This window comes from Halobellus ordinarius, assembly GCF_031823395.1.
Taxonomy (GTDB): domain Archaea; phylum Halobacteriota; class Halobacteria; order Halobacteriales; family Haloferacaceae; genus Haloquadratum; species Haloquadratum ordinarius.
On sequence record NZ_JAVQKJ010000002.1, the window covers coordinates 166271 to 390674 of the forward strand.

Annotated in this window: 226 protein-coding genes and 2 pseudogenes (1 of these 228 only partly in view); 113 read left to right on the forward strand and 115 right to left on the reverse strand. The window is 66.2% G+C overall.

The features are described from left to right. Positions 1-847: 847 nt before the first annotated feature. A pseudogene (tatC, locus tag RJT48_RS20715) lies at positions 848-1618 on the forward strand (twin-arginine translocase subunit TatC); the annotation flags it as partial. A 489-nt stretch (positions 1619-2107) separates the two neighbouring features. On the opposite strand, the gene larE reads toward tatC, so the two are convergent. After that, positions 2108-3100, reverse strand: a complete 993-nt coding sequence (gene larE / locus RJT48_RS01145) for an ATP-dependent sacrificial sulfur transferase LarE (RefSeq protein ID WP_311170393.1) — start codon at positions 3098-3100, stop codon at positions 2108-2110. A gap of 109 nt (positions 3101-3209) precedes the next feature. Here larE and RJT48_RS01150 point away from each other — a divergent pair, with 109 nt between their 5' ends. The 5 genes from RJT48_RS01150 (at position 3210) to rpiA (ending at position 8285) form a co-directional block, all read left to right on the forward strand. After that, a complete protein-coding gene (locus RJT48_RS01150; RefSeq protein WP_311170394.1) occupies positions 3210-5258 on the forward strand; it encodes a MutS-related protein in 2049 nt (682 codons plus the stop codon). Between the two features lie 138 nt (positions 5259-5396). Continuing rightward, positions 5397-5912, forward strand: a complete 516-nt coding sequence (locus tag RJT48_RS01155; protein WP_311170395.1) for a cytochrome b N-terminal domain-containing protein — start codon at positions 5397-5399, stop codon at positions 5910-5912. A 45-nt stretch (positions 5913-5957) separates the two neighbouring features. Beyond that, positions 5958-6269 carry a hypothetical protein gene (locus RJT48_RS01160; protein WP_311170396.1) on the forward strand — a complete coding sequence of 104 codons (312 nt, stop codon included), beginning with the start codon at positions 5958-5960 and terminating at the stop codon, positions 6267-6269. Between the two features lie 68 nt (positions 6270-6337). Further along, positions 6338-7462: an ORC1-type DNA replication protein gene (locus RJT48_RS01165; protein ID WP_311170397.1), complete on the forward strand. Its 1125-nt coding sequence runs from the start codon at positions 6338-6340 to the stop codon at positions 7460-7462. Positions 7463-7592: 130 nt separating this feature from the next. Further along, on the forward strand, positions 7593-8285 hold the full coding sequence (gene rpiA / locus RJT48_RS01170) for a ribose-5-phosphate isomerase RpiA (RefSeq protein ID WP_311170398.1): 693 nt from the start codon (positions 7593-7595) through the stop codon (positions 8283-8285). Positions 8286-8406: 121 nt separating this feature from the next. On the opposite strand, the gene RJT48_RS01175 is transcribed toward rpiA, so the two are convergent. Then, entirely contained in the window at positions 8407-8574 is a 168-nt protein-coding gene (locus tag RJT48_RS01175; protein ID WP_311170399.1) for a DUF1931 domain-containing protein, read from the reverse strand. A 255-nt stretch (positions 8575-8829) separates the two neighbouring features. On the opposite strand from RJT48_RS01175, the gene larB reads away from it, so the two are divergent. The 4 genes from larB to RJT48_RS01190 all read left to right on the forward strand — a co-directional run bounded on the left by larB (position 8830) and on the right by RJT48_RS01190 (position 11301). After that, positions 8830-9591 (forward strand): nickel pincer cofactor biosynthesis protein LarB, encoded by a 762-nt coding sequence (gene larB / locus RJT48_RS01180; protein ID WP_311170400.1) that lies wholly within the window; start codon positions 8830-8832, stop codon positions 9589-9591. Positions 9592-9750: 159 nt separating this feature from the next. Continuing rightward, positions 9751-9900, forward strand: coding sequence for a DUF7563 family protein (locus tag RJT48_RS20720; protein ID WP_425604687.1), 150 nt, complete (start codon positions 9751-9753; stop codon positions 9898-9900). Positions 9901-10099: 199 nt separating this feature from the next. Further along, on the forward strand, positions 10100-10954 hold the full coding sequence (gene surE / locus RJT48_RS01185) for a 5'/3'-nucleotidase SurE (protein WP_311170401.1): 855 nt from the start codon (positions 10100-10102) through the stop codon (positions 10952-10954). 62 nt (positions 10955-11016) lie between these two features. Beyond that, entirely contained in the window at positions 11017-11301 is a 285-nt protein-coding gene (locus tag RJT48_RS01190) for a GIY-YIG nuclease family protein (protein WP_311170833.1), read from the forward strand. Between the two features lie 30 nt (positions 11302-11331). Here RJT48_RS01190 and RJT48_RS01195 read toward each other — a convergent pair whose 3' ends face one another. Both RJT48_RS01195 and RJT48_RS01200 read right to left on the reverse strand, forming a co-directional pair. After that, entirely contained in the window at positions 11332-11676 is a 345-nt protein-coding gene (locus tag RJT48_RS01195) for a carboxymuconolactone decarboxylase family protein (protein ID WP_311170402.1), read from the reverse strand. Between the two features lie 46 nt (positions 11677-11722). After that, positions 11723-12259 (reverse strand): NADPH-dependent FMN reductase, encoded by a 537-nt coding sequence (locus RJT48_RS01200; protein ID WP_311170403.1) that lies wholly within the window; start codon positions 12257-12259, stop codon positions 11723-11725. A gap of 296 nt (positions 12260-12555) precedes the next feature. Between RJT48_RS01200 and RJT48_RS01205 the strand changes: the two genes are divergently transcribed. Then, positions 12556-13929 carry a phosphoglucomutase/phosphomannomutase family protein gene (locus RJT48_RS01205; protein WP_311170404.1) on the forward strand — a complete coding sequence of 458 codons (1374 nt, stop codon included), beginning with the start codon at positions 12556-12558 and terminating at the stop codon, positions 13927-13929. Here RJT48_RS01205 and RJT48_RS01210 read toward each other — a convergent pair. Continuing rightward, complete coding sequence (locus RJT48_RS01210) at positions 13922-14389, reverse strand: GNAT family N-acetyltransferase (protein WP_311170405.1); 468 nt, start codon at positions 14387-14389, stop codon at positions 13922-13924. The genes RJT48_RS01205 and RJT48_RS01210 overlap by 8 nt on opposite strands. A gap of 25 nt (positions 14390-14414) precedes the next feature. Beyond that, on the reverse strand, positions 14415-14636 hold the full coding sequence (gene samp2 / locus RJT48_RS01215; RefSeq protein WP_311170406.1) for a ubiquitin-like small modifier protein SAMP2: 222 nt from the start codon (positions 14634-14636) through the stop codon (positions 14415-14417). 140 nt (positions 14637-14776) lie between these two features. Between samp2 and RJT48_RS01220 the strand changes: the two genes are divergently transcribed. From RJT48_RS01220 to RJT48_RS01245, 6 genes are all read left to right on the forward strand, one after another. Further along, positions 14777-19048 (forward strand): LAGLIDADG family homing endonuclease, encoded by a 4272-nt coding sequence (locus RJT48_RS01220; protein ID WP_311170407.1) that lies wholly within the window; start codon positions 14777-14779, stop codon positions 19046-19048. A gap of 110 nt (positions 19049-19158) precedes the next feature. Then, positions 19159-21927 carry an alanine--tRNA ligase gene (alaS, locus tag RJT48_RS01225; protein ID WP_311170408.1) on the forward strand — a complete coding sequence of 923 codons (2769 nt, stop codon included), beginning with the start codon at positions 19159-19161 and terminating at the stop codon, positions 21925-21927. Positions 21928-22008: 81 nt separating this feature from the next. After that, a complete protein-coding gene (locus RJT48_RS01230; protein ID WP_311170409.1) occupies positions 22009-22596 on the forward strand; it encodes a DUF7504 family protein in 588 nt (195 codons plus the stop codon). A 53-nt stretch (positions 22597-22649) separates the two neighbouring features. After that, positions 22650-23420, forward strand: a complete 771-nt coding sequence (locus RJT48_RS01235; protein ID WP_311170410.1) for an alpha/beta fold hydrolase — start codon at positions 22650-22652, stop codon at positions 23418-23420. Positions 23421-23561: 141 nt separating this feature from the next. After that, positions 23562-24266, forward strand: a complete 705-nt coding sequence (locus RJT48_RS01240) for a type 1 glutamine amidotransferase (RefSeq protein ID WP_311170411.1) — start codon at positions 23562-23564, stop codon at positions 24264-24266. A 92-nt stretch (positions 24267-24358) separates the two neighbouring features. Next, the gene (locus RJT48_RS01245) at positions 24359-24646 is read left to right on the forward strand and encodes a DUF7853 family protein (protein WP_311170412.1); all 288 of its coding nucleotides are present in this window, start codon (positions 24359-24361) and stop codon (positions 24644-24646) included. A 10-nt stretch (positions 24647-24656) separates the two neighbouring features. Here RJT48_RS01245 and RJT48_RS01250 read toward each other — a convergent pair whose 3' ends face one another. Continuing rightward, positions 24657-25142, reverse strand: coding sequence for a cupin domain-containing protein (locus RJT48_RS01250; RefSeq protein WP_311170413.1), 486 nt, complete (start codon positions 25140-25142; stop codon positions 24657-24659). A 159-nt stretch (positions 25143-25301) separates the two neighbouring features. Between RJT48_RS01250 and RJT48_RS01255 the strand changes: the two genes are divergently transcribed. After that, entirely contained in the window at positions 25302-25622 is a 321-nt protein-coding gene (locus RJT48_RS01255; RefSeq protein WP_311170414.1) for a 4Fe-4S dicluster domain-containing protein, read from the forward strand. Positions 25623-25785: 163 nt separating this feature from the next. Then, the gene (locus RJT48_RS01260; protein ID WP_311170415.1) at positions 25786-26238 is read left to right on the forward strand and encodes a ferritin-like domain-containing protein; all 453 of its coding nucleotides are present in this window, start codon (positions 25786-25788) and stop codon (positions 26236-26238) included. A gap of 51 nt (positions 26239-26289) precedes the next feature. On the opposite strand, the gene RJT48_RS01265 is transcribed toward RJT48_RS01260, so the two are convergent. From RJT48_RS01265 to RJT48_RS01275, 3 genes are read right to left on the reverse strand one after another with little or no spacing between them, the layout of a single operon-like run. Continuing rightward, positions 26290-27000 (reverse strand): energy-coupling factor transporter transmembrane component T family protein, encoded by a 711-nt coding sequence (locus RJT48_RS01265; protein WP_311170416.1) that lies wholly within the window; start codon positions 26998-27000, stop codon positions 26290-26292. Continuing rightward, complete coding sequence (locus RJT48_RS01270) at positions 26994-27734, reverse strand: energy-coupling factor ABC transporter ATP-binding protein (RefSeq protein ID WP_311170417.1); 741 nt, start codon at positions 27732-27734, stop codon at positions 26994-26996. Before RJT48_RS01270 ends, RJT48_RS01265 begins: the two co-directional genes overlap by 7 nt. Positions 27735-27776: 42 nt before the next feature. After that, on the reverse strand, positions 27777-28358 hold the full coding sequence (locus tag RJT48_RS01275) for a biotin transporter BioY (RefSeq protein WP_311170418.1): 582 nt from the start codon (positions 28356-28358) through the stop codon (positions 27777-27779). 84 nt (positions 28359-28442) lie between these two features. On the opposite strand from RJT48_RS01275, the gene RJT48_RS01280 reads away from it, so the two are divergent. The 7 genes from RJT48_RS01280 (at position 28443) to RJT48_RS01310 (ending at position 36367) form a co-directional block, all read left to right on the forward strand. Next, a complete protein-coding gene (locus tag RJT48_RS01280) occupies positions 28443-29111 on the forward strand; it encodes a conditioned medium-induced protein 4 (protein ID WP_311170419.1) in 669 nt (222 codons plus the stop codon). Between the two features lie 104 nt (positions 29112-29215). Continuing rightward, positions 29216-32896 (forward strand): LAGLIDADG family homing endonuclease, encoded by a 3681-nt coding sequence (locus tag RJT48_RS01285; protein WP_311170420.1) that lies wholly within the window; start codon positions 29216-29218, stop codon positions 32894-32896. Then, complete coding sequence (locus tag RJT48_RS01290; protein ID WP_311170421.1) at positions 32897-33181, forward strand: DUF7854 family protein; 285 nt, start codon at positions 32897-32899, stop codon at positions 33179-33181. A gap of 176 nt (positions 33182-33357) precedes the next feature. After that, a complete protein-coding gene (locus tag RJT48_RS01295) occupies positions 33358-33696 on the forward strand; it encodes a DUF7855 family protein (protein ID WP_311170834.1) in 339 nt (112 codons plus the stop codon). Further along, the gene (locus RJT48_RS01300) at positions 33693-34613 is read left to right on the forward strand and encodes a DUF7856 family protein (protein WP_311170422.1); all 921 of its coding nucleotides are present in this window, start codon (positions 33693-33695) and stop codon (positions 34611-34613) included. The genes RJT48_RS01295 and RJT48_RS01300 overlap by 4 nt, the downstream gene beginning before the upstream one ends. Before the next feature lie 54 nt (positions 34614-34667). After that, entirely contained in the window at positions 34668-35705 is a 1038-nt protein-coding gene (locus RJT48_RS01305; RefSeq protein ID WP_311170423.1) for a DUF7857 domain-containing protein, read from the forward strand. Then, complete coding sequence (locus RJT48_RS01310; RefSeq protein ID WP_311170424.1) at positions 35702-36367, forward strand: MinD/ParA family ATP-binding protein; 666 nt, start codon at positions 35702-35704, stop codon at positions 36365-36367. The genes RJT48_RS01305 and RJT48_RS01310 overlap by 4 nt, the downstream gene beginning before the upstream one ends. A gap of 38 nt (positions 36368-36405) precedes the next feature. Here the strand turns inward: RJT48_RS01310 and RJT48_RS01315 are convergent, their stop codons facing one another. After that, entirely contained in the window at positions 36406-37296 is an 891-nt protein-coding gene (locus tag RJT48_RS01315; protein ID WP_311170425.1) for a transcription initiation factor IIB, read from the reverse strand. A gap of 163 nt (positions 37297-37459) precedes the next feature. Here RJT48_RS01315 and RJT48_RS01320 point away from each other — a divergent pair, with 163 nt between their 5' ends. Beyond that, positions 37460-37981 carry a DUF7858 family protein gene (locus RJT48_RS01320; RefSeq protein WP_311170426.1) on the forward strand — a complete coding sequence of 174 codons (522 nt, stop codon included), beginning with the start codon at positions 37460-37462 and terminating at the stop codon, positions 37979-37981. A 34-nt stretch (positions 37982-38015) separates the two neighbouring features. Here the strand turns inward: RJT48_RS01320 and RJT48_RS01325 are convergent, their stop codons facing one another. From RJT48_RS01325 to RJT48_RS01350, 6 genes are all read right to left on the reverse strand, one after another. After that, complete coding sequence (locus tag RJT48_RS01325; RefSeq protein ID WP_311170427.1) at positions 38016-38780, reverse strand: P-loop NTPase family protein; 765 nt, start codon at positions 38778-38780, stop codon at positions 38016-38018. A gap of 108 nt (positions 38781-38888) precedes the next feature. Then, positions 38889-39314: an HIT family protein gene (locus RJT48_RS01330; RefSeq protein ID WP_311170428.1), complete on the reverse strand. Its 426-nt coding sequence runs from the start codon at positions 39312-39314 to the stop codon at positions 38889-38891. A 52-nt stretch (positions 39315-39366) separates the two neighbouring features. Further along, positions 39367-39990: a uracil-DNA glycosylase gene (locus RJT48_RS01335; RefSeq protein WP_311170429.1), complete on the reverse strand. Its 624-nt coding sequence runs from the start codon at positions 39988-39990 to the stop codon at positions 39367-39369. 6 nt (positions 39991-39996) lie between these two features. Continuing rightward, positions 39997-40863 carry a ribose-phosphate diphosphokinase gene (locus RJT48_RS01340; RefSeq protein WP_311170430.1) on the reverse strand — a complete coding sequence of 289 codons (867 nt, stop codon included), beginning with the start codon at positions 40861-40863 and terminating at the stop codon, positions 39997-39999. Positions 40864-40935: 72 nt separating this feature from the next. After that, on the reverse strand, positions 40936-41826 hold the full coding sequence (locus tag RJT48_RS01345) for an HVO_0234 family beta-propeller protein (RefSeq protein ID WP_311170431.1): 891 nt from the start codon (positions 41824-41826) through the stop codon (positions 40936-40938). 66 nt (positions 41827-41892) lie between these two features. Beyond that, on the reverse strand, positions 41893-42210 hold the full coding sequence (locus tag RJT48_RS01350; RefSeq protein ID WP_311170835.1) for a hypothetical protein: 318 nt from the start codon (positions 42208-42210) through the stop codon (positions 41893-41895). Between the two features lie 421 nt (positions 42211-42631). Here RJT48_RS01350 and RJT48_RS01355 point away from each other — a divergent pair, with 421 nt between their 5' ends. From RJT48_RS01355 to RJT48_RS01365, 3 genes are all read left to right on the forward strand, one after another. Further along, complete coding sequence (locus RJT48_RS01355; protein WP_311170432.1) at positions 42632-43747, forward strand: tRNA (guanine(26)-N(2))-dimethyltransferase; 1116 nt, start codon at positions 42632-42634, stop codon at positions 43745-43747. A gap of 30 nt (positions 43748-43777) precedes the next feature. Then, entirely contained in the window at positions 43778-45178 is a 1401-nt protein-coding gene (locus RJT48_RS01360; RefSeq protein WP_311170433.1) for a YihY/virulence factor BrkB family protein, read from the forward strand. 78 nt (positions 45179-45256) lie between these two features. Continuing rightward, positions 45257-46159 (forward strand): phosphatase PAP2 family protein, encoded by a 903-nt coding sequence (locus RJT48_RS01365; RefSeq protein WP_311170434.1) that lies wholly within the window; start codon positions 45257-45259, stop codon positions 46157-46159. A 127-nt stretch (positions 46160-46286) separates the two neighbouring features. Here the strand turns inward: RJT48_RS01365 and glnA are convergent, their stop codons facing one another. Then, positions 46287-47660, reverse strand: a complete 1374-nt coding sequence (gene glnA / locus RJT48_RS01370; protein WP_311170836.1) for a type I glutamate--ammonia ligase — start codon at positions 47658-47660, stop codon at positions 46287-46289. A 125-nt stretch (positions 47661-47785) separates the two neighbouring features. Here glnA and lrp point away from each other — a divergent pair, with 125 nt between their 5' ends. Then, entirely contained in the window at positions 47786-48247 is a 462-nt protein-coding gene (gene lrp / locus RJT48_RS01375; RefSeq protein WP_311170435.1) for an HTH-type transcriptional regulator Lrp, read from the forward strand. Positions 48248-48286: 39 nt separating this feature from the next. On the opposite strand, the gene RJT48_RS01380 is transcribed toward lrp, so the two are convergent. The 3 genes from RJT48_RS01380 to RJT48_RS01390 form a co-directional block, all read right to left on the reverse strand. Then, positions 48287-49216 (reverse strand): HFX_2341 family transcriptional regulator, encoded by a 930-nt coding sequence (locus RJT48_RS01380; RefSeq protein ID WP_311170436.1) that lies wholly within the window; start codon positions 49214-49216, stop codon positions 48287-48289. A gap of 227 nt (positions 49217-49443) precedes the next feature. Then, positions 49444-49974: a hypothetical protein gene (locus tag RJT48_RS01385; protein WP_311170437.1), complete on the reverse strand. Its 531-nt coding sequence runs from the start codon at positions 49972-49974 to the stop codon at positions 49444-49446. 22 nt (positions 49975-49996) lie between these two features. Further along, on the reverse strand, positions 49997-52672 hold the full coding sequence (locus RJT48_RS01390) for a DUF1156 domain-containing protein (RefSeq protein ID WP_311170438.1): 2676 nt from the start codon (positions 52670-52672) through the stop codon (positions 49997-49999). 408 nt (positions 52673-53080) lie between these two features. Here RJT48_RS01390 and RJT48_RS01395 point away from each other — a divergent pair, with 408 nt between their 5' ends. Both RJT48_RS01395 and RJT48_RS01400 read left to right on the forward strand, forming a co-directional pair. Next, on the forward strand, positions 53081-53488 hold the full coding sequence (locus RJT48_RS01395; RefSeq protein WP_311170439.1) for a hypothetical protein: 408 nt from the start codon (positions 53081-53083) through the stop codon (positions 53486-53488). Then, positions 53485-53790 carry a helix-turn-helix domain-containing protein gene (locus tag RJT48_RS01400; RefSeq protein WP_311170440.1) on the forward strand — a complete coding sequence of 102 codons (306 nt, stop codon included), beginning with the start codon at positions 53485-53487 and terminating at the stop codon, positions 53788-53790. The genes RJT48_RS01395 and RJT48_RS01400 overlap by 4 nt, the downstream gene beginning before the upstream one ends. A 1221-nt stretch (positions 53791-55011) precedes the next feature. Here RJT48_RS01400 and RJT48_RS01405 read toward each other — a convergent pair. The 5 genes from RJT48_RS01405 to RJT48_RS01425 form a co-directional block, all read right to left on the reverse strand. Then, on the reverse strand, positions 55012-56028 hold the full coding sequence (locus RJT48_RS01405) for a tyrosine-type recombinase/integrase (protein ID WP_311170441.1): 1017 nt from the start codon (positions 56026-56028) through the stop codon (positions 55012-55014). A 326-nt stretch (positions 56029-56354) separates the two neighbouring features. Then, positions 56355-56885: a hypothetical protein gene (locus RJT48_RS01410; RefSeq protein ID WP_311170442.1), complete on the reverse strand. Its 531-nt coding sequence runs from the start codon at positions 56883-56885 to the stop codon at positions 56355-56357. Positions 56886-56907: 22 nt separating this feature from the next. Then, positions 56908-59577 carry a DUF1156 domain-containing protein gene (locus RJT48_RS01415; RefSeq protein WP_311170443.1) on the reverse strand — a complete coding sequence of 890 codons (2670 nt, stop codon included), beginning with the start codon at positions 59575-59577 and terminating at the stop codon, positions 56908-56910. Between the two features lie 323 nt (positions 59578-59900). Then, positions 59901-61403: a sodium:solute symporter family protein gene (locus RJT48_RS01420; RefSeq protein ID WP_311170444.1), complete on the reverse strand. Its 1503-nt coding sequence runs from the start codon at positions 61401-61403 to the stop codon at positions 59901-59903. Further along, positions 61396-61629 (reverse strand): DUF3311 domain-containing protein, encoded by a 234-nt coding sequence (locus tag RJT48_RS01425; protein WP_311170445.1) that lies wholly within the window; start codon positions 61627-61629, stop codon positions 61396-61398. The genes RJT48_RS01420 and RJT48_RS01425 overlap by 8 nt, the downstream gene beginning before the upstream one ends. Before the next feature lie 278 nt (positions 61630-61907). Here RJT48_RS01425 and dnaG point away from each other — a divergent pair, with 278 nt between their 5' ends. Further along, positions 61908-63647 carry a DNA primase DnaG gene (dnaG, locus tag RJT48_RS01430; protein WP_311170446.1) on the forward strand — a complete coding sequence of 580 codons (1740 nt, stop codon included), beginning with the start codon at positions 61908-61910 and terminating at the stop codon, positions 63645-63647. 42 nt (positions 63648-63689) lie between these two features. On the opposite strand, the gene RJT48_RS01435 is transcribed toward dnaG, so the two are convergent. Both RJT48_RS01435 and RJT48_RS01440 read right to left on the reverse strand, forming a co-directional pair. Continuing rightward, on the reverse strand, positions 63690-64169 hold the full coding sequence (locus tag RJT48_RS01435) for a GNAT family N-acetyltransferase (protein WP_311170447.1): 480 nt from the start codon (positions 64167-64169) through the stop codon (positions 63690-63692). Continuing rightward, positions 64166-65476, reverse strand: coding sequence for a DUF92 domain-containing protein (locus tag RJT48_RS01440; RefSeq protein WP_311170448.1), 1311 nt, complete (start codon positions 65474-65476; stop codon positions 64166-64168). Before RJT48_RS01440 ends, RJT48_RS01435 begins: the two co-directional genes overlap by 4 nt. Positions 65477-65681: 205 nt before the next feature. On the opposite strand from RJT48_RS01440, the gene RJT48_RS01445 reads away from it, so the two are divergent. Beyond that, entirely contained in the window at positions 65682-66290 is a 609-nt protein-coding gene (locus RJT48_RS01445; RefSeq protein WP_311170449.1) for an undecaprenyl diphosphate synthase family protein, read from the forward strand. 41 nt (positions 66291-66331) lie between these two features. On the opposite strand, the gene uppS is transcribed toward RJT48_RS01445, so the two are convergent. Continuing rightward, positions 66332-67273, reverse strand: coding sequence for a polyprenyl diphosphate synthase (uppS, locus tag RJT48_RS01450; RefSeq protein WP_311170450.1), 942 nt, complete (start codon positions 67271-67273; stop codon positions 66332-66334). Between the two features lie 197 nt (positions 67274-67470). On the opposite strand from uppS, the gene RJT48_RS01455 reads away from it, so the two are divergent. After that, the gene (locus tag RJT48_RS01455) at positions 67471-67926 is read left to right on the forward strand and encodes a histidine kinase (RefSeq protein ID WP_311170451.1); all 456 of its coding nucleotides are present in this window, start codon (positions 67471-67473) and stop codon (positions 67924-67926) included. Positions 67927-67992: 66 nt separating this feature from the next. Beyond that, positions 67993-70128, forward strand: a complete 2136-nt coding sequence (locus tag RJT48_RS01460) for a hypothetical protein (RefSeq protein ID WP_311170452.1) — start codon at positions 67993-67995, stop codon at positions 70126-70128. 210 nt (positions 70129-70338) lie between these two features. On the opposite strand, the gene RJT48_RS01465 is transcribed toward RJT48_RS01460, so the two are convergent. Continuing rightward, positions 70339-71412 (reverse strand): complex I subunit 1/NuoH family protein, encoded by a 1074-nt coding sequence (locus tag RJT48_RS01465; RefSeq protein ID WP_311170453.1) that lies wholly within the window; start codon positions 71410-71412, stop codon positions 70339-70341. 107 nt (positions 71413-71519) lie between these two features. Here RJT48_RS01465 and RJT48_RS01470 point away from each other — a divergent pair, with 107 nt between their 5' ends. Further along, positions 71520-72140 carry a helix-turn-helix domain-containing protein gene (locus RJT48_RS01470; protein WP_311170454.1) on the forward strand — a complete coding sequence of 207 codons (621 nt, stop codon included), beginning with the start codon at positions 71520-71522 and terminating at the stop codon, positions 72138-72140. Here the strand turns inward: RJT48_RS01470 and argF are convergent, their stop codons facing one another. From argF to RJT48_RS01550, 16 genes are all read right to left on the reverse strand, one after another. Then, positions 72141-73040 carry an ornithine carbamoyltransferase gene (gene argF / locus RJT48_RS01475; protein WP_311170455.1) on the reverse strand — a complete coding sequence of 300 codons (900 nt, stop codon included), beginning with the start codon at positions 73038-73040 and terminating at the stop codon, positions 72141-72143. A gap of 5 nt (positions 73041-73045) precedes the next feature. Further along, the gene (locus RJT48_RS01480; RefSeq protein ID WP_311170456.1) at positions 73046-74272 is read right to left on the reverse strand and encodes a [LysW]-lysine hydrolase; all 1227 of its coding nucleotides are present in this window, start codon (positions 74270-74272) and stop codon (positions 73046-73048) included. Then, positions 74269-75408: an aspartate aminotransferase family protein gene (locus RJT48_RS01485; RefSeq protein WP_311170457.1), complete on the reverse strand. Its 1140-nt coding sequence runs from the start codon at positions 75406-75408 to the stop codon at positions 74269-74271. The genes RJT48_RS01480 and RJT48_RS01485 overlap by 4 nt, the downstream gene beginning before the upstream one ends. Continuing rightward, complete coding sequence (locus RJT48_RS01490; RefSeq protein WP_311170458.1) at positions 75405-76370, reverse strand: acetylglutamate/acetylaminoadipate kinase; 966 nt, start codon at positions 76368-76370, stop codon at positions 75405-75407. Before RJT48_RS01490 ends, RJT48_RS01485 begins: the two co-directional genes overlap by 4 nt. A 20-nt stretch (positions 76371-76390) precedes the next feature. Continuing rightward, positions 76391-77500 carry an N-acetyl-gamma-glutamyl-phosphate reductase gene (gene argC / locus RJT48_RS01495; protein ID WP_311170459.1) on the reverse strand — a complete coding sequence of 370 codons (1110 nt, stop codon included), beginning with the start codon at positions 77498-77500 and terminating at the stop codon, positions 76391-76393. Further along, the gene (gene lysX / locus RJT48_RS01500) at positions 77497-78417 is read right to left on the reverse strand and encodes a lysine biosynthesis protein LysX (protein ID WP_311170460.1); all 921 of its coding nucleotides are present in this window, start codon (positions 78415-78417) and stop codon (positions 77497-77499) included. Before lysX ends, argC begins: the two co-directional genes overlap by 4 nt. Before the next feature lies 1 nt (position 78418). Continuing rightward, positions 78419-78598 (reverse strand): lysine biosynthesis protein LysW, encoded by a 180-nt coding sequence (lysW, locus tag RJT48_RS01505; protein ID WP_311170461.1) that lies wholly within the window; start codon positions 78596-78598, stop codon positions 78419-78421. Between the two features lie 229 nt (positions 78599-78827). Further along, positions 78828-80378 (reverse strand): argininosuccinate lyase, encoded by a 1551-nt coding sequence (gene argH, locus RJT48_RS01510; protein WP_311170462.1) that lies wholly within the window; start codon positions 80376-80378, stop codon positions 78828-78830. A 3-nt stretch (positions 80379-80381) separates the two neighbouring features. Further along, positions 80382-81602: an argininosuccinate synthase gene (locus RJT48_RS01515; protein ID WP_311170463.1), complete on the reverse strand. Its 1221-nt coding sequence runs from the start codon at positions 81600-81602 to the stop codon at positions 80382-80384. A 304-nt stretch (positions 81603-81906) separates the two neighbouring features. Continuing rightward, positions 81907-82632, reverse strand: coding sequence for a DUF429 domain-containing protein (locus RJT48_RS01520; RefSeq protein ID WP_311170464.1), 726 nt, complete (start codon positions 82630-82632; stop codon positions 81907-81909). A 218-nt stretch (positions 82633-82850) separates the two neighbouring features. Beyond that, entirely contained in the window at positions 82851-84047 is a 1197-nt protein-coding gene (locus RJT48_RS01525; RefSeq protein ID WP_311170465.1) for a cation:proton antiporter, read from the reverse strand. Next, a complete protein-coding gene (locus RJT48_RS01530; RefSeq protein WP_311170466.1) occupies positions 84047-84532 on the reverse strand; it encodes a cation:proton antiporter regulatory subunit in 486 nt (161 codons plus the stop codon). The genes RJT48_RS01525 and RJT48_RS01530 overlap by 1 nt, the downstream gene beginning before the upstream one ends. A gap of 109 nt (positions 84533-84641) precedes the next feature. After that, positions 84642-85265, reverse strand: a complete 624-nt coding sequence (locus RJT48_RS01535) for a dolichol kinase (RefSeq protein ID WP_311170837.1) — start codon at positions 85263-85265, stop codon at positions 84642-84644. 63 nt (positions 85266-85328) lie between these two features. After that, the gene (gene glyS, locus RJT48_RS01540; protein ID WP_311170467.1) at positions 85329-87128 is read right to left on the reverse strand and encodes a glycine--tRNA ligase; all 1800 of its coding nucleotides are present in this window, start codon (positions 87126-87128) and stop codon (positions 85329-85331) included. Then, positions 87129-87974, reverse strand: coding sequence for a CBS domain-containing protein (locus tag RJT48_RS01545; protein WP_311170468.1), 846 nt, complete (start codon positions 87972-87974; stop codon positions 87129-87131). A gap of 8 nt (positions 87975-87982) precedes the next feature. Further along, complete coding sequence (locus RJT48_RS01550; protein WP_311170469.1) at positions 87983-88543, reverse strand: alpha-hydroxy-acid oxidizing protein; 561 nt, start codon at positions 88541-88543, stop codon at positions 87983-87985. Positions 88544-88791: 248 nt separating this feature from the next. On the opposite strand from RJT48_RS01550, the gene RJT48_RS01555 reads away from it, so the two are divergent. The 3 genes from RJT48_RS01555 to RJT48_RS01565 all read left to right on the forward strand — a co-directional run bounded on the left by RJT48_RS01555 (position 88792) and on the right by RJT48_RS01565 (position 93764). Continuing rightward, positions 88792-88959, forward strand: a complete 168-nt coding sequence (locus RJT48_RS01555) for a DUF7556 family protein (protein WP_311170470.1) — start codon at positions 88792-88794, stop codon at positions 88957-88959. A 165-nt stretch (positions 88960-89124) separates the two neighbouring features. Beyond that, positions 89125-89544, forward strand: a complete 420-nt coding sequence (locus RJT48_RS01560; protein ID WP_311170471.1) for a PPC domain-containing DNA-binding protein — start codon at positions 89125-89127, stop codon at positions 89542-89544. Between the two features lie 2 nt (positions 89545-89546). Beyond that, positions 89547-93764 (forward strand): DNA-directed DNA polymerase II large subunit, encoded by a 4218-nt coding sequence (locus RJT48_RS01565; RefSeq protein WP_311170472.1) that lies wholly within the window; start codon positions 89547-89549, stop codon positions 93762-93764. Positions 93765-93908: 144 nt separating this feature from the next. Here RJT48_RS01565 and RJT48_RS01570 read toward each other — a convergent pair whose 3' ends face one another. Further along, the gene (locus RJT48_RS01570; RefSeq protein ID WP_311170473.1) at positions 93909-94067 is read right to left on the reverse strand and encodes a hypothetical protein; all 159 of its coding nucleotides are present in this window, start codon (positions 94065-94067) and stop codon (positions 93909-93911) included. Next, on the reverse strand, positions 94064-94459 hold the full coding sequence (locus RJT48_RS01575; RefSeq protein ID WP_311170474.1) for a DUF7718 family protein: 396 nt from the start codon (positions 94457-94459) through the stop codon (positions 94064-94066). Before RJT48_RS01575 ends, RJT48_RS01570 begins: the two co-directional genes overlap by 4 nt. 109 nt (positions 94460-94568) lie before the next feature. On the opposite strand from RJT48_RS01575, the gene RJT48_RS01580 reads away from it, so the two are divergent. Together RJT48_RS01580 and RJT48_RS01585 are read left to right on the forward strand one after the other, a co-directional pair. Then, positions 94569-95474, forward strand: coding sequence for a ketopantoate reductase family protein (locus RJT48_RS01580; protein ID WP_311170475.1), 906 nt, complete (start codon positions 94569-94571; stop codon positions 95472-95474). 82 nt (positions 95475-95556) lie between these two features. After that, a complete protein-coding gene (locus tag RJT48_RS01585) occupies positions 95557-96276 on the forward strand; it encodes an HAD family hydrolase (protein WP_311170476.1) in 720 nt (239 codons plus the stop codon). A 144-nt stretch (positions 96277-96420) separates the two neighbouring features. Here RJT48_RS01585 and RJT48_RS01590 read toward each other — a convergent pair whose 3' ends face one another. The 3 genes from RJT48_RS01590 to RJT48_RS01600 all read right to left on the reverse strand — a co-directional run bounded on the left by RJT48_RS01590 (position 96421) and on the right by RJT48_RS01600 (position 98868). Continuing rightward, positions 96421-97983, reverse strand: coding sequence for a sulfatase (locus tag RJT48_RS01590; RefSeq protein ID WP_311170477.1), 1563 nt, complete (start codon positions 97981-97983; stop codon positions 96421-96423). A gap of 108 nt (positions 97984-98091) precedes the next feature. Continuing rightward, a complete protein-coding gene (locus RJT48_RS01595; RefSeq protein ID WP_311170478.1) occupies positions 98092-98454 on the reverse strand; it encodes a NifU family protein in 363 nt (120 codons plus the stop codon). A gap of 96 nt (positions 98455-98550) precedes the next feature. After that, positions 98551-98868 carry a DUF5783 family protein gene (locus tag RJT48_RS01600; protein WP_311170479.1) on the reverse strand — a complete coding sequence of 106 codons (318 nt, stop codon included), beginning with the start codon at positions 98866-98868 and terminating at the stop codon, positions 98551-98553. A 172-nt stretch (positions 98869-99040) separates the two neighbouring features. Here RJT48_RS01600 and RJT48_RS01605 point away from each other — a divergent pair, with 172 nt between their 5' ends. Continuing rightward, a complete protein-coding gene (locus RJT48_RS01605) occupies positions 99041-100132 on the forward strand; it encodes a CNNM domain-containing protein (protein WP_311170480.1) in 1092 nt (363 codons plus the stop codon). Positions 100133-100188: 56 nt separating this feature from the next. Here the strand turns inward: RJT48_RS01605 and radA are convergent, their stop codons facing one another. From radA to htpX, 6 genes are all read right to left on the reverse strand, one after another. Next, complete coding sequence (gene radA / locus RJT48_RS01610) at positions 100189-101220, reverse strand: DNA repair and recombination protein RadA (protein ID WP_311170481.1); 1032 nt, start codon at positions 101218-101220, stop codon at positions 100189-100191. Between the two features lie 124 nt (positions 101221-101344). Continuing rightward, positions 101345-101941, reverse strand: coding sequence for a hypothetical protein (locus tag RJT48_RS01615; RefSeq protein ID WP_311170482.1), 597 nt, complete (start codon positions 101939-101941; stop codon positions 101345-101347). 255 nt (positions 101942-102196) lie between these two features. Then, complete coding sequence (locus tag RJT48_RS01620) at positions 102197-102724, reverse strand: hypothetical protein (RefSeq protein ID WP_311170483.1); 528 nt, start codon at positions 102722-102724, stop codon at positions 102197-102199. Further along, positions 102721-103383 (reverse strand): hypothetical protein, encoded by a 663-nt coding sequence (locus tag RJT48_RS01625; protein WP_311170484.1) that lies wholly within the window; start codon positions 103381-103383, stop codon positions 102721-102723. Before RJT48_RS01625 ends, RJT48_RS01620 begins: the two co-directional genes overlap by 4 nt. 220 nt (positions 103384-103603) lie before the next feature. Continuing rightward, a complete protein-coding gene (pspAB, locus tag RJT48_RS01630) occupies positions 103604-104239 on the reverse strand; it encodes a PspA-associated protein PspAB (protein WP_311170485.1) in 636 nt (211 codons plus the stop codon). A gap of 44 nt (positions 104240-104283) precedes the next feature. Further along, a complete protein-coding gene (htpX, locus tag RJT48_RS01635) occupies positions 104284-105150 on the reverse strand; it encodes a zinc metalloprotease HtpX (RefSeq protein WP_311170486.1) in 867 nt (288 codons plus the stop codon). A gap of 106 nt (positions 105151-105256) precedes the next feature. On the opposite strand from htpX, the gene RJT48_RS01640 reads away from it, so the two are divergent. Beyond that, complete coding sequence (locus RJT48_RS01640; protein ID WP_311170487.1) at positions 105257-106390, forward strand: 60S ribosomal export protein NMD3; 1134 nt, start codon at positions 105257-105259, stop codon at positions 106388-106390. A 115-nt stretch (positions 106391-106505) separates the two neighbouring features. On the opposite strand, the gene RJT48_RS01645 is transcribed toward RJT48_RS01640, so the two are convergent. From RJT48_RS01645 to rnz, 5 genes are all read right to left on the reverse strand, one after another. Beyond that, the gene (locus RJT48_RS01645) at positions 106506-106679 is read right to left on the reverse strand and encodes a DUF7317 family protein (RefSeq protein ID WP_311170488.1); all 174 of its coding nucleotides are present in this window, start codon (positions 106677-106679) and stop codon (positions 106506-106508) included. Positions 106680-106908: 229 nt separating this feature from the next. After that, entirely contained in the window at positions 106909-108888 is a 1980-nt protein-coding gene (locus tag RJT48_RS01650; RefSeq protein WP_311170489.1) for a DUF460 domain-containing protein, read from the reverse strand. A 79-nt stretch (positions 108889-108967) separates the two neighbouring features. Next, entirely contained in the window at positions 108968-109540 is a 573-nt protein-coding gene (locus RJT48_RS01655) for a rhomboid family intramembrane serine protease (RefSeq protein WP_311170490.1), read from the reverse strand. 87 nt (positions 109541-109627) lie between these two features. Continuing rightward, the gene (locus RJT48_RS01660; RefSeq protein WP_311170491.1) at positions 109628-111532 is read right to left on the reverse strand and encodes an ABC transporter ATP-binding protein; all 1905 of its coding nucleotides are present in this window, start codon (positions 111530-111532) and stop codon (positions 109628-109630) included. A gap of 150 nt (positions 111533-111682) precedes the next feature. Then, positions 111683-112612 carry a ribonuclease Z gene (rnz, locus tag RJT48_RS01665; RefSeq protein ID WP_311170838.1) on the reverse strand — a complete coding sequence of 310 codons (930 nt, stop codon included), beginning with the start codon at positions 112610-112612 and terminating at the stop codon, positions 111683-111685. Positions 112613-112751: 139 nt separating this feature from the next. Between rnz and RJT48_RS01670 the strand changes: the two genes are divergently transcribed. The 5 genes from RJT48_RS01670 (at position 112752) to RJT48_RS01690 (ending at position 116827) form a co-directional block, all read left to right on the forward strand. Continuing rightward, on the forward strand, positions 112752-113249 hold the full coding sequence (locus tag RJT48_RS01670; protein WP_311170492.1) for an SHOCT domain-containing protein: 498 nt from the start codon (positions 112752-112754) through the stop codon (positions 113247-113249). A 188-nt stretch (positions 113250-113437) separates the two neighbouring features. Continuing rightward, positions 113438-114532 carry an AAA family ATPase gene (locus tag RJT48_RS01675; protein ID WP_311170493.1) on the forward strand — a complete coding sequence of 365 codons (1095 nt, stop codon included), beginning with the start codon at positions 113438-113440 and terminating at the stop codon, positions 114530-114532. A 1-nt stretch (position 114533) separates the two neighbouring features. Further along, positions 114534-115139: a protein sorting system archaetidylserine decarboxylase gene (locus tag RJT48_RS01680; RefSeq protein WP_311170494.1), complete on the forward strand. Its 606-nt coding sequence runs from the start codon at positions 114534-114536 to the stop codon at positions 115137-115139. Positions 115140-115252: 113 nt separating this feature from the next. Next, positions 115253-115678: a hypothetical protein gene (locus RJT48_RS01685; RefSeq protein WP_311170495.1), complete on the forward strand. Its 426-nt coding sequence runs from the start codon at positions 115253-115255 to the stop codon at positions 115676-115678. A gap of 57 nt (positions 115679-115735) precedes the next feature. Continuing rightward, on the forward strand, positions 115736-116827 hold the full coding sequence (locus RJT48_RS01690) for a molybdopterin-dependent oxidoreductase (RefSeq protein WP_311170496.1): 1092 nt from the start codon (positions 115736-115738) through the stop codon (positions 116825-116827). Between the two features lie 28 nt (positions 116828-116855). Here RJT48_RS01690 and RJT48_RS01695 read toward each other — a convergent pair whose 3' ends face one another. Then, positions 116856-117896, reverse strand: coding sequence for a methyltransferase domain-containing protein (locus RJT48_RS01695; protein ID WP_345784728.1), 1041 nt, complete (start codon positions 117894-117896; stop codon positions 116856-116858). 149 nt (positions 117897-118045) lie between these two features. Between RJT48_RS01695 and RJT48_RS01700 the strand changes: the two genes are divergently transcribed. Both RJT48_RS01700 and RJT48_RS01705 read left to right on the forward strand, forming a co-directional pair. Continuing rightward, the gene (locus RJT48_RS01700) at positions 118046-118609 is read left to right on the forward strand and encodes a TATA-box-binding protein (protein WP_311170498.1); all 564 of its coding nucleotides are present in this window, start codon (positions 118046-118048) and stop codon (positions 118607-118609) included. A gap of 31 nt (positions 118610-118640) precedes the next feature. After that, positions 118641-119027, forward strand: a complete 387-nt coding sequence (locus RJT48_RS01705; RefSeq protein ID WP_425604688.1) for a DUF7473 family protein — start codon at positions 118641-118643, stop codon at positions 119025-119027. Between the two features lie 174 nt (positions 119028-119201). Here the strand turns inward: RJT48_RS01705 and hisG are convergent, their stop codons facing one another. Beyond that, positions 119202-120047 (reverse strand): ATP phosphoribosyltransferase, encoded by an 846-nt coding sequence (gene hisG, locus RJT48_RS01710; RefSeq protein WP_311170499.1) that lies wholly within the window; start codon positions 120045-120047, stop codon positions 119202-119204. Between the two features lie 147 nt (positions 120048-120194). Between hisG and hisB the strand changes: the two genes are divergently transcribed. Beyond that, positions 120195-120815, forward strand: a complete 621-nt coding sequence (gene hisB / locus RJT48_RS01715; protein ID WP_311170840.1) for an imidazoleglycerol-phosphate dehydratase HisB — start codon at positions 120195-120197, stop codon at positions 120813-120815. Positions 120816-120833: 18 nt separating this feature from the next. Here the strand turns inward: hisB and RJT48_RS01720 are convergent, their stop codons facing one another. Continuing rightward, positions 120834-121649, reverse strand: coding sequence for a hypothetical protein (locus RJT48_RS01720; protein WP_311170500.1), 816 nt, complete (start codon positions 121647-121649; stop codon positions 120834-120836). Positions 121650-121725: 76 nt separating this feature from the next. Beyond that, entirely contained in the window at positions 121726-122517 is a 792-nt protein-coding gene (locus RJT48_RS01725) for a sulfurtransferase (RefSeq protein ID WP_311170501.1), read from the reverse strand. 251 nt (positions 122518-122768) lie between these two features. Between RJT48_RS01725 and RJT48_RS01730 the strand changes: the two genes are divergently transcribed. Then, complete coding sequence (locus tag RJT48_RS01730) at positions 122769-123635, forward strand: sulfurtransferase (RefSeq protein ID WP_311170502.1); 867 nt, start codon at positions 122769-122771, stop codon at positions 123633-123635. Between the two features lie 118 nt (positions 123636-123753). On the opposite strand, the gene RJT48_RS01735 is transcribed toward RJT48_RS01730, so the two are convergent. Continuing rightward, entirely contained in the window at positions 123754-125319 is a 1566-nt protein-coding gene (locus RJT48_RS01735) for a stage II sporulation protein M (RefSeq protein ID WP_311170503.1), read from the reverse strand. A gap of 115 nt (positions 125320-125434) precedes the next feature. On the opposite strand from RJT48_RS01735, the gene RJT48_RS01740 reads away from it, so the two are divergent. Then, positions 125435-126055 carry a transcription antitermination protein gene (locus RJT48_RS01740; RefSeq protein ID WP_311170504.1) on the forward strand — a complete coding sequence of 207 codons (621 nt, stop codon included), beginning with the start codon at positions 125435-125437 and terminating at the stop codon, positions 126053-126055. A gap of 207 nt (positions 126056-126262) precedes the next feature. Here RJT48_RS01740 and RJT48_RS01745 read toward each other — a convergent pair whose 3' ends face one another. Beyond that, positions 126263-126532: a DUF7553 family protein gene (locus RJT48_RS01745; RefSeq protein ID WP_311170505.1), complete on the reverse strand. Its 270-nt coding sequence runs from the start codon at positions 126530-126532 to the stop codon at positions 126263-126265. Between the two features lie 246 nt (positions 126533-126778). Here RJT48_RS01745 and RJT48_RS01750 point away from each other — a divergent pair, with 246 nt between their 5' ends. The 6 genes from RJT48_RS01750 (at position 126779) to RJT48_RS01775 (ending at position 133188) form a co-directional block, all read left to right on the forward strand. Beyond that, positions 126779-126979 (forward strand): hypothetical protein, encoded by a 201-nt coding sequence (locus RJT48_RS01750; RefSeq protein WP_311170506.1) that lies wholly within the window; start codon positions 126779-126781, stop codon positions 126977-126979. 276 nt (positions 126980-127255) lie between these two features. Further along, on the forward strand, positions 127256-129370 hold the full coding sequence (uvrB, locus tag RJT48_RS01755) for an excinuclease ABC subunit UvrB (protein ID WP_311170507.1): 2115 nt from the start codon (positions 127256-127258) through the stop codon (positions 129368-129370). A 77-nt stretch (positions 129371-129447) separates the two neighbouring features. Then, on the forward strand, positions 129448-130644 hold the full coding sequence (locus RJT48_RS01760; protein WP_311170508.1) for a type I restriction enzyme HsdR N-terminal domain-containing protein: 1197 nt from the start codon (positions 129448-129450) through the stop codon (positions 130642-130644). Positions 130645-130664: 20 nt separating this feature from the next. After that, positions 130665-131267, forward strand: a complete 603-nt coding sequence (locus tag RJT48_RS01765; protein ID WP_311170509.1) for a hypothetical protein — start codon at positions 130665-130667, stop codon at positions 131265-131267. Positions 131268-131645: 378 nt separating this feature from the next. Beyond that, entirely contained in the window at positions 131646-132752 is a 1107-nt protein-coding gene (locus RJT48_RS01770; RefSeq protein WP_311170510.1) for a sulfite exporter TauE/SafE family protein, read from the forward strand. 1 nt (position 132753) lies between these two features. Continuing rightward, on the forward strand, positions 132754-133188 hold the full coding sequence (locus RJT48_RS01775; RefSeq protein ID WP_311170511.1) for a universal stress protein: 435 nt from the start codon (positions 132754-132756) through the stop codon (positions 133186-133188). A gap of 176 nt (positions 133189-133364) precedes the next feature. On the opposite strand, the gene RJT48_RS01780 is transcribed toward RJT48_RS01775, so the two are convergent. Together RJT48_RS01780 and RJT48_RS01785 are read right to left on the reverse strand one after the other, a co-directional pair. Next, positions 133365-133520 carry a hypothetical protein gene (locus tag RJT48_RS01780; RefSeq protein WP_311170512.1) on the reverse strand — a complete coding sequence of 52 codons (156 nt, stop codon included), beginning with the start codon at positions 133518-133520 and terminating at the stop codon, positions 133365-133367. Between the two features lie 62 nt (positions 133521-133582). Next, complete coding sequence (locus RJT48_RS01785; RefSeq protein ID WP_311170513.1) at positions 133583-134761, reverse strand: SPFH domain-containing protein; 1179 nt, start codon at positions 134759-134761, stop codon at positions 133583-133585. 140 nt (positions 134762-134901) lie between these two features. Here RJT48_RS01785 and RJT48_RS01790 point away from each other — a divergent pair, with 140 nt between their 5' ends. Continuing rightward, positions 134902-135111, forward strand: coding sequence for a DUF7554 family protein (locus tag RJT48_RS01790; protein ID WP_311170514.1), 210 nt, complete (start codon positions 134902-134904; stop codon positions 135109-135111). A gap of 54 nt (positions 135112-135165) precedes the next feature. On the opposite strand, the gene RJT48_RS01795 is transcribed toward RJT48_RS01790, so the two are convergent. Continuing rightward, positions 135166-135753 (reverse strand): hypothetical protein, encoded by a 588-nt coding sequence (locus tag RJT48_RS01795; RefSeq protein WP_311170515.1) that lies wholly within the window; start codon positions 135751-135753, stop codon positions 135166-135168. A gap of 120 nt (positions 135754-135873) precedes the next feature. On the opposite strand from RJT48_RS01795, the gene RJT48_RS01800 reads away from it, so the two are divergent. Beyond that, positions 135874-136392, forward strand: a complete 519-nt coding sequence (locus RJT48_RS01800; RefSeq protein WP_311170516.1) for a 2'-5' RNA ligase family protein — start codon at positions 135874-135876, stop codon at positions 136390-136392. A 29-nt stretch (positions 136393-136421) separates the two neighbouring features. Here the strand turns inward: RJT48_RS01800 and RJT48_RS01805 are convergent, their stop codons facing one another. From RJT48_RS01805 to RJT48_RS01820, 4 genes are all read right to left on the reverse strand, one after another. Continuing rightward, the gene (locus RJT48_RS01805; RefSeq protein ID WP_311170517.1) at positions 136422-137780 is read right to left on the reverse strand and encodes a cytochrome P450; all 1359 of its coding nucleotides are present in this window, start codon (positions 137778-137780) and stop codon (positions 136422-136424) included. Positions 137781-137918: 138 nt separating this feature from the next. Next, positions 137919-140096 (reverse strand): ATP-dependent DNA helicase, encoded by a 2178-nt coding sequence (locus RJT48_RS01810; protein WP_311170518.1) that lies wholly within the window; start codon positions 140094-140096, stop codon positions 137919-137921. Positions 140097-140181: 85 nt separating this feature from the next. Then, the gene (locus RJT48_RS01815; RefSeq protein ID WP_311170519.1) at positions 140182-140601 is read right to left on the reverse strand and encodes a universal stress protein; all 420 of its coding nucleotides are present in this window, start codon (positions 140599-140601) and stop codon (positions 140182-140184) included. A 140-nt stretch (positions 140602-140741) separates the two neighbouring features. Further along, on the reverse strand, positions 140742-141062 hold the full coding sequence (locus RJT48_RS01820; RefSeq protein WP_311170520.1) for a hypothetical protein: 321 nt from the start codon (positions 141060-141062) through the stop codon (positions 140742-140744). A gap of 125 nt (positions 141063-141187) precedes the next feature. On the opposite strand from RJT48_RS01820, the gene RJT48_RS01825 reads away from it, so the two are divergent. From RJT48_RS01825 to RJT48_RS01835, 3 genes are read left to right on the forward strand one after another with little or no spacing between them, the layout of a single operon-like run. Further along, positions 141188-141481 (forward strand): ubiquitin-like small modifier protein 1, encoded by a 294-nt coding sequence (locus RJT48_RS01825; protein WP_311170521.1) that lies wholly within the window; start codon positions 141188-141190, stop codon positions 141479-141481. Further along, on the forward strand, positions 141478-141747 hold the full coding sequence (locus RJT48_RS01830) for a MoaD-like domain-containing protein (protein WP_311170522.1): 270 nt from the start codon (positions 141478-141480) through the stop codon (positions 141745-141747). Before RJT48_RS01825 ends, RJT48_RS01830 begins: the two co-directional genes overlap by 4 nt. 1 nt (position 141748) lies before the next feature. Continuing rightward, entirely contained in the window at positions 141749-142204 is a 456-nt protein-coding gene (locus RJT48_RS01835) for a DUF8048 family protein (protein ID WP_311170523.1), read from the forward strand. 206 nt (positions 142205-142410) lie between these two features. Here the strand turns inward: RJT48_RS01835 and RJT48_RS20725 are convergent. Then, positions 142411-142644: pseudogene (locus RJT48_RS20725) on the reverse strand (DUF7562 family protein); the annotation flags it as partial. 105 nt (positions 142645-142749) lie between these two features. Between RJT48_RS20725 and RJT48_RS01845 the strand changes: the two are divergent. The 9 genes from RJT48_RS01845 to RJT48_RS01885 all read left to right on the forward strand — a co-directional run bounded on the left by RJT48_RS01845 (position 142750) and on the right by RJT48_RS01885 (position 151750). Further along, on the forward strand, positions 142750-143229 hold the full coding sequence (locus tag RJT48_RS01845; protein WP_311170525.1) for an RNA-binding protein: 480 nt from the start codon (positions 142750-142752) through the stop codon (positions 143227-143229). Positions 143230-143364: 135 nt separating this feature from the next. Beyond that, the gene (locus RJT48_RS01850) at positions 143365-143718 is read left to right on the forward strand and encodes a cell division protein SepF (RefSeq protein ID WP_311170526.1); all 354 of its coding nucleotides are present in this window, start codon (positions 143365-143367) and stop codon (positions 143716-143718) included. A 126-nt stretch (positions 143719-143844) separates the two neighbouring features. Continuing rightward, complete coding sequence (sepF, locus tag RJT48_RS01855; protein WP_311170527.1) at positions 143845-144693, forward strand: cell division protein SepF; 849 nt, start codon at positions 143845-143847, stop codon at positions 144691-144693. A gap of 142 nt (positions 144694-144835) precedes the next feature. Further along, positions 144836-145558 carry a TATA-box-binding protein gene (locus RJT48_RS01860; RefSeq protein ID WP_311170528.1) on the forward strand — a complete coding sequence of 241 codons (723 nt, stop codon included), beginning with the start codon at positions 144836-144838 and terminating at the stop codon, positions 145556-145558. A 107-nt stretch (positions 145559-145665) separates the two neighbouring features. After that, entirely contained in the window at positions 145666-148614 is a 2949-nt protein-coding gene (uvrA, locus tag RJT48_RS01865; protein WP_311170529.1) for an excinuclease ABC subunit UvrA, read from the forward strand. A 51-nt stretch (positions 148615-148665) separates the two neighbouring features. Continuing rightward, on the forward strand, positions 148666-148977 hold the full coding sequence (locus RJT48_RS01870; protein WP_311170530.1) for a DUF433 domain-containing protein: 312 nt from the start codon (positions 148666-148668) through the stop codon (positions 148975-148977). After that, on the forward strand, positions 148978-149139 hold the full coding sequence (locus tag RJT48_RS01875; RefSeq protein ID WP_311170531.1) for a DUF5615 family PIN-like protein: 162 nt from the start codon (positions 148978-148980) through the stop codon (positions 149137-149139). 244 nt (positions 149140-149383) lie between these two features. After that, entirely contained in the window at positions 149384-150499 is a 1116-nt protein-coding gene (locus tag RJT48_RS01880; protein WP_311170532.1) for a WD40/YVTN/BNR-like repeat-containing protein, read from the forward strand. 168 nt (positions 150500-150667) lie between these two features. Next, on the forward strand, positions 150668-151750 hold the full coding sequence (locus tag RJT48_RS01885) for a geranylgeranyl reductase family protein (RefSeq protein WP_311170533.1): 1083 nt from the start codon (positions 150668-150670) through the stop codon (positions 151748-151750). 104 nt (positions 151751-151854) lie between these two features. Here the strand turns inward: RJT48_RS01885 and RJT48_RS01890 are convergent, their stop codons facing one another. The 5 genes from RJT48_RS01890 to RJT48_RS01910 all read right to left on the reverse strand — a co-directional run bounded on the left by RJT48_RS01890 (position 151855) and on the right by RJT48_RS01910 (position 157102). Beyond that, positions 151855-153648 (reverse strand): PAS domain S-box protein, encoded by a 1794-nt coding sequence (locus tag RJT48_RS01890; RefSeq protein ID WP_311170534.1) that lies wholly within the window; start codon positions 153646-153648, stop codon positions 151855-151857. After that, positions 153645-155180, reverse strand: coding sequence for an ATPase domain-containing protein (locus tag RJT48_RS01895; protein WP_311170535.1), 1536 nt, complete (start codon positions 155178-155180; stop codon positions 153645-153647). Before RJT48_RS01895 ends, RJT48_RS01890 begins: the two co-directional genes overlap by 4 nt. A gap of 105 nt (positions 155181-155285) precedes the next feature. After that, positions 155286-156419 (reverse strand): CAF17-like 4Fe-4S cluster assembly/insertion protein YgfZ, encoded by a 1134-nt coding sequence (ygfZ, locus tag RJT48_RS01900; protein ID WP_311170536.1) that lies wholly within the window; start codon positions 156417-156419, stop codon positions 155286-155288. Between the two features lie 118 nt (positions 156420-156537). Beyond that, entirely contained in the window at positions 156538-156837 is a 300-nt protein-coding gene (locus RJT48_RS01905; protein WP_311170537.1) for a DUF6432 family protein, read from the reverse strand. Positions 156838-156868: 31 nt separating this feature from the next. Further along, positions 156869-157102: a DUF7093 family protein gene (locus RJT48_RS01910; protein ID WP_311170538.1), complete on the reverse strand. Its 234-nt coding sequence runs from the start codon at positions 157100-157102 to the stop codon at positions 156869-156871. Positions 157103-157292: 190 nt separating this feature from the next. On the opposite strand from RJT48_RS01910, the gene RJT48_RS01915 reads away from it, so the two are divergent. From RJT48_RS01915 to RJT48_RS01945, 7 genes are all read left to right on the forward strand, one after another. Beyond that, positions 157293-158654 (forward strand): DUF7093 family protein, encoded by a 1362-nt coding sequence (locus RJT48_RS01915; RefSeq protein WP_311170539.1) that lies wholly within the window; start codon positions 157293-157295, stop codon positions 158652-158654. Between the two features lie 159 nt (positions 158655-158813). After that, a complete protein-coding gene (locus tag RJT48_RS01920) occupies positions 158814-159194 on the forward strand; it encodes a DUF5611 family protein (protein ID WP_311170540.1) in 381 nt (126 codons plus the stop codon). Positions 159195-159278: 84 nt separating this feature from the next. Beyond that, positions 159279-160247, forward strand: a complete 969-nt coding sequence (locus RJT48_RS01925; RefSeq protein WP_311170541.1) for an ROK family protein — start codon at positions 159279-159281, stop codon at positions 160245-160247. Positions 160248-160282: 35 nt separating this feature from the next. Continuing rightward, positions 160283-161896 carry an LVIVD repeat-containing protein gene (locus tag RJT48_RS01930; RefSeq protein ID WP_311170841.1) on the forward strand — a complete coding sequence of 538 codons (1614 nt, stop codon included), beginning with the start codon at positions 160283-160285 and terminating at the stop codon, positions 161894-161896. Positions 161897-162041: 145 nt separating this feature from the next. Beyond that, positions 162042-162374, forward strand: coding sequence for a NifU family protein (locus RJT48_RS01935; RefSeq protein WP_311170542.1), 333 nt, complete (start codon positions 162042-162044; stop codon positions 162372-162374). 115 nt (positions 162375-162489) lie between these two features. Next, positions 162490-163473, forward strand: a complete 984-nt coding sequence (locus tag RJT48_RS01940; RefSeq protein WP_311170543.1) for a DUF5787 family protein — start codon at positions 162490-162492, stop codon at positions 163471-163473. Between the two features lie 98 nt (positions 163474-163571). Then, positions 163572-164102 carry a TQO small subunit DoxD gene (locus RJT48_RS01945; protein ID WP_311170544.1) on the forward strand — a complete coding sequence of 177 codons (531 nt, stop codon included), beginning with the start codon at positions 163572-163574 and terminating at the stop codon, positions 164100-164102. Between the two features lie 79 nt (positions 164103-164181). On the opposite strand, the gene RJT48_RS01950 is transcribed toward RJT48_RS01945, so the two are convergent. Beyond that, entirely contained in the window at positions 164182-165006 is an 825-nt protein-coding gene (locus RJT48_RS01950; protein ID WP_311170545.1) for an MBL fold metallo-hydrolase, read from the reverse strand. Positions 165007-165190: 184 nt separating this feature from the next. Here RJT48_RS01950 and RJT48_RS01955 point away from each other — a divergent pair, with 184 nt between their 5' ends. The 4 genes from RJT48_RS01955 to RJT48_RS01970 are packed head-to-tail and all read left to right on the forward strand — an operon-like array spanning position 165191 to position 167268. After that, positions 165191-165577, forward strand: coding sequence for a hypothetical protein (locus RJT48_RS01955; protein WP_311170546.1), 387 nt, complete (start codon positions 165191-165193; stop codon positions 165575-165577). 8 nt (positions 165578-165585) lie between these two features. Further along, entirely contained in the window at positions 165586-166452 is an 867-nt protein-coding gene (locus RJT48_RS01960) for an FAD:protein FMN transferase (RefSeq protein ID WP_311170547.1), read from the forward strand. Beyond that, complete coding sequence (locus tag RJT48_RS01965) at positions 166436-166723, forward strand: thrombospondin type 3 repeat-containing protein (RefSeq protein ID WP_311170548.1); 288 nt, start codon at positions 166436-166438, stop codon at positions 166721-166723. The genes RJT48_RS01960 and RJT48_RS01965 overlap by 17 nt, the downstream gene beginning before the upstream one ends. Continuing rightward, on the forward strand, positions 166723-167268 hold the full coding sequence (locus tag RJT48_RS01970; protein WP_311170549.1) for a hypothetical protein: 546 nt from the start codon (positions 166723-166725) through the stop codon (positions 167266-167268). The genes RJT48_RS01965 and RJT48_RS01970 overlap by 1 nt, the downstream gene beginning before the upstream one ends. Before the next feature lie 100 nt (positions 167269-167368). Here the strand turns inward: RJT48_RS01970 and RJT48_RS01975 are convergent, their stop codons facing one another. From RJT48_RS01975 to RJT48_RS01990, 4 genes are all read right to left on the reverse strand, one after another. Beyond that, the gene (locus RJT48_RS01975; protein WP_311170550.1) at positions 167369-167890 is read right to left on the reverse strand and encodes a winged helix-turn-helix transcriptional regulator; all 522 of its coding nucleotides are present in this window, start codon (positions 167888-167890) and stop codon (positions 167369-167371) included. 3 nt (positions 167891-167893) lie between these two features. Continuing rightward, positions 167894-168181 (reverse strand): hypothetical protein, encoded by a 288-nt coding sequence (locus RJT48_RS01980; protein WP_311170551.1) that lies wholly within the window; start codon positions 168179-168181, stop codon positions 167894-167896. Between the two features lie 193 nt (positions 168182-168374). Beyond that, a complete protein-coding gene (locus RJT48_RS01985) occupies positions 168375-169733 on the reverse strand; it encodes an ATP-binding protein (protein WP_311170552.1) in 1359 nt (452 codons plus the stop codon). 131 nt (positions 169734-169864) lie between these two features. After that, a complete protein-coding gene (locus RJT48_RS01990; RefSeq protein ID WP_311170553.1) occupies positions 169865-170953 on the reverse strand; it encodes an HNH endonuclease in 1089 nt (362 codons plus the stop codon). Positions 170954-171105: 152 nt separating this feature from the next. Here RJT48_RS01990 and RJT48_RS01995 point away from each other — a divergent pair, with 152 nt between their 5' ends. Further along, positions 171106-171588 carry a hypothetical protein gene (locus RJT48_RS01995; protein ID WP_311170554.1) on the forward strand — a complete coding sequence of 161 codons (483 nt, stop codon included), beginning with the start codon at positions 171106-171108 and terminating at the stop codon, positions 171586-171588. A 78-nt stretch (positions 171589-171666) separates the two neighbouring features. Here the strand turns inward: RJT48_RS01995 and RJT48_RS02000 are convergent, their stop codons facing one another. From RJT48_RS02000 to RJT48_RS02010, 3 genes are all read right to left on the reverse strand, one after another. Continuing rightward, a complete protein-coding gene (locus RJT48_RS02000) occupies positions 171667-172899 on the reverse strand; it encodes a protein kinase domain-containing protein (RefSeq protein ID WP_311170555.1) in 1233 nt (410 codons plus the stop codon). Between the two features lie 6 nt (positions 172900-172905). Next, complete coding sequence (locus RJT48_RS02005; RefSeq protein ID WP_311170556.1) at positions 172906-174012, reverse strand: vWA domain-containing protein; 1107 nt, start codon at positions 174010-174012, stop codon at positions 172906-172908. A gap of 231 nt (positions 174013-174243) precedes the next feature. After that, positions 174244-175203, reverse strand: coding sequence for a M48 family metallopeptidase (locus tag RJT48_RS02010; protein ID WP_311170557.1), 960 nt, complete (start codon positions 175201-175203; stop codon positions 174244-174246). A gap of 267 nt (positions 175204-175470) precedes the next feature. Between RJT48_RS02010 and RJT48_RS02015 the strand changes: the two genes are divergently transcribed. The 3 genes from RJT48_RS02015 to RJT48_RS02025 all read left to right on the forward strand — a co-directional run bounded on the left by RJT48_RS02015 (position 175471) and on the right by RJT48_RS02025 (position 178430). After that, positions 175471-175836: a hypothetical protein gene (locus tag RJT48_RS02015; protein WP_311170558.1), complete on the forward strand. Its 366-nt coding sequence runs from the start codon at positions 175471-175473 to the stop codon at positions 175834-175836. Next, the gene (locus RJT48_RS02020; RefSeq protein ID WP_311170559.1) at positions 175833-177191 is read left to right on the forward strand and encodes a hypothetical protein; all 1359 of its coding nucleotides are present in this window, start codon (positions 175833-175835) and stop codon (positions 177189-177191) included. Before RJT48_RS02015 ends, RJT48_RS02020 begins: the two co-directional genes overlap by 4 nt. 105 nt (positions 177192-177296) lie before the next feature. Beyond that, entirely contained in the window at positions 177297-178430 is a 1134-nt protein-coding gene (locus tag RJT48_RS02025) for a thiolase family protein (protein ID WP_311170560.1), read from the forward strand. Positions 178431-178449: 19 nt separating this feature from the next. On the opposite strand, the gene RJT48_RS02030 is transcribed toward RJT48_RS02025, so the two are convergent. The 4 genes from RJT48_RS02030 to RJT48_RS02045 form a co-directional block, all read right to left on the reverse strand. Next, complete coding sequence (locus RJT48_RS02030; RefSeq protein WP_311170561.1) at positions 178450-180318, reverse strand: cation:proton antiporter domain-containing protein; 1869 nt, start codon at positions 180316-180318, stop codon at positions 178450-178452. Positions 180319-180450: 132 nt separating this feature from the next. Beyond that, positions 180451-182430, reverse strand: coding sequence for an AMP-dependent synthetase/ligase (locus tag RJT48_RS02035; protein WP_311170562.1), 1980 nt, complete (start codon positions 182428-182430; stop codon positions 180451-180453). Between the two features lie 145 nt (positions 182431-182575). Then, positions 182576-182920 carry an AzlD domain-containing protein gene (locus tag RJT48_RS02040; RefSeq protein ID WP_311170563.1) on the reverse strand — a complete coding sequence of 115 codons (345 nt, stop codon included), beginning with the start codon at positions 182918-182920 and terminating at the stop codon, positions 182576-182578. Beyond that, positions 182920-183636, reverse strand: a complete 717-nt coding sequence (locus RJT48_RS02045; protein WP_311170564.1) for an AzlC family ABC transporter permease — start codon at positions 183634-183636, stop codon at positions 182920-182922. Before RJT48_RS02045 ends, RJT48_RS02040 begins: the two co-directional genes overlap by 1 nt. 210 nt (positions 183637-183846) lie before the next feature. Here RJT48_RS02045 and RJT48_RS02050 point away from each other — a divergent pair, with 210 nt between their 5' ends. Beyond that, positions 183847-185181 carry a ribonuclease catalytic domain-containing protein gene (locus RJT48_RS02050; protein WP_311170565.1) on the forward strand — a complete coding sequence of 445 codons (1335 nt, stop codon included), beginning with the start codon at positions 183847-183849 and terminating at the stop codon, positions 185179-185181. Positions 185182-185379: 198 nt separating this feature from the next. Here the strand turns inward: RJT48_RS02050 and RJT48_RS02055 are convergent, their stop codons facing one another. Together RJT48_RS02055 and RJT48_RS02060 are read right to left on the reverse strand one after the other, a co-directional pair. Beyond that, positions 185380-185613, reverse strand: a complete 234-nt coding sequence (locus tag RJT48_RS02055) for a DUF7385 family protein (RefSeq protein WP_311170566.1) — start codon at positions 185611-185613, stop codon at positions 185380-185382. 32 nt (positions 185614-185645) lie between these two features. Next, a complete protein-coding gene (locus RJT48_RS02060; protein ID WP_311170567.1) occupies positions 185646-186404 on the reverse strand; it encodes a rhomboid family intramembrane serine protease in 759 nt (252 codons plus the stop codon). Positions 186405-186722: 318 nt separating this feature from the next. Between RJT48_RS02060 and RJT48_RS02065 the strand changes: the two genes are divergently transcribed. After that, positions 186723-188042 carry a TIGR00341 family protein gene (locus RJT48_RS02065; protein ID WP_311170568.1) on the forward strand — a complete coding sequence of 440 codons (1320 nt, stop codon included), beginning with the start codon at positions 186723-186725 and terminating at the stop codon, positions 188040-188042. A gap of 80 nt (positions 188043-188122) precedes the next feature. Beyond that, positions 188123-188857, forward strand: a complete 735-nt coding sequence (locus tag RJT48_RS02070) for an SIMPL domain-containing protein (RefSeq protein WP_311170569.1) — start codon at positions 188123-188125, stop codon at positions 188855-188857. Between the two features lie 37 nt (positions 188858-188894). Here the strand turns inward: RJT48_RS02070 and RJT48_RS02075 are convergent, their stop codons facing one another. Next, on the reverse strand, positions 188895-190154 hold the full coding sequence (locus RJT48_RS02075) for an MgtC/SapB family protein (RefSeq protein ID WP_311170570.1): 1260 nt from the start codon (positions 190152-190154) through the stop codon (positions 188895-188897). A 53-nt stretch (positions 190155-190207) separates the two neighbouring features. Beyond that, positions 190208-191182 carry an NOG1 family protein gene (locus tag RJT48_RS02080; protein ID WP_311170571.1) on the reverse strand — a complete coding sequence of 325 codons (975 nt, stop codon included), beginning with the start codon at positions 191180-191182 and terminating at the stop codon, positions 190208-190210. Between the two features lie 110 nt (positions 191183-191292). On the opposite strand from RJT48_RS02080, the gene RJT48_RS02085 reads away from it, so the two are divergent. Further along, positions 191293-191655, forward strand: a complete 363-nt coding sequence (locus RJT48_RS02085; protein WP_311170572.1) for a DUF5518 domain-containing protein — start codon at positions 191293-191295, stop codon at positions 191653-191655. Between the two features lie 30 nt (positions 191656-191685). On the opposite strand, the gene RJT48_RS02090 is transcribed toward RJT48_RS02085, so the two are convergent. The 6 genes from RJT48_RS02090 to arcS form a co-directional block, all read right to left on the reverse strand. After that, the gene (locus tag RJT48_RS02090; RefSeq protein WP_311170573.1) at positions 191686-192195 is read right to left on the reverse strand and encodes a DUF367 family protein; all 510 of its coding nucleotides are present in this window, start codon (positions 192193-192195) and stop codon (positions 191686-191688) included. A gap of 77 nt (positions 192196-192272) precedes the next feature. Further along, positions 192273-192587, reverse strand: a complete 315-nt coding sequence (locus RJT48_RS02095) for a HalOD1 output domain-containing protein (protein WP_311170574.1) — start codon at positions 192585-192587, stop codon at positions 192273-192275. Between the two features lie 266 nt (positions 192588-192853). Then, on the reverse strand, positions 192854-193408 hold the full coding sequence (locus RJT48_RS02100) for a hypothetical protein (protein ID WP_311170575.1): 555 nt from the start codon (positions 193406-193408) through the stop codon (positions 192854-192856). Positions 193409-193664: 256 nt separating this feature from the next. Beyond that, complete coding sequence (locus tag RJT48_RS02105; RefSeq protein WP_311170576.1) at positions 193665-194072, reverse strand: DUF7971 family protein; 408 nt, start codon at positions 194070-194072, stop codon at positions 193665-193667. 48 nt (positions 194073-194120) lie between these two features. Further along, positions 194121-194888: a carbon-nitrogen hydrolase family protein gene (locus RJT48_RS02110; RefSeq protein ID WP_311170577.1), complete on the reverse strand. Its 768-nt coding sequence runs from the start codon at positions 194886-194888 to the stop codon at positions 194121-194123. A gap of 3 nt (positions 194889-194891) precedes the next feature. Further along, entirely contained in the window at positions 194892-196730 is a 1839-nt protein-coding gene (arcS, locus tag RJT48_RS02115; RefSeq protein ID WP_311170578.1) for an archaeosine synthase subunit alpha, read from the reverse strand. Positions 196731-196834: 104 nt separating this feature from the next. Between arcS and RJT48_RS02120 the strand changes: the two genes are divergently transcribed. Next, positions 196835-197341, forward strand: a complete 507-nt coding sequence (locus RJT48_RS02120; RefSeq protein ID WP_311170579.1) for a pyridoxamine 5'-phosphate oxidase family protein — start codon at positions 196835-196837, stop codon at positions 197339-197341. A gap of 130 nt (positions 197342-197471) precedes the next feature. Here the strand turns inward: RJT48_RS02120 and tgtA are convergent, their stop codons facing one another. Next, on the reverse strand, positions 197472-199001 hold the full coding sequence (gene tgtA, locus RJT48_RS02125; RefSeq protein ID WP_311170580.1) for a tRNA guanosine(15) transglycosylase TgtA: 1530 nt from the start codon (positions 198999-199001) through the stop codon (positions 197472-197474). 130 nt (positions 199002-199131) lie between these two features. Between tgtA and RJT48_RS02130 the strand changes: the two genes are divergently transcribed. After that, entirely contained in the window at positions 199132-199959 is an 828-nt protein-coding gene (locus tag RJT48_RS02130; RefSeq protein WP_345784720.1) for a M48 family metallopeptidase, read from the forward strand. Continuing rightward, on the forward strand, positions 199959-200279 hold the full coding sequence (locus RJT48_RS02135) for a hypothetical protein (protein WP_311170581.1): 321 nt from the start codon (positions 199959-199961) through the stop codon (positions 200277-200279). Before RJT48_RS02130 ends, RJT48_RS02135 begins: the two co-directional genes overlap by 1 nt. Before the next feature lie 24 nt (positions 200280-200303). Here RJT48_RS02135 and RJT48_RS02140 read toward each other — a convergent pair whose 3' ends face one another. The 4 genes from RJT48_RS02140 to RJT48_RS02155 all read right to left on the reverse strand — a co-directional run bounded on the left by RJT48_RS02140 (position 200304) and on the right by RJT48_RS02155 (position 203800). Then, complete coding sequence (locus RJT48_RS02140; RefSeq protein WP_425604689.1) at positions 200304-201125, reverse strand: CPBP family intramembrane glutamic endopeptidase; 822 nt, start codon at positions 201123-201125, stop codon at positions 200304-200306. A 22-nt stretch (positions 201126-201147) separates the two neighbouring features. Further along, positions 201148-201750: an NUDIX hydrolase gene (locus RJT48_RS02145; RefSeq protein WP_311170582.1), complete on the reverse strand. Its 603-nt coding sequence runs from the start codon at positions 201748-201750 to the stop codon at positions 201148-201150. A 204-nt stretch (positions 201751-201954) separates the two neighbouring features. Continuing rightward, positions 201955-203274: an NHL repeat-containing protein gene (locus tag RJT48_RS02150; RefSeq protein ID WP_311170583.1), complete on the reverse strand. Its 1320-nt coding sequence runs from the start codon at positions 203272-203274 to the stop codon at positions 201955-201957. Between the two features lie 130 nt (positions 203275-203404). Then, positions 203405-203800, reverse strand: coding sequence for a VOC family protein (locus RJT48_RS02155; protein WP_311170584.1), 396 nt, complete (start codon positions 203798-203800; stop codon positions 203405-203407). 111 nt (positions 203801-203911) lie between these two features. Between RJT48_RS02155 and RJT48_RS02160 the strand changes: the two genes are divergently transcribed. The 5 genes from RJT48_RS02160 to RJT48_RS02180 all read left to right on the forward strand — a co-directional run bounded on the left by RJT48_RS02160 (position 203912) and on the right by RJT48_RS02180 (position 207727). Continuing rightward, entirely contained in the window at positions 203912-204958 is a 1047-nt protein-coding gene (locus RJT48_RS02160; RefSeq protein WP_311170585.1) for a metal-dependent hydrolase, read from the forward strand. 284 nt (positions 204959-205242) lie between these two features. Next, positions 205243-205503 carry a DUF5658 family protein gene (locus RJT48_RS02165; protein WP_345784729.1) on the forward strand — a complete coding sequence of 87 codons (261 nt, stop codon included), beginning with the start codon at positions 205243-205245 and terminating at the stop codon, positions 205501-205503. A gap of 114 nt (positions 205504-205617) precedes the next feature. Further along, entirely contained in the window at positions 205618-207111 is a 1494-nt protein-coding gene (locus tag RJT48_RS02170) for a molybdopterin-dependent oxidoreductase (protein WP_311170587.1), read from the forward strand. A gap of 40 nt (positions 207112-207151) precedes the next feature. After that, complete coding sequence (locus tag RJT48_RS02175) at positions 207152-207424, forward strand: ArsR/SmtB family transcription factor (protein ID WP_311170588.1); 273 nt, start codon at positions 207152-207154, stop codon at positions 207422-207424. After that, complete coding sequence (locus RJT48_RS02180; RefSeq protein ID WP_311170589.1) at positions 207425-207727, forward strand: DUF8036 family membrane protein; 303 nt, start codon at positions 207425-207427, stop codon at positions 207725-207727. Positions 207728-207748: 21 nt separating this feature from the next. Here RJT48_RS02180 and RJT48_RS02185 read toward each other — a convergent pair whose 3' ends face one another. Beyond that, complete coding sequence (locus RJT48_RS02185; protein WP_311170590.1) at positions 207749-208774, reverse strand: glycoside hydrolase family 26 protein; 1026 nt, start codon at positions 208772-208774, stop codon at positions 207749-207751. Next, on the reverse strand, positions 208771-210075 hold the full coding sequence (locus RJT48_RS02190; RefSeq protein WP_311170591.1) for a glycosyltransferase family 2 protein: 1305 nt from the start codon (positions 210073-210075) through the stop codon (positions 208771-208773). Before RJT48_RS02190 ends, RJT48_RS02185 begins: the two co-directional genes overlap by 4 nt. A gap of 326 nt (positions 210076-210401) precedes the next feature. Between RJT48_RS02190 and RJT48_RS02195 the strand changes: the two genes are divergently transcribed. The 6 genes from RJT48_RS02195 (at position 210402) to engB (ending at position 215095) form a co-directional block, all read left to right on the forward strand. Continuing rightward, positions 210402-211619 (forward strand): FtsZ/tubulin family protein, encoded by a 1218-nt coding sequence (locus tag RJT48_RS02195; RefSeq protein WP_311170592.1) that lies wholly within the window; start codon positions 210402-210404, stop codon positions 211617-211619. Between the two features lie 425 nt (positions 211620-212044). Beyond that, positions 212045-212518 carry a ribosomal protein S18-alanine N-acetyltransferase gene (gene rimI, locus RJT48_RS02200; RefSeq protein ID WP_311170844.1) on the forward strand — a complete coding sequence of 158 codons (474 nt, stop codon included), beginning with the start codon at positions 212045-212047 and terminating at the stop codon, positions 212516-212518. A gap of 51 nt (positions 212519-212569) precedes the next feature. Beyond that, positions 212570-213097 (forward strand): DUF5810 domain-containing protein, encoded by a 528-nt coding sequence (locus tag RJT48_RS02205; protein ID WP_311170593.1) that lies wholly within the window; start codon positions 212570-212572, stop codon positions 213095-213097. 125 nt (positions 213098-213222) lie between these two features. Continuing rightward, positions 213223-213768, forward strand: a complete 546-nt coding sequence (locus tag RJT48_RS02210; RefSeq protein ID WP_311170594.1) for a DUF5809 family protein — start codon at positions 213223-213225, stop codon at positions 213766-213768. 65 nt (positions 213769-213833) lie between these two features. Continuing rightward, positions 213834-214397 (forward strand): NUDIX hydrolase, encoded by a 564-nt coding sequence (locus RJT48_RS02215; protein ID WP_311170595.1) that lies wholly within the window; start codon positions 213834-213836, stop codon positions 214395-214397. 77 nt (positions 214398-214474) lie between these two features. Then, positions 214475-215095: a GTP-binding protein EngB gene (gene engB / locus RJT48_RS02220; protein ID WP_311170596.1), complete on the forward strand. Its 621-nt coding sequence runs from the start codon at positions 214475-214477 to the stop codon at positions 215093-215095. Positions 215096-215299: 204 nt separating this feature from the next. Here the strand turns inward: engB and RJT48_RS02225 are convergent, their stop codons facing one another. Beyond that, positions 215300-216616: an RNA-guided endonuclease InsQ/TnpB family protein gene (locus RJT48_RS02225; protein ID WP_345784721.1), complete on the reverse strand. Its 1317-nt coding sequence runs from the start codon at positions 216614-216616 to the stop codon at positions 215300-215302. Positions 216617-216654: 38 nt separating this feature from the next. Between RJT48_RS02225 and RJT48_RS02230 the strand changes: the two genes are divergently transcribed. Then, positions 216655-216798: a hypothetical protein gene (locus tag RJT48_RS02230; protein WP_311170598.1), complete on the forward strand. Its 144-nt coding sequence runs from the start codon at positions 216655-216657 to the stop codon at positions 216796-216798. 112 nt (positions 216799-216910) lie between these two features. On the opposite strand, the gene RJT48_RS02235 is transcribed toward RJT48_RS02230, so the two are convergent. Then, on the reverse strand, positions 216911-218272 hold the full coding sequence (locus RJT48_RS02235; protein ID WP_311170599.1) for an eIF2B alpha/beta/delta subunit family protein: 1362 nt from the start codon (positions 218270-218272) through the stop codon (positions 216911-216913). 58 nt (positions 218273-218330) lie between these two features. On the opposite strand from RJT48_RS02235, the gene RJT48_RS02240 reads away from it, so the two are divergent. From RJT48_RS02240 to RJT48_RS02250, 3 genes are all read left to right on the forward strand, one after another. Next, positions 218331-218840: a metallophosphoesterase family protein gene (locus RJT48_RS02240; protein WP_345784722.1), complete on the forward strand. Its 510-nt coding sequence runs from the start codon at positions 218331-218333 to the stop codon at positions 218838-218840. Between the two features lie 107 nt (positions 218841-218947). Then, positions 218948-219700 (forward strand): coenzyme F420-0:L-glutamate ligase, encoded by a 753-nt coding sequence (locus RJT48_RS02245; protein ID WP_311170600.1) that lies wholly within the window; start codon positions 218948-218950, stop codon positions 219698-219700. Next, complete coding sequence (locus RJT48_RS02250; protein ID WP_311170601.1) at positions 219693-220703, forward strand: 5,10-methylenetetrahydromethanopterin reductase; 1011 nt, start codon at positions 219693-219695, stop codon at positions 220701-220703. The genes RJT48_RS02245 and RJT48_RS02250 overlap by 8 nt, the downstream gene beginning before the upstream one ends. 67 nt (positions 220704-220770) lie before the next feature. Here the strand turns inward: RJT48_RS02250 and RJT48_RS02255 are convergent, their stop codons facing one another. Continuing rightward, entirely contained in the window at positions 220771-221016 is a 246-nt protein-coding gene (locus RJT48_RS02255) for a DUF8024 family protein (protein ID WP_311170602.1), read from the reverse strand. Positions 221017-221105: 89 nt separating this feature from the next. Between RJT48_RS02255 and RJT48_RS02260 the strand changes: the two genes are divergently transcribed. Continuing rightward, positions 221106-221618: a DUF7573 domain-containing protein gene (locus tag RJT48_RS02260; RefSeq protein ID WP_311170603.1), complete on the forward strand. Its 513-nt coding sequence runs from the start codon at positions 221106-221108 to the stop codon at positions 221616-221618. Between the two features lie 9 nt (positions 221619-221627). Here the strand turns inward: RJT48_RS02260 and RJT48_RS02265 are convergent, their stop codons facing one another. Then, a complete protein-coding gene (locus RJT48_RS02265; protein WP_311170604.1) occupies positions 221628-222857 on the reverse strand; it encodes an MFS transporter in 1230 nt (409 codons plus the stop codon). Positions 222858-223059: 202 nt separating this feature from the next. After that, positions 223060-224404 carry the 3' portion of a DNA mismatch repair endonuclease MutL gene (mutL, locus tag RJT48_RS02270; RefSeq protein WP_311170605.1) on the reverse strand. The gene runs 392 nt beyond the window's last position, so only the last 1345 of its 1737 coding nucleotides appear in the window; its start codon lies off the right edge, out of view — the gene reads right to left on this strand; the stop codon is at positions 223060-223062.

Here is a 224404-nt window from a genome sequence, read left to right on the forward strand (position 1 = left end):
AGGGGAGGAAACGGAGCGTGAGCCGCCGGCGGACGAGCCGGCCGGCGAGGACGAATCGGAAGCCGCCGCCTCGGATGACACCGACGAAAACGAGGCCGACACCGACGCTGACTCGGATGGCGCTGTCGACGAGGGAGTTGACAACGAAGTCGACGATGCGGACGACGAAGCCGCCGATGCCGACGACGAAGTCGACGATGCCGCCGATGCCGACGACGAGGTCGACGATGCCGCCGATGCCGACGACGAAGCCGCCGATGCCGCCGATGCGGACGACGAAGTCGACGATGCCGCCGATGCCGACGACGAAGCCGCCGATGCCGACGACGATGCCGCCGATGCCGACGACGAAGCCGCCGATGCCGCCGATGCGGACGACGAAGTCGACGATGCCGCCGATGCCGACGACGAAGCCGCCGATGCCGACGACGAAGTCGACGATGCGGACGACGAAGCCGCCGATGCCGCCGATGCGGACGATGAGGACGACGCTCTCGATAACGAGACCGAGTTCGCCGACGGGGAGGACGAAGAGACCGACGCACCCGACGAGGACGAAGACGCCGCGGACGACGAACTGACCGACGAAGCCGGGGAGACCCCCACCGGTGACTCTACGGACGGCGATACCGAGGACCTCTTCGCCTCGCTGGACGCGTCGGCGGACGGCCCCGAAGACGGCGACGAAGACGAGGCCGACGAGTCGTCGGACGCGGCCTCATCGGCGGCTGCGGACGAATCCGCGGCGGGGACGGACGGCGGAACCCCGGCGAGCGTCGACGACGTCGCCACCGGCGCCGTCGACTCGCCCGGCCAGCTCGTCGACGCGGGCGACACCTTCGAGCCCGACGGTCCCGAGAGCGACGAGGAGATGCCGCTGGCGGACCACATCGAGGAGATGATCCGCCGGCTGGCGGTCGTTCTCGGCATTGGCGGGGTCATCACGCTGCTTCTGTACCCCGGTGCCGACCTCGTGAACTCGGCGTTCGGGCTCGATCTCGTCAGTTCGACGGAAGTCATCGACTTCCTCTGGAACACACACGTTCCCGGCGCGCCGGAACTGACCGATCGGCGGCCGCGGGTCTACGGCCCGCTGGAACTGCTGTTGACGGAGCTGAAGGTCGCCGCGCTCGGCGGTCTCATCATCGGGCTGCCGGTGTTCGTCTACGAGACGTACCTGTTTATGCGACCGGGGCTGTATCTCCGGGAGCGCCGTTACTACCTCGCGGCGGTGCCGACGAGTCTCGTCCTCGCCTTTATCGGGATCGCCTTCGCGCACTTTCTCGTGTTGCCGGCGATCTTCGCGTACTTCACCTCTTATACGACCGGAACCGCGATCGTCGCGTTCGGTCTTAAGGAGACGTTCAACCTCATTCTCATCCTGATGGGCTACAACGCCATCATCTTCCAGATCCCGCTTTTCGTGATGCTGGCGATTATGATGAATCTCGTCACGCGCCAGTGGCTCGAAGACCGGCGGCTGCTCTTCTGGGGGACGTTTCTCGGGCTCGCGTTCCTCGTCAGTCCCGATCCGACCGGGATGGCGCCGATCATCATCGGCGCGACGATGATCGGACTGTTCGAGGGGACGCTCCTGGCGCTGCGGTGGACCGCAAGCGGGTCGCTGATTCCCACCGCGGAGAAACTGTCGGCCCGCCGCCCCTATGCCGTCGCACTCGCGGCGCTCGTTGCCTACCTCCTCAGCCCCCTGCCGGTCCCAACGGGGTACTTCGACCTGCTGCCTCCGGTGGTCGTCGAGACGCTCGCGGCCAACGACCTCACGGTGTACACGCCCCTGTTCGTCGCGGGCATCCTCGTGGGTGTCTTCGAACTCGTTGCGCTCCTCCTGCGCCGCTTCGGTCGCTCGGAGCGGGCACTGCGGGCTCGTCTCGCCGTCGATGACGCCCGCCGTCCGGTGTGGCTGCTCGCCGCCGTCGTGGGCTATCTCGGCAGTCCCGACCCTGTCGTGCTCCGGTGGGCCGCCGAGGTGACCCTGCGCCCGGCGCTGGCCGGCGGGATTGCGGTCGTGCTGGTACTCGGCTACGAGGCGCTTCGCCTCCTGCTCGCCTCCCGTGAGGACCGTGGGACCTGAGCGCCGAAAGCGCTCCTATTTGTCGATCGGGTAATCGGCGTCGAAGACGTTCTCGACGACCGGTTCGCCGCCGTCCCCGTCCGCTCGTTCGTCGTCTAGACTGACGCTGCCCGTTCGATAGCCGTGGAGATCCAGCGTCACGTGCTCGAATCCGAGGTCCGACAGCCGGTCGCGGACGGCGACGACGAAGTCGTGGTCGAGTGCCGCATCGAGTTCTTCCGTAGCGATTTCGATGCGGGCGAGGCCGTCGTGATCGCGGACGCGGAACTGCGAGAACCCCCACTCTCTGAGTGCGTTTTCGGCCCGCTCGACGCGGGTGAGCCGTTCCTCGGTGACGTCCAGTCCGGTCGGGATGCGCGAGGAGAGACACGCCATCGAGGGCTTTTCGGCCACCGAGAGCCCGGAGGCGTCGGCGATGGCGCGGACCTCGGATTTCTCGATGCCGTGCGCCGAAAGCGGCGAGCGGACGTCCAGTTCCTCGACAGCCTGGAGCCCCGGCCGGTGGCCCGAGCCGTGGTCGGAGGCGTTGGTGCCGTCACAGACCGTTTCGATGCCCAAGTCGGCGGCGGCCTCGTACATCCGGCCGAGGCGCATCGTCCGGCAGTGATAGCACCGGTCGCCGTCGTTCGCGACGAAGTCGGGATTGTCCAGCTCGGAAAATTCGACGATTTCGTGGCGGATGCCGATCTCGGCGGCCACGCGCCGGGCGTCGTCGAGTTCCGCCGCCGGGAGCGTCTCGGATTTGGCCGTACACGCCACCGCGTCCGCACCGAGGGCGTCGTGAGCGAGTGCGGCCACGACCGAGGAGTCGACGCCGCCGGAGAACGCCACGAGGACGCCGTCGCAGTCGGAAAGCGAGTCGCGGACGGCGTCGGCCTTCGCTCGGATCGTCGGGTCGAGAGCGCCGCTCGCTGCTGCCGACCCGCCGTCCCGGTCGGTCCCACCGTCCGCACCGCTGTCGCTGGCGTCGACGGCGGCGTCCGGATCCGCATCCGGCTGTGATTGCATACCCGGGCTATCGCGCGCAGCGACAAAAACACGTTGCCGTCGGCCAGAGGCGACGACGCGCCCGCAACACCCGTAACGTTTTGACGCGTCGGGAGTGAACGGCTCTCGAATGGAGTTCGAGGCGATCCCGGGCGTCGGCACGAAGACGGCGGCGGCGCTGTCGGAACTCGAAGACCCGGAACGGGCGCTCAGCGAGGGCGACGTCGCCACCCTGGCTCGCGCCCCGGGGCTCTCGGAGGGGCGCGCGGCCGCCGTCGCCCGCGGTGCGATCCGGCGGCGACACGACGACGGCGGCGGCTTTCTGGCGACCGATCGGGCGCGTGACATCTACGAGGACGTGCTGGACCTCCTCCGCGACCGGACCGTCACCGACTACGGGGCAAAGCGCGTGGCGACGTTCTACCCGACGCACTCGGCCTCCCGGATCGCCGAGGTGCGGGAGTTCGTCGAGCGCGCGACACGGCGAGATCCCGAACCGGCAGTCATCGAGGCGCTCGACGGGCTGGAACCGCTCGCGCCGCCGCCCACGCGGCGGGTCCGCGACCGCTGTCTCGCCACCGCCGACGCCGAGCGCTTCGCCGCGGCCGAGGAGGCGTTCCCGGAACTCTCCGTGGAGGTCGTCGACGACACCCGCGATCTCGCCGAACTCGCCCGCTCCTACGCGACGGTGATCGCCCTCGACGAGCAGTTCGCGGGCGTCGACGTCGACGGCGACGTCCGGGTCCGCCCAGACGCGATGGCGGAACCGGACGAGATCGTCCCCGAACGAGTGCTGGCCTTCTTCGCCGAGAACCGCTCGCGGATCCTCGCGGCCGCGAGCGTTCACGAAGCGGCCGATCTCGACCCGCCGTGTGACCTCGACGTGCTACGCGGCGCGCTCGATCGGCTGGCTGCGGACGGTACCGTCGTCGGCGACGCGGAACTCGACCGGCTCGTCACCGCTGTCGACGACCTCGACGCGGCGGTCGCCACTGCCGAGTCCGTCGCCAACGACCGGCTTCGCGAGGCGATCCGCGAGCGCGACGTGACGATCGAAGGGACCGACTTCCTCTCCCTGGTCGAGCAGGGCGCCCGCGTCGACTCGTTGCTCGGCCGGGAACTAGACGACGAGTACGACGACGCCGTCGCTGCGGCCCGCGAGCAGCTCATCGACGCCCTCGATCTCCGGCCGGAAGAAGCGGATTTCGCCGAGCGGGCGTTCCCCAACGACCCCACGTTTCCGGTCGAACACGAGGAGTCGGTGGTCTCGCGGCTCCGAACGGAGCTGAAGGCCGCTCGCGACCGCCGGGCGGCCCGCCTGAAGCGCGAACTCGCGGCCGACCTCTCGGCGCTGCGGGAGCCGGTCGAGACGCTCGTGCGCGACGCGCTCGAACTGGACGTCGAACTCGCCGTCGCGCGATTTGCTGAGGATTTCGACTGTGTGCTGCCGGTATTCGTCGACGGGCTGGAGGCGGACGCGGGTGCGGACCTGGAGGCGAACGATGCCTCGGCGACCGCGTCCGCGATCGCCGTGGGCGACGCCGGGTTCACGATCGAGGACGGTCGCTCGCCGCTCCTGGATGTCCCCTTTTCGGATGTCGAGCCGGTCGACTACGGCGTCTCGGGGGTGACGCTCCTCTCGGGTGTCAACTCAGGCGGGAAGACGTCGACGCTGGATCTCGTCGCGCTCGTGGTCGTCCTCGCCCAGATGGGCCTGCCGGTCCCCGCCGAGCGCGTCGCACTCGAACGCTTCTCGGAGTTGCACTACTACGCGAAGACCCAGGGCACCCTCGACGCCGGGGCCTTCGAGAGCACGCTCCGGGACTTCCGCGAACTGACCGACGGGGCGGCGAACCGACTCGTCTTGGTCGACGAACTGGAGAGCATCACCGAACCCGGCGCGTCGGCGAAGATCGTCGCCGGCATCTTAGAGGCCCTCGACGACCAGGCGGCGACGGCCGTCTTCGTCTCGCACCTGGCGGGGGAGATCCGCGAGGCCGCCGGCTTCGACGTCGCGGTCGACGGCATCGAGGCGCTGGGCCTGGAAGACGGCGAACTCGTGGTGAACCGCTCGCCGGTGAAGAATCACCTCGCGCGGTCGACGCCGGAGCTCATCGTCGAAAAACTGGCCGACGGGGACGAATCGGGCTTCTACGACCGGCTTCTGGAGAAGTTTTGAGCGGCCGTCGGCCCTCCGCATCCGACCGGTGGCTGATCCCGCACGGCTCTTTCGAGGGGAGACTGCCCTTCCGCAAGGCCGCGGCGGGGACCCGAAAACATAGACGTCTCGCTTGGCTTGTTTCGCTGTGGTCCCGCTATGAGTCGATCGAACCCTCCACATCGGACGCTGAAGGTGGCGCTGATCGGTCTGGTCGCCGTCCTCTCGGTCGTCGACGTCGTCGTACTCGCCGCGGCGCCGACGACGTCGCGAGCGGAGTTGCTTCGACTCCTGCTGGCGATCGGCGCGTTCGGCGTGCCGTTCCTCGGCTTCCTCCTCGGATTCGCAGAGAGACCGCTGTACGCCGTGGGTGGCGCCCTCTCGCTCCCGTTCGTAGCGTTGTACGCCTACACCGGGGTGTTGCTGCCGTGGACGCAGCTCTCGTTTTTCCTTGGGCAGTTCGGACTCGAACTGCTGCTCTCCGTCCCGGTCCTGGGAGAACCGCTTGCGACGGCTCTGTTCGGCGGTTTCACGCTCGGGCAAGCGACGCTGCAGGCCGCATTTCGGTATCACTACGCCATCGTTGCACTCGCTTTCGTCGGCGTTGCCGCTGCCGCCGGAACAGTCGGTTTGCGACGGCTCGTGTCCGTGCGATCGGGAGACTCTCCAGAATAGCTGCCCACCTCGTGGCTTTTTTGCGCTGCGCTTCGATCGCTCGGTATGGTCTCCGGTGATCCCTCCCGCCCCTCCGCGAGAGCCGACTCGGACGAACCGTTCGACGACGGCGTCGACGACGCCACGTACGACCTGATCTACCGCGCGACCCGCGATGCGATCTGGGATGTGGTCGGGACGGCGACGTTGATCCTGTTTTATCTGGCGCTTTCGGCGATCGGCCTCTCGATCGCGGTCGGCGGCGTCGGCCAGTCCCTTCGCGGACCGGCGCCGTCCGGCGCTCTCGTCGTCGGTGCCGCCGGGCTCGGAATCGGGCTGTTCGCCGCTCTCCGGACCTATCGGCTCGTCACCGAGTGACTGGGGCTGCGCCGTGCCGACCCCCCGCTGGGGAACGGTTAAGTGGGCGCCTTGCCGTGTTTGAATCGATGAGGGACGACCCCGACGAGGGGATGCTGTCGTGGGACGAGACCGTCTTCCGCGACGAACACGTCTTCGAGATCGACTACGTCCCCGAGACGTTCGAGCACCGCGAGACCCAACTGGAGAGCCTGAAGTACGCCCTCCGGCCGGCGGTCCGCGGCTCGCGACCCCTGAACACGATGGTCCGCGGGCCGCCCGGAACGGGCAAGACCACGGCGGTCCAGAAGCTCTTCGGCGAACTCGGCGCCCAGACCGGCGTCCGGACCGTCCGGGTCAACTGCCAGGTCGACTCCACGCGTTACGCCGTCTTCTCGCGGATCTTCGAGCACATCTTCGAGTACGAACCGCCCTCTTCGGGGATCTCGTTCAAGAAGCTGTTCGGGCAGATCACCGACCGCCTCGTCGAGGAAGAGGAGGTGCTCGCGGTCGCCCTCGACGACGTGAACTACCTGTTCTACGAGAACGAGGCCTCCGACGCCCTCTACTCGCTGCTCCGGGCGCACGAGGCGCATTCGGGGGCGCGCATCGGCGTCATCGTGGTCTCGTCGGACCTCACGCTCGACGTCATCGAGGAACTCGACGGCCGCGTGCAGAGCGTCTTCCGGCCGGAGGAGGTGTACTTCCCGGTCTACGACGTCGACGAGATCGTCGACATCCTGCGAGAGCGCGTCCGTCGCGGCTTCCACGACGGGGTCGTGGGCACCCAGGAACTCGATCGCGTGGCCGAACTCACCGCCGAAAGCGGCGACCTGCGCGTCGGGATCGATCTGCTGCGTCGTGCGGGGCTCCACGCCGAGATGCGCGCAAGTCGTACCGTCTCCGTCGAGGACGTCGAGGCCGCCTACGAGAAATCGAAGTACGTCCACCTCTCGCGGAGCCTTCGCGGCCTCTCGGACCGCGAGTGTGAACTCGTCCGCGTCGTGGCCGAACACGACGGCGACCAGGCCGGCGACGTGTACGAGGCGTTCCACGAGGAGACGGGCTTAGGCTACACCCGCTACTCCGAGATCGTCAACAAACTCGACCGTCTGGGCATCGTCGACGCGGATTACGCGGAGATCGAGGGCCGCGGCCGCTCGCGGTCGCTGTCGCTCGCCTACGACGCCGACGCCGTGCTGGAACGGCTGTAATCGATCCGCGTGCCGGCGACACAGTATCGAACGCTGTAATCGGTCCGAATCGGCGGCGAACCCCGATAGGGATCCGAAACGGGCGACCGGGAGCGGAAGTTTTGTGCCGGCGCTCGTCGAGACGACGCATATGAAGACCACCGGCGGCACCGACGACCAGAAGCGACGCGCGGGTGAACGCGCCGCCGAACTCGTCGGCGACGGCGACGTCGTCGGGCTCGGCACCGGCAGCACCGCTGCGTACGCGATCCGCGAGATCGGGCGACGCGTCGACGCGGGGCTCGACGTCCGCGGCATCCCGACGTCGTTCGATTCTCGTGCACTTGCCCGGGAGGCCGGAATCCCGCTCCGTTCCCTGGCTGACGTCGACGGCGTCGACCTCGCGATCGACGGCGCAGATCAGGTGGACGACGATCTGCAAGTCATCAAGGGTGGTGGGGCGGCACACGCCCGCGAGAAAGTGATCGCTGCGGCTGCAGCGCAGTTCGTCGTCGTCGCCGATCCCTCGAAACCCGTCACGACGCTCCAGCGACCCGTCCCGGTGGAGGTGTTGCCCGACGCGTACGCGGCCGTCGAGCGGGATGTCGACGAACTCGGGGGAACGGCGACACTCCGTCGCGGCGAGGGCAAGGACGGACCGGTCGTCACCGACAACGGGAACCTCGTCCTCGACTGTGACTTCGGACCGATCGACGATCCCGAAGCGCTGGCAAGGGCACTGTCTCCGATACCGGGCGTCGTCGAACACGGCCTGTTTGTCAATCTCGCCGAGACGGTCTACGTCGGCACTGACGACGGCGTCACGGTTCGAAGGCGGGACTGACGGCTGGTCGGCGTCACGGTTCGAAGGCGGGACTGACGGCTGGTCGGCGTCACGGTTCGAAGGCGGGACTGACGGCTGGTCGGCGTCGCTACCGCAAAAAAACGGATCGGATCGTCCCGAGTTACAGGTCGCGGGGCTGCACCGTCTTTCGGTCGTTCTGTTCCGCGCGACGGGCAGCGTCTTCGAGAAGTTCGGTGACTTCCTCGTCGAGTGCACCGTAGAAGTCGGAGGCTACGTTCTTGTCGTCGAGCGCTTCTTTGACGGCCGCTTTCACAATAAGGTCTGCCATACAATACTCCCTATACCGGCCCTATATAAAAATATTTTCCAAAACGGCGGCGTCTCCGCCCCTGCGTGTCGTCTACAGGGTTTCCTATGGGAATGATTTATATACCGGGATCCGTAATACCCCCTGCCGCTCTATTTCCGACGCTCCGTCGCTGTGACGTCGCACATCGGGCAATCCCCCCCCCATACTCGGCTGCGAAAACTTCGTCTGCGACGAAGCGACAGGTACGTGACGCTCGGCCGCGGAAGGCTTGCTATGCGTGAAGTGCTCGAAGCCGTCGCAGCGGGCGATCTCTCCCCCGCTGCGGCCGAGCGCCGGCTCGCCGGGTACGTGACGACCGATGCGGGCCGATTCGACGCGGCTCGCGAGCGCAGACGGGGCGTTCCAGAGGCGATCCTCGCGGCCGGAAAGACGCCAGCGGAGGTCGCAGCGCTCGCGGCGGCCGCCCTGGAGGCGACCGGGCTGGCGCTTCTCACCCGCGTCTCCGAGGACGACGTCGCGGCCGTCGCCGAGGAGATTGACGCGTCGGTCGAACTGACCCACGACGAGCGTGCGCGGACGCTCGTGGCGCGGACGCCCGCCTCCGACCCGCCGACGCTGGATGCGACGGTCGCGATCGTGACCGGCGGGACAGCGGACGCGGCAGTCGCGGGCGAGGCTGCGGCCGTGCTCGAAGTGATGGGTGCGACTGTCGAGCGGCTCGAAGACGTCGGGGTCGCCCACCTCGGTCGGGTCATCGATCACCTCGACCAGTTGCGGGCGGCCGACGTTCTCGTCGTCGCCGCCGGCCGCGAGGGTGCGCTCCCGACCGTCGTGGCCGGCCTCGTCGACACGCCGGTGATCGGGATCCCGGTCTCGACGGGGTACGGACACGGCGGCGACGGCGCTGCGGCGCTGTCCGGGATGCTCCAGTCCTGTACGGTGTTGTCAGTCGTCAATATCGACGCCGGATTCGTCGCCGGGGCTCAGGCGGGACTCGTCGCTCGCGCGGTCGACGAAGCCCGACGCGGCGACTGAACGAGGATCTTCGGCCGTGTGCGACAATTGCAAACAAACGGACTGGTCTGGCGGCTATTTCTGGACGTTCGGGGGTCTCGCGCGCGTGCGCGGGAACCCATATAAGTGCCGCGCCCGTATCAGAGGTACCGGCATCTGGTGGCTGCCGGACACACATATATGCCAACCTGTGACCATTGCGGGTCACACGTCTCCGATCGCTTCGCGCGCGTGTTTGCCGACCAGAACGGGCGATTGCTCGCCTGTCCAAACTGTTCGGCGAACGCGGGGATCGCGGAGGTCGCACGGCGGCGCACCCGCACAGCGTGACCACTGAAGCGGACGCAGACCACCACGCGAAGCCGTGTTCCGCTTTCTCAGCTCGGGCGGGGTAACCCGCCCGGCGTCGCTACCAGGATAGCTCCAGCTCCGTCTCGGCTTGCCGTCCCACAGTACCCCTCTCACGTCGAAGCACTGCGTGTCGCGCCGGATCGGAAGGGATACCTGTCTCTCGGCGAACCTTCCATCGATGGGTCCCGAGATCCTCCTGACCAACGACGACGGTATCGACGCGCCGGGGCTCGCCGGGCTCCGGACCGAACTCACCGCCTTCGGCGACGTCACCGTCGTCGCGCCCGACGGCGACAGAAGCGGGGTTGGCCGGACCCGGAATCACACGACTGTCATCCGCGAGCACCCGTGGGGCTACGCTCTCACCGGGACGCCGGCCGACTGTGTGGCCTACGGTCTCCGGGGGCTCGACCCCGACTTCGACGTCGTCGTCTCCGGCGTCAACAACGGACCGAACGCCGGCAACTATGTGGTCGGACGCTCCGGAACCGTCGGCGCGGGCATCGAGGCGGCGTTTCTCGGCACGCCTGCGCTCGCGATCTCGGCGTACCATTCGACGGACTTCTTTCTCTCGCCACCCGAGGAGTACGACTTCGCCCGTCCGGCTCGGATCGCCAGACGGCTCGTCGAACGCGCGCTGGAGGCCGGCGTCTACGAGGATGTCGATCTGCTGAACGTCAACGCGCCCGTCGATGCGTCGTCGCCGCCGGTCATCCTCACCGAACCGCACCACGACTACGAACAGGACATAGAACAGGTCGATCCCGGGAGCGACGAGGCCGGCGACTTCGCCGACTGGGACCTGGATTCCGACGAGCGCCTCGTCCGCCTGCACGATGCGACGTGGCCCGGCGTGGTCGGTTGGGAGAATCCGTTTCCGCCGACGGAGGAGCATCGCCGCCGCTACCCGGTCGGGTCAGACCGTCGCGCGCTCGTCGACGCCGCGGTCAGCGTCTCGCCGCTGTCGGTGAAGCACGCCTCACCCGACAGCGCGGCTCTGGCGGAAGTCGTCGAGACGATCGACGTCGAGTGAACGGTACGATGACCGAACGCGATTCAGAGCGCGCGGCTACCGCGACTGACGGTGACGAGTCAATTGTCGATCAGGACGGATCGGGCGGTTCCGGAGGGAACAGCGGCCACTACGTCTACGTCCTGTCGTGCGCAGACGGCACCCTCTACACCGGATACACGACCGACGTCGAGCGCCGCGTCGCCGAGCACAACGCCGGCGAGGGGGCGAAATACACCCGCGGCCGGACGCCGGTCGAGGTGGTTCACATCGAGTCGTTCGCATCGAAGTCGGCTGCGATGTCCCGGGAGTACGATATCAAGGAACTGTCGCGTCACGAGAAGGAGCGGTTGGTCGGACTCGACTGAGGAGGGACTCCCTCCGGCGACACACCGACACTACTCGGCTCGCTCCGCTTCGAGTGCTTCGAGCGTCCGGTAGGCCTCGACGGCGTAGGTCATCGCGGGTCCACCGCCCATCACGACGGCGACCTTTAACGCGTCGACGATCTCCTCGTGCGTCGCACCGGCATCGAGTGCGCCATCGGTGTGCCAGAGGATGCAGTGATCACACCTGACGACCACCGAAATTGAAAGCGACATCAACTCTTTCGTCTTGTTGTCGATCGTCTCGGTTGCTTCTGCGGATTCGACGAACCCGACGAACGATTCGAGTTCCGGCGCCTCTTCGATCAGATCGCCCAGCGACTCCTTGAGGTCTGTGAGCTCTTGTGTGCGGGACATCACCCGAAACATCGTCGAGATAATATATATATCCCAAGTGAGGTTCTCACGACTTCGGATGTAACCGCCGCGCCTCAGCCACGACTGCCGCGGCCAGTTCATCGAGGCGCTGACGAAGGTCCCTATCGGTGAGCGTGTCGCCATCGAACTTCCTGGAAGCGCCCCGGATTCCGACCTGTTCGGGGACCGTGTGGCCGTGGACTCCTCGGACGGTACTCCGAAGATGTTCCAGCGTCGGGCCGTAGGAGCCGCCGCCGGCGGTCGCGACGAGACCGACCGCAGTATCCACGAACTCGTCTTTCGAGCAGTAGTCGTGGAAGTTGCGGAAGGTCGAGGAGTACGAGCCGTGGTAGACCGGCGAGCCGATCACGACCGCCTCTGCGTCGCGGACCTGGTGTTTCAGCCGCCGGGAGTCGCCCTGCTCGTCGACGTCGGGATGATACAGCGGGAGATCGACGGTCCCGAGATCGATCAGTTCCGTTTCTGCGCCCTCTTGGCGGGCGGCCGAGAGAACGACCTGCAGAGCCTTCCTGGTGGAACTTTGCTCGCGCCGACTGCCGGAGACCGCGACGACGGTGACCATCGTTCGCGTTCGGGGGCGGACAGCGAAAAGCCCGACGGCGCGACCGGATTCGCCCCGTTTCCGAAGACCGACGCTTCCCCTCGCAGGTAGCCCGGGACAGTTGTAGCGAACAGCCGGCACGACCGCTCCCCACGCCGACGTGCCGGGCAATCGCGTCCCGGCGCGGGGCTGACGTTACGTCACGGGGGCTGTGGTCCCGGCTTCGGTTATAAATCTGAGCCGGCGGATCACCGCTCCAGCGATGCCACGACTTCGTGCGCCGCACCTTTTTGTTCGACGCCGGAAACAGTCCGGATATGGACGCCATCTCCTTTGGCACGGACGGCTGGCGGGCGACGCTGGACACCTTCACTCACGACCGCGTCCGGATCGTGGGACAGGCGGTCGCCGACTATCTCACCGACCAAGGCCACGAGGACCCCGTCGTGATCGGCTACGACGCCCGCCAGAGTTCCGAGGGGTTCGCCGATTCGCTGGCGGACGTGCTCACGGGGAACGGCTTCGACGTCCTCCTCCCCAGGCGGGACTGTCCGACGCCGCTCGTCTCGTACGCCATCGTCGAGCGCGGGCTCTCCGGCGGGCTGATGATAACGGCGTCGCACAATCCCCCCGAGTACAACGGCGTGAAGTTCATCCCCGCCGACGGCGCACCGGCTCTTCCGGCGGTGACGGAGGCCGTCGCCGACCGGCTCCGCGAGCCGGTGCGCCGTCCTGAATCCGAGCGCGGGACCGTCAGACGGGTTGACCTCGTGACGCCCCACGCCGAACGCGCCCGGGAACTGGTCGACGCCGACCTCTCGGGGCTGACAGTCGTCCACGACGCGATGCACGGCTCCGGGCGCGGCGTCACCGACGAACTCCTCCGGGCGGCGGGCGCGGAGGTGCTCAACGTCCGCGACGATCGCGACCCCGAGTTCGGCGGCACACCCCCCGAACCGAGCGCCGAGAACCTCGAACCGCTCGTCGCGGCAGTCGACGACTACGACGCGGATCTGGGCGTCGCAAACGACGGTGACGCCGACCGCGTCGCGTTCGTGACGCCGGAGCGCGGCCACCTCGACGAGAACCTCTTTTTCGCCGCGCTCTACGACTACCTGCTCGAGTCCGACGCCGGCCCGGCGATCCGGACGGTCTCGACGACGTTCCTGATCGACCGGATCGCCGAGGCACACGATCAGGAGGTCTTCGAGACCCCGGTCGGGTTCAAGTGGGTCGCGGACGCGATGGCCGACCACGACGCCCTCGTCGGCGGCGAGGAGTCCGGCGGCTTCTCGATCCGCGGGCACGTCCGCGAGAAGGACGGCGTGCTGATGGGACTGCTCGGCGCCGCTGCGACGGCCGAGGAACCGATGGACGCCCGCGTCGACCGCCTCCTCGACACCCACGGCGACATCGTCTCCGACAAGATCAGCGTCGCGTGTCCCGACGCGGAGAAAGCGCGGGTCATCGACGAACTCGAAGACGTCCTCCCCGACCAGGTCGCCGACCGCGACATCGCCGACGTGGTGACGCTCGACGGCTTCAAACTCCTCCTTTCGGACGGCTCCTGGCTCCTGGTCCGCCCCTCGGGCACGGAGCCGAAGATGCGCGTCTACGCCGAGGCGTCGAGCCGCGAGCGCGTCGATGCACTGTTGGACGCCGGCCGCGACCTGGTCGAGCCGCTCATCTGAGGATGCCGCAGAGGCGGGTGTCACACTCGCGGATCTCGAATCCGAGGGCCGCGTAGAACGGGCGGACCTGCTCGCGGAACCGCGCGACGAGCGGGCCGTCTGCTCGTTTTGCCGCGCTGGCGACGAGCGATTTCCCGATCCCCCGGCCCCGACGGGACTGATGAACGGCAATCTGTTCGATCTCGGTCGGGGGCTCGTCGGGCTTGCACTCGTCAGCAGGCCACAGTGGCTGCTCCGCGTCCTCGCCGCTCGCGAGGATGGAGGCGCCGACGATCCGATCGTCCGGCGGCGACTGGTCTTCGGTGTCGCCGCCGAACCCCTCGACGACAGCGACCAGTGCGTCGCCCGCGCGGACCCGACGACGCGCGCGCTCGCGGTCGAATTCGAGCATCGCGGCGTCGAGTAGTCGGACGACGTCGTCGGCGTCGGCGGCGCTCGCTTCGCGGACCTCGTGGCTCACGTTCGGCGAAGGACGACAGAGCGGGTTAAACCCCGCGTGCCTCGTCCGCCCCGCCTTTGATGAGCCGGAGAATACGGATTTGGACGGCCTCGACGGGCTGATCCTCCGGCACGGGCGTCCCGTCGACCATCACCGACACCTCGTGCGGCGAGTAGCCGACCGCGCGGACGACGTCGGCGTAGGTGTCTTCGTCGCTGACGTCGACCTCCTCGGTGCCCTCGCCGACGACTTCGACGGTCACGCGCATACGTCGCCTTCGGGCGTGTCGGGCTTGCCGGTTTCGTTTCGGGGAGACGGTGTCGGCGGGCCGGGTCCCACTCGTGACCTCGCCCCCTGGGCCCGACGAAACGCGGGTGGTTTATGAGCCACCGGGACCCTCTCACCCGTATGAGCGAGGGCGACGCCTCGGCCGAGGCGAAAGCGGGACGCGAGATCTGGATCGAGAAGTACCGGCCCGAGAGCTTCGCGGACATCTACGGGCAGGAGGAGATCGTCGACCGCCTGCAGTCGTACGTCGAGCGCGACGATCTCCCCCACCTGCTCTTTGCGGGCCCGGCGGGCGTCGGGAAGTGTGTGACGGGGGAGACACCGGTCCTCACAAACCGCGGAATCGAACGGATCGATTCGATCGTGGGGGATATCGAGGGCTTCGGAGAACCAGCGTCTGATTTGAAGATCCTCTCACTCACCGATTCCAACGAGTTCGAGTACGTCCAGCCCTCTCACGTCTTCGGGAAGGAGGCGACAGAACTCCGACGCATCGAGACGCGGGACGGGAACACGATGGAGGTCACCCCCGAGCACAAGCTCCTCGTGCTGACGAAAAACGGTCTCACGTGGAAGACGGCAGACGATGTCACCGACGGCGATCGGATCGCACGACCGAGACAGGCACCGACTCCGTCCTCGGAAGGTACTGCCGATAGCGACCTGGACTGGCTCGGTGACGTCGACAACGAACGAATTCGCGTCCACGTCACGGCCGAGTTTGCGGCCGACGCCGGGTTCTCAGACACAACGATCTCCCCCGCGGAACTCCGTGCGCTGGACGTGGAGACCGACGCACTCAGATCTGGGATCCGATCGATCCAGTACGTCACTGCAAGAGGTAAGGCCTCACGTCCGATCACGCCGCCCTGGCAGGTGACCCCGGAACTGGCTCGGTTCGTTGGTCTCGCGGTCGCCGAAGCGCACATCGACAACGGCCGTGTCAAATTCTACAACACCGACCGAAACCTCTGCGATGCGTTCGATCGGACGGCACGATCTCTTTTCGATCTCGAACCCGACCGTGGAACGCAGAAGGGAGTCCCGTACGTCGCTGTTCGCTCGAAAACCCTCACACACTGGCTCAGTGCCGTGTTCGACGTGTTCGCGAGTGCGAGCGGAGACTCCGGAATCGGATCGGCGATCGCAGCGAGCGACGACGAGACCCGCGCCGCCTTCGTTCGAGCGATGTTCGATGGCGAAGCGTACGTTTCCGATAAAGGCATCATCGAACTGACACAGAAGAACGGCGACCACATCACGCTACTCTCGTATCTTCTTTCCACGTTCGGAATCCCGAGCCGTCGGGGAACCGAGATGAAAGCCGCCACGAACGGCACCGGTATCGAACGTGAGTATCACGTGCTGAGTATCTCAGGATCTCCGGCGATTCGGCGGTTCGCGGACGTGATCGGATTCAGTATCGATCGCAAACAGGAACGCATCGAAAAACACGCAAAAAAGAAGTCGAATCCAAATCACGATACGATTCCCCGACAGCGTGACGCTCGGCGGCTGTGTGAAACGCTGAACCTCCCGATTCAATCGTACATTTCGGACACACGTAATCCGGATAATCCGGGACGAAGTGCCCACCAGTCGGAACTCACGCGGATCGTTGGGGCAGCGACCCAGCGCATCGAAACGGCACAGGAGACTCTCTCGAGGGTCGAACAGCTCTCGGCCGAACTCGAACTCGCCACCGGAACCCCGGCCAAGTGGCTGGATGCGCGACAGACGCTGGAGCCGATCGAAACCCGACGCGAACTCTCCGCTTCGACTGGTGTCCGAAGCGATCGGTTACTCGAGTACGCGGACGGTCGGCGCACGCCGTACGCGTCCCGAGTGACTGGGCTCCTCTCGGAACTCGAAGGCGACGACGATACGTCGGCGATGTCGGGGGAACTCGGCCGTCCGGATCTCGACCACCTTCAGCGAGAGCTGTCCGCGTGTATCGACAGTCTCGGCGTGTCCTACGAGCGTATTGCGGAAAATACTGACATTCGCGGTACTGACGTGGGAGAACTCCTGACTCGCGACGACCACGCGCTCGGATCGCTCGTCAGGTTCGAGACCGTCGCACAGCGAGTCCGGACGTTGGCCACCGAGATGCTCTCGCTCGACGTGATCGAACGTCTCGATTCGCTCTCCCGAGTTGCGGATTCGGACCTCTACTACGACGAGGTGACCGGGACCGAAACGATCGAGGAATCCCGTCGGGTCTACGATCTCACCGTTCCCTCGTCGCGGAACTACGTCGCGGGGGAGGTCCCCACGGTGATGCACAACACCACCGCCTCAACGGTTATCGCCCGCGAAATCTACGGCGACCACTGGCAGGGAAACTTCCTCGAACTGAACGCCTCCGACGAGCGCGGTATCGACGTCGTCCGCGACCGGATCAAGAACTTCGCGCGGGAGTCCTACAGCCCGGGGTACGATCACACGATTATATTCCTTGATGAGGCCGACTCGTTGTGTGTCCCACCAGGAACTGAGGTCGTCGCCGGCTACCCTTCGTCGCCGGAAATCAAACCGATCGAGGAGGTAGCGGACGAGGGTGAGCCGATGCCCTCCGTCGACTTCGAGACGAACGAGATACAGTCAGACAAGGGGAGACTCATCGACTCCGGCGTCGCGGATTTCTTCGAAGTTGAACTGGAAGACGGGAGAACGATCCTCGCCAGCCTGAGCCATCCGTTCTTCGTGGTCGAAGACGGAAGGCTCGTCGAGAAGGAACTTCGAGAACTCAATCCCGGTGACGAGATAGCTGATTTCAAAGAGGAAGTTGGCGTGTCACGATGTGAGGTCTGTGGCGAATGGTCTACGGGTCGGTTCTGTTCCGTCGGGTGTAAAGACGAGGGACACAGCCGCGAGATGCAAGGCCAGGGTAACCCGATGTACGGGACAGAATGGTCGGACGAGCGGCGCGAGAAGATCGTGGAGAAGCTTTCAGACGGGAGATTTGCGGGCGAAAACAATCCGAACTACGGCGGAGAGTTCCACGGCGTTCACATCTGGGAGATGGACAAGGAGACGGTTGAGCGGTTCCGCGAGAACCTTAGTGAGATGCGGGCCGGGACTTCGTGGGAGGAGTGGGTTGTTGACGCTGATGCCGAGGCCGTGAAGAGCCAGATCGGTCGCAAGTTGTCCGAGTGGTGGAGTAACCTCGACGACGACGAGAGGGAGAGACTCATCGAAAAAAGTGTGGAAAACTGTGATTACCCGGTTTGTGACATTACCGGAGACAACAACCCGATGCGCGACCCCGAGGTCGCCCAGAAGGTTTCAGAAGCGCTGAAAGGACACAAACCGACAGGAGGCAACATCAGACACAGCGAAGAACTCGGACATCTGGTTCGCTCCGATTGGGAGTACGAGGTTGGGGTTGCGTTGCAAGAAGCCAATATCGAATACGAGTACGAACCCGAGTTCGAACTGTCAGATTCGGTCTTCCATCCCGACTTCCTCGTCGGTGATACCGTCATCGAGGTCAAGGGGAGCGCCGAACTGTGGGGACAAACTGAGAAAGTCCGGGAGTTCTTAGAGACGTACGGCGACGACTACACGTTCGTCGTCGTCGGTGACGAGGAACTCCCCCACGACGAACATTACGAGCGGAGCGAATTCGAGCCGGCGCTCGTCTCCGACGGTGGACGTCACCCCGTCCAGACAGTGGGAATTCGCAGCATCGAGTACAGTCACCGTGGGAAGGCGTACAATATCAGTATGGAAAAGACGCCCAACTTTATGCTTGCAAACGGTGTTTTGACCCACAACACCGACGACGCCCAATCTGCGCTCCGGCGGACGATGGAGCAGTTCTCCGACAACACCCGCTTTATCCTCTCGTGTAACTACTCCTCGAAGATCATCGACCCGATCCAGTCGCGGTGTGCCGTCTTCCGCTTCTCGCCGCTCTCCGACGACGCGATCCGCGGGCAGGTCGAGGACATCGCCGCCGCCGAGGGCATCGAGGTGACCGAGGACGGCCTCGACGCGCTCGTCTACGCTGCCGACGGCGATATGCGCCGGGCGATCAACTCCCTGCAGGCGGCGGCGACGACGGGCGACGTCGTCGACGAGGAGGCGGTCTACCTGATCACCTCGACGGCCCGGCCCGAGGAGATCGAGGCGATGGTCGAGGCCGCTATCGACGGCGATTTCGCGACCGCACGGTCGCGACTGGAGTCGTTGCTCGTCGACACCGGGATGGCCGGCGGCGACATCATCGATCAACTACACCGCTCGGCGTGGGACTTCGACCTCGACGAGCGGACGACGATCCGGCTGATGGAGCGGATCGGCGAGGCCGACTACCGGATCACGACCGGCGCGAACGAGCGAGTGCAACTGGAGGCGCTCTTGGCGTCGCTGGCGGCCGAGGAGTAGCGGTTTCTACCTCCGTTTCAGTCGGGCGATCCCGAAATCACCCGCCAGGGGCCCGCCACGCCTCCGCTTCCCGGAACTGTTTTACCCGATCGTTGGTCAACTGACGGGTAATGAGTGAACTCGAAGCGGAGTATCGGCTCGAGTACTTCGAGGAGGAGGGGTTCCACCGGAAGCAGTGTCCGGTGACGGGCGTCCACTTCTGGACGCGCGACCCCGACCGCGAGACCTGCGGCGAGCCGCCCGCCGACGACTACACCTTCATCGACAACCCCGGCTTCGACGAGGAGTACACCCTCTCGGAGATGCGCGAGGAGTTCCTCTCCTTCTTCGAGGAAAACGGCCACGAGCGCATCGACCCGTACCCGGTGGCGGCCAACCGCTGGCGCGACGACGTCCTGCTGACACAGGCATCGGTGTACGACTTCCAGCCGCTCGTCACGAGTGGGCAGACCCCGCCGCCGGCGAACCCGCTGTGCATCTCCCAGCCCTGCATCCGGATGCAGGACATCGACAACGTCGGCAAGACCGGCCGGCACACGATGGCCTTCGAGATGATGGCCCACCACGCGTTCAACGCCCGCGAGGAGGCCGGCGACAAGTACGCCTACTCCGGGGAGGTCTACTGGAAGGACGAGACGGTCCGGCTCTGCGATCAGTTCTTCGAGCACATGGGCGCGGACCTGGCGGAGATCACCTACATCGAGGATCCGTGGGTCGGCGGCGGCAACGCCGGCCCGGCCTTCGAGGTGCTCTATCGCGGCGCCGAACTGGCGACGCTCGTCTTCATGTCGATGGAGCAGGACCCCGACGGCGACTACGAGATGAAGGACGGCAACCGGTACTCGCCGATGGACACCTACGTCGTCGACACCGGCTACGGCCTCGAACGCTGGACGTGGGTCTCGCAGGGGACGCCGACCGTCTACGAGGCGGTCTACCCGGATATGATCGTGTTCCTGAAGGAGAACGCCGGGATCTCGCTGTCCGACGAGGAGGAAGACCTCGTCCACCGCGCGGCGAAGCTCTCGGGCTATCTCGACATCGACGAGGTCGACGACCTGACGGAAGCGCGGGTCGAGGTCGCCGACGAACTCGGCGTCGATAGCGAGGAACTGACCGAACTCTTAGAGCCGCTGGAGACGATCTACGCCATCGCCGATCACTGCCGAACGCTCGCGTACATGTTCGGCGACGAGATCGTCCCCTCGAACGTCGGGACGGGCTACCTCGCGCGGATGGTGCTGCGGCGGACCAAACGCCTCGTCGACGACGTCGGCGTCGACGCCCCGCTGGACGAACTCGTGGATATGCAGGCCGAGCGACTCGACTACGAGAACCGCGATACGATCCGCGACATCGTCCGCACCGAGGAGCGGAAGTACCGCGAGACGCTCGAACGGGGCCGCCGGAAGGTCGAGAACCTGGCCGCAGAGTACGCCGATCGCGGGGAGTCGATCCCCACCGAGGAGCTCATCGAACTGTACGATTCCCACGGCATCCAGCCAGAGATGGTCCGGGACATCGCCGAGGATCACGGCGCGGCCGTCGACGTCCCCGACAACTTCTACTCGCTGGTCGCCGACAGACACGAGGGCGAGGGCGCCTCCCGCGAGGCCATCGAGCGGAGCGAGCGGATCGACGACCTGCCCGAGACGGAGAAACTCTACTACGACGACCAGGAGCGGACGGAGTTCGAGGCGGTCGTCCTCGACGTCATCGAGCGCGAGGAGGGCTACGACGTCGTCCTCGATCAGACGATGTTCTACCCGGAGGGCGGCGGTCAGCCCGCGGACCACGGGACGCTCTCGAACGACGACGTGACCGTCGCGGTGACGGACGTCCAGAGCCGCGACGGGGTGGTCCTCCACCGGACCGACGGCAACCCGGGCAAAGGCGAGTTTGTCCGCGGCCAACTCGACGTCGAACGGCGCCGCCGGCTGATGCGACACCACACGGCGACACACATCATCGGCTACGCCGCACGGCAGGTCCTCGGCGAGCACGTCCGACAGGCCGGCGCCCAGAAGGGCACGGACAGAGCACGCCTCGACGTCGCCCACTACGAGCGCATCTCCCGGGAGGAGGTACGGCGGATCGAGGCCGTCGCAAACGAGATCGTGCGGGAGAATCTGACCGTCAAACAGCACTGGCCCGACCGCCACGAGGCCGAGAAGGAACACGGCTTCGACCTGTACCAGGGCGGGATCCCGCCGGGTCAGAACATCCGGACGATCACCGTCGGCGACGACGTGCAGGCCTGTGGCGGCACCCACGTGAGCCGGACCGGCGATATCGGGGTGATCAAGATCCGCTCGACGGAACCCGTTCAGGACGGCATAGAGCGGATCGTCTTCGCGGCCGGCGATGCCGCTATCGAGGCGACACAGCGCACCGAAGACGCGCTGTACGACGCGGCCGAGATCCTCGATGTGACCCCCGAAGACGTCCCCGAGACGGCCGAGCGCTTTTTCACCGAGTGGAAGGAGCGCGGGAAGACGATCGACCGGCTGAAGACGGAACTCGCGGAGGCACGCGCCGCCGCGGACGAGGAGACGGTCGACATCGACGGCACGCCCGCGGTGATCCGCCGGCTCGACGGCGACGCTGACGAACTTCGGGCGACTGCGAACGCGCTCGTCGACGAGGGCAAGGTGGCGGTCCTCGGCGCCGAGACGGGCGAAAGTGCCCAGTTCGTCGTCGGCGTCCCCGACGGAGTGGGCATCAACGCCGGCGAGGTGGTCGGCCGCCTCGCGGCGAAGGTCGGCGGTGGCGGCGGCGGGCCGCCGGACTTCGCACAGGGCGGCGGACCGAACGTCGAGGCCCTCGACGAGGCGATCGAGGCGGCGCCGGAGATTCTCCGGGCAGCCGAAAGCGCCTGACGAGAGTTACCACCCGTCTCCCATCGGCAATCGACCGCAGATCGCACAAGACTTATCGGAAGGTGTTGGATAACTAATACTGTGGCTTCGTTAGAGGAGGCGGTGTCGGAGGCAGCAGGTGTCGGTACCGTCCTGGTTCTCCGGCCACAGTCGGCCCGCTCGGCCGACGAGGAGATCAAACGGCTCCTGATCGATGACCCGGAGTCCGCCCAGTTGCTCGCCGTTTGCTTTTCGCGATCGCCGGCAACGTGGTACGACGAGTGGTGTGAAGTGCTCGGAACCGAGCCTGCTTCGGCGGCGGTCGTGACAACGCCGGACCTCGCGGACGCGGACTTAGGCGATCGCGACGTCGCAGTCGAGAGCGTCGCGGCACCGTCGAATCTGACGGGTATCGGCGTCAAGGCCACGCCGTATCTGACCGAGTGGAGCGACGTGGTCGTAGTCATCGACTCGCTGTCGGTGCTACTCCAGTACGCCGACCCGCAGATCCTCTATCGGTTTCTCCACGTCCTCACGACCCGGCTCCAGACGGCGGACGCACGGGGGCAGTTCTTCCTCGATCCGAACCTGTTAGACGATCAGACTGTCGAACTGCTCAAGACGCTGTTCGACGCCGTCGTCGAATCCGACGGTACCGAAGACGGGTGGAACGTCCTCATTCGGAGCTGAGTAGCCGCCGCGGCGACCGGGACTCATAAGCCGCCGTTCGCTCAACTTCGGGTATGCCCACGACTGCGAACGGCGACGTCGACCTCTACTACGAAACCGCCGGCGACGGCGAGACGGTCGCGTTCGTCGGCGACGTGGGTTACGGCGCGTGGCAGTGGGGCTGGCAGCACGGCGCCGTCTCGGGTCCCTACCAGAGCCTCGTGATGGACGTCCGCGGCGCCGGCCGGTCGGACGCCCCGCCCGGCCCGTACACGATCGACACCCTCGTGGCTGATCTCGTGGCGGTGCTCCGCGATGCGGGCGTCCGCTCGGCCCACGTCGTCGGCGCGGGCCTCGGGGGGATGGTCGGGTTGCGGGCGGCGCTGACTACGTCCCGCGTGCGCAGCCTCGTTCTCATCGGCACGGCAGCGCGCGGCGCCGACCTCCACCTCGATCCGCTGTGGGGCGCACCGGACGACGAAGCGGCACTCGAACGGTCGCTGGCCGCCGGCCTCTCGTCGGAGTTCGTCGATGCGCATCCGGATGCCGTCGACCAGATGATCGAGTGGCGCGCCGCGGAGGACGCGACCCGCGGGGCCTGGGCGGCCCACGCCGACGCCGTCGCCGACTTCGACGTTTCCGACCGACTCTACGAAGTGACCGAGCCGGCGCTCGTGATCCACGGCGGCGAGGACGCCGTGTGGCCGCCGTCGCGGGGGGCGGAACTCGCGGCGGGGCTGCCGCGGGGGGAGTTCTGCCGCATCGACGACGCCGGCCACCTCGTCCACGTCGAGGCGTCGCGGCGCGTCAACGACGAACTGCTCGCCTTTCTCGACGGGGTATAGGCCGTTGTGGTGGTCGGCCCGATTCCGCGCACTGTCGGGCTCTGTCGGTCGACTGTCGCTCCGGTCGCGCTCCGTCCGAGAGTCCGGCAGGACTGCCCCCGGGCGCAAGGCACTTTTTCTCCCGCTGCGTGGGGCCAATCGATGAGTAGCGGTCAGGATCGGTTGCGGCTCGCACTGTTGAACGCCTCCCACGACGACGAGCACACGCCGCGGAACTTCCGCCGGGAACTCGACGCCGACCTCGTGGAGTTCGACGTCACGGCAAACGAGCGCCCGGCGGACTTCGCCTTCGACGGCGTCGTCGTCACCGGGTCGCGCGCGTCGGTCTACTGGGACCGCGACTGGATCCGCCCGCTCGTCGAGTACGTCGCCGACGCACACGATCGCGGGCTGCCGATCCTCGGCGTCTGCTACGGCCACCAGGTGCTCGCGTCGGCGCTTGGCGGCCACGTCGAGGGGATGGGCGAGTACGAACTCGGCTACCGCGAGGTCCGTCGGACCGCAGACGACGAACTGTTCGCGGGAGTCCCGGACTCTTTCACCGTCTTCACCAGCCACTCCGACGCGGTGACTGAACTGCCACCGGGGGCCGACCTGCTCGCCGAGAACGACTACGGGATCCACGCCTTCCGCCGCGGCAACGCCTGGGGCGTCCAGTTCCACCCCGAGTACGACAGAGAGACCGCCACCGCGATCACGAAGGGGAAAGACCTCCCCGACGAGCGGATCGAATCGGTGCTCGCGGGGATTACGGAGGAGAACTACGCCGAGGCCTGCCAGGCCAAACGCCTCTTCGAGAACTTCACCACGTACGTCCGCCAGGTCCGACAGCGGGTCGTCGGATAGGGAGTCGCCCCGTCGCCGTCGTGCGTGATATATGCCAACACCCCCCACATATTTGTGCCCCCTCAATCATACTTTCACACGGAGGCACGTGTATGACCGCTCCCCCGCACAACTCCCCGGTATCACTCGATCTGACCCGCGAAGAGACGTGGGCCGTCCACGCCGCCGTCGCCACCGAAATCGACCGACTCGTCGACGCGGACGAAGATCCCACAGACGCCATCGATCTGCTCCGGACGATCGAGGCCGACGAGCCATTCGAGACCGCGGAACTCGACTATCTTCAGGAGATCCTCCGAACGCGCGTCGAGTCCGACGCGCCGCCGGAGGATCGGACGATAGCACAGCGCGTCATCTCGCAGATCGAATCGTCGGCGTAGCCGCCCGCGATCACTTCTCGCCCTCCCAGTAGTCGACGTCGTCCTCGCGCCGGTAGTACCCGGAGACGACGCGCTCGGCCTTGTCGCCGCCCGGAGCAGCGCCCGCGTAGACGCCGATCTTGTCGGAATCCGGGTAGACCGTCACGTCGGTGTCGCGCATCGTCGACATCGCGAGGTATCGGAGCGGCTCGTCGCCGTCGTTGTGCAGTCGGTGGGCGCCGTCGGGATCGGGCGAAAACGAACAGAAGTCGCCGGATTCGACCCGCGTCTCACCGTCGGGCGTCCGCAGGACGCCACTGCCGTGGAGGATGTAGACCGCCTCCGCGTTGGCGGTGTGGAAGTGATACGGCCAGGAGGCGCCGCCCGGCGGGAGTTCGTAGAGACTCGTCCCGAGGTCGTTGTCCCCGGCCGCGCTGGACAGTTGCTTCCGGCGGAAGTGTGTCTCCTCGCGCTCGGTCTCGCTCCACTCCACGTCGGCTTCGTTGACGTGTCGCATATCCGTTCGTCCGCGCGGCGGCTCTTAAGCGTCGGGTCGACAGCGAGGTCGCCTGTCGGATCTGTCGGCAGCCGCGGCGCCGTCGATCAAATCCGTCGTCCGTCGGGTCCGTTCGCAACTCCGACGGTGTTTTCCTCTGTACACGAGTACGGGTATCCAATGGGAATCGATCCGAACTTCGACGAGAACCGCGAGCGGGCCGGCGAGGAGAACGGCCTCGACGTCTGGGGGCCGGTCGAGCCGCCGGAGCAGTTGGGGATCCACGGGATGCACGTCGCGGTCGATTACGACCTCTGTGTCGCCGACGGCGCCTGTCTGGAGAACTGCCCGGTCGACGTGTTCACGTGGGTTGATACGCCCGACCACCCCGAGTCCGAGCGGAAGGTCGAGCCGACGTACGAGGACCAGTGTATCGACTGTATGCTCTGTGTCGACATCTGTCCGGTCGATGCGATCGACGTCGACGGAACGCGGCGGTGATACTGATTACTCTCAGTTTCCCGCCGAGTGCCACCCCCGTAGGCGGCGTTCGACGAAGAGAGACGAGAGTAATACTATGAGGCGGTCGAATCGACGACGGACTGTGACTCGGACCACCAACCGTCGGTAGTCTCTTGTCGCCGGCGAGTGAAGTACGACTGTTATGTCAGACGAGGTTATTCGGCTGCTCCAGAAGGCCTACCAGGACGAGATCGAGACGGTGATGAACTACCTGACGAACTCGATCGTGCTCGACGGCGTCCGCGCCGAGGAGATCAAAGAGTCGCTCCAGCAGGACATCCAGGAGGAACTCACCCACGCCGAGCAACTCGGCAACCGACTCAAACAGCTCGACGAACACCCGCCGGGCTCGGCCGCGTTCCAGGCGACCCAGACGAGCCTCCAGCCGCCGGAGGACACGACGGACGTGCTCTCGGTCATCGAGGGCGTCCTCGACGCCGAGGAGGGCGCCATCGAGACCTACCGCGCGCTCATCAAGGCCGCCGAGGAAGCTGACGATCCGGTGACGGAGGACCTCGCGGTGACGCTTCTGGCCGACGAGGAGGCCCACCGGACGGAGTTCCGCGGGTTCGAGAAGGAGTACCGACACGACTGAGACGGCTCCGAGACGACCTTTCGACACGACTGCCGATTTCGAGCCCGTCGCTCAGAGCAGCACCGCACTGACGAGGGCGACGGCGACGAAGAGTCCGACGACGTCCCGCCGCGCGAACCGCAGCGCGGGGAGCGTCGGGTTCCACGCGAAACACCGGGCCCGGAGCGCGAGCGCGAGCTGATCCGCGCGGTCGAACGCCCGGCGGAGCCCCGCCGACGCGACGATCTGCATCCGCTCCCGCAGGGGTCGCTCCCGACCCAGCCGTGCCGCCGACGCGTCCCGGATGCGTCCGAGATCCGCGCGCAGGAGCGGGAGAAATCGGAACACGAGCGCGACGCCGACGCCGAGGAGACGCCCGGCGCGGCCGGGCACGAGCCGCTGGATCGCCGCGCGCGAGTCGCGCACGGGCGTGGTGTGGAGATAGACCGCCGAGACGAAAAGGATCAGCAGGACCCGGTAGCTCGCCAGCACCGGCCCGACAGCCGCGGCGGGGTCGATCCCGACGGTCCACGCGCGCACCTCCACGATCGAGACCAGCGGACCGGCGACCAGAAAGGGGAGCGCCGGCAGATACCCGACGAGAGCACGCCACGGCGAGAGCCGTCCAGCGGCGAGAAACGCGCCGGTCACGACCGTGAGCACCGCGAGCCCGCGGGGCGTCGTGTGCGCGAACGCCGCGACAGCGAACGCGGCCTGTGCGAGCAGTTTCGTCCGCGGATCGAGCCGGTGGGCGAAGGAGTCGCCGGGATGGTAGCTCAGCATCGCACGTCGGGTTCGGTGCGCCTCGGTCGCCACCGGTCCGGCACGCGGACGTCGTACTCGGGGAGTGACTCGACTGCGTCCGCCGGCGCGTCGTCGACGACGACCCGACCGTCCGCCATCGCGACCACCCGGTCTGCGAGATCCAGGACGTCCCGAAGATCGTGGGTGACGATCACGATCCCCGCGCCGGACGCCGAGAGCGCACGGAGTCGATCCAGCACCGACTCCCGCGCGGGCGCATCGAGGCCGGTGAACGGCTCGTCGAGGACGAGGTGGTCCGGTTCCATCGCCAGAGCACCTGCGATCGCGACCCGCTCGCGCTCGCCGCCGGAGAGTTCGTGAACCCGCTCGTCCTCGCGACCCGACAGATTCACCGCCGAGAGCGCTGTTTCGACGCGCCGGTCGATCTCCGGCCGGTCGAGGCCGAGGTTCTCCGGGCCGAAGGCGACGTCCGCGCCGATCGTCGCGGCGACGAGTTGATCGCGGGGCTCCTGAAACACCATCCCGACGGCTGTCCGGGCGGCGACGGTGTCCGCGGCGACGTCGCGGCCGTTCACCGTCACGCGGCCCTCGTCCGGCTCCAGGAGTCCGTTGAAGTGCCGGACCAGCGTCGTCTTGCCGGAGCCGTTCGCCCCCGCGACGATCACACACTCCCCGTCAGAGATCGTGATGGAGACGTCGTCGACGGCGACGACATCGCCGTAGCGGTGGACGAGCCCCTCGGTTCGGATCACGGCCGCGTGGGAGTTCGGTTCCGGGTGTTTGCTCTCATCGGATCAGGCCGCCGCGGCCGCGTCGCTCCGAACGATCCCCACGGCCGCGGCGATCTTCACCGCCTCGAAGGGAATGAAGGCGACCGCGCTGACGGAGAAGGCCTCGACGAGGCCGACGTTCTGGACGAGCGAGAAGCCGACGGTCCCGAGCGCGTAGATGATGACCGTGCCCGCAACCATTCCCGCGACCAGCCGGGCGGTCGTGACTGCCTCGAGGTCGCCGATGCCGTCGAAGCCGTGGACGACAGCGCCGATCACCGCCGCGGCGATCGGGTACGACCAGAGATAGCCCGCGGTGTATCCGAGCAGCGGTCCGAGTCCGGCGGAGCCGCCGGCGAAGATCGGCGCCCCGGCTGCGCCGGCAGCGAGGTAGAACACCATCGAGGCGCCACCCCAGACCGGGCCGAGGAAGACGCCTCCGAGGAACACGCCGAGGACCTGGAGACTCACCGGTACCGGCGAGATCGGATTCGGGAACGATACGTACGCGAACGCGCCGGTAAGCGCCGCGAAAAGCGCCGCGCGGGCGACGTTGCCGACGACGTCCTCGCCGACGAGTTCGACCGACTGCGTGTCTGTCGACATACTGTCTCCCATCTCGTAAACCGGCATTAATACTTCGGTTTACGAGGGCAATCTTTGTACGTGTGTGTCCCGTAACGCGTCTCGATGGACGAGAAGACGGCCGAACTCCGGGATCTCTTCGTTGAAACGACCGGCGAGGAGACCGTGACCGAGTCGCAGTCGACGCCGCGGGGGTCGCTTTCGGCCGACCGCGACGACGCCGTCGACGAGCGACTCGCGGACCTGATCGCGGCGATGCGGGACCGGTACGAGTTCGTGTCGTCGCTTTCGCCCGCCGATCTGCGCCGCATCGTTCGCGGATTCTTCGACCCCGACGCGGCCGGCGCCGACGCGGAGTCGTGGTCCGACGCGGCCGACGCCGCCCTCGCGGACTCGCTGTCGGCGGACGCCGACGCGGAGACCGTCTTTCACGCGCGGATGGACCTCCACCTCGTTACGGAGTTCGACCGGGAGGCTCCCGTGCGGTACGAGCGGCTCCGGCGCGCCGTCTTGGCGGCATCTGACGACAGTGGTGGCGAAATCGACGAGTCGCTGGCGGCCGCGCTGGATACGGACCCCGACGCGGAGACGGTCCGCCACTACCGGCGTGTCGTCGCGGCCGACCTCGCCTCCCGAGGGGTCAACCATCGCTTCCGCGACGGGTTCGCCGACCTGCTCACGGACGCGGATCTGTCCTCTCGGCTGGCGGCGGACGCACGCCGCGACGGACTCGAGGAAGCCACCGAGGACATCGAGACGGACGTTTCGCTGTAGGAGAGTCCCGCAAATCCGCAATCCCGCGTTCGGATCGGGCCCGCTGATCACTTCCGCTCCGGGTGGCGAAGACTCTTACCCGATGAGGGTCCTACTCCGGTGCGATGGCGCAGGCCCCGAACCCCTCCGATATCACCGACCGGTTCATCCAGTTTTACCGCAAGTACTACCGCGACGAGATCGGGACGCTCGCCCAGAAGTACCCCAACGAACAGCGGTCGCTGTACATCGATCACGACGACCTCTACAAGTTCGACGCGGAGTTGGCAGAGGAGTACCGGAACAAACCCGACCAGCACCAGGAGTACGCCGAGGAGGCGCTCCGGCTCTATGACCTGCCCGCGGACGTCAAACTCGGCCGCGCGCACGTCCGGCTCACCAACCTCCCGGAGACGGTCGACATCCGCGACATCCGCGTCCACGACGACCACATCGGCCGGGTCATCGAGGTCCAGGGGATCGTCCGCAAGGCGACGGACGTCCGCCCGAAGATCACCGAGGCCGCCTTCGAGTGCCAGCGCTGCGGGACGATGACCTACATCCCCCAGAGCGACAGCGGCTTCCAGGAACCCCACGAGTGTCAGGGCTGTGAGCGGCAGGGGCCGTTCCACGTCGACTTCGATCAATCGGAGTTCGTCGACGCCCAGAAGGTGCGCGTCCAGGAGAGCCCCGAGGGCCTGCGGGGCGGCGAGACGCCGCAGAACATCGACGTCGACCTCGAAGACGACATCACCGGTCGAGTGACCGCCGGCGACCACGTCTCGGTCACGGGCGTGCTCCACATCGAACAGCAGACCTCCGGCAACGAGAAGACGCCCATCTTCGATCTCTATATGGACGGCGTCGCCGTCGAGATCGAAGACGAGGAGTTCGAGGACATGAACATCACGGAGGCCGACGTCGCCGAGATCGTCGATCTCTCGAACGAGCCCGACATCCACCAGAAGATGGTCGACTCCGTCGCGCCCTCCATCTACGGCTACGAGGAGGAGAAACTCGCGATGATCCTCCAGTTGTTCTCGGGCGTGACGAAGCATCTCCCGGACGGCTCCCGGATTCGCGGCGACCTGCATATGCTCCTGATCGGGGATCCCGGTACAGGGAAAAGTGCGATGCTTCAATACATACGCAATATTGCTCCCCGATCCGTATACACCTCCGGGAAAGGGAGTTCGTCCGCAGGCCTTACTGCTGCCGCTGTACGCGACGATTTCGGCGAGGGACAGCAGTGGACGCTCGAAGCCGGCGCGCTGGTGCTGGCCGACAAGGGGATCGCGGCTGTGGACGAACTCGACAAGATGAGATCGGAAGATCGAAGCGCAATGCACGAAGCGCTGGAACAGCAGTCGTATCACCCCTCCTCGGAGATTCTTCTCTCGGACGGCCGCCGCGTCGAAATCGGGCCGTTCGTCGACTCGTTGATGGACGACCGCGCCGACGAGGTTGTCGACGGCGTCGACTGCGAGATCCTCCCGACCGAGGACGTCGGCGTCCACACGGTCGATCTCGACGACAACGACGTCGAGAAGGTCCCCGTCGACCGCGTGAGCCGACACGAGGCGCCGGAGGAGTTCGTCCGCGTTTCCTTCTCGAACGGTCGATCCGTGCTCGTCACGCCGGAACATCCGATGTTCGTCGAGTCAGACGGTGAGATCGGCACCGCCGACGCGACAGAGGTGACCGAGGGCGACTTCGTTCCCGCACCGCGGAAGCTCCCGAACTCAGCGACGCCGCAGCCGCTGGCGGAGGAGGACCACCGTGGGCGGGAACGCGATGTCGACCTCCCGACGGAGCTATCGCCGGATCTGGCCGAGATTCTCGGGCTGCTGACGGCGGAGGGCCACTCGTATTCGGGCGGTCGAACGCACGAGATCGGCTTCTCGAACCAGGACGACCGACTCCTCGGCCGGATGGACCGGCTGATGGCGGACGTCTTCGGTCTCGATAGTACCGACACCGTCAACGAACACGGAACGACGACGAAGCGGTGGGTGTCGACGAAGCTCTACCGATGGTTCGAGTCCAACTTCCCGGGCGTGATGCGGAAGTCACCCGAAAAGCGGATACCGGACGCTGTCCTCGGGGCCTCGGAGGAGGAAATCCGCCGGTTCCTCGTCGGCGCATTCGCCGGCGACGGCGGCGTCGAGAGCGAGGCGATGTCGTTTTCGACCGTTTCGCCCGGTCTGGCGGAGGACTACGCGGACGCGCTATTGAAGATCGGCGTCGCGTCTCGGATCCACCACCACAGCGCCGAAGACTCCTGGAAAACCTACGTGATGGGCGATTCGACGGAACGGTTCGTCGAGGCTGTCGTCGACCCGGCAGACGACCGCTACGAGAAGGCCCGAGAGTTCGTCGCTCGGAGCAACGCGACGGAACGGCACCACGACGTCCTCCCGACGAGCGCCGCCGAGGAGATCCGGTCGCTGAAACGACTGCTCGGCGTTCCGCTGACTGGGAAGTACCGGCCGATACTCGACGAAGGGTACGGCACCCGGATCAGCACGGTTCGGTCAGCCGTAGAGTCACTCCGCGACCGGATCGATACCGTTCGCTCCGATCTCGATTCGGCATCGACGCTCGCGGATCTCAGAGCGACCGTCGGCTGGTCCGGGCGACAGCTCGCCGATCGCCTCTCGGGTGTGACGACGAGTGCGGTCCACTACGCCGAGAACGGGGGCTATTCGACGGAGGAACGGGACTCGATGCTGGCTGCAGCCGTCGATGAGGTCGACATCGCGCTCGAAACGGCCGCGGACCGACTCGACGCGCTCGAATCGCGCTGTAACCTCCGCTATTATCGCGTGACGGACGTCGAGACGGTCCCGAACGAGGGCGAACACGCCTGCGAGTGGGTCTACGACGTGACCGTCGAACCGACGAACACGTTCGTGAGCCAGGGGGTCGTGCTCCACAACTCGATTTCGGTATCCAAGGCCGGAATCAATGCCACCCTCAAATCCCGGTGTTCGCTGCTCGGCGCGGCGAACCCCAAGTACGGCCGCTTCGACCAGTACGAGCCGATCGGCGAGCAGATCGACCTCGAACCCGCGCTCATCTCGCGGTTCGATCTGATCTTCACCGTGACCGACGACCCGGATCCCGAAAGCGACGCCAAACTCGCAGAGCACATCATCAACACGAACTACGCGGGCGAACTCCACACCCAGAAGACGAACGTGCCGACGTCGGAGTTCACCGACGACGAGATCGACAGCGCGACCGAGGACGTCACCCCCGAGATCGACGCCGAACTCCTGCGGAAGTACATCGCCTACGCGAAGCGCAACTGCTATCCGACGATGACCGAGGAGGCAAAGGAGGTCATCCGACAGTTCTACGTCGACTTCCGGGCGAAGGGCGCAGACGAGGACGCGCCCGTGCCGGTGACCGCGCGGAAACTCGAAGCCCTCGTCCGGCTCTCGGAGGCGTCGGCGCGGCTCCGGCTCTCGGATACCGTCGAACGCGAGGACGCGGTCCGCGTCACCGACATCGTCGAGTCGTGTCTCCGGGATATCGGGATGGATCCCGAAACCGGCGAGTTCGACGCCGACATCGTCGAGACGGGCACCTCGAAGAACCAGCGCGACCGGATCAAGGATCTCAAGGGACTGATTCAGGATCTCGAAGACGAGTACGAGGAGGGCGCGCCCATCGACGAGGTGATCGACCGGGCGACGACGGATCTCGGTCTCGACGAGGCGAAGGCCGAAAGCGAGGTCGAGAACCTCCGGCGGAAGGGCGAGGTGTACGAACCGCGAACCGACTACCTCCGGACCACGTAGATGGACCGAATCTCCGCACTCCGAAACATCGAGGAAACGCTCCGGGACTTCGAGGCCGGCGAGGCCGACCTCGCGGCGACCGAAGAGCGCGTCGTCGGGATCCTCCGGACGTACGCCACCGACTTCGAGAGCGAGGAGGGGCTGCGACCGTACCGGGCGACCGGCGCGGGACAGGCCCACGGACTCGTCGTCGTCGCCGAAAGCGAGTCCGCGGCGCGGGATCGAATCGCCGATCTGGTCGACGTCGATTCCGCCGCCCTCGACGTCGACGTCTCGCCGATATAGGGAAAGTACCTCTCTGCGGGGGGATACGTCTCGCGGAGGTGAGCGAAGTACGTTTCGTCAATGCAAGGAAAGTACGTTTCGTCAATGCAAGGAAAGTACGTCTCGTCAATGCAAGGAAAGTGCGTCTCGTCGATGTAGGTGGAGTTTTACCGCCGCACGGAGACGTCGTCGTCGTCGTGTTGTTGGTTGTGACTTACTCGCGCCGGGCGCGCGAGACGTTACGAAACGCGTGTCGAGCGCACGATGAGACCGTCGTCCGTCGGTTCGGCCGCGCCGCGCTGCTGCGGGAGACCGAGTACGCGGCGTTCCTGGCGTGTCGGTTCCGCGAGCGTCACGCCGAAGACGTCCAGATCCAGCGGACGGAGCCGTTCAACGAATTCGCCGACGCCCCCGACGCCGTGCGGGAGGCAGCCGCGGCGTACGAGGAACGCGACTCCCCAAGCACGCCGTACGACAAGTTCGCGGCCGGAACCGAGCATCCGCAGGCGAGCGAGATGCGCGGACAGGAACTGTGAGGTCGGCATCCGCCACGACGCCCGTCACGGCCGATCGGCAGTTCTCCATCCGGCTACCGGACGGCAGGACCTGTGAGGGACCGGTCGTCGATCTCCGCGGCGTCGACACCGACGCGCGGCTCTCACCGGCGGTGCTCGACACTGCGATCGCAGCTGGCTGTCCCACACCGGCTGATGTGCCGCGGATTCACGCGCCGGTACCGGGGCCAGTCCACACTCACGTATCGCCGCTCACTCCGGACGTCTCGCTCGATCGGCGCGCCGCGCTCGCTGCGGTTGCCGTCGCCCGCGGTATCGAGACGGAGTACGACGAGGAGATCCGAGCCACGCGCGGCGCGCTTCGAGAATCGCCACCGGAAGTCGGTGCCGCGGAACTTCGCGAGGCGCGCCGTCGTGCCGCCGAAGCGGGCGCGGAGACCGAACGGCTCAGAGAGCGCGTCGCGACGATTCGCGGCCGGGTGGAGGCACTCCGCGACACCGACGACGGGGCGGCGCTCGGGGCGGCCGAGCAGTCGCTCTCGGAGGCGACCCGAGAGCTCTCCGAGGCCGCGACGGAGCGTGTCGCCGCCGATCAGCGGCTCTCACTTCTGGAAGCACGGGCCCGGGACGCACGTGACGGACGGGACGCTCGATTCGAACTGGAAGACCGGCTCGGCAATCTCGAACGCGCCGCCCGAGAGGTCCGAGTCGAGACCGTCGAACCGGAGTTCCGCGACGCCCGCCGGCAGTTCGCGTCGCGGATCAGCGCTGTCAGCGCCGCCGACCCGGCCGCGGGTTCCGAGCTTCCGGACGCGCTTGCCGTGGCCCACATCGCCCCGGTAGCTGCTCCCGTCGTCGTCGCCGCCGGGGCCGCAGAGGTTCTCGGCGGTCCCGAACCAGCGTTCGATTGGCTTGAGACCCCCGTCATCGTGCGGTGACGCCACCCCCGAGTGCCCCGGAGTTTTTTGTACGAATCCGACGCCAGAGGCCTCGTGCTATCCGACCCAAGGACGCAGTCGATCGCCGAGAACGGGCGGGGCGGGACGTCTTCGGAACAGGAACTTCGCGGGACGTCTCCGGAACACGAATTCCGCGGGACGGCGAACGGGGACAGCGCGACGCCAGTTCGGGAGACGGTCTCGACGACCGCCGTCGGCGGAGTCACGCTGGTTCGGGTCGAACTCCACAGCGACGTTTCGGTCGCGCTTGCCGTTCGTATTACCAACGAACTCGACGGCCCAGTCCTCCCGCCGAGGCGCGAAGGAGTCCCGGCGGCCGGCTGGGACGGAGACGGCTTCTACGGCGCCATCCCCGCCGAGGGACACCTGGGTGTCGGCTACGCCTGTCCGACTCCGAACGACGCGCAGCGCGACGGCGACACCAGTGAGAATCCGGCGGCTGTCTCGGTCGAACTGCTGGGCCCCGCCGACAGTGAGGAGTGCGATTCGGATCGGATCGCCGCCGCCGTTCGCTCGCTCGGACGCGCCGGACCACCCGCTGACGCGGTTCCGACGACTGCGGGAGACGGACGAGGTCGTGGCGCAGAGCTTGAAACCGCAGCAGAGGGGATCGTCGAGGAGGTCGAGCGATCGGGCAGCGAAAGCGACGCGCTCCAGACAGCGGACGACGCGAGCAACGCGAACCACGATACTATCCGGAACGACGTTCCACGACGGCCAGGGGACAGCGACGGCGACGACGATCCGGACCTCCCGCCGGCGATCGACCGCTGGCTGGCCGAAGTCGAAACCCGCGTGGAACACGCGGAGGGCTTGACCGACGCTTCCGCGTCGGAGGCGGCCGCGACCCTCGAAGCCGGCGGAGGTCTCGACGCTCTCGCAGATCTGCCGGAGTCTCTCGCCTGGGACCTCGACGCCCTCCGGGCCCTCGCAGAGCGGATCGACGATCTTGAGGCGCGAGCGACCGCTGCCGACCCGGAGCCGGTCCTGTCGGCGCTTTCGAACGCGTCGGCGCCTGTCGAATCCGAGGCCGCGTCCGCTGACACGCCGGAAACGACGGGGAGACGATGATTCTCGCGGTCACCGGCGGGAAGGGCGGCGTCGGGAAGTCGACAGTCTCGGTCGAACTGGGAGCGGCGCTCGACGCCACGGTGGTCGACGCCGACGTGGGGATGGCCGACCTCCCGATCGATCCGGGCCCGGATCTCCACGACGTCCTCGCCGGCCGGGCGGAGCCGATCGAGGCGGTTCGCGAGGGCGGTCCGGTCCGGCTACTCCCGTGTGGCCGTTCGCTCGCCGGGGCGCGAGCGGCCGACGTCACGGCGCTCGCGGAGACGCTGCGCGACGTCGAGGCAGCATACGGCGACGTCGTCGTCGACTGTCCGGCCGGAATGCGGGCGGATGCGGGCGTGCCGCTGGCCGTCGCCGATGCCTGCGTCGTCGTGGCCTCGCCGCAGTCGTACGCGCTCGCCGACGCCGTCCGCGCCCGAGAACTCGCCCGGGAACTCGACGCGGGGCTCGTGGCAGTCGTGATCAACCGCGTCGTCGAGAATCCGCCGACGGACGCCTTCGAGGACGTCCTCGGCGCGCCCGCGGTCACGCTGCCCGCCGATCCGCGTCTCGGTCGGACGCTGGAATCCTTCCGCCCGGCCGTCCGATCCGCGCCGTCGACGCGGGCGGCACGCGCAGTCTCCGCCGTCGCCGACGCCGTTCGGGACATAAAGCGGGTCTGAACGCGGCGGGGCGGGCCGCTCGCTGCGATCCCGCTCGGCTACTCCTCCTCGCGGAGCTCTTTGTACGTCGACCGCAGCGTCACCGGCGTCACGTCCGCCACGTCGGCTGCCTCTCGCTGTGTCAGATCCGCGCCGGCGTCCCGCCCCGCGGTGTACAGACAGGCTGCGGCGACGCCGCTCGGATTCCGGCCGACGGAGATGCCCCGTTCTTCGGCTTCGGTCACGTACTCGCGGGCGCGCCGTTCGACGTCGTCGGAGAGGCCGAGCCGTGACGCGAAGCGTGGAACGTACTCGGCGGGATCGATCGGCCCGACAGGCAGCCCGAGTTCGCGGTTGATCGCGTCGTAGGCGGCCGTCTGTTCGTCCTCCGTCGCCTTCGCCGCGTCGACGACCTCCGCGACGGTCCGTGAGACGCCGGCGACCCGGCAGGCGGCATAAACGCAGGCCGCGGCGAACCCTTCGAGCGAGCGCCCGCGGAGCAGATCCTCCGACTGCGCGGAGTCGAAAAGCGAGCAGGCGTGATCGCGAATCCGGTCCGGGAGCGACAGCGCGCCGGTGAGCCGTCTGATCTCGGTGAAGGCGTACACCTGGTTGCGCTCGCGCTTCGTGGAGATGCGCGCCCGATTGTGCTGGCGGCGCATCCTGCTCAGTTGCCGGCGCTTCCGTCCCTTCACGCGCGTCGAGCGGCCGATCTCCGTCGAGAGCCCCCTGTCGTGTCGCGACCGCGTCAGAGGCGCCCCCGTCCGCTTCGGGTCCGTATCGTCGTCTTCGAACGAGCGCCACTCTGGGCCGTGGTCGATGCGGTGCTCCGTGAGCACGAGTCCGCAGTCGCCGCAGACCGTCTCCCCGCTCGTCGTCTCCGGGCGGCCGCCGCACTCCGGGCAGGCGTTTGTCGTCGCCTCTGCGTCTGCAGTGGGTGCTTCACTCATCACACGTGAAACTCGGTCGCGAAGGGATATTTAAAGACGGGAGAAAACGGGGGTTCGACCCCGCGAGCGTCGGGTTTAACGTACCGGTAACCGGTCGGTTCTAATATCGCGTGTGAGAATCGGCCCGAAGGTTCTTGGGGCGACGGGCGGGTAGTCGTCACCGATGGGACTGTCGGAGATCGCGGCAGGGCTGGAGCTGACGACAGAGCAGGTAGACCGGGGTGTCGCGACCGTCGACGACACCGACGTCGACCGCGACGCGCGTCTCCGCGAGCACGAATCGGACCTTCCGTGTACGGCGGCGGCAGCAGGTACCGTCCTCGATCGCTACGAGTCGGGCGCGCGCGTCGGCGAGGCGGGGGAGGCGGCCGCGCTCGCGCCGGTCACGGCCGCGAAGCTCCTCCACCGCTGTGGGTTCGACGGCGTGACGCCGCTCGCGCCGACGGCGCGGCAAGTGCTCCGCGACTGGCTCGAGGGGCGACTCTCCCGCGCCGACGCGCTCGAACTCACGGGCGCCGACGAGGCGGAGTTCGCGCTCGCGGCGTACGTCGAGACCCACGATCCGATCCCCGAACTCGCCGAGACTGTCCGCCGGGACGCCGCTGCGCCACTGGCGGACGACGCGCTCGTCTCCAAGCGCGACGCGCTCGCGGAGACAATGAGTACCGCGTCGGACCTGCGGTAGTCGGCGCGGCCGTTTCCTGGTATGCTCCCTCCGTCTAGCGACCGACGTACTCTCCGACTGCTCCGAGGAGCCCGCCGTCGGAATCTACATCCATCGTGATCTCCTGGCCAGTTACGGCGGCCGCGACTCGTTCGATCGCGGCAGCGAACTCGCCGCCGTCGCCCAGACAGGCCGGTGCGTCGCGCTCGTCGCCGGCGTCCGTCTCGGGGATCGCCACGTCCGCAGTCTCCAGTTCGCCGCGGGTCGAGACCACCAGCGACGCCTCGACGCCGAGGTCCGCGAGGCGGTCGTGACACCGCCCGACGGCGTCCCGACCGCGCTCGCTTGCGGGTGTGACCACAGCGTGCCGATCTGCGCCGTTCACCGCGGCGACAGCCTGGTTCGCTGCGATCGGCGGGACGTCGACGAGCACGGTTTCAGATTGCGCCGCCGCCGTTTCGATCCGTGATTCGAGTCGCTGGGCGGCCTCGGGGGTCTTTGCGCGGGCCAGCCGTTCGAACGGGGCGTTTGCGGGGCAGATGGATATCCGACCGGGGACGGCCTCTCCGAGGTCGAGGGCGTAGCTCCCTCGCGAGAGCGGCGCGTCGGCCGCGTCGGTGAGAAGCGCCGTCAGATCCGGTTCGATCCGTCCCGACACGTAGCTCCCGAGTCCCTGCGTCGCGAAGGCGGCGTCGATCACCGTGACTTCGCGGCCGTCGGCGGCGAGTGCCGCGGCGACTTCGACCGCCGTTCGTGTCGTTCCCGCGCCGCCCGTCGCGCCGACGAACGCCGCGACGTCTCGCGTCGCTGTCTCCGACATATCCGACCTGGCTGCCCACTCGGATTTAAAAAGTACGGTGTCGTCGGCCGGTTGCTGTTTGCCGGCATCGACGCCGCTCGCTCTGTTACTGCCCGCTCTCGCCGCTCACTAGACAGTCTCGATCGCTGCTGCGATCTCGTCGAGTTCCCCCTCGGAGAGATCCGGCCGCCCGCCCGCGACGGCGTGGATCGGGCCGCCGCCGTCGCCCTCGAAGCGCGGGACGACGTGGACGTGGACGTGCGGGACCTCCTGGCCGGCCGCTTCCCCGTTGTTGACGCCGATCGTCGTCGCGTCGGCGTCGACCGCCGATTCGATCCGCGGGGTCAGTTCCTGCACCGCGGCCCAGAGGTCGGTGGCGACGTGCGCGGGCATCTCGTCGAGGCGCTCGTAGGCCTCTTTCGGCACCACGAGCGTGTGGCCGGGCGCGAGCGGATTCGCATCGAGGAACGCTGCCACGGTGTCCGACTCGTAGACGATGCGACCGGGGATATCGCCGGTAATGATCTGCTCGAAGATGGTTGGATCGTCGCTCATACGCGATAGATCGGACGGATCGCCGAAGTAGGTTCTGGTCGTCGCAGTCGGGTTATCCGACCGCCGCGTCGATCGCTTCCCGGACGGCCGCGCGATACTCCGCCGGGGTGTAATCGAGTCGAGAGCGCCAGACGTCCTGGTAGGAAGGGTGAAGCAGCGGGACCACCGTCGCGTCGGCGCAGTCCAGATCGATCGGCTCCAGCACGCGATCGAGGAAGCCGTCCAGCGTCCGCCCGTCGAGCGCAAGCACGCTCGCCGTCGCGTGCTTGCCGGTCGTGAGGAGCGCAGCGGGATCGACGGTGGCCAGTTCCCTCCGCAGGTGCGTCCGGCAGTTCGCCCGCTCGGTCGCGGTCGGCTCCCGGTTCGACCCCTCGCCGTCGCAGGGGAAACACTTCACCGCGTTCGTGACGTACGCGTCCGGGCGGCCGACGGCCGCGAGCAGTTCGCGGACGCGACGCCCCGAGTGCCGCGTCGTGTACGCCTTCCCGGTCCAGTTGCCGCCGCGCCAGGTCGCCGCCTCCGGGTCGCCGGCGCCGGGCGCCTCGCCGACGACCATCACCGCCGCATCGCGGTCGCCGGTCCCCCACGAGATGCACTCGCGACACGCGACGAGTTCGGGGCACCGATCGCAACCCGGTTCGAGGACGTGCCGCGAGTCGGGGAACGAGCCGCTCATCCGCCGCTACGTCGCTTCGACCGCCTCGACGGCGGCGGCGACGATGGGGGCGACCGAGACGGCGCTGACGTCGCGTTCGAGCGTGTCGGTGCCGATGATCCGCTCGATGCCGGCCCGTTCGAGTTTCGTCCGGGCGTTCCGCGCGAGCAGCGGGTGGACACAGGCCGCAAAGACCCGCTCAGCCCCGTCGGCGTCGAGGTGCGCGACGGCCTCGCTCATCGTCGTCCCGGTCGCGACGATGTCGTCGACGATGACGACGTCCCGGCCCGCGGCGTCGGTGTCGCTCGGGGTGATCTCGACTTCGGTCCCCGAACGCCGGTGCTTCTCGAAGTAGTCCGTCTCCCCGGCGCCGTACGCGGTTCGTGCCGCCTCCGCGAGATCGACCGCGCCGGCGTCGGGGGAGAGGAAAAGCGGCTCCGATAGGCCCTCGGGAAGCGGCTCTGCCAGGCACCCGGCGGCGTCGCAGACGGTGACGTGGACGTCGAAGAAGTTGGTGATCGATTCCTCGTGAGGGTTCACGAGCACGACCCGATCCGTTCCCGTCGAGATTGCTCGGGCCATCGCCCGCGCGGAGACGGGTTCCCCCGGCTCGAACGCCCGGTCCTGCCGCGCGTAGCCCATATACGGGATCACGGTCACGACCTCGCTCGCGCCGGCTTCGCGGACGGCGTCCTGCAACTGGAGCAGTTCCACCCACGCGTCGTTCGAATCCGTCGCGGCGACGATGACCGCGCGCTCGGCGTCGAACGACGGGACGGCAGCGAGCGTCTCACCGTCCGGAAAGCGGTCGTACTCGACAGCAGCGAGCGGTTCACCCAATTCGTCTGCGAGTGCGGCCGCCAGCGACTGCGAGGATGTGCCGGGCACGATCATACCGGTATCTCACGACCCGCAGTAAAACCCCTTTCCGTCCGTGCCGGCCGCGTCGGCGCGTTCCTCCCGCGCTCACACCGTCGCCGCCGCGACGTCACCGACGCCCAGTACCCGGTAGCGCCACTCGTCGTCCGGCAGCCGAACCCCGAGGGTACCGTCCGCGGTGACCGCGTACGACGCGTCCGCGCCGTGGGTCACGGCGACGACGGCCTCGTCGACCGGGAAATCTGTGGCGTTCCAGTCTCCGCCATCGCCCCGAGCGTAGAGGTCGCCCCCGCTCGCCGCGTGCGCTCGCGACCCCGCGGCGGCGACCGCCTCGACCGGCCCCGGGAGGACGTCCATCCAGCCGTTTCCGAGTTTGTACAGCCCCGAGGCCGCCGCGACCAGCGGCTCGCTGTCGACGTCGTGTGCGTCGTCGAGACCGGCGTGGGTGAGCCCGGAGTCGCCCGCGCGGTAGACGCCATCGGCGGCGGCGACGAGACCGCCGTCGATCGCGCGTACCCCGTCGGTCGATCCGAGCGCCGTCCACGCGGATTCGTGCGCTGTTGTCTCCGCCGTTGCGTCGGATTCGCTCGTGGCGTCCGTCGCGGCGACGCTCTCGACGGCCGCAGCGTCGAGCCGTGCGACGCCGCCGTCCTCGTCGCCGGCGAGCAACGCGCCGTCGTCGAAGCCGACGGCCGTCGCGGGACCGAATCCGGTCGCCGTGAACTCCAGTTTCGCCACCGGCGCGTCCTCGTCTCCAATCGCGGCACGATCCGCGAGCAACACGTCCTCGTCGGTCGCCGCCGCGACCAGCGGGCCGTCGGTCGCGACGTCGCGCGCGTGACACCGCCGGACGACCCCGAACTCGCCGATCAGGTCGTCGGAGACCGAGACCCCGACGACACCCAGCCCCGTCGCGAGGTAGACTGTCTCGGTTCCCGTGTTGTCGGTGTAGACCCGCTTTTCGTCGATCGTGGGCATTACCGGACGTTCGCCGAGACGCCGTAAAAACGGTACGGAGCTATCGGCAGCCTCCGGCGCTGTGTCCTACAGGAAGTCCCGGACTTCCGAGTACCACATCTCGTGGTGGTCGACCTCGCCGATGCGCTCGGCGATGGCGACCGCGAGCACGTGCCAGCAGCTCGCTTCGGGGTCCTCGGGATCGAGGTTGTACGAACTGTCCTTGCAGGTGCAGCCGCCGTCCTCGACGACGTACTCGTCCTCGTGGCCGACGACGACGGTGAAGTCGCGGTAGCGCTTGACCCGTCCCTCGGAGACGGCCTCGATGGCGCGGGTGCCGCGGTCGTCGTGAATCTGCACGAGTGTGTCGACCGCGCTCGGCGTCAACTCGCCCGCTTCCGTCAGCGTTCGGCGCCAGGCGGTTTCGGCGTCGCTTTCGGTTTCGGTCGGGACGGCGTAGTCGGTCTCTCCGTCGGAAGCGTTCTCGGTCGACGCAGGTTCGCCGGGGATGTCTTCGGAGGGCGCGGCTTTGTCAGGGAGGTCTTCTGATGGTGCGGCTTCCTCGACGGTCTCTTCGGACGGCGCGACTCCGTCGCTCGCGTCGGCGGGGCTGTCGGTGCTCCCGTTTTCGGCGTCGTCGGCGTCGGCCCCGCCGTCGGTGCCCCCGTCCCCGTCGCTCACGCCCGTCGGTTCTCCCGGCGCAGACAAAACGGCACCGGTGGATTCGGTGGTCGAACGACCGTCGCCTGCCGGCCGGAAGCTTTCGGTCGCCCTCTTCGCTCTCGCCCATCGCATCGTTTTTCGCCTGTGGCGTGCGACCGGACGTATGGACGTTCGTGAGGGTGCCGTCGAGATTTCGGTCCCGGACGCCCGGGACGGCGCGTCGGAGGGCGCCGGCGACGACGTGTTCTACAACCCGACCCAGGAGCTCAACCGCGACGTGACGGTGGCAGCGCTCCGCGCGTACCGCGACCGCGAACCCCGCGCGAGCTCCTACCTCGACGCGATGGCGGCAAGCGGGATCCGCGGCGTCCGCGCCGCCGCGGAGGGCTTCGACGTCACCTGCGCCGACCTCGACGCTGAAGCGGTCGATCTCGCACGCGAGAACCTCGATCGCAACGGGCTGTCGGGCGAGGTCGTCGAGCGCGACGTCAACGCGCTGCTGTACGAGTCGCTTTTCGATATCGTCGACCTGGACCCGTTCGGGACGCCGATCCCCTTCGCCGACGCCGCCCTCTCGAACGCCCGGAGCCTCGTCTGCGTCACCGCGACCGACACGGCGCCGCTGTGTGGCGCCCACCAGCGCTCCGGCATCCGGAAGTACTCGACGCTCCCGCAGAACACCGACTACCACCCGGAGATGGGGCTGCGCGTCCTCCTCTCGGCGCTGATCCGGACGGCCGCCCGCTACGACAAGGCCGCCGTCCCGATCCTCTCGCACGTCTCGCGGCACTACGCCCGGACGTACCTCCAGATCGACGCCCGGGCGACGCAGGCTGACGAACTCATCGACGAACTCGGATACGTCCACCACTGCGAGGACTGCCTCCGCCGACGCCACGAGTTCGGGCTGGTCGCCCACCCGCCGGAGACCTGCGACATCTGCGGCGGCGACCGCCTCTTGACTGCCGGGCCGATCTACCTCGGAGCGATCTGCGACGCCGACTTCGCCCGGAACGTCCGCGAGTCGGTCACCGACGAGATGGGCGAGGCCGCGCGGGCCCGGCGGCTGCTCGACACCGTCGCGGCGGAACTCGACACGCCGACTCACTACGACCAGCATCGGCTCTGCAAGCAGTGGAGCCGCTCGGCGCCGGCGATGGACGATTTCCTCGAAACGCTCCGAGACGCCGGCTTCCCGGCGACGCGTGCCCACTACTCCGGGACGGCGTTCAAGACCCCCGCGACCGTCGCGGAGATCCGCGACGCGACCGCCGAGTGATTCTTGTGTCGATCCGCCGAAGTTGGGGGCGTGAGCATCCGGACCCAGCGTCGACTCGCCGTCCCCCGTTCGATCTTCGAGACGGTCCGCGACCGCGAGGTGACGTTCCTCGCGGCGGGGATCTCGTATTACGTCCTCGTGTCGCTCGTCCCGCTTTTGACGCTCGTTGCGGTCGTGGCGACCTTCTTCGGCGGCGCCGAGCTCGCCGCCGAGGTTCAGACACTCGCCGGCGAGTATCTCCTTCCAACCGGCTCCGAGGTCGTCGGGAGCGCGTTGGCCGACCCCACGGGCCGGGGCACGCTCTCGGTTCTCAGTCTGGTGATCACGGTCTGGGGGGCGCTGCGGCTGTTCCGCGGTGTCGACGTCGCGTTCGCGCGGATCTACGGCTACCCGGCCAGCCCCATCCTCACGCAGGTGTCGGACGGGCTGGTCACGCTCGCGACGCTCGGCGTGGCGGCGATCGGCGTGGCGGCTACGACCACCGTGATGGCCGTCGTCGATTTCCCCTTTGTCGGCGTGATCAGTCCGCTCGTTCTGCTCGGTTTCTTGACTGTTGCCTTTCTGCCGCTGTATGCCGTCATTCCTGACACCGAGGTGAGTGTTCGTCGGGCACTCCCCGGGGCGGCCTTCGCCGCAGTGGGCTGGTCCGCGCTGAGCGCGGGGTTTGGACTCTACGCGCAGTTCACGACTGGCGTCGCGGGTGCGCTCGGTGCTGTGTTGCTCCTTGTGACGTGGTTTTACTTCTCGGGAATGCTGGTGCTGACCGGCGCCGCCGTCAACGCCGTCCTTTCGGGACAGGTCGACGACCGAGGCTACACTGGCGGCTCGACGGGGCGACCGCTCGGCCGGATCGACGCCCGAGACCGGCAGGTACAACACCCGCGGGTCCGACGTGCAGAGCAGACGATGAGTGCGGACGACGAGACGACCGACGACGCGCCTGGCGGCGGGAACGCGGGTGACGCGACTGGCGACAGGTCCGCGAGCGACGCGGCTGGCGGCGGGTCCCCACCCGACGACGACTCGCCGACCGACACCGACGTTGATCCCCGCGGCGCGCCCGATATCGAACAGCTCGACCGACGCATCGAGGAACTGCGCGCCGACCTCGACGCCTTCGAGGACGACGTCGACGCCCGGACGGTCGAGCGCCCCGACGTCGAAGCCGAGATGCGGCGCTACGTCCGGGGGCGGATGCGGGGGAGCAAGGCCCGCGGCTGGGGCCCGTATCTCGTTCTGTTATACGGCACCGTGGCGACGATCGCCGCGTTCTATCTGCTGCAGTCGGACCTGCTCGCGGTGGTCGCGATGATCGTGATCTACCTCTCGACGCTCGGTCTCTATGCCCTCTTCGTGGTTTTCGGCGTCGGCCTGAACGCACTGGGCGTCCCCGGCCGGCTCCTCGATTGGGTGCGGGATCGTCGGTCCTGAGGCGGCCGATTGCGTTTTGACCCCGATTCTGCGCCTGTTTCCGCAGCTATTTGTTCGTCGGGCGGTGATGCCGGACCGATGACGACACTTCTGGTGCCGCTTTCCGCCCGTGGGATCGGCGAGGTCGGGTTCGCCGAGTCGCTGCCGGAAACCGTCACAGCGGTCTTCTGGGGGCTCACGCACCTCGGAAACCCCTATCTGTTGCTCACGTGTGTCGCCGTCGCGTATCTGTTCGGAGACCGCATCGGCATCTCGCGGCGTGGCGCGGCGTTCGCGCTCGCGCTCGGTCTGGGCGCGATCGGGCTCACGCTCGGGCTGAAGGCGTTCTTCGGCCTCCCGCGCCCGCCGATCTCCTACCGCGAGGGGCTCGGATTCCCGAGCGGCCACGCGCTTGGATCGACGACCTTCTGGGGCGGCGTCGCGGTTCTCGCCCACCGCGGCCGGTGGCGGCGGCGACTCGGCGTCGCGGGCGTCGTGATCGCGATCGTCGCGCTGTCGCGGGTTCTCATCGGCGTCCACTACCTCGTCGACGTCGTCGCGGGCGTCGCCGTCGGCGTCGCCTTCCTCGCGGCCGCGTTCGGACTCGGTCCCGGGTTCTCGCCGACGAGTCGGACGGGGGCGCTCTCGCGACCCGCCCACCGGCACGTCACCGCGCTCTTCGGCGTCGCGCTCCTCTTCGGGCTCGCCGGTCTCCTGGTCGCGCCGGGGGAGAGCGAACTGCTGCTCGGCATCGGTACGTCGGCGGGTGGGTTGCTCGCGTGGCAGCGGTTCGGCCGCGCGGCCGCGGCCGCGACGGTCGACGTCTCCGGGCGGACGCTCGCGATCGGCGGGGGCGGGCTGGCGGTCGTGCTGGCCGCGATGAGCGGCACGGCGGAACTGGCCGACAGCGCGCCGCTGATCCTGGCTGCCGGCGCGATCGGCGCGATCTGCCTGCTCGGGCTGCCGCTCGTCGTCGGCGAGCGTAGCGGCTCGGGGCGGTAACGCGCGAAAAAGAAACGGGACGGAAGCGGTGACTGACGGCGGCGTTCACACTGAGTACTCTCGTCTCTTCCCGCCGAGCGCCGTCACCGGAGTGGCGCTCGGCAGTAAACGGTGAGAGTAGTCAGTCTCAGTACGTTTCGAGGTACCGGTCGAGTTCCCACTGGGAGACGTCGATGCGGAACTCGTCGTACTCCTGGCCTTTGGCCTCGATGAACTTCTCGTAGACGTGGTCGCCGAGGGCCTCCTCGATGACTTCGTCCTCTTCGAGGGCCGCGACTGCCTCGCCGAGGTTCGCCGGCAGCGTCTCGATGCCGTACTCCTCGCGCTTTGCCTCGTCGAACTCGTAGATGTTCTCCCGGACCGGATCCGGACAGTCGAGGTCGTTTTCGATTCCCTCGAGTCCGGCCGCAAGCAGCGCCGCGAAGGCGAGGTACGGGTTACACGACGGGTCGGGGAAGCGGGCCTCGATCCGGCTCGCCGCGGGGATGCGCGCGGCCGGCTTCCGGATCAGCGCAGAGCGGTTGCGGTCGGACCAGGCGATGTAGACCGGCGCCTCGTAGCCCGGGACGAGGCGTTTGTAGCTGTTGACCGTCGGATCGGCGACGGCCGTGATCGCCGGCGCGTGTTCGAGGATGCCGGCGAGGAACGAGTGTGCCGTCTCGCTGAGGTCGAACTCGTCGTCCTCGTCGTGGAAGGCGTTCTCGCCGTCCTCGAACAGCGACATGTGGGTGTGCATCCCCGAGCCGTTGATCTTCGGGATCGGCTTGGGCATAAACGTCGCGTGCAGGTCGTGCTGGGCCGCGATGGCGCGGACGACCGTCCGGAAGGTCGCGACGTTGTCGGCCGTCGACAGCGCGTCGTCGTACTCGAAGTTGATCTCGTGTTGGCCCTGCGCGACCTCGTGGTGGCTGGCCTCGATCTCGAAGCCCATCTGTTCGAGGCCCTGGATGATGTCGCGGCGCACGTCGGAGGCGAGGTCCTTCGGCGCGAGGTCGAAGTACCCGCCGGCGTCGCTCGTTTTGGTGGTCGCGCGACCGTCCTCGTCTTCCTCGAAGAGGAAGAACTCCGGTTCGGGGGCGACGTTGACCTCGTAGCCCATCTCCTCAGCGCGGTCGAGGACGTTCTTCAGGACGCGCCGCGGATCGCCCTCGAACGGCTCACCCGTCGAGGTGTTGATAACGTCGCAGATGAGGCGGGCCGAACGGCCGTCACGCCACGGGAGGATGGCGAACGTCTCGGGATCGGGCTTGAGCCGCATGTCCGACTCCTGAATCCGGACGAAGCCCTCGATGCTGGAGCCGTCGAAGTAGATTCCGTCGGTGAAGGCTTTCTCTGCCTGCGTGGCGGGAACCGCGACGTTCTTTACGGTCCCGAGAATGTCGGTGAACTGGAGGCGGAGGAACTCGACGTCCTTCTCCTCGATCTCGTCGATGACGCGCTGTGCTTCCGCCGAAATGCCGCCGTCGGTGACGGCCGGTCCGTGTTCGTTGTCGTCCGTCATATTTCTGGACAGTTCCATCGAACACTCCCAGTATAAAGACCTTATCGCTTAGTGCAAATCCCTCGCAGTTCGGGGGAATTGGATATTCGTAAAATTCTAATGCCCCCGACGGCATTGTGGTTGTAATGACGTACGAAAACCTCGATGCGAAACTGATCAACGCACTGCTCGGCGATGGTCGCGCGAGCCTCCGAAGCCTCGCGGAAGAACTGGACGTCTCTGTCACGACGGTCTCGAATCACCTCCGGGATCTCGAAGACCAGGGCGTCATCGAGGGGTACACCCCCCGCGTGAACTACGACGCGCTGGGCTACGACGTCACGGCGATCATCCAGCTGAAAGTCGAGGGGAGCGCACTGCCGGAGATCACCGAACGGCTCCGTGGCCACAAGCAGATGACGACCGTCTACGAGGTGACCGGCGACTACGACGTCATCGCCGTCGGGAAGTTCGAGGACACAGACGGGATGAACGACCAGATCAAGGAACTGCTCACCGACGCCGACATCCGCGAGTCGAACACCAGCGTCGTCCTCAACGCCGTCGTCGAAAACGAACAGTTCGACCTCGACGTCGACGAGGAGTAGCGTCGCCCGCACCGACGCTGGGTGGCGTCATCCGGACTCTCACTCCCCCGGGAGCTGCTCGCCGTCCATTACGTCGTCCTCGGCGTGTGCGCGGACCCAGAGCTGCCCGATCCGTGAGAGGCGGGTCCGGTAGGACTTTCCGTGGTCCTCCTGTTCGATGTAGCCCTTCCCGCCGGGGCCGAGCCGGTCGACGTTGTAGATGACTTTCGAGCGGAAGGAGTCGGTGTACTCCTCGTTCATATCCCGCGCGAGTGTCTCTGCGAGTTCGGAGACGGACTCGAACTCCCCGTACTCGCCGAGTTCGAAGAGGATGACCTCCTCGAAGGGTTTGACGTTCCGGAAGGAGGCGATCGGGAGTTCGACGATGTGGCTGTCGCCGATCCGTTTGGCGCCGATGGTCGTCCCCCGCTCGTCGAACTCCTCGACGATGTCGGCGGCGGACTCGTAGCGCTCGCGGATCCGCTCGTCGTCGACGTCGGCACCGGCCAGCAGCTCCCCCAGCAGATCCTTCGCCGCGCGGACCTCCTCGGCGAGTTCGGTTTCGAGGTACTTCTCGGGGGCGGTGTAGTAGGTGTGGATCCGATCGCGGTCCTCCTGTCGTTCGACCATGATCGAGTGGGCGGCCGTCGCGAACGCGAAGGAGACCGGCCGGGGCATCGCCGAGACGTTCACCCACACCTCGGCGTCGGCGGCGGCGTCGAGTTCGGCGTTGATGAGGTCGTAGGCCTGCTCGAAGGCGGCGTCGTAATCGTAGACGTCGGCGACGACGACGCGCTCGGTGTCGGCGCCCAGGAGGTTCTGGAAGTCCTTCTCCAGTTTGCCCGAGAGGTTCCGGGAGTACTCGACGTTCGACTCGCTGCCGACGGCGCCCTCCAGCAGGATCACCCGGTCGACGTCCCGCTGGTCCCGGATGAGCGGCGCGATCAGCCGGTCGTAGTCGAAGCCGACCGGGACGATGTGGGTCTGCATACGCTATACTACGTCGGGGCGTTTATATATCCCCTCAAGTAGCATACCGTTCAATTGCACATCGTTCGTGTGCGTCCCTGCTCCCGTCACGGGCTTCGTAAGAATCGACAGGCGCTACGGTCTTAATTCTACGTGGTCGAAATCGGCGGAAAGGAACTCTCAGAAGGAGAAGAGTGGCTTAGAAATCCTCAATAGTTCGGTCGCCCCCGAGGAATCAATGCTCCTTGTCAGTTCCTCTCACGAACTATGTTTAGTAGTTGAGTACGAGTCTCGCGACCAATCGGAGCGACACCTGCTCTTTGATATATGATGATATCCTTGACTCCGGATTCGAGTGCAGGTATGTCGATTGCATCTAATGCTCCCTTGGATGCTCCAAAACACCAAATTGTGTTCTCTTGTGCCGTCGATAGGATATCATCCCATCTGCTTCCGACTGTATCTTTGAAAGTCGACGCGGAAAGAAGAACAACGATGATATCGGCAGTTCTTCCTGCCGAGACTATTGCGTTAGCGAATTCTTTTCTACTCTCCTCAAAAGAAGCGTTTTCACTCGTAATTTCTTGAATAGGCATTTCCCCCGTCAAATAGCCGTATTCGTCAGAAAGGATGTGTAACTCAGTTTCCGCGTACTTAGATATCTCTTGCTCAAGATTTGAAACAGGCTCAAAAAGACCGTGAAAGTAATCCTTAGCAATACTAGCCTCTTCAGCATCAGCAGTAGTCTTAGCCCCTTCAGCAAAGATTGAGATGTTCATATCGTAGCGTGTATTGATATACTTAGAACTCTCCGAGAGTAGAGTCGGCCCCAAGGATACGCCGGTAGGTGTCGTCCCCGGTCGCATCGGCAAGCCCTTCACAGAGTTCGCGTAGTTCGTCGTCCACGTCCCATTTGGAGAGATAATTCTGTGTAGACTTGCCCTGTTCGTAGCGGTAGCGAAGGAATTGGGCCTTGTCAAGCGCGTTCAGGGCTTCATCATCGCCATTGACTCGCTCTTGGATATACGCCATACGCTTCTCATCATCCCACGTTCCGAGGATGAACTCTCCACCTTCCATCCGATAGAGCCGCATATCTTCCATCTGCTCAGGACTCGCATCTGTCCCTCGCGTAAGTTTATTCAGGTCGTCGTAGCTTGAGTCGGGAGTTTCAAGAAGATCAAGGAACACATCAATTTCCCCGATCTCACTCCCTTGTTGGATGATGCCATAGATCTCCTGAACTACCTCTTTAGCGGTCATCTCTTCGCCTGCTCGCATCACCTTTCCGTGGTGTTTAGAATATTCGTGGAAACATTCCCCCATCTCAACCACACCAATGTCACCGCGAGAAAGCTCTCGATTTTCTTCAAGTCTCCTTTGCGTTTCCTGTGCAGTCCGGTATATCTGCCTTCGAAGACTATTCCACGATATTGGCGATCTCTCTCCCGCAGGTCTTGCTACAATCACAATATCAAAAGATACCGCCTCTCCTTCGAAGAACTTGTCAACGTCTGCAGATACGGGATATGTTGCTGTTATCTCAAATCCGACTTCACACATTGAGGAAAGCAATTCTCCCCAAGATTCTGAGTTACTGTGGTGGTAGGTGAATACCAAAGAGCCATCTTCTTTTAGAACCTGTTTGATTCTTGAGAAGGACTGCTCAAGTTCAGATTCGAATTCCTGTGTTCCCTTTTGCACGGCAGGATTGGCTACGATACTCTCATTTCGTGGTGTCTTTTCAGGCTTGAACGCATCGTATTCGTCCTTTAACAATATTCGCTGCCATACATAATAGTAATCTGATAGCTCAGAATATATAACATTGTCATAGTAGGGTGGATCAGTAATCACCGCATCAAACTCGTCGTCAAATTCTATCGCACGAGCATCGCCGCAATACAGCGTCTGATCTCCACCAATAGGTTTTGAGTGGGGGTCACTTTCGATTGTTTCACCATTCTCAATATATCTCTCCGTGGGCGCCTTAGCATACTCAACGGCACGAATGATCTTATCGAATGTTGCTTGGAACGTACCTATTCCATATTCTGTTCCCCACAGATTTCCTTCTGAAACCTTCTGTGGTGGGTCAAAAGAGTTCGTTTTGAAGATGTGGTTTGTGTGGTTCCGGGCCGCCTGATATGGCGTCATCATACAGTTGAAATTTAATGACTCCGAGAAGGCCAATAGAAGGTACTCTTTTAAGTTGGTATCATCGATCTCGTCAATTTCAGATAGCAGCAGAGAGAGTGAAAGAAGTTGGCGGTCATTAAACATATCCTTCCAATGAGTGAAACCTTGCCGTAGAACGTTATGGCCCCCGGTGATGTTGCCCTCAAAGCGTGAACTGTCTGTTTTGATACCTAGCGGAATCTCTTCCTGTGGGATGTATTCATTCAGATCATCACGGCGACTCCACTCACTTTTAGCCTTCTGAAAGAGTTCTAAATCATAGTCTTCAGCCGATTTGTACCCCTTGATTTGGCTTTTTTCCTCATCTCTTTCATCGCAAGTGGGGCAGTAGTACTCGATAGCATATTGTTGCATATCAAAACCATCCTGTTCCTGAATGGCTTGAAGAATTGAATAGCGCTGCCCACAGTCATCACAAACGTAATCACCACCACCTACATTTCCATCCTCAGGAGTAAACTCGTAACTACACGATTCACAAGTTGATTCCGAGCGCCAATCATCTACGAGAACGACGGACTCGCAAGAAGGACAGTAAACATTATATTTGTCATCATTTTCGTACCGGCCCTTTGCAACTCGATAATCTTTGAACAGTTCTACGGTATTTCCACAAGAAACGCAATCCAATTCTTTCACCCAAAAATTGTACATTACATCAGCGATATGGCCGTCATTAGAGTTTGGACAAGGAGTTGTATAATACTCAGTTATATCATCTGAGATTCCTTTTTCCACTTCTTCAAATGCTGCTTCTAACTCTTCTTTGCTCGTTTCACCCGCTTCTAATTCTTTCTTAGTAATCAGCCACGCAACAGGGTTGACGTCGCTGCCTACTACTTCAGCCCCAAATCTAGACGCTTCTACTAGCGAAGTGCCACCACCCATAAATGGGTCAAGAATTCTCTTTCCTTCTACCTGAACATCTTTAGGATAAATTTCCCAAAGACCATCTGAATCTTCTAAATCAACATTTTCAATTATGTTTTCAAGTTCACTATGCCCACCGCCAAAGTCACTCAATGATCCATTTGCACCGGGTTCTTTTACAGATATACTATCTGATTTGTTTAGTAAAGAATACAGACAAATTGCTCGGAAGACTGATCCGTTACGACGGGCCCACCATTTATGCATAGTGTAGATAGGGCGATACCATTGTCTTGCCCGTCCTTCTTTGGCGGCTATCTCATTCACTCTCTCAATAGGGAATCCACGCTCAATCGGGAGTTCCTTCCGTTCACTTCGCTCAGCAGAGCGACCCGTTTCCTTAGACATAGTGGATATGTCCATCCAATCCATCCGAGCGTGATAAATCCCGTTCACCAAGAGCCGTCTGAGGGAACTCACCCGTCTACCCTTTCAACGCAAGGAACTCAATTCACCAATACCCCTATTATTGCGAATTTGGCCACTTCAGGCGCTGATAGGCCTATTATTCGATTATAAAAAGCACACACTAAAGCCAATTCAGGACATACTCAGAAGTAGATGAGAAGGTAACACAATCAGCAAAGGGCGAGTCGTTCGACGCCACCAAGTCGGGAGAAGACCTGTGGCGTGGAACTTCCGGAGCGGTCGTGGGAACCTTGCTCCGTACTATCCTTACGGTGGTGCGGATAAAGGGCTTACTCCGATGATTCTGCTCCGGTCATCAAGGAGAAATGACCACGATGACAGACAATAATGTCCACTCAGACAACGACCGGAAGAGTAGCAGAGAAAGAAGCAGTCCTTAGGATCTCTCCAAGCGACCTTGCGGCCCACATCAAGCCCGCTGAAGAACTTCTTCCCCAAGAACGGGAAACATACCTGCATCTCTCAAACGGAAGTGACGCCGTCCGAGTCACAACGACCGAGAAAGGCTTCGCACTACGCCTTGTTCGGCATCCCGAGTTCCGGCTGTCCACAATCAATGGCTCAGACGTATCGAATCGAACCCTCACACGGTCGCTGTGCTGTTCTTTTGCGCCGATAGTACAGATAGAGGGTGAACTCCCTGTGACGCATCTGAAGGTGCTATCCAATGGGCGTGAGCAACTGAATCACTCTCACGTCATTACCGATGAGGTGTACGGTGGTGAACAGAGATGAGTGGTGTCTCACACGAAGTAGTGTTCGCGGTGAGTTCCTCACTCCTAACCGAGTTCGACGGGAAAGCCCGAACAACCGAGATAGTTGACGCCGATGGAGTTCAGGCCAAGGAAACACAGGTGCGGAAAGCCTTGAATACGTTAGAACAGAAGGAACTCATTCGGTATGAGCGTGAAGGAAGAGAGGCATATTGGATAGTAGAAGATTGGAACTCTCTCTTCACCTACAGCGCAAGTGAGGAATTAGAAGATGAGTTCAACTCATACCAAGACAAGATGAGATGGTGTAGAGAGAATCTATAGTACATAGAGTTCTTCACTTCCTCACACTATCTCACTTTCCTACTCTATCTACTATTTACTATCTTACTTCCCCACAGTATTCTACTACAATACTATCTCGCTTCCCTACTATTCTTCTTCACTATTCTACTCTTATTCTATTACTATAGTCTAATGTGAGTTAGTTAGAGCTCCTGATAGGATAGGGAATAATAGGGATACTGAGCGTGAGGCGGTTATTGGGCTATAGGATTATAGAAGAGAGTCGGGCAGATTCGCAAAATGGGTTCGACCGCCTACCGCCAAACCCCGATTCTCAAAGCGACCCCTGAAAATGGGCGAAACCGTCGCCAATACCCCTACTGTGAGAGAACATAGACAGACGTGCGAATCTGTATCCGGTAGTATTCCCGAGCAACCTCTCACGCTTACCCAATCGGAACTCCATTCGCTCGCTCAGGTACTTCTCATCATACTGTGCCCAATCCCCTTCACAAAACTGCTTGTGCTTAGACGGGCAATCAGGGGTAGATATAGTCGGTCGTGAGCATCCGGATTAGGGAGCAAACCCGAAGACCCCATTCGACAGAAGCCTATAGTCACCATTATCAAGGTGGGGCAGAAGGTTCAGGTAGTGAGCGGGGAGTTCCCCTGCAAGCAAAGGGCATAAGGATGGGGTGTTCCCCCATTTTGTAGGCCCTGAGCCGGCCGGCTTCTACGTGTGTTCGGGTCTGAGTCTCCGCTGTGGCTATTGAGCAAGACACGCCTACTGAATCGGGGGTTGGCTTGCTTTCTCAGCCACTTCTCAACAAGATCGACCCCAAGCTCTTCACGCGACTACTCCCGCTTACACGGGCAAACAGGGGTGGATTGAGTAGGTCACAGGTAGCCCGATACGTGAACTCCCGCCCGAAGAGCGAAGACCGCTCCCCACATAGGTCAATTCGGAAGACAATGCTTCATTGCGAATGTGGATGGGCGTGGGAGTGGGAAGATGACCCGACCCCCTACTGTCCCTTCTGTGGGAAGGTAGGTGGTGCAGGGCCGGGAGCGCCACAGGAAGCAAAGGGAGCAATTGAGGAAGCAGATAGGGTGTAATTCAGTAGGGCAGAAAGGTCGCTCAGGTTTCGCCTGATGCTCTCCCTCTCCGCGTGAGAGTTCCATATAGAGGTGAAAGAACTTCGAATTGGGGATTTGTCTGTCTCCCCGTGTTTAAATTATTTATATACTCTATTGAGAGGGTTAGAGTTCCTCAAGATACCCGCGTCGTTGTTCCACCTTCACCTCTTCCGAGCGTCTGTCGTAGTGGGCAGTCAATACGTCCCGGCTCACGTTCATCCGGTCTGAAACCACCTCAACGGGGACGTCTTCCGTCAATAGGTGAGTGATCGCTCCCCGTCGCCAAGCGTGGGGACTCCGAGATGATGGGCAGACGGATGGGGCGTAATCATCTCCCCCGACCGCTTGACACTCATCCATCTCTTCTCCGTGGGGGCAATGGCCGCCATTGTGTTCACACGGGTGGGTGTACCGATAACAGGTTTCCCTGATAGTGGACTTGGAGATACGCCCGAATTGAGTCGTAAGAAGCGGATTCCGTCCCGCGTCATCCCGTACTTCTTCCCGCCTGTGGTCAACGTAGTCACTCACGACCCGGCAGACGTCGGAACTCAGACTGATGAGACGCTCACCCTTCCGCTTGTTCTTGAGCGGCGTGCCGGGCCGATGAACGGCACGTAGCCATTGGTTTTCGCGGTCGTAGTCTTCCACGTCGAACGCTCTAATCGTTCCTGAGCGTACCCCACAGCGCCACAGAAGCGTTAGGAGAGTGTGGTGAAGGGAAGCGTAGTCGAACCGAGAGACGTGCTGTAGGACGTCCGTGGCCGTCTCAGGGTCGACCAACACGTCCCGCTCTCTATCTCCCTGTTTGAGCGTCGGGGACAACACCTTGTTGTGCAAGTCGGTTTCGACGGCGTCAATGGACTCACAGAAGCGGATGAAGGCACGAAGGGTGTCTAACTGCCCCTTGAGCGAAACCGGATTCAGGGCTTCCGAGCGAGACTGCTTGAACTCCAAGAGGGAGCGACCGGAGAGTTCGTTGAGATTGTCGACGTCTTCCTGCTCACACCATTCGATGAAGCGGGTGAGTTTGTAGCGATACGACTCAATGGTTTCTTCGGCTAATTCAGTACGTCTGTCCCTGAGGTAGAGGCGAACGGCCTCTTCAGGGGCGATTGGCTCAAGCGTGGAATCGGACATTGCTTTTCTCCTTGCAAAGCCCGAAAACGGGAGAGAGGGGAGCTAAGGCGCGATCAGCCGGTCGTAGTCGAAGCCGACCGGGACGATGTGGGTCTGCATACGCTACACTACGTCGGGGCGGTTAAATATCTCTTCAAGCAGTGGACCGTTTGATTGCACATTGTTCGTGTGCGTGCTTGCGCCTGCCACGGGCTTCGTAAGAACCGAAAGGCGCTACGGTCTAAATTCTACGTGGTCGAAAACGGCGGGAAGGAACTCTCAGAAAGAGAAGGGCGGCTTAGAAATCCCCGATTGTTCAGTGGCCTCTGAAGAAGCGATATTCCTTGTCAGTTCCCCTCACGAACTATGTTTAGTAGTTGGGTACGGGTCTCGCGACCAATCGGAGCGACTCCTGTTCTTTGATATATGATGATATCCTTGACTTCGGATTCAAGTGCAGGGATATCGATTGCATCTAATGCTCCCTTGGACGCTCCAAAACACCAAATTGTGTTCTCTTGTGCCGTCGATAGGATATCATCCCATCTGCTTCCGACTGTGTCTTTGAAAGTCGATGCGGAAAGAAGAACAACGATGATATCGGCAGTTCTTCCTGCCGAGACTATTGCGTTAGCGAATTCTTTTCTACTCTCCTCAGAAGAAGCGTTTTCACTCGTAATCTCTTGAATAGGCATTTCTCCCGTCAAATAGCCGTATTCGTCAGAAAGGATGTGTAACTCAGTTTCCGCGTACTTAGATATCTCTTGCTCAAGATTTGAAACAGGCTCAAAAAGACCGTGAAAGTAATCCTTAGCGATACTAGCCTCTGCAGCATCAGCAGTAGTCTGAGCCCCTTCAGCAAAGATTGAGATGTTCATATCGTAGTGTGTATTGATATACTTAGAACTCCCCGAGAGTAGAGTCTGCTCCGAGGATACGCCGGTAGGTGTCGTCCCCGGTCACGTCGGCTAGACCTTCACACAGTTCGCGGAGTTCATCATCTACATCCCACTTTGAGAGGTAATTCTGTGTGGACTTGCCCTGTTCGTATCGGTAGCGAAGGAATTGGGCCTTGTCAAGAGCGTTCAGGGCTTCGTCGTCACCATTAACCCGCTCTTGGATGTAGGCCATCCGTTTCTCGTCATCCCACGTTCCAAGGATGAAGTTGCCACCTTCCATTCGATAGAGTCGCATATCTTCCATCTGCTCAGGACTTGCGTCTGTTCCACGGGTCAGTTTGTTCAGGTCATTATACGTGGCGTCCGGGGTCTCAAGCAAATCAAGGAATACGTCAATCTCCCCAAGCTCGCTCCCTTGTTGAATGATGCCGTAAATTTCATTCACCACTTCTTTAGCGGTCATTTCTTCGCCTGCTCGCATTACCTTCCCGTGGTGCTTGGAATACTCGTGGAAACACTCTCCCATCTCGATTACACCAATATCTCCCTGAGCGAGATTCCGGTTTTCTTCGAGTTGCTTGTGTGTCTTTTGTGCTGTTCTATAGATATTTCTTCTAAGACTGTTCCAAGATATTGGTTGACGCTCACCCGCTTTTCGGGCGACAATGACTATGTCGAATGAAACTGATTCGCCCTTCATAAATTTATTTAGGTCAGAATTGATGGGGTATGTAGCCGTCACCTCGAATTCTGTTTCGCAGAGTGATTCGAGTAATTCACCCCACGACTCAGAGTTACTGTGATGGTATGTGAAAGCGACTACCCCATCCTCTTTCAACGCGGTGTTGATACGCGAGAATGCCTGCTTGAGTTCGGATTCAAATTCTTCGCTTCCTTTGCCCGAAGCTGGATTCACAACGATACTCTCAGCGCGGGGCGTATGTTCCGGCTCAAAACATTCGTACTCCTGTTCAAGGATCGGTTTTAACCAAACATAAAAGAAATCAGATAATTCTGAGTATAAAATATTATTGTAGTACGGTGGGTCAGTAATTATTGCGTCATACTCGTCTTCAGCGTTGATACGCCGCATATCGCCCTGATGAATGGTGGTATTCTGTCCGATAGGTTGGCTAAATTCTGCTGTTTCTTTCGTCTCACCATCTATAATATATCGTTCTGTTGGATAATTAGCATATTTCACGCCACGCTTTACCATATCCCAGATCGACTTGAACGTCCCTCGGCCATATTCTGCCCCCCATACGTTCCCCTCGCAGGCTTCACGGGGTGGGTCAAATGAGTTTGATTTGAATAGGTGTTGTATTTTGTTATATGAATAATCATATCCGGTAAGCATATTGTTCGTAGGAAGAGAATTACTCAAAGCTAATAGTAGATATTCTCTCGAATTTTGATTTTCAAGGCTGTTTATAGACTTGAGTATTTTTGAGATGGATAGGATTTGACGCTTATTGAACATATCCGTCCATTCTTTGACACCGTGTCGGGGGAGGTTCCCGTTCCCTGGCATTGTTCCATCAAATTGAGTGGCGTCGGTCTTCCAACCGGGACGTATCGATTTATTTGGTACAAATTGACGTAGGGATTCGTCGTTTTCCCACTCCTGTTCAGCCTCTTTGTAACGGCGCCAATCGTCGTCTGTAGCCGTTTTATAGCCTTTCACCTTGGACTTCGGGGATCCTTGTTCAGCACAGTGCGAACAGTGGTATTCCAAGGCTGAGAGACGAAGATGGAACTCCTCGCCTTCCTCAATCTGTTCTGTTATAGAGTATTTTTGCCCGCACTCAGTACAAATGTAATCTCCATAATCCACGTTACCCTGTTCGGGGACAAACTCATATCCACACTCAGTACACAAGCACTCTTCTCGCCAATCATCCGCTAAAAATACCGACTCACAGTCCGGGCAGAGTATGTTATACTTGTTGTCATTCTCATATCTTCCTTTTCCGACACGAAAGTCTTGGTGTAAAGGAATCGTGTGCCCGCAAGACCGGCAATCAATTTCCTTAACCCAAAAGTTGTACATCACATCCGCATCGTGGTCGCCGTGGGGACAGGTGGTCTTGTAATATTCAAGAATCTCATCTGCCACGTCAGATTTGACCTGCTCAAATGCGTCTTCAAGTTCTTCGATACTTGTCTCTCCTGCTTCGATTTCTTTCTTGGTGATGAACCAAGCAACGGGGTTCAGGTCGTATCCCTCAGCCTCAACACCAAAGCGAGAGGCTTCCACAAGCGATGTTCCCCCGCCCATAAATGGGTCGAGAATCTTCTTATTTCCAATCCGCACATCCTTGGGATAGAGTTCCCACAAGCTCCCGGGGTCGGCCATATCGACGTTCTTGATGAGTTCTTCCACCTCACTATGGCCGCCACCGTATGCGTCAAGTGTCCCGTTCTTTCCCGGCTTGTGAACTTCGACCTGCTCCGGGTCATCAAGAAGTGAGTAGAGCGAGATAGCACGGAATAGACACCCCGGTCGACGTGCCCACCACTTGTGCATCGTATAGATTGGGCGATACCATTGTTTTGCTCGTCCTTCCTTCTCAGCAATCTCGTTAATCCGCTCAATCGGAAACCCCCGTTCGATCGGGAGTTCCTTCCGGTCACTTCGCTCAGCAGAGCGATCCGTTTCCTGAGACATAGTAGGTATATCCATCCAATCCGTCCGGGTATGATAAATCCCGCCGACTGCCCTCACCGCGACCGCGTCTTTGAGTGGAAGGTACTCCGATGAAGCGAGCCTTCACTGCCTCTTTTGTGGAAAGTGTTCCGTGCTGCCGCGGTTGCGTTAGCGATGCGTTGATCTGATTCTAATATTTACACCTACCGGCCCTAATAGAATATAACGCAAATACTGGAGGAAATTTTTGAGTTAGGAACGCCACCGTCGAGCGGAGTCATTCGAGCCGTGACCGCTGTGGTCGACAGAGTCTGGGATTCCTCGCTGGAGGGCACCGGTGCCGTTCAATCCGCGCGCGTGCCGACAGTGAACGCTTCCCCCCGCTCGTCGGCGTCGGCGGAGGTGACGAACGACCCGCCGACCGTGAGGACGAAAGAGAGGGCCATCCCGTAGAGCGCGAAGTCCCAGGTGAGATACGTCGCGCCGAAGGCGGTGACGCCGCCGACGGTGACCGCCGGCAGGAACACGTGCGCGAGGTAGAACAACTGGGCCCCGCCGACCCCGGCGAGCATCCCCTGGCGCGTCGTCTTCGGCCAGTAGAGCGCCACCATCACCGGCAAGGCGAGCTGGGCGTAGCCGCCGAAGGCGGTGCTGCCGACGGTGATGAGCGTCCCGGGCCGGAACAGGCTGGCGACGAACGTACCGACCGCGAACGCGGCGACGCCGAGGCGGGCGATCCACGCCTCCCGCTCGTCGGTAGCCGCGGGGTTCACGAACGGCCGGTAGAGATCGCGAGTCAGGTACGACGACCCCGAAAGCAGCATCGAGTCCGAGGAGGACATCATCGCCGCCATCGCGCCGGCGACGACCAGCGCCGCGAACCACGCGGGCGTGTACGCGTTCAACACCACGGGGATGACGTTCGCGCCCTCCGGCACCGAGACGCCGAGGCCGGCCGCCCACGACCCCAGCAGGAACGCCGGGACGAAGAGCAGGAGGACGAGCACCGGCCACAGCGCGAAGGAGCGCTTCAGGACGCGGGCGTCCTTCGCGACGAAGAAGCGCTGGTTGATCTGCGGGAACATCGTGACGCCGAACGCGATGGTCACGGCCTGGGCGATCATCCACTGCGGCGAGTAGACGCCGCCGCCCAGCGAGAGGAACTCGGGGTTCGACTCGGCCATCGACGCCGACACCGCGTCGAAGCCGCCCGCGCTCGACAGCACCCAGCCGACAGCGATCCAGATTATCCCGAGCATAAACACACCCTGGATGGTGTCGGTCCAGGCGACGCCGCGGAGCCCCGCGAGCACGACGTAGACGATCATAAACAGCGTGATGAACGCCGCGCCGACCCAGTAGGGGACGGTCCCGTTCGTGAGGCCGACGATCGCCTCGCCGGCACCCATCTGCTGGAGCATCACGTAGGGGAAGAGCCAGAACAGCGAGATACCCGCCACGAGCGCACGCAGGCGCTTCGAGCCGAACCGGTCGCCGAGCATCTCACCCAGCGTGACGTACCCCTCGACCTTCCCGATCAGCCACTGCCGGTAGCCGATCAGATACCACAGGATCGCAAACAGGATACCGTCCATCAGGCCCATCACGAGGATCCACTCGGGGCCGGCGCTGTACGCGAGGTTCGGTCCCCCGAAGAAGGTGAAGGCCGAAAGCAGCGTCGCGAACGTCGTGAAGAGCAGGACGACGGTCCCGAGCGACCGACTCGCCAGGTAGTAGTCCTCGGCGTCGCGGCCGGTCAGCCGGTAGGCGAGGACGCCGACGCCGAGCGCCACGAGCAGGTACGCGCTGATGACGCCCAACTGGACCAGAAGCGTCGCATCAACCATCGAACCCCACCTCCTCGGGATCGACGTCCATTCCGCGGTCCCACGCGCCGCGGGCGAACAGGGCGAACGCGACCGACGCGAGCGCCATCCACCCAACGTGCCACCAGAGCCACAGCGGCAGGCCGAGCCACGTCGTCGAGTTCCCCCACAGGAACCACGGAACCGCGAACGTGACGAGTACTGCGAAGACGCCGATCCATAGATAATCGCTCTTCCGTCGCGTCATCGAATCTAACTCGCCACTCGATATACGTAAACGTTCTCTTTCTAAAGTTCGAAGATCACTATTGGAGAGTAATTTTCTTCAATATCGGCGACGGACGGACAGCGGTCTAAACCACGCATTCGTCGCCAAACGGGCAGAAAACGTGGGTTCGAGCCGGATTCCGGGGATGAACTCCCCGGTACGATAGATATTTGCCGCGAGGCGCCCATATATAAAGACGTCATCGGGTTTCCCATGACGCTCATATCACAATCACACCCCTTCGGGGGGATTCACCAATGGAAGACACGGAAAAATACCTCATTCACGCAGCGATCACTGCCGACGGGATCGTGGAGCGGTCCGACGTCGTCGGGGCCATCTTCGGCCAGACCGAAGGGCTCCTCGGCGACGATCTGGACCTCCGCGACCTCCAGCAGTCGTCGAAAGTCGGGCGCATCGACGTCGAAATCGACTCCCAGAACGGCCAGTCCTTCGGGACCGTTACCATCGCAAGCAGCCTGGATCGGGTCAAGACCGCGATCCTCGCCGCCTCCCTCGAGACGATCACACGGGTCGGTCCCTGCCGGGCCACCGTCGAGGTGACCGACATCGAGGACGTCCGCGAGGCAAAACGCCGGGAAGTCGTCGAACGGGCGAAGGAACTGCTCTCGCAGTCGTTCGACGAGAGTGTAATGTCCTCGACGGAGATCTTAGACGAGGTCAAAGAGAGCGTCCGGATCGAGGACATAAGCGAGTACGAGGGGCTGCCGGCGGGCCCGCGCGTCGCCGACTCCGACGCCGTCATCGTCGTCGAGGGTCGCGCGGACGTCCTGACGCTCCTTCGATACGGGGTCAAGAACGCCATCGCCGTCGAGGGCACCAACGTCCCCGATGCCGTTGCGGACCTGACACAGGCACGGACGACGACGGCCTTCTTCGACGGCGACCGCGGCGGGGAACTCCTCCTGCGTGAACTCACGCAGGTCGGCGACGTCGATTACGTCGCGTTCGCGCCCGAGGGCCAGTCCGTCGAGGACCTCAAGCGACACGAGGTGTTCGCCGCCCTCCGCGATAAGACGCCGGTCGAATCGATCATCGAGGACGGCTCACTCGAAATCCCGGGTGCCGACGATGGGGGTGAGCCCGCGGACCCTCCCAGGGAGTCGCCGACGACTGAGTCGGCGGCGCACACCTCCACGGGCGGGTGCAGAACTGACGCGGCACGCAGCGATCCGGATACAGATCTGTCGGCCACCCCAGCCGAGAACGGCCGTCCCGGTGCAGTGACGCCGGACGACGTGGCAGACACGGCCGAAGACGCAACCGGAATCGACGGCAGTGCGGAGGCGGTAGGTGACGCCGATGAGGATACACCAGCGGACGACGAGTCGGCGGCGGCAGAACGCGCTGATTCGGACACGGCAGGCGACGCCGAGGACGACACCACAGCCACCGAGGCAGCGGACGCAGTCGACGCCGAGGCGACGCCTGCCGATGCCGTCCAGCCATCCGGCAGCGACTCCCCGAGTCCGACTGACGTGTCCCCGGAATCGGCTGACAGCTCCCCCGACTCGCCCGGCGGCGACGACTCCGACACCGACGTGACGACCGGAGCGGAGAGTCCCCGGACGGCGTCCGATTCGGAGACGGCGACGACCGATAGCGCCGATACGCCCGACGAAGACGCTGTCGCGTCCGCGACAGAGGACGACACCACTACCGATCGCCCCCGCTCGCTCCGTGAGCACGTTCGCGAGGTCATCGACGACGGGAGCGGGCGGATTCGGCTGCTGGACGACGACTTCGCGACGGTCGAGGAACGACCGGCCGAGGAGGCGTTCGATGCGCTCGCCGAGGCCGACCCGGTCCCGTTCGCCGCCGTCGTCGACGGCGAGTTCAGCCAGCGGCTGCTCGACATCGCAGCCCAGCGCGGGGTCGACCACGCTGTCGCCGCCCAAACCGGCGAGTTCGTCAAGAAACCGGCCGGCGTGCGGTTGCTGACTGCGGATCAGCTGGCGAACTCGGTCGCGAGCTGAGCGCCGCTCCGGTACTGTAGCGTTGCGCCCTCTTTTGGCGTTTCAGACGTCGTACGCGTAGATGACCGCGTCCGAACTCCGATCGCTGTCCGCGCTTTCTTTTCGGTCGTCCGCGCCTTCCTCACCGTCGCCTTCGCCGTCAGACTCGTAGAAGCCCTCGTTGTAGCCGATTGGCTCGAAGCCCACTGACTCGTACAGGGAGCGGGCGGGCTCGTTGTCGACGGCGACCGCGAGCGTCACCCGCGTCCCCGAGTCCTGCTCGGCGAGGAAGGCGGACAGGAGTTCCCGTCCGTGACCCTCGCGGCGGTGCTCCGGATGGACGACCAGTTCCGCGAGGTGGGTGTCCTCACCGTCGACGGCGAGGAGGTACCCGATCGGCCGCTCCGCCTCCCGGTCGTCGACAGCGACGAGACAGGTGCCGACAGCCGGAACAGCGTCGAGCAGGTCCGGGGAGGGAGAGGACAGATACGACTGGAGCGTCGCGAGCGTCGGCAGATCGTCGCGTCGGACAGGTCGGATCACGAGAGGACGAGTGCGAAGGCGGCGAGTGCGCTGACGACCGCGCCCACGAATGTCGCCGCGAAGTTGACCGCCTCGTTCCCGAACCGCGGGCCCTCGACGGTCGCACCCAGGACGCTGTCGGCGGTCATCCCCGCGAATCCGCCGAGGGTAACGACGACGGCGCCGAGCGGGGAGACGCCCGCCAGCAGGACGAACGCGACACCACCGACCAGCCCGGCACCGAGCAGGCCGAACACTTCGCCCTGCCAGGTCACGCCGCCGTCGGTCCCCGGCGGGACGCGTTCCAGCGTCGTGACCAGCCGGGGGTTGTCGTAGAGGCCGCCGAGTTCCGAGGAGAGCGTATCACTCAGCGCGGCGGCCATCGATCCGGCGAACGCGTACTGAAACAGGCCACCGTCGAGGGGAAGCGAGCCACTGCCGGCGAAGAGGATCACACAGAGGAGCGCAACGGCGGCGTTGCCGAGGACGTTGCCGGTGCCGCGGGCGCCCTCGTTCTCCTCGGCGATGCCGCGGCGCTTCTTCTCCTCGTATTTGAACTTCGTCGACAGCGACCCGACGCCGAAAAAGGTGATGAGCACGGCGAACCAGCCGATGCCGCCGAAGACGATCACGAGCAGCCCCAAAAGGACGCCCGAGAGCATCCCGGCGACGGACGCCGCCCCCAGCGCGTAGGACGCGTACCCGAGCGCGACCGTCACCGCCAGCGCTGCGACGACGTCGACCGTTCCGACGCCGTTGGCGAGCGCGTCGAACAGCCACAACAGCATCCCGGTCGACAGCATCACCAGCGGATCGTCGCGCTCGAAGAGCATCTCCCGGAAGAGCGCCGCCACGAGCGTTCCGGCGACGGCGAGGAAGGCAAACCGCGGCGCGAGAACCGGCGACGAGGTCAGCGACGCGATTGCCACCTGTCCAGCGACGCCGGCGACGCTCCCGGCGACCGCGAAGCCCGCCGTCCCGAGAAACGGGTTGTCCGTCGTCTCGGCGACCAGCCGCTTGCCGAGGTTCCCGTACGCGAGGACGAGCACGGCGGCGACGAAGAGGTCCGTCGGCAGCCCGATTTCGGTCGCGAGGATCGCCAGCCCGGCGGCCGCCAGCGCGAACCCGGTGAGCCCGTTGAGTTGTCCCTCCCGCCTGTCTGCGGGGCGGGCAAATAGCTCGAACAGCGGACCGTCGGTGATCGCAAACGCCGCAAGGACCGCCACGGCGGCGAAGGGCACGAACGCCGCCCGACCGAGGACCGGCGCGGCCACCGACAGCGTCCCTACCAGGGCGAACCCGCTCGCCCGCCGGAGCGTCGGTTGCACACCCCCGGATAACCCGGAGGCGTACTTAACCCTCCCGACATCGGGTGTGGGCCCGTCTCCCGACCGTCGGCACCGGCCGCGGCGTCGTTCGATCTCCGTGTCCGTTCGCTCCGACCCCCCGACGGAATCGATCCGTTCCGACCCGGGGAGAATCAATCCGTTCCGAACCCGGAGACATTTGTCGCCGCGGGGTGGACTGTGCCCCGTGGGACTGTACGACCGCTATCTCGCCCTCCGCCACCGCCTCCACGACGCCGACCCTCCCGAGCACGTCGCACTCGTGATCACCGAGCGCGACCTGCTCGAACAGGGTGCTTACGGGACGCTCTCTGCGTTCCTCGGGTGGGCCTTCGAGTACGGTGCCGAGCGGGTCACCGTCTCGGTCAGCGTGCTCGACGAGGCCGTGGTGCCGACGCTATCGCGGGAACTGCAGGATCTGGATGCTCCGCGACGCGTCGCGGTTCGCGAGCCGGGGGACACCGAGCGGGCCGACGCACCCGTGCGCATCAACATCGGCCTCGGCGGCAAGCGGGAGTTCGCGGCCGCGGTCAGACAGATCGCCGAGGCCGTCGACGCGGGCGACCTCGCCCCCGAGGAGGTCGACGCCGACCGGATCGAGGAGCGGCTGGTGTTCGACGACGAGCCGGACCTGCTCATCAAGACCGGCGCTGAGCGACTCTCCGATTTCCTCATCTGGCAGTCGGTGTACTCGGAACTGTACTTTACTGACGTGAACTGGCGGGACTTCCGGCGGCGGGACTACCTGCGGGCCGTGCTCGACTATCAGAACCGACAGCGGCGGTTCGGGCGGTGACCTGACGGCGCCCGACTTCGCGGCGGCCCCGCCCTGCCAGTTCAATCGCCGTGATCCACCGGCTCCGCGCCGTGCTGCCGTTCGAGTTCCTCGGAAACCTCGCGTGCGCCCGCGGAGGGCAGTTGTTCCCGTAGCCGCGCGGCGACGGCCTTCGCGTCCGCGAGTTCCGTCTCGGTGACGGCCCGCAGCAGCGCGACCGCCCGGTCGGCACGGGACTGCTGCCAGGACTGCTCGCGGGCTTGGTAGGTCCGGAGCCCGCGGAGGAAATCCACCTTCGAGAACTCCGGCCAGTAGGGCGCACAGAAGTAGACCGCGGCCTCGTTGCCGTTGGCGTGCCACGGCAGGAAGTTCGAGGTCCGCTCGTCGCCGCCGGTCCGGATGATCAGGTCGACGTCGCGGGTGGTGTGTTCCGCGAGCCGGTCTTCGACCGCGTGGATGTCGACCTCGTCAGGTGAGAGTTCCCCCTCCGCGACGTCTTCGGCGACGTCGCGGGCGGCCCCGAGCAACTCGGATCGCCCGCCGTACGCCAGCGCGATATTCAGCCGGAGTGTGTCGTAGCCGCTCGTCCGCGATTCGGCGTAGTTGACCGCCTCGCGGACCCGCTCGGGCAGCTGCTCGACGTCCCCGATGGCGCCGATACGGACACCGTTCTCGTGGACGCGGTCGGCGTCCGCGAACTCGTAGAGCTTCGACTCCAGCAGGTCGAAGAGCGGCTGCAGCTCCTCGTCGGGCCGGTCGAAGTTCTCCGTCGAGAAGGCATACAGCGTCAACTCCGCGATCCCGAGCTCGTCGCACCACTCGAGGACGCGCTCGGTCGTCTTCGCCCCTTCGCGGTGTCCCTCCGGGGCGTCGTCGCCCTGCTTGCGGGCGTAGCGCCGGTTGCCGTCCTGGATGATCGCGACGTGCGTGGGTGCGGAATCGAGCTGTCGGCGGAGCATCCGCTCGTAGGCGTCAGCGAATCGTCGACGGAGCGGGTTCGCCATACCCGAACACATTCCGGCCGTCGGTATGTGTCTTTTCGTTGTAATGCAGGCTGGCGAGGGTGGAAGGATCCGCACGTGGCTCCCGATGCGAGCGCCTTCGCCGACACCAGCGAAACATCTATATAAAACTACTGGCCCAGTGCGATCGCGACGCGCTGACGAGGTGATCTTATGAAACTCGCTACCGTCCTTGTGGTATGGCAACGGACACCACAACCTCGACAGCGACCGAGACAGACATAGCCGATTGGCAGTACGGCGTCGTCGCCGGCATACTCGGCGGCATCGTGATGGGCGCGCTGATGGTGATGCAGATGCGCCCCGTCCTCGAGGTAGCGATCCCCTCGATGTACTTCCTGAGCGGTGGGGCGGCGGGCTTCACCATCCACGTCGCCCACGGCGCCGGCCTCGGCGTCGTCTTCGCCGCGATCGCGTCGACGCAGACGGATCTCTCGACCGCGAAGGGCGTCGCGCTCGGTGCGGGCTACGGCGTCGCGCTCTGGGTCGTCCTCGCCGTCATCGTGATGCCGATCTGGCTCTCGGCGGTCGGTTCGCCGGCGAACCCCCCGCTGCCGAACGTGAGCGTCACGAGCCTGATCGGCCACCTGGCGTACGGTGTGGTGGTCGGCGGCGTGTACGCGACGCTCCGCTAAGCGAGCGGCCTTCCCACCAACCACCCCGGCCGACAGCCTGATGCCGATCACTCTCGTCGGCCCGCTATGGACCGGGGACCGAAGCTGCTCCTCCTCATTTTGGCGCTGCTCTCTCTCGCTCTCGCCGCCCCTGCAGCCGTAGCAGGGGAAGGTATCGACCCTCCCCCCACGACGCAGTCGCTTCCGGGGTCGGAGTCGACGGCGCCAGCGACGAGCGCGTCGCTGTCGACCGGTTCGATCACGACGGCGACGCAGACGACGGGGACCGACGCCGACACGACCGCGAACACCCAGACGGCGGCCGACACGAATATCGAGCTCACACAGCGGCTCCGGCTCGTTCCGGACCGGGCGGGTATCTACGAGGCCAGCCACCGGTACCGGCTCCCCGATCGCCTCCGGGCGCTGGAGGTGACGCTTCCCGAGGGTGCGACGGTCGTGTCCGCGACCGGGTTCGTCCACCGGGACGGCCGGACCTACGAGTGGGATCGATCGACGACGCGGCCGCGGATCGACTACCGTCTGCCGGCGAACCAGTCGGTCGACCGATCCGGTCCGATCGGCGGCCCCGGCCGGCTGACGTTCGTCGACGTCGGCGAGTGGGCGCTGGTCTCCCAGCCGTCGACCTCCCACTCGTGGGGTTGGGTCCGGGGAGACGGCCAAATCGGCTTCGAGACGTCCTTGGAGGCCGAACAGGGCGCGACCGGCGACGCCATCGCGTATCTCGGCCCCTACGAGGAGCGCACGCACACCGCCCACGGCCAGCAGTTCCGGCTGATCGTGCCCGAAGCGGCCGACCTCGAAGTGCCGCCCGAAACGCTGTTTGCGTCCTTCGCATCGGCCGCCGATCGACTCCGCGTCGGCGACCGCGACGAGACGGTGTTCGTCGTCGCCGCGCCGACACCCGAGCGCCTCGACTGGGGCGTCCGTGGGCTCCACGCCGGCGACTCGGATATGTGGGTCCGCGACGTCGAGCGGATCGACGAGGCGAACAACGTCTGGCTCCACGAGTACGTCCACAGCCGCCAGGGCTACACTGCCGCCCCCGACAGCCGGTGGTTCACGGAGGGTGCGGCTGTCTACTACGCCGCCCTCCTGACGCTGGAGCAGGACCGCATCACCTACGACGCGTTCCGCGAGCGATTGCGGTACGGCGAGCGAAGCTACGAGGGATCGATCCTCGCACAGCCGGGAACGTGGCAACGGAACGCGAACTACCACGTCGGCGCGCTCGTCGCGGGCGAACTCGACCGGCAACTCCGCCTCGCGACCGACGGCGACGCGTCCCTGCAGGAGGTGTTCCGCCGGATGAACGCGAAAGACGGAGTCGTCACAGGAGCCGACCTTCGGTCGTCCCTGCGTGCGACCGGCGGCAGCGCGGTCGCGGATCTCGGGGACCGGTATCTCGAAACCACCGCGCGGCCGTCGGTGTGGAGCGACGCCCAGCATCGCGAGGCGTTCGAGGCGCCCCCGGAGCCGGCCCGCATCACCTACGCGTTCCCGGCGAACGGAGACGCGGATGCCGTTCGGGTCGACGGCCCGTATCGGTCGCGGTCGCTCGGTCCCGAGCGCCCGATCACGCTCGTTCCCGGCGAGCGCCTGTCGGTCGACGTCGTCGCCACCAACTTCGGCGGTACCGACGGCGACTACGAGGCGATCCTCCGCGTCGACGACGAACCGCGTTCGACGCAGTCCGGGCGGCTGGGGCCGAACGAGTCGCGACGGCTGACGTTCGACCACGCCGTCGATCGAACCGGGATCACCACCCTCTCGGTCGGCGACGCGACGCTCCGGGTTGTGGTTCGCGATCCGGCGACGCCGCGGGTCACTGCCCTCTCGGCGAACCGCAGCGCGGCGTCGCCGGGCGAGTGGGTCGAGGTCACGGCTGCGGTGGAAAACGACGCAGGCTACCCCGCCGCGACGAACCTGTCGTTCACGCGGAACGGCGAGGCAATCGGGACCCGGAGCGTCCGACTCGACGCCGACACGGGAACGACGGTCTCGCTCCGGATTCGGCTCGACGAGCCCGGAACTGCCGTCTTCGGGGTGGAAAACGCCGCTGTCAGTCCGGCGGTCGTGGCCGTCTCGGAGCCGACGCCCGAGCCATCCACTGCAAGCGACACGAGCACGCCGGGGTTCGGTGTTGCGGTCACAGTCGCCGCGGTGCTCTTCGGGCTACTCGGATTCCGAAAGCGGGGCTGAGAACGGTCCCGACGGCTGACGGCCGATACGTCGCTGTCGCCGTCCCCTACGCGTCCAGCAGTTCGACGAGCAGGCCCTTCTGTGCGTGCAGGCGGTTCTCCGCCTACTCCCAGACGAGCGTTCGCCTGGATTCGAGCACGGCGTCGGTGATCATATCGAAGAGTGGCTGTCGGTTGTACCCACGGAACCCGTGTCGCACCACGGGGCGATTCACACTGTCTCCAGCACACCGATCAGCACGGCGGTGAGCGGCAGGTTCACGAAGGCGAGCACGAGCATCCCCTTCCACCCGATTCCAATCAGTTGATCGATTCGCACCCGCGGGACCGCCGAGCGTGCCCACTGGGTGAATAGAAACACCGCCCAGACCTTTGTGAGAAACCAGACGAATCCCGGAAGGACCGGTCCGGCCGGACCACCGAGGAAGAGCGTCGCGATGATCGCACCGCCGAGAAAGATGTGGACGAACTCGCCCATATAGATGAGGACCCAGTAGACGCTCGAGTATTCCGTCTGGTACCCGGCGACTAGCTCGGTCGGTGCCTCTGGGACGTCGAAGGGGTTGCGGCCGACTTCCGCGAGGTTCGCTATCAGAAACAGCACGAAAGCGAAGGGATTGACGAACGCGTACCACCCCGGGACGGCGACACCGGCGACGGTGAGAAGCGTCTCCTGTTGTGCGGCGACGATCCCACCAGTTCGGAGCGTCCCCGCGAGCAGTACGACCGACGCTGCGGTGACGACGAGCGGAATCTCATAGGCGATGTTCTGAGCGATGGCACGAAGTCCGGACAGCAGTGCGTACTTGTTGTTCGAGGCGTACCCGCACATCGCGAGCCCGAGCGTGGCTAGCGAGGAGATCGCAAACACGTACACGAGGCCGGTTTCAGGATCGGCGAGTTGCAATGGCACGCCGAAGACCGCGCCCATCGGAACGACCGCGAAGCCGGCAATCGCCGAGAACGGAATCAAAAGCGGACCCAGGTCGTACGCCGGGCGATCGACGGCCGTCGGAATCACGAGTTCTTTCGAGAGCAATCGGACCGTGTCGGTTACGATGGTCAACAGCCCAAAGGGCCCCACGCGATTGACGGCGATCCGGTCTGTAAACGCCGCGGTAACCTTCCGTTTCGCCCAGATAACGACGGCCGCACACGTCAGAGGAACGATCGCGACGACGACGGCACTGAGGAACGTAGCGACCGCCAACTCCGGGGCTGTCGGTACACCTCCGAACAGCAACCGGCCGATTGCCGCTGGCAGAGGCGCTGTCGAGGCAGACATCTCGTTCCAACGGTGGTGTCACTCTCAGAGAGCGGTTTTGCGATACATATTCGGCCCTTTATGTACACGTGCCGTGTGTGAAGCACCTCCGCCTGTCCATCCGTCCGATGGGAAGAGAGATTCACCCGGTTCACACGGTGATGACGGAGAAACCGTTCGTCGAACGGATCCAGATGCTCCACTGGAATCTCCACGACGTCGACCTCCCGACGATCCTCTTCTACGTCGTCGGCGACGCGGACCGGTTGGCAGCTGCTCTGGCGTCGATTCCCGAGATCAGGACGTTCGACGTCACCCCGATCGACGACTCGCGCTGTTACTGCTACACGCAGGGGCGTACGACCGACGTCGAACGAACGCTCTATGAGGCGTTCACCCGAGAGGGACTCCTCGTCCTGCCGCCGCTCACCTACGAGGACGACGGTGGCGTGACGTTCGACGCTGTGGGACGTCCAGATCTGTTCCGTGCGGCGCTCAAGGATGTCCCGGAGGAAATCGACGTCACAGTCGAGCAGGTCAGCGAGTACACTGCCGGCCGAGATTCGGAGCCGGTGGGGCTCTCACCGAGGCAACGCCAGGCAGTTGAAGCCGCGCGGGACCTGGGATACTACCACGTCCCCCGGGAGGCAACCATCGAGGACGTGGCATCGGAGCTTGGATGCGCCAAGAGCACGGCCGCAGAACATCTCCAGAAGGCGGAAAACAGACTCGTCGAAGCCGTGGTCTGACTACGCATCAAGCAGTTCGACGAGTAGCCCCTTCTGGGCGTGCAGGCGGTTCTCCGCCTGATCCCAGACGAGCACGCGGTCGGACTCCATCACCGCGTCGGTGATCTCCTCGCCGCGGTGGGCGGGCAGACAGTGCATCACCGATGCCTCGGAGCCTTCGAGGAGGTCCTCGTTCACCTGATACCCCTCGAAGGCGGCCAGTTTCTCCTCGCGTTGGTCCTCCTGGCCCATCGAGATCCAGACGTCCGTGTAGACGACGTCCGCGTCGGCGACGGCCTCGGTCGGGTCGTCGACGACCGTCGGCTCGTGGCCGAGCTCCGCCGCCTGCTCGATGACCGCGTCGTCCATCCCGTAGCCCTCGGGCGTCGCGACCGTCAGGTCCAGGCCGACCATCGCGGCGCCGATCACGAACGACTGCCCGACGTTGTTGCCGTCGCCGACCCACGCCGCCTGCACGCCGTCGAAGCCGTCGAAGGTCTCCCGGATCGTCAAGAGGTCCGCGAGGGTCTGACACGGGTGGGCGTCGTCGGTGAGACCGTTGACGATCGGGACGTCCGCGTACTCGGCGAGTTCGAGCAGGTCCTCGTGATCGAACAGCCGCGCCATCACCACGTCGACGTACCGCGAGAGCACCCGCGAGGTGTCCGAGAGCGGTTCGCCGTGGCCCAGCTGGATGTCGTCGGGGCCAAGGAAGATGGCGTGGCCGCCGAGCTGTGTCATCCCGGTCTCGAAGGAGATCCGGGTCCGCGTGCTGGGTTTCTCGAAGAGCATCCCCAGCGTCTGCTCGGGCAGTCGTGCCCCGTCCTCGCCGGCTTTGATCGCGGCGGCGCGATCGAGGACGGCGTGCAGTTCGTCGGTCGCGAGGTCGTCGATGTCGAGGAAGTGGTCGGTTTGGAGCATCTGTCTCACTCCTGCAGGCGCTCACAGACGTCGACAAGCACGTCGATCGAACTGTCGTACTCCGCGAGGTCGAGGTGTTCGTTCGGCGCGTGATCCAGGTCGGAGTCACCGGGGCCGTAGGTCGCCATCGGGCAGTCCCACGTCCCGGCGTAGATGTTCATGTCGCTGGTCCCGGTCTTCCGGAGGAGCCGCGGCTCGCCCCCGGCCCCCCGGATCGCGGCGCGGAGGGCGGCGGCGACTTCCGTCCGCGGGCTCGTCATCACGGGCGGGATCGGCGTCTCCCAGTGGACGCCGCCGCGGGCGAGTTCACCCTCCGCTACCTCCCGGACGTCGTCGATGGTGTACTTCGGCGGGACCCGGAACTGCACGTCGACGGTCGCCTCGACGGCGAGGCCGTCGTCGGTGGGGCCGCCGTCGAAGCGGACCGGCTTGGTCGTCACGGTGTCGAAGACGCCCTCGGACTCGTTCTCGTCGAAGAAGTCCGCGACGCTGGACCACCAGTTCACCGCCGACTGGATGGCGTTGTCCTCGGGGCGCGAGGAGTGCCCGAGTTCGCTCGTCGAGACGTACGTCCCCGCGAGGAACCCGCGGTAGCCGAGCGTGATGCCGTCCCAGCCCGAGGGCTCGCCGTTGATCACGGCCGCGGGCTGGTCCCGGTCGTCGACGAGGTACCACGCGCCGTTGGAGCCGGTCTCCTCGCGCACCACGCCCGCGAAGGAGACGCCGGTCTCGACGGCCGCGACCGCCATCGCCGCGAGCGGGCCCGTGGCGTCGACGCTCCCGCGTCCCCAGAGGACGCCGTTTTCGATCTTCACCGGGACGTCGCCGGGGACGGTGTCGATGTGAGAGGTGAGAAGCACCGAGTCGTCGGCGGGCGCGCGGACGTTGCCGGCGTCGTCGATCCACACCTCGCGGTCGTGGGCCTCGAAAAAGTCCTTCAGCCGCTGGGCGGCGGCGCCCTCCTCGCCCGACGGCGAGGGGATCGAGACTAGATCCGCGAGCAGGGTCTCCGCGTCGCTCAGCCCCTCGGTGAGGTTCTCCTGGACCTCGAAGACGTCGTGGCCGGTGGCCCTGAACGTGATCCCGCCGTCGCTGGCCGGTTCCGGTGTCTCCGGCGGCGTTTCGGCATCCTCGTCGCGTTCGACACTCGGCTCGTCCTCGTCGCGCTCGGACAGTTCGCCCTCGTCGCCGTCGACGCTCAGCTCGTCGTCCTCGTCGAGTTCGGCGCTCATCCCAGCACCTCCACCAGCGAGTCGACGAACTGGTCGGCGTGCGTTTCGTCGATGATCAGCGGCGGCAGCAGGCGGACGACCGTCCGCCCGGCCGGCAGTGCGAGCACCTGTTCGGAGAGCGCGAGGTTCTTCAGCACGCGGTTGGCGCCGCGTTTCACCTGGATCCCGATCATCAGGCCGACCCCGCGCACCTCGCGGACGGGCAGGTCGTGTTCCTCGACGGCCGCTTCGAGTTCGCTCCGCAGGTACTCGCCGACGTGCGCCGCGTTGGCGGGGACGTCCTCGTCGACGACGGTGTCGAGCGTCGCGTTGGCCGCCGCGGCGACCACCGGCCCGCCGGAGAACGTCGATCCGTGGTCGCCGGGGTTCTCCGCGATCCAGTCTGCCACGAGCGTCGTCCCCAGCGGCAGGCCGTTGGCGATGCCCTTCGCCGCGGTGAGGATGTCGGGTTCGACACCGACGCCGTCGCAGGCCCACAGGTCGCCCGTGCGCCCGACGCCGGTCTGGATCTCGTCGAAGACGAGCGCCGCGCCGGCCTCGTCGGTGACCTCGCGGGCGTGTTCGAGGTACTCCGCCGACGCGGGGTGGATGCCGCCCTCGCCCTGGACCGGTTCCAGGAAGAGCGCGGCGGTCTCCTCGTCGACCGCCTCGGCGAGCGCCTCGCTGTCCCCGTAGGGGACGAACTCGACGCCGCCCGCCAGCGGCTCGAACGGCTTCTTGTACTTGTCCTTCCAGGTCATCGCGAGCGCGCCCAGCGTCCGGCCGTGGAAGCCGCGCTTGGTGGCGACGATCTTCTCGCGGCCGGTGGCCGAGCGGGCGAACTTCATCGCCGCCTCGTTGGCCTCGGTCCCGGAGTTACAGAGCCACACGTTGTCGATATCTCCCGGGCCGAGTGCAGCCAGTTTCTCGTAGAGGTCCGTCCGGACCGAGACCGGATACGACGCCTGGACGTAGGTGAGCCGCGCTGCCTGCTCCTGGACGGCTTCGGTCACGGCCGGGTGGGCGTGGCCGAGCGTCGCGACCGCGTACGACGCTCCGAAGTCGAGGTACTCGGTGCCGTCCTCGCCGTAGAGGTACGCGCCCTCGCCGGACTCGATCTCGATGGGTTTCTCCGAGAAGACGAAGCCGCCGCTCATCCCGTCACCTCCTCGTTTTCGACTTCTTCAGCGACGGCGCTCGCCTCGATGTGGGTGCCGCTCCCGTCGAGCGCGCTCGATACCGGTGCCGCCGCGTTCGCGTCCGCGACGATCACTGTCCGTGCGCCGCCGTCGAGGGCCTCTTTCGCAGCCATCACTTTCTTGGTCATAAATCCTTCCGCTGCGTCCTTGAGCCCGTCGAATTCCGTCGGCGTCGTCACGGAGGCGATCAGCGTCGACTCGTCGTCGGGGTCGGCGTAGATTCCCGCGACGTCCGTGAGGACGACCAGGTCGGCGCCGAGTGCCCCCGCGACTGCCGCGGCTGCGCGGTCGGCGTCGGCGTTGACTGCGACGCCGTCGTCGGCCAGCATCGGCACGGTCACGACCGGTGTGTAGCCGTCCCCCAGCAGGGTCGCGAGCAGGTCGCCGTTCACGTCGGTGATCTTCCCCGAGTGGTCGCCGCGCTTGATCTTCTTCTTGCCGTCCTCGATCACCCGCACGGCCGACTTCCGCGGCCCGGTCAGGAGGCCGCCGTCGACTCCCGAGAGGCCGAGCGCGTCGACGCCCGCATCGCGGAGCGAGACCGTGAGGTCGGTGTTGAGTTTGCCGGGCATCACCATCGAGAAGACCTCCATCGTCCGCTCGTCGGTGAACCGCCCGACGACGCCGCCCGGCGTCTCGACGTACGTCGGCTCCTCGCCGAGTTGTTCTAAGGTCTCGTCGACGGCCGTCGAGCCGCCGTGGACGACGACGACGTCGCGCCCCACCGCAACGAGGTCGGCGATGTCCTCGACGGCACCGGCCGGATCGACCGCACGCGCGCCGCCGACCTTCACGACGACCGGGGGCTGGCTCGAAGCGTCTCGCTCGCCGCCGTCGGTTCGGATCTGTCGCTCGTCGGCCGTGGTCGGCGTCGGCTGGCGTGCGTCGCGTGCGTCGTGGGTGTGATCTTCGTGCGTCATCGTACGTGGTCCGGCAAATGTCAGGGAGCCCCGACGGGGTGGAGCCCGGCGAACTCCAGGCCGGCGGTCTCCTCGATCCCGAGGGCGACGTTGGCGGCGTGGACGGCCTGTCCGGCCGACCCTTTCATCATGTTGTCGATCGCCGAGAAGACGACGAGCCGGCGGTTGCCGGGGTCGATCTCGAAGCCGACTTCTCCATAGTTGGTGCCGGCGACCGCCTTCGGCTCGGGGTAGCGGTAGACGCCGCCGCCCCCGGCGACGGTCCGCATAAACGGCTCGTCGGCGTAGCTGTCGCGGTACGCGCCCCAGAGGTCGCCCTTCGAGACCGGTTCTTCAGGAAAGACGTGACAGGTCGCGCTCGCGCCGCGGATCATGTCGACCGCGTGGACGGTGAACGACACCGAGAGCCCGAGGAACTGCTCGATCTCGGCTTCGTGGCGGTGCCCGGTCGGCGCGTACGGCCGGACGATACCCGAGCGCTCGGGGTGGCTGGAGGCGTCGCCGCCGCCCGCGCCACCCTCCGAGGAGCCGACCTTCACGTCGACGACGACCTGCTCGTCGCCCGCGAGGATGCCGGCGTCGAACAGGGGTTTCAGCCCCAGGATCGTCGCCGTGGCGTTGCAGCCGCCGGAGGCGATCAGGTCAGCGCCGGGGAGGTTCTCGCGGTTGATCTCGGGGAGTGCGTACTCCGCTTCTTCGAGGTACTCCGGACAGACGTGGCCGTCGTACCACTCGTCGTACTGCTCTTCGGATTCGAGCCGGAAGTCAGCCGAGAGGTCGACGACGGTGTCGGCGGCGTCGCGGAACTGGTCGACGTGCTCCATCGAGACGCCGTGCGGCGTCGCCGCGAAGAGGACGTCGACCGACTCGAGCTCTTCCGGGGACGTGAAACGGAGGTCCATCTCCCGGAGGTTCGGGTGGACGTGCCCGACGGTCTTGCGCTCCTTCGAGCGGCTCGTCGCCTGGACGACCTCGAATTCGGGGTGCCCGTACAGGAGGCGGAGGAGTTCCCCGCCGGTGAAGCCCGAGCCGCCCACGACCGCGGCCGTGTAATCGGCGTCGGTGTTCCTGCCGCCGTCGGCATCGGTGGCCGTGCCACCGTCGGCTTCGGGACTCGACTCGTCGCTCATGTCGTCGCCTCCGTCGTCGTCGACTGTTCGACTTTCGACTCTAGCCAGTCGACGACCGCCGCGGGGACGTCGACGTCGACGGCGTCGTTCAGCGCCTTGAACTCGACGGTGTGGTTGACCTCGTGGACGGTGTAATCGCCGTCAGACTCCGTCTGACGAGCCTCCGAATCGCCGGATTCGGAGACCACACCCGTCTCCATCAGGTCGACGCCGAGCAGGCCGCCGCCGACGGCGTCGGAGGCGGCGGCGACGAGTTCTCGGGCGCGGTCGTCGAGTTCGAACGCTGCGACCTCCCCGCCCTTCGCGGCGTTGGTCAGCCAGTGGTCCGACGAGCGGGTCATCGCGGCGACCGGCTCGCCGTCGACGGCCACGACGCGGATGTCGCGGCCGGGCTTCTCGACGAACTCCTGGACGTAGAACACCTTGTGCTCGTAGTGGCCGAGCGTCGCTTTGTGTTCGAGGATGGCCTCCGCGGCCGAGCGGGAGTCGACCTTCGCCATCAGCCGCCCCCACGAGCCCATCACGGGCTTCAGCACGCAGGGGTAGCCGAACTCCTCGATGATCTCTAAGGCGCTGTCGGTGGTGAACGCCACTTTCGTGTTCGGGGTCGGCACGCCCGCCCGTTCCAGGGCGAGGCTGTTTTTCACCTTGTCGGCGCAGATGTCGGCGGTCGACGCGGAATTGACGACGGGAATGTCGTAGGCGTCGAGGAACTGCGTGACGTAGCGGCTCCGGCTCGTCGCCAGACACCGGTCGACCGCGATGTCGACGCCGTCGAACGATTCCGGGGGGTCGGAAATGCTGAACTGCTCCTTCCGGACGTCGATCTTCTCGACCTCGTGGCCCCGCTCGCGAAGCTCCGAGAGGAGGAGCTTCTCGTCCCGACGGATCCGGGAGTAGAGCAGCCCGACCTTCATCTCACTCGCCCCAGTCTTCTTCGAGTTCGGGAGCCTCCTCGAGTGTCAACGGATCGACCGAGACGACCTCCAGTTCGGCGCCCGTCGCGGGGCTGTCGACGATCTCGCCGACCTCGACGTCGGCGGGAATTTCGATCTCCTCTCCGGTCAGCGGGTCTTCCGCGGTGACGGTTTCTGCCATACCTGTCGGTGGGCAAGGAAGCGACTTAAACCCATCGAAGCTATCGGATAACTTAACTGATCAGTGAAACCACTAACGGCGTGAAAACGTCGAAGGATCCGCCCGTGCGAAATCGATGTCTGATTTCGTATGTTATTGTCCCCGTGTCGGGGACGGTCGCGAACGCAGCCGAGGGGACGCCCCGGGCGGCGGCCCCGGGCGGCGACTCGCAGGGTCGGGCGGCCGCCGGTCAGACATACGCGGCCACCTCCGATTCGAGCGCCGTTGCCGCCGCCGCGAGCGCGTCGCGGCGCTCCCCGAGCGCGGCGGCGTCGGTTTCGATTCCCGCCTCGGCCGCGTCGAGTTGCGCCGCCACTGCCTCGGGTGCGGGACCTCCCGCGGAGTCGCGGCTCGCGACGCTCTCGACGGGATCGAGGGCGGCTTCGACGCGCTCGCGGCTCACGTACTCGAAGAGCGACTCGCCGAGCACGTCGACCGTGACCGTATCGAGCGTGTCGATGTCGGGCGTCCCATCGTCGGCTTCCTCGCTTGCCGCCGCGAGCACCTCGTGGGCGGTGCGGAAGGGCACGCCGGCCATCGCGAGCGCGTCCGCGACGCCCGTCGCCGTCGAGAAACCCTCACCGGCGGCGGCTTCGAGGGTCGACGCCGGCCACTCCGCGGTGGCGACCGCGCCGGCGGCGACGTCGGTCGCGTCCGCGACGGCGTCGACCGTCTCCCAGGCGTGCGGCGTCGCGCGCTGCAGGTCGCGGTTGTACGCCCGCGGCAGCCCCTTCAGCGTCGTCAGGAGGCCGGTGAGGCCGCCGACCGCGTCGCCCGCGACCGCCCGGACGAGTTCCAGGGTGTCGGGGTTGACCTTCTGGGGCATGATCGACGACGTCGAAGCGTACTCGTCGGCGAGGTCGACGAAGCCCCGGTTCGCGAAGACGACGACGTCCTCGGCGAGCCCCGAGAGCGTCGTCGCGTGCGTCGCGAGCGCCGCTGTCGACTCCGCGAGGAAGTCGCGGCCGGCGGCGGCGTCCATCGAATTCGTCACGATCCCGTCGAACCCGAGCAGGTCGGCGGTCCGCTCGCGGTCGATGTCGAACGGCGTGCCCGCGAAGGCGGCCGCACCGAGCGGCGAGCGGTTCGTCCGGTCGTAGGCGTCGAGCAGCCTCGCGGTGTCGCGGGCGACCGCTGACTCGTACGAGAGCAGGAAGTGGGCGACAGTCGTGGGCTGAGCGGGCTGAAGGTGCGTGTAGCCGGGCATCACGGTGTCGACGTGGTCCTCGGCGGTCTCGACTAGCGCCTCGCGGAGCGCGACCGTCCCCTCGACCGCGTCGAGGAGATCCGCGCGCAGCCGATAGCGGATACAGGCCGCGACCTCGTCGTTCCGGCTGCGGGCGGTGTGCATCTTCCCGCCGTCGGGGCCGACCCGGTCGACGACGGCCGTCTCGATCGCCTCGTGGACGTCCTCGCCGTCGGGAAGTGCGCCGTGTCCCGCCTCCTCGACCTCGTCGAGTGCGCCGAGTATCTCACCCGCGACCGCCTCGTCGACGATACCCTGTTCGGCGAGCATCACCACGTGGGCGCGGTCGACGGCGAGGTCGGCGGCGAAGATGCGCTCGTCGGCGTCGAGACTGGAGAGGAAGTCCCGGGCGGGCCCGCCGCTGAAGCGGTCCCGGCGGACGACGCCCGAGCCGTCGCTCTCCGCGTCCGGTTCGTCACCGTCCGCCGTCGGTTCATCGTCGTCCGCCGTCAGTTCATCATCGCCCGCCGTCAGGTCGTCCTCGCCGTGGGTCATCGATTACTCCCAGTCGCCTTCGCTGTCGGCGCGTTCCGCGGCGGCGTCCGTCGCGGCGTTGGCGAGGCGCGACTGGAAGCCGTGGTACTTCGCGACGCCCGTGGCGTCCTTCTGGGTGATGTCGCCGACGCCCGAGGTGTTGAACGACGCGGCGTCCTCGGAGTAGACGGCGTACTCGGACTCGCGGCCGACCGCGCGGGCCTGGCCGCCCTCGAATTTGACCGTCACCGTGCCGGTCACGCGCGTCTGCGTCTCCGCGATGAACCCTTCGAGCGCCCCCATCAGCGGGTGGTCGACCAGGCCCTCGTAGCCCTTCTGGGCCCACTCGTTGTCGACGGAGCGTTTGAAGTCGCGCTCGTCTTTCGTAAGTACGAGCTGTTCGAGCGCCTCGTGGGCGGTCAGAAGCGTCGTCGCCGCGGGATGCTCGTAGTTCTCGCGGACCTTCAGCCCGAGCATCCGGTCTTCCATCATGTCCGTGCGGCCGACGCCGTGCTTGCCCGCCTGCTCGTTCAGCTGACGGACGAGTTCCACCGGCGCCAGGTCCTCGCCGTCGAGGGCGACGGGGTAGCCGTCCTCGAAGGTGATCTCGACGAGTTCGGTCTCGGTGGCGTTGGCGGGGTCGGCGGTCCACTCGTAGATGTCCTCCGAGGGCACGTGTGCGGGGTCCTCCAGGTCGCCGCCCTCGACGGAGCGGCTCCAGAGGTTCGTGTCGATCGACCAGACGCCGTCGTTGCCCGACTGGACGGGCAGGCCCTTCTCTTCGGCGTACTCCATCTCCCACTCGCGGGTGAGTTCCAGTTCGCGGACGGGCGCGATCACATCGAGGTCGGAGGCGCGCCAGACGACCTCGAAGCGGAGCTGATCGTTTCCTTTGCCGGTGCAGCCGTGGGCGAGCGCGTCGCAGCCCTCGTTCTCTGCGACTTCGAGGATCGCGTTCGCGATGACGGGACGCGCAAGCGCCGTCCCGAGCGGGTAGCCCTGGTACGTCGCGTTCGCGCGCACCGACTCGAAACAGAGGTCGGCGAACTCGTCTTTCGCGTCGACGACGTACAGGTCCAGCCCGTGCGCGTCGGCGGTCTCCTGTGCCTCCTCGAACTCCGACTCCGGTTGTCCGACGTCGACGGTGACGCCGACGACTTCGTCGTATCCGTACTCCTCCTGCAGGAGCGACACGCACACCGTCGTGTCGAGCCCGCCCGAGAACGCGAGTGCCACGCTTGTCATAACTCCGAGTCGGACGCTCTTCCGTATAAATTACACGGTTTAGAGTTGAGAAATTAAGCCACAGCAATGCCTGTAGGCGAGTCGAAAAGACGCTGGTCGCTTTCGGGTCGAATCGACGTGACGGAGGGTGAAGAGTAAGAGCGGGCCTAACGGGCCCGTCGTCGTCGGCGTCGTGCGCCGACGGCGGCAGCGGCGCCAACCCGAGAGCGTAGCGCCGAAACGGCTGCAGCGGCCGCTCTCGGCAGAACGCGAGCGAGCGTCCGAGAGCGTTCGGTCATCGTCGTGATAGACGCCGGGCGTCGCACTAAACGTTTTCGGGACGCCCCGGCGGGCCGGGAATCGCGAACCCGGGGTAGTAGATCCGCGGTTCGTCGCTGTCGGGGCTTGCGGGTGTGGTCGCGAGCGATGGCGCTGCTGCCGCGACCGAAAGCACGAGCGAATCGAGGACGTCGTCGCGGCGGACCGCGCTCCGAGGGTACCGCTCCAGTGCATCCTCGTACGCCCGTTCCGCGCCGTCGAGTACTTCGGCCAGCAGCGCTCGCCGGAGGCGGCGCCCCCGCGCCCCCGACTTGCCGTACGCGACTGGCTGGCCGTTCAGCCCGGCAAAGCAGAGTTCCGGGTGGGCTTCTTTCACCCGCCCGTCGTAGTCGTCGCCGACGACGTCGGCCACCTCCCGGATCTTGTCCCGGATGTGAAATGCCTGCTGCGAGAGCCCGTAGCCCACGTCCGCACGGTGGGCGTCGCTGGCGGCGTCGTACTCGTCGTGTGCGATCGCGCGCTCGCTCGGCGGGTAGAACACGGAGATGCCGCGACAGCCGAGCAGTTCGCTCGCCGCCTCGTCGCACCGGCGTCTGGATCCGCTTGGCAGCCCGATCGGGATGTCGACGAGGATCGGTCCCTCCGGATAGGTCTCGGTCACCGCGGCGAACGCCTCGTGGGTCTCGACGCGCACTATGTCACCCTCGCGGACCGTCGCGACCCAGCCCGCAGGGCACGCGTCGACGCCGACGAGTGGGGTATCGTCTGTCATCGCCGTCGCTTCCGCGGCGCGGCGAATAAAGCGTCCGGCTGGTCCGTGGCGTGTTCTCCTCGCAGCGGGTCGTTCTCGTCGTACGCGCTCACTGCTCCGGACGGGGGCGGATCGCGACGGTGTCGCCCTCGTCGGTGATCGCCGCTGTGCCGCGTCCGACTGCACGACGCGGTCGCCGTTCACCGCCGACTCGGGGGCTTCCAGCGCACGTCACCGTGTCAGGCCCGATCGACCGGACGCACCCGCGAGATGGCCGCCTCGACGAGGTCCGAGTGCTGCATCAGGACCGTCCCGAGCCCGCTCATCACGAGGACGTAGCCGACGGCGAGCGCCGGAATCGTCTCCTGCATCACCGTCGTCGACCCGCCGGCCGCGAGCGCCGCGATGACGAGCGAGAACTCACCGCGCGGGACCAGTCCCACACCGACGCGTAACGAACGCCGCGTCGAGAGGTCGTAGGACCGCCCGCCCAGGTAGCCGGAGATGATCTTCGCCGGCGTCGTTAGCAGGACGGCCGCGGCGAGCGGGAGCGCCACGCCGACGAGCAGGCGCGGGTCCGTCCCGACGCCGATCCAGAAGAAGAAGACCGCCGCGAAGACGTCCCGGACCGGGGTGAGCAGCCGTTCGATCCGCTCGCGGTGACCGCTTGTCGCAAAGCCCATCCCGACGAAGAACGCCGCGACGGCCTCGCTCACGCCCAGCGCCAGCGCGACCCCGGCGACGGGGAGGAGTATGCCCAGCGTCCGAAGGACGAACGACTCGGCGTCGGCGACGTCCAGCACGCGCGAGAAAAAGCCCGTCCCGTACTGGACGACGGCGAGGAGCGCGCCCAGGAAACCGAACGCGATCGCGAGCGAGCGCCCGATTCCGGCCAGGTCGCCCCCGCCGCCGAGGACCAGCGAGGTGACGACTGCGAGATAGACGGCGATGAAGAGGTCCTCGAAGACGAGCGTTCCGAGGATCGGCTCGGCCTCCTCGTTTGCGATCCACCCGAGGTCGATGAGCGTCTTCGTGATGATGGCCGACGAGGAGATGTAGACGATCCCGCCGAGCAGCAGCGCCTCGACCAGCGACCAGCCGAACGCGAGTCCGAGCGCGACGCCGAGCGGCAGGTTGATCACGGCGTCGACGACCCCGGCCCGCGTGATTCGCGACCGCGCCGACAGCAGCCGATCGAGGCTGAACTCCAGGCCGAGGAAGAAAAGCAGGAGGACGATCCCGACCTCCGCGAAGATCGTGAGGAGTTCTCCCGGTGGCACGGAGGGAAGCCCCGCGCGGCCGGCCACGTGCGGGCCGGCGAGCATCCCGGCGATCACGTACAGCGGGATGACCGAGATGCCGATCCGAAGAGCGAACACCCCGGCGACGGCGAGGACGGCGAACGCCTGTCCGAGTTCGAGCAGCCCTGCCGCCATTATTCGCCCGTCACGCGCGACTCGAACGCGGCACAGTCCGCACTGGAGCCGACGACGACGAGGGTATCACCCGCGTTGATCGTCGTCTCGCTGCCCGGCGAGGGAATGACCTCGTCGCTGCGCTCGATAGCGACGACCGACGCCCCCGTCTCCGCGCGGAGATCAGTCTCTCCCAGCGTCTTCCCCGCGATCGGCGAGTCGGCGTCGACTTCAACCCACTCCAGCAGGGTGTCGCCGCCGAGAAGCGTCTTGACGCGATCGGACTCGACGGGCTGGAAGTACGCCCCTTCTAGGATCGTCCCGACCTGTCGCGCCAGATTGTCCGGCAACTCGAAGAGCTTCTCGGAGTCGCTCTCGGGTGTCGGACGCAGAAACACCTCGCGCCGCCCCTCGTTGTGGGTCACGACGACGAGCTGCGATCCGTCCCCCAGATCGATCTCGTGTTTCTTGCCGACGCCCGGAAGGTCGCTCTCGTAAACCGTCACGGCCGGTGTTTCGTCGCGACAGTACAAAAAGTCCTCCGGGGGCTGCTGACCGGCGTGCTTTCCCTATCCTGACCGGCGTGCTTTCCCTATCCTGACCGGCGTGCTTTCCCTATCCGATCACAGGCGCGGCGCCCGTCAGGGCCAACACTACACCCCCGGCGACCGCCGCGACCGGCGGGATCGAGGCGTTGTCGTCGATGACGTACCCCGCGATCACGGGCGTGAAGCCGTCGGCGGCGGTCGCCGCCAGCGCGGCCGTAACGGCGGCGATCCCGCCGACCGCGACACCGGCGACCGGGACCAGATACGGCACCGACACGAGGAGACAGACAGAAAACATCGCCGCGAGCGTCCGCGGGCGCTTCGGTTCGCCGGCCTCACGCGTCGTTCCCAGGAGTCCGGAGACGGGGTCACCGATCGTCAACATCAGCGCCGCCGGCACGGCGAGATACGGCGCGAACACGAGCGCGACGGCCGTGATACTGAACATATACAGCGCGTAGCCCGCGAGGTTCGTCTGCTCGTAGGGCCGCGTGAGTTCGTCGTAGATCCGCCAGTCGAGGCCGACGACCAGCCGGAAGAACTCCAGAACGGCGGTGACCACAGACGCCGCGACCATCACGTATCCGAACTGCCGCCACGTCACAAAATCGAGGACGTAGAGCAGCGGCAGCCCCGTCCCACTGGCGTGGACGAGGCGTCGCTTGAACTCCCCCGACGACGGATCGGGCAGCGGGCCGTCGGGGCCCGCGACGAGCAGGAGGGCGCCGTCCGCGGATCGCGAGAGCGGCACCGGCTACGCGTCCGTCCCGGGCGCGACCAGTTCGTACGCCTCGACCAGTTCGTCGAACGCCTTCTCGCCGCGCTCGACCGCCTGGAGTTCCGTCACCAAAGAGTCGACCGGGACGCGGACCTGGCGGGCGGTGTCGCGCTCGCGGATGGTGGCGGTGTCCGGGCCCGCACCCTCGAGTCCGTCGCGGTCGACGGTGACACAGAAGGGCGTCCCCACCTCGTCCTGCCTTCGGTACCGGCGACCGATGCTGCCCGAATCGTCGTAGGCGACGTCCAGGCCCGCAGCCCGCAGCTCCCCGACGATCTCCTCCGCGCGGTCGACGAGGTCCGGAACGTTCGACACCAGCGGGAAGACGCCGACGTCGGTCGGCGCGACCGCGGGCGAAAGCGAGAGGTACGTCCGCTCCTCACCGTCGACCTCGTCCTGTCGGTAGGCGTGAGCGAGCAGCGTGTACACCGTCCGATCGACGCCGAACGACGGTTCGATCACGTGCGGCGTGATGTGCTCACCGGAGACGGTCTGCTCTTCGATCCGGAAGTTCGCCACGTCGGTGTCGACGGTCTTCGTCTCGCCGCCAACCGTGACCGTCACGGTCTCGCCTTCGAACGCGTCGGGGTCGCGGTCGGCCAACTCCTCCAGGGCCGACTGCACGTCCGCGGCCTCGCCGCCGAACTCCGGACCGAGGACGCTCATATCGGGGTCGACGACGGCGCGCTCGACCGTCTTCGGTTCGTCGAACTGCCGGAAGATCGTGAACTCGTCGTCGCTGTACTCGCTGTGCTTCGAGAGGTCGTAGTCGCCCCGGTAGGCGAAGCCGGCGATCTCGATCCAGTCGCCGTCGACCTCGCTTTCGGCGTCCCAGCAGTCCGCGGCGTAGTGGGCGCGCTCGCCGGCGAGGTGCTGCCGGAAGCGGAAGCGGTCGGTGTCGACGCCGACGTGTTCGTACCACTCCTGGGCGATGCCGAGGAAGTAGCCGATCCAGGGGTCGCCAACGGTCCCGTCGTCGACGGCCTCGCCGACGGTCGTCTCTACATACTCGCCGTCGTCGGCCTCCTGTTCGGTCGCCGGGTAGAGGGTGACCTCGACGTCGGCGACGGCGTCGAGATCGGGTTCGTCGCGCTCGGGGTCGACGAACTGCTCCAGTTCGGCCTGCGTGAACTCCCGGGTGCGGACGATGCTCTTCCGCGGCGAGATCTCGTTGCGGTAGGCGCGGCCGATCTGGGTCGCGCCGAACGGGAGGCTGTTGCGCGCGTACTCCTTGATGCGCGGGAACTCGACGAAGATCCCCTGTGCCGTCTCCGGCCGGAGGTAGCCCGGCGTGGACGATCCGGGGCCGATGTTCGTCTCGAACATCAGGTTGAAGTCGTCGACCGGTTCCCCGGCGAGGCGGCCGCCACAGTTCGGACACCGGACGTCGTGGTCGACCAGCAGGTCCTCGACCTCGGCGATCGGCAGCGTCTCGGCGTCCTCGATGTCGGTCGCGTCCTCGATCAGGTGGTCTGCCCGGTGTGACTCCCCGCAGTCGGGGCACTCGACGAGCATATCGTCGAAGCCGTCGAGGTGGCCCGACGCCTCGAAGACGGGTTCGGGCATGATCGTCGGCGCCTCGATCTCGAAGTTCCCCTCCTGGACGGTGAAGCGATCGCGCCAGGCCTCCTCGACGTTGGATTTCAGCGTCGCGCCCTGGGGGCCGAACGTGTAGAAGCCGGCGGCGCCGCCGTACGCACCGCTCGCGCCGAAGAAGAAGCCGCGGCGCTTGGCCAGTTCCGCGAGTCGTTCGCCTTCGGTTCGCTCCTCGCTCATCTACAGCGCCTCCAGCAGATCGACGTCGCGGACGATGCCGACGAGTTCGTCGCCCGATACCATCGGGATCTGCTCGATCTCCTCGGTGATCATCGACTGGGCGACCTCGACCGCGGGCTTTCGGCGCGAGACGGTCACGAGGTCGTCGGACATAAACTTCGAGACCGGTTCGGCGGGGATCTCGACGTTTCGCGTCGGGACGTAGCGCCGGCCGATGGCCTTGATCCCCTCCCACATCCACTCGTCGTCCTGCCCGGCCACCGAGTCTCCGGTGTCGTCTTCGCCCTCGACGACGCGGGCGACGGAGATGATGTCGACTTCGGTGAGGATGCCGACCATCGACCCTTCGTCGTCGAGACAGACCGTATAGGGAACGTTCGCGTAGTAGATCTCTCGTTCGCCGACTGGGAGGGGCGTGCCGGCGTACGTCGTGTTCACGTCCGCCGTGGCGATGTCGCCGGCGGTGACGTCCAGGTCGACCTCGCCCCGGGCGATGGCGTGGACGACGTCGGTCACGGTGATGATTCCTTCGAGCGTGCCGTCGACGACCGGCACGCGCCGGGTGTCGCTTTCGACCATCAGCCGCGCAGCCTCCTCGACGGTCGTGTCGGCGGTCACCGTCGGAACCTCCCGCATCAGGACCGCCAGTTGGTCCTCGTCGGGTCGCTCGATCAGTTCCTCACGGGAGATGAGACCGCGGTACTGTTCGCCCTCGTCGGTCCGCTTGACCACCGGCACCGAGGAGAAGCCGCGTTCCTGGAGGTGCTCGAGTACGTCGTCGCGGGTCCCCGGCAGTTCGGCGGTAACGACGTCCGAGCGGGGAGTCATCGCGTCAGCAACGTTCATACCGCGCCTTACTGGGCCACACCTCTTGTACTCTTTGAAGGCCCCCGGACGGACCTGCGGCAGGTTCCACCCCGCGAGCACCGACTCGTCGGGGTGGTCGACGTCGCTGCAGCCCACCAGCCCCAACCCCAGGTCGAGGTCCGTGAGGGAGTTCTCATACTGTCGGACACAACTGTTTCAAGATATTCGCCGCCCGGGACGGCGATATTCTTCACAGACTTGTGTCCGACAGTATCACACACCTCGCGGACTCCGACCGGCGCGAGCATCACGGGATGGGCCAACTCGGTGCCGCAGACCGTCGTCGAGCGGTCGCGGTCGCTCACGTCCCAAAGCATCCGGGGGAGGAGTCGGTGGTCCGCGAAGGCCTGGCGGTTCCGATCGACCGCCGATTCGCTCCCCGCACCGCCCGCGACGTAGTCGTATGCCTCGCCTGAAAGTGCCTCGAGCGCGGCCGCCTCCAGGTCCTCGAACGACATCGGGAATCCCGGCGTCTCGCCGGCCATCCCGTCGACGAACACCTGCGTCATCCGCCGCGGTCCGAGTTGTGTGGGAAGGTCGCCGTCCATACACTGTCCCGTGTTGGCAAGGATTTATATACGCTGCCTAAAATATGGTATGTTGAGACATACCAATATTGCCGCTCGTTGGCTGCCAATCACACACACGATCGACCCAGCGGGAACGATCATATATATCACGATCGCCGGAAGATCTGCAAGAACGTGCGTTTTCACCCACAGAATATACACAAACGTGATATCCATCGCGACATCGATCCGACGGGTTTATGTATGAATGAGACACACTCCCAAACATGACGCCGAATGCGACGGCAAAGTCCGACGCGTCGCGCGCCGAGGTGATGGCCTCGGTGGACTCCACTCCCGCACAGCCGGAGTTCATTATCGCAGACATCTCCCGCGACGACGCGTACCTCTCGATGCCGACATCGGAGGCGCCGTCGCTCCGAGACTGGGTCTAATTCTCGGGCCCGGTAGCGCCCACTGGCCGTTCCGCGCCCACATCAGTGTGTCCGCCCGCGAGTCGACCGACCCCCAGTCGTCGACTCCCCCTGTCGGTGACCGACCCCCTGTCGTCGACCCCGGCGAACACAGCGCTTTTGTCCGCGTCTCACGAGGGGTCGGATATGCACTACCGCGAGGTCGACACGAGTCGGGAGTTCCTGCTGCGACTCGAGACGGGGGCCGACTGGCGCACGGAGATCGAGGAGTTCGCCGCGCTCGAAGACATCGACGCCGCGTGGTTCGGGGCGATGGGGGCCGTCCAGGACGCCGAGGTGTGGTTCTACGACCAAGACGAGATGGAGTATCGGTCGGTGACGTTCGAGGAACCGCTCGAAGTCGCCGCCTGCGTCGGGAACGTCTCCTTCCTCGATGACGAGCGCTTCGCCCACACCCACGCGGTCCTCTCGCGGCCAAGCGGCCAGTCGCTGGCGGGGCATCTCAACGCCGCGACGGTCTTCGCGGGCGAGGTGTACCTGCGGGCGTTCGAGGAGCCGCTCGAACGCGAGCACGACGAGACGACAGACCTCGACCTCTGGCTGTAGCCGTGCGCGCCGAGGACGAGCGGTACTTCGAGCGGCTCGAATCCCGCCTCGACGAGGCGTTCGACCGCGCCGAACGAGCGAAGCGCCGGGGATACGACCCCGAACCCGAGGTCGAGATCCCGGTCGCGAAGGATATGGCCGACCGGGTCGAGAACATCCTCGGGATCGGGGGCGTCGCCGAGCGCGTCCGCGAACTCGAAGGCGAGATGTCCCGCGAGGAGGCCGCCCTCGAACTCGTCACCGACTTCGTCGAGGGGACCGTCGGCGACTACGAGGGTCGGGCGGGGAAGATCGAGGGCGCGGTCCGGACGGCCGTCGCACTCCTCACCGAGGGCGTCGTCGCCGCGCCGATCGAGGGCATCGACCGCGTCGAGATCCTCGAAAACGACGACGGCACGGAGTTCGTGAACGTCTACTACGCGGGGCCGATCCGCTCGGCCGGCGGCACCGCCCAGGCGCTTTCGGTGCTCGTCGCCGACTACGCCCGATCGCTCCTCGGAATCGAGGAATTTCGGGCGCGTACAGACGAAATCGAACGCTACGCCGAGGAGATCGGTCTCTACGACAAGGAGACCGGCCTCCAGTACACACCGAAGGACAAGGAAACGAGGTTCATCGCCGAGCATATGCCGATCATGCTCGACGGGGAGGCCACGAGCGACGAGGAGGTCTCGGGCTTCCGCGACCTCGAACGCGTCGACACCAACGCCGCCCGGGGCGGGATGTGTCTGGTCCTCGCGGAGGGGATCGCGCTCAAAGCGCCGAAGATTCAGCGGTACACCCGCGATCTCGACGAGGTCGACTGGCCGTGGCTCCAGGACCTCATCGACGGCACTATCGGCGAGGATTCGGCCGAATCGGCGGCTGACGAGACGGCCGGTGAGACCGATGCGAGCGATGGCGAGGAAGGCGACGCCGCTGTCGGCGACGGCGACGCAACCGACGGTGACGAGGGGGACGGGGCTGATGGCCCGCGCCAGCCCGACCCCTCCTCGAAGTTCCTCCGGGACCTCATCGCCGGCCGCCCCGTCTTCGGCCATCCGAGCGCCGAGGGCGGCTTTCGCCTCCGCTACGGCCGTTCGCGCAACCACGGCTTCGCGACCGCCGGCGTTCACCCGGCGACGATGCACCTCGTCGACGACTTCCTCGCGACCGGGACCCAGATCAAGACCGAACGACCCGGGAAGGCCGCGGGCGTCGTCCCGGTCGACTCGATCGAGGGGCCGACCGTCAGACTTGCCAACGGCGACGTCCGGCGGATCGACGACCCCGCGGAGGCGCTGGCAGTCAGAAACGGCGTCGAGAAGATCCTCGATCTCGGGGAGTACCTCGTGAACTTCGGCGAGTTCGTCGAGAACAACCACCCGCTCGTCCCCGCGTCGTACGTCTACGAGTGGTGGGTGCAGGCGTTCGAGGCGGCCGGCGCGCCCGTCCAGGCGCTCGACGACGACCCCGCGGTCGACCTCGAACACCCGACGCCCGCCGAGGCGTTCGAGTGGGCGACGGCGTACGACTGCCCGCTGCACCCCGACTACACGTATCTGTGGCACGACATTTCCGTCGAGCAGTTCCTCGGCCTCGCCGACGCTGTCGACGCCGGGCGCGTGCTCGCTGCGGAGGCCGACGGCGGCCTCGCCGACGCGGAGGGCGGAGCCGGACGAGTGGGTGATCCCGGAAGCGATCCGAACGGCGGCGACGGCGTCCTGGCGATCCCCAACACCGAACCGGTCGCCGAGACGCTCGAAACCCTGCTCGTCGAACACACCCAGGACGACGAGACCATCCGGATCCCCGAGTGGCGGCTGCTGGTCCGCTCGCTGGGGTTCACCGGTCTCGACCCGGGGCCAACCCTCGAACGATCCTGGGCGGAAAGCGACCTCACGCCGGCCGCCCGCGAGTGGGCGGACGGCGAGAGCGCGTTGCGGGCGGTCAACGAGGTCGCTCCCTTCGAGATTCGGGAGCGCGCCCCAACCCGCATCGGCAACCGGATGGGCCGCCCCGAGAAATCGGAGTCGAGAGACCTCTCGCCGGCCGTGCACACGCTCTTTCCCATCGGCGAGGCCGGCGGCAGCCAGCGCGACGTCGGCAAGGCCGCCCGGGCCAGAGACGACGAGGGCCGCCGAGGCGTCGTCGACGTCCAGGTGGGAGACCGCGTCTGTCCGGACTGCGATACCCACACCTACCGGACGACCTGTCCGGACTGTAGCGCTCACACCGAACCGTACTACGAGTGCGAGGAGTGCGGTAGCGTCGTCGAACCCGACGACGCCGGGCGCGTTCACTGTGACCGCTGCGACCGCGACGTCAGGAGCCCCGAGTGGTTCTCGATCGACGTCGGCGAGGCGTACCGGGCGGCCCTGGAGTCGGTCGGGGAACGCGAGTCGGCCTACGACATCCTGAAGGGCGTCAAGGGGCTGACCTCCGCAAACAAGACACCAGAGCCGATGCAGAAGGGCGTCCTGCGCGCGAAAAACGGCGTCACGTCGTTCAAGGACGGCACGGTCCGCTACGATATGACGGACCTGCCCGTGACGTCGGTCCGACCGTCAGAACTCGACGTGACGGCCGAGCACTTCCGCGAACTCGGCTACGAGACCGACATCGACGGCGAACCGCTGCAGTTCGACGACCAGCTGGTCGAACTGAAAGTGCAGGACATCGTCCTCTCCGATGGCGCCGCCGAGCATATGCTCAAGACGGCGGACTTCGTCGACGACCTCTTAGAGCAGTTCTACGACCTCCCGCCCTTCTACGAGGTCGAGGAGCGCGACGACCTCGTCGGCGAACTCGTCTTCGGGATGGCACCGCACACGTCGGCGGCGGTCGTCGGCCGCGTGGTCGGCTTCACCTCCGCGGCGGTCGGCTACGCGCATCCGTACTTTCACGCCGCGAAGCGCCGGAACTGCTTCCATCCGGAGACGAAGGTCTGGTACCGCGACGAGGCCGACGAGTGGCACCACGAGCCGATCCGGGATCTCGTTGAGCCACGGCTCGACGATCCGGAAACTGACGACTTCGGGACGCTCGTACAGGAACTCGACGGCGACGTGTTCGTTCCCTCGGTGACCGAAGAGGGGGAGGAAGTGCTGCGGCAAGTCGAGGCGGTGTCGAAACACGTCGCGCCGGAGCATCTGGTGCGGGTGGAGACGCAGAGCGGGCGGGAGATCACGGTGACGCCGGATCACCGACTCTGCAGGTGGGACGGACTCGTCGAGAAAGTCGAGGTTACGGCGTTGCAGCCTGGCGACCGTCTCTCCGTACCGTCGGACCCGCCAGTCCGTCTCGATGGAGCGGTGAACACCGGCGAGGCCGGGGGATCACCGCCCGAGCAGGCGTACGCCGATGGAGGTCACGGAACCGACACAGTCGCGGCTGTCGAGTACGTCGAGAGCGGCGTCGGTCACACGTACTGTCTGACCGTCGAGGACACCCACACGCTCGTATCAAATGATATACACGCCGCACAGTGCGATGGCGACGAGGATTGCGTGATGCTGCTGATGGACGGTCTACTGAACTTCTCGAAGCAGTATCTCCCGGACCAGCGCGGCGGGCAGATGGACGCGCCGCTGGTGATGTCCTCCCGCATCGATCCCAGCGAGATCGACGACGAGGCGCACAATATGGACATCGTCCGGGAGTACCCGCTCGAATTCTACGAGGCGACGCGGGAGCTTACGGATCCCGAGGAGGTCGCAGATCTGATCAAACTCGGCGAGGACACGCTGGGCACCGACGACGAATACCGCGGCTTCGAGCACACGCACGACACCTCCAACATCGCCCTGGGGCCGGACCTGTCGGCGTACAAGACGCTGGACTCGATGATGGACAAGATGGACGCCCAACTGGCGCTGTCGCGGAAGCTCCGCGCGGTCGACGAAACCGACGTCGCAGAGCGGGTCATCGAGTACCACTTCCTCCCGGATCTGATCGGGAATCTTCGTGCATTTGCCAGACAGGAGACGCGGTGTCTCGACTGCGGCGAGAAGTACCGCCGGATGCCGCTGACCGGCGACTGTCGGGAGTGCGGCGGCCGCGTCAACCTCACGGTCCACCGCGGGTCCGTGAACAAGTATATGGACACTGCCATCCACGTCGCCGAGGAGTTCGGCTGCCGGGAGTACACCAAACAGCGGCTCGAAGTTCTGGAGCGCAGCCTCGAATCTGTTTTCGAAAACGACAAGAACAAACAGTCAGGGATTGCGGATTTCATGTAGCACCTTTTTTATCGGGGGTCCTCGGCCGCGCTGCGCGCGGCCTCGAACCCCCGCAAAAAAGCTGCACCAAAAAATCCCGCGAGGCTCGCGTTCGCTCGCCTCGCGGTGCGATAGCTGGGACGAAACCCACCGGTACTACGAACCCTAGTCCGAATCAGCAGTTTCGCGGTCGGGTTCGGATTCCTCGAGCGTCGGCGTCTTCCAACCGCTGACATCGACATTCTCTCCGGCGAGATAGTCGCGGATCTCCTCGCGCTGCTCGCGCAGTTTTGTCCGGAGTTCCTCAATCTCCTCGTTGGTCATCGGTCGTCGTGTCTGATCCCGTGCCATCGCTCGTGTCTCCTGATGTACCCTTCGAGGTGGTCCGCTAAATGATCTTCGGCAATATCGAGCGCATCGTTCGCTGGTAATGGGGGTGTGAGTTCGTGGGTATCGACTTTCTCTCCCTCCCGGTAAATGTCAATGTGAAGCCCCTCTTCGGTGACATTGTGAGTCGCTTCGTCGCTCCCGAGACTGTCGTGATCGTACCGAACGACCGGCTCCCACTCGTTGGTGTCTGGCTCCACCAAATACTCCAGTTGGACCACAAACCGGATGACGTCACCATCCGCTACGTCAATTCCGAGCCGTCGTCGGGCGCGTCCCTCGACCCGGACGGTGAACTCTCTATCATAGTCACGAGGCTCGCCCGGCATCTACTCGCTTACTGGGTCCGGCCGGGGCTTTATCGGTATCGCTTCGCTGATTCACCCATCTGATGTATCTCCGTACCCCTTTTTTGCCCCGGCCCTCGTTCCGCGGCGTATGGAGATTCTCGTCTTCGGTGCGGGGAGCCTCGGGACGCTCGTCGGCGGCCTGCTCGCGTCCGTCCACGACGTGACACTCGTCGGCCGCGACCCCCACGTCTCGACGGTGCAGGCGGACGGCGTCCGGATCTCGGGTGAGATCGAGGCCCACACCCATCCGGCCGCGACGACCGACGGGGAGGGCCGCGAGGCCGACATCGCGCTCGTGACGGTGAAGGCCTTCGACACCGACGCGGCGGCCGCGGCGCTGTCGACCGGCTCGTTCGAGGCGGTCTGCTCGCTCCAGAACGGGCTGACCGAGGAGACGCTCGCGGCCGAACTCGACGTGCCAGTCCTCGCCGGGACGGCCACCTACGGCGCCCGGTTGGTCGAGCCGGGACACGTGGCGTGCACCGGCGTCGGCCGCGTCGTCGTCGGCGATCGATCCGGCGGCACCCACCCGTGGGCCGAACGCCTCGGGAAAGCCCTCCGCGACGCCGACGTGGAAACGGCCGTCGCGGCCGATATGCCCCGCCGCCGCTGGGAGAAACTTGCGGTCAACGCCGGTATCAACGCCGTCACGGCGCTCGCGCGGGTCGAAAACGGCGCGCTTGCGGAGGACCCTGGGCGGACGGTCGCCCGCCGGGCTGCCCGCGAAACCGCACAGGTCGCCAGGGCCGCGGGCGTCGACTTGCCGGACGACCACGCCGCGGGGGCGCTCGACGAGGTCGTCGATGCCACGGCCGCCAACCGCTCGTCGATGCTCCAAGACATAGACGCGGGCCGGCGCACCGAAGTCGACGCGATCAACGGCGAGGTGGTCCGCCGTGCCGAGCGACGCGACGTCCCCGTCCCAACCAACCGAACGCTGACGGGGCTGCTCCGAACGTGGGAGGACGGCCAGGGCGTCGTTGCGGACTCGTAACTGGTCGTCGGAGGCGTCCGGAGATCCGGTTCCCCGGTCCCGCAAGCGAGGATATATTTGTCCGCTCCGTCTACGGCAGTCAATGAAACACTTCGTCTCCGACGCTGCCCAGGTGCCGTCGGGCACACTCTCCGGCCCGGAGGAGTTCGCGCTGCTGTTCGATATGGACGGCGTCATCGTCGAAGGTCACGGAGCTGACCCGGTCGTTCACAGCCTGGCACTCGAAGATCTCCTCGAAGAGCGGGAGATGGACGTACCGGACCGCTACCGCGCTCCGCTGGAGCAATACGAGTACACAGACGAGTTCGTCGCGGCCTGTGAGGCGGTCGGTGTCGACCCCCACGAGTTCTACACGGCCCGCGAGCGATATAGCGCCGAACACAGCATCGACCGCCTGGCGGCGGGAAAACGTGGCGTCTTCGGCGACGTCGACGCGATCGATCGGCTTGCCGACCACGCGGCGGTCGGCCTCGTCAGCAACAACTACCACCCGACCGTCGAGTTCGTCGTCGACCACCATCGTCTCGATGCGTTCCGGTACGTCCGTGGCCGCGACTTCGGCCCTGACGGCTTCAGCCGCCGCAAACCCAACCCCCACTACCTGAACGAGGCACTCGACGCGCTCGGCGTGACCGACGGACTCTACGTGGGCGACCGGGCGACCGACGTCGTCGCCGCCGAGCGGGCGGGCATCGACAGCGCATTCCTCAGACGTGACCACAACGCCGACGCGGACCTCGACGTCGATCCGACGCTCGAAATCGACGGACTGGGCGAACTCGCCGATCTCGTCGCCGAATAGCCGGCGCTTCGGAACGCGTCGAAGGGCTCTGCTCGTATCCGGCCGATTCGACTGACTGCGTTGAACGGCTCTGCTCGCGTCTGACCGATTCGACCGACTGCGTCGATCAAATCTGCTCGCATCCGGCCGATTCGACCGAACCCCTCACTCCAGGTAGCCGAGATCGCGGAGCCGCTCCTGTGCCTCCGCGTCCATCTCCTCGACGGCTCCGTCGTCGACGTCGTCGTCGAGCGCGCCGGTCCACGCGCCGCCGACCGCGGACTCGAACGCCGCGAGCGTCTCTTCGGTCGCCGCGATCGCCCCGTCGTCGCCAGCATCGTCGTCTCCCCCGGCGATGTTTTCGGTCTCGCCCGGATCCGTATCGAGCCGGTAGGCCTCGTCGTCGACGCGGTCGATCCGGACGTACTTCGCGTCGGTCCGGCGGGCGGCCCGCATCCGCGAGTAGAACCGCGAGTCCGTCGGCAGCGTGATCCCGGCCGCGGCGGCCTTCTCCTCCAGTTGCTTCAGTTCGACGACGGGACGGGAGTACTCGACGAACGCGTACCTCCCGTCGGCGCGCTGCCCGGGGTCGCGCTCGGCGGGATCGACAGCGTCGAAGGCGCGGTAGGTATCGGCGACCAGCGAGCGCGTCCGGTCGAGTTCGACCGCGGTCTCGCCCGTCGACGCCGGGGTTCCGCCCTCGACGTCGAGCACGTCCAGCACGGTGTGATACAGGTCGAGGAGTTCCACCTGGTCGTCCCGTCGATCGGCGTCGAGTGCGGGATGTTTGACCAGCAGCGGGACGTTAACGAGCGGATCGTACAGGCCGAACTCGTGCCCGTAGAGGTCGTGTTCGCCGTGGAGTTCGCCGTGATCGGCGCAGACGACGACCATCGTGTCGTCCCAGTGGCCGGTCTCCTTCAGCCAGTCGAACAGCCGACCGAGCTGGTCGTCGATGTGGGCGATCTCGGCGTCGTAGAGGTTCCGGATGTCCGCCCACTCGTCGTCGTCGATGTCGCGTGCGCCGGAGTTGTACTCCTTGGAGTTCTGACAGACCGCCGTCGAGTCGACGCCGGGGGCGAACTCGGCGGCGAACTCCTCGGGCGGGTGATACGGCAGGTGGGCGTCCATCAGGTTGATGAACGCGAACGATCGGTCGGCGTCGTCGATGAAGGCCTTCGTCCGGTCGATCACGGCGGGCGTCTTCGAGTCGGCGCCCTCGCCGCCGGCGAAGTACTCGTGGGCGGTGTTCCCGAGGCTGACCAGTTTGTCCGCGATCGCCCGCAGCGACTCGTTGTCGTTCATCGCCTTCCACGCCCGGGCCAGCGGGCCCGAGAGGAACTCCCCGGGCATCACCTCGAAGAAGTTGTCCTGGTCGTCGAAGCCGTCGGTGAGGTGGGTGTACGGCGTGATCCACGCGTTCGAGGAGTAACAGGCGGTGTCGTAGCCCGCCGCCGAGAGCGTCTCCGCGAGCGTCGTCGCGCCCTCGAGGTACGGGTTCTCCTGGTCGGCGCCGTGCTGGGAGGGGTACAGGCCGGTGAAAAGGGAGGCGTGAACGGGGAGCGTCCACGGCGCGGGCGCGACGGCCTGCTCGAAGACCGTCGCCTCCTCGGCGAACGCCGCGAGGTTCGGCGTCGTCGGCCGGTCGTATCCGTACGGCGTGAGGCGGTCCTTCCGGACCGTGTCCAAGACGACGAAGAGGACGTTCTCGGGCGAACCGGTGCTCATACCCACCCCTCGCGGCGACGGCATCAAAGAGTCATCGGTCCGGACGCGTCGTGGACGGTGCAGCGAGAATTGCGGTTAGACGTTGTCGCGACTGGGACGGGGCGCGCCTCAGAACGGCGCCTGCGGGCCTTCGTCGCTCTCGCCGCCGTCGTCTGCGCTCTCGCCGGGGAACGACGGCGACATTCCCTCATCGTGGCCGCCACCGCCGCCCATTCCGGTGTCGGCGTGGACGGTCTCGATTTCCGGAATCTCCTTGACCATCCGGCTTTTGATCGCCTGGATCGTCATCGGAGAGATGCCACAGCCGGAACACGCGCCGCCGAGTTGGATCGACACTTCGCCGGTCTCGCGGTCGAGGTGCTGGATCGCGGCCGAGCCGCCGTGCATCTGGATCTGCGGGAAGTTCCGGCGCAGGAAGTTCGTGACGCGCTCTTTCAGGTCGTCGTCGCCGTCTGCGGTGTCCGCACTCATAGAAACCAATTCGGCACCGACGGGCTTAGGCCTTTGGTTCGGGGGCATATCGAATTGATCCGCCGGTGCCGGTCGTCGGGACACCGTCGGACGGCCTTACTCATCCAGCCCGAACACGCGGCGGAGCTGCCGCCGTAGCTCATCGCGGTACCTCTCCAGCACCGCCGACAGTTTCTCGTCGTCGACGATGACGGCTGTCAGTCGCTCGTGGGGGCTTTCGGGGAGTTCGATCCGGAACTCGCCGTCCTCGTAGAACGGCTCCGACTCGTTGAGGATCTGCTGGTCGATGGCGTGGACGAGTTCGGAGTCGAACTCGTCGTTCATCACCTCGAAGGCGTTCTTGTACGCCCGCTGGAGCTCCGTGAAGTAGTTCGCGTACTTGTCTTCGAACTGCTCGGGATCGAATTCGGTCATACGTGCACGTGACAGGCGGCGGTACAAACCGGTTTTGTCCGGGCGGCTTGAGCGCGGGCGGAGCCTCGGGACCCCGACCCTCGCCCTGCGTCACGACGCCAGTCTCCGTTCCCACGCCGATCCCGGCCGTCGGTCCCGCACGTATTTGTTCCCGGACGAACGTGGCTCGGATGTGAACGGCTTGGAAGTCACACTCCGATTGCTCGCGGGCGTCGCGTTGATCCTGGCGAACGGCTTCTTCGTCGCCATCGAGTTCGCGCTCACCCGTGTCCGGCAGTTCTCGGAATCCGAGTTCGACGAACCGGGACTGCGCCGCGGCTGGGAGATGACCGACGACCTGGAGATCTACCTGACGAGCTGTCAGGTCGGGATCACCGCATCGAGCATCGCCGTCGGGATCATCGCCGAACCGGCACTTGCGGCGCTCTTCGAACCGTTCTTCCGGTCGACGGTGCTGGCGTCGATCGGGACGGGCGGCGTGCTCGCCTTCCTGATCATCAATCTCGTGCATCTCACCCACGGCGAACAGACGCCGACGTATCTCGGGGTCGAGCGCTCGAAGTTCGTCGTCCGGTACGGCGCGACGCCGCTGTACTGGTTCGCGAAACTGATCTCCCCGGTCATCGCCGTCGGCGACGGCGTCGCAAAGTGGACGCTGCGGCTGTTCGGCGTCGAGATGACCGGCGCGTGGCTGGACGCCGAGACCGACTCCATCGAGACCCGGGCGGATCTCAGACACGAACTCGGATCGGTGCTCGACCGCGGCGACCTCACAGACGAGCGGCGCGAGGAGGTGCTCAAAGCCCTCGATATCGGCGACCGCCCCGTCCGCGAGGTGATGACGCCGGTCGACGAGGTCGTCTTCCTCTCGACGACCGACCCTGTCGAGACGAACCTCGAACGGATCGGCACCAACCCCCACACGCGGCTGCCGCTCGTCGGTGAGGATCCCGAGGACTTCCGCGGGATCGTGTACGTCCCCTCGGTCGTCGCGAACGTGGATCGGCTCCGGAACGGTGAGACGACCTTCGAGGCGATCGCAGCGCCGCCGATGACGACATCCGCCGATACGACCCTCAGCGAGGCGATCGATCAGTTTCAGGTCGAACGCCAGGAACTCGCGCTCGTCCTCGACGGCGGCGACGTCGTGGGCCTGCTGACCGCGACGGACGCGTTCGAGGCGGTGATGGGTGACCTCGAAGATCCGCTCGACATCGCGGCCGCTGGCGGTGAGGGTTCGCCCTCGACCGGCATCGACGAGTAGGTGGCCGCCCGCAGCGACGAGTAGGTGGCCGCTCGCTGCGAGGAGTCGGACTACGGCTATTCGGGTTTGAGTCCGCCGTCCTGGACGCGCATCACGGCTTCGCCGTCGGCGAGGTTGGGCGCGTCGACGAGGCGGACGATACGTTTGTCGCCCTTCGATTTCCGGAGGTACATCCGGAACGTCGAGGTGTGACCGAGGATGTTGCCGCCGATCGGCTGGGTCGGGTCGCCGAAGTACGAGTCGGGGTTGGAGGCGACCTGGTTCGTCACCAGCACGGCGGTGTTGTACAGGTCGCCGATGCGCATCAGATCGTGGAGGTGCTTGTTGAGTTTCTGCTGCCGCTCGGCGAGTTCGCCGCGGCCGACGTACTCCGCGCGGAAGTGCGCGGTCAGCGAGTCGACACAGAGCAGGCGGACGGGAAACTCGGCGTCCTCGTTGTCGCGCGCCAGTTCCTTGGCCTTCTCCGCGAGCAGGATCTGATGGTTCGAGTTGAACGCCTTCGCGACGTGGATGTGATCGAGGAAGCTATCGAGGAGCGCATCCATCGTGTCGTCGTCGCCGGGCGAACCCTCGATCTCGCGTCGTTCGAGGAGATCTGCGATGATCTCGTCGTCGAGGCCGCGGATCATGTCGTCGATCCGCTCGGGCCGGAAGGTGTCCTCGGAGTCGATGAAGATACACGCCCCTTCGAGGCCGCCGTGTTCCTTCGGCAACTGCACGTTGACCGCCATCTGGTGGGTCACCTGCGACTTGCCGGACCCGAACTCCCCGTACACCTCGGTTATCGACTGCGTCTCGATCCCGCCGCCGAGGAGGTCGTCGACCTCGGGAATCAGCCACGAGAGTTTGCCGATCTCCTCGCGGCGTTCCAGCACCGTCGATCCCGTCTCGAAGCCGCCGATGTCGGCGGCGTCCCGCGCGGCGTTGATGATGTCCGCGGCGGTCGACTCCCCCACGTCGGCGGTGTTCGACATCTCGCCCGGACTCGCGACGGCGATCGCCTGGTAGCTCTCGAACCCGGAGTCCATCAGTTTGTCTGCTGTCGCAGGCCCCACTCCCGGAAGATCCTCAAGATCGTCTTCTGGCATCGTGTCCGGGTCTGGGTCCCACTTGCACATAAACCCTCGTTAACACCAAGGTGAAAGTGAAAGTACGGTACGGCGACGCGGGTCGGTGCGATCGAAGGCGGGGATTCAAATCGGAAGAACGCGACTACGACCCGCGAAGGGCCGCTTCCATCGTGGCACTCACGCTCGGCACGGCGCGGCACGTCTCGGCGACGACGACGTACTCCGAGGCGTCACGGTTCACGGAATCGACGCGAGCGGACCCCGAACGACGCTCGAACTGGTCGTCGGTCCACCGCAGTTCGTATGCGAACGACGGGAGCATCGCGTCGACGACGGTTCGGCCGTCCTCAGCCGCCTGTGCCGTCTCGATGGCAGCGATGGCGCCGTCGCGCAGGTCACCGACGTCGGCCGCCGTCTCGACGGCGACGTCGTCCCCACCTTCCAGTCGGTCGCGGAGGGTTTCGCTGGCCTGACAGTACACGAGCGCACGCGCGGCGACAAACGCCGTCGTCGCCACCTGTGGCCCGGAGTCGACGTCGTTCGGTGGACCCTCCGCTCCGTCCCCGAGTGCACTCCGAACGCGGTGACGACCCTCACGCCCGAGTCGGGCGAGCGCCCAGACGCCCGCGGTCTTGCCGATGTCCCGGTCGATGAGCGACGAGGGATCGGCGTCCTCGGGCGGCAGCGCGTCTCGCTGTGCCCGGACGCGTTCGCGGAGGTCGTCGCGCGCGCGTTCCAATTCGGCGCTTCGATCCGGTGCTTCGTCGGTCCCGCCTGCGCGCTCCCGGAGGTGATCGAAGAAGTACGAGGACTCGATGACGTCGAGACGCGCGCGCTCGATGTCGACGCTGAGGTCGGCCAGTTCAAGTGGCTGCCCTTCGGCGGCGGCGAGTTCCCGCTCGCGGAACCTGAGCCAGTTGCGCGCGCCGCGGAGTTCCCGTTCGATCTCGGCGTGGACGACCGCCGCGCTGACCGGATCGTCGCCCAGATACGTCTACCGTTCGATGAAGGCGTCGACGTCGTCGCTGACGGCCGATCGAGCGCTCCGGAGGGCCGCAACCGTCACCTCGTCCTCGATGGCGCGCCAGGCGACCGACACCTCGTGGGCATCCGTCCGGGCGTGATTCGCCGCTCCCAGCCGTTCGTACGGCGTCGGGGCGTCCGAGGCCCGACGGAGCGACTCCCGCGCGGACGAGTAGTTGTCGTTGAGGCGCTCGCGGATCACCCCGTTCGGGATCGCATCCGCGTCGAACGGCGCGGGGACGTCGTCGAGTTTCGCCTGCGCCGCCGCGCGCTGCTCGTCGATGAACGACGCGTCGATGTCGATGGGCAGCGTCTCGGGGACTGTCGGCGCGTCGTCGTCAACCATATCCGACAGCGCGTCGCCATCGATCGTCTCCGGGCCGGTGCCGGGGAGCCGATCCGCACAGCCGGCGAGGGAGGCGAGACCCAGCGCGCCCGCAAGCGAGAGGAACTGTCGCCGACTCGCCCGGCCGCGGTCCGATCGTGGGGGTTGGGTCACGAGTCACCCGCCTCCGTTTGCTCCGTCTCGGGACGCGGGCAGGGACCGCCGCCGCCGCCGGAACTGTACCTCTGGACCGAATCCGGATCGAGCGCGGCCGGAATTCGGATGAGGGTCGTGAGGACGTCCTCGGCGTCGGCCTCGCAGGCGACGTCGGCGTCGCGGAGGACCCGCGCGTACTCCGTTTCGATTCTCGATTCAGTCCAGTTGATCCAGCAGAGTCGCCGTTCGTAACACTCCGGTGTGACGTGCCGCTCGACGTAGACTGTCTCGGCGTCGAAGTCGGTCTCCGCGATAAACTGCCGGGCACTCTCGGCGCCGTCCACGTCGGCGATGGTGAGCGACTCCGCGGTTTCGGCGTCGGCGACGAGGATCTGGTGCCACTTGTCGGCTTCTGCGATCGTCTCGGCACCAGTGCCGGTTTCTGTGTCGTCCGTCGGCGTCGATTCGGTGACGACGATCGGCTTTAATTCCGACTGCCGGAGACTCACGTGCGGCGGGTCGTTCAGTGCGTCGTCGGGCGGTCCGGCGGCTGGTACTTCGCGCGTGGACCCCGAGGCTGAGGAACTGCCGCCACAGCCGGCCAGGGCGGTCGCACCGAGTGCGGCCGCTGCCTGGATGAGGCGGCGCCTGGTCAGGGCTGGCGTACTGGAGGGCATCCTCGTGTACTACACGCAGCGGAGATAAATACTCACGGGACTGTGGCTCGTCTCCACCCACGGTCGACCGCCCGGAGGTTTATATACGGATACGCGGCCAGTCCCGGCGTGCTCCGAACGTCGACGCGGGACCACTGACCGAGTCCGGCCCCCCGGGCGAAACTGTCGTGCCGACTGCTCGCTCTTCCGATCCGCGCTGGGCCGCTGTCCCGTTATCCCGCTACTCCCAGGGATGGCCGCCGGTTGTGTCGGGCCACATCGGGTACCAGTAGGACTCGTCGTCCTCGACCCCGAGTTCGCCGTCGAGCACCGACTCCAGTTTGAACTCCAGCCGCTGGTTCCGCTCTTTCCCGCCCGCTGGAGCGAACGGGTAGTACGCACCCCGACGGAACGAGTAGATCCAGTAGGCGCGGTCTCCCCCGTTGCCGCCGCTTGCCCCGTCCTCGTCCTCCTGCTGAAAGCCGAAGACAGCAGCGAGGAGCCGCGAGCCGTAGCCCCGCTCGATGAACTCGTCGGCGGCGAAGTGGATGCTCGTCACCAGGTCCTCGGGGTCGTCGTCGCGGAGGACGACCCACTCCCAGCCGTGGCTGTCCTCGCGGACGTCGAAGGTGGTGCCGGTCTCCTCCTCGCCGGCCCGGAGGATCGTCTCGACGTCCTCGACGGTCTCGTCGAAGTCGGTGCTGTCGACGCCGGAGAAACACAGCGCGGCCGCGTCGACGGGACGGAAGCCGAGGTCGGCCTCCATCGTGACGTACGCGGTACTCATCCCGAAGAGGTCCTCGGGGTCGGCGTCGCGCGTCGCGTCCGCCTCGGCGCTGGTACCGAGGACGGTCCGGATCGTGTCGAACAGGCCCATCAGCGGCTCCCTCCCGGAGTCGCCGGTACTCGGTGCAGGGGCATTTATTGGGTCTCCATCTCGCGTTCGAGTTCCTGGAGGCGATCGACGCGCGTTTCGGTCGCGGGGTGAGTGCTGAACAGCCGACCGATGAAGTCGCTCTTCAGCGGGACGATGAAGAACGCGTTCATCTCCGACTGCTCGCGGAGGTCCTCCTTCGGGACCCGGTCCATCCGGCCGTCGATCGTCAGAAGCGCCGACGCGAGTGCCGAGGGCTTCCCGGTGATGAGCGCCCCGCCGCGGTCGGCGGCGAACTCCCGGTACCGCGAGAGCGCCCGGATCAGGAAGAAGGAGACGATCCAGACGACAAGCGAGGCGACGATGGCGACGATGATTCCGCCGCCCTGTCGGTTCCGCCCGCCGCCGAACCAAAAGCCCATCCGGACGATCATAAACGCGACCGTCGAGAGAAAGGAGGCGATGGTCATCACCATCACGTCGCGGTTCTTCACGTGGGCGAGTTCGTGAGCGATCACGCCCTCCAGTTCCTCGCGGTCGAGCGTCCGGATGAGTTCGGTCGTCACACACACCGTCGCCTTCTTCTGCGAACGGCCGGCGGCGAAGGCGTTCGGGACCCGCGAGTCGGCGACGGCGACCGTCGGCTTCGGCAGGTCAGCCTGCTGGCTGAGCCGCGAGATCGTCGCGTGAAGCTCCGGATACTCGTCCTCCGAGACCTCCTTTGCGCCCATACTGTAGAGGGCGAGTTTGTCGCTGAAGAAGAACTGCGCGAGGACGAACAGTCCCATCAGCGGCAGGAAGACGAAGGAGTTCGTCTGCCACAGTACCCCCACGAAGACCAGATAGAGGGCGAAGAGCAGGAACATCGTCAGGACCATACGGCCCCTGAGTCCCCAGTCGGGTTTCCAGTCCATACCCGACTTACGAGTTCGGGGTTATAAACGGTGTTGGGGTGCGGAGCGACTCCCACACCCACGCCCCTTCGTCGCGCTTAACCGCCTCGACCGTCTACGACAGCCGATGAGTTCGGGAGACTTCTGCCCGCGCTGTGGGGATCCGATGCCGGAGCGAGCGGACCCGCTCCCGGGGGAACCCCGCGAACGCGACGCTGTCCTCTGCGACGACTGTTACTTCGAGGATTTCGATCTGGTGGACGCGCCCGAGCGGATCGAGGTGCGCGTCTGCTCACAGTGCGGCGCAGTCCACCGGGGGAACCGCTGGGTGGACGTCGGCGCTCGCGACTACACGGACGTCGCCGTCGAGCAGGTGACGGAGGCCCTCGGCGTCCACCTGAACGCGGAGGACGTCCGCTGGGGGGTCGAACCCGAGCAGGTCGACGAGAACACGATTCGGATGCACTGCACCTTCGGCGGCATCGTCCGCGGGACGTTCCGCGAGGAACACGTCACAGTCCCGGTCAAGATCGCCAGACAGACCTGTGACCGCTGCGGCCGCATCGCCGGCGGCTACTACGCCAGTATCGTCCAGATCCGCGCCGACGATCGGACGCCGACCGCCGAGGAGGAACGCCGCGCCGTCGAGATCGCCGACTCGTACGTCGCCGAACGCGAGGACACCGGCGACCGGAACGCGTTCATCTCCGAGACCGTCGAGACCGACGACGGGACCGACATCAAGCTCTCGACGAACCAGATGGGTGGCGGCGTGGCAAAGCGGATCGTCCGTGAACTCGGCGGCCAGGTCAAGGAGTACCCGACGCTGGTGACCGAGGACAGCGACGGCAACGAGGTCTACCGGGTGACCTACGCCGTCCGCCTCCCGAAGTTCACGCCGGGCGACGTCATCGACCCGGACGACGACGAGGGGCCGGTACTGGTCCGGAGCGTGCAGGGTAATCTGAAGGGCGTTCGGCTCACGACCGGCGAGCCCTACGAGGCGTCCTTCGAGGAGGGTGAAGCGCCCGACGCCCGCCGGCTGGGGACCGTCGCGGACGCGACGGAGACGACAGTCGTGACGGTCGAAGACGAGTACGCGATCCAGGTGCTTGACCCAGACACCTACGAGTCGAAGACGATCGCTCGCCCCTCCTACGTCGACGCCGACGCCGATACCGTTCCGGTCCTGAAAAGCCGAGCGGGCCTGCACGTGCTGCCGGCGGACAGTGTCGACAGCGACGACAGCGATCCTGTCTAACTCCGCGGTCCCAACGTCACGAACCCGTCGAAAAACGGTCAATCCGCTCGTGGGTTACAACTGCGGATCTCCCCGAAAACGACCGATCAACCAGTCTGAGCGGCGACCGAACCGATCAGTCGGCCGCCTGCCGCGACCGTTCTTGCGTTTCCCGCACTGCGATCCCGTGCCGTGCGAGCGCCGTGGCGAACGCCTCCTTCGAGCGACCCGCCCGCGACGCCGCCTGTGAGAGCGTCAGTGTTCCGTTCCGGTACAGGGTCATCGCCGTATTCAGCCCGTGGGTATACATTGCGGGACAGCCGGATCAATGCGCTCACCCCTGTTAACTATTGCGTGGTATTCGATCCCAAACAAAAGACGAACATCGAATATCTTGCCCGAAATCAAACTTCTATGGATTACAAACGCACAAACACGCACCCCAATGAACATTCGTTATGGATACGTTGCTCGATCGCAGCCATCCGGCTGACACTCCCACAACTTTCCGCCCATCCTGTCTCCAGAACTGATCGCCGCTAGTCGCCGTCGCCGCGGGTCCCCGCGCGGTGCTCGGAGATGATCTGATCGACCATCGACGCCTTTCGCTCCTTCCGGCGCTCTTCGGCGCGCCGTTCCCAGTCTTCGATCGCGGCCGCGACCTCGGATTCGCGGGCCACGGCGAGTTCGTCGACTTCCTGGATCGTGACGTCCTCGGCGGGGGCGACTGGGATCTCCCGCTCGAAGAGGATCCCATCGGCGACCTCCGAGAGGTCTCCGCCCGACCGGAGGACCACCCGCGGTTCGACCGCCGCCAACCGTTCGGCGGTCGAGCGTCCGGCTCCGGAGGCGTCACGGAGGTAGATCACGTCGCCGGCCGCGAGGCCGTACTGCTCGTCGGCTGTCTCGATCGCATCGCGGGTGAACTGGTCGATCACCTTCACCGGCACGAGGTCGCCGTCGGTGTCGACGTCGGCGAAGTTCGAGTGATCGAGCTTCCATAAGGCCTTCAGCCGTTCGAGTTTCCCGTCGAGTTCCTCGTTTTCGGCCTCCAGATCGTCGACGCGGCGCTGCAGCCGATTGTTCTCGCGTTCGAGCCGCTTGACTTCCCGGCGTTCTCTGGCCTCGCGCCGCTCTTCGCGTTTCGCATCCGAGAGTTTCTCCTCGTACTCCTCGATGGTGGCGTCGCGCTCGTCGATCGTCTCGTTGAGGTCCTCGACGTGTGACTCCAGTCGTTCGACGCGGGTCCGCAGGCGACGGATCTCCGCTTCCTCCTCGGTGAGTTCGCGCTCCTCGTGTTCTTCTCCCGCTTCTTCCTCGCCGTCGTCGTCTTCGAGGTCTCTGAGCACGGCCTCGACGGACTCCTCGCCGGCGACGACCCGGGAGATCACCTTGCCGCGCTCGACGTCCCGCGGCACTTTCTGGGTGATGCGCTCGATCTGGTCCTCGTGGTCGTCGAGCGCGAAAAGCGCCGCCGCGAGCGCGTCCCGCTCGTGGTCGTTCTCGTAGGACGCCTCCCGGGTGCGGTGGAGTTTCTCGTCGATCGGCAGATCCGTGTTCGGCGTCCAGCCCGCTGCGTCGAAGCTCCGACGGAACTTCTCGACGGTCTCGGGCATCGGCGTCACGTCGGCCGCGACGACGATCGGTCGCCCGCGCTCGATGAGCCACTCGATCACGTCGGCGGTGTCGGCGGTCCGCGTCGAGTAGACGTCGAGGACCCGCCCGTCGAGGCCGACGACCGCCGCGGCCGTGGTCGTGCCGGGATCGATCCCGACGACGACGTGATCGCGGCGCTTGACCAGCGGCTCGAACTCGATGCCGTCGCGGCGCTCGCGCTCGATTTCGACCCGCGTGTCGCCCGAGCGGCCGCTCGACACCGGGATGTCGGACGGCGGGGCCTCGACGGTGAAGACGGCGTTCGCGTAGCCGCCGTACTTCTCGGTCACGTCCTTCTCGAAGTCGAGGCCGGCCTGCTGGAGCCGGTCTTCGACCTCCCGCGTCCGGCGCTTGACGGAACCGTGGATCCGCCGGGTGTAGCGGTCCTGGCTCCAGCCGCCCTTGCCGGTCGAGCGCCCCCGCGAGACCTTGACGGTCGTGGTGTCGCCGAACGCCGTCACCTCCTGGCCGACGTTCGCCGCCGCGAGCCGTGCGGCGGCCTCGGCCTCCTCCATCGGCTTCTTGCCGTAGGGGACGCCGTGCCTGGAGGCGACCCGCGAGAGCGGCTCGGGCCGTTCCGCGCCGGTCACCTGTACCAGTTTCGTCGCCGCGGGCAGCGACCGAAGGAAGTGGACGAGTTCGTCCTTGTCGGCCGCCAGTTCGTACATATTGTCGGTCGCGAGCATCGACGGCTCCTCTCGGTCGAGCAGGCGGCGGAGCTTCCGGTGGGAGACGACGTCGCGGTCGAACTGTTCGCCGTCGAAGGCGACGACGGCGTAGGAGGGCGAATCGCCCCGGACGTCGCCGCTCTGGATGTCCACGCCGAAGACGAGGGTGTCGAGTGCGCTCGTCCGGTCGTTCACACCCGCGCTTTGTCGCGTGTAGATATATATGCCACGGGCAGGCCGGGGTGTCGCGGACAGTTGGTCTGTCGCTTCTGGCTCACTTGGGTCGCAGCACGCCCAGACGTCCCGCGACCAGTCCGAGACCGAACCCCGTCGCGTGCGCGACGATCGCGACGCCGGGACCGGCGGTGAGGACGGTGACGACGAGGACGACAGCGACGACCAGTGCGACTCGCGCGCGCCGGCCGAGATCGATCCGGGCGAGGAGTCCGCCCGTGAGAGGGTTGCCCGCGAGTATATAGCCGTACAGCGCGAGGACGGCGCCGCTCGCGCCGAGCACTGCCACCGGCGAGCCGAGCGCGATGCCGACGAGATACTCCGTCACGGCTGCGAGCGCGCCGCTTCCGAGCACGAACCCGTGGAACCGGCGGCGAGTCGTGAACGGTTCGAGCACGAGGCCGACGACGAGGAGCGCGACGGCGTTCGCGAGGAGGTGGCCGAGACTCGCGTGCGCGTAGACGGTCGTAATCAGCGTCCACGGCCGGGCCAGCGGCGTCGCAAGCGCGAACGCTTCCGGACCGACACCGACGAGGCCGGCGAGCCGCTGGAGCAGATAGACGCCGACGAAGAGGAGTAAAAGGTCGACGGTCGGGCGCTTCGGGCGGCGCATACGACATCTGAGGCCGGCACGGACAAAAGCAGGCGGGGATAGGGCGGGGCAGAACCGGTCTGGACTGAAGCGACGCTTCGGCGCGACCTACTGCGCGGTCGCGTCGAGGCTCTCGTCGACCTGTGCGTCCCACAGCGAGGCGTACTCGCCGGACGCCGCGAGCAGTTCCTCGTGGGAGCCGGATTCGATGATCTCGCCGTCGTCTAAGACGACGACCCGGTCGGCGTCGCGGATCGTCGACAGGCGGTGCGCGATGACGAAGGCCGTCCGGTCCTCGATCAGCCGGTCGATGCTCGCTTTGATCCGCTCTTCGGTCTCGGTGTCGACGTCGCTCGTCGCCTCGTCGAAGACGATGATCGCTGGGTCGTTGAGCAGCGCCCGCGCGATCGCGATCCGCTGGCGCTGGCCCCCGGAGAGTTTGATCCCGCGCTCGCCGATCTGGGTGTCGTAGCCGTCCGGGAGGCCGGTGATGAACTCGTCGGCGGCCGCTGCCTCGGCGGCCGCGACGACGCGGTGGCGCTGCGTCGACTCCTCGGCCCGCTCGGCGGCGAGCACCTCGCTGTCGCCGTAGGCGATGTTCTCCGCGACGGTGCCCGAGAAGAGATACGGGTTCTGCTCGACGACGGCGATCTCCTCGCGCAGCGCCTGCAGGTCGTACTCCCGGACGTCGCGACCGTCGACGGTCACGCGCCCCTCGTCGACGTCGTGGAGGCGCGGGACGAGTTTCACGAGCGTCGACTTCCCGGCGCCGGTCGCGCCCGCGAGGCCGATCGTGGCGCCGCTCGGGACGTCAAGCGAGATCGACTGCAGCACCGACTCGCGGTCGTCGTAACTGAACGAGACGTCCTCGAACGCCACGTCGCCGTCGATATGGTCGGGGACGTAGGGGTCCTCGGGCTCGGTGACCGTCGGCTCGCGGCCCAGGAGGCCGAACACCCGCTCGGCGCTGGATTTCGCGAGCTGGTACTTGTTGGCCGAGCGGCCGATCCGCCGCATCGGGGAGTAGAGCCGCCGGAGGTAGAGAAAGAAGGCCGCGAAGGCACCTGTCGAGATCAGCGCGGCCTCCCCGGGCGGCGTGGTGATGATCGCCCGCCCGCCGACGTACAGCACGAGCACGAACACCACGCCGGTCAGGAGCCGGAGCGCGGCGAAGAAGCCCCGCCGGATCCGGAGCGCGGCGACCTTCTCGTCGTGGTACGCCTCGCTCCGGTCGGCGACGCGGTCGTGCTCGAAGGCGTACCGGTTGAACGACTTGACGACGGCGACGCCGCCGAGGTTGTTCTCGAGCCGGGTGTTGAGCCTGGCGACGGTCTCCCGGAGCGACTTGTACCGCGGTTCGATCCACCGGAGGAACAGGACGCTCCCGAGGCCGATGATGGGAACCGGCGCCAGGGCGATCAGCGCGAGCGTCGGGGCGTAGTACCAGAGGATGACCGCGATCCCGCCGACGGTCGCGACCACCCGGATGAGCTGTCGGAACTCCGTGTTGAGGAACTGCTCCAGCCGGTTGATGTCGCTGTTGAGGATAGACATCATCCCGCCGGTCTGGTGGTTCGCGAAGAAGTCCATCGAGAGATGCTGGAGGTGGTCGTAGGTGTCGTTCCGGAGGTCCCGCTGGATCTTCTGTGCGGACGACTGCAACAGGTACCGCGACCCGAACCGGGTCACCGAGCGGAGCAGGTACGCCAGCGCCGCGATGGCGACGAGTCGCTGGAGGAACGCCAAGCGTGCGGCCTCGCCGGTGATCGCCCCGCCAGGGAGGAGCCCCGCCTCGGTCAACAGCCCCGGCTCGGCCGAGCTGAGGACGATCCGATCGATGGTGGTCGCGACGATGATCGGGGGAACGAGTCGGGCAAAGCGCGTGAGGATCGCTGCGAGCACCCCGAGCGTGATCCGCGGCCAGTACGGGCGGGCGTAGCCGAGCAGACTCCGCATCGGGTGGCCGTCGACGGTCTCGCGGACGTCCGCAAAGCCGCCGTCGTCGTCGGTCACGGCGCCGACACCAGCGCAGCCGTGGCTGTTCGATCGCCGATACGGGGGTCGCTCGCAGTCATTCCAGAGATACTCGCATTGACGTGCTGGACTCAGGCAAAGGTGTCGTTTCGGGTGGAGCCGGGGGCCGGCTGCGGTTCCAGCGGGGCGCTACTCCTCGTCGGGATACGGCACCGTCAGTTTCCGGCCGTCGTCAGGGACGAAGGCTTCCTCGCCGCGAAAGCGCCCTTCGGCGTCGCGTTCGATCGGGCTGGCGTCGCCGGCGTACCGCGATGAGACGTGGACGAGCGCGAGCCGCTTTGCGCCGGCGCGGTTCCCGATCTCGGCGGCCTCGCGGCCGGTCGAGTGGCCGGTCCCGCGCGCCCGCTCGGCCCACTCCGAGGCGAAGGTGGCGTCGTGGACGAGGAGATCCGGTTCCTCGGCGGCCTCGACGGTCGCGTCGACCGGGCGGGTGTCACCGGTGTAGACGAACCGCCGACCGGGTCGGGGGTCGCCGACGACCTGCTCCGGGCGGACGACCGTCCCGTCGTCGAGTTCGACGGCCTCGCCGTCGTGGAGTCGGCCGAACTTCGGGCCGACCGGGACGCCCAGTTCCTCGGCCTTCTCGCGGTCGAAGCGCCCCCGCCTGTCGTCTTCGACGAGCGCGTAGCCCACCGAACTGACGTTCCGGTGGTCGGTCGGGAACGTCCGGACCTCGTAGCCGTCGGCGTCCAGCGCGACGTTCCCCGGGCGGATTTCGTTGATCGTCAGCGGGAACGACGGCCGGTAGCCGCCGGCTTCCACGAGGTCCCGCAAGTGCCGTTTCGATCCCGGCGGGCCGTGGATCGCGAGCGGCGCCTCGCGGTCGTTGAAATCGAGGGTCTGGATCAGCCCCGGAATCCCGAGGACGTGGTCGCCGTGGAGGTGCGTGACGAACAGATGCGAGACCGAAAAGCCGGTGCCGAACCGCATCATCTGCCGCTGGGTGCCCTCGCCGCAGTCGAACAGCAGCCGCTCGCCTTCCCGTTCGAGGAACAGCGCACTCGGCCCCCGTTCGGTCGTCGGGACGGCCCCGCCAGTCCCGAGAAACGTCACGCGCATCGACATACCGTCCCTCGGGGGCGGCGTGGTAAACCCGTGTCGGATCGGGCGGCAGTGGTCGAGCGATCGGGTCGAACTGCGTGACGTTTTCCGCCGCACCAGCGGACGATTTTTCACACTGCCAGCGGATTTCCTGCGTATGGACGACCGCCGGACTGAGGGACGTCGGTGGAACGCGGTTCCCGCCGACTCCGACGATCGAGTCGTCGCCGCCACCGCGCTTGTGGTTCTCGGCGCGGGGCTCGGGTCGCTTTTCGGGGTCCCGCTGCTTGCCGCCGTCGACTTCTGGCTGATCTTCGTCATCGGGTACGCTGTCGTGGTCCCGCTCGTGTCGCTGTTCCGGGGACGGCGCTCGCGAGACGGGCGGGTGGAGCGACCGGGACGCGATAGCGAGACGGAGGGACAGCACGCGGCGGAGGGCTCTGCGGGTGAGGATGTTGATTCCGCGCTGTCGCGACTCCGCGAGCGCTACGCGAGCGGCGAACTCTCCGAGGAACAGTTCGAGCGGAAACTCGAAGCCCTGCTGGAGACTGAAACACCGGAGGACGCCCGCGAACGGATCGAGCGATCGAAACGGAGCGAGCGGTCGACGGAATCCGCCCACGCCGAACGGGAATCTGAGATCGATCGCACCTGACATTCCCCCGACGGCGAGTCGGTGCTTCTCTTCCATCCGGCGAGTCGATGCCTGCCCTCCATCCGGCGAATCGACGTCTCCCCTCCATCCGGCGAATCGACGTCTCCCCTCCATCTAGCGAGGCGGCGCCCGTGTCGACCGAGTCCAGAGGGGGAGTTTCTTACCCCCCCGACGACTACTCGCGTTCGATGGACGCGCCCCTGTGGACCGAGACGCACGCGCCCTCCCTTTCGGACCTGCCCCAGACGGAGGTCCGCGAACGGCTGGCTCGCACCGTCGACGAACCGATGAACCTCGTCGTCCAGGGTCCGGCGGGTGTCGGAAAGACCGCCGCCGTCCGCGCGTTGGCGAGGGAAGCCCACGAGGACCCCGACGCAGATCTGATCGAAATCAACGTCGCGGACTTCTTCAGTCGGACCAAAAAGGAGATCCGCGAGGACCCGCGCTTTTCGCGGTTCCTGCAGGGCCAAACCGCGTTCTCGAAGCAGTACCGCCGCGGCGGCAAGGGCAACAAGTACAAACGCGACTGGTCGAAGCGCGATATGGTCTCGCACGTGATGCAGGAGCTCTCCTCCTACAAGCCCGCCTCGGGGGCGTACAAGACGGTGCTTCTGGACAACGCCGAGACCATCCGCGAGGACTTCCAGCAGGCGCTCCGCCGGGTGATGGAGCAGTACCACCGCAACACCCAGTTCGTGATCGCCACCAGACAGCCCTCGAAACTCATCCCGCCGATCCGGTCGCGGTGCTTCCCCGTGCCGGTCCGTGCGCCCACCACAGACGAGATCGAGACCGTGCTCGCCGATGTTGCGACCGCCGAGGACGTCGAAGCAGAGCCGCTGGCGCTGAACCTCATCGCGTCGAAGGCCGGCGGCGACCTCCGCTATGCGGTGCTCGCCGCCCAGCACGCGTCGATCGAGGGCGACGGCGAGATCACCGTCGACGCCGCGGAGGCGGCACTCTCGGATGCGGGCCACGACGACGCGCTGAAGTCGGTGCTCGACGCTGCGGCCGCGGGCGAGATCCGCGACGCCCGCAAGGAGGTGACGACGCTGCTGGACGACGAGGGGTTCGGCGGCGAGGAACTGCTCGCGGAACTGCTGCGCGTCGCCGACACCTACCCCGAGGAGTTCGGCGAGGCGAACCTGATCCGCCTGCACCGCCTCGCCGGCGAGGCCGACCACAACCTCGCAGAAGGCAACGACGGCCGCCTCCACATCACGCATCTACTGACCGCCTGGGCGGCCGGGGAGTCCGAACTCGCCGCGGAGGCGTTCGCCTGAGATGCGCTTTGCGCCCGGCGCGCGGCGCTTTGCGATCCCGGCGTTTGCGGCCGCCGCGGTCCTCGCCGTCGTCGCGCCCCCGCTTGGCGTCGTCGCGCTCGCCGTCGGCGGCTTCGTCGCGTGGTTCTTCCGCGATCCCGAGCGCCGGCCGTCGGGGCCGGGCGTGGTCTCGCCCGCCGACGGCCGCGTCTCGGTCGTCCGTGAGGAGGGCGAACAGGTCCGCGTGGGCGTGTTCATGAACGTGACCGACGTCCACGTGAACCGCGCGCCGCTGTCCGGCCGGGTCGAGCGCGTGACTCACCGATCGGGCGCCCATCGACCGGCGTTCTCGAAGGACTCCGAGCGCAACGAGCGCGTCGACATCGACGTTGCGACCGCCGAGGGGCCGGCCGAAGTCTCGCTGATCGCCGGCGCGTTCGCGCGGCGCATCCACCCCTACGTCGAGGCGGGCGCGGACCTCACGCGGGCCCAGCGGATCGGCCACATCGACTTCGGGTCGCGGGCGGACGTCCTGTTGCCGCCGTCGTACGATCGCGAAGACCTTCTCGTCGCGGAGGGAGACACCGTCCGGGCGGGCGAGTCGATCCTGGCCGTAGTAGACCGGTAGCCGTCTGCCCCATTGCACCCGCGAACGCCACCCGTCAGTACGGTGTGGTGAGCGGGGGCGACTGACGCTACTCTTTTGCTCGAATCCGTCGTAGCATCACCGGGACCCGACAGATGACACTCTCATCGCTCCCGTCGATCCGCCCCTCCGTGCTCACGTACCCGCTCGCCCTGTGGCTCCTGATGGCTGTCGTCGCCGTCGCAAACGGCGTCTTCCGGGAACTCGTCTTGATCCCGCGAATCGGCGAGTACGCGGGCCACGTCGTCAGCACCGCGCTGCTGGTCGGAGCGATCCTGCTCGTCGCCGGGGTCTACTTCGGAAGAACGCCGATCGAATACACGCGGGCCGAACTCCTCCTCGTCGGCGCCGTCTGGACGGTACTCACGGTCGGCTTCGAGTTTCTCGTCGGCTATCTGGAGGGGACGCCGGTGAGCGAAACGCTCGCGCAGTACGACGTGCTCGCGGGGCAGGTGTGGATCCTCGTTCCGCTAACGCTGCTTTTCGCGCCGCTTCTCTTCGGCTGGGTCCTCGGGAAGTAGCGACGAACGGCCCCTGCAGCCGCAACGTTTCTTGCCGTGTGATTCTGTGACATAGATATGAGGTCCGGACCGGTCGCGTCACTCCGGCGGGCGCTCGCTGCCGTCGAGCCGTCCCCCCGGCTCGTCGACTGGTCGCTGCTCGCGGTCGTCCTCCTCGAAACCGGGACCGGGCTTTACTCGTTCACCGTCGCCGCTCCGTCGGGATGGTCCGTCTTCTGGCTGCACCGGATCCTCGGCGTGACGTTCGTGGCGCTCCTGGGGTTCAAACTCGCCCGAGTTCGGCACCGACTCACCCGACGGGAACACTGGCAGGCGTCGACGCTCGTATCGGTGCTCACGCTGCTTGCCACGCTCGGAGCGCTCGCGACGGGGGTCACCTGGGTATTCGGACTCGACGTCCGACTCGCCTACTGGACGCTTCTGAGCGTGCACGTCGGCTTCGGGCTGGTGCTGGTGCCGCTGGTGGCCTGGCACCTCTCCTCGCGCGCTCGCCTCCCGGATCGGGACGATTTCCACCGGCGGCGGACGACGATCAAATACGCGGGGCTGCTTGTCGGCGGCGCCCTGACGTATCGGGGACAGGAACTTGCCAACCGCGTCCTCGACACCCCCGGTGAGGACCGTCGGTTCACCGGCTCACAGCCGCGCGAGGGATCCGGGAACGGCAGCTTTCCGGTCACTTCCTGGGTCGCCGACGATCCCGAACCGATCGACCGGTCGACGTGGACGCTGACCGTCGCCGGCGAGGTTGGGTCCCCGCTCGAACTTTCCCTCGACGCACTCGGGCCCGACAGCAGCGAGGAAGCACTCTTAGACTGTACGAGCGGCTGGTACACCGTCCAGCGGTGGCGCGGCCTCCGCGTCGGTGACTTACTCGACGCCGCGGACGTCGCCGAGGAGGGTCGGTTCGTTCGGTTCGTCTCCGTGACGGGGTATCGCTGGTCGCTGCCGATCGAGGAGGCCCGCGAGGCGCTTCTGGCGACGCACGTCGGCGACGAGCGACTCAGCCACGGCCACGGTGCGCCGCTGCGACTCGTGGCGCCCGGTCGGCGGGGCTTCCAGTGGGTGAAGTGGGTTCACCGCGTCGAGGTCCGCCGCCGGGACGACCCGGCGCAGTGGCTCGTGACGTTGATCAGCGGATTCGAGTGATCGGGCTCCGGCTGCCGGAGCCGCGGCGCTACTCCCGTACCAGCACGTGAACGTGCCGGACGAGCGAGCCGTGCACCCGCCGTTCGAACCGCGCTTCGACCGTCCACCCGGCGTCGCTCGCCGCGGTCGACCAGTCCCGGTCGCCGACGAGGACGCAGCTCGGGGCGACGCGTGCGGCCTCCGCGAGTGCGCCCCCGACGAGGTCGGCCAGTTCGTGACCGGCGATCTTCGACTGCCGGCCGTAGGGCGCGTCGAAGACCACCGCGTCCGCTGCGTCGTCAGTAAAGGGGAGGTCGGTGGCGTCGCCGCGGACGACGTCCCAGCGGGTCTCCGGCAGGTAGTACGCGAGGTTCTCCGTCGTCCCGCGGGCCATCTTCCACTGGGCATCGGAGCCGACCGCCCGCGCGCCGACGAGGCCCGCCTCGATGAGGAGGCCGCCGGTCCCGCACATCGGATCGAGGACGGTCGTGTCCGGGGGTATCGGCCCAGCGGCAGTTGTATTTCGGAGCCCCGGCCCGGCGGCAGTCGTCGTTGTAAGCGCCGGGCCGGCAGCGAGGTTCACATACGCACGGGCGTCCCGTGGCGCCATACTTCCGGGCTGGAAGAACGGGCGGTCCGTCGGGGCACGCGAGCCGAATGACGTGTCGCGCTCGGCGACCGTCCACCCGAGGAGACAGGTATCGTCGGCGAAGCACGCCCGGAGTTCGTGGTCGGGATCGTCGAGGTCGACAGAGAACCCCCGATCGACGAGCACGCTGCCGAGTTCGCGCTCGGCCGCCGCGGTGCTCACGTCCGCGGTCGACCGGACGTTTCGCGCCCGGACCGCGACCGATCCCGTCCGATCGATCGACGCGGCCGAAAGCGTCGCGACCGCGCTCGACACGGCGGCGTCGGTGCGTCCGACGAGTTCCGCGGCGCGCCGCGTGTACGCGAGCGTCGGCACGCGGTCGGCGTGGATGCCTCGGGCCGTCGCCAGTCCCGGGGCGACGCGTGTCACGGCCGAGGCGGCCGCCCGCTCGGCTTCGAGGGCGGCGAACGCCTCGTCGGCCGCTTCCCCGCCGAGTTCCAGACAGTACACGTCCGGTTCTCGCTCGGGGTGTAAATCAGCGTGTCGCCTCGGGGCCGAGTGCCGAACGACATCCGGTCCCGCCCTCGTTCAGTCCCCCGAAACCGCGCACCAATCTTTTTAAACCTTAAATACGTCGTTTAAGTCGATTCATGAGCGACCCCAAGGACACGATCAACATCGAGAACGTCGTCGCCTCCACCGGGATCGGCCAGGAACTCGACCTCCAGAGCGTTGCGATGGATCTCGAAGGCGCCGACTACGACCCCGAGCAGTTCCCTGGCCTCGTCTACCGGACACAGGAGCCGAAATCCGCGGCGCTCATCTTCCGGTCGGGAAAGATCGTCTGCACCGGCGCCAAATCCACGGACGACGTTCACGAGAGCCTCCACATCGTCTTCGAGAAACTCCGCGACCTGCAGATTCCCGTCGACGACGACCCCGAGATCACGGTCCAGAACATCGTCACCTCTGCGGACCTGGGCCGAAATCTCAACCTCAACGCCATCGCCATCGGCCTCGGTCTGGAGAACATCGAGTACGAACCCGAGCAGTTCCCGGGTCTGGTCTACCGCCTCGAGGAACCGTCCGTGGTCGCGCTGCTCTTCGGTTCGGGGAAGCTCGTCATCACCGGCGGTAAAGAACCCGACGACGCCCGCGAGGCCGTCGACGTCATCGTCTCCAGACTGGACGACCTCGGCCTGTTAGAGGACTGAGGCCCGCCTGATACGCTCTCTACCCTTCCTGATGACGCTCCCGCTCCAATCGACTGCCGCCGGTAGCCCCCTCGCGATCGCCGGCACGTTCGCCTCGTTTGCGCTCTTCCTGTCGATCACCGCCCACATCGCCGCCCGGAACGTCCTCGGCGACGTCCCCGTCCGCAACGCGTTCGTCGTCGGACCGGTCCCGGCCGCGATCAGCGTCCTCGTCGCGACGTTCGCCCGCGACAGTTCAGCGATTCTCTTCGCCGGGCTCGTCGTCGCGCTCGTCCTCGATGGGGCCGCCATCCGTGCCCTCTACAGCGAGTCGACCCGCCTTTCGGCGTACATCACTGTCATCCACTTCGTCGTCAGCGTCATCCTCGGGACGATCGTCTTCGGGATTCTCGCGCTCGCCGGGAGCGCGCCCGGGTAGTCGGGGGCGGCTGGAGAGCCGAAGTTGCTGGAGAGCTCAAGGGGCTGGAGAGCCGAAGTTGCTGGAGAGCTCAAGGGGCTGGAGAGCCGAGGGCGCACCCGGAAAGCCGGGGGTGACCAGTCGCTCTCCGGCGACTGTCTCGTCGCTGCTTCCGGGGCGTCCGCGGCGCCGGCGCTACTCGACGAGCCGTTCGATCTCGGTGACGAGAATGCCGGAGGCGCCGATCTCCTTTAGATCGTTGACGACCTCGAAGACGTCCTGTTCGTCGACCACCACGTGGACCGCGACGGTGTCGTCGCCTGCGACGTCCATCACCGTCGGGCCGTCGAGCCCCGGGATGACCTCGCGCACGTCGTCGAGGCGGTCCCGCGGGACGTTCAGCATCACGTAGCGCTTGTCGGTGGCATCGAGGACCGACTCGAAGGCGGTCACGAGCTGCTGGACCTTCGGATCGTCGACGTGGTCGGGGTGGGCGTAGAGCCGCACCGACGAGGAGAGCACCTCGTCGATCACCGCCAGACGGTTCATCCGGAGGGTCGTCCCGGTCGAGGTGATGTCGACGATCGCGTCGGCCATCTCGACGTGCGGGGTCAGTTCCGTCGCGCCAGTCACCTCCACGACGTCGGCGTCGATCCCCTCGTCTTCGAGGTACTGCCGGGTGATCTCCGGGAACTCCGTCCCGACGCTGCCGCCAGCGAGGTCCGCCGGCTCCGTGATCTCGCCGCCCTCGGGCGCTGCGAGGACGAGGCGGCAGCGCCCGAACTCCAGGTCCACGAGTTCGACCAGATCGCGGCCGGACTCGACGACCTGATCGCGGCCGGTGATCCCGACGGCTGCGGCGCCGTCCCAGATGTACTCGGGGATGTCGGCCGCGCGGGCGAACAGCACGGTCACCTCCGGATCGACCGTGTCGGCGTAGAGCTTCCGGTCGGCGGCGCTTTCGAGGTGCAGTCCGGCCCGTTCGAGGAGGTCGACGCTCGGATCGTGCAGGCGGCCCTTGTTGGGGACGGCAATGCGCATACTCGGATGTCGCGCGCCCGCGACGTACCACTTTCGCTCGCGTCTCGGTGGCGAGAGCAGCGGCGAGGGCGATTCGTCGGCGCCACGAGGCACAACGGTGATAGGGCAGCGCATCGATTCGCCGGTATGACCGACGCCGACGAGGAGATGGATGGCGGGGAGGCGACCGCCGGCGACGCCGACGCAGCGCGCACTGCGGCCGTCTCCCGCGAGACCGCCGAGACGACGATCGACCTGACGCTCGCGATCGACGGCGACGGCGAGGCCGAAGTCGAGACGGGGATCGGCTTCTTCGACCACATGCTCGAATCGTTCGCAAAGCACGGCCTGTTCGATCTGACCGTGCGCTGCGACGGGGACCTCGGGATCGACGACCACCACACAGTCGAGGACGTCGCGATCGTCCTCGGGGAGGCCTTCGCGGCGGCGCTCGGCGACAAGCGCGGCATCGTCCGCTACGCCGACCGGCAGGTCCCCCTCGACGAGGCGGTCGCGGGCGTCGTCGTCGACGTCAGCGGCCGTCCGCACTTCGCGTTCGACGGGGAGTTCTCCCAGCCGACGATCGGCGAGTTCACCAGCGATATGGCGCGGCACTTCGCGTACTCGCTTTCGATGAACGCCGGCCTGACGCTGCATACGGAGGTCTCGGGAGCCAACGCCCACCACGAGGTCGAGGCGCTGTTCAAGGCGCTCGCGCGGTCGCTCGACGATGCCACGCGCGTCGATCCGCGCCGGAGCGACACCCCGAGTACCAAAGGCGAGCTGTGACCCTCACTCGGCCCGCCGCTACGGCGTTCTGAGCGTCGTCCCGTCGTCGACGATCAGGTCACGGTCGACGGCGTAGGCGAGAATCCGGTCGATGTGCGCCTCCTCCAGTTCGTACGCGCTTTCTGCGAGTTCGACGATCTCCGCCCGATCGACCGGGGACTCGCGGTTTCCGAGCAATCGCATTACGGTCCTGAAATCCTCGGGCTTGTCATCGGTCGCGGTATCGGCCGTAGATGGGGCATCGTTCACTGTTCCGTCTGAGGGGGCCGCCGCCTCGGTGCTGTCTTCGTCGCCGTCGGCCGTTCCCGCTGCTGCAGACGCTGAGGGGCCGTCGTCTGCGGATTCCGACGGTGCGTTCGTGTCTGGAGCGGCAGCTTCGGTGGGGGTCGAAATCGACCCTGTTCCGTCCTCCAACCGCTCTGTGCCCTCTGCAGCCGCCGCCTCCTCGGGAGAGGCGTCGTCGGGCTCCCCGGGGGCGCTCTCGGAGCCGTCCGACGGGAGCGACCGGCGGTCTCCCGTGAAATCTGCGTCGAGTTCGTTCGGGGATTCTCTGTCCGCCGGGGATTCGGGCGCCTCCGCCGCTTTTTGTGACGTCGACGCCGGCTCCGAGCGAGCGGGGTCGGCGTTCGCGTCCGGTCGGTCCCCGCCCTGGTCGACCCCCAGCCGGGCGAGCAGCGGGTCCAGCGTCCGTTCGAGGGTCCCGGCGCAGCTCCCACAGAGGGCGAGCCGTCGCTGTTCGGCCTCGGTCGGCGACAGTTCCGGAGGGATCACCTCGTAGACGCCCGCGGCCTCGTCGCCGCAGAAATCGCAGGAGCGGAGTTGACGCATCGGCATATCCGACTGTCCACGGGCGCGCTGATAAAACCAAGCCTGACGGCGCCGGTCGCCTGCGTGGCGCCGACGCACCGCATCAGCCGCTTTCTTCGGTCTCGATGGGACCGCCGCGTTCCGTCCACTCGGTCAGGCTCCCCTCGTAGAAGCCGACGTCCTCGTAGCCGAGCGACCGCAGGACGACGTAGGTGTGGCTGATCCGGCGGGCGGTGTTGCAGTAGAGGATCACCCGCGTGTCGGGCGTCACGCCGACGTCCGAAAGCAGGGCTTCGAGGTCCGCTTCGGACTTCAGCCCCCGCGTGTCGTCGTCGACGAGGTCGCGCCAGTCGAGGTGGACCGCGCCGGGGAGGTGTCCCTCCGCGAACTCCCGGGCCTCGCGGGTGTCGACGACGGTAACTTCCGGATCGTCGATCGCCGACAGTACCGTCTCGTAGTCCACGAGCGGCGAGTGGTCGGGTTCTCGGACCTCGTAGTCGGTCTCCGACGGCGACGGCACGTCAGTCGTCGTCTCGTACTCCTGGTTCCAGGCGCTATAGTCGCCGTCGAGCAGGTGGAGTCGGTCCGGCGGGTGCCCGTACAGTTCCGCGGTCACCAGAAACCGGGCGGCGAAGACGCCGTGGGTGTCGTCGTAGGCGACGATGTCGTCATCCGGTCCGACGCCCGCCGCCGAGAGCAGCGACTCCCAGGCCGCCGCGCCGGGGAGCATCCCCTCGTCGCCCGCCTCGCTGCGGAACTTCTCGAACGGCACGTTCACCGCGCCGGGTACGTGGCCGATCCCGTCGAACTCCCAGGCGTCGCGGACGTCGATCACTCGCACCTCGTCGAGTCGATCCGCTAGCCACTCGGCGGCGACGACGACGTTCTCGTTCATACATTCCAGTTTCGGCGTGAGACTCTTCAACGTGATTGATTCGCCCCGGAGCGGCCGCGTCAAAGAAAGGGGAAATCCTTGCCAGCGCAATCGGCCGGCAGCCGGTCGTCGATGCCCCTGGGGAGGTCGCGCCGCTCACGCGACCTGTCACGTTCGATTGATGCGGCAAAAATATCTGGATAGTGGGAGGATGGGCAGGACACGCCGTAGTTGTGAAGACTATAGGGGTGGGGGTTCTATAGGGATATGCAATGACAGACGACGGTTACGCCAAAGACGTGCTCGTCTCCCCGGAGTGGGTAGAGGAGCGACTCGACGAGTTCGAAAGCGACGACCCCGCCCACCGACTGGTGGAGGTCGACGTCGACACCGAAGCGTACGACGAGAGTCACGCTCCCGGTGCGATCGGCTTCAACTGGGAGACACAGCTCCAGGATCAGACGACCCGCGACATCCTCGACAAGGAGGACTTCGAGGACCTCCTCGGGAGCCACGGCATCTCCGAGGACTCGACGGTCGTGCTGTACGGCGACAACTCCAACTGGTTCGCCGCCTACACCTACTGGCAGTTCAAGTACTACGGCCACGACGACGTGCGCCTCCTGAACGGCGGTCGCGACTACTGGATCGACAACGACTACCCGACGACCGACGAGGTCCCCTCCTTCTCCGCGGTCGAGTACGCCGCGAAGGGCCCATTCGAGTCCATCCGGGCGTACCGTGACGACGTCGAACACGCCGTCGGCGAGGGCCTGCCGCTCGTCGACGTCCGCTCGCCCGAGGAGTTCAGCGGCGAGATCCTCGCCCCGCCGGGACTGCAGGAGACGGCCCAGCGCGGCGGCCACATTCCGGGTGCGGAGAACATCTCCTGGGCGGCGACCGTCAACGACGACGGGACGTTCAAGTCCGCCGAGGAACTCCGTGAGCTCTACGCGGACCAGGGCATCGACGGCTCGGAGACGACCGTCGCCTACTGCCGCATCGGCGAGCGCTCCTCGATCGCGTGGTTCGCGCTCCACGAACTGCTCGGCTACGACGAAGTCGTCAACTACGACGGCTCCTGGACCGAGTGGGGCAACCTCGTCGGTGCGCCGGTCGAGACCGGCAGCGGCGAGTAACAGCCGATAGCGCGGCCGAAGATTCCCTTTCTTTTTGGACCGACGAGGGGCGAAAACCGGGGTTTTCGACCTGCAGACCCCTTCGGGCCGTCCCTGTCGTCGGCGACGAGAACGACTTTCACCCGCCGATGACGACTCCAGCGATCGCCGGGGTGAGAAACGCCTCGACGAACGCCGCGAGGACGAACACCGGCGCGAGCCCCAGGAGCACACGGTACGCGCGCCGGATCGCCGCAGCGAGGGCGTCGGTGTCGTGTCGCCCCCGCGCTGTGCCGACAGCGACGCCGCCCAGGTGAAGCCCGAGCGCCCCGCCGACGACCAAGGCTGGGACTTCGACGACCCCGTGCGGCGCGACGAGGGCAGCGAACGCGACGGGATCGAACACGCCGCCGACGGCGCCCACGAGCAGGCCGTTGAACGCGAGACTCACCACCGCGGGAATCCCGGCGGCGAGGCCGCTGTACGTCAGGTCGATCGCGACGAGCCAGTTGTTCACCGCGATGTTCGCAAACGGCCCGACCGGGACCTGTCCGAAGATACCCGTGACGTCCCCGCTCGCCGGAAACGTCACTCCGAGGGTTCCCGTCGCGGTCCACCCGACGGCGCCGCCAGCGAGGAGGACGGCGAGCGACACGAGGTGCGCCGCCGGATGCGACCGGACGAACCCGCCGAGGGCGCCGAGTCCGCTGCCGAACGCCGTCCGCAACCGCTCACCGATCGGCGTCCGCTCGGACTCCGGAAGCGACGGAAGCGACGTCTCGGCGTACAGCGAGGTCTTGAACCCGTCGACGACCGGCGGCAGGACCACCACGCCGAGCAGCGCCGAGACGCGCGCGGTCCCGGCCGCCGCGGCCGCCCCGCCGACTGTTCCCGAGACGACGAGCGCGGCGATCGCGACGGCGACGTACCCGAGGACGGCGATCGGGCGACGGAACGGGAACCTGACGCTGCGGCCGATCGCCGCGAACGCGCCGACGTCGTCGACGACGATCGCCTGGTCGGCGAACGCGAAGAGCACGAAGATGACGGCGACGACGAGCAGTGTCACCAGCAGGCCGAGGACGGCGGCCACGATGCCGAGCACCGTCGCGGCTCCGGGTGGGCCGCCAGCAGCCGCCGCGGTCGGATCGATCGGTCCCGAGTAGCCGGCGACGGCGACGACGACAGCGACGACGGGAACGATGACGACGCCGAGCGTAGCGAAGAGCAGGAGTCGAACGACGAGGAACGCCCGCCAGTGGCGCCGTGCACCGTCGACCGCCGCACAGACACCGTCGTCGTCGCGGAGGATCCCGACGATCGCACTGATCGCCGCGGCGTTACCGATCGCAGAAACGACTAGCGCGAGCGCGACTGAGAGCACGCCGCCGACGGCGACGAGCGCTACCGTCTCCGGCGTCAGGAGGTTCGTCAGCGCGTCACTGAGTCCGGGAAAGACCGATTCGAGGTCGGTGGGGTCGGGATCTGTCGGGCCCGCCCCGGACTCGACCTCGCGGAGGACGTCCACGAGCGGATCGAGCCGTCCGCCGACCGCCAGGAGCCAGAGGGCGAGTGCTCCGGCGAGGAAAAGCGGCACGCGCGCGATGCCGTAGAGTCCATTCGCGAGCAGATACACCGGGATCACCGACGCCGAGCGCTCCCAGAGGAATCGGACGCCGGTCTGGAGGGCCGTCGCGGGGTTCACAGTCGGCGGTATCGCGTGGGCGCAGCAAAGAGATTGGGGACCGCTCCGTCGCTGTCAACGGACCGGCCGCTCACGTGTCGATGCCTACAAACGATCCGCCGGCCAATGGAGCGGTATGAACGGCACCGACCTCGCGGCGGCACTGCGCGACGACCACGAAACCGCGTTCTCGCGGCTCGGCTCCTCGAAATCGATGTACGCGCTCACGGACGGCGAAATGGAGAGCGAAGGCGTCCGCGCCGCGGCGGCGACCGATGCGCTTGCGCTCGCGGCCGTGCTCGACGACTGGGTGGAGGCGCCGGACGACGGCGACGCGACCGACGCGCTGTTCGGCGACCTCGCCGAAGCCGCTCGGGAGCACGCAGCCGACGTTGCCGACGACCCCACACGCGGCGAAGACCCACAGCAGTACGACGCCCTCGCCGGGTTCGAGTCCGCCCCCGCCCGCCTCGGCGGCCTGCTCGGCCGGTATCTCGTCACGCTCGAGTACGCCGGCCAGATGGTCGGCTTCTTCGTCGGCGACGCCGATCCGATGGCCGCCGACGACTTCCGGGGGCTCCGCTCGGATCTCGAAGCCGAGCGGGACCGGGTCGTCGACGCGCTCGAGGCGGTCTGCGAGAGCGACGACGACTGGACCGCCGCCCGCGAGGCCGCCGACGCGGTGATCGAGGCTGCCTACGACGAGTACGTCGCGACGCTCGAATCGATGGGAATCAAGCCGAAGAACGTCTGCTGATCTGCACGGCAAAACCGTTCCATTCTCCGCTACCGTATCGGATGTGAACAATTCACAATCTCCACCTGAAACGGAGGGGTTACGGGGCTGGGACCGCGAAATCGCCGACGCGCGTCCGCCAAGCGTCATACTGATCACTCTCACATTTCACCACCGAGCGTCACCTATGTTGACGGCGCTCGGGGGAAGATACGAGCGTAATCAGAATCAGACGCCCTCGACGCCCTCGCGGTACGTCGAGAGCTTCGATCGGGCGTCGCGGACCGCTTCTTCGGCGTCTCCGTCCGTCTCCTCGGCGAGTTCGGCGAGCGCGTTGGAGTGGCGCGCCAGTCGGCCGTGGTCCGGCCCCTCGTCGCGCGCCGCGAGGGTCGCGATATCGTCCGACTGGTCGTAGATCCGCTGCTGGACGTCGCCGCTCGTCGCTTCCGCGGCAGCTCGGAGTCGGTCGCTGGCTTCTTCGAGGAGTTCTCTGGACATACCTACGGCTACGCGCAGCCGGGCAAAAAACGCTTGGCACTTCCCGGTTGGCACTGTTTGGGTTGTGCGCGTAGAGTGCGGTTGTCGTATAGTGTCGGCGGAAACTGGTGCTCCAGTCGCTCGCCGCCCTGCGAGCGGACAGGCGTCTCAGGACTTCCTCCGACAGTATAGCTCATCCCGTCGGACGCTCTTGTCTTGACACTCGAACGGTAAAGGCCAAATGTCGCTCTCCCGTACTATCGACCAATGAGCGAACCAAAAGACACGGACACGAGGCGAAAAATATCCGTTGCAGTTGTAGATAACAGCCACGCGAACGAGATCCCGGACAATATCGACTCTGAACTATATACGACAACGAGACCGGAGTCATCGTTAGTTGAGTTTACGGCTGACCCTGACGGGGAGCTGGCAGAGGCACTCAGGCGGAACGGGTTCGACATGTGAACTAATCCACTGGTGATCGCTTGTTCTGTTGAGTTGTCCCGTGAACGCCCCCGAGAATCCCTTCGAGTTGGTCGAACTCCCGCCGGTCGGCACGCACTTAGACTCTCACGGCGGATTCAGCTGCGAGAACGCGAAAAAGGAGTTCTGTGACGCCCTGACGGCTTGACTGAACACGGTCCCTCGGTTGCCCCGTCTCGAACAGACGGGCGATACGCGTTGCCGCCGCATCCCGCCCGACCGACCGCCTCAAGTGCGTGTGCACCCAACGACGCGTCGATGAGCGATACCTCCGGATCGGGCCCGCTGTCGCCGGACAGACCCGCGGCAGACCGGGCGTTCCGCGTCGACGCCCCGTTCGACCCCGCGGGCGACCAGCCCGAGGCGATCGAACAGCTCGCCGCGGGCTTCGAGTCGGGAATGGACAAACAGACCCTCCTGGGCGTCACCGGCTCGGGGAAGACCAACGCCGTCTCGTGGGTCGTCGAGGAACTGCAACAGCCCACGCTCGTGATCGCCCACAACAAGACGCTCGCCGCGCAACTGTACGAGGAGTTCCGGGAGCTGTTCCCGGATAATGCAGTAGAATATTTTGTATCCTACTACGACTACTACCAGCCGGAGGCCTACGTCGAGCAGACCGACACCTACATCGACAAGGATATGTCGATCAACGAGGAGATCGACCGGCTCAGACACTCCGCGACGCGCTCGTTGCTCACCCGTGACGACGTCATCGTCGTCGCCTCCGTCTCGGCGATCTACGGGCTCGGCGACCCGGCGAACTACACGGAGATGGCGCTCCGCGTCGAACTCGGGGATCGGCTCGACCGCGACGAACTCCTGGCGCGGCTCGTCGACCTGAACTACGAGCGCAACGACGTCGACTTCCAGCAGGGCACGTTCCGGGTCCGCGGCGACACCGTCGAGGTCTACCCGATGTACGGCCGCTACGCCGTCCGAATCGAGTTCTGGGGCGACGAGATCGACCGGCTGACGAAGCTCGACCCGCTGACCGGCGAGGTCGTCTCCGAGGAGCCCGCCGCCCTGATCCACCCCGCGGAGCACTACTCGATCCCCGACGAGAAACTGGAGACCGCGATCGGCGAGATCGAGGAGCTGATGGACGAACGCGTCACGTACTTCGAGCGGCAGGGCGACCTCGTCGCCGCCCAGCGCATCGAGGAGCGCACGACCTTCGACATCGAGATGCTGCGGGAGACCGGCTACTGCTCGGGGATCGAGAACTACTCGGTGCATATGTCCGACCGAGAGCCCGGCGAGCCGCCCTATACGCTCCTGGATTACTTCCCGGACGACTTCCTCACCGTCGTCGACGAGTCCCACCAGACGCTCCCGCAGATCCGCGGGCAGTTCGCGGGCGACAAATCCCGCAAGGACTCGCTGGTCGAGAACGGCTTCCGGCTCCCGACGGCCTACGACAACCGCCCGCTGACGTTCGAGGAGTTCGGGGAGAAGACCGACCGGACGCTGTACGTCTCGGCGACGCCCGGCGACTACGAGCGGGAGCACTCCGAGCAGATCGTCGAACAGATCGTCCGGCCGACGCACCTGGTCGACCCGGCGATAGAGGTCGCCGACGCGACCGGCCAGGTCGACGACCTCCTCGATCGGATCGACGATCGGATCGACCGCGAGGAACGGGTGCTCGTGACGACGCTCACAAAGCGGATGGCCGAGGACCTCACCGAGTTCTTAGAGGAGTCCGGCGTCGACGTCGCGTATATGCACGACGAGACAGACACCTTAGAGCGGCACGAACTGATCCGGGATCTGCGACTCGGCACGATCGACGTCCTCGTCGGCATCAACCTCCTCCGGGAGGGGCTGGACATCCCGGAGGTCTCGCTCGTGGCGATCCTCGACGCCGATCAGGAGGGCTTTCTCCGCTCGGAGACGACGCTGGTGCAGACGATGGGGCGGGCCGCCCGCAACGTGGAGGGCGAGGTCGTCCTCTACGCCGACGAGACCACCGACGCGATGCAGTCGGCGATCGAGGAGACGCGGCGCCGCCGTCGGATTCAGCGGGAGTACAACGAGGAACACGGCTACGAGCCGAAGACGATCGAGAAGGCGGTCGGCGAGACGAACCTCCCCGGCAGCGGCGAGCGCAGCGAGCGATCGCCGACCGACGAACCGACTGACGAGGACGAGGCGCGCGAGCAGATCGCCTACCTCGAAGACCGGATGGAGGAGGCCGCAGAGAACCTCGAATTCGAACTCGCGGCCGACATCCGGGACCGGATCCGCGACCTCAGGCGGGAGTTCGGCATCGAGGACGGCAGCGAGCGCGACGACGAGGGCGTTGATCCCGGTGTCGACCCGCTCGACGGTGTGCCGGTCGAAGAGGATGATCTCGGGGATCTCGACTAGACCCGATATACGTCAGCCTGATCACTTTTTCCGCTCTTCACCATCTTATAAATAGACGCGCCGACGAATAGTCCCTGATGGACAGACAGGACGTCGATGAGTACGTCGAGCGCAGCCAACAGCTCATCGAAGCCTCTCCACAGATGGACGAGGAGAACACGAAGGTTCGTCTCGTTCAGCCGTTTCTCGAACTTCTGGGATGGGATTTCTATTCGACGGAAGTAGAGCTTGAGTACACTGTTCCGATGGCTTCCGGGAGCACCCACGTCGATTATGCACTGCTTGTGGGCGACTCTCCTGTGGTGTTTGTCGAAGCCAAGCCCGTTCGGACTGATCTGACTGAACAGAACGTGCGTCAGTTGAAGAGCTATATGCGGCAGGAGCTCAACGTCGACTGGGGGATTCTCACCAACGGAAAGGCGTTCGAGGTCCTGACAAAAAACCGCGAACGGAACGGTGGTGAGGAGGTGTCAGTTGTCCGGTTCGACCTCGACGACCTCTCGGAGGATCCGGGCGTCCTGGAACTCCTCTCGAAGGAGGCAATCCGTTCGGGGCGGGCCGACGAGATCGCCGAACAGGTGGCACGGACGAACGAGGCGATCCACCACCTCCGGGAGAACGAAACACAGGTCGCGGATGCTGTGGAACACGCTGTCGAGAAGGAGGTGGGTGAACTCACTATCGATCTGCAGGCGCAGTCTCGGGAGTTCGTGCAGAACCTCGCTTCCGTTCTCCGGGAACAGCGAGCCTTCGTCAGTGAGGAGCCACGAGAGGATCCCAAACCCGATGATTCCGGGGCCGGCTCTGCCGATGGCCCTGACGACCCTGCTGATCTCGAACCCCGCGTCGATCGGGTGGCAGGGACAATCGCTCGACGAGACATCGACGGCGATCCGGACGCGAAGGTAGCGGTGTTTCCGACCCGCGAATCTGGGCTCCCATTCCTCAAAGAGAACGAGGCGTGGGGATTCGTTCGGGTCGGTAGCGAGTTCGATTACGTGGCGATGTACGTAACTGGAGACGTTCGTAAAGTGAGGTACTTCGCGACGGTCGAGGACGTCGTTCCTGTCGAGGAGGCGGACCTCGATCGGCAGCCGCTCGATTACGTAGATCGATCTGCGATTGCGAACAATAAGAAAGTCGTTGAATTCCGATCCGGATCGCTCTACAAATTGGAGGATCCGATTCCCTACAAAAACTCGTACCCCCAGAGTCTCAGGTACACCACACTCGGACGGCTCAGAGAGGCTGAGACTACTGACGACCTGTTCTGAGTTTTAATTGCTCTAAACATATGGACTACGTCATCGCCGACACCCACTTCGATCACGCGAACATCATCGAGTACTGCGATCGACCCTTCGAGTCGGTCGAGGAGATGAACGACCGGCTGGTCGAAAACTGGAACCGGGTCGTCGATCCGAGCGACGAGGTCCTCTTCGTCGGCGACCTGACCATCGCGGGGACGGCGTCGGCGTTTCTCACGTGGATCTCGGAGCTCAACGGCGAGATCGTGTTCGTCGTGGGCGATCACGACACCGAGGTGCTGACCACGCTCGACGACGTCTCGGTCTGTGAGTACTTCCGGACCGAACACGACGGCCACGACTTCTACGCCGTCCACGACCCCGCCGAGGCCCCGCGGAACTGGGGGCAGTGGCTCCTCCACGGCCACCACCACAACAACTGGCCGGGGAAGTTCCCCTTCGTCAACCACCGGGGCGGCGTCGTGAACGTCTCCGTCGAACTGATCGGCTACGAACCGCTCGCGTTCGACGCCCTGGTCCGGTATCTCGAACGTGGCGAGTGGATTCCGTCCGTGGACGCGGTAGCCGCCGGCGAAGGACCCGCAGACGGCGCCGGCGACAACGCCAGCGGGGACAGTGGTGACCCCTAGTGAACGGCACGTAGCTGTGAGGAGGGGCCATCCTCGCCCGCCGAAACTATGGGGCGGACCGAAGGTCTCCGACGCACGCCACAGATTCCCACGGCGTACCCGAACCTCAAGACTTATTTTCCGATCGTTGCAAGCAGGCCGCTACGATGAGTCACGTGTCGACGACCTGCCGATGTGACGTCCGGTTCAACGGCGGAACCAGCGAGGGAGTGACGTAGATGTTCTCTCAACTCCCTGCCGTCGAGACGCCCACCGGACACGGCGGCGGTTTCGCTTTCGGATCCGATCGGCGCGGAACGCCCCGCGTCCGTTCGGCTCGCCCCGCTTCTTCGATCACCACCGCCGCGTCGCTCGATAACTAAAGACACCCTGAAACGAATGAGCTCACGTTCCTACAGTCGTGTCCAGCGGTCGTTCCTCCGGTATCAGCACGTCTTCGTGTTCCTCGCGCCGCTCGTGTTCGTCACCGGGGTCGTCCTCGGCGCACCGACGCCAGCGGATACGGGAACGAGCTACTGGCTGGAGTACTGGTGGCTGTTCCCGGCGTTCCTGCTCGGCGCTACGATCGTCAACACGGTCGGGATCAGCGGCTCGGCGCTGTTCGTGCCGTTCCTGATCTTCGTGTTCCCGCTGTTTGCCAGTCCGCTCGATCCGCCGACGATCGTGAAGGTCGGGCTGATCAGCGAGGCGTTCGGCCTGTCGAGTTCCTCGATCGCGTTCATCCAGTACGGGCTCGTCGACCGCCGGCTGGCGATCGCGCTCGTCGGCGGCGCGGTCCCGTTCGTCGTCGCCGGGGCGCTGCTGTCGTTTGTCATCCCCGAACCGCTCTTCCACGCGCTTTTGGGGATCGCACTGCTCGCAGCGTCGTACCTCCTGTTCAAGGCGGACCTCGATCACGAGGCCGAAAGCGGGGATGGAGCCGAGGATTCCCAATCGGCCGCTGACGGGTCTAACGCGGCCGCCGACGGCGGGCAAACCGGCCTCCCGGATGATCCCGGGAAACTGGGTCCCGCGGGCGTCAACACGGACGAGACGGGAACCGTCACCCGCGTCGATCGCGAGGGCGGCGACTACCAGTACACGCGCGACGGCTACCTGCGTCGCTTCGCCAACTACAGCATCGGGGGGACGTTCCAGGGGCTCGCCGGCTTCGGCGTGGGGGAACTCGGGATCATCTCGATGCTCGGGACGAAGGTCCCGGTCCGGGTCGCGATCGGCACGAACCACATCGTGGTCGCGCTGACGGCCGTCCTGGCGTCGCTCGTCCACGTGTTCGGCGGCGGCCTGGTCGGCGGACACAGCCTCAGTCTCGCCTCGACGCCGTGGAATATGGTCGTCTTCACGGTCCCGGCGACGGTGACCGGCGGGCAGATCGCGCCGTACGTCTCGAACGCGCTCAGTACCTCGACGATCAAGGCCTTCGTCGGCGGGCTCTTCGCCGTGATCTCGCTGGCACTCTTCCTGATGGCCTTCGGAGGGATCTGAGATGTACGATCGAATCCTTCTGCCGACGGACGGCAGCGACGCGTCGCTCGCTGCGGCGACGCACGCGGGATCGCTCGCCCGGACAGCGGGGGCGACGGTTCACGTCGTCTCCGTCGCCGACAGCCGAAACCGCTTCGAGAGCCCGAGTAGCGGCCTCGCTCCCGACGCGTGGCGCGAGGCCGAACGGGACCGCGCCGAAGCGGCCGTCGCGGACACCGTCGACCGACTCCCGTCTGCGGTCGACGTCGAACGGACGGTCACAACGGGCATCCCACAGGATGAGATCCGCTCGCTCGTCGCGGAGACTGACGCCGACGTCGTTGTGATGGGGACGCACGGACGGTCGGGCCTCGACCGGTACCTACTCGGCAGCGTCACCGAACGGATCGTCCGGCAGTCGCCGGTCCCGGTGCTGACCGTCCGCGCGGACGCGTGATTACGATTCGGACTCGTCGACCGAACCGGGCGACGCCGTTGCTCGACGGGAACGATACAGATTGACGCTCAGTCCGGCGACGAACGCGAGAACGGTAACGGCGACCCACAGACCGGTGTGTTCTACTCCGAGATGAAGTGGCGCGGGCATCGAGAGACGAACCGCCGAGAAATCACCTAATTCTTCTTATTCCCGACAGCGTCCACACGCATCTCGACGTAGCGGCGCGGCCACTCCACTAGGTGTCGCTTCACCGCGCGCAGGATACGGTGCTCCAGCGTCGTGGGTGTCCGGTCGCCATCGGTGACTCCCGGTCCGCGTTCGTGACTCATACCCACACCTCTCTCGCCCCGCGAAATAACCTTAACGATCGTTCGTTTATCCCCGGCCGCGACTACGTCTCGTAGGACTCCTCGATGTTCAGGTCGACGTCGGTCTCGGCCGTCGCCTCGTCGTCCGCCCGGCCGGTGAGTTCGTCGACGGCGCCGCCGCTTTCGAGTTCCTCGACCGCGGCAGCGATCTCGTCGACCTCGTCGAGGCCGAGGAGCTCCCGCGTCTCCGCGTCGAAGTCGAGGCTCTCTAACCCTGCGGATTCCTGCAGATCCGACCCCGTGAGGCCGCGACCGTAGCGGCCCAGGAGGCTCGTCAGTTCCTGTGGGAGGACGTAGGTCGTCGACGGCGACGTGCCGATGCGTTCGAGGGCGTCCATCCCGCGGTCGACGATCGCGCGTTCGCCCATCGATTCGGCGGATCGCGCACGGAGGACCGTCGAGATCGCGTCACCCTGCGCGCGGAGGACCGCCGCCTGCTTTTCGCCCTGGGCGCTGATCACGTTCGCCGCCTTCTCGCCCTCGGCGGTCTCGATCGCGGAGCGCCGCTCGCCCTGTGCTTCGAGGATCATCGCGCGGCGGCGGCGCTCGGCGGAGGACTGCTGCTCCATTGCGCTCTGGACTGCGGCGCTGGGTTTGACCGTCCGGACCTCCACGCTCTCGACGCGGATCCCCCACTCGTCGGTCGGTTCGTCGAGTTCCTCGGCGATCCGGCGGTTGATCTTCTCCCGCTCCGACAGCGTCTCGTCGAGTTCCATATCACCGAGGACCGCACGCAGCGTGGTCTGTGCGAGGTTCGAGACCGCGCGTTTGTAGTTGTCGACCTCCAGGAACGCCCGCTTTGCGTCCATCACCCGGATGTAGACGACGGCGTCGGCGGTGACCGGCGAGTTGTCCCGCGTGATCGCCTCCTGCTCGGGGACGTCGAGCGTCTGGGTCCGCATATCGAACGCGTACGTCCGTGAGACGAACGGGGGAATGAAGCTGATCCCCGGCTCAAGTAGCGTCCGGTACTCGCCGAACACCGTCAGCGCCTCCTTCTCGTAGGCGTCGACGATCTCGACGGCGCTGTACACCGTCACGATCGCCAAAGCGAGGACGGCGAGGCCGACGACAGCCATCGGGTCGCCGCCGAAGAGGGCAACCGCGGCGAGGACGGCCACGATGAGGCCCGCAGCGGGGCGGAGCCAGCCCGGGACGCCACGGGCGGTCAAGCGGCCGAGGCGGCGGAATAGGTTCGCCATAGGAATCCTTGTGAGGCTGTCGCATTAAGGGTGTCCCGGGGTGTCTCGGCTGGCCGGCGTTCCGACGGCGGGCAGTCGCGACGAAAGCACAACGACGAGGGTACCCGAAGGCACTTCACGGGGGACCGTAACATTCGGATATGCGCCTTCCCGGCCCCGATATCGACCGAGCGAAGATGGACGTGGAGGATCTCCTGAAGATCGTCTTAGTCCTCGTCGTGATCTGGCTCGTCTTGGAGGTCATCGGCGGGATCCTCGACATCCTGGGGTGGATCCTCGGTCCACTCCGGCCGCTCGTGGGGCTCGTCGTCCTCGTGCTGATCGTGCTGTGGCTCCTCGACCGGATCTGACGCGACGAGCGGGAACGAGCCGATGCCGACGCGTACTCTGCGGCCACATACCGTTCACGGACAGTCGCTTTCGTCGACTGTCCGGGGATCGGTCCCCTGATCGATGGCCGCTGTCTCCCCGGAGTCGAGATCGACGACCATCATTCGTCCCCCGTAGCCGTGGCTCTCGTCGTGGCCGCGAACCGCCACACAGCTCACCTCGTCGGGGATCTCCACCGTCGTCGAGCGTGTGAAGGGTTGCTGGGAGTGGGGGTGGAGCAGTTCCCGCCGCCCGAGTTGCGTCCCGTCGAGGCGTTCGACCTGCCACCAGTTCGCGTATCCGTCTTCGCCGTCGTCGTCGTGATGGAGCGTCACGTCGAAGGTGTAGCTTCCGCCGTCGCCTTCGAGGGCGACGGCGACGACGTTCGCCTCGCGGAGATCGAGGTCCGGCTCCGACTCCTCGGTCCGCGTCGTGGACTCTGTCGACGTCGCGGTCGCCGTCTCCGTCGCAGTCGCCGTCTCCGTCGTCTCTCCACCGTTCCCGTATTGGGAGTCGTCGTCGCTATCGCCGCTGGACCCGCCGCTACAGCCGGCTACCGCCGCGACGAGTGCGCCTGAAAGCATTCCGAGGGCCCGTCGTCTGTCCGGACGGATCTCCTGCATACCTCCGTTTGGTGGCGCTGACACAAACGCGTACGGGTCGCTCGGCGCAACGGCCCGACGCAACGACCCGCGGAATCCGCTCCCGACGGGTTCTTGGTTTCCGGCACCGCACGCCCGAGTGTGTTCAGTCTGAACGTTCCCGTTCCGGGGGAAATCAAGGCGCTTGCGGGGGAGCTCCACCCGGAGCTCACGCGCTTCGATCGGATCCGGGAGCGACACACCTTGCTGGCGAAGCGCTTCGACACCGGGCTCGACGACGACGCCGACTCGCTGCCCCGACTCCGCGAACGGCTCCGCCCGCTGCTCCGGGATCACGACACCCGGGAGCTGACCCTCTGCGTGACGGGCTTCGACTACTTCGAGACGCCGCCGCGCGGTCCCGGCCCGGTCCTCTATCTGGTCGTTGAGAGCCCGGACCTCTACGCGCTTCACCGCCGCCTGTGCGCCTCGTTCGGGGCTGTCGAGGGGCTGGAGGGCGACGAGTACACGCCGCACGTGACGCTCGCCCGCAGCGGTCGGATCGCCGACGCGGAGGACCTCGCGACGCGGCGAGGGATCGACCCCATCGAGTGGACGGCCGACGAACTGCTGGTTCGCGACTCCCGGTACCGGGAGGACACCGCGCGGATCCCGTTCTGATTTTCGGTGACTGGTTTTTGAGCGGTGGCTCACCGCGAGTGGACCCGCATCGCCATCGGCTCCTCCGGATGCATCGTCAGGGAGCCACGGAGGTCGAACGGGCGGTCGCGGGCGTAGTCGAGTTCGTACTCGCTTGCGACCGTCCCGAGGATGAGTTTCGCTTCGAGCATCGAGAGGTGCTTGCCGATGCAGTGGCGCGGACCGCCGCCGAACGGGAAGTACGAGAACCGCGGCCGTTCAGCGCGGCGCGCCGGGAGCCACCGGTCCGGATCGAACGTCTCGGGCTCGTCGTACCACCGGCCGGACCGGTGGACCGCGAACTGCGACAGCATCACGGCCGAGCCCCGGGGGATCCGGTACCCGCCGAGTCGGACGTCGACTTTCGGCTCCCGGAAGAGCACGTACACGGGTGGGTAGAGCCGCATCGACTCCTGGATCACCCGTTCGAGGTAGTCGAGATCCCGCACGTCCGCCGCCGTCGGCGGGTCGCCGCCGCAGACCTCGTCGAGTTCCGCGTGAACGCGCGATTCCACTTCCGGGTGTTCCGAGAGGAGATACCACGTGTACGTCAGCGTCAGCGCCGTCGTGTCGTGGCCGGCCAAGAGCATCGTCATCATCTCGTCGCGGAGCTGTTTGTCGGTCTGCTCCCCGCGACCTTTCGCCCGTAACAGGACCGACAGCAGGTCCATCGGGTCGTCGCCGTCGGCCGCAGGATCGACGCTCGGGTCGTACTCGGTCCCACGTCGTTCCTCGACGATATCGTCGATGATCCCCTCTAGGGTTCGGACGGACTCGTGGTACTGTCTGTTCTCCCGGGTCGGCAGCCAGTCCGGGATCAGAAAGCGCGCCGGGCTGGGCTCGAAGCGGCGCCCGAGCGGTTCGAGGTTCTCCTGGATCGTCCGGGTCTGTTCGTCGGTCAACTGCGAGCCGAACATCGCCTCGACGATGATTCGGACGGTCACCCGCGCCATCTCCAGGTGGACGTCCGTGAGGTCACCCGGGTTCCAGTCGTCGAGCATCGACTCGGCGTGGCGGGTGATCAACTCACCCATCTTCGCGATCCGGTTCGGCCCGAAGGCGGGCTGGGCGAGCTGTCGCTGTTTCCGCCAGGTGTCGCCCTCGCTCAGCAGCAGGCCGTCGCCGAGCAGCGTCCCGATGGCGTCGTCCTGGAAATCCGGCTTGCGGTACTTCGCGTCGTCGGTCACGAGCACCCGTTCGATGTCGGCCGGGTTAGTGAGGAGGTGCGTCTCGACCGGGCCGAGGTCGAAGCGGGTCACGTCGCCGTAGGCGTCCGCGACGGTCGTGAGGAACGTGAAGGGGTCCCGGGCGTACTGGCGGCTGTTGCCGAACAGGGGCACGCCCGCGGGACCCGGCGGCTGAGTTCGCATCGACGGCTAGAGGGACTGCAACGATATCAGCCGTTCGGCCGTCGGATCGCTCCGGCGACGCGCTCCCACTGACCGCTCCCGCCGTCCGCTCCCGACGACGCGCTCCCGCTCCCACCGCCCCGACGGCCCAGATACGCACTACGGCGTCGGCGGCTCCCCGTCGTAGGCGTCGAGGTCGGCGTAGAAGTTCAGCATCGAGAATCGGAGTTTCTCGGGCTCGACGTCGACGAGTTCGACTCGTTCCTCCCGCGGGAAGCTCTCCCGGACGCCGTACTTGCCCATCTCGACGCTTTCCTGCGTGTAGCGCTTGTCGACCAGCAGGCGGACGCCGAAGTCCTCGGGCGAGCGGATGACCCGTCCCAGCGCCTGGCGCGTCTTCCGGATCGTCGGAATCTCGACCGCGTAGCGCCAGCCCGCCTCATCTCGGTCGCCGTACGCGCGGTCGTAGGCGTCCTGGATCGCCTCCAGCCGCTCCGAGAGGTGCGGATACGGGACGCCGACGACGGCGACCGTCCGCGCGTCGTCGCCGTCGAAGCTCACGCCCTCCGCGAGCGTCCCCCAAAGCGACGTGAAGAGCGCCGCGTCGTCGCTCCCGACGAACGACTGCCGGGTCGACTCCGTCTCCACGTCGGGGCCATCGAGCAGGAGCCGGCTCGTCACGTCCGACCGGGTCCGGAGGCGCTCGTAATATCGCTCGGCCTCGGCGTAGGAGGGGAAAAACAGGAGCGCGTTCCCGGGGGTAAAGCGTGTCGCGTCCGCCAGGGCGTCTCCGACCGCCGCCTGCGTCTCCGGGTTTCCGCGCTCGGAGCTGAAAAGCGCCGGCGCCTTCACCGCGAGCGTGCGGCGGCGCTCCTCGGGGTACTCCAGCCCGTAGGCCATCGTCGCGGGCTCTTCGAGTCCCAGGACGTCCTCGATCACGTCGAAGGGGCGCAGCGTCGCCGACATCAGGATGCTCGCGTGGACCTCCTCGAACAGCGTCTCGGTCACCGTCCGCGGGATGCAGGTGTACAGCTCCGCCCGCCCGTACACCTCGTCGGTGCCGGCGTCCCGCCGGACCGAACACAGCGGATGCTGGCCCAGTTCGCTCCCCTCGGACATCCACGTGGCGATGAACTCCGCGGCCGGGAGGATCTGACACTCCGCGCGGGTCGTCGCCGTCCCCTCGCGGTAGGCCTCCTCGTACTCGCGGTCGATCGTCCGGCCGAGTTGCAGCGCGAGGTCGACCTCGGTGTCGATGCCGCGGCCCTCGTAGCGATCGAGGAAGGCGAGCGTCAGGTCGTCGCGCCGGTCGTCGTTCGCGATCGTCAGGTCGTGCCAGTCGTCGCCGACCTGCTCGCGCTCGCCGAACCCGAGCGCGTCGTCGTAGGTCGCCCGGAGCGCGCCGAGAAACGCCGAGAGGACGTTCTCCGCGGCGTCGGCCCGGGAGTCGTCGACGTCGTCGAGTTCCGCGAGCGCCTCTTCGAGGGTGTTCTCGGTCAGGGCCCGACTCGCGTGGTCGCGTGCAGCGGACTCGATGTTGTGGGCCTCGTCGAAGACGGTGACGACTTCGCTGGGCTCACGTCCCAGCCACCGGAAGAACTGCTCGCGGATCGCGGGGTCGAGCAGGTGGTGGTAGTTACAGACCACCAGATCGACCGCCTCCATCCCCTCTTTGAGGAGTTCGTAGCCGCAGAGTTGCTTTTGGTCGGCGTACGCGTAGATCTCCTCGGGCGTCCGGACGTCCGCGAAGAGCCACTCGAAGAACTCGTCGGTGTTCTCGACGAGGTTGTTGTGGTAGTGGTCACAGATGTTGCCGTCCCTGAGTTCGTCCAGTTCCGACTCGACGGATTCGAGTTCGTCGGTCACGGTGGTGCGAGCCTCGGCCGCTCCCTCCTCGCCCTCGCGGATCCGATCGAGCAGCGCCTCCGACTGCCGGTTCAGTTCGGATCGCTCCTCCTCCTTCTCGACTAACGTCCGGGTCGTGTCGCGCAGCGTCTGACACTCCTGGTACTCGACATCGATGTGACACATCGACGACTTCCCCTTGAAGACGACCGCCCGGATCGGCTCCTCCTCGGTGATCGCGCGGGCGTCCTGGACGAACTGGCGCATCTGCTGGTGGACGTTGGTAGTGATGACGACCGTCTTGTCCGTCCGCTGGGCGTACTCTAAGGCGGGAACGAGCGCCGAGAGCGTCTTCCCGGTCCCCGGCGCTCCCTCCAGCAGCACGTCGCGTTCGTCGTCCAGCGCCCCCGCGATCTCCGCCATCGCCGAGCGCTGGTTCGGGTACGGCTCCTCGTAGGGGAAGAACCGCTCGTACTCGCCGGTGGTCGACACGGTGGATTCTCCGCCCTCCTGGAATTAAAAGCCTCGGACCGGTTCGGCGGGAATCACCCCGCAGCCGGCCTGTTCCCGGATCGCCTCACCGGACGACAGTCACGGGCACCGGCGACTCCGAGACCACCTTCTTTGCGATATTGCCGACGAACAGGTCCTGGACCAGCGAACCGCTGTGACTTCCGATGACGACCGTGTCGAACGCCTCGGCCGCCGTCACGATCACCGACGCCGGACTCCCCGAACGGATCGCGGTCTCGATTTCGATGTCGTACTCGGCGGCGAGTTCCCGCGCGGGGTCGAAAATTTCCTCGGCTTGCTCTTCGGCCGCCGCTTCCGGGTCGTCTTCGAGTGCGAGTCCCGCCGCGGAACCCATCATCGACGAGGGGTTTCCAACCACGTGCAGGACGGTGATCTCGGCGTCCGGGTGGTTTTCGAGGGCGTACGTGAGCGCCCGCCGAGCCATCTCCGAGTCGTCCATCGGGACGAGGATCCGAGAACTCATACGAAAGATACGGGCAGCAGGCGAATAAAAGGGCGGGTCGGTTCGTCGGGTGACCGCTCATACTGATTACTCTCGTCGCTTCCCGCCGAGCGCCGTCAACGAGGGTAGCGCTCGGCGGTAACAAGTGAGAGTAATCAGTATCACTCGATATACTGGATCGCCGTCGGGAGGGTTTCGGGTGAGTATTCCGGGAACCGATCGTGGCAGTACGCGGCGAGACAGACGATCCCACAGAAATAAAGCTCTCTCGCCGGGCGACCGGGCGCGACGTCGTCGGCCGGAATCCGCTGGAACCAGGGGAACTCCTCTCCCGTCGCCTCGCAGTATTCACACCGGAGATCCTTCGGGACGTACCGCTCCCGGCTCCGGTTGTCGAGGATGCGGTTCACCGACGGTGGGCGCGTCGACGACGGTTCCGGATCGGTTTCGACGTAGTGGCACGGGGTCAACTCGTCCTGCATCGTCGCTGCCTCCCACTCTTATTTCGACCCTGATAATACTGAGCCTCGGGGCGGTTCGGCCGGCCGATGGCGGCCCGCCCACACTGGCGCACATCCTTTTTATCCGGTCCGCCCCTGCATCGGGTATGCCCTTACAACTGCGGTTCTTCGCCACCTTCCGGGAGGCGGTCGGCACGAAGACGATTACCCGCGAGTACGACGCAGAGACCGTCGGCGACGTCATCAGCGCGCTCGAATCCGAATTCGAGGGGCTCGAGGGCCAGATCCTGGAGGACGACGCGATCCGTCCCCAGGTGAACGTGCTCCTGAACGGGAGCGACGTCGAACACATGGAGGGGCTCGACACCCCGATCGAACCGGACGATACGTTCAGTATCTTCCCGCCGGTCGCGGGTGGCTGTTCGGGAGGTCGACCGTGAGCGACGACTGGGTGACGAACGAGCGGTCCTACCGTGGAATCTCGGTTCGCCTGGCCCGTCGCTACCTGGAGAAACTCGGCGGCGACGTCGTCGACGACGAGCACGTCGAGGCCGACGAGTGGAGGGCGTCTCTCTCCGCCGAGAAGGTTGCGATCGGCCCGTCGCTGTCGCTGACGGAGGTGACCGTCGTCTTCGAGGGCGACCCCGACGCGCTCGATGGGTTGGTCGAACGCTTCTCTCAGAAGGCGATGCGCGCCGGTGGGTGAGATGTCCGCCAACGGCGACGACGACGATGTCGACGGTGGCGGGGCCGCGGCCGACGGTGGGGGAGAAGAGCCGGCGACCGACGAGACAGCACCCGCGGCGGAGGTGTCGGTCCCGCTCGACGGCGACGTCATCCGCTATACGGGTGCGACGGCCAGCGTCGCGCCGGCGCGGATCGGGCCGTTACTCCGCCAGGTGCAGGCACATCTCAGTTCTCGACTCGACGTGTACCGGCGGTCCTACGAGTGCGCTCTCGACGACGAGGAACGGGCAATCTTCCTCGTACCCGAGGGACACTGGGACGAACTGGGGGCGGAACTCGGCCTGTCCGAGCGGGCAATCGATGCTGCGAGACGGGCCCACGCCCAGCAACTCCGACGGATCGGTTCAACGACTGACAGACGCGAGGAATACGAGACAGCGCTGGAGATCCGAGAAGCAGTCGTGATCGGGACGTAGCGGTTCGGACGGGTCGCTTCGGGGGTCCGCAGTCAGGACTCTCGGCCCGGTTCCTCTGCCGGCCCGTATCGCTCCTCGACGGCACTGAAGTACCGTGCGAGAAACGCTGCCCGCGACCGATCCGCGTCTGCGTCCTCCGCCGACTCGTCATCGGGCGTCGCCGGCGGCCCGTCTTCGGAATCCGCCTCCGTCGCTTGTCCCTCGAAGTCCGTCCCCGCGACTCCCTGCTCTACGTCGATCAACAGCGATTCGAGCCCCTCGCGGGGCTGATGACAGAGGTCGCGATAACACTCCTTGCAGAGATGTTCGAACGTCTTGCCGTGTCTCTCCCAGCGGTTGCCCCGCTTGTCGTATTCGCGTGCCTCCGAGCGCGGGATCGACGTGCCGCAGGCAATACAGACGACGGTCGTCCCGTCCCGGTTGTTCCGGGAGCGCCACATACTCTGAGACAGGCACGGCCCCCACTTAGCGTTTTTCCGACTACCGACCCTCGCCCGGCGGCTCGTGTCGCGTGATTTATCGGCGGGCGAACCCTGCAGTCGCGTATGCAGGTCAAATCCCGCCACCACCTCCGCGCCGACGAGATCGACGACCTGGAGGTCGAAATCGCCTCGACGACGGGTGTCGAACTCGACGGCGACACCTACGAGATGGTCGAACTCGCCGACGAATCGTTCGACGTCGTCCTCGTCGACGGCGAACCGGACGTGGTCGCCTTCGAGTCGGAACCGTTTCTGACCGTCCAGGGTGCGAACCGACACGAACCCTCGACGGGGGTCGTCACCGTCGACGCGGGGGCGATCTCCTTCGTCAGCGACGGCGCGGACGTGATGCGGCCGGGGATCGTCGAGGCGGACCCCGACATCGCGGCGGGCGACCTCGTCACGATCGCCGAGGAGACCCACGGGAAGGTGCTCGCGATCGGGCGGGCGCTCGTCGACGGGTCGGAGATGACCGGCGACTCCGGAAAGGTCGTCGAGTCGATCCACCACGTCGGCGACGAACTCTTCGAGTTTGCGGTCTGATCTGCGATTCCGTCTTAGCCGGTCGGCGCCGCCGGTTGACATCCCGGCAAAAATCCCGTGAGGTTCTGAACACTCCTCGGCGTCAGACGCACGTCTGACGTAAGAACTAACGTGTTACTGCCGTTTGTGGTCGGTATGGGCATCATCAGCAAGATCGCGAGCGGGGGCGGACAGCACACGACCGACGAGTACCTCGACCTCGACGTCGAGGGGATCGAGACCTCGCGTGGCGACGTCGGGATGAACGTCCGCATCGCGACGATCAGCGAACAGCAGGACGTCGTCGCGATCAAAGACGCCGTTTACGACGGCGATCTGGTAATCGCGGACATCACGCGGCACACGACAACAGACAGCACGATGGAGCACATCGTCGACTCCCTCCGGCAGGTCGCCGAAGAGGTCGACGGCGACATCGCCCAGAAGGGCGACGACCAGATCATCATCGCGCCGACCGGCGTCGGCGTCGCCCGCGAGAAACTGAACTGATTCCGACCGAGTGGGTTCACGCCGGGCGCTTTCGCTCTCACAAATATGCAAGGCGGAAGGCCACGACTTCAGTCGTGGGTCACTGACAGTCGATAGAGTGACAACTCTCGCTTTCGAGGGTCGGCTGTGACACGACCGACGGTACGGACGGAACGGCTGGTGACGCGACTCGACAGACTGGGGTTCGGGGTCGAGGAGTCGGAGACAACGACGGTGCTCCAGGACCTCGACCGGCCGCTGGATCTGGAGACCGCTGCCGCCGGACTGGACCTCGAGGAGATCGTGTACGATCCCGACCGGTTCCCGGGGTTGCTCTACCGCCCCGACGACGCGGCGGCGATGGCCGTCCTCTTCGACGACGGCACGCTGTTCATCGAGAGCGCGGACGGTTTCGGGGAACTCATCGGCGAGATCACGGACGGACTCGAAGAGGTGGGAATGGGCGGCGACATCGATCCGATAGGGAGCGACTTCGTCGTGTCACCCCACGAGGTGCCGGTGCCGGCCGAGTTCTCACCCGAGTTGGGAACGGAAACGTCCGTCTACCCCGACGAGGGTTCGGAGGCGGACGAACCGCCCTCGGGAAGCGGTTCTGACACGAAGATATATTCGTCGGGTGGAACCGATGCACCTGCCGATGGCGCGCAAAACGAGACGACGGATGCTCCTGAAACGGACGACGAGCAGTTCGATCCCGACACCGGAGGCAGCGAATCCTCTCAGGGATCGAGTGTCCACGTCGCGACGATCAGCGAAAAGCGGGACGCGATGGTGGTTATCGATGCCATTCACGACGGCGACCTCGTGATCGCGGACATTGCGCGACACAGTATGACCGACAGCACGATGGATGACGTCGTCGACTCGCTCCGACAGGTCACCGAGGACGTCGGCGGCGACATCGTCCAGAAGGGCGAGGACGAACTCATCCTCGCGCCGGCCGGGATGGAGGTCGCCCGGAAGAAACTGACCTGACCGCGATCGGGGTCGCCCGGACAACTTCGGACTGTCCGCGATCGGGGTCGCCCGGACAACATCGACCTGACCGGGGTCGAGAGTCGTCCCCGCCGTCGCGACCGTCACAAGGCTTATTTTCTGCCGTCGGAGTGTCACCGATATGGCAGATACGACGGTCCCACCCGAGCAGGTGCTCTCGCAGGCCGCAGCGATGGACGCTGCGGTCGAAGCGCCGACTACCACGACGGCGCTGACCGATCTCGACCGGGTATTGAACCTCAACGCGGCCGCGATCGGACTGGGACTCGAAGAGATCACCTACGATCCGGACCGGCTCCCGGGGCTGATCTACCAGTGCGACGACCCGGACGCGCTCGCCGTCATTTTCGGCAACGGGACGGTGCTGGTCGAGAGCGCGACGCCGGCCGGCGCCCGCGACGTCGTCGCCGACATCGCAGGGAGACTCGCCGACCTCGGACTTCTCGACGATGCGACCCTGACGACGGACTACGAGGTTTCGCCGACAGCAGTCCCGGTTCCGCCGGAGTTCGAGGTCGAATCCGACGGAACTGAAACCGCGGTCTATCCCGATGGAGAGCCGGCGGCCGACGAGCCGACGACTGGCGACGACGGGGACACGAAGGTGTATCGAGCGGCGGAGTCGGAGTCCTCCGGGGCCGATACGGGACAGTCAGACTCCGACGGCGAGGGGTTCGCACGGGCGTCGAACTCGGTGACGACAGATTCGGCGGTCCCCGACGAGCGGACCGAACTCTTCTGCCCGAACTGTGGGCTCGCTCGGGCCAAAGACGCCGCAACGCTCCGGCCCGGCGACATCTGTCCCGAGTGCAAACAGGGGTACATCGCCGAACGCGGGGCGTAGCACAGGTTCGCGAAGCCTCCCAACGTCTCGGGACAGTCGTCGTGTGCGTTTGCCCCGACCGCCGGAACCGACGCCCTTTCCTCTCCGCTCTCCATAGCGGGGCGTAGATGAGCAAGGACTTCATCGAGGTTCGAGGGGCCGAAGAGCACAACCTCAAGGACCTCGACGTCCGGATTCCGCGCGAGACGTTCACCGTCGTCACCGGGCTTTCGGGGTCGGGGAAATCGTCGCTCGCCTTCGAGACGGTCTACGCCGAGGGCCAACGGCGGTACATCGAGTCGCTGTCGGCGTACGCCCGCAACTTCCTCGGGCAGATGGACAAACCGCAGGTCGAGGCCGTCGAGGGGCTCTCCCCGGCGATCTCGATCGACCAGAAGAACGCCGCCAACAACCCCCGATCGACGGTCGGGACGGTCACCGAACTCCACGACTACCTTCGACTCCTGTACGCCCGTGTCGGGACGCAGTACGACCCCGTCACGGGCGAAGAGGTAGGCGAGCAGTCCGCCGGGGAGATGGTCGACGCCCTGCTGGCACTCCCGAAGGGGACCCGCGCGAAGATCGCCGCGCCGGTCGTCCGCGACCAGAAGGGCGCCTTCGAGGACCTCTTCGAGGACCTCGTCAGCGAGGGGTACGCTCGCGTCGAGGTCGACGGCGACTCCTACGACCTGACGATCGAAACGCCGGATCTGGACAAGAACTACGACCACACGATCGACGTCATCGTCGACCGCGTGAAGATCAGCGCCGAGGGCCGTTCCCGGCTCGCTGACTCCGTCGAGACCGCCCTAGAGAAGGCCGGCGGCGTCCTGAAGGTGATCGTCCCGGATCCGCCCGAAGACGGCCCCTTCGCGTCGAACACACGATCGACCGGCGCGCTCGCCGGCGAGGGCGACGACCGGCTGGTCGTCGAGTTCTCCGAGGAACTCGGCAACCCCAACTCCGACTTCCAGTTCTCGGAGATCGAGACGCGCTCTTTCTCGTTCAACAGCCCGCACGGCGCGTGTCCGGAGTGTGAGGGCCTCGGCCAGACCAAGGAGGTCGACGAGGAGCTCGTCGTCCGCGACCCCTCGAAGCCGATCAAGCACGTCTTCGAGGCGTGGTCGTACAACCGCTCGTACTACCGCACGCGGCTCGACGCCGTGGCGGCGCACTTCGGTGTGAGCGTCGAGACGCCCTTCGAGGATTTAGAGGACGACGTCCGGCGGCAGTTCCTCTACGGCACCGACAGGGAGGTCGTCTTCGAGCGGCAGACGAAAAACGGCACGCGCCGGAAGACCAAGCGTTTCGAGGGCGTCATCCCGAACCTCGAACGCCGGCACGTCGAGACCGAATCCGAGTCGACCAGAGAGCACATCGAGGACTATATGGCCGTCACCACCTGCCCCGCCTGCGAGGGGACGCGGCTGAAAGAGCAGTCCCGGCACGTCCTCGTCGCCGACACTGCGATCACCGATGTCAACCAGATGAGCATCGGCGACGCCCTGGCGCATTTCGAGGGGCTGGAGAACGAACTCACCGAGCGGGAGCGGACGATCGCCGAGGAGATCCTCAAGGAGATCCGCGCGCGACTCGGCTTTATGGAGGAGGTCGGCCTGGAGTATCTCACCCTCGACCGGGAGGCGTCGACCCTCTCCGGCGGCGAGAGCCAGCGGATCCGTCTCGCCACGCAGGTCGGCTCCGGGCTCGTGGGCGTCCTCTACGTCCTCGACGAGCCCTCGATCGGCCTGCACCAGCGCGACAACGACCGGCTGCTCGACACCTTAGAGGGCCTGCGCGATCTCGGTAACACCCTGATCGTCGTCGAACACGACGAGGAGACGATGCGTCGCGCGGACAACATCATCGATATGGGGCCAGGCCCCGGCAAGCGGGGCGGCGATATCGTCGTCCAGGGCGACTTCGACGACGTCTGTGCGGCCGACGGCTCCGTGACGGGCGACTACCTCGCCGGGCGGAAATCGATCCCGGTCCCCGACGAACGCCGGGAGTCCGAGACGGCGCTCACCGTCCGCGGCGCCCGCCAGCACAACCTGAAGGATCTCGACGTGTCGATTCCGATCGGGCAGTTCACCGCGATCACGGGCGTGTCGGGGTCGGGGAAGTCGACGCTGATGCACGAGATCGTCTACAAGGGCCTCGCTCGCGAGATGAACGACAACACCTCCGTCGACCCCGGCGATCACGACGCCATCGAGGGGATCGAGGAGATCGAGACGGTCAGGCTGATCGACCAGTCGCCGATCGGTCGGACGCCGCGGTCGAACCCCGCGACGTACACCGGCGTCTTCGATCACGTCAGGAAGCTCTTCGCGGAGACGAAGCTCTCGAAGCAGCGCGGCTACGAGAAGGGCCGCTTCTCGTTCAACGTGAAGGGCGGCCGGTGTGAGGCCTGCGGCGGGCAGGGGACCGTCAAGATCGAGATGAACTTCCTCTCGGACGTCTACGTGCCCTGCGAGGAGTGCGACGGCGCCCGTTACAACGACGAGACGCTGGACGTGACCTACAAGGGCGAGACGATCGCGGACATCCTCGATATGGAGGTCTCGGAGGCACTGGAGTTTTTCGAGGCAAACTCCCAGCTCCGCCGGCGACTCCAGCTCTTGGAGGACGTCGGCCTCGGCTATATGACGCTCGGGCAGCCCTCGACGACGCTCTCGGGCGGGGAGGCCCAGCGCGTCAAACTCGCCGAGGAACTCGGGAAAAAGCAGACCGGCGACACGCTGTACCTCCTCGACGAGCCGACGACGGGCCTGCACAAGGCGGACGAGCGCAAACTGATCGAGGTGCTCCAGCGGCTCACCGACAACGGGAACACGGTGGTCGTCGTCGAGCACGAACTCGACCTGGTGAAGAACGCGGACAACATCGTCGATCTCGGGCCCGAGGGCGGTGAGGGCGGCGGTCGGATCGTCGCCACGGGAACGCCCGAGGACGTCGCGCGCACTGACGAGTCCCACACCGGACGGTACCTCCGTGACCTGCTCCCCGATGTCGACGTCGAGGGTCCACGCGCGGATCGACGCAAGCCCGCCCCGGCCGCGGACGACGACTGATACGTGGACGGTCGGCCGAGTGTTTATGAGTGGTGACGAAGTACCTACGGTATGGTCGGTATCGTAACGGACGAGAGCGTCAGGTCGGGTGCGCCCCGTATCGAGGAGACTCGCATTACCGTCCTCGACGTCAAGCGGCGGGTCGTCGACGGCAACGAGGACCCCTTCGCTGTCGCTGCCGAGTACGACCTCGGTGTCGCGGCTGTGTTCGAGGCGCTTGCGTACTACTACGACAACGTCGAGACGATGCGCGAACGAGAGGCAGCCGACGAACAACGCCGCGAGCGACTGATGCGCGAATCGGCGGACCGCCGGACGCGACTTGCAGGCGAGGATGGCGGTCCCGAAATCGAATCGACGTAGATGCAGCTGTTGGCGGACGTGCACGTGAAGGCCGCTTACGTCACGGCACTGCGGAGCGACGGCCACACCGTCGAGCGGGTCGTCGACGTCGCGGCACTCGGCCAGACCGCGACCGACGACGAGATACTCGCCACGCTCGCGAGCGGAACACACTCGTTTTAACGAACGATACGAAGGATTTTGCGGACGCAGACGGCCATCCCGGGATCATCATCGTTCCGCAGACAGGCCTTTCCCCGGCGAACTCGCCGCTGCAGTCAGCCGTATCGAGCGGACCGTCGGTGATACCGAGACGCTGGTCTGCTATGCGACCAGTTGGGTGTGACGGAGTCTCGACGGATTCTGTCCGACAAAACCACCAGTGGCTGCATCCCACAGTGAAGTGACTGGATCGCGTATTCGCTGTATGGTCACCTGCTACGCCGCCTCCCGTGCGGGCGTCTTAGTCGTACGCGACGTCACGGAGGGCGGTGAGAACGACGAACGTCCGACGCCCTCGGCCGCATACACCTTCGAGCGCGAAGACGTGGAGTGTCTCGACGCCGCGGACGCGGCGCCGGCGCGGGTCTTCTGTGGGACGTTCGAGGCCGGACTCCACCGTTCTCGCGACGGCGGCACGACCTGGGACCGGGTCGGTGCCGAGACGCTCCCGGAGGCGGTGACGAGCGTAACTGTCTCGCCGCACGACCCCGACGTCGTCTACGTCGGGACCGAACCCAGCGCCGTCTACCGCTCGACGGACGGCGGCGGGACCTGGGCGGAACTGTCCGCGCTGACGGACCTGCCATCTGCGACGGAGTGGTCGTTCCCGCCACGTCCCGACACGCACCACGTCCGGTGGATCACGGTCGACCCGAGCGATCCGGATCACCTCCTGGTCGCGGTCGAAGCGGGGGCGCTGGTTCGGACGCGGGACGGCGGGGAAACCTGGGACGAGCGCGCCCCCTCGACCCGGCGGGATACCCACACGATCGCGATTCATCCCGACGCGCCCAACGTCATCCGCGCCGCCGCGGGCGATGGCTACGCCGAGAGCCGCGACGGCGGCGAGACGTGGACGTTTCCGCAGGAGGGGTTGCGCCACCGCTACTGCTGGAGCGTCGCGATCGACCCGGGCGATCCGGGTCGCGTTCTCCTCTCGGCGGCCGCGGGCGCCCGACGGGCGCACACGCCCGAGCACGCGGCGTCGTATCTCTATCGCCGACACGACGCCGTCGGAAGCGACGCCGACGGGGTAGGCGGGGGCGGCGCAGCCGAACGGACGGCGAGTGCGGCCGCCGAACCGACGGAGACCACCGAGTGGGAGCGGCTCGATACGACTGCCGTCCCGACCGGCGAGGGTGCGCTCCGGGCGACGCTCGCGGCCGGGGTCGACGACGGCGAACTGTTCGCGCTCACGGACCGCGGCCTCTACCGGACCGGCGACGGCGGCGACACCTTCGCCCGCGTCGACGTCGAGTGGCCGGCGGCGTTCCGCGACCGGACGACGCGGGGGCTGGCGGTCGTCGAAGGAGTCGCCTGAGTCGATCTCCGACGTCGCCTGAGTCGATCTCCGACGTCGCCTGAGTCGATCTCCGACGTCGCCTGAGTCGATCTCCGACGTCGCCGCCGCCGTTCTCCGCGGTCGCCGGGGCCGATTCCGGCGCTGAAGCCGAACGCTATATGCCGGCACGCCCGTTACGGACTGGTGATGTACGATTTCGCGGTCGTCGGCGTCGGCCCGGCCGGCGCACGGTTCGCCCGTCGTGCCGCGGAGGCCGGCTACGACGTCGTCGCGTTCGAGAGCGGGACGGTCGGGACGCCGCTTGCCTGCTCGGGGCACGTCAGCACCGACATCTGGGGCTACGTCCCCGACGACGCGAAGTCCGAACTGTTGCAGAACCGCGTCTACGGCGCGCGGTTCCACGTCGGCGGCCCCGACTCGGGGGCGTACCCGTTCTACAAACGCGAGGAGGTCTCGAACGTGATCGACCGGGTGGAACTCGACCGGACGCTCGCGGCCTGCGCCCGAGATGCGGGCGCCGACGTCCGCGAGAATCACACCGTCGTCGACGTCGACGAACGCGCCGAAGACGTCGCGCTCACCGTCTCGAACGAGGACGGGACCGAGACCGTCCGCGCGAAGATGGTCGCCGGGTGTGACGGCCCCACCTCCCGCGTCCGGAAGCAGTGTGGACTCCCCGAACCCGGCGAGATCCTCCACGGCGTCCTCGCGTTCGATCCCGCCCCCGACGACGGCGACTTCGTCGACGTCCACCTCACCGCGCCGCGCTTTTTCGCCTGGCGGATCCCCCGCGGCGACGCGGGCGTCGAATACGGCCTCGGCGCGCCGCCAGGGGCGTCGGTCAACGAGCTGTTCGACCGGCTCACAGCGGCGTACGACGTCGACACCGAGCACTTCTGTTCCGGCGCGATCCCGATCGGTCCGCCGGAGCGGGTGCACAGCCGCCGGGCATTCCTGATCGGCGATGCGGCCGCCCAGACGAAACCGTTCACCGGGGGCGGGATCCTCTATGGAATGACCGCGGCCGACTGTGCGGTCGACGCTGTCGATCCCGACGATCCGGGATCGCTCCGGGACTACGAGTCGGCGTGGCGCGCTGAACTCTCCCGGGAGATCGCACTCGGCCGCTGGATCCGGCGGGCGTACTCGTTGCCGGCACCGATCCAGCGCCTCGGGCTCGGGGCGCTGTCGGGCGAGATCGGCGTCCACATGGACCGTCCCACGTCCTTCTTCTCCCGGGAGCATCTGGCGAAACTGGTCGGGCGATAGCTCGCGGCTGAAATTGTCCGGTCGACGTGCCTGTTCGGCACGCTCGATTGCTGTACCAGCGGCGGCTCTCGGTCCCTCGGCGACGGGCGAACGACGGACGCCGGTCAGGACTTCCCGTTCGCCGTCGGGAAGGATAGCTGCACCCTCGTCTCGTTCTCGCCGGTGTACTCGATCTGCCCGCCGGCCCGTTCGACCGTCCAGCGGATGAGCCAGAGGCCGACGCCACCCGAGTGCTCCGTCGGCTGTTCCTCGTCGTCGCTGAAGGCGGCGAGTTCGTGCTCGGGGATGCCGGCTCCCTGGTCCGACACTGTGAGGAGCGTCTCCGTCGGCCCCGGCTCGACGCGGACGACGATCGGCGGTTCGCCGTGTTCGGCCGCGTTCTCGATGAGCTCCGACACTGCAAGCGGGATGCCCTGCCCGCCGCGGACCGGCGCTGACTCGGGCAGGGATTCGTGGATGGTGGCCGCCGGATATCCTGACCGGACCTCCGCGATAGCTTTCCGTGCGTCCGCGGTGAGATCCCGGACCTCGACGCTGGGGCCGCTGCTTACGACGTCGCGGAACCGCCGTGCGGTGTCGCTCTGGTCTAAGAGTTCCTCACCAGCCCTACGGATACGCGCTGCTGCCTCCCGCACCGCCGGATCGTCGTGATCCGAGAGCTGTTCGGTGTGGCCGACGACGACGTTCATCCGGTTGCGGACGTTGTGCCGGAGGACGCGGTCGAGTACCGAGAGGCGGCGTCTGTTTCTGACCTGCTCGGTGACGTCCCGCTGGAAGCCGAGATAGTTCGTCACGACCCCGTCGGCGTCGGTGACGGGCATCACGTCGAGGGCGTTGTAGAAGGTCTCGCCGTTTTTTCGATAGTTCAGAATGATCTCCGTCACGGGGCGCTCGTCGTCGATCGCCGCCCTGATTCGAGCGACGCCTTCCTCGTCGGTGCCGTCTCCCTGCAGGAACCGACAGTTGTGTCCGAGCGCCTCCTCGCGGTCGTAGCCCGTCATCTCGACGAAATGATCGTTGACGTAGATCAGTGGGTTGTCGGGGAGGCTGGGGTCGGTGATCGTGATGCCGATGGTCGCCTCGTCCATCGCTCGGCGATAGAGTTCGAGCCGCCGCTGCCGCTCGATGTGCTCCGTCATGTCGCGAACGAGGACCAGTCGCTCGTGGGATTCGCCGGTTCGGACGGCGGCCACCTCACAGATCGCGGTGTCGCCGTCGATCTCGAACGCGATCGTCCGGTATCGCGGCCCCTCGGGACCGATTTCCGACGGTGCCTCCGCGATCAGTTGTCGGAAGGACGGCCGGTCCTCGGCGACGACGGCGGCCGCGAGAGAGTGTCCCGCCAGTGTCTCCGTGTCGGAGTCGAAGAACTGCTCGGCGGCGCGGTTCGTCGCGCGGATCTCGCCGTCTTCGAGGAGAAAGCCGGCGTTCGGGGCCAACTCGAACAGCCGCCGATAGCGCGCTTCGCTCTCCTGGAGGTGCTGTGAGAGGCGTCGGCGACGCGCGAGGGTGTCGATTCGGAACCGGAGCTGTGCGGGGTCGATCGGCGCCGTCACCACGTCGTCGACTAGCTCCAGAATCGCACTGTCGAGCCCATCGAGGCTCCGCCCGCGCTCTTCGACCAGCAGACAGGGCAGAAACGTTCGATGCCGTTGCTGGGCCGCGCGAATCCCGTCGGCGAACCGCCGAATCCCGGATCGATCCGCGAGGCACACGTCGAACGACGGCAGCGAGGCAGCGTCATCTGGGTCGACTAGCTCGACCAGTCGGTGCCCCTCCGTGTTTTCCACCCACGAGATGAGCACCCGCCGATTTCCGGGTGCCGACACGAGGACGAGGACGTCGGTCACTGGATCGGACGCGCCGTCGCCTATCGGATCGGACGCGTCGTCCGTCATTCGGGGGTATCAGATCCGCCGGGACGCATTTCCGAGTCGGCGTCGGGCGGCTCATCCTTGGTACCGGTGCCCGTGGTGCTGAACGGGTCGTCCGTGCCCCACTCCGGCGTCCCCGTGAGGATGCCGCGTAGCCCGGTTAACGGTTCGCCCACGTGGATGCCGTCGCCGCGGATCTCGAACTCCCGGAGCGTCCGCTCGAAGTCGCCGGTCCGCTTTTTGAGCACGCCGATCGCCTTCCGGAGTTCGCCACCGGCTTCGAGATACCGGAGAAACAGAAGGTTGTCCGCGAGGTAGCTGATCTGGGAACTCGTCGGTTCGAAGTCGCCGGTGACCGAGTCGATGTCGTCGATGAAGACGGCGCTTACACCCATTCGCTTGAGGTAGCGCCCCAGCGAGTGCAGTTCCCTGATCAGTTCCTGTTCGTCGCCGCGGATCGAGAGTCGGTAGCCCGAGATGCCGTCGATCACGACGAAATCGGCGTCTCTGTCCTCCACTTCGGTTCGAACCTGGCTGGCGAACTCGTCGGGCGACACGGAGAGCGCTTCGATCTCTTCGACGGCGAGCGTCCCCGCCTCCTCTAACTCACGGATCGGGAGGCCGAGGCTCTCGGACCGTCGGACGAACGTATCTCTCGTCTCCTCGAAGAGATAGAAGACCGCACGCTCCCCGCGGGCGGCCGAGGCCGCCGCGAACTGCGCCGCCGTCGTCGATTTCCCGACGCCGCTCGAGCCGCTCACCACCGTTACCGTCCGCCCCTCGATGCCGCCGTGCAGCAACCGATCGAGTTCGTCGACGCCGGACGAAAGCGTCGTCAACTTCCGGTTTCGGTGGTGGGCGTCGGGCGAGAGCTTCGTGAACACCTGCATTCCGTCGCCCGAAATACGCAGCGTGTGTTCTCCCGAGAGGAACGACGATCCGCGGAGCTTCGTCACCTCGATGGTCCGGCCCTTTTCGGCGCGGTCGAGTTTGATACTCCCGTCGCAGAGGTACTCCAGCGTCGGCCGTTCGCCCGGGAGGGCCGCCTGCGAACTGAAAAGCACCGTTGCGCCCTCGCCCGTGAGGTATGTGACGAACCCAGCAACTTCCTGGCGATACTGATACTCGTCGGGCGCCAGATACTGCAGGTGTGAGAGCGGATCGACAAACACCCGGTCGGGCTGTGTCTCCTCGACCGCGTCGACGATTCGCGAGGAGACGCCGGATCCCTCGACGACGTCCGGCTGGAACACGTCGTAGGATTCCTCGGCGACGAACCGGTCTGCGTCCGGCGAGAGGTCCACAAACGAGATCGCCTCGGTGTCGAACCCGAGCCCGGCCGCGTCGGCCTTGAGGTCGGCCGGATCTTCCTCGAACGCGACGAACAGCGCATCCTCGCCCGCTTCGAGGCCCGCAGTGAGAAAGTGGAGGCCGATGATCGTCTTGCCCGTGCCGGCACTGCCGGTCACCATATACGCCCGCTCCCGGAGCAGTCCACCCGAGAGGATGTCGTCGAGCCCAGCGATGCCGGTTGAGAGACGATCCCGGTTATTCATTACGGACGGGTGGATGCACTCGGCCTTAGTCTCTTGGTTCGTCCTCGAAAAACCAGCTTCACTGCTGACATCTGCACCTCTCGGCGGCTATGCGTGTCGTCTGGCTTACTCGTCCGGATAGGCGGGCATCCGGGCCGAGACCGCGCTCCCCTCGACGAACGGGAGCGCTGTGCGCTCGGCGTCGATCGACTCCCCGCCAGCGTCGACGGACAGCGACGCGTCGCCGACCTCGAAGTCGACGAGCGCCAGCGCGATCGGTGCCGACAGCGACGGGCTCACGACGGCCCGCGTTACCTCTCCCACCTCTTCGCCGTCCGCTGTCACGGCGGTCCCGGCGTCGGGGAGCCGGTCGGTCTCGGCCGCGTCGGCCGCCTCTCCCCCAGCGGCGCCGTCCAGCCGGAGGCCGACGAGTCGCTGGCTCGGCTGGCCGCGGTTTTCGACCTTCGAGACGATCTCCTGGCCGACGTAACAGCCCTTCTCGAAGTCGAGCGCGTTGCGGACGCCGAGGACGTTCGGGATTCGACCCGAGAGTTCCGTCTCGAACAGCGGCGTCCCGGCTTCGACGGTGAGCGTCTCCCAGGTCTCGTAGCCGAACGGGATGGCGTTCATCCCGAACGTCAGGAGCGTCTCGAAGACCCGCTCGGCGGCGTCTGCGGAGCAGACCACCTCGTAGCCCTCCTCGCCGGCGGGTCCGTCGGTAGCGATCACGGTGACACCCTCGCCGCCCATCGAGCCACGGACGAAGGTCAGGGCTGGCTCGGGCGACCCGCCGCCGTTCAGGACGCTCGCGATCTTCTCGGTCGACTGCGGGCCGTGGACGCCGAAGACCGCAAAGTCCGTCGAGGCCTCGCGTACCTCGACGTCGCGGATGAAGACGTTCCCGGCCCACTCCTCGGCGAGCGGGCCCGCACGCGTCGGCGGCGTGAAACACAGCAGTCGCTCGCCGGCGTTGTAGACGTAGAGGTCGGTCTCGATCCGTCCTTGCGGATCCAAAAGCAGCGCGTAGACGCCCTCTCTGTCGGTTCTGGGGACGCGGTTGGAGACGGTGTCGTCGACGAAGTCGACGCGGTCCTCGCCCTCGACGACGACGACGCCGTACGCCATCTCGATCACGCCCGCGCCGTTGCGGACCGCGCGGTGAGTCCGCGCCGGGCGGCCGTACTCGCGGACGACCTTGCGTCCGGCGCGCTCCTCGAAGGTCGCACCGTGTGCCTCGTGTGCTTCCGTGACAATAGCCATTATACGCCTATGGGGGCTCCCGCGGGAAAACCGCAGCGTCCCGGGACGCGCCCGTCCCGACGAGCGCTCGAAGGCACTCGAGGTGTTTCCAGCTCTGTCCGCATCGATGCAGCCCTCATCACAGCCCGAGCCGGTCCCGGATCGCGTCGATGTAGCCCTGTTCTTCGGTCCGATCTGCCTCGGGATCCGGCACGACGCGGTCGTCGACCAAGATGACGACGCGGTCCTCGCCGTCCTCCACGGAGATGAGGCCGTCGTCTTTCAGCGCCGCCAGCGCCGCCTCGATCTCGTCGATGTCGGCGTCGACGGCGGCGCGGACCTCGAAGACGGTCATCCCTTCCTCCGAACGATCGACGAGCGCGTCCAGCACTTCGACCTCGACGCCGCGCCGGTCCCGAAACTCCCGCCGCGCTCTCATACGTTGCCGTTCGCTCCCGTCCGGTATACGCTTACCGCCGCCGTCCCAGGCACTTGGTACCGCACGTCCGTCGGTGACCGCCATTCACTTCCGTGTGTTCGCTCACGATTTCCGTGGCTCCGCAGCGCGAACACGTCGCTACCTCCCGCCTGACCGCGACGAGTTCGTTCTTCGCGACACCCATCGCGTTCTCCCGGCGGTCGACGTCGCGTCGGATCTCCGGGTCGGCCAGGTCGCGGCCGAATAGCGTGCACGGGAGCCCCATAGCTGTCAGGAACTGAACCGACAGCAAAAATCCCCGTCCGGATCTCGACGCTGCCGGATCGAAGCGCGTCAGGAATCTTCACCCGGGCTGACATCTCTCCTGCGGCAGTTGTGTCCGACAGCACGAATCGTCTGCCGCCCGTCAGACGCAGGAGGTACACTTTTGGCGCTTTGTGCCGGAAAGACGGGTAATGGGACTCAAGTGCCGTCTTCTCGGGCACGCGTACGGGGAACCCGAGGTCGAACGGAGCCGGGAGGAAAACGGGGACGAGGTGGTGGTTACGGTCCGTGAGGTGCAGGTGTGTGACCGCTGCGGCGCCGAAGAGACCGTCAGCAAGAACCGGGAGGTGACTGCCATCCGCTCGCCGTCGGAGGTCGGACTGGACGCGGGAGCGTCCGGCCCCGATGTGAGCCCGGAGGCCCCGGACGGCCAGAACGCCCCCGGCGGGGGCGCGCCGACAGAGGCGGCTGGAAACGGCGGTCCGGCCGGGACCGAACGGCCCCCACCAGCCGATTCGGCGGTCGAACCGGCGGACCTCAGTGAGGACCCCGCCGAATCGGCCAACATCCCGACGGCCCAACAGCCGCCCGAATCGACGGCGGAGCAGCACGCGGCCGACGTCGGCGAGGAGTCCGCACGGGACGACGAAAGGGGCGAGGTCATCGACCACGTCGACGACGAAGAGATTCGAGACGTCGACTCCGGGACGGCGGAGCCGCCAGACGTCACCACAGAAAGCCTCGACGGCGATGCGGCGGGCGACGTGTCGGATGGCACCGCGGAGAGTCAGCCCGACAGCGACGACGGCTGGGAGACCGGCAGCGACGAGTGGGACGACGTCGAACCGGACCCCGACGCCGACGACGCCGTCATCCTCGATGCGGGCGCGGCCGAACGCGACGAGGCACAGTGGCCGGAAGAGACGGATACAGACGCCGTCGACGGTCCGGCGGGGACAGACGAGTCCCGCGAGGTGGCGGACGAAGAAGTGACGAACGACGCGGAGATCATCGACGGCGACGCCGCGAACGACGGCGGCGACGACGAGCGTGTCGAACGCGAGCGCGACCCCGGCGCGTGGCCTGAACGCGACGACCTGCCGGGCGGAGACGGCAACGCCGGTGGGAGGGCGGCGGACACACCGGGCGGTGCCGGTGCCTCGGGTGGTGACGGCTGGCCCGCGGTCGAGGGCGACGACGAGGGGTTCGACGCGCAACCCGGCGGGAAGGGCGACATCGAACTCGGCGGCAACGGCCTGACTCCCGAAGTCAACGGGCACGCGGAGTCCGAAGCCGACGCGCCCGAGGCCGTCGAGGGCGTTGCCGTCGAGGAAGACCCCGGTATCAGGCGCGCAGAGCGCGACGGGGCCAAAAGCGACGGCTTCATCCGAACGACGGAGTCGGGAACGCTCGAATCGGACGTCCCGGACGACCGCATCGAGTTCTACTGCCCGAACTGCGGGCACGCCCGGATGGCAGGCGCGTCCTCCCTTCGGGCGGGCGACATCTGCCCCGAGTGCAAGCAGGGCTACATCGCCGAACGCGAGCGGTGAGGACGCGCGGTCCGGGAGCCACCTGGACGGCTCCTGACGTCACCCGGACAGCCTGCTCGGGTTACGATCAGCCCCGCCGCAGGGGGATTGAAAAGGCCCCACCCGGATCGGTCGCTCGGGGACGAAACAGGTAAACGGCCACCTGTCGAACGACGGGCTATGAAGGAGTACAAGATGCGTCGCGGGGAGACGCTCGAGGAGCGGATCCCGGATATGGAAGCGACAGTCGAGGAGTATTTCGGACCCATCACGGGGACGACAGAGTACAAGGGCAGCGACCTCTTCGTCGTCGAAGAGCCCGACAATCCGGTGTTCGAGCGGATCGTCGCCGGCGCGGTGTCCTACAGCGGCAAGAAGGACCGACTCGGCGTCGAGTTCGAGGAGACCGACCCCGCAGACCTCGGCCCCGACGAACTCTCGGCGGCGGGCGACGCCGTCGACGCGAAGAACGACTTCCTGCTCGAGGCCACCGGCCGGGACGCGAAGTCCCGCCGCGAGTCGATGAAGCGCGAAGTCGAGGACGACGCGCCCGATTACTGATCACTCCAGCAGTCTCTCTCGCTGGACGCCTCGGATCGGCACGAACCCGCTCAATTAAGTGCGGGGATCACTCGTAACGACACAATGGCGCACTACGTTGGCGTCGACCTCGGGGCGACGAACGTCCGAGCGGTCGTCGCCGACGGCGACGGCACGGTCATCGGCGAAAGCGACGACGACACACCCCACGGTCCGACGGGCATCACCGTCACCGAGGCGGTCCTCCGGGTCGTCCGCGAGGCGTGCGACGACGCCGGCGTGGACCCCGAGGGGGCGACCGCGGCAGGGATCGGTGCGATCGGTCCGCTCGACCTCGCGGAGGGCGCCGTCGAGAACCCGGCGAACCTCCCCGACACTATCGACCGGATTCCGCTCACTGGCCCCCTGTCGGTCCTCCTGGACACCGACCAGGTGTATCTGCACAACGACACGAACGCCGGCGTGATCGGCGAGCGGTTCTACTCCGAGCAGAACCCCGACGATATGGTGTATCTCACCATCTCCTCGGGGATCGGCGCGGGGGTCTGTGTGGACGGCAACGTCCTTGCGGGGTGGGACGGCAACGCGGGCGAAGTTGGCCATATGACGGTCGATCCGCAGGGACACCTCACCTGTGGCTGTGGCCACGACGGCCACTGGGAGGCGTACTGCTCGGGCAGCAACATCCCGCGGTACGCCGCCTACCTCCACGAGGAAAACGGCACGGACACCACTCTCCCGATCGACGACCCGGACTTCTCGGCCGTCGACGTCTTCGAGCAGGACGGCGACGACGCGTTCGCCACCCACGTCGTCGACCAACTCGGCCACTGGAACGCGATGGGCGTCGCGAACATCGTCCACGCGTACGCGCCGCTCATCATCTACGTCGGCGGCGCCGTCGCGCTCAACAATCCCGAGCGCACGCTGGATCCGATCCGCGAGCGGATGGACGAGATGGTGATGTCGAACGTGCCCCAGATCCAACTGACGACTCTCGGCGACGAAGTGGTCGTCAAGGGTGCCCTCGCGAGCGCGATGACCGGCGGGACGGGGGATCACTCTCGGCTGTGACGGGACGATTCATACCGATGCACCGCCCCAACGAGATGCGACGGCGCGAGTTCCTCTGTACCGGCGCCGGCTTCCTCGGCAGCGCAGTCGCCGTCGGCCTCGGCGGATCGGTCGTCTCGGACCCGGTTGCTGCACATCCGGGTCCGTACGAACCGTACGGCTCGATCGACGTCGAGGGCGCCAAGGAGGCGGTCGTCACACCGGACGGCGAGACCGCCTATCTCGCGACGACGACCGGCTACGCCGCCGTCGACGTCTCGACCCCGGACCAGCCTCGCCTGCTCGCAGACGTCCGCGAACCGCTGGCCGACCGCGACGGCGGTCCACTCCGGGGAATCTTCGATGTCAAACTCGACGCGACGGACCCGACGACGCTCGTCGTCGCCGGCCCGGCAAACCCACTGTCGGGGGCGATTTCCGGCTTTCTCGTCGTCGACGTTTCCGATCCCGAATCCCCCACCGAGCAAGCGTTCCACGAGACGTCGTTTCCGATCCACAACTGCTTCGTCCGCGACGGGGTCGCCTATCTCACCGGCAACGACGGCGGTCGAAATCCGCTCGTCGTCCGCGATATCGAGAGCGGTGCAGAACTCGGTCGATGGTCGGTGATCGACGCCGACGAGACCTGGGACGAGGTGGCGAGTCGGCTCCGCAGCATCCACGACGTCTACGTTCACGGCTCGACCGCGTTTGTGGCACTGTGGGACGCCGGGACCTGGATTCTCGACGTCTCCGACCCGACGTCGCCGACCGTGCTGGGGACCGTCGACGCGCCCGATCCCTCGTCGCTCACGGAACTCTCCGAGGAGGCGGCCCGCCGGGAGGCCACACTCCCGCCCCGCAATCACCACTACGTCGCGACCGATCCGTCGGGAACGCTCCTCGGGGTCGGCCGCGAGACGTGGGCGCTGCAGCCGGCGGCGTCGAACGCGACGAGCACCGCGACGCCGAAGGAGGGCGACGTGAGCGACACACCCGAGGACGGGACACCGGCGTCGTCGCCGGCGACTGCCGCCACGCAGACCGCGACCGCGTCATCGGAGTACGTCGGCGGCCCCTCCGGGATCGATCTCTGGGACGTCGCCGACCCCACGGCTCCGATCCCCAAGGCCACGATTCCCGCGCCGCCGTCGCCCGATCCGACGTACGGCGGCGTCTGGACCACCGCGCACAACTTCGAGCTCACCGATAGCGTGCTCTACTCCTCGTGGTATCAGGGCGGCGTCAAGCGGCACGACATCTCCGAGCCGGGGGCGCCGCGGGAACTGTCGTGGTGGCGCGATCCCGAGGTGGCCCGCTTTTGGACCGCGCGGCTCGCACAGCCCGGCGACCGCGAGGGGTTCTTCGTCGCCAGCAGTATGGGCGTCGGCGACAGCCCGGCGCGGTTGTACACGTTCCCCGATCACGCGGGCGAGCAGGCGGATCCGCCGGGGATCCTTCCAGAGCGGACGACGACACCAGCCGCCGGGGTCTCGATGACTGCCAGTGAGGAGACGACGTCAGACGACGCGGGAGCGACAGCCGACGCCACAGCGGCCACAACCGACGATCCGGGGGTCGACATCGGCGCGCCCGGATTCGGCGCGACCGCTGCCGTAGCCGGCTTTTCGCTTGCGGCGTGGCGGCTGCTGCGTCGAAGCCGAGAGTAGCGGGCGGGGCGACGTCGAGAGCGATCACTCACGGTTGCCTCGCCCGCGCCAACTTCCCTGTATAACCGTGACACACTTTTCTCGACGGCGACGCACCGCGAGTGTAACCGCAAGCTTCCAAAGCGTCGGCCTCCTACTGGAAGCAATGAGCGACTCCGAGGAACCACTCCGGCGGCGCATCGAGACGTGGATGGCCGGCCAGATGCCGATCATCCAGATGCACGGCGGCGAGAGCGTCGTCCGGAAGGCCGATCCCGACACCGGGGAGGTCGTCGTCGAACTCGGCGGCGCCTGCGCCGGGTGCGGCATCTCGAATATCACCGCCGACAACATCAAATCGGACCTGATTATGGACTTCGAGGAGGTCACCGAGGTCCGCGTGAAGGTGCCGAGTTCCGGCGACCACGGGAGCAGCACCGTCGAGGGGGGACGCGGCGGGGAACTCCAGTACGGTACCGAGGATCCCGGGCACTTCTGACGCCGCGTCGGACCCCCGGGCTGGTGCCGCGGGCGCTGCCGGGCCGCTTTTGTCCGCCACCGAATCCTCTTACTGCCGACGAGTCGCTTTTGTCCGCCGGCGTCTATGTCCGGACGTGGCCGATACCGATGCGCCCCGGGAGTTCGCCTTCGAACTCGCGCTGTGTTCTCACCTCGAAGCGACGACCGAGTGGGTCGTGAGCCGGCAACTCGGCGCGACCGTCGACCGCGCGGGGCGGCGGATCGTCGACGTCGTCGGCGTCGCCCCCGGGCCAGGGTTCGACCGCCGCGCGGAGATTACCGACCGGTCGGTGCCGATCCGCGCGATCGAGAGCGACGTCGGCGCCGGCGAGGCGGTCCCGCGGAACCGGGTGCTCCCCGAGATGGCTTCAGAAACGCGCGATGCTATTGTCGACACTGCCGTCGACGCGGGCTTTTTCGCCACGGAGCGGCGCGACGGTCGGGAGTACGTCCGGCAGACGACACGGTACCCCGACGAGTGGTTCGGCCGGCTGGTCGGCATCGAGAACAAACCCGACCTCGGCGACCCCGGCGCGCTGGATCGCCAGCTCCGAACCGACGTCTCCCTGGGGCTGTTCGACGCCGTCGTGCTGGCGACGGAGAGTCACGTCACGCGCGCGCATCTCAACCGCATCCCCGCGGCGGTCGGCGTCTGGCGGTTCGACCCCGAGACGGGGACACGGGAGGAAATCAGGCCGCCGGCGTCGCTGTCGCCCGACGAACCGGGAATCGAACTCGTCGCCGAGCGGCCGCTCCGGACCGACGTCCGACCCGTGACTGCGGGCGAGAAGGCGCGCGCCCGGCGACGGATCGCCGAGCGGGCCTACGGCAAGGGGTGGCGGACGTACGACTTCCCGGCCTGTGCGCACGCCGAGGCGACCGACGACGGCAGGCCGTACTGTGCGCAGTTCGAGCGCGTCGTCGACCCGGCGCGAACCTGCGGGGACGACTGCGACGCCTTCGACCCCGCCGAGCCACCGGACGTCTCGACCGGAGCGCTCCGCGACGAGCGGAGCACTTGGCGACGGGACCCCCCCGGCGTACGACGGCGACAGTCGGGGCTAGACCGGTATATATGATCCGACTCGGGTTCGAGTAAGCTTTTCCAAATTCCTGAGAATCGGCTCGATATTATACGGGGGTGAGGTCCAGAGGTTCATCTGTGAGGTGACCGACGATGGCAACATCAACGCAAGCGGTGTTCGATAACCCGCTCGACTTCGACCTGCAGGGGACGCTCGCAGGGTACTGGGTCGCCGTCCTCCGCGTGATCACCGGGTACTGGTTCCTTCACGCGGGGCTGACCAAGTTCGCCTTCGTCTCGGGTGAACCGTTCAGCGCGCAGGGCTACCTCGTCAACGCGGGCGCGGCCAGCCCCATCCAGGGCTTCCTCGTCTGGGCCGGCCAGACGCCGTGGATGCTGGAGTTCACCAACTTCATGATCCCGATCGGTGAGACGCTCATCGGCCTCGGACTCGTCGTCGGCGCCTTAGTCCGGCTGGCGAGCTTCTTCGGGGCGTTCCTGATGGTGTTCTTCTACCTCGGGAACGCGTCTTGGTCCCACGGCCTGGTCAACGGTGACCTGATGGGCCTGATGCTGTTCGTGACGCTGGGCGTCCTCGGGGCGGGCCGGGTGCTCGGCCTCGACGCGATCATCGAGAAGACCGAACTCGGGAAAAAGCGCATCGCGAAGTACATCCTCGGCTGAGGCTGCTGGCCCGGACTTCCCCAAACTCCGGCCGGTCGAGTGAACCACTGAAGATCGACTTTTCGGCGGAAGCGAGTCCTTAGATGCTGTAGCGTTCGCCGTCGACGGCGAGCGGTTCCGCGAACGCCTCCTCGGCGGGGTAAAAGTGGGCCGTGTGGACGACCCGCGTCTCCGACGCCGAGAGGTCGGCAGCGAGGGCGAGTGCGCCCTCCCGCGTCATGTGTTTCGTCCCGAACGTCCGCGGGATGCCGTCGTCGTCGTGGTGTTTGCCGCCGAGCGGATGGTGTTCACACAGCGCGGCCGGGACGATGCCGTCGGCGAGAAGCAGGTCCGGATCCGCCAGCACGTCCCGCGATCGGTCGGGGAGTCCGTAGGAGGTATCGCCCGACAGCGACAGCTTCGCGCCCGTCTCCGGATCCTCGATCGCGAGCCCATAGCAGAAAAGCGGCGGGTGATCGACGGGGACGAGCGTCACCTCCAGCCCGCAGACCTCGAAGGGCTCGAAGGGCGTCTGCGGGTGGACCGACACCTGGTCGAGGTAGTCGTACTTCCGCTCGATCGTCCCGGCGACGCTCTCGGACGTCGCCGGGTCGGTCTCGTTTGCGGCGTAGACGGGCAGGTCGTCGAACAGCCGGTAGGCGTTGCCGAGGCCGTCGAGGTGATCGAAGTGGATGTGCGAGACGATCCCCGCGTCCGGCAGCGGCACCGACTGCGTGAGAAACTGGTGGCGGAAGTCGGGGCTGAAGTCGACGAGCAGCGACTCGCCGGTGCGCTCGTTTTCGACGTGGACCGAAAACCGGGTGCGCTCGACGCCGCGGCGACGTGCCTCGACGCAGGTGTCGCAGTCGCAACCGACGGTCGGCGTTCCGGTCGTATCGCCCGTCCCGAGCAGGGTGACCTGCATCATCGGTCGTTGGGAGCGCCGTGGGGATATATTGTCGGCTCTGCCGCCGACGGACAACCGGTTTCGGGGAACCGGATCCCGTTCGGGTCGGCTCTGCGGACGATTCGACGGCTGTACGAGGATTCGACGGTTGGACGCCAAGCCACTATACGGTGGTCCGTTTCCGTCCACTCGACACACACCTATGCGCGTTCCCGTTCCGACCAACCGACTCGTGGCATTCACGCTCCTGGGCGCGTTGCTGACGGCGCTCGTCGCCGGCGGCCTCGCGTTCCCGGGTCTCGGACTGGTAACAGATTCGTCTGGCCTCGCCCCTGGTGATTCCGGCGGCACCCAGCAGGTCGCTGGCGACGCACCGGAACCAAACCAGAACTTCACGCCCGCAGTGCAGTCCGGATACGAAGACGAAGAGTACGAGGACGAACACGACGAGGAGGACAATTATCACGAGGAAGAAGATGACCACGACGAGGAGTACGAGGACGAGGCGGATGACGATGCAGAGCACGGCGACGACGTGAGGGATGACGATGCAGAGCACGACGACGAGGACGACGAAGCGGAGCACTGACAGTCGAGATGTCCACACTCACCAGCGCCGTCCGCCGACTTGGCGACACGCGGCGTGAATTTCGCTGCTGTGATACGACGTTCCGCGTCCACGCCGCCGGTATTCGTGCCGAAGCGGCGGCTGCGGCCGCCGAGCAGACCGCTATCGCGCTCGAAGGCCAACTCGACGCCTTCGACGCCGATAGCGCGGTGGCCCGACTCAACCAGCGCGGCGTCGTCAAAAACGAGCACGTGGCACAACTCGTCCGCCGTGGGCTCGAGTACTACGAGCGGACCGACGGCACGTTCGACATCCACCAGGGCCGTGTCGAACACGACCTCAAGGCCTACCTCCGGGGTGACAGCGAGTCGGTTCCGGAGACGTTCGACACCGGAACCGTCGCCGTCGACGGCGACCGTGTGACGGCCGACGCCGCGCTCGATCTCAACGGCCTTGCGAAGGGGTACATCGTCGATCGGGCCGCGGACGCCCTCGACGGGATCGGCCGCCGCGGGTTCGTCAGCGGCGGTGGCGACCTCTCGCCGCCGACTGGACCGGTGGCAATCGAAAGCCCCTACGGCGGGGACCGACCGTTGCGGACGCTCGATACGGACTGGGCGATCGCCACCTCCGGCGGTTACCGCCGCGAACGCGGGTCGGTGGATCACGTCTACGATCCGAACGCGGAGCGGATCGGTGCCCGACACGACTCTGTGACCGTTGTCGCAGGGCGGGACTGTATGGAGGCCGACGCCCTCGCGACGACGCTCGCGGCGCTTCCGCTCGACGAGGCGCGGTCACTCGCCGAAGACTGGCCTGGGCTAGAGGCACTGATTGTCCACAGCGGCGTCTTCTACCTGACCGACGACTTCGACACCTATGTCTACGACGCATAGGCAACGAATCACCGTCGTCGCGATCGCCCTCCTGATTGTCGCGACGCCGATACTGTGGCAGATCGGAGACGTCCGTGCGGCACAGGCGACCGAAGAGAAACGCGCCGAACTCACGAACGAGACCGTCACCGCGCGGCAGGCACCGAACGACTACGACGGGGACGGCATCCCCGACGCCACAGACCAGTGTCCGACCCGTCCTGAGACCGAAAACGGGTTTCAGGATGCCGACGGCTGCCCGGATGTCGTCGAAACGACGGGGGCGTCGTGATGGCGCACCTCGTGTGGCTGCTCGATCGCGCCGCCGCGCTCGTCGCCTACCCCGCGCTGTATCTGGCCGTTCTGACAGGCATCCTCTACAACACCGAGTCCTTCGGGATTCTCCACGACGCGGCGCAGCGCGTCCATATCGAACTGTCCGTGTTCGCGATGCTCGTGACGTTCCTCCACGCGGCACTCGGCGTGCTCGACACGTGGTTCGTGCTGACCGGGGCCGTGCCGGCGCCCGCGTACTCCCGCTCGTACTTTCTGGCCGGCGTCGTCGTCGGGGTGGGCGCGCTTGTCCTGCTCGTCGTCGCCGTCCTCGGGTTCACTGACGCCGCGCGCTTCGAGTCGCCCTGGGGACCGCGCGTCGTACACGCTTTCGCGTACGGTGGGTTCGCGTTCGGCACGATCCACGCCGCCGCGGTCGGCACGGAGCTGACGGGATTGATCCGTCCGCTCTTGACGCCGACCCTGCTATTTCTAGCGTACGTCCTCCTGCTGCGGGCGCTGGTCCTGCGTGGCAAATCAGCCCGCGTCTTTGCGGGCCAGTAGCCATCCGGAGACCGAGTTACGAGTCGGTAACGGCTCCTGACGATGTCGGGCGGCGCCGGCGGCGATTCCCGGGGGCCGAGCCAATCGAGACGCTCCGTACTTAGTACCGGTTCCACAGTCCCAGGAGTCGGTCGACGACACGGTCTGTGAAGGACTGCTGGTAGAGCGTATAGAGGTATTTCACCCGCTCGGGATCCTCGACGCCGTAGACGACCTGCCGGCCGTCCCGTTCTTTGGTCACGAGATCGGCCTCGGCGAGGTTCGAGAGGTGCCAGGAGACGGTCGATTGCGCTTTCCCGATCCGGTCGCTCAGTTCACTCGTCGACAGCGGCCCGTCGGCGAGGAGGTGGGCGAGGATGCGTCGGCTGTACTCCCGACGGAGGGCGTTCATCACCCGCTGGTCCGGCCCGTCGAAGTCGGCAGCGGGATAGTAGCGCGTGTACTTTCCATCGTCGGAGACGTCGATCAGTCCCTCGTCGGCCAGCCACCGGAGCTGGTACTGGAGCGTGCCCTGCGCGTAGTCGAGTTCGTCGAGCAGCGCCCGGAAATGAATCCCGGGGGTATCGGTGATCCGCTGGTAGATGGCCCGCCGCGAATCCAGTTCGAGATCCGGCTCCGACATCGTTCAGTCCCGCGTGAGCGCCACGAAGAACGTCAGCAGGCCACCCAGGATGAGCAGCGCGCTCCCGTGCTCCAGCAGTTCGACGGTTCGCGCGCCGAGATACGGCAGCAGCGGATACTCGAGGAAGACCACCAGCCCGTAGATCGCGAACATCGCGTATCCGGCGGTGATCACCCGCATCCGGCGGTCGCGCTCGCGGCGCCACGCCAGGTAGCTGAGCACGCTGAGTCCCGCGGCGACGACGAAGATGCCGAGGCTGACGTACTGTTCGAGGAGCATCGCAAGCGTCATACGGGAATGGAGGGAGACGCTGGCAGACGGTTACAGATCGGCATACCAGCTAGCAGCTGTCGGCACCGGAAAACGGTTGGCGTCCAACCGTCGAATCGGCCGTCACCGGCGCGGCCTGCCGCCGCCCACAATCACTGTGAGTGGTGATCGGACTCCCTTCGACGGGACAAGAGGGGTCTTTGAATTTCCGTGCTCAGTGCTCGTGAGCGTGGTCGTGGGAGTGGCTGTCGCCGTCCGCGACCAGCTGTTCGCCGTCTGACATCATATCCATATTCTTGAGGTTGTCCCGCTCCTCGAAGTCCTCGACGGCGTCGACGATGTCCTCCTGGGTCAGGGTCGTCCGCTCTTCGGTCAGCGCCTCCAGGACGGCCTCCCGGAGGACCATCCGGAGGTCCGAGCCCGTGAGGCCCTCGGTCAGTTCGGCCACCGCCCCGGGATCGAACTCCGCGATGTCCATCCGTCGCGTGATGATCCGGAGGATGTCCGCGCGCATATCGCGGTCGGGCTTCGGGAAATTGACGATCTCGTCGAAGCGCCGCCACGCCGCCGAATCGAGCTGATCTGGGTGATTGGTCGCGCCGATGAGGATCACCTCGTCGCGGATCAGGGAGATGTCGTCGATGCTCTTCAGGAGCGTGTTGACCGCGCGCTTCAGCGCCGCGTGCTCGTCGGAGCGTCGCGTCTTCGCGACGGAGTCGAACTCGTCGATGAAGAGGATACACGGCGACAGGCGCTTTGCGACCTCGAAGGTCTTCTCGACGTTCTTCGCGGTCTCGCCGAGGTACTGGCTCGTGATCATCGAGAGCTTCACCTCGACGAACGGGAGTCCGAGTTCGTGCGCGAGCGCGCGGGAGACTGTCGTCTTCCCCGTCCCGGGCGGGCCCACAAAGAGGATCTTCCCGATCTCACGGAGGCCGATCCCGGCGAGATACTCGCGGTGTTCGATCGCCTTCATCAGCTTCTGGATCTCGCCTTCCTGATCCGACGTCAACACGAGATCCTCCAGCGTCATCTCGATCTCCTCGGGCGCGCGCACCTGCACGAGATCGAGCATCTCGGCGTCCTCCTCGGCGTCGAAGTACTCCTCCAGCAGGCTGTCGATCCAGACGCGGTCGGCCTGGATCGGGCGGGTGTGATCCCGCGCCTCCTCGTGGGTCACGTCGACCGATTCGCGGTCCTCCACGGTCGCTGCGATTGTGGGGTTCGTCGCCAGCCGCTCGCGGTCGGCGCGGTCGAGATACCACTCGATCGCCATATCGGCCTGTGTGACCGAGAGGCGGCCGGAGAACTCCTCGCGCTGGGTGAAAAGCAGGTCCGAGACGGCATCCCAGGGGTGTTCGACGCCGGTCGCCTTCCGCGCGACGTCGTCGGTGACGACGAGCGGCCGCTCGATATCGACGACGCCCGATTCCTCGTCGTCGCCGTCGGAGGGGTCAGTCCAGAAGACCCGGCGGTACCGCGGCGGGAGGTCGTTCTCGTCCAGATCACGGTTTTCCGTGTAGAGATGGGCCGTGAGGAGGAACTCGACGACTTCGAGAGCCCGGTTACTCATCCCAAAGAGGTTGCCGACCTACTCGCATAAGCGCGTCGAAACGCGCTGCGGGGACGGGAGACCCAACCGAGCCATCGTCACACCGCTGGTTCCGAGGGAGGTCACCACCGTGCGCACCCCTCCTCCCCGACTCAGAGCAGAAGCACGACCGCGTGCAGCGCGCCGACGACCAGATAGGGAACGACCAGATAGCCACCCACGGCACCGAGCCGTCGCCGGAGCGTGAACAGTTTCGGCTTCCGGTAGTGGTGGGGACGGATCGTCCCGTCGATCCGGTGCCACAGACGGTCCGAGAGCGCGGCTACAGACCACCGGAGCACGTACGCGAGGCTCACTGCGACGATGAGGCCGCCGGCGAACACGTAGAACCACGCCGCCGACGGTCCCAGTAACGTCGAGGCCGCGAGTCCGGAAATCAGCCCATCGAGCAAGGGGCCGGCCAGGATGAACAGGACGGCGGCGATGACGGCCGTTCCGAGCCGCCGCCAGAGGCCGTGGATATGTCGATAGGGGCTCTCGAACAGCCACCACTCCTTCCGGTTTGCCGCCTCGCGGGTCGCGCCGAACTTCCGCGTCTTCTTCGTTCCGGAGAGGAGCGCGCGGTCGCGCTGTGCGACCAGCCGGTCGATGCTCGTTCCGATGATGCGGCCGTCCGTCGAGATCACCCGTTTCTCCACGCCATCGTCGTCGTCCGCCGCGTACACGAGTCCCGTACAGGGGGCACACAGCACGCCGAACTTCTCGGCGGGGTTCTCGTAGGACCCGCGGTCGGCGAAGTCGATGTTGGGGTAGACGTAGAAGCGTTCGCCGTCGGACTTCGGATCGCCACACCGTTCGCAGTAGTCCGATTCCGTCCGGTCGAGATAGGATTCGAGCGGTTCCCGTTCGTTCTTCGAGTTGACGTACGCGACGGAGCCCTCGGCCGTGGACGGCGGATAGATCCGGGCGTACCCGCGGATCGCGTCGAACGTGTCGTTGTCGGGATGCTGGACGCCGTGACAGGGCCGACAGAGGGTCACCAGGTTCGACTCGTCGTTCGAGCCGCCGTCGGAGACCTTCTCGATGTGGTGGACCTGCAGCACGCGCCCCTCGTCGCCGGCGTGCGGGCCGCTCTGGTGCCTGCACCGCTGGCACGTGTAGTCGTCGCGCCGGAGGATCTGCTTCCGCGTTTCGTCCCAGTTCGGGCCGTATCGTTTGACTTCCGATAAGGTTCGTCCCATCGTGAACGTGCTCCCTGTTGAGGAGTTCGTCCGTCGGTTGCGCTGCCCGCGGTATAGGTACTTGCATATTCCGGGGTTGGAACCGACGACGCGAGCGAAACGGCCGCCACTGGTGTGAAGTTTTACAGCAGTGTACCGCGTGAGCCGACAGTATGGACGAGTTCCGCGGCTGGGAGTTTCTGATCCAGGAGACGGTCAACAGAGAGCGGATGATCCGACTCCCCGAGCAGGTCCGGGAGACCGTCGCCGTCAACCACCTGACGAAAGGCCCGTCGGTCTGCTGGAGCATCGAGGACGAAAACCGATATATCGTGCTCTCGGAGTCGTCGCTCGAAAAGGACGCCTACACCAACATCGGGATCTACAAGATATACGACATCGACGACGTCGACGAACCCGGCGGCCGGATCCGTCCGCCCAAAGAGATCTCGTCGGTCTGGGCCGCCGACCCGCAGGTCGGCGAACGCGTCTTCTATCTCACCCACGAGCGGATGTGCCGCGGGCCAAAGCCCAGTGTCTATCTCCTCTCGGAGGCGCAGGTGCTGGATCTCCTGCCGAACCGGGCGAGTAGCGACCGAACGGGGGCGATCACCGACTCGCTGTTCGAGGTTCCCGGGTTCGACGGGCCGGAGTAGGGGAGAGTCACCGACTGTCGCATCATTATCAGTCCGTGACTCGAACGCGGCGGAATCACACCGTCCGGGTGTAGTCCGTCAGTTCTCACCCTGGAAGATGAACCACGTCTGCTTGTCGTAATTCGGATCGACTAAGGCGAAGGTGTCGCCGGGTTCGAGCCGCTTCGTGTCAGTCGTCGCCTCGACGTCCCGCCCCTTGCTGCGGTACGTCTGTCTGCCGTTCGGCGAGAGGATCTCCACCCAGTCACCGGCCTCGTAATAGTAGGTGCCGTTCGTGCTCTCGTCTTCGAGCACCCACGAGCCAGTGGCGTTCCGGGTGATCCGGCAGTGGACGCGGGAGACGAACGTGTCATCGTTCGGATCCGTGATCGAGATGCTGGTCTTCGGCGGGTCGTCGCGGCCGATCGTGTCGCCGTCTTCGATGTCGTAAGCGTGGTCGGCCCCGACGTGGTACAGCGTCGCCGTCTGCGGCGGCGTGGGGTCTTCCCGTCCCAGCGCGTTCTTCAGCGCGGTCGCGCTGCTGTACCGTTCTGTCGGATCTCTCGCGGTCGCCCGCGCGACGATTTCGTCGAGATACTGGGGACAGGAGGCGCCGAAATTGCTCGGCCTGAGACCGTTGCTCTCTAACTTCGCCGTCGTCATCATATAGAACAGCGTCTTTCCGAGAGAGTAAACGTCGCTCCAGGGTCCCTGATCGCTGTCGATCCCGCTCGGAAGCACTTCCGGAGGTTTGAACGCTGCGTCACCCAAGAATTCTGATTCGGTATCGTCAGCGTCAACACCGTCACCTGCCCGTGAGAGACCGGAGACGTCGACCTGTTTTGCCGTCGTGAAGTCGATGATCGTCGGCGTGCGCTGACCGTCGAGGAGGACGTTGTCGGGCTTCAGATCGCGGTAGACGATCTCGTGCTGGTGGAGGAACGACATCGCATCGCAGATGTCGATCCCGATGTCGCGCGCTTCGTCGGCGCCGAACCCCGATCGATCTTCGACGATTTCGCCGAGTTCGTCGCCGCCGACGAAGTCCACGACGAGGATCACGTCCCCGTCGTTGGAGACGCTGTCCTTGAGATTCATCAGGTTCGGGTGGCCGCCGACGGTCCTGATCTCCTTGAGCGCCTGCAACTCGCGGTTGACGTACTTGTCGAGGATCGCCTCACTGACCTGGTCGTGGCGGGGAATCTTCAGCGCGACCTCCTCGCCTGTCGTCTGATCCTCGGCCCGCCACACGCGGCCGAACCCGCCTTTGTCGACGAACTCCTTGAGCCGATAGGTGCCGATGACCGCTCCCTTCTTCGGTTCCGTACTCATAGTTGGTTAGTTGGATTGACCTTCGTCCGGCACGATGGTCGACGTCTGCTCGACCTCGTCGCCTCCTGTCGGCGCGTCCGCCGTCGGGGGAGTGGTTCGCGCGTTGCGCTCACGCCACTTCGCGGGGAGGCCGGTATTTCGCTGCTGCAGGCGATCGAGGTCGCTCGTGTACTCGATCTGCAGGCGCTCCGAGAGCAACGGTCGGCCGGCGTCGAGGCGGATGTCGCCCAGTCGCACCTCGCCCTCGGGTCGCCCCGGGACTTCGAGTTCGAACAAAACCTGCTGTCGCTGGCGCTTCGGCAGGTCCGGCAGACGAACCACGTACGTCCCGTCGGCTTCCAGGAGTCTCACGCTCTGCACCTGCGGTTGCCGCCGGAATGCTTCCATCACTTCGACCCCGCTCGCCGCGTCGATCCGTATCTCCGGATCGCCGCGGACAGTCTTTCCTGCGTCCTCAATGGCATATTCGAAGAACTGCAGAAGCTCTTGGGGGTCGGCGAGGTGGTTCCACCATCCCCCTGAGGCCTCGCTTATCGTCCTGATCGCCGCCCGATCGTAGGCCGCACCCACTCCCGCGGAGACGATCTCGATCCCGTCGTCGCCGATTTCGGTCGCCAGCGGCTCGAACTCCGGGGCGTCCTTCTGCCCGTCCCGGCCATCCGACAGCAACAGGATGCGCGTCGTCGCGTTTTCGCCGTCCGGCAACTCGCTGAGCATATCGTGAGACCGCTCCAGAGCGCCGTAGATATCGGTCCCGCCGGACGCGTCGATGTCGTCGATCTGCCTCCGGACTTCGTCCGCGTCGAGGTCGCCGACCCGCTCGACGTCCTGGACGGTGGACGGACGACTGTCGAACGAGACGATCCCGAGGCGGTCGTCCTCGTTCAGGAGGTCAAGGACTTTCTTCGCCCCCTCCAGTATCCGCTCGATCCTGGAGTCGCCCGTGCCGGTTACCGAGCCCATCGGGGCGCTTCCGTCGATGCAGATAACCACCTGTCGCGTCGCCGGCTCCCGCTTTTCCCCCGGATCGATGTCGAGCTCGGCGAAGACGGTCGATCGCTCCTCCGGTGGCACACACGGGCGATCGAGCTCGATATTCACACTCGCTGTCATATATGGCTCTTCTCTCCGGATCTCATAATTTTTGGGGGGTCACGGGGCGATCTTCAGGATTCCATCCGGGGGGCCGTCGCTCCCGTGCCAGCACCGAGGACGATCGCGTCGCCGGGTGCCACTCTCCGCTCTGCTGACAGCCGTCGCCGGGTGCCACTCTCCGCTCTGCTGACAGCCGTCGCCGGTGTACTTCGTGCGGCTGCGGCACTCGTCGACGTCGGTGCAGCGGGCCTACCCGTCGCCATCGCCGTGCGTCTTCTCGACGTAGCGGATCCGCTTTTCGATCGGCGGATGGTCCGAACGTAACCGGGCGAGCACTCCGTCGCTCTCGCCGTGGATACACAGCGACTGCGGCACGTCCAGGTCTCCGGGGTCGTGGTCGCCGTCGGCGATCGATTCGAGCGCCCCGACCATCGCCCCCGGGGAGGTTGCCTCGGCCGCCTCCGCGTCGGCGATGTACTCCCGGTGTCGCGAAATCGAGTTCTCCGCGAGGCCGATCGGACTGCAGACGAGGTTCGACCGTCTATGTGCCTTCGCCCACAGCGCCTGTTCCTCTGTCGGCGTCAGGACGACGCCTCGCCGTTCGTACATCCACGACCTGAGGGCAAACCCGAACCACGTCCAAAAGCGGACCACGGTCAGCTTGATCGCCGAGAGCAGCGTCATCGCCGTCGAATCCCGGTTGTCGAGATGCGCGAGTTCGTGGGCGACGACGGCGTTCAGCTCTGCTGGGTTCTGGAGGGTCGTCAGCAACCCGTCGTAGACGACCACGTGTCCCTTCGTTCGCCGGCCGACCGCCAGTGCGTTGGCGATCGGTGCCGGATGGACGTAGAGAGCGGGCGGTTCCATCCCGCGCCGCTCGGACTCCTCCTCGACGAAGTCGAGCAAGTCGGCGAACTCCGGGCTGTCCTCGGGGGTCACTCGTTCGGCGTCGGCCAGAATCTGCGCGAGCATCCGTCGGTAGCCCCGATACGCGACAAACAGGATCACGGCCGAGACGAGGAGGAGCGTCAGGAGCCATCCGAGCGATCCGTACGCACTCACCAGGAAGAACGCGGGGAGCAAAAACAGGAGGCTCCCGAAGAAGTACAGTACAAACAGAAACCCGAGTCCCGACAGCAGGATCCGTGCCCGTCGAACCGGATATTTCACCGACGGGAGCGTCTCCGACAAGCCATCATTTGTTGTCATCTTCCGGGTGACATTCGCGCACACCCCGACTTAATCCTGGTGGGTGGTCCGGTCGCGGCGCTGTCCCCCGAACTGTCCGGACAGATCGATTGAGCGTCGCCGGGTTGACGACTGGGGTGGGTCGGTTCGGGGCGCCCCCGCCCGAGCGTAGGGATATTACGATCCTGTAACCGATCGATTCAGTGTACTCGGCCACGAATCCGCATCCGCATACATATAAGTAAATTGATAGTTATTAGGTGGTTGCCACCCGTCGGTTGTGGTGTGATGTCCGAGACAACTCCCGAGGTGGGGACCTCAGTCCTCGACGACGCGGAACTGCTCCGAAAGGCGACGGACGCGGCGAACGGCCGGAAGTTCAGTCTGCTGTTCGAGGAGGGGTGGCAGTCGACGGCCGTCCGGGAGGCGTACGGCCGCCCGCGGGATGCACGGCTGGCGCTCGTCAACCACCTCCTGTGGTGGGCGCGGCACGACGTCGGCCAGGTCTGGCGGCTGTTCGAGCAGTCGGCGCTCTGTCCGGACACGCTCGCAGCCTACCGGGAGTACTTCCTCGATCTCGTTCGTGCCGCCCGGTCCCGGCTTGGCGACGAGTGCTACGATCCGAACTACGCCAGCGGTGGTGAGACGCAATGACCGGACACCGTCCCGGGAACGACGCCGGCGCTCGCTCGGCTGATGACAGCAGGACCCGCCGATCGTATCTCGCGGGAATCGCTGCCGGCATCGGCCTGGTTTCAGGCTGCCTTTCCGGCGCTGACGGGACCGGGGGCGCTGGCGACGAGGACGCTTCGAGTGAGCCCTCTCACGACGGTGAAGATGCGAGCGGACTCTCCGCAGACGACGTGCCGGAATTCGGCGTCGACGAGTCGGCGCAACCGACGCCGATGCTCCTGGCGGCCGCGATCCCCGACGCGGAACCGCTCGCGTTCCTCGATACGTTCACCGTGGAACTCGCAGTCGGCAACGTCGGCGGCGCGACAATAACGGGGCAGACGACCACGGTGGCCGCGTCGGTTCAGAGCGACTCGGCGGATTCGCTCCACGACTCGGTTTCGGAACCCGACCCCGTCGCCGTCGAACTCCCCGATATCGCCGTCGGGGAGTGGGAACGGGTCGAGGTCGAACTGCGGGTCAACGCGGGCACGACCTGGACGATCACCGCCGACGCCCGCGAACATCCCGCGTTCGATCCCTCCTTCGAGGTGAATCCGAGACGGCTGGCGGCCGGCGATACCGTGGTCTCGGACGTCGGCGGATTCGAGATCACGGCACTCGAATCCCGATTCGAGCGCGCGCTCCACTACCGGACCGAGGAGGGCGGCGTCGGCCTCCTGCCGGAGGACGCGACGGGACTGCTGTCCGCGAGCGACGGTCACGTCCTCGCACTCCACCGATTCCGCGTGACGAACAAGAGCGACCGCTCGCTCGGCTTCGGGCAGGTCATCGCGGACAACGCGTTTGCCGACGCGGGAATCCGTACTGATCCCGGCGCCACCGTCACGGCAGATGCGATGCGGGACTCGCTTGAGACGCTCGTTCTCGACGGCGGGGTTCCCTTCGGCGACAACAAAATCGCCGCCGGTGAAAGCGCGGATCTCGTTGCCATCCAGGAACTTCGTGAAACTGAAATCCCGGACTCGACTCTCACGCTATCGCTGTGGGGAGAGACCGAGGACGTTCGCTTCGAGGCCGTCGACGATACCCCGCCGCTTCCCGACTTCGAGTTGGTCGATGCAACGATCTCTGCGCGGGACGGAGCGGATCCGACGATCGAGGTGACAGTCGAAAACGTCGGCGACGCGCCGGGGACGTTCCGCGGGGGCCTGCAGTTCTACGAGACCAGGCCGACGGCGTCCGACTGGGTGTACCTGCCCGAGGGGATCGCGGTGACGATCGACCCCGGCGAGCGGGTCACGGAGTCGGTCCCCGCAACCCGCGGCGACGAGCGGTTCCGCGTCACACCTTTCGAGCGGAAACTCTCTGTCTAGCACGGTTGCGGGAACCGTCGTGTTACCGCTTGGCGCACAGGATCGACCCGGCGGGATCGCTCCATTGCCTCTCCATTTATACGGCCGCGCGTTCCATCGCCCGATATGCCGACACCAGTAATCGCCGCCGCCTACCGCACGCCGTTCGGGAAGGCCGGCGGGGTCTTTGCGGACGTCAGAAGTGAAGATCTCTCGGTCACACTAGTCGATCACATCCTCTCGGAGACCGGCGTCGGGAGCGACGACGTCGAGGACCTCCAGTGGGGCGTCGCCCAGCAGCGCGAGGAACAGGACAACAACGTCGCTCGCGTGATCGCCCTCCTGTCGGAGTTGGGCGAGAGCGTCCCGGCGACGACGATCAACCGCTGGTGTGCCTCTTCGATGCAGGCGATCGTCTCCGCCGCCGACGCCGTCGCCGCGGGGAACCGCGAGTGCATCATCGCCGGCGGCGTCGAGAGTATGAGCCGCGTCCCGATGGACGGCGACTCCTACCAGCACCTCCACCCGGCGCTCTCGGAGCAGTACAACGTCTTCCAGCTACAGATGGGGATGACGGCCGAGAAGGTGGCCGAGGAGTACGACGTCTCGCGGGAGGCCCAAGACGAGTACGCCGTTCAGTCCCACCAGCGGGCCGCCGCCGCGACCGAGTCGGGCCGCTTCGACGACGAGATCGTCCCCGTCGAGACCGACGCGGGACCCGTCACCGAAGACGAGGGCATCCGCCCCGACACCACCCGTGAGGCACTCGCTGGCCTCGATCCGGCCTTTACGGGCGATGGGACCGTCACCGCCGGCAACTCCTCGCAGGTGACAGACGGCGCAGCCGCCACGCTCGTGACCTCGAAAGCGTTCGCCGAGGACCGCGGCCTCGACATCCTCGCGGAGGTCGGCACCAACGCCGTCGCCGGAGTCGATCCGACCGTGATGGGGATCGGCCCGGTTCCGGCGACGCGGCGTCTGCTCGAACGCGCGGGGACGAGTATCGACGATTACGGGCTGGTCGAGCTCAACGAGGCGTTCGCCAGCCAGTGCGTCTACGCGCGGCGGGAACTCGGCGTCGATCCCGATCGCTACAACGTCAACGGTGGCGCGATCGCCATCGGCCACCCGCTCGGCGCGTCGGGGGCGCGGTTGCCGGTGACACTGATCCACGAGATGCGAAAGCGGGACGTAGAGCGCGGCCTCGCGACGCTGTGTGTCGGGTTCGGACAGGGCGAGGCGATCGAGTTCCTGCGCTAGGAGATCACGTTTTCCCGTCTCACATATCGGGGTGGACGAACTCGATCGCTTCCTGGACTTCCTCGCGGCCGCCGATGATCGTGATCCGGTCGCCCTTCTGGAGTTTCAACTCCGAATCGGGAACCTTCGTCTCGCCGTCCCGCTGGACGAGCGCGATCAGGCAGTCGTCCGGCAGTTGTGGGCCGACCTCGCCGATCGTCGTCCCGATCAGCTTCTCGGCGGTGACCTCGATCTCCTGAATGTCGCCGGAGTGGCCGATCTCGCCCATCCAGTCCATCATCGACGGGCGTTCGATGTAATTGTCCATCGCCTGTGCCGTCGCCAGCGACGCCGAAATCGCCCGGACGCCGAGTTCCTCGAACGCCTCGGCGTTATCGGGCTGGTTCACCCGCGCGAGGATCGTCTCCGGTTCGAACTTCGACCGGGCCAGTTGCGAGACCAGCAGGTTCACGTCGTCGTCGCCGGTCGCGCCGACCACGATCCGGGCGTTCTCGCCGCCGGCCGAGCGCAACACGTCCGTGTCGGTGCCGTCCCCCTGGTGGACGGTGAACCCGGCGTTTCGTGCGGTTTCGACGTTTTCTTCTCGTTTTTCGACGATAACGACGTTCTCTCCGCGGCCTTCGAGGCGTTCGGCGAGCGTTCGGCCCACTCGTCCGCCTCCGATGATGAGTATGCGCATTGGGATGATGTCGAGGTATTCTGCGATCTGTCGAGCGAAGCCACCTTCCAGCACGACCGTCACGAGGATGACGAGAAAGACCGTCCCGACGAGCAGATCTGCCGACCCCGGCTGCCCCGCGTTCCGGAGTTCGATGGCGAAGAGGGTCGCGACGGACGCGGGGATGATCCCCCGGGGCCCGACGAGGCTCATAAACCACTTCTCGCCGGTCGTGAAGCGATCTCCCGTCGCCGACACGAACACCAGGATCGGGCGGAGCACGAGCGCGACGGCGCCGGCGACGAGGAGCCCCCGCAGGCCGATCGTCCGGAGGATGTCGAACCGCAGAAGCGCCGCGAGGGCGATGAAGACGAAGGAGAGGACGATGAGGGTGATGTCGCCCTTGAACGCGGAGATGTCTTCCTCGTACGGGATGTCCACATTGCCCAGGAGGACACCCGCAGTCGCGACAGCGGCGATCCCCGCCTCGGTCGCGATGGTGTCGGCGGCGCCGTAGGCGACGAGCGCCCCCGCGAGCACGAGCAACCGGGCGTTCCGCGGCGCGTTCCCCGGCGAGAGGTCGATGTACCGAAGCGAATAAAACAGGATCGCGGCGACGACCCCGCCCACGACGACGCCGATGCCGAGTCGTTCGGCGAACAGCGGCACCAGCGCGACCGGTTCGTCGAGGCCGACGCGGATCGCCTCGAAGATGACGATCGCGAGGATCGCCGCCGTCACGTCGTTGACGATCCCCTCGGTCTCCAGCGCCGCCTCCACCCGATCCCGCGTCGGGACGACCGCGAGGATCGGCGTGACGACCGTCGGGCCGGTCGCGACCAGGAGCGCGCCGATGAGAAAGGCGACGTCCCACTGCGCGCCGAGCAGAAAGTGCACCGCGACGCTCGTGCCGACGAACGCGATGGCAGCGCCGATCGTGACGAGCTTTACCGTCTCCTTCGGCGCCTCGCGGAGTTTGTCGATGTGCAGGTGAAACGCCCCCTCGAAGACGATAATCGCCACCGAGAGCCCGACGATGGCACCTAAGGCGTTGCCGAAGGAGTCCGGCCCGACGATCCCCAGCACTTCCGGCCCGAGGATGATCCCCGCGGCGATGAGGAACACGACGCTCGGCACCTGAAAACGGTCCGCGAGGACCTGCGCGACGACGCCGATCCCGATGATCGCGGCCACGATGGGGATGAGGTTCGCTCCGCTTTCGGCTGCCACTATGGGCCCTCCATACGTCGATTTGAAACCCGCGGAGGGGTATAAATCCCCATATTCCGGACGGAATTTCGACAATCGCCGGACGACACGATCCGGTGAGGAAACCCCGTATTGCTAAACAAATGCAATATTCTACCGGCCGGTCGACGACTCGCTGCTGTCGTACAGCGACGAAACCATCTCCGCGTACCGGTCGAGAATACTCTTCCGCCGCTTTTTCATCGTCGGCGTCAGCGTGTCGTTCTCCGTGGAGAACGGTTCCGGGACGAGGCGGAACCGTTTGATCCGCTCGTAGGACTCCAGTTCGTCGTTGACGGCGTCGATTTCGCGTTCCACGCGCGCCCGGACGCGGTCGTCCCGACAGAGCGCCGTCCGGTCGTCCGGCAGGTCGATCCCTTCGCCGTCAGCCCACTCGCGGAGGCCGTCGACGTCGGGAACGACAAGGGCGGCGACGAACTTTCGCCCGTCGCCGACGACGAGACACGATTCGACCGCCGGGCTGGCGGCGACGGCGTCCTCGATCGGGCCGGGGGCGACGTTCTTGCCCGTCGAGAGGACGAGAAGCCGCTTTGCCCGCTCGCGAAAGACGAGATACCCGTCCGGTCGCTGTTCGACGACGTCGCCCGTCCGGAACCACCCGTCGTCGGTGAACGCCGCGGCAGTCTCCTCCGGGCGGTTCCAGTAGCCGTCGAAGACGTTCGGCCCGCGGACGAGCAGTTCGCCGACCTCGCCATCGTCGCTCGCCATCTCCGCTGTCGTTGCCGTCGAATCGAGGCGGACGTCGACGTCATAGAGCGGCGGCCCGATGGTGCCGATCGACGGCGCCGCGGGCGGATTTGCGGCGAGCACGGGCGCCGTCTCCGTGAGCCCGTAGCCTTCCAGGATCGGCAGCCCCATCGCGTGATACAGGCGGCACAGTTCCGGGGAGAGACTCCCGCCGCCGCTGATGAGCAACTCGATCCGACCGCCGAGCGCTTCCCGCACCTGTGAGAACACGAGCCGATCCGCGAGACGGTACTTCCCGGTCAGTAGCCGTCCGGGGTCGTCCGTCGCCTGATAGGTCCGCCCGACGTCGACGGCCCACTCGAAGAGCCGCCGTTTCACCGGCGACTCCCGGGCCGCGGCGCGGACCGCGTCGTAGAGTTTCTCGTAGACCCGCGGGACGCTCGTTCCGACCGTCGGCCGGACGGTCCGGAAATCGTCCCGGAGCGTGTCGGGGTTCTCCGCGTAGGCGACGGTTGCACCGGCGGCGAAGATCAGAAAGTGCCCGACCAGCCGCTCGAAGACGTGTGCCAGCGGGAGAAAGGAGAGCGTCGTCGAGTCCGGGGAGAGCCCCGTGATCGGGCTCTCCGGGCGATTCCTGAACCGCCTGTAGCACTGCTCGACGTTCGCCCGGAAGTTCCCGTGCGTGAGTTCGACGCCCTTCGGGCGGCCGGTCGTCCCGGAGGTGTAGATGAGGGAGGCGGGATCGTCGGGGGCGCGCGCATCGAGCCACGGCTCGTATTCCCCCTCGTCGAACCTCGCCGCTCCGCGCTCGTACACCGCCGCGAGGGAATAGATGTCGTCCCGGTCGCGAGCAGCTCCGGCCATCCCGCTGCCGTCGGGGATCTCGTCCATCACGACCACGAAGTCGAGATCGAGGGTTTCCTCGACGGCGAGCACCCGGGAGAGCAGTTCGGCGTTCTCGACGACGACGCCCGATGCGCCGGGATCCGAGAGGAGATACTCCACTTGCGACTCCGAAGAGGAGGGGTACACTGTCGTGACGACCGCTCCCGCTGCGAGGAGCCCGAAGTCGGTCTGCGCCCACTCCAGTCGGGTATTCGCGAGGATGCCAACCCGATCGTCGGCGCCGGCGCCGATCGCTCGGAACCCGGCGGCGAGTCGGCGGACGATCTCGCGCATCTCGGCGAACGTCAGGTCGGCGTATCCGCCGTTCGGCGCGGCGGGAACGACGTCCGCAGCGGCCAGCGAGCGGTCGTAGATCCCGCCCTTGTATCGCTGCGCGACGGCGTCGGCGTGCCGCGTCGCGGCCGCCTCGAACAGCCGCGAGACGGTCGGCTCGGTCACCGGCTCGTAATCGAGGGTCGCCTCCGCCGTCCGCCAGTCCATAGCGGCACGACACGCCGAGCCGGTTTAATTTCTCGGGCGCACGAGACCTCACAGCACGCGGGCGAGTCGGCCACCGAAACCGGACCACGGATCGACTGCGAGTTCGGAAATGATCATCCGAGATCGACTGTGAGTTCGGAAACGATCACCCGAGTCCCAGCCCGAACCGCAGCACCCACAGCGCGACCATCCCGGCGACGATCGTCGCGAGGATGTCGTCGACGTACCACGCGACAGCGGCGGCGACGACCCCCGCGACCAACCGGAGGTTGCCGGCGATCGCGATCGAGCCCTCGGGCGCGACGATCGCCGGCAGCGTGAGCGCGGCGAACACTGCGGGCGGAACGAACCGTAGCGCGTTTCGTGCGCGGTCCGGGAGGTCGTCGATGCGGCCGAGCAGGAAGACAAAGGACGACCGGATGCTGAACGTCGCGACGCCCAAGACGACGATTACCGCCCAGATCGCCACCGCGCCGTACTCGGTCGGCATCAGTGCGACCCCCCGTCTTCGCCCGCGCTTCCTGCACTCCCGTCTGCCAGCCACGCGTCCGTGGCGACTCCCGCGGCGACTCCCGCGATGCTGCCCGCGATCAGGCCGAGATCGAGCGGAACCGCGAAAACGTCGCCCGCGACGGCGACGCCGCCGCCGACGAGCGCTGCGACCAGTTTCGGCCGCGAGGAGACCGCCGGGACCAGAAGGCTCAGGAACACGAGCGGGACGGCGAACTCCAGCCCCCACGAGTCGGGGACGCGCGCCCCCACGACGATGCCGAGGAGCGTACAGCACTGCCAGATCACCCACAGCGAGCCGGCGACCGTCAGATAGTAGCGCCGCCGCTCGGTCGCGTCGAGTTCCTCGTTGGCGTAGCGGGCGATCGACAGCGCGTACGCCTGATCGGTGAGGATGTACGAACAGGCCGCCTTCCAGCGGGCCCGCAGCGGGCGGAAGTGTGGCGCGATCGACGCGGAGTACATTGCCATCCGGAGATTGATCACGACGCCGGTCAGGACGATCACGGCGAGCGCGGCGTCGCTGCCGAACAGATCGATCGCGGCCAACTGGGAGGCGCCCGCGAAGACGACGACCGACAGGCCGACAGCCTGCATCGGGGTCAGTCCGGCGTCGACGGCGGCCGCGCCGGCGACGAGGGCGAACGGCGCGACCCCGAGCATAATGGGCGCGACGTCGCGGAGGCCACGGCGCATTTCTCCGGGGAGACGACGGCGGGACACGAGGCAGTGTTGCACGCGGCCCGGATAAACCCCTACCGCTTTCGGTCGCGAAAACCGACGCACGACACTGGCATCGTTCGCATAGCGGCGTCGCCGGGGGCGATCCCTGGCTTGATCCGGTCCCGAGCGGTTCGGTCTCCCCGGTGCGACACCACTAACTACCTCTCGACAGTAGAACCCGGTATGTCAAACGACGCGCAGTCACAGGCCGGGACGGCCGAGGGCCAGGGCCCCGTCGAGATCTCGCCCGACGTCGCCCGGCAGCTGCAGGAGAAACGCGAGGAGCTCTTCGCGGAGTTCGAGCTCCGCGACGAGTTCCCGCCGGCGGTGCTTTCCGAGGCGCGCTCACGGACCGAGGGCGTGCAGGAGGAGATCGAGGCGGAACTCGACGACCGCCGGGACCTCCGTGACCTGACGACGTGGACGACCGACCCGGTCGACGCCCAGGACTTCGACGACGCGCTCAGTATCCGCGAAGACGAGGAGACCTACACGCTGTGGGTCCACATCGCCGACGTCACTCATTACGTCCACCCGGACTCGGAGATGTGGGAAGAGGCAGTCGAACGCGGGAACACGGTGTATCTCCCGGCCTATACGGTCCATATGCTCCCGCCGGTCCTCGCGGAGACGGTATGCTCGCTCGTTGCAGGCGAAGATCGGTTGGCCCACACCGTGGAGATGGAGATCAGCAAAGAGACGCTATCCTTCGAGACGGTCGACATCTACAAGTCGGTGATTCACTCCGACGAACGGCTGACGTACACGCAGTGTGAGCACCGCCTCGACGACCCCGAGGCGCCGCTCCACGAGGAGAACGTCCTCGTCTACGCGCTGGCGGAACAGCTGCACGAACAGCGGAAGGAGGACGGCTCGCTCGTCCTGAACCCCAGCCGGGACCGCGCGCACACGATCATCGAGGAGTGTATGCTGAAGGCCAACAAGGCCGTCACGCACGAACTGATGTGGAACCGCGGCGTCGAGGCGATGTACCGGGTCCACCCGCAGCCGACCCCCGATCAGTGGGACGATGCGCTGCGGGAGATCACCGAACTCGACGGCGTGAACATCTCCGGGGCCTCCTGGGACGACCCGCGGAAAGCCGTCAACGACGCCTTAGAGAACTCCGAAAAGCGGGCGCTCAACAAGATCCAGCGCGCCGTGCTCAAGGTGATGCCCCGCGCGAAGTATATGAACGACCCCTTCGGTGGCCACTACGCGCTGAACTTCGACATCTACGGCCACTTCACCTCCCCGATCCGCCGGCTGTCGGATCTGATCAACCACTGGATCGTCCACGAGAACGACGTCCCGGAGGAACTGGTGGAACTGTGCGACCACGCCTCCGAGCAGCAGAAAGACGGCGAGACTGCCGAACGGCTCTACAAGCAGTTCTTAGAGGAGGTCGGCCTCGACGCCCACGCGGTGAACAACCGCGGGATCGTCACCGTCGACGAGGACGGGACCGTGATCAACGAGCAGGGACTGCCGCCCGAAACACTCGATAATCGAGAGTGAGATCGGGGCCGATCCCACGCCGTTCGTCACGCTACCCTTCCCGCGACGACGCCTGTCGTCCTTTCGTCACGCTACCCTTCCCGCGACGACGCCTGTCGTCCTTTCGTCACGCTACCCTTCCCGCGACGACGCCTGTCGTCCTTTCGTCACGCCGCCTTTCCCGCGACGACGCCTGTGGCGGGGGCGTGGGCGTCCCAGCTACTGCTTGTGCGTGAAAAGCAGGACTTCGTCCTCGTGTGTCGTCACACAGAGGTCGAGCAGCATACTGAGTTCGAGGCTGTTGTACTCGTCCTCGCATATGACCAGGTCGTCGAACGGGTCACCGCACGCGGGACAGGCGATGCTCACGGTGTTCCGATACGTCGTCACCCCGCCGGCCGACTCGTGCGGCGTCAGCGACGCGGTGAGTTCGTCGTACTCGCTGTCCTCCATCGTCCCCACGATGGGAACGATCCGTCATAATTCTACTCCTCGTCGGCCCCCTCTGTGGGGGAAATATCCGCCACTGACGCCCCGGTGTGTCCGTCCGAGCGGTGGTCAGAGTTCCGTGATCCGTGGTCGGCGCAGTCGCTATCGACAGTGAGCCCGGTCCCGACGCCGACGAGGAGCCCCACCGCGTGGCCGACGTTGACCGTCGCCGGCGACAGAAGCACGAGTGCACCGAGCGACTGGACGCCGACGAGGCCGACGGCACAGACGCCGAAGAGCACCGCGAGCAGTTCGGGATCGGTCACCCGTCCGTGGTCGGGGAGGTGGACTACGGCGAACCCGGCGGCCGCGAAGACGACGCCGCTGATTCCGTAGACGGCGATGTGGGCGTCGGCGCCGAAAACGGTCCCCCACCACGCCAGCGCCGCGATCGATCCGACGGCCGCGATCGCTGCCATCGCGGCGTAACGTCGGGTCGAGAGGTGCGACTCGGCGATCCGGGCGAACGCGAACAGCGTGACGACGTTCGGGACGACGTGTTCGAGGCCGCCGTGAAGCAGCGGCGACAGGGGCCACGCGAGCCACGGCGCCTGGAGGTAGACGTAGTTCGTCGTCACGAACACCGAGGGGGCGTCCCAGAGGGCGGTCCCGAACGCCTGTGCCGCGTACACCGCACACACCGCGACCGCGAGGAAGTCGGTGACCGGCGCCGACAGCGAGCGGTGCTGGGCGAGGGCGGAGCGCACCCCGTTCTCGAACGGCCTGAGCAGGTTCGCCACCGAGACACGCCGCATCGCGTAGGTCTGGGGCTGCGATCGATATGAGTGCTTGGGGCGCAGGTTTATATCCGATCGCGGGGCCAGCGTCCCCGTGACGTAGATTCGGCCCCGCGCCGTCCGCGGTTGTCCGGCACACCGGCGCGGGGATCTGGGGTCGTGCCGGCTGTTCGCCTTCCACCGCGAGCCGATCGTCGGATGAGTGTCCGATATCCCTCCGCCGCCACCCGACGGATGGATGTTCGATTTCCTTCCGTCGCCACCCATCGGATGGGGGTTCGATCTCCTTCCGCCGCCACCCGTCGGATTCTTGTCCCGCCGGCGTGACCGCCCGGTGTGCGACTCGTTCAGGTGATGGTTCCGACGGGGAAACGCGAGGCCGTCCTCGACGTCCTTGACGAGGAGGACGTCGATTACGCCGTCTCCGACGAGACCAGCGGCCGGGACTACACCGCCGTCGTCACCTTCCCGCTGCCGACGGCGGCAGTCGAGCCGATTCTGGAGGACCTCCGCGGCGTCGGCATCGAGCGGAACGCCTACACCGTGATTGTTCAGGCCGAGACGGTCGTCTCCGATCGCTTCGAGAAGCTGAAAGAACGCTACGAGTCCGACGAGGAAGAGGCCAGCAACGGCGACCGCATCGCCCGCGAGGAACTCGTCGCCCGCGCCGAGGAGATGTCGCCGACGATCCGGCCGTACGTGCTGATGACCGCGGTCAGTGCGATCGTCGCGACCGCCGGGCTTCTCCTTGACTCGCCTGCGGTCGTCGTCGGTTCGATGGTGATCGCGCCGTTGATCGGTCCCGCGATGGCCGCGAGTGTCGGGACCGTCGTCGACGACAACAAACTCGCCGTCCGCGGCATCAAACTCCAGGCGCTCGGCGGCGTCATCGCCATCGGTGCGGCCGCTATCTTCGCGTACCTGATCCGGTCGGCCAACATCGTTCCACTCTCCGCCGGGGAGGTGTTCGCGATCGGCGAGGTCCGGGAACGACTCGCCCCGGACGTTCTCTCGCTCGTGATCGCGCTCGGAGCGGGCGCAGCGGGCGCCGTCTCGCTCGCCTCCGGGGTCTCCTCGGCGCTCGTCGGTGTGATGATCGCCGCTGCCCTGGTCCCGCCGACGGCGGTCGTCGGGATCGGTATCGCCTGGGGGGCGCCGGAAGCCGTTCTCGGCTCCGCAGTGCTCGTCCTCGTGAACATCCTCGCGATCAACCTCGTCGCGCTCATCGTGCTCTGGCGGATGGGCTACCGACCGAAACTCTGGTTCCGGGAGGAGGAGGCACGCGCATCGACGATCAAGCGGATCGCGGCGCTGGCTGTGGTCCTCCTGCTTCTCACGGGGTTACTCGGTGCGTTCACGTACAGTTCCTACCGGACCGCCGACTTCGACGAGAACGCCACCGCCGCCATCGAGGCTGAACTGCCGCCGGAGGCGACGCTGCTCGATTTAGAGGTGGTCTACGAGGGGTTCCCCTTACAGACTCCGCGGACCGTCGTCGTGACCGTCGGATACCCGCCGTCGGAGTCGCCGCCCGACGTCGGCCCGCGTATCCGTGAGCGCGTCACTGACCTGGCCCCCGAGCCGATCGGCCCGTTCGGACAGCGGGACGTCCGCGTCGAGATCCAGTACGTCGCCGTCGACCGCGCCGCCGGGTAAGCCACCGCACGCTCCGAAAGACTCAAACAGTTCCTTTTGTCAAGCGCGCGTTGATTATCTGTGCCGACGTACTGACGGGTATGAACCGACGACTCGGTATCGGTGCCATCGTGATCGCAGCGCTCCTCTTGCTCGCAGGATGCAGTGCTCCCCTCCAGACCACCGGCAGCGACGCGCCCGCCGAATCACAGCGGACGATTTCCACGAGCGGCAGCGGCGAAGTCTCTGCCGACGCCGACCGGGCCATCGTGACCGTCGCCGTCACTGCCCGTGCGGACAGCGCCGAGGCCGCCCGTGAATCCGTGGCCGCGAACGCCTCGACGATGCGTGAGGCGCTCCGCGGTGCGGGCGTCGACGACGACGCGGTGACGACCGCCGCCTACCGCGTCCGGGCGATCTCGGACGTCGACCGCAAGACCGAGCAGCGCGAGATCGTCGGGTACGAGGCGGTCCACGCCTTCCGCATCGAGACGACGCCCGACGCGGCCGGTACCGTCGTCGACACCGCAGTCGGCAACGGCGCGAGCGAGGTTCGGAGCGTGCAGTTCACGCTCACCGACGAGACCCGCGCGGAACTCCGCGAAGAGGCGCTCGAACGTGCGATGAGTGACGCGCGAGCCGATGCCGACGTTATCGCGTCATCGGCCGACCTGACCGTGACCGGCGTCAAATCGGCAGCGACCGGCGGCGGTCACGCACCAGCCTACGAAGTGCGTGCGACCGCAGCCGACAGCGGCGGCGCGCCGACGCAGTTCGACGCCGGATCGGTGACCGTCTCGGCGACCGTCGACGTGACGTACACCGCCGTCGAATAGCAGTCGACCGGCTGATTTGCGGCCCGAATCGGGACGGTCAGACCGTCAGCGCGAGAATGACGACGCCGCTGGCGACGACAGTGCCCAACACGAGCACGACGAGCCGTCCGAGTCGATAGGTGCCGAGGAGGAACGCTAAGGCGGCCTTGACGAACGTGTTCGCGATCGCGGCGATGACGATCCCGGTCGTTGCCACTTCCGTCGAGACCGTCCCCTCGGCGGCGAGTCTGCTCAGCGTGAGCGTCATCGCGTCGACGTCGGCGAGTCCGGAAAAGAACGCGGTTGCGTAGATTCCCGACGCGCCCAGCCACTGGTTCGCGTACTCCGAGACGAGGAGCACGACCGCGAAGATCGCGCCGAACAAAAGCGCCGGACGCAGCCGAAACGGGTTGTTCAGTTCGTCCGGTTCGACCGTCTCCTCGGCCGACGTCCGCCAGTACAGCACGGCCGCCGCGACCGCGCCGACCACGGTCATCGCCCCCATCGGGAGCGCGACGCTCGGGAGGAGGGCGGGATTGACTACCGAGACCTCCACGAGCGCGCGGGGGAACATCACGACCGACGCGGTAACGACGGCAAACGCGCAGACGCGATACAGCGTCTCGTTTTGTGCGGTCTTGCCCGCCATCGACACCGTCGTCGCCGTCGAGGAGACGAACCCCCCGATCACCCCGGTGACGGCGATCCCGCGTTCGGGGCCCAGAACGCGGCCCAGGAGATACGCGACGAATCCCAACCCGGTAACGAACACGACCATCAGCCAGACGAACCGCGGGTTGAGTCCGTAGAGTACCTCCAGGGACCGGTTCGGGAGCGACGGGAGGACGACGAGGACGATGAGGATGAACTTCGCCGACGCGCGTCGTTCGCTCTTCTCGATCCGGTCTGCGAACTTGTGGATCGGATCCTTCACCGAGAGCAACACCGTGACGATCCCGCCGACGACGACGGCGAGCGTCGCTCCCTGATCCGAATGCATCGTCATCGCGCCGAGCAGAACCGCAAGCAGCGCCGCCATCAGCGTCGTCAGACCGAGGTCGCGCTCGTAGCGGACCTTCGCGCCGTATGCGACAGTCAGGGGCACGACGAGAATCCCGAACGCGAGCGGCAGCACGTCCGGGAAGAACGCGTAGACGAGCGCCCCGTAGAGCGCGAAAAGCGGGAACGTCCGGCTCCCAGCGAAGCTCCCCCCAGACTCGCTTTGCTCGCGTTCTAACCCGAGGAGCGCGCCGAGGCCCAATGCGACCAAAAGCCGGAGGATGAGTTCCGACAGCGGCGCAGTGGCGGGTTCGATCATTATCTATCGGTGGCGGCCGTTCCGTCCACCGGTCCGTTTCTCCACCCCCGTGCTTATTCTTGGCGGGATGGCGGAATGTCCGGTTCCCAGCCGACAGCCTCGACGGCCGCATCGAGTACCGCGTCGACGCCGTCACCGGTTTCGACGCTCATCTGATAGTCAGCGTCGACGTCGTGGGAGCGGTCGCTCTTGTTGTTCACCGTCAGCACCGGCACGTCGCGTTCACGGAAGCGTGCGGCGACGGAGTCACGCAGTTCCAGTTGCGATTCGAGTGGATAGCCGCACGCTTCGCTGGCGTCGAGGACGAAGATGACCGCGTCCGCGAGGTGTTCGAGCGCGCTGGCCGCCTGCCGCTCGATGTCGTTCCGCTCGGCCGCCGGCCGGTCGAGCAGTCCCGGCGTGTCGATGATCTGATACCGGATCCGGTCGCGCTCGAAGTGGCCGACGTGGACGCCCTTGGTGGTGAAGGGGTAGCGGGCAATCTCGTTTGTCGCCCGCGTGACCCCGTTGACGAAGGAGGACTTGCCGACGTTGGGGTAGCCGGCGACGACGATGGCCGGTTCGTCCGGGCGGATGTCCGGGAGGTTCTTTAGCGCGTCACGGGCCTCGCCGATCCGTTCGAGGTCGCCGGCGACCTCCTCGACGACATCGGCCATCCGGGCGAACGCCTGCTTCCGGTGTTTTCGAGCCGCCTCGGGGTCCGTCTTCCGGAGCTTCGGCTGGTACTCCCGGCGGAGCTCGGCCACCTGCCGGCTCGCCCACGTCACCTCCGAGAGGCTCTGTCTGAGTTCGTCGACGTCGACGATGGCGTCGGCAATCTCGTAGTAAAACGGGTCGACCGTCCCGAAGTCGGGCCACTCTGTGACGACGTTCTCCAAGTTATCCGAGAGGATCGAGGCTGCCGTCTGCAGCATCGACTGCTGGGCCTCCAGCCCGGACTTCGCCCGCCCAGCACGGGCCGCCCGCGAGAACGCCTTGTCGAGAAGTTCCTCCGACCGGGGCGTCGTCGGAAGGGACTCGAAAATCATATTACTCACGTTACATCGCCGAACGGTAAAAGCGCGTCCGTTCGGCGGGCGTTCGAGTTTTTCGACGAATAGCCGCGAAGGTTTTGTCCGTCAAACGCGTCCACAGCAGTATGAGTACGAACTGGCGGGCCGTCGGTATCGGTTTCGTCGTGATGCTCGTCGTCGGCACGTTCGGCCTGTGGCTCCCAATCGTCGGACAGGTCGGCGCCGGCCTCGTCGGGGGATTCGTCGCCGGCTACCTCGCCGGCGGGGTCGGCAACGGCGCGTGGAACGGCCTTGTCGCGGGGTCGCTATCCGGGATCGCAGTCTCGCTTCTCGCCGCGTTACTCGGCGGGGTGATCGGGCTCGCCGGCGGACCGCTGGGTGGGATCCTCGGCGGGGCGGGGGTCTTCCTCGTGGGCATCGTCATCACGCTGCTTTTCGCGATCGACAGTGCCATCGGTGGCGCAATCGGCGGGTTGCTCAACCGCTGAGCGTCCGGCCCGGAGCCAGTTTGAACGATTTCACTCCTCCCCCCGATCGAGGTACTCTTCTTGGACGGCGATCACTTCGGCCGAGTCCTCGCAGTCGGCATAGCGGGTCAGCGGCTCCTCGTTCAGTTCCAGGAACGTGTGGCCCCAGGTAAACTTCGAAAGTAGCAATTTGGCGCGGTCCCGCCGGCCGAAAATGGTGAGCGCGGCGGCGAGTGCCTCCACCGTCGTCAACTGCATCGGGCGGCCGAAGTTGACCGGGTTCGCAGCCACGAGATACGGTAACGCGCGATGCTCGCCGGGCAGCGAAAACCGGGCTTCGCCCGCGGACTCCCAGGAGCAATCCAGCGCGACGAGCGGTCCCGTGTCGGCGTCCGCCGGTGAGAGCGCGCGTTCGGCGTGGGGATTGAGGACGACGCCGTGCGGCGTCTCGCGGTCCGACCGGTGCAGCTCCACGAGATCGAAGCGGGCGAGCTTCCGAGCTGTGCACTTCTCGGGGTCGTCGTCGCCCTCGTAGCGCACGTGCAGCGCGTCGTCGGTCACAGCCGACTGGAAGCGGTCCCTGGCAAAAAGGTGTTCGTCACTGCCCGATGCGGTACCGGCCGTTTCGATAGCCTAACTCAGTGTTCGACAGGCCTCACCCCGAGCGCGTCTCCGGACTCCTGTCTGATTTCGACCGTCCCGTCCGCCGAGACGCGGACGCTGTGTCCCGAGACGGGGAACACCACGCTGGCGTCGTCGGCGGAGGCGAGAAACTGCTCGGCGGATTCGACGTCGACCGCGTGATACAACGGCCCGTCCTCCAGACAACCGTCTTCGCCCAGGGCGGTGGCGATCGTGGCGTCGAGTTCCGTCAGCGCTCCGAAGTCGTGCTGGGCCACGGTCTTCCACCCGGTTTTTCTCCCCTGTTCGATGTTCGATCGTCGCTTGATCATACCTGATTGTTGGGAGGGATTGATAAGAAACAGGTCAATACTGCCGCTCAAGTTTAGCCGGATTTAGCCGAATCAGATTTTAAGCAGGGCTTTATCGGCAGGAAGGAGGAGTGTACTGACCATCCAGGGTCCGATCACCGCAGTTCCGATAGCCGCACGCGATTACACAGCGTCTCTCAGAACGAACAGATCGAAATAGCCAACGGAACTGAGATCGACGTTCCAGTCGCATATCCGTGCCTGTTCTCCGGTGCGGGACCAGGTTCCTATTCGGGGCGCCATCGGCCACCGATTTCGTCGCGAGGATAGTCCCGATACGTCCCATCCAAGAACGTGGTGACGCGCCCGTCCTCTTCGCTCAGTGTGACCGCCCAGATGACGTCCTCACGGAGCGAGGTTTCCAGTGCACTCAGGTGTTTAGTTCCCATCCAGTCGGCGGGATTGAGTTCGTCGATGCCTGGGACATCATCCCGCGGGGGATTCCGGACACGCACCATCTGTTCTTGGATCGTCCCGTCCGCGGTGACGATAATCGCCCCATCCTGCGTCATCGCCACGTCTCGCGCGACTTCGGTGAACGTATCTAACGATTCGGTGACGATTTTACACCGGTTGACCGGCCACTTGTTCGCGCCGAGTGGGTCAGTGTATCCGTCGAAACTCATCTCGGCGACGATCAGAAAGTAGAGGCTGGGGCCGGAGACGTGCTGTTCGCCCCACTGATCGAACTGCAGACTTATTGACTCCGCAGCGTACCTGATCTGGTCCATAAGCGTCTGGCTCGTCGCGTATCGCTTTTTCACCCGATCGAGTGCATCCATAGTATCTAGACGTAGCTATCGACGGATTAAGCTTGTTCGGCGGCCCGCCCGCGTCGGTTCCTCTCCCGAGCAGTGAGCGTTCGCTCCCTGTCAGCCAAACTGCTGTAACGTCGTACCGCAGCTCACGCCATCCGGTGCTGCGATCAGCGGTACGTGGTTACCGCAGTCCGTCTCATAATGATTATTCTCACTTTTTACCGCCGGGGCGCCGTCAACGGGGATGGCACTCGGCGGTAAGAGACGAGAGTAATCGTTATTAGTCCCCGAATCGGATCCCGTCCTCGACGAGGCGATAGTTGCGCTCGCGGTCGATGTGCGCGGCGAGCCAGTCGTGCTCGTAGAGTTGGGCGATCAGTTCCGCATAGAGGTTTCGCCACGCGATCGCGTAGATCGGCGACTGGCCCCACGCCCGAAGCTCCGGGATGAACTCGTCGTGGGTCTCCATCCGGTCTTCGAGGTGCTCGATGGCGTCGACGGCGTAGCCCGCCGCTTCCGACTCCGAGTCGGCGGATTCGATCGCATCCTTGAGGCTCCCCTCCAGCCCTGCAACGGCCTCCTGCATATCCGCGGCGGCGCTTTCGCCGTCGGCCGGCAGCGAGTCGATGATCGGCTGTGGGACGCCGAGCGAGAGTTCCCGGTCCGTGTCGGAGTTGTCTCCTGACATACCGCCATCGAGGGCGGCCGGGGTGAAAAAGTCGCCGTCGGCGGCGGTTTAGCCGGGGGAGACGCCCACGAGGTCGCGGGCGGCCGCGAGCGTGTCGCCGTCGAGGTCGGCGACGAGGTCGCCTTCCCGCCGGTCGAGTGTCGCGTGGATGCCGCCGTCCGGTCGCGCCACGAGCGACCGGCCGGCGTACTCGACGACGCTGGCGTCCGGGATGTCGCGGCGGCCGGTGCGCCCCGCGCCGACCGCCCAGCGGACGCCGTCGAGCGCCCGGGCGCGCACCAGCAACGTCCAGTTTTCGCTGTAGGTCCCGGGCCAGGCGCCGCTCACAAACAGGATGTCGATGCCGCGCCGGGTCAGCTCGGCGCTGTCGTCGACGAAGTTGAGGTCGTAACAGGTGAGCAGTCCGGCCGTGCCCGCGGGGGTCTCGACAGTCGTCAACTCCTCGCCGGCGACGAGGACGTCTTCCTCGCCCGACCACAGGTGTCGCTTTCGGTAGCGGGCCCGCGTGCCGTCCGGTGCGAGATAGAGGGTCGTGTTGTACAGGTCCTCGCCGTCGGTCTCGATGAAGCCGACGACGAGTGCGGTGTTTTCCGCGGCTGCGATGTCCTGCAGGCGGTCGATGCGCCCGTCGTCCGCTGGGAGTGCGACGTCGTCGATGCGCTCGTCGGCGACGAAGCCGGTGAGCGTGTGCTCCGGGAAGACGGCGACGTCGACCCGATCCGGCAGACCGACTACGCGGGATTCGACGGCGGCGACGTTGGCCGCGACGTCGAGGTCGGCGAACGCGAGTTGGCAGGCCGCGACAGTCGGTGGCATTCCTCACTCCCCGCGTTCTTCGACGTGGCGCACCTGCACCGCCTCGCCGCGCGTCGACTCGACCATCTCGCCGCCGAACATCCGCGCGCGGCCGACGGCGAAGGCCCGCGGCCCCTCGACGACGACCTCGTCGCCGACGCGGATGTCCTCGTCGGCGTCGACGACGCCCGGCGCGAGCACGCTCCCGTGCGGGACGAACTCGTCGATCTCGACGCGCTTCGTCGGCGCGTCGGAGTCGGCCCAGACGCGCGCGCCGGCGAGCGTGAAGGAGAGAACGCCGTACTGCGGGACCATCGTGGCGAGCTGCTCTCCGGGCCCGTTGTCGTCCTCGCTGTCCCCGTCTCGGACCTGGAGTTTGGGATAGCGGCTCGTCGTCCGCAACTCGACGTCGGCGAAGAGGTCGTCGCCGGCGCCGGGGCCGAACTGGTAGTCGGCGAGCGCCTTCACCGTGTTGTGCTGTCGCTTTCGCTTGCCGTACTTCAGTTCGCCGTCGAGCGTCGACATGAGGTTCCCGATCGACGCCGTCGTCGTCGGGTGGTCATCGACGGTGTACTCGAAGTCGACGTCGACGGCGGCCTCGACGCGCTCGCAGATCTCGCGGTAGCCGCCCTCGGGGACGTGGGCGACGACGCGCGGGTACTCGTTGCGTTCGAGATACCGGCGGAGGACGTCCGCGACGAACGACTTCTCGGCCTCGGACCACCGGCCCGTGACGACCGTGTCGTAGTGCTGGGCGGGGTAGGTGAGTTCCAGTTCCATCGGCACGACGCCGATCGGGGAGGTCATCGAGACCTGATGGGCGCGGTACTGGATGGCGTCGTGGAACTGGGCGTGGCTCTGGGACTCACTGTACGGTTTCGTCGCCGAACAGGGGACGAGCACGAGCGGATTCGAGAAGCGGTTCCGGTAGCGTTCGGTCACGCGCTCGGCGAACCGCTGGATCTCGACGCGGCGGAGCGTATCTTCCGACGCCGCGGCGAGTTCGGTGTCGCGGATGACGGGCGTCCGTTCTTCGAGGTAGGTGTACTGGTCGTCGAATTCCCGGAACGCGGCGGTGAGCCACTGGTCGTGGCGCGCCTGCCCCTCGATGTAGTCCCGGAGGCGGCCGTCGCGGATCCGCCGCCGGATCGTCGCGAGTTCGGATTCGAGTGCGTACTCGTTGTGGTCGGCGCAGTCCTCGCGGTCGAACGCCGCGGCCTGGGCGGCGCTGGAGGGGCCCCCGGACGGATCGTCGGGATCGACGTCGAGGCGCTTGCCCTGACACGCCGGGCACGAACACGGGAGTTCGTCTAAGTCTTCGAGGAAGTGCTCCCCTTCCGAGGTGAGATAGAAGCCCTGCAGCCCGCGGACCCGCGCTCGCTTGGCGTCGAGAAGGTCCACCCCCGCGTAGACGAGCGTCGCGGCGTTCCGCGGGGTCGCGACGCCGGAGAGATACAGCGCCGTATCGGCGGGTAGCGCCTCCCGGGCGGCGATGATCTCGTCGCGGAAGGCAGAGGCGTGGCCGACGAACCCCTGAGCGTCCGAGAGGATGTACGCGTCCGCGCCGTGGTCTGCCGCAGTTCGGCTCGTGACGACCGCGGCGCTCGGGAAGTCGACGTCGGGGTAGTCGACGGCGAAGGCCTCCTCGACGCGCTCGTCGGTCCCGGCCGGGAACGCCCGATGCGGGAGTACTGTCAGGATCTCCCGGTAGCCTTTGGGGACGTCGCGCTCGTCCGTCCAGAGGCTCCCGGCGTCGTCGATGCTCCCGTCGACGAGCGCCGGTGTCGTCAGCGGATCCGACAGGCGGAGTTCGCCGAGTCGGGCGGCCCCGTCACGCCCGTGGATCTCGAAGTAATCGGTCATACACCCGTATGGTCCGTCGACCGCCAATTATCTGTCTGTTTGTGAGCGGCTCTCACCGCGGATTCGGCCCGCGCGCTTTTTGCGGTTGCCTCCGAGGATCGGGTATGTATGTCACCGGTTCGTGGTCCCTGGCGGAGGCGAGTGAGTTCCTCCGCGCCACGCGCGTCCCCGTTCGGCTCTCGTATCACACGCCGGACGGAAACCTCTGGATGCTCTCGCTGTGGTATGCGTGGGTCGACGCCGACGACTCCGACACCGCGAGTGCGAGCGATGCCGAGTCACCGCCCGAACTCCGCTGTGCGACGAGTGCGGACGCCGACGTCGTCGAATACCTGCGGCACGACCCCGCGGTCGCGTTCGAGATCTCGACGAACGACCCGCCGTACCGGGGCGTCCGCGGTCGCGGCACGGTCACGATCGAACCCGACGTCGACAAGGCGCTGCTGCGGTCGCTGTTCGACCGCTACCTCGGCGGGACCGACAACGACCTCGCCGGGATGCTCCTCGATCCTGACCGCGAGGAGGTCAAACTCCGGATCGCACCCGACCGCGTCCACTCGTGGGACTTCTCCGACCGGATGGCGGACGTGTCGACGGCCGACGGGGAGTAATCAGTATGAGTCCGGCGACTGGTTGTCCGTCCCTCGTTCACTTCGGCGACTGTTGGTCCGTTCCCCGTTCACTTCGGCGACTGTTGGTCCGTTCCCCGTTCACTTCGGCGACTGCTGGTGCGTCATCCGTTTACTCCGCCGACTCGTGGGCGTCGTCGGCGTCGGCGCTATCGTCGCCGTCCCCGCGACTCCCCCCGCGGGCTTCGACCGCGACACCGTCCGGCACCCGCGACAGCGCCGACTTCGGCCAGCCGTCGTGCGTCAGGACGAACGACGAGTCCGGATTCGCCGCGACGAGCGCGGCGATCCCCTCGGCCGCCGCCTCGTAGGCCGCCCGGTCCGTCCGCTCGGGTGTTTCGGCGGTGAGCGGGTACGTTCCCGACAGCGCCCGGGGGAACGGGCCGAACGGCGGGACGATCCGCCAGACGGCGTCGTAAGCGTCGACCGAGGGTTTGCTTCCCTCCGTGAGCAACACGCGCTCGTCGGCGTCGAGCCGCGAGAGCCGCTCGTGGTGACGACGCACCTCCGGGCGGCGCGCCGACTCCGTCGAGAGGTGGAAAAAGGAGCCTTTCGAGACCGGATCCTCGCGTTCGAGCTGTTCGACGTGATCCAGGAGTGTCCGGTAGCCGTCGAGCATCGCCGGATGCGCCCGCGCTCGCGACTCGACCAACTCCAGGAGGTTCCCCGATCGGATCGCCTGCTTGACCCGCCGGATCTCGGCGAAGGAGACGTGGAGATTGTGAGCCGCAAGGAGCCGTTCGCGCTCCTCGCCGTCGCAATCACGCAGGTCCGCTGGGGTGTGCGCCGAACAGACCGGACACGAGCAGGGGAAGTAGTCCAGGTCTTCGAGGTGTTCGGTGCCGCGGACCGTCAGGTAGCGATCGTCGCGGGCGTAGATGGCGTAGGCGGCCGAATCGAAGAGGTCACAGCCGGCGGCGACCGCGAGCGCGAACATCATCGGGTGGCCGGCGCCGAACAGATGCACCGGGGCGTCGCGACCGAGTCCCCGTTTCGCGGCGGCGACGACGTCTATCATCTCCGCGTACCGGTAGCTGTTCATCAGCGGGACGACCGCACCGATGGGGAAGACGTCGAGGTCGGTTTCGTCCGCTCGGCGGCCTGCAGCCTCGCGGAGCTCCGGATAGGTCGAGCCCTGGACGGGGGCGTTCACGAGCATCTGCCCCGTGTCGACGGTCTCGGCGTCTGCAAGCGCCGTCGCCGTCTGATCGAGTTCCCGCTCCGCCCGTTCGCGACCCACGTCCGGCGGCGTCGGGATGTCCACCGGCGTCCCCACGTCGGAGCCGATCTCCCGCTGGAACCGGAGGATCTCTTCGGTGGTCACGTCGATGTCGCCGTACTCCGAGAGCTGGAACGATCCCGAGTCGGTGACGATCGCGCCGTCGAAGTCGAGCAGGTCGTGGAGGCCAACGTCGCGGGCGGCCGCGTGGAGGTCCTCGTTCCGGTGGATGATGTAGGCGTTGGTGATCAGGATCTCCGCGCCGAACTCCGATTCGAGGCGGGCGGGCGTGATCGTCCGGATGTTGGGGTTGATGACCGGCATCAGCGCCGGCGTCTCGACTGTCACCCCCGCCCGGGGGATCGACAGTTCGCCGATGCGGCCGGCGGCGTCCCCGTCGCGGAGTTCGAAGTGATCGCGCATACCGGTGGTCTCGGCGGCGGACCGGTAAGTATCGTCGGATTCGCGGCGTTCGCGGACGGCCAGCCGCCGATGCCGCTTCCGTCTTCCAACCCACCGAGTATTTCCGTCCGCACAGACAAGCCGGCGCTGTATGCGTCACCTCGGACTGAAAGCGCGAATGGCGATCGTCGGCTCGATCCTGTTTGCGTTCTACGCCGTCGCGGCCGTGGTGCTGATGGCGATGTTCGGCGAGGGACTGTTGCCGCTCATCCTCGTCGGCAGCGTCGCCTTCGTCGGTGTCCAGTACAAAGTCGGCAAGTGGATGGCGCTGCGGAGCGTCGGCGCGGAGGACCTCTCCGAGGACCGCCATCCCGAGATTCACCGCCGCGTCGAGTCGCTCTCCCGCTCGATGGGGATCGAAAAGCCCCGGCTGATGATCGCGCGGATGGGCGTACCGAACGCCTTCGCCGTCGGGCGGAAGGGCGCGGGCACAGTCGTCGTCAGCGAGGAACTCCTCGCGCGACTGGAGCCCAAGGAGGTCGAGGGCGTCCTCGCCCACGAACTCGCGCACATCCGCAACCGCGACGTGGTGATGATGGTGCTGGGGCAGGGCGTCGCCTCCATCGTCGCCATCGTCGCCCAGTGGGCGGTGCTCCTGACCGGCGATAACGACATCGCGGACTTCTTCGTCGCGATCATCGTCGGCCAGATCACCCAGATGCTGGTGATGCTGTTCGTCTTCGCCATCTCGCGGTACCGCGAGTACGTCGCCGACAGCGACGCCGCCGACGAGATCGGCGGCGGTGAGCCGCTGGCGCGGGCGCTCGAAAAGATCAGCCGCGGCAACGAGCGGCGGGACGAATCCGCCGTCGACTCGCAGGTGAACGCGCTCTGTATCTTCGGCGAGGAGCGCGGCCTCGCGCGGCTGTTTGCGACCCACCCGCCGATCGAAAAGCGGATCGAACGCCTCCGCGGCTGATGGTCGACGTCCGGACGCTCGCGGCCGCCGTACTCGGGGTCGCGCTCGGCCTCCTCTTCGTCGCCGCGCCCAGGACCGTCATCCAGGTGCACACCGCCGGACGGCTGCCGGGTGGGAGACACGGCCGGTACGGCGAGGATGGGGTTTCCGGCGGTAGCGACGCGCGCAAGGAAACGGACGGAACCGATACAACGGACAGCACGGACGGGACGGCGTCTCCCGACGACGCCGGAGTACCCTCACAGTGGCGACGGCTCGTTCAGGCGGTCGGTATCGCGCTGATTCTCGGCGGGCTGTACTTCGGGTGGACGCTGGCGTAGGCCGCTCTGGCGGGGGATCGAAGGCTACAGCGGTACGATCGATAGCACTGTTTGCGGCATCGCATCGGGGCCCGAGTACTGCAGCGTGATGTACAGCAACGAAAACAGCGTCGCGTTGTACGCGCCGTGGATCAACGCGGGGACGACGAGGTTGTCTGTGAGTTCATAGACCGTCCCGAACACGAGCGTCGGCAGGACGAGCACCGAGATGCTGACCAGCCGCGCCTGGGGCGCCCCCGAGAGCGAGAAGTAGTGGATCGACGCGAAAAGCAGGCTCGCGAGTACGATCGCCGCGGGTACCGGCAGCGCTTCGCCGAGCCGGTTCTGGACGACGCCGCGGTAGAGCAGTTCCTCGCCGGGGCCGATCAGGAGGAACGACGCCGGGATCAAAAGCAGGAGGATCTCGGGGTTCTGCATCCCGGTCTCGGCGACCGTATTCGGCGCCGTGTCGGCGTTGGCCGCCGAGATGACGATCGAGGCCACAACGAGCAAGGCAAACGACGCGACGTAGCCGGCGACGACGAACGCGATTTCGCGGAGCGACGGCACAGCGATTCCCACGTATTCGAGTCCGACCCCGCGATACCGGAGGTATCCTAACGCGACGCCGCCGAACCCGACGCCCGTCGCGAGCGCCAGCGAGAGGACGATACTCAAAAGCGGGGTGATCGAGACTCCGGCGAGCGTGAGCGCGATCACGGCGGCAATAACGAGGACTGCCCCGACGCCGATTCCGACGGCCGCAAGCAGAACGGCGACCGCGAACGCGCGGAGGACCTTGCGGACCGGATCGGACGGCGACGCCGACTCGTCGGTATCGCCGACAGGGTTCAGTTCGGAGGACACACGCTGGCTACGTGCTCGGGCGTCAAAGTCCTTCGTCTCCCGCTTCCGTCCGAGCGCCCAGTCGCTGCCAGCGGTCGGCGAGTTCGTACCGGGTCACGCCGACGACGGTACGGCCGTCGCGGACCTCGCCGTCGAGAACGGCTTGCAGGAGGTCGTCGTAGTCGGTGACGGCGACGCGGATGCTCTCGTTGAAATCCAGATCCTGCTCGGCGGTCGGTTCACACCCGCGGGCCAGCACGTAGTGGTGGACGCTGTTCAGCAGGCCGTTGCTCGGTTCGATCGTGAACAGGTGCGAGAACGAGTCGGCCTCGTAGCCCGTCTCTTCGGCGAGTTCCCGGGCGGCGACGGCGGCGAGGTCCTCGTCGTCGGGTTCGGTGCTCCCGGCCGGCAGCGCGTGGTTGACCCGGTCGACGGCCTGCCGCCACTCGTCGATCAACACGACGTCGCCGTCGGGGGTAAAGGGGAGGACCACCACCGCGGGCGGTTCCTCGACGTAGTGGAAGTCCGTCTCGGTGCCGTCGGGTAGCACGACCTCGTCACGGCGCACGTCGAATCCCGGGCAAGTGTAGTCGATCTCGCTGTTGGTTGTCTGCCATGTCAGGTCCGCATCCCTGTCGTCAGTCATACCCCACCATTGCCGACTGAAGTTTATATATGATGCCGGGGCCAGCGCCCCCGTGACGTAGGAACGGCCCCGCGTCGGGCAGCGGTTGCTCGGCACGTCGGCGCGGGTGCGGAGGGACACATCTGTGCCGACTGTTCGCCCAACACTCGCCTCCAGGCACCTGACACGGCGACAGTTCGACGTACCCGGAAGGCCCAGCTGCGACTATTCCCGCCGGAACCGCTCGCGGACGACGAGCCCCAGCCCCACGAGCACACAGACGAGCGACACAAGCGTGACGGCGACGTGCGCCTCGGTGAACCAGAAGGGTGTCTGCACCCCCGTCTGGACGATGACCAGCAGGAACGACAGCACGGGGATGTCGCGGCCCTCCCCGATCGTCGTCGCCTCGCCGTCCCCGTCCTCAGCGTACGAGACGCCGCCGACTGTCTCGCCGGCGGGCAGTCGCTCGGCCTCGTAGGGCACCTCCGGCGTTCCGTAGCTCCAGACTGTCGCGCCCGAGCGGTTGACCTCGACGACCCGCTTGTTCAACGAATCCGTGATCAGGGTGTTGCCGTTGGGGAGCCGATCGGCGTCGCGCGGCCAATTGAACGTGACGCCCTCGGCGGCGTAGATCTCCCAGGCGACCTCCCACTCGCCGCCGTCGGTCCGCTGGAGTTCGACGATCCGGTCGTTGTGGCTGTCGGCGACCAGGACACGGCCATCACCGAGCCACTGGGGGTTGTGCTGCTGCCGGAGCAGCGTCGGATCGCCGCGGGGTGTCGGGTTCCCGCCTCCCGTCCCGTCGCCCTCGTTGATCACCTCGACGACGCCCTCGCCGCGCTCGACGATCACGAGCTGGTGGGCGTTGCGGACGGAGACCAGATAGCGATCCTCCGAGATGACGTCGACGTCGTTGATGTGGAGCCAGTCGGTCCGGGTCGGATCTTCGGGGGCGTCGTAGCGCGAACTAGCGTTCCACTGCCAGGTGATCTCTCCGCCCTCGACGGTGAAGATCCGCTCGTGCTCCATATCGGTGACCAGGAACTCCCCGGAGTCGAGCAGTTCGACGTCGTGCACCTCGCTGTTCGCGCGCGTCCGAACCGGGAAGGAGTACTCGTATTCGATCTCCGGATCGGCCGCGCTGTCTTCGTTCGGATCGATGATCCGGAAGCCGGTGTGGGTGCACGGCGACTCGTACGGCCCGCAGTCCTCGTAGCCGTCCTGCATAAACCCGGCCATCACGCTGCCGTTGTCCAGCATCGTGACGTCGAAGTAGCTGTCAGTGTCGCCCGCCCGCCAGGCGGTCTCGCGCCCGTCGAGCAGGTACACCGAGCCTTTCTCGTGGAGGCCGGGACCGCCGCCCTGGGACCCGACGAGTGTCTGTCGCGCATCGCCGTCGTCGGCGGCGCCGACGTTCGGCGCGAGCGCGGCGCCGACAACGAGGGAAGCGGCGAAGAGGACGACGCCAACGACGACGAGTGCGGCGCCCGCCCGCGCTCCGGAGAGCGGGACGCCGCCGACGGAGGGGACCTTAGGAGCCATCGACTGCGTGTTGCAAACAGGAGCGGCGAGAAAAACTGTTCGGTGTGTCGGCTACGGGATCCGTGAGCGTGTCGGCTACGGGATCCGCGAGCGACCCGTCACGGAACTGAGTCAGCCGCTGGTTGGTGGCTCACTCGCGCTCGGCTTTCAGTTCGATGCGGTATCCGAACGGATCGAGAACGTACACGGCCGGTGCGACGCCCGTTGCGCCCACCGGCGAGGTTAGTCGTCGCTCGATTTCGACGCCGGCGGCGTCGAGTGCGGTCTCGATCCCTTCGATTGTGTCGTCGACGCGGACGGCAAGGTGGTCGTAGCCGTCGCCGGGGTCCTCGAAGGACTCTTTGGGCTCCAGGTGGAGCACCGCGCCCGGCGCGAGCCGAACCGAAAAGAACGGCTTCTCGCCCGATTCGTACCGTTCCATCCCCTCGATCCCGAATCCGAGCGCGTCACGGTAAAACGCGCAGGCGGTCTCGACGCCGTCGACGGGGATCAGAAGCTTCGCGTGGTCGATTTCGGTCGCGTTCACGGGGAGACGTTCGGCGTCCGAACGCAAAAGTCCGGGTGTCGATCCGCGCCGCTTCCGGGAGGTCGCCAACCGAAGACCTATTCCCTGCCGCGAGCAGAGCCGACGTGAGCGATGTTCGTCGGTCACGAGTTTCTCGCGTTTGCGCTGGCCGGCGGAGCAGCGCGTTGGCTCGGCTGCGACGACGCGGCGGCGCTCCGCCTCGGTGCCGTCGCCACGCTTGCGGCGCTGTTGCCGGATCTCGACATCGTCTACGCGGCCGCGACCTACGCTGTCGCGGTCGCGGGCGGAACACCCGTGGGTTGGGAGGCCTTCTGGGGGGTCGCGAACGCGGTCCATCGGATCGTGACCCACCCGCTCCCCGTCGGCGCCGTCGCTGCGCTCGTGTTCGGGGCGGCTGCCGCGCTGGCGGCTGTTCGCGGCTCGATCGCAGACGACGGTCGATCCTCGCTCCGAACGTCTGTTCGGACCGGTGCCGTCCCGGCCGTCCTCGCTGCGGCCGGCGTCGCGGTACTTCTGCCGGCGTTCCGTACCACTGTCGGGACTGCCGCGGCACTCGTCGCGGCGGCGTTCCTGGTCTGTGTCGGCGCTGCCGGGTGGTTCGTGGCCCGCAGTTCGTCGAGTTCAGCCACTGGAGTGACCCTGGCTGCGGCCGTCGGCTTCCTGACCCATCCCTTCGGCGACGTCTTCTTGGCGCGGCCGCCGCCGCTTCTGTCCCCGCTCGGCCCGCCGATCCTCGTCGAGCGCGTCGCGCTCGCGACTGATCCTACCCTCGAAATCCTGGCTGTCCTCTTCGTGGAACTCGCGAGTGTCTGGTTCGGCGTGATCGTCTTCTCCCACCTTTCGCCCGTCGGGTTCGGCCGACTTCGCGAGGTGCTCGACCGACGCGCTGCACTCGGTGTGGCGTACGCCGGGACCGTGTTCGTCCTGCCTCCGCCGACAATCGTCGATGCGCACGTCCTCGGCTTCACCATCGTCCCGCTTGCGGTCGCCGTCGGTCTCTGGACCGGCCACCCTCGTCGGATCCGACCCGTGATAGACGAGGGTGCAAATCGTCGCCCCCACTCCTCGAAGAAGACCGTCTATAGGGGGTTCATAACGGGACTGGCAACACTCACGGTGGCTGCGATCGCGTACACGGGCGTTTATGTGCTCGTCTAAGTCGGGACCGTGACGGATATACTATCGTACTGACATAATCTTCATTACACGTAGTCTATAAAACATATTCAGACAACACGTGTGCACCGCGATGTGTCGGTTGCGGGCCGATACTCGGTAGGCTCAGGGATGCAATGCAATCGGTCGACTGCGATGGCCGCGACTGGGTCGGCGCGGTAGACAGTTCGACAAGTGAACGAAGATGGAAGCAAACTCGGACACCTCGATTGGGCTGCTAGACGATCTGACGCCGCTGTGGTGGCAGGGCGCGATCCTGTTTTTTTATCTTCGGAGACACGGTGACGACGCTGATCGGTCTTCAGATGCACACCGTCGTTGAGGCGGGTCCGGTCGCCGCTCGCCTCGTCAACACGTTCGGACTGGCGCTGCTGCCCGCAGTCAAAGTGGCCCTCATCGGTGGCTTCTATGGCGCGTATCGAACTGTCCCGCACCCACACCGCATCGGCGTCCCGCTCGGACTGTGTGCGCTGGGATTCGTCGTCACCGTCTGGAACGGTGCAGTCATCTTCGCGGCGATTCTGTGAGCCCGCTCGCTCCGGATTGAAGAGGACCAGCCGGGGCGCATCCGGGGGAAATTTGAACGGAGTTTGGTCCGATGTTGAAAAAGTCGTTTTACCTGGGGCTGTGTCGGCAATGGTATGCGCTGGCCAACACGTCCAAACGCGGCGTTCGCGGTTCTGGCTGGGATCGCGGGGGTCGTCGGCTCGTTCGCCGTCGCCGGGTACACTCGCCGGTTCGTCGTCGCACCCATCGACGCCCTGGTCGTTCGACTGTCGCCGGGCGCGATCGTCGCCTGGCTGATCCAGAACGTCGGCGAGGAGGCGCATCTCCTCCACATCGGGCTCTCCGCTGTCATCGCTACCGGCCTGCTTGCCGGGGCTGCTCTCGTCGGCCAAGCGGTTGCACGGCGGGGAGACTATCCCTTCTTCGGCGCCGGACTCGCTGGCGTGCTCGGCTGGGGGGTCACTGTACTGATCACGGGGGAGCCGTTGCTCGCGGTCGGCGCAGCCGTTCCCGTTGCAGTCGTCACGGGACTCGGAACCACGGTTTCGTCGGCACCCGATCACAGTCCCGCCCGGCGGCGGGTGCTCCGATCCGGGCTGGGCGTGCTGGGTTTCGTCGGCCTCTCGGTCGGCGTCGACCGATTCAGCGGCGGAACAGACGGCGACGAAACCGCCGGAACCGACGCCGGGATCGAGGGCGCCACCGCGAGCGCCGAAGTCACTCAGCGGCTCCAGCAGGCCGAATCGCAGTCGCTGGATTTCGCCAGTGACGACCTGCCGGGACTCGTCAGCCCCATCAAGGATTTCTACGGCGTCGACATCAACGAGTTCGACCCCGAGGTGCCGTCCGACGACTGGTCGATGACGCTCACCGGCGAAGTCGAAAGCGACGTGACGGTCACATTCGCCGAACTCACCGACCGCCCGACCGAACACCGCTACGTGACGCTGCGATGCGTCGGCGAACCGCTGAACGGCAAGCTGCTCGACAACGCGGTCTGGACCGGGACGCCGCTGAAGCCGCTGCTGGAGGCGGCCGACCCGAACGGCGAGTGCGGCTGCGCGATGCTCAGAGCCGAGGACGACTACTTCGTCCAGTTCCCGGTCGATGCGTTGGAAGATGCGTTCCTCGCCTGGGGGATGAACGGCCAGCCGCTCCCGAAATCCCACGGCCATCCTGTCCGGGTGCTCGTCCCCGGCCACTGGGGTGAGACGAACGTCAAGTGGCTCAGCGAGATCGAACTCCTGGACGAGGAGGTGGACGGGTACTGGGAGAGGCGCGGCTGGCACGGGACCGGTCCGGTGAGTACCGTCGCCAAACTCTGGGATACGACCGCACTCGAAGACGGCCGCCTCGAACTCGGCGGTCACGCTTACGCCGGGACGCGCGGAATCGATCGCGTCGAGGTGTCGACGGACGGCGGCGACACGTGGAACGACGCTGAACTCTCCGAGCCATTACCCGGCGACGACGTCTGGCGACAGTGGCGCTACCTCTTCGAGCCGAACGGGGCCCACGATGCCGTCGTGAGAGCAGTCGACGGCGAGGGGGCGATGCAGGTCGAAGAGGCGTCCGACCCCTACCCGAGCGGTGCGACGGGGTGGGTGCGCGAAACCGTCGAGCGGTGACCCCCGCACTGATACGTCTCGCATACGAGGGGTCGCACGGATGGAGAAGGCGCTCTGGTACCTGCTCGTCGGCACGCGCGGCGGCGAGAACCGCGCACGGATCATCGCGGCCATCGACGAGCAGCCGCGCAACGCCAACCAGCTCGCGGAGCAGCTAGAGGTCGACTACAACACGGTCCGGCACCATCTCGATATGTTACAGGAACACGACATCGTCGAATCCGGCGGCGACGCGTACGGGCAGCTGTACTTTCTGACCGACCGGTTCGAGAGCCACCGCGAGGAGTTCGAGCGCGTCCTGGAGGCGATGTGAATGGCGGGACTGATGGGCCCCTGGCTTCTGGTCGCGACCGTCCTCTCGGGGGCGAACGTCGTCCTCCTGGCAGTGCTGACGGGCGTTTGGGTGCGAAACTACCGCACCTTTGGATCGGAGATGACCGCGGGGCTGGCTGCCTTCGCCGCCGCGATGCTGCTCGAAAACGCGCTCGCGATCTACTTCTTCTTCAGCACGGGAATGCTGTACGTCGGCGACCCCGCGGTCCAGCAGGCCGTCGCCGCGCTCCGGGCGCTTCAGACCGTCGCGCTCGTGTTCCTCACGTACGTGACCGTGAAATAGGGGCGAGAGGTTGGTGCACGCCTACATGTCTGATTCGACAGACTCGGAGAACTGCCGAACTCCTCGCCGGAATCCGGGATACGTCTGATACCGTGTTCCTTTTATTTTGATCGTGTTCCCGCCGCGTGAACCGCCGAATACCTGCCAGTCGGTCTCTTTTTCGATGTCGAAGTATGCAACCAAGACAATATCCTCCCCGGCGAAGTACGAGAAGGCGTCCCGCAACCATTGTCCTTTCAGCGTCGAATCCGGACCCTCCAATGTCGCGGTCGTACAGCCGAACTCCGGGATGCAGACCGGTCGCGACGACACTTCCCGTATCCGGGCGAGCATCTGACCGAAGATCCTCTCAGGAGTCGCCCACTGACTCCACTCCTGGCTGGCGCCCCAATTGAAGCCGTCGACGCCGATCAGATCGACCACGTCGTCACCGGGAAACAGTGATTCCGCGGAGACGCCGCCTACATCGGCGTGGTTCACGGCCCAGATCCAGTCGACGCGGTCGGCGGGCACTCCCATTCGGCTGATCCGGCGATGGATACGGCGCCACGCACGCGCGAACATCGACGGCTCGGTCCCGGTCGCAGCCGGTGCCCACGGATACCAGTCGCCGTTCGGCTCGTGTAGTGGACGGAGCAGCAGCCGTCTGTCGTCACCGGAGGAGCCGGCATTGGGATCGCTGAGCCAGTCGGCGAGCGCACGTCCCCACGAGTCGATGTACTCGTCGTACTCCCCGGCGAGGATCCGTTGCAGGATGTCCGGAGGCGTCGCAGCCGGCGTCGGCGTGTAGGCTTCCCACGTGAAAAGCGGGATTCGACCGGCGGTGTGGATGGCCGTCAGCAGATCGATCTGCTCGGTGATCCTCTCACCGTCCCACGGCTCGAAGACGGTTTGGATGTCGAGACCGAACCCGAGCCACTGCTCCATCGCGTCGGCGCGGTCGAAGGACGCTGGAGCGCCCCCGAGAAACGCGCCGACCAGTCGCCTGGGACGGGTCTCGCGCGTGTCGTCGTACGTCGTCATCGGGCGGATAAAGAGCCGACTCACGGTCGATCCTCGGCGTTTGCGGACGCTACGCTGTTTTTGGTGTCGTCGGCCTCGGGGATCTCGTCGGCACTGCCGCGTCGGCCGCCGTCGGTATCAAGTGTGGCGACGATTTTCTTCGTCACGTCGAACGTTTTCGCGGGTTTGACCGCACCGTAGAGCGCGCCGATGGAGTGAATAGTGACGACGAAGGGAGTGAAAACCAAGAGGAGAGCCCACACTACCGCTGGCGGCCGGTAGGTCAGCAGCCCTATCACTGACCACGCGTACACGTGGGCCAAGAGCGTCAGGCTCAGCGCGATGTACGCCTCCGGGAAGAAAATCGGGAGGAGCGTCACGTCGACGAGCCCGACGTAACTGACTATCGATACCGCCCAGAGAACCGGACCAAAAGTCGAAAGTGCCCAGCCGAGATCCCGCATATCGTACAGGAGTCTGTAGCGGAACGGGAGCATATCGTGTCGCTGTCTCGTGCCCGTGAGCCACCGGCGGCGCTGTTTGATCATCGCCATGACCGACGGCGGGGCCTGATTGGCGAGATAGACATCTGCCACCGTAAGCGTCGCCCCGTGTTCGATGACGGCACGCCACGTGAACACCGAGTCCTCGACAATCGTCGCCGTATCCCACGTGACGGTGTCTTCCAGGCTGCTTCGAATGGCGATCCCGCCACCCCACGCGTAGAAAGGGATCTGGAAGAAGGGGAACGATCGCTGTTCGACGTTGAACCCGATGCGGTGGATTTCGCTCAAATACGGGAGCATTCCGCTCGTTTTGACCGGTCGCTCTCTGAACTGGATGATATCCGCGTTCGACGTGAGATCGGTCAGCGCGGACGCGTCGGTATCCTCGTCCAAGTAGAGGACGTACTCCCTGTCGGTTGGGTGTTCTCGGCGGGCCCACTCGACGGCCCGGCCTTTGTTCGTCGCCGTACATTCGAATTCCGACGGAACCACCAGTACGGTCGCATCCTTGACGGCAATCGGGGATTCCGCGACGACGACCACGTCGGTCAACGCGTCGGGAAGCGAGTCGACAGTCTGCTGGACGATATCGGCGTTGTCGATCGTGATGATCCGTGCCTGGATAGCGTCGAGTTCCCACCCGAGGTCATCCGGCGAGCTCCGCCGGTGCTGCCAGTTACGCAACGTCAGAATGCCGATCTCGTAGTCCCAGAAGATGACAGGTACTGCATAGAGCAACGCGAGGTGCCAGAGGACGAACGAGAGAAATACTTCTGGCTGGATCGGTCCTAACTCCGTCAACGCGTTCGATTGGCCGAAGACGGCGTCGACGACCCCCATTATGAGCAGCTTTCCGACGATATCTCACACTCTATACATTCTTTTATCGACACTATGTCATCCTCTCTCGTATAGAGGTCGCAGGTGATGATAACGATAGCGTATTTTTTTACCTGAAGATCGGCGCTAAGTCCCCTCACTCAAGAAACGAGCCGCGAACGCGGCGAGCGAGGAGAGTGGGGAGGAAGTCACCACAGTTCGATGGTCGATCCTGGATCCGAGTAGGAGGACCCTTCTGTGACGCCTTTCCCCCCACGAACAGCTAAATGATTCCCCGTCCCAGTCGCTGGTGTGCCACGAAGTACCGAGTGGGGGCTGCGGGGCCGATGACCCCGACCGCACACCCCCAGTGGGGACTCGTCGGTGTCGGTCAGGCCGGCACCAGGATCGTCTCGACGTATCTCGAACGGACGGGCGGCGTCGCCGTCGCCGACCGGTTTCTCTTCGCCACGACGAATCGGGCGGGTCCCCGGCGGACGCTGGACCGCGTCGCGTCGGAACTTCCGGCCGACGCAGCGCAGATTGCTGCGGACCACCTCGTCACGTTCGGCCAGAGATCGGGCGTCGGTTCCGATTTTGTCGCCGGAAAGCGGGCCGCCGACTCCGACTTCGAGGCGCTTCGGGAGGGGATAACGACCGCGCTCGACGGCGCCGACTCCGTCGTGTATCCGCTCGGCCTCGGCGGCGGGACCGGCAACGGGACCGTTCCGTATCTTATCGACCGGTTATCTCGGGTGTCGGAGACGGACTCTCCCCCCGCCTGGCTCGCTGGGCTGACCCACTTCGCTCTCGGTGTCTGGCCGTTCGAACACGAATCTTCAGCGCGGCATTTCAACGCAATCTGCGGGCTCTCCCGACTCCTGGCTCGTGACGATGGCGCGCCGAACGCCGATATGACGCTCCTGGCGTCCAACTCGCGGCTGCGGGAACTCGCTTCGACGAGCGATGGGAGTGCGGGCGATCCGGACCACTCCACGAAAGAGCTGCCGCGGATCAACGACCTGCTCGTCGCGGCGCTGGAACTGTTCGTCGGCGCGGGGCAGGGAAGCGGTCACGTCGTCACCGGTAGCGAGTTCGCGGACGTGCCACAGCAGCGCGGCATCGCACACGCCACCTTCGGTACCGCCCTCGGGAAACCGGTGGGCCTGGACGTGTCTCACGTCATCGACCGCGCCGTCGAGAACGCGTTCGTGCCGCTGGATCCGACTACGGCCGGCGCCGCCTATGCGGTCGTCCGGGCGCCGGCGGCGCGGGTCGAAGCCGGCGACGTGACCAGCGGGCGTGTGCAGGAGGCCTTCGCCACGTGGGCGGGCGAGTGTGACCTCCGGAACACTGCCGGCACGACGAAACTGCTGGCAGACCCCGATAAGACGGGGCTCGACGCCCTCGTCGTCCTCGGTGGCTTCGATCTCGACCCGCTACTCGCGAGTTCCTGGGAGCGTTACGAGCGGGTGAAAGCGGAACTGCGGGACAGCGAGCATCGGGAACCGCTCGACTGCGCCGAACGGGCGGAAACGACTCTCGATCGGTACCAGTCGGGCTGACGCGCGCCCGGGTGGACCGTGGCGCTGCTCTGCGACGAGCGCCTGGGTGGACCGTGGCGCTGCTCTGCGACGAGCGCCTGGGTGGACCGTGGCGCTGCTCCGGGTCCGACCGTTCCGGCAGCGCGTCGGTCCCGGTCTGTGAGATGTGGTCGTCTGCACCGCGGCCGTAGTGCCCAATCAGCCCGGACTTCGGACAGTCGGGCGCCCCCTCAGCCCGGAATCAGATCCGCACGCCGGATAAACCGCCGGACGGTGTCGCCGTTCTCGTCGCGCACCTCCACCGTGATGCTGGGGCGCCACGAGCCAGCGGATTTTTGCCGCTCTCCGCCGAATCCCACATTGTGAACGATCCGGACGGCGACAAGGGAGCGCGGACACTCGGGGACGACGCCGACGCGGCGACGGCGACCCCCGTTCCAGCGGAGATCACGGTTCGTCCGGCCGACCGCGCTGACCTCCTCGACATCCTCCGCATCGAGCGGGCCTCCTTCTCGGATCCGTGGCCGTACGCCGCCTTCGAGTCGCTCCTGGACGCCCCGGCGTTTTTCGTTGCCGTCGCGGAAGACGGAGCGGTTCTGGGTTACGTCGTCGGGGACGTGATGCCGAACCACGGCCACGACATCGGCCACATCAAGGATCTCGCCGTCCGCCCGGACGCGCGCGGTTCGGGACTCGGTCGGCGGCTACTCAGGACGGCGTTGTCCCGTCTCGCGGTGGTGGGCGCGGCAGTCGTGAAACTCGAAGTCCGCGAGGGCAACGAGGCCGCACGCTCCCTCTATCGCGACGAGGGGTTCGAGCCCACCCGCCGCATTCCCCGGTACTACACCGACGGCGAGGACGCGTTGCTACTTGTCGTCGACCTCGGAACGTGGCAGGCTGACACGTCGACAACGGAGTAGCCGCCGGAAGACAACCACACGCCCTTGTACTACGACGCCGTACCCGCGCGTATGGGCTACGCCTGTCCCGTCTGTGAGACCCCGCAGCAGGACGCAAACCACCTCGCGAATCACCTCGCGTTCACCGCGATGGTCCACAACGATGACCACGAGGCGTGGCTCGACGAGCACATCCCGGGGTGGTCCGAGTTCGGCGAGAGCGAACTCGCCCCGGAAGTGGCACGCCTCGCTCCGGAGGCGGATTACGAACAGGTGTTCGAGGATACTGCCGGGGGACACGGACACGACCACGATCACGGGCCAGCGGGCGGGATCGATCCCGCGGAAGCCGGTGCCGCGGGTGCGGGCTCACTCGACGACGAGACGCGCGAGGTGCTCGCGGAGGCGCGGGAGCTGACCGCCGAAATGCTCAAAGACGGGGATGCGGACGATTCCGATGGCGAGGAGGGCGACCCCGCAGATTCCGACACCGGAAGCGACGAGGGCAATACTGTCGAGTCCAACACCGGGATCGACGAGGACGATACTGTCGATTCCGACACCGGGATCGACGAGCGCAACGACGCCGACTCTACGTGATACTGATTACTCTCACTGTTTACCGCCGAGCGCCATCCCCGTTAGCGGCGCTCGGCGGTAAGAGACGAGAGTACTCAGTATGAGGAGACCGAAAGCGTTTGTGCGCGCGTCGACGAGGCCTCAGTATGGAGACGGAGGGAACGCTGTCGCCCGAATCGCTCGACGAGGCCCGCGAGGCGTTCGAGGCCGCCGGCCCGACCGCCCAGCAGGTCGTCCGCGAGGCGGCGAAGGCGATGGAGTTCGACCGCGAGGAGTACCGCGAGCGCGTGACGAGCGAGGTCGTCGAACGCGCTCGCAACGTCGTGTTCGCCGACCGGCTGGCCGTCACGGTCGGCACTCGCGCTGAGTTCGAGTCGTGGGTCGACGAGCACCCCGACTACGACGTCACGACGCTCGGCAGCCCCGACGTCGACCGCATCGCCTGGCACGCCGCGCCGTTCGCCGAGGCGGCCGTCGCCGCGAGCTTCCAGAACGAACGCGAAGCCGCCGTCGGCACACTCCGCAGGCAGGCGTTCGGTCACCTCTACCGGCCCCGGTTCGAGTCTGAGACGGACGGAGCCGACGACGCCACCGGCGCGATCGAGCAGGGCGAGTTCGGCAGTGGGGGCGACGAGCAGGACGGGTTCGGCGACGGGAGCGACGACGAGACGGAGGACTCGTCCGGAGCGTAGGCCGCTCCAGCGACAGTCGGCGTCGGCCACCCATCTTAAACCCCGCCGTCACGGAGTACCGGTCGATGACTGACGACGGACGCAGCTATCATCCCCTGCCGGACCCGGAATGGCCGGTTCTGGAGACCGAAATCGAGTACGAGACGGGCTGGTTCACGGGCGGCTACGACCTCGTCGAACAGCCTAACGGGACGACGAAGCGCTACTACTGGGCGAAACTCGCAAGCGCGGTCGTGGTCGTCGCCCGCGCGGACGACTCGCTCGTGTTCGTCGAGCAGTACCGCCCGACGATCCGCGAGACGCAACTGGAACTCCCGGCGGGAATCGTCGAATCCGGCGAGTCGTTCACGGCGGCCGCCGAGCGCGAACTCCGCGAGGAGACCGGCTTCGCGGCCGGGAGTACCGCGCTGCTCGAGGATTTCTGGGTCGCGACGGGGGTCCTCCGCCACCGCCGCGGCTTCGTCTTCGCGACCGACCTCACGCCGGTCGAGCGCGACCTCGACGACAACGAGTTCCTCTCAGTTCGTTCCGTGCCGGTCGCGGAGGCAGTCGACGTCGCCCGCTCGGAGCCGAAAAACGACGCGACGCTCGAAGGGGTGTTACTGGCGCGGGAGGAAGGACTGATCTAACCCAGGACGTTTTGGCGCACAACGGGTTCCGAGGGGACGAACGTCAGCGTTAACCGCGGCAACGGCCTTCTTCGGGTATGTTCGAAGATCGCCCGGACCGCGAGGAAGTGGTCCTCGTGGGCCGGTCGAACGTGGGAAAATCGACCGTGATGCGGGAGCTGACCGGCCACTCGAAGTTCACGACCGGCGGCAAGCCCGGCGTGACCCAGTCGCCGAACCACTTCGATTGGGCCCCGGAGAGCTTTATGTTCACAGACCTCCCCGGGTTCGGCTTTATGTCCGGGGTCGAGGAGGGCCGGCGCGAGCAGATCAAAACCGACGTGGTGCGCTATATCGAGTCAAACGCGCCGGAGATTCTCGCGGCGGTGCTCGTCGTCGACGGCAAGAGCGTCATCGACATCATCGACCGCCACTCAGGCCCCGACGAGATCCCGCACGACGTCGAACTGTTCCACTTCCTGTGGGAACTCGACGTCCCGACGATTGTCGCCGTCAACAAGATGGACAAAGTCGACGACCGCGACGAGCGGCTGGACGCGCTGTGTGACCGGTTGGGACTTCACCCGCCGTGGCAGCAGTGGCGGGAGACGATCGCGCCGATCAGCGCGAAGAAGGGTGACATCGAGGCGCTGAACGAGGCGCTGCGGACGCAGTTCCACGAGCAGAAGCGCGACGATCTGCTGAAGTTCGTGAGTTGAGTGCGACGTCGCGACTGCGCTTTTTCGCTCCGTGGTCAGTATCAAACGGTGGCTCGGTGAGAAGGCATCATCACAAGGGGCTGAGTGGGGGTAACCCTCGTCATCGCCACCGTGTCGAAATCGGCCCGCAGGCGTGAAGAATCCCTCGCTTCTTGACATCCTCCCACGGCTGAAGCCGTGGGATTCCTCTGATGGGGATGTTGGCTATGCCGTCCCCACGGAGGCAAGTTTCCCGTCGCCAGTACTCTGGTTTGTGCGCTCCTCGTTGGGACGTGCCCTCTCAGGAGAGCGTGATAGCTCCGACCACGTATGGTCGTCCCACGTGAGGCGCACGGGCCGTGCCATCGACCCAACTTCCAGATTTGTGCCAGCCTGTCGTTCGAGGAACGTCCGTGAGGCATCGAGGTCTGCGTGCCCCTCGTAGCCACACGGACACCGAAACACGTCGCCGTTCCGGTCTGTATCGTCGCGCTCGCCACACACCGGACACTCCGCTGTCGTGTATGCTTCTGACTTGACTTCGACCCTGATGCCGTACTCCTCGGCAGTCGTCGCAAGCCGGTCGATGAACGCGCGATACGCCCAAAACTGATGCGTTTTTTCGTTCACCTCTGCCGACCAGTGTTCTGAGAGTATGTCGGTGAGGTCGCCCACGTACACGGTCGCTACGCCCTCGTCGTACAGTCGCTCCATCAACTCGCGGACAAGCGCGTCTTGGGCGTGGTCGCGTCGTCGTGTCCGCTTGCGGTACAGCCGGCGTATCCGGCGACTGCTGTACCGTCTCTCGCGGAGTCTGGACTGCAAGCGGGCGATCTCTTCGGTCGTCTCGCGGAAGCGGGCGAACAAGTCGCGGCCTTCGTAGAGATACTGCTGGCCGGTCGTCGTGGTACAGGCGACGAGGTTGTTTGCGCCCACATCCAGAGCGGCTTCTTCCGAAGCCAGTGGTGAATCCTGTCGAGAATCGGGAACAGTGACAGGCTGAAAGGCTCTGAACGTGTCGTCCACCTCGTCGTAGTACAGTTCCAACCGGCCCTGATCGCCGTCCCACTTCGGCTCGCCAGCGACTTCGAGGCACAGACGGTCGTGGTATCCAAGACCGTACTCGTCTTTCAGGTCTTGCCCGACGGGGATTTCGAGGCGACTCCGCTCGCCGGTTTCGAGGGTGTACTGGTCGTTGCGGATGTACGTCCGAAATTCCCTGCCGTCGCCTTCGTTACCCCAGTAACCGGGCGGGGCAGTGTCCTCGCCGTCCTCTTGGGCGGCGAAGAACGACCGCCACGCTTCGCTATTCTTGCGGATGATTTGTTGAGCGGTGGCGGAGCCGAGAACGCCGACGTACTGCTTGCGGTAGTCGGCGGTGTCCCACACGCTGTCGCCGTCGAAGAAGTTCTGGCGGCGCTCGTAGGTGAGTTCGTTCCAGAGGCTGGCGGAGGCGTCCAACAGGTCGCGGAGCAGTTGCTCGTCTTCGGCGGAGAGCGGGCGCACCGCGAATGTATTAGTTCGCCTCACGACAACAGACATTTGTGCTTTTACGTCTAAATGTCTTTCGGACACAAACGATGCGACCTAACATCGACATTTCACACACGCTGAACGGGCGCGTGAAAGACTACGCCGAACGGCAGGACGTGAGCCTCAAAGAAGCGTATCGGGAGATTATCGAGGCGGGTCTTGAGGCGGTGGAACATCCAGACGGGCCGTAGTGCGTGGATTGCCGGGCTGTGTTGTCGCTCAGACCCACCCCTGAAGGGGTGGGCTTCCGCTCGCACCGTGTCAACTCTCGGTCGCGAGAAATGGTGGTATCCGCCGGCGATGTTACGAGTCCCACGCCGCGTACTCGGCGTGCCGCTCGGCGACCTCCCGGACCGCGCTCGCGTCCAAGAGCCCCGCGTCGGTAGCGACGCCGTCGATCAGATCGGCGGGGATCTCCTCGAACGTCGGCGCGTGGACCGCTATGTCGGCGTCGCCGTCGTAGACCGCGTCGGTCGGGGACGTCTCCGCTGGGTGGGAGTCTCTCCCCGATTTCCCGTCGGTCGCCGCCCGGATTTTGTCCGCCGCGGCGACGACGTACACCGGAATGCCGATCTCTCGTGCCGCAAGTGCGAGCACCCTCGTCCCGGTCTTGTTGACGACGTCGCCGGTCGGAGCAATCGAGTCGGCGCCGACGAGGACGGCGTCGACGTCGTGCGTCGCAAGCGCCGACGGCAGCGCGGCCTCCGTCGTCAGCGTCACGCTCGCGTCTGTCTCTCGGGCCGCCCACTCGGCGACACCGACCCCCTCGCCTTCGGGTCGAGATTCGGCGACGACGAGCGCCGAGGGGGACGGACCTGGGTCGCCGCTATCAGGGTCGTCCTCATCCGTGCCAGACAGCGCCGCGAGCGACTCCCGAATCGTCCCCGAACGGGAGAGCGTTGCCACCGCCGTCGCCTCGGCGTCCTGGAGTCGCTGTACTGCCGTCTCGGCGGCTTCGGTATCCGCGTCGAAGGCGGCAGCGAGCGCGTCGATCGCCCGGTCGACGACGGCATCCGGATCGGGCAGCGTATCGGTCGACGCGGAGTCTTGGTCCGAGTCAGTCACCGCGGACGACGTAACCTCCGCGAGCACGCGGTTCACCCGATTTTCGACGGCCGCCATCCCCGGCCGGGCGTCGCGGAGGTCCCGCACGGTCTCCGCGACGTCGTCCCACTCGTCGGCGTCGACGGCGGCGTCCCGGAGGACTTCCAGCGCCCGGGCGGCGATCCACGCCGACCCGTGGGTCCGATCCTCGCGAACGGTCTCGACCGTGGGCGCGACGCGCCGCCACGTCGCCCAGAGACGGGGGACGGTCTCCCGGTGGCGGATCTCGGTCGGGTCGACCCACTCGATTGCGGCGAGTTCCTCGTTTGTCGTCACCGACCGTGTCCCGGTCTCGAAGAGGAACGGATGCACCGTGAACGACCCCTCAGCGTCGTCAACGGCGAGCGGTTCGCCCACACGGACGAGTTCGAGATCCGCGTCGGTCAGCGCGACCTCTTCGCGGAGTTCGCGGCGCGCGTCCCGTTCGGCGTCCGCCGGGTCGCCTTCGACGTAGCCGGAGACACCGGCCCAGCGCCCCTGGTACGTCCCGACCGCGTCGCTGCGGCGGGTGAGGAGGATCTCGCCGCGCTCCCGGACGAAGCACGTGACGACGTCTGCCATCGGCTGCCTGTTCGCGCTCGGGCCGAAACGTCTTTTCGGTGGCGCCTCACGATCCGGTATGGTCGTGGCACTCGCAGTCGTCAGCGACACCCACATTCCCTCCCGAGCCGATTCGATCCCGCCGTGGATCGAAGACCGGACGCAAGCGGCGGACCACGTGGTCCACGCGGGTGATTTCGACTCCGCCGGCGCCTACGAGCGGATCGTCGAACTGGCCGGCGGCGAGGAGTCTTTGACCGCCGTCGTCGGCAACATCGATCCCCGGTCGTTCGACCTCCCGATCGTCGAGACGCTCGCCGTCGAAGACGCGACCTTCGTCGTCACTCACGGCGCTGGCCCGCTACACGGCTACCGGGAGCGCGTTGCCGAGACGGTTCGCGAGGAGGGCGGGAACGACGCGGTCGGGATCGCGGGCCACACCCACGAGCCCCTCGATGCGGTCGTCGACGGCATCCGCCTGCTCAACCCCGGAACAGCGACGGGTGCACCGCCGGGCGAGGAGCCGACGATGTACGAGGTCCGCGTCGACGGCGACGACGTTTTGGCGACGCTCCATCGGCCCGAGTAGGCGGCTATCGGGCGAATCGCCGGAATCGAGAGGCGGTCGCGGATCGCATACCGGAGACGCTGGCCAACATCTGTCCGCTTTTTACCTGCGCGGGCGCTTTCTCCTGTATGGAACTGTTCGCTGTCCCCGACCTGCCGGAGGTGCAGTCGGGCGACGATCTCGCGGCGCTGATCCGCGAACGGGTCGACCTGCGTCCCGACGACGTCGTCTGTGTTGCCTCGACGATCGTCTCGAAGGCGGAGGGACGAAGCGCCGACCTCTCGTCGTTCCCGGCCGGCCCGCGCGCCCGGGAACTTGCCGACACGCTCGCGGCGGCGACGGACGAGGAGAAAGATCCCCGGTTCGTGCAGGCGGTCCTCGAAGAGAGCGTCGAGGTGCTGATGGACGCCCCGTTCCTGCTGACGGAGACGCGCTTCGGCCACGTCGCCGTCAACGCGGGCATCGACCGCTCGAACGTGCCCGGGGGCGATCTCCTCTTGCTCCCTGAGCGACCGTCTGCGAGCGCCGATCGGATCCGCTCGGGGCTTCCTGCCGAGCGCGTCGTCGTCACGGACACCTGCGGCCGCCCGTTCAGACACGGCCAGCGCGGCGTCGCGATCGGGTGGGCCGGGCTCGCGCCCGGTCGCGACTGGCGCGGGGAGCACGACCGCGACGGGCGCACGCTCGACGTCACCGTCGAGAACGTCGTCGACGAACTCGCCGCAGCAGCAAATCTCCTCGCCGGGGAGGGCGACGACGGCACGCCCGTCGTCGTCGTCCGCGACTTCGAGTGGGGCGACCACGACGGCAGCGACGCCCACTTCCGGGAGATCCAGACCGACTTCGTCCGGCAGGCGATCCGGGGGTGGTCGTATGTCTGAGTCACCAACGGGGCCGACGCTCGGCATCGAACTGACGCCCGACGACCCGATCCCTGCGGTCGTCGACCGCGGCGTGGCAGCCGAACGGGCGGGCTACGACACCGCCTTCGTCCCCTGCCACTACAACAACCGCGATCCCTTCGCGGCGCTTTCGTTGCTTGCGGACGCAACCGACTCGCTGCGCCTCGGGCCGGGAATCGCCAATCCGTACGAGTTGCATCCGGTGACGCTGGCCGCAAAGACCGCGACGGTCGCGGAACTCTCCGACGGCCGGGCAGTCTTCGGCGTCGGTCCCGGCGACCCCTCGACGCTTCGGAACCTCGGGCTCGAAGACGAACGCGGTCTCCGCTCGGTGCTCGAGGCGTTCACGGTCGCCCGAGAACTGTGGGCGGGCGAGCGAGTCACCCACGACGGCACGTTCCTCGCACAGGACGCGGGGCTGAACTTCACCGTGCCCGGCGAGATCCCGGTCTACGTCGGCGGCGAGGGGCCGCATATGTGTCGGATGGCGGGTAAACACGCCGACGGTCTGCTGTTCAACGGTTCCCATCCAGACGACCTCGCGTGGGCGCGCGACCGGGCAGATGAGGGACGCACCGACCGACCCGACGACTACGGCGACTTCGACCTGCTGGCGTACGCGAGCGTCAGCATCGATGCCGACGCGGCGGCCGCCCGCGAGGCCGCCCGCCCGCCGGTCGCCTTCATCGTCGCGGGCGCGGCGCCGCCAGTGCTCGATCGACACGGGATCGACGCGTCGCTTTCGGAGTCGATCGGCGAGCGAATAAGCGCGGGCGAGTTCTCGGCGGCCTTCGAGGCGGTCACGCCCGCGATGATCGACGCCTTCTCGATTGCCGGTACGCCCGAGACGGCCGTCGAGCGGATGGCCGATCTCCTCGCGCACGCCGACGGAATCGTCGTCGGCTCGCCGCTCGGCCCCGATCCCGAAACGGCCGTCGACCTCGCGGCCGACGCGTTCGACCGGGCGACAGACGAGGGATAGCCGGGGCTGTCAGGAGTATCAGGTCCGCGGCGCCGCCAGTCGCAATCTCGGCGTGCAGTGGATGTCGCTATCTCGCCGCGCGATCCGGGGCGGACTCCCGCGCACTCGATCCCAGCCCAGTCAGATGGTTCACGAGCGCACCGAGAGCCAGGTACGCGCCGTAGACGATCGTCGCCGTCGTCAACCCTGCGCCGACGAGAAAGGAAAGCGCCGTGATCGGATCGACGCCCAGCAGGATCTCGAAGATGAAGATCCCCACGAGGTCGACGAGGCTGACGAGCAACTGCACCACGAAGTCGATGACCGTGACCATACCGGCCGTTCGTCGCCATCCTATTTGTGTCCACGGGACTTCCGGCGCGAGCCGTCACCGCTAAGCCGCCGCCGACACAGAGCCCAAATATGGCGCGGGACCGGTCCCTCGACGAGTTCGTCGGCGGGGAGCGAAAGACAGACGACTCCGCCGACGGGGAAAGAGCCACAGCCGCGTCCGATAGCGGAGACGAAACGAGAGAGGGCTCCGCCGACGGGGAGGAAGCGACGGCTGCGGATACGGGAGTCGCATCCGAGGGCGACGGGGACTCGGTCGTCGACGTCGACGCCGAGGATAGTGGGGAGTTAGCGGACGACGCCGACGCTGTTCCAGAGGACAGTGGGGAGTTAGCCGACGACGCCGACGCTGTTCCAGAGGACAGTGGAGAGTTAGCCGTCGACGCCGTACCCGAGGGTGGCGGGAAATCGGGCGAAGAAGCGGAGAACGAACCGGCGGATCCGCTCCCCGACGACGTCGAACCGGCGACGGCGACGTACCGCTGGGAGCCGGACGGGATCGAGTGTCCGGCCTGCGGTACCACCGTCGATCGGCTCTGGACGGGCGATTCGGGGCAGGTCTGCGCCGAGTGCAAGGAGTGGTAACCGGCGGACTCACTCGGCGTCGGACACCCGGAGTGTGAGGAGAATGACGATCCCGATAATCGCCGCCAGGAGCCAGTATCCCTCGTCGAAGTAGCCGCTGTCCGCAATCACGCCGAAGATGAGCGGGCCGGCCGCGCCGAGCGTCGCCGTCGTTGTCCGGACGACACCGAGCCCGGTTCCGCGGACGGATTCGGAGAACGCGTCAGAAAAGAACGACTGCGTGATCGTGCCCGAACCGAGCATCGTGCTCACGAGCACGGTGATTCCGGCCAGTTCGATGGTCCCCTCGACGACCGGCAGCAGCGCGAGTCCGGCGACCGGCCCCGAGAGGACCATCACGAGCGAGCCGCGGAACCCAACCCGATCGTACGCGGCGCCGGCGACGGGCTTGACGACGACGCCGGCCGCGAAAAACAGGCTGAATAACAGTGAGGCACGGGCGGACGACAGTCCTTTTTGCTCGACGAGATACGTCGGATACAGCCCGGTGAACGCCTGCCAGACGAGGATGTACAGGAAGAAGATGAACGAGATGAAGACGACGTTCGGTTGGCGCAGTTCGGCCAGTACCCGTCCGGAAGTCTCGCCGGAGAGGGCGTCGGAAGCGGCTGTCTCCTCTCTATCCTCTCCACTTCCGGTATCGGTCTCCCGCGGCAACAGGAGCCACAGCGCGACCGTCCCGACGAGCAAAAGCGGCGAGACAAAGACGAGGCCGGCCTGCCAGGCGATGGCCGCCGCGAGCGTCCCGGCGATCGGCGGGAGCAGCGTCTGCCCGAGGTCCCCCGTTGCCATCGTGACGCCGAGGGCGCTCCCGATCCGATCGGGATAGATGTCCGCCAGAAGCGTGATCCTGGCGACGGGATACAATGACTGTCCCAGGCCGACGAGAGCCGTCGCGGCGAACAGCGCCACCGCCGTCGGCGCGGCGACGACGACGAGGACCGCCACGGCGACGACGGCCGCGCCGACCGTCATCACCGACCGCTCGCTGTACCGGTCCGCCAGAATCCCGCCCGGAAGCTGCCCGATCGCCGAGCCGAGCCACAGGATCGTCACCAACAACCCCGCGACCGAGAGACTCAGCCCGAACGATTCCCGGAGGTACGGCAAGAGAACCGGGTAGATCATCCGCGTGCCCAGGAGCAACCCCCAGACGCCCGCAATCACACCCAGCGAGCGCCCCTTGCCGTCGCCCCAGAGCGCCTTCGCTTCCCGGCCGACGGGGGCGAGAGGATTCATCGGCACACCTGGACCGGACGGCGTCGGTTGCCCCGCTCCGCCACACGGGTGCCCATCAGGTGATTTCCTCCGGGGAAACTCTCCGACCCATTGGCGGATACTCGCAGAGAAACGGATAAATTGGTATCGGATCGGCGGAGCGGTGTCCCGAAACCCACCGATCTGTCTCGGCGGCGCTCGGAGGCGACTTCCCGACTTTCGATCACTCCATCCGCGGGCCGCGCCGACCGAACCCGCGGACCAGGACCTCCTCCTCGATGGTGAGTACCGTCGGCCGGCCGTGGGGGCACGCGTACGGGTTCTCACACGACCCGAGCCGTTCTAGGAGCGTCGAGGCCTCCGCGTCCGTGAGCTCGTCGCCGGCCTTCAGCGAGGGGTGACAGGCGAGTTCTTTCAGGAGGGTCTCGCGGCCGTCGTCCGGTGTCTCGCCGTTCCGGAGCGCGTCCACCGCGTCGCGGACGCTCTCGGGCGCTGCAGCACGACCCATCGGCGCGGGCACGGACCGCACACGCACAGTCGTGTCTCCGAACGGGTCGACGTCGTACCCCAGTTCTACGAGTGCGTCCCGGTGGGACTGGACGGCCGCGTACTGTGCCGGCGTCAGCGACACGCTCGCCGGGGGGTCGATCTCGGCGGTCGGGGTCTCCCCCGAGACGGCCTCCTGCAACCGCTCGTAGTTCACCCGCTCGTGTGCGGCGTGCTGATCGACGACGAGGAGATCGTCCTCGAACGAACAGAGGAGATACAGCCCGCGGTACTGGCCGATGACCTCGGCGTCCTCGAAGGCGGATTCGGTCGCCGACAGCGGCTCTACAGACTCTCCGAGATCCATCGCGAGATCCTCGCTCCGACGCCGATCGGCCGTCGAAAGCGCGTCGTGGACGGCTGCTTCGATCGCCGTTGTGACGGTGTCGGGATCGCGGAGCCGCACCTCGCGTTTCCGCGGGTGGACGTTGTGGTCGGCCCACGACGGCGGCGTGGTGATAGACACGACGGCGATCGGCTCGCGGCCGTCGGGCAGCAGGTCCCCGTAGCCCGCGGCGACGGCACGCCCCAGCCGGTCGTCGCGGACGGGACGGCCGTCGACGGCGGTATACACGTGCGCCCGGCGAGCGCGGGTGATTGACGGGTGGACCAGCACCCCGGTGATCACCAGTTCGTCGGCGTTGGTAGAAGCGCCGGCGTCGTCACCGGAATCAGCGTCACTGTCGCCCGATCCGATGGCCCGCGACGCATCGAGTGTCGTCGTCCGCGCGGCGACCTCCCGGTCGTACACCGCGAGGAGCGCGTCGGCGAACTCGCCGGTCCCGGGCGTCGAAAACACCGCCGCCTCGTCGTGGGTCAGCGAGACGGCGACGTCCGGTCGCAGGAGAGCATAGCGCGAGACGGCGTCGCTGATCCGCGCAAACTCGGTTCGGGCCGTCGCGAGCGACTCCCGCCGGGCGGGGGTCCCGGCGAACAGTTCCCGGACCGTGACGGTCGTCCCCTGCCCGCGGCCGGCCGTCTCGACCCGGTCCGTGCCGGGGCCGTCGGCGGCGACGACGCGG

Excerpts from the sequence above, each read along its gene's own strand:
- larE (WP_311170393.1), bottom strand. The coding sequence starts at position 3,100 with ATGCAATCACAGCCGGATGCGGATCCGGACGCCGCCGTCGACGCCAGC.
- RJT48_RS01150 (WP_311170394.1), top strand. The coding sequence starts at position 3,210 with ATGGAGTTCGAGGCGATCCCGGGCGTCGGCACGAAGACGGCGGCGGCG.
- RJT48_RS01155 (WP_311170395.1), top strand. The coding sequence starts at position 5,397 with ATGAGTCGATCGAACCCTCCACATCGGACGCTGAAGGTGGCGCTGATC.
- RJT48_RS01160 (WP_311170396.1), top strand. The coding sequence starts at position 5,958 with ATGGTCTCCGGTGATCCCTCCCGCCCCTCCGCGAGAGCCGACTCGGAC.
- RJT48_RS01165 (WP_311170397.1), top strand. The coding sequence starts at position 6,338 with ATGAGGGACGACCCCGACGAGGGGATGCTGTCGTGGGACGAGACCGTC.
- rpiA (WP_311170398.1), top strand. The coding sequence starts at position 7,593 with ATGAAGACCACCGGCGGCACCGACGACCAGAAGCGACGCGCGGGTGAA.
- RJT48_RS01175 (WP_311170399.1), bottom strand. The coding sequence starts at position 8,574 with ATGGCAGACCTTATTGTGAAAGCGGCCGTCAAAGAAGCGCTCGACGAC.
- larB (WP_311170400.1), top strand. The coding sequence starts at position 8,830 with ATGCGTGAAGTGCTCGAAGCCGTCGCAGCGGGCGATCTCTCCCCCGCT.
- RJT48_RS20720 (WP_425604687.1), top strand. The coding sequence starts at position 9,751 with ATGCCAACCTGTGACCATTGCGGGTCACACGTCTCCGATCGCTTCGCG.
- surE (WP_311170401.1), top strand. The coding sequence starts at position 10,100 with ATGGGTCCCGAGATCCTCCTGACCAACGACGACGGTATCGACGCGCCG.
- RJT48_RS01195 (WP_311170402.1), bottom strand. The coding sequence starts at position 11,676 with ATGTCCCGCACACAAGAGCTCACAGACCTCAAGGAGTCGCTGGGCGAT.
- RJT48_RS01200 (WP_311170403.1), bottom strand. The coding sequence starts at position 12,259 with ATGGTCACCGTCGTCGCGGTCTCCGGCAGTCGGCGCGAGCAAAGTTCC.
- RJT48_RS01205 (WP_311170404.1), top strand. The coding sequence starts at position 12,556 with ATGGACGCCATCTCCTTTGGCACGGACGGCTGGCGGGCGACGCTGGAC.
- samp2 (WP_311170406.1), bottom strand. The coding sequence starts at position 14,636 with ATGCGCGTGACCGTCGAAGTCGTCGGCGAGGGCACCGAGGAGGTCGAC.
- RJT48_RS01220 (WP_311170407.1), top strand. The coding sequence starts at position 14,777 with ATGAGCGAGGGCGACGCCTCGGCCGAGGCGAAAGCGGGACGCGAGATC.
- alaS (WP_311170408.1), top strand. The coding sequence starts at position 19,159 with ATGAGTGAACTCGAAGCGGAGTATCGGCTCGAGTACTTCGAGGAGGAG.
- RJT48_RS01235 (WP_311170410.1), top strand. The coding sequence starts at position 22,650 with ATGCCCACGACTGCGAACGGCGACGTCGACCTCTACTACGAAACCGCC.
- RJT48_RS01240 (WP_311170411.1), top strand. The coding sequence starts at position 23,562 with ATGAGTAGCGGTCAGGATCGGTTGCGGCTCGCACTGTTGAACGCCTCC.
- RJT48_RS01245 (WP_311170412.1), top strand. The coding sequence starts at position 24,359 with ATGACCGCTCCCCCGCACAACTCCCCGGTATCACTCGATCTGACCCGC.
- RJT48_RS01250 (WP_311170413.1), bottom strand. The coding sequence starts at position 25,142 with ATGCGACACGTCAACGAAGCCGACGTGGAGTGGAGCGAGACCGAGCGC.
- RJT48_RS01255 (WP_311170414.1), top strand. The coding sequence starts at position 25,302 with ATGGGAATCGATCCGAACTTCGACGAGAACCGCGAGCGGGCCGGCGAG.
- RJT48_RS01260 (WP_311170415.1), top strand. The coding sequence starts at position 25,786 with ATGTCAGACGAGGTTATTCGGCTGCTCCAGAAGGCCTACCAGGACGAG.
- RJT48_RS01265 (WP_311170416.1), bottom strand. The coding sequence starts at position 27,000 with ATGCTGAGCTACCATCCCGGCGACTCCTTCGCCCACCGGCTCGATCCG.
- RJT48_RS01275 (WP_311170418.1), bottom strand. The coding sequence starts at position 28,358 with ATGTCGACAGACACGCAGTCGGTCGAACTCGTCGGCGAGGACGTCGTC.
- RJT48_RS01280 (WP_311170419.1), top strand. The coding sequence starts at position 28,443 with ATGGACGAGAAGACGGCCGAACTCCGGGATCTCTTCGTTGAAACGACC.
- RJT48_RS01285 (WP_311170420.1), top strand. The coding sequence starts at position 29,216 with ATGGCGCAGGCCCCGAACCCCTCCGATATCACCGACCGGTTCATCCAG.
- RJT48_RS01290 (WP_311170421.1), top strand. The coding sequence starts at position 32,897 with ATGGACCGAATCTCCGCACTCCGAAACATCGAGGAAACGCTCCGGGAC.
- RJT48_RS01310 (WP_311170424.1), top strand. The coding sequence starts at position 35,702 with ATGATTCTCGCGGTCACCGGCGGGAAGGGCGGCGTCGGGAAGTCGACA.
- RJT48_RS01315 (WP_311170425.1), bottom strand. The coding sequence starts at position 37,296 with ATGAGTGAAGCACCCACTGCAGACGCAGAGGCGACGACAAACGCCTGC.
- RJT48_RS01320 (WP_311170426.1), top strand. The coding sequence starts at position 37,460 with ATGGGACTGTCGGAGATCGCGGCAGGGCTGGAGCTGACGACAGAGCAG.
- RJT48_RS01325 (WP_311170427.1), bottom strand. The coding sequence starts at position 38,780 with ATGTCGGAGACAGCGACGCGAGACGTCGCGGCGTTCGTCGGCGCGACG.
- RJT48_RS01330 (WP_311170428.1), bottom strand. The coding sequence starts at position 39,314 with ATGAGCGACGATCCAACCATCTTCGAGCAGATCATTACCGGCGATATC.
- RJT48_RS01335 (WP_311170429.1), bottom strand. The coding sequence starts at position 39,990 with ATGAGCGGCTCGTTCCCCGACTCGCGGCACGTCCTCGAACCGGGTTGC.
- RJT48_RS01340 (WP_311170430.1), bottom strand. The coding sequence starts at position 40,863 with ATGATCGTGCCCGGCACATCCTCGCAGTCGCTGGCGGCCGCACTCGCA.
- RJT48_RS01345 (WP_311170431.1), bottom strand. The coding sequence starts at position 41,826 with ATGCCCACGATCGACGAAAAGCGGGTCTACACCGACAACACGGGAACC.
- RJT48_RS01355 (WP_311170432.1), top strand. The coding sequence starts at position 42,632 with ATGGACGTTCGTGAGGGTGCCGTCGAGATTTCGGTCCCGGACGCCCGG.
- RJT48_RS01365 (WP_311170434.1), top strand. The coding sequence starts at position 45,257 with ATGACGACACTTCTGGTGCCGCTTTCCGCCCGTGGGATCGGCGAGGTC.
- glnA (WP_311170836.1), bottom strand. The coding sequence starts at position 47,660 with ATGACGGACGACAACGAACACGGACCGGCCGTCACCGACGGCGGCATT.
- lrp (WP_311170435.1), top strand. The coding sequence starts at position 47,786 with ATGACGTACGAAAACCTCGATGCGAAACTGATCAACGCACTGCTCGGC.
- RJT48_RS01380 (WP_311170436.1), bottom strand. The coding sequence starts at position 49,216 with ATGCAGACCCACATCGTCCCGGTCGGCTTCGACTACGACCGGCTGATC.
- RJT48_RS01385 (WP_311170437.1), bottom strand. The coding sequence starts at position 49,974 with ATGAACATCTCAATCTTTGCTGAAGGGGCTAAGACTACTGCTGATGCT.
- RJT48_RS01390 (WP_311170438.1), bottom strand. The coding sequence starts at position 52,672 with ATGTCTAAGGAAACGGGTCGCTCTGCTGAGCGAAGTGAACGGAAGGAA.
- RJT48_RS01395 (WP_311170439.1), top strand. The coding sequence starts at position 53,081 with ATGTCCACTCAGACAACGACCGGAAGAGTAGCAGAGAAAGAAGCAGTC.
- RJT48_RS01400 (WP_311170440.1), top strand. The coding sequence starts at position 53,485 with ATGAGTGGTGTCTCACACGAAGTAGTGTTCGCGGTGAGTTCCTCACTC.
- RJT48_RS01405 (WP_311170441.1), bottom strand. The coding sequence starts at position 56,028 with ATGTCCGATTCCACGCTTGAGCCAATCGCCCCTGAAGAGGCCGTTCGC.
- RJT48_RS01410 (WP_311170442.1), bottom strand. The coding sequence starts at position 56,885 with ATGAACATCTCAATCTTTGCTGAAGGGGCTCAGACTACTGCTGATGCT.
- RJT48_RS01415 (WP_311170443.1), bottom strand. The coding sequence starts at position 59,577 with ATGTCTCAGGAAACGGATCGCTCTGCTGAGCGAAGTGACCGGAAGGAA.
- RJT48_RS01420 (WP_311170444.1), bottom strand. The coding sequence starts at position 61,403 with ATGGTTGATGCGACGCTTCTGGTCCAGTTGGGCGTCATCAGCGCGTAC.
- RJT48_RS01425 (WP_311170445.1), bottom strand. The coding sequence starts at position 61,629 with ATGACGCGACGGAAGAGCGATTATCTATGGATCGGCGTCTTCGCAGTA.
- dnaG (WP_311170446.1), top strand. The coding sequence starts at position 61,908 with ATGGAAGACACGGAAAAATACCTCATTCACGCAGCGATCACTGCCGAC.
- uppS (WP_311170450.1), bottom strand. The coding sequence starts at position 67,273 with ATGGCGAACCCGCTCCGTCGACGATTCGCTGACGCCTACGAGCGGATG.
- RJT48_RS01455 (WP_311170451.1), top strand. The coding sequence starts at position 67,471 with ATGGCAACGGACACCACAACCTCGACAGCGACCGAGACAGACATAGCC.
- RJT48_RS01460 (WP_311170452.1), top strand. The coding sequence starts at position 67,993 with ATGGACCGGGGACCGAAGCTGCTCCTCCTCATTTTGGCGCTGCTCTCT.
- RJT48_RS01465 (WP_311170453.1), bottom strand. The coding sequence starts at position 71,412 with ATGTCTGCCTCGACAGCGCCTCTGCCAGCGGCAATCGGCCGGTTGCTG.
- RJT48_RS01470 (WP_311170454.1), top strand. The coding sequence starts at position 71,520 with ATGGGAAGAGAGATTCACCCGGTTCACACGGTGATGACGGAGAAACCG.
- argF (WP_311170455.1), bottom strand. The coding sequence starts at position 73,040 with ATGCTCCAAACCGACCACTTCCTCGACATCGACGACCTCGCGACCGAC.
- RJT48_RS01480 (WP_311170456.1), bottom strand. The coding sequence starts at position 74,272 with ATGAGCGCCGAACTCGACGAGGACGACGAGCTGAGCGTCGACGGCGAC.
- RJT48_RS01485 (WP_311170457.1), bottom strand. The coding sequence starts at position 75,408 with ATGAGCGGCGGCTTCGTCTTCTCGGAGAAACCCATCGAGATCGAGTCC.
- RJT48_RS01490 (WP_311170458.1), bottom strand. The coding sequence starts at position 76,370 with ATGACGCACGAAGATCACACCCACGACGCACGCGACGCACGCCAGCCG.
- argC (WP_311170459.1), bottom strand. The coding sequence starts at position 77,500 with ATGAGCGACGAGTCGAGTCCCGAAGCCGACGGTGGCACGGCCACCGAT.
- lysX (WP_311170460.1), bottom strand. The coding sequence starts at position 78,417 with ATGAAGGTCGGGCTGCTCTACTCCCGGATCCGTCGGGACGAGAAGCTC.
- lysW (WP_311170461.1), bottom strand. The coding sequence starts at position 78,598 with ATGGCAGAAACCGTCACCGCGGAAGACCCGCTGACCGGAGAGGAGATC.
- argH (WP_311170462.1), bottom strand. The coding sequence starts at position 80,378 with ATGACCCACGGCGAGGACGACCTGACGGCGGGCGATGATGAACTGACG.
- RJT48_RS01515 (WP_311170463.1), bottom strand. The coding sequence starts at position 81,602 with ATGACAAGCGTGGCACTCGCGTTCTCGGGCGGGCTCGACACGACGGTG.
- RJT48_RS01520 (WP_311170464.1), bottom strand. The coding sequence starts at position 82,632 with ATGACAGACGATACCCCACTCGTCGGCGTCGACGCGTGCCCTGCGGGC.
- RJT48_RS01525 (WP_311170465.1), bottom strand. The coding sequence starts at position 84,047 with ATGGCGGCAGGGCTGCTCGAACTCGGACAGGCGTTCGCCGTCCTCGCC.
- glyS (WP_311170467.1), bottom strand. The coding sequence starts at position 87,128 with ATGAGCGAGGAGCGAACCGAAGGCGAACGACTCGCGGAACTGGCCAAG.
- RJT48_RS01545 (WP_311170468.1), bottom strand. The coding sequence starts at position 87,974 with ATGAACGTTGCTGACGCGATGACTCCCCGCTCGGACGTCGTTACCGCC.
- RJT48_RS01550 (WP_311170469.1), bottom strand. The coding sequence starts at position 88,543 with ATGGACGGCGACCTTCCCACACAACTCGGACCGCGGCGGATGACGCAG.
- RJT48_RS01555 (WP_311170470.1), top strand. The coding sequence starts at position 88,792 with ATGACGCCGAATGCGACGGCAAAGTCCGACGCGTCGCGCGCCGAGGTG.
- RJT48_RS01560 (WP_311170471.1), top strand. The coding sequence starts at position 89,125 with ATGCACTACCGCGAGGTCGACACGAGTCGGGAGTTCCTGCTGCGACTC.
- RJT48_RS01570 (WP_311170473.1), bottom strand. The coding sequence starts at position 94,067 with ATGACCAACGAGGAGATTGAGGAACTCCGGACAAAACTGCGCGAGCAG.
- RJT48_RS01575 (WP_311170474.1), bottom strand. The coding sequence starts at position 94,459 with ATGCCGGGCGAGCCTCGTGACTATGATAGAGAGTTCACCGTCCGGGTC.
- RJT48_RS01580 (WP_311170475.1), top strand. The coding sequence starts at position 94,569 with ATGGAGATTCTCGTCTTCGGTGCGGGGAGCCTCGGGACGCTCGTCGGC.
- RJT48_RS01585 (WP_311170476.1), top strand. The coding sequence starts at position 95,557 with ATGAAACACTTCGTCTCCGACGCTGCCCAGGTGCCGTCGGGCACACTC.
- RJT48_RS01590 (WP_311170477.1), bottom strand. The coding sequence starts at position 97,983 with ATGAGCACCGGTTCGCCCGAGAACGTCCTCTTCGTCGTCTTGGACACG.
- RJT48_RS01595 (WP_311170478.1), bottom strand. The coding sequence starts at position 98,454 with ATGAGTGCGGACACCGCAGACGGCGACGACGACCTGAAAGAGCGCGTC.
- RJT48_RS01600 (WP_311170479.1), bottom strand. The coding sequence starts at position 98,868 with ATGACCGAATTCGATCCCGAGCAGTTCGAAGACAAGTACGCGAACTAC.
- radA (WP_311170481.1), bottom strand. The coding sequence starts at position 101,220 with ATGCCAGAAGACGATCTTGAGGATCTTCCGGGAGTGGGGCCTGCGACA.
- RJT48_RS01625 (WP_311170484.1), bottom strand. The coding sequence starts at position 103,383 with ATGCCCTCCAGTACGCCAGCCCTGACCAGGCGCCGCCTCATCCAGGCA.
- pspAB (WP_311170485.1), bottom strand. The coding sequence starts at position 104,239 with ATGGGCCTGTTCGACACGATCCGGACCGTCCTCGGTACCAGCGCCGAG.
- htpX (WP_311170486.1), bottom strand. The coding sequence starts at position 105,150 with ATGGACTGGAAACCCGACTGGGGACTCAGGGGCCGTATGGTCCTGACG.
- RJT48_RS01640 (WP_311170487.1), top strand. The coding sequence starts at position 105,257 with ATGAGTTCGGGAGACTTCTGCCCGCGCTGTGGGGATCCGATGCCGGAG.
- RJT48_RS01645 (WP_311170488.1), bottom strand. The coding sequence starts at position 106,679 with ATGTATACCCACGGGCTGAATACGGCGATGACCCTGTACCGGAACGGA.
- RJT48_RS01655 (WP_311170490.1), bottom strand. The coding sequence starts at position 109,540 with ATGCGCCGCCCGAAGCGCCCGACCGTCGACCTTTTACTCCTCTTCGTC.
- rnz (WP_311170838.1), bottom strand. The coding sequence starts at position 112,612 with ATGCGCGTGACGTTTCTCGGGACTGGCGGGGCCGTCCCGACGACCGAA.
- RJT48_RS01670 (WP_311170492.1), top strand. The coding sequence starts at position 112,752 with ATGGACGACCGCCGGACTGAGGGACGTCGGTGGAACGCGGTTCCCGCC.
- RJT48_RS01675 (WP_311170493.1), top strand. The coding sequence starts at position 113,438 with ATGGACGCGCCCCTGTGGACCGAGACGCACGCGCCCTCCCTTTCGGAC.
- RJT48_RS01680 (WP_311170494.1), top strand. The coding sequence starts at position 114,534 with ATGCGCTTTGCGCCCGGCGCGCGGCGCTTTGCGATCCCGGCGTTTGCG.
- RJT48_RS01685 (WP_311170495.1), top strand. The coding sequence starts at position 115,253 with ATGACACTCTCATCGCTCCCGTCGATCCGCCCCTCCGTGCTCACGTAC.
- RJT48_RS01690 (WP_311170496.1), top strand. The coding sequence starts at position 115,736 with ATGAGGTCCGGACCGGTCGCGTCACTCCGGCGGGCGCTCGCTGCCGTC.
- RJT48_RS01700 (WP_311170498.1), top strand. The coding sequence starts at position 118,046 with ATGAGCGACCCCAAGGACACGATCAACATCGAGAACGTCGTCGCCTCC.
- RJT48_RS01705 (WP_425604688.1), top strand. The coding sequence starts at position 118,641 with ATGACGCTCCCGCTCCAATCGACTGCCGCCGGTAGCCCCCTCGCGATC.
- hisG (WP_311170499.1), bottom strand. The coding sequence starts at position 120,047 with ATGCGCATTGCCGTCCCCAACAAGGGCCGCCTGCACGATCCGAGCGTC.
- hisB (WP_311170840.1), top strand. The coding sequence starts at position 120,195 with ATGGATGGCGGGGAGGCGACCGCCGGCGACGCCGACGCAGCGCGCACT.
- RJT48_RS01720 (WP_311170500.1), bottom strand. The coding sequence starts at position 121,649 with ATGCCGATGCGTCAACTCCGCTCCTGCGATTTCTGCGGCGACGAGGCC.
- RJT48_RS01725 (WP_311170501.1), bottom strand. The coding sequence starts at position 122,517 with ATGAACGAGAACGTCGTCGTCGCCGCCGAGTGGCTAGCGGATCGACTC.
- RJT48_RS01730 (WP_311170502.1), top strand. The coding sequence starts at position 122,769 with ATGACAGACGACGGTTACGCCAAAGACGTGCTCGTCTCCCCGGAGTGG.
- RJT48_RS01740 (WP_311170504.1), top strand. The coding sequence starts at position 125,435 with ATGAACGGCACCGACCTCGCGGCGGCACTGCGCGACGACCACGAAACC.
- RJT48_RS01745 (WP_311170505.1), bottom strand. The coding sequence starts at position 126,532 with ATGTCCAGAGAACTCCTCGAAGAAGCCAGCGACCGACTCCGAGCTGCC.
- RJT48_RS01750 (WP_311170506.1), top strand. The coding sequence starts at position 126,779 with ATGAGCGAACCAAAAGACACGGACACGAGGCGAAAAATATCCGTTGCA.
- uvrB (WP_311170507.1), top strand. The coding sequence starts at position 127,256 with ATGAGCGATACCTCCGGATCGGGCCCGCTGTCGCCGGACAGACCCGCG.
- RJT48_RS01760 (WP_311170508.1), top strand. The coding sequence starts at position 129,448 with ATGGACAGACAGGACGTCGATGAGTACGTCGAGCGCAGCCAACAGCTC.
- RJT48_RS01765 (WP_311170509.1), top strand. The coding sequence starts at position 130,665 with ATGGACTACGTCATCGCCGACACCCACTTCGATCACGCGAACATCATC.
- RJT48_RS01770 (WP_311170510.1), top strand. The coding sequence starts at position 131,646 with ATGAGCTCACGTTCCTACAGTCGTGTCCAGCGGTCGTTCCTCCGGTAT.
- RJT48_RS01775 (WP_311170511.1), top strand. The coding sequence starts at position 132,754 with ATGTACGATCGAATCCTTCTGCCGACGGACGGCAGCGACGCGTCGCTC.
- RJT48_RS01780 (WP_311170512.1), bottom strand. The coding sequence starts at position 133,520 with ATGAGTCACGAACGCGGACCGGGAGTCACCGATGGCGACCGGACACCC.
- RJT48_RS01785 (WP_311170513.1), bottom strand. The coding sequence starts at position 134,761 with ATGGCGAACCTATTCCGCCGCCTCGGCCGCTTGACCGCCCGTGGCGTC.
- RJT48_RS01790 (WP_311170514.1), top strand. The coding sequence starts at position 134,902 with ATGCGCCTTCCCGGCCCCGATATCGACCGAGCGAAGATGGACGTGGAG.
- RJT48_RS01795 (WP_311170515.1), bottom strand. The coding sequence starts at position 135,753 with ATGCAGGAGATCCGTCCGGACAGACGACGGGCCCTCGGAATGCTTTCA.
- RJT48_RS01805 (WP_311170517.1), bottom strand. The coding sequence starts at position 137,780 with ATGCGAACTCAGCCGCCGGGTCCCGCGGGCGTGCCCCTGTTCGGCAAC.
- RJT48_RS01815 (WP_311170519.1), bottom strand. The coding sequence starts at position 140,601 with ATGAGTTCTCGGATCCTCGTCCCGATGGACGACTCGGAGATGGCTCGG.
- RJT48_RS01820 (WP_311170520.1), bottom strand. The coding sequence starts at position 141,062 with ATGCAGGACGAGTTGACCCCGTGCCACTACGTCGAAACCGATCCGGAA.
- RJT48_RS01825 (WP_311170521.1), top strand. The coding sequence starts at position 141,188 with ATGCCCTTACAACTGCGGTTCTTCGCCACCTTCCGGGAGGCGGTCGGC.
- RJT48_RS01835 (WP_311170523.1), top strand. The coding sequence starts at position 141,749 with ATGTCCGCCAACGGCGACGACGACGATGTCGACGGTGGCGGGGCCGCG.
- RJT48_RS01845 (WP_311170525.1), top strand. The coding sequence starts at position 142,750 with ATGCAGGTCAAATCCCGCCACCACCTCCGCGCCGACGAGATCGACGAC.
- RJT48_RS01850 (WP_311170526.1), top strand. The coding sequence starts at position 143,365 with ATGGGCATCATCAGCAAGATCGCGAGCGGGGGCGGACAGCACACGACC.
- RJT48_RS01860 (WP_311170528.1), top strand. The coding sequence starts at position 144,836 with ATGGCAGATACGACGGTCCCACCCGAGCAGGTGCTCTCGCAGGCCGCA.
- uvrA (WP_311170529.1), top strand. The coding sequence starts at position 145,666 with ATGAGCAAGGACTTCATCGAGGTTCGAGGGGCCGAAGAGCACAACCTC.
- RJT48_RS01870 (WP_311170530.1), top strand. The coding sequence starts at position 148,666 with ATGGTCGGTATCGTAACGGACGAGAGCGTCAGGTCGGGTGCGCCCCGT.
- RJT48_RS01875 (WP_311170531.1), top strand. The coding sequence starts at position 148,978 with ATGCAGCTGTTGGCGGACGTGCACGTGAAGGCCGCTTACGTCACGGCA.
- RJT48_RS01880 (WP_311170532.1), top strand. The coding sequence starts at position 149,384 with ATGGTCACCTGCTACGCCGCCTCCCGTGCGGGCGTCTTAGTCGTACGC.
- RJT48_RS01885 (WP_311170533.1), top strand. The coding sequence starts at position 150,668 with ATGTACGATTTCGCGGTCGTCGGCGTCGGCCCGGCCGGCGCACGGTTC.
- RJT48_RS01890 (WP_311170534.1), bottom strand. The coding sequence starts at position 153,648 with ATGACGGACGACGCGTCCGATCCGATAGGCGACGGCGCGTCCGATCCA.
- RJT48_RS01895 (WP_311170535.1), bottom strand. The coding sequence starts at position 155,180 with ATGAATAACCGGGATCGTCTCTCAACCGGCATCGCTGGGCTCGACGAC.
- ygfZ (WP_311170536.1), bottom strand. The coding sequence starts at position 156,419 with ATGGCTATTGTCACGGAAGCACACGAGGCACACGGTGCGACCTTCGAG.
- RJT48_RS01905 (WP_311170537.1), bottom strand. The coding sequence starts at position 156,837 with ATGAGAGCGCGGCGGGAGTTTCGGGACCGGCGCGGCGTCGAGGTCGAA.
- RJT48_RS01910 (WP_311170538.1), bottom strand. The coding sequence starts at position 157,102 with ATGGGGCTCCCGTGCACGCTATTCGGCCGCGACCTGGCCGACCCGGAG.
- RJT48_RS01915 (WP_311170539.1), top strand. The coding sequence starts at position 157,293 with ATGGGACTCAAGTGCCGTCTTCTCGGGCACGCGTACGGGGAACCCGAG.
- RJT48_RS01920 (WP_311170540.1), top strand. The coding sequence starts at position 158,814 with ATGAAGGAGTACAAGATGCGTCGCGGGGAGACGCTCGAGGAGCGGATC.
- RJT48_RS01925 (WP_311170541.1), top strand. The coding sequence starts at position 159,279 with ATGGCGCACTACGTTGGCGTCGACCTCGGGGCGACGAACGTCCGAGCG.
- RJT48_RS01930 (WP_311170841.1), top strand. The coding sequence starts at position 160,283 with ATGCGACGGCGCGAGTTCCTCTGTACCGGCGCCGGCTTCCTCGGCAGC.
- RJT48_RS01935 (WP_311170542.1), top strand. The coding sequence starts at position 162,042 with ATGAGCGACTCCGAGGAACCACTCCGGCGGCGCATCGAGACGTGGATG.
- RJT48_RS01945 (WP_311170544.1), top strand. The coding sequence starts at position 163,572 with ATGGCAACATCAACGCAAGCGGTGTTCGATAACCCGCTCGACTTCGAC.
- RJT48_RS01950 (WP_311170545.1), bottom strand. The coding sequence starts at position 165,006 with ATGCAGGTCACCCTGCTCGGGACGGGCGATACGACCGGAACGCCGACC.
- RJT48_RS01955 (WP_311170546.1), top strand. The coding sequence starts at position 165,191 with ATGCGCGTTCCCGTTCCGACCAACCGACTCGTGGCATTCACGCTCCTG.
- RJT48_RS01960 (WP_311170547.1), top strand. The coding sequence starts at position 165,586 with ATGTCCACACTCACCAGCGCCGTCCGCCGACTTGGCGACACGCGGCGT.
- RJT48_RS01965 (WP_311170548.1), top strand. The coding sequence starts at position 166,436 with ATGTCTACGACGCATAGGCAACGAATCACCGTCGTCGCGATCGCCCTC.
- RJT48_RS01970 (WP_311170549.1), top strand. The coding sequence starts at position 166,723 with ATGGCGCACCTCGTGTGGCTGCTCGATCGCGCCGCCGCGCTCGTCGCC.
- RJT48_RS01975 (WP_311170550.1), bottom strand. The coding sequence starts at position 167,890 with ATGTCGGAGCCGGATCTCGAACTGGATTCGCGGCGGGCCATCTACCAG.
- RJT48_RS01980 (WP_311170551.1), bottom strand. The coding sequence starts at position 168,181 with ATGACGCTTGCGATGCTCCTCGAACAGTACGTCAGCCTCGGCATCTTC.
- RJT48_RS01985 (WP_311170552.1), bottom strand. The coding sequence starts at position 169,733 with ATGAGTAACCGGGCTCTCGAAGTCGTCGAGTTCCTCCTCACGGCCCAT.
- RJT48_RS01990 (WP_311170553.1), bottom strand. The coding sequence starts at position 170,953 with ATGGGACGAACCTTATCGGAAGTCAAACGATACGGCCCGAACTGGGAC.
- RJT48_RS01995 (WP_311170554.1), top strand. The coding sequence starts at position 171,106 with ATGGACGAGTTCCGCGGCTGGGAGTTTCTGATCCAGGAGACGGTCAAC.
- RJT48_RS02000 (WP_311170555.1), bottom strand. The coding sequence starts at position 172,899 with ATGAGTACGGAACCGAAGAAGGGAGCGGTCATCGGCACCTATCGGCTC.
- RJT48_RS02005 (WP_311170556.1), bottom strand. The coding sequence starts at position 174,012 with ATGACAGCGAGTGTGAATATCGAGCTCGATCGCCCGTGTGTGCCACCG.
- RJT48_RS02010 (WP_311170557.1), bottom strand. The coding sequence starts at position 175,203 with ATGACAACAAATGATGGCTTGTCGGAGACGCTCCCGTCGGTGAAATAT.
- RJT48_RS02015 (WP_311170558.1), top strand. The coding sequence starts at position 175,471 with ATGTCCGAGACAACTCCCGAGGTGGGGACCTCAGTCCTCGACGACGCG.
- RJT48_RS02020 (WP_311170559.1), top strand. The coding sequence starts at position 175,833 with ATGACCGGACACCGTCCCGGGAACGACGCCGGCGCTCGCTCGGCTGAT.
- RJT48_RS02025 (WP_311170560.1), top strand. The coding sequence starts at position 177,297 with ATGCCGACACCAGTAATCGCCGCCGCCTACCGCACGCCGTTCGGGAAG.
- RJT48_RS02035 (WP_311170562.1), bottom strand. The coding sequence starts at position 182,430 with ATGGACTGGCGGACGGCGGAGGCGACCCTCGATTACGAGCCGGTGACC.
- RJT48_RS02040 (WP_311170563.1), bottom strand. The coding sequence starts at position 182,920 with ATGCCGACCGAGTACGGCGCGGTGGCGATCTGGGCGGTAATCGTCGTC.
- RJT48_RS02045 (WP_311170564.1), bottom strand. The coding sequence starts at position 183,636 with ATGCGCCGTGGCCTCCGCGACGTCGCGCCCATTATGCTCGGGGTCGCG.
- RJT48_RS02050 (WP_311170565.1), top strand. The coding sequence starts at position 183,847 with ATGTCAAACGACGCGCAGTCACAGGCCGGGACGGCCGAGGGCCAGGGC.
- RJT48_RS02055 (WP_311170566.1), bottom strand. The coding sequence starts at position 185,613 with ATGGAGGACAGCGAGTACGACGAACTCACCGCGTCGCTGACGCCGCAC.
- RJT48_RS02060 (WP_311170567.1), bottom strand. The coding sequence starts at position 186,404 with ATGCGGCGTGTCTCGGTGGCGAACCTGCTCAGGCCGTTCGAGAACGGG.
- RJT48_RS02070 (WP_311170569.1), top strand. The coding sequence starts at position 188,123 with ATGAACCGACGACTCGGTATCGGTGCCATCGTGATCGCAGCGCTCCTC.
- RJT48_RS02075 (WP_311170570.1), bottom strand. The coding sequence starts at position 190,154 with ATGATCGAACCCGCCACTGCGCCGCTGTCGGAACTCATCCTCCGGCTT.
- RJT48_RS02080 (WP_311170571.1), bottom strand. The coding sequence starts at position 191,182 with ATGATTTTCGAGTCCCTTCCGACGACGCCCCGGTCGGAGGAACTTCTC.
- RJT48_RS02085 (WP_311170572.1), top strand. The coding sequence starts at position 191,293 with ATGAGTACGAACTGGCGGGCCGTCGGTATCGGTTTCGTCGTGATGCTC.
- RJT48_RS02095 (WP_311170574.1), bottom strand. The coding sequence starts at position 192,587 with ATGATCAAGCGACGATCGAACATCGAACAGGGGAGAAAAACCGGGTGG.
- RJT48_RS02100 (WP_311170575.1), bottom strand. The coding sequence starts at position 193,408 with ATGGATGCACTCGATCGGGTGAAAAAGCGATACGCGACGAGCCAGACG.
- RJT48_RS02105 (WP_311170576.1), bottom strand. The coding sequence starts at position 194,072 with ATGTCAGGAGACAACTCCGACACGGACCGGGAACTCTCGCTCGGCGTC.
- RJT48_RS02110 (WP_311170577.1), bottom strand. The coding sequence starts at position 194,888 with ATGCCACCGACTGTCGCGGCCTGCCAACTCGCGTTCGCCGACCTCGAC.
- arcS (WP_311170578.1), bottom strand. The coding sequence starts at position 196,730 with ATGACCGATTACTTCGAGATCCACGGGCGTGACGGGGCCGCCCGACTC.
- RJT48_RS02120 (WP_311170579.1), top strand. The coding sequence starts at position 196,835 with ATGTATGTCACCGGTTCGTGGTCCCTGGCGGAGGCGAGTGAGTTCCTC.
- tgtA (WP_311170580.1), bottom strand. The coding sequence starts at position 199,001 with ATGCGCGATCACTTCGAACTCCGCGACGGGGACGCCGCCGGCCGCATC.
- RJT48_RS02130 (WP_345784720.1), top strand. The coding sequence starts at position 199,132 with ATGCGTCACCTCGGACTGAAAGCGCGAATGGCGATCGTCGGCTCGATC.
- RJT48_RS02135 (WP_311170581.1), top strand. The coding sequence starts at position 199,959 with ATGGTCGACGTCCGGACGCTCGCGGCCGCCGTACTCGGGGTCGCGCTC.
- RJT48_RS02145 (WP_311170582.1), bottom strand. The coding sequence starts at position 201,750 with ATGACTGACGACAGGGATGCGGACCTGACATGGCAGACAACCAACAGC.
- RJT48_RS02150 (WP_311170583.1), bottom strand. The coding sequence starts at position 203,274 with ATGGCTCCTAAGGTCCCCTCCGTCGGCGGCGTCCCGCTCTCCGGAGCG.
- RJT48_RS02160 (WP_311170585.1), top strand. The coding sequence starts at position 203,912 with ATGTTCGTCGGTCACGAGTTTCTCGCGTTTGCGCTGGCCGGCGGAGCA.
- RJT48_RS02170 (WP_311170587.1), top strand. The coding sequence starts at position 205,618 with ATGCGCTGGCCAACACGTCCAAACGCGGCGTTCGCGGTTCTGGCTGGG.
- RJT48_RS02175 (WP_311170588.1), top strand. The coding sequence starts at position 207,152 with ATGGAGAAGGCGCTCTGGTACCTGCTCGTCGGCACGCGCGGCGGCGAG.
- RJT48_RS02180 (WP_311170589.1), top strand. The coding sequence starts at position 207,425 with ATGGCGGGACTGATGGGCCCCTGGCTTCTGGTCGCGACCGTCCTCTCG.
- RJT48_RS02190 (WP_311170591.1), bottom strand. The coding sequence starts at position 210,075 with ATGGGGGTCGTCGACGCCGTCTTCGGCCAATCGAACGCGTTGACGGAG.
- RJT48_RS02195 (WP_311170592.1), top strand. The coding sequence starts at position 210,402 with ATGACCCCGACCGCACACCCCCAGTGGGGACTCGTCGGTGTCGGTCAG.
- RJT48_RS02205 (WP_311170593.1), top strand. The coding sequence starts at position 212,570 with ATGGGCTACGCCTGTCCCGTCTGTGAGACCCCGCAGCAGGACGCAAAC.
- RJT48_RS02210 (WP_311170594.1), top strand. The coding sequence starts at position 213,223 with ATGGAGACGGAGGGAACGCTGTCGCCCGAATCGCTCGACGAGGCCCGC.
- RJT48_RS02215 (WP_311170595.1), top strand. The coding sequence starts at position 213,834 with ATGACTGACGACGGACGCAGCTATCATCCCCTGCCGGACCCGGAATGG.
- engB (WP_311170596.1), top strand. The coding sequence starts at position 214,475 with ATGTTCGAAGATCGCCCGGACCGCGAGGAAGTGGTCCTCGTGGGCCGG.
- RJT48_RS02225 (WP_345784721.1), bottom strand. The coding sequence starts at position 216,616 with ATGTCTGTTGTCGTGAGGCGAACTAATACATTCGCGGTGCGCCCGCTC.
- RJT48_RS02230 (WP_311170598.1), top strand. The coding sequence starts at position 216,655 with ATGCGACCTAACATCGACATTTCACACACGCTGAACGGGCGCGTGAAA.
- RJT48_RS02235 (WP_311170599.1), bottom strand. The coding sequence starts at position 218,272 with ATGGCAGACGTCGTCACGTGCTTCGTCCGGGAGCGCGGCGAGATCCTC.
- RJT48_RS02240 (WP_345784722.1), top strand. The coding sequence starts at position 218,331 with ATGGTCGTGGCACTCGCAGTCGTCAGCGACACCCACATTCCCTCCCGA.
- RJT48_RS02245 (WP_311170600.1), top strand. The coding sequence starts at position 218,948 with ATGGAACTGTTCGCTGTCCCCGACCTGCCGGAGGTGCAGTCGGGCGAC.
- RJT48_RS02250 (WP_311170601.1), top strand. The coding sequence starts at position 219,693 with ATGTCTGAGTCACCAACGGGGCCGACGCTCGGCATCGAACTGACGCCC.
- RJT48_RS02255 (WP_311170602.1), bottom strand. The coding sequence starts at position 221,016 with ATGGTCACGGTCATCGACTTCGTGGTGCAGTTGCTCGTCAGCCTCGTC.
- RJT48_RS02260 (WP_311170603.1), top strand. The coding sequence starts at position 221,106 with ATGGCGCGGGACCGGTCCCTCGACGAGTTCGTCGGCGGGGAGCGAAAG.
- RJT48_RS02265 (WP_311170604.1), bottom strand. The coding sequence starts at position 222,857 with ATGAATCCTCTCGCCCCCGTCGGCCGGGAAGCGAAGGCGCTCTGGGGC.